The organism is Calidifontibacter terrae, assembly GCF_054778835.1.
The window spans coordinates 1-230686 of sequence record NZ_BAAGZF010000007.1 but is presented as its reverse complement, the minus strand read 5'-3'; the positions used below and the strand labels follow the sequence as shown (position 1 = coordinate 230686).

204 protein-coding genes, 4 tRNA genes and 3 pseudogenes (1 of these 211 cut by a window edge) are annotated in these 230686 nt (G+C 67.0%); 78 read left to right on the top strand and 133 right to left on the bottom strand.

What is annotated here, in order from left to right; genetic code table 11:
* Both ACYU98_RS12590 and ACYU98_RS12585 read right to left on the bottom strand, forming a co-directional pair.
* Positions 1–717: the 5' portion of a TSUP family transporter gene (locus ACYU98_RS12590; RefSeq protein ID WP_460468565.1), read on the bottom strand. Its footprint begins 9 nt before the window's first position; only the first 717 of its 726 coding nucleotides appear in the window; its start codon is at positions 715–717; its stop codon lies off the left edge, out of view.
* A gap of 3 nt (positions 718–720) precedes the next feature.
* Positions 721–1206 (bottom strand): hypothetical protein, encoded by a 486-nt coding sequence (locus tag ACYU98_RS12585; protein WP_460468564.1) that lies wholly within the window; start codon positions 1204–1206, stop codon positions 721–723.
* Positions 1207–1270: 64 nt separating this feature from the next.
* Between ACYU98_RS12585 and ACYU98_RS12580 the strand changes: the two genes are divergently transcribed.
* The gene (locus ACYU98_RS12580; protein WP_460468563.1) at positions 1271–1654 is read left to right on the top strand and encodes a DUF1304 domain-containing protein; all 384 of its coding nucleotides are present in this window, start codon (positions 1271–1273) and stop codon (positions 1652–1654) included.
* Here the strand turns inward: ACYU98_RS12580 and ACYU98_RS12575 are convergent.
* From ACYU98_RS12575 to ACYU98_RS12560, 4 genes are all read right to left on the bottom strand, one after another.
* Positions 1651–2544: an SRPBCC domain-containing protein gene (locus ACYU98_RS12575; RefSeq protein WP_460468562.1), complete on the bottom strand. Its 894-nt coding sequence runs from the start codon at positions 2542–2544 to the stop codon at positions 1651–1653. The genes ACYU98_RS12580 and ACYU98_RS12575 overlap by 4 nt on opposite strands.
* Before the next feature lie 206 nt (positions 2545–2750).
* Positions 2751–2823, bottom strand: a tRNA-Arg gene (locus ACYU98_RS12570).
* Positions 2824–2967: 144 nt separating this feature from the next.
* Positions 2968–5073 (bottom strand): acyltransferase family protein, encoded by a 2106-nt coding sequence (locus ACYU98_RS12565; RefSeq protein WP_460468561.1) that lies wholly within the window; start codon positions 5071–5073, stop codon positions 2968–2970.
* A gap of 52 nt (positions 5074–5125) precedes the next feature.
* Positions 5126–5965 (bottom strand): GNAT family N-acetyltransferase, encoded by an 840-nt coding sequence (locus ACYU98_RS12560; RefSeq protein WP_460468560.1) that lies wholly within the window; start codon positions 5963–5965, stop codon positions 5126–5128.
* A 91-nt stretch (positions 5966–6056) separates the two neighbouring features.
* Here ACYU98_RS12560 and ACYU98_RS12555 point away from each other — a divergent pair, with 91 nt between their 5' ends.
* The 4 genes from ACYU98_RS12555 to ACYU98_RS12540 all read left to right on the top strand — a co-directional run bounded on the left by ACYU98_RS12555 (position 6057) and on the right by ACYU98_RS12540 (position 9979).
* Positions 6057–7454 carry a class II fumarate hydratase gene (locus ACYU98_RS12555; protein WP_460468559.1) on the top strand — a complete coding sequence of 466 codons (1398 nt, stop codon included), beginning with the start codon at positions 6057–6059 and terminating at the stop codon, positions 7452–7454.
* 3 nt (positions 7455–7457) lie between these two features.
* Positions 7458–8606 carry a magnesium/cobalt transporter CorA gene (gene corA, locus ACYU98_RS12550; RefSeq protein WP_460468558.1) on the top strand — a complete coding sequence of 383 codons (1149 nt, stop codon included), beginning with the start codon at positions 7458–7460 and terminating at the stop codon, positions 8604–8606.
* A 129-nt stretch (positions 8607–8735) separates the two neighbouring features.
* Positions 8736–9224 carry an RNA polymerase sigma factor gene (locus ACYU98_RS12545; RefSeq protein ID WP_460468557.1) on the top strand — a complete coding sequence of 163 codons (489 nt, stop codon included), beginning with the start codon at positions 8736–8738 and terminating at the stop codon, positions 9222–9224.
* Positions 9221–9979, top strand: coding sequence for a hypothetical protein (locus ACYU98_RS12540; RefSeq protein ID WP_460468556.1), 759 nt, complete (start codon positions 9221–9223; stop codon positions 9977–9979). The genes ACYU98_RS12545 and ACYU98_RS12540 overlap by 4 nt, the downstream gene beginning before the upstream one ends.
* Positions 9980–9985: 6 nt before the next feature.
* Here ACYU98_RS12540 and ACYU98_RS12535 read toward each other — a convergent pair whose 3' ends face one another.
* The 3 genes from ACYU98_RS12535 to ACYU98_RS12525 form a co-directional block, all read right to left on the bottom strand.
* Positions 9986–11167: a benzoate/H(+) symporter BenE family transporter gene (locus tag ACYU98_RS12535; RefSeq protein ID WP_460468555.1), complete on the bottom strand. Its 1182-nt coding sequence runs from the start codon at positions 11165–11167 to the stop codon at positions 9986–9988.
* Positions 11168–11395: 228 nt separating this feature from the next.
* A complete protein-coding gene (glpK, locus tag ACYU98_RS12530) occupies positions 11396–12901 on the bottom strand; it encodes a glycerol kinase GlpK (protein ID WP_460468554.1) in 1506 nt (501 codons plus the stop codon).
* A gap of 75 nt (positions 12902–12976) precedes the next feature.
* Positions 12977–13717: an MIP/aquaporin family protein gene (locus ACYU98_RS12525; RefSeq protein ID WP_460468553.1), complete on the bottom strand. Its 741-nt coding sequence runs from the start codon at positions 13715–13717 to the stop codon at positions 12977–12979.
* 215 nt (positions 13718–13932) lie between these two features.
* Between ACYU98_RS12525 and ACYU98_RS12520 the strand changes: the two genes are divergently transcribed.
* The 4 genes from ACYU98_RS12520 (at position 13933) to ACYU98_RS12505 (ending at position 18509) form a co-directional block, all read left to right on the top strand.
* On the top strand, positions 13933–15660 hold the full coding sequence (locus ACYU98_RS12520) for a glycerol-3-phosphate dehydrogenase/oxidase (RefSeq protein WP_460468552.1): 1728 nt from the start codon (positions 13933–13935) through the stop codon (positions 15658–15660).
* 112 nt (positions 15661–15772) lie between these two features.
* Positions 15773–16501: a response regulator transcription factor gene (locus ACYU98_RS12515; RefSeq protein WP_460468551.1), complete on the top strand. Its 729-nt coding sequence runs from the start codon at positions 15773–15775 to the stop codon at positions 16499–16501.
* Positions 16498–18045 carry a sensor histidine kinase gene (locus ACYU98_RS12510; RefSeq protein WP_460468550.1) on the top strand — a complete coding sequence of 516 codons (1548 nt, stop codon included), beginning with the start codon at positions 16498–16500 and terminating at the stop codon, positions 18043–18045. The genes ACYU98_RS12515 and ACYU98_RS12510 overlap by 4 nt, the downstream gene beginning before the upstream one ends.
* Positions 18042–18509 carry a GtrA family protein gene (locus ACYU98_RS12505; RefSeq protein ID WP_460468549.1) on the top strand — a complete coding sequence of 156 codons (468 nt, stop codon included), beginning with the start codon at positions 18042–18044 and terminating at the stop codon, positions 18507–18509. The genes ACYU98_RS12510 and ACYU98_RS12505 overlap by 4 nt, the downstream gene beginning before the upstream one ends.
* A gap of 74 nt (positions 18510–18583) precedes the next feature.
* On the opposite strand, the gene ACYU98_RS12500 is transcribed toward ACYU98_RS12505, so the two are convergent.
* Positions 18584–18673 (bottom strand) — tRNA-Ser (locus ACYU98_RS12500).
* Positions 18674–18900: 227 nt separating this feature from the next.
* On the opposite strand from ACYU98_RS12500, the gene ACYU98_RS12495 reads away from it, so the two are divergent.
* Positions 18901–20457, top strand: a complete 1557-nt coding sequence (locus ACYU98_RS12495) for an LCP family protein (protein WP_460468548.1) — start codon at positions 18901–18903, stop codon at positions 20455–20457.
* A 38-nt stretch (positions 20458–20495) separates the two neighbouring features.
* Positions 20496–22412 (top strand): penicillin-binding transpeptidase domain-containing protein, encoded by a 1917-nt coding sequence (locus ACYU98_RS12490; protein WP_460468547.1) that lies wholly within the window; start codon positions 20496–20498, stop codon positions 22410–22412.
* 125 nt (positions 22413–22537) lie between these two features.
* On the opposite strand, the gene ACYU98_RS12485 is transcribed toward ACYU98_RS12490, so the two are convergent.
* The 3 genes from ACYU98_RS12485 to ACYU98_RS12475 all read right to left on the bottom strand — a co-directional run bounded on the left by ACYU98_RS12485 (position 22538) and on the right by ACYU98_RS12475 (position 23831).
* Positions 22538–22741, bottom strand: coding sequence for a cold-shock protein (locus ACYU98_RS12485; RefSeq protein WP_460468546.1), 204 nt, complete (start codon positions 22739–22741; stop codon positions 22538–22540).
* Positions 22742–23041: 300 nt separating this feature from the next.
* Positions 23042–23365, bottom strand: a complete 324-nt coding sequence (locus ACYU98_RS12480; RefSeq protein ID WP_460468545.1) for a DUF2853 family protein — start codon at positions 23363–23365, stop codon at positions 23042–23044.
* 106 nt (positions 23366–23471) lie between these two features.
* Complete coding sequence (locus tag ACYU98_RS12475; RefSeq protein WP_460468544.1) at positions 23472–23831, bottom strand: hypothetical protein; 360 nt, start codon at positions 23829–23831, stop codon at positions 23472–23474.
* A 218-nt stretch (positions 23832–24049) separates the two neighbouring features.
* Here ACYU98_RS12475 and ACYU98_RS12470 point away from each other — a divergent pair, with 218 nt between their 5' ends.
* Entirely contained in the window at positions 24050–25483 is a 1434-nt protein-coding gene (locus ACYU98_RS12470; RefSeq protein ID WP_460468543.1) for a PRC-barrel domain-containing protein, read from the top strand.
* A gap of 54 nt (positions 25484–25537) precedes the next feature.
* On the opposite strand, the gene ACYU98_RS12465 is transcribed toward ACYU98_RS12470, so the two are convergent.
* Both ACYU98_RS12465 and ACYU98_RS12460 read right to left on the bottom strand, forming a co-directional pair.
* Complete coding sequence (locus ACYU98_RS12465) at positions 25538–26416, bottom strand: crotonase/enoyl-CoA hydratase family protein (protein WP_460468542.1); 879 nt, start codon at positions 26414–26416, stop codon at positions 25538–25540.
* A gap of 27 nt (positions 26417–26443) precedes the next feature.
* Positions 26444–26533 (bottom strand) — tRNA-Ser (locus ACYU98_RS12460).
* Between the two features lie 104 nt (positions 26534–26637).
* On the opposite strand from ACYU98_RS12460, the gene ACYU98_RS12455 reads away from it, so the two are divergent.
* A complete protein-coding gene (locus ACYU98_RS12455) occupies positions 26638–27036 on the top strand; it encodes a hypothetical protein (protein WP_460468541.1) in 399 nt (132 codons plus the stop codon).
* 185 nt (positions 27037–27221) lie between these two features.
* Positions 27222–27497 carry an HU family DNA-binding protein gene (locus tag ACYU98_RS12450; RefSeq protein WP_460468540.1) on the top strand — a complete coding sequence of 92 codons (276 nt, stop codon included), beginning with the start codon at positions 27222–27224 and terminating at the stop codon, positions 27495–27497.
* 97 nt (positions 27498–27594) lie between these two features.
* On the opposite strand, the gene epsC is transcribed toward ACYU98_RS12450, so the two are convergent.
* Both epsC and cysK read right to left on the bottom strand, forming a co-directional pair.
* Positions 27595–28212: a serine O-acetyltransferase EpsC gene (gene epsC / locus ACYU98_RS12445; protein WP_460468539.1), complete on the bottom strand. Its 618-nt coding sequence runs from the start codon at positions 28210–28212 to the stop codon at positions 27595–27597.
* Positions 28213–28274: 62 nt separating this feature from the next.
* A complete protein-coding gene (gene cysK / locus ACYU98_RS12440) occupies positions 28275–29204 on the bottom strand; it encodes a cysteine synthase A (protein WP_460468538.1) in 930 nt (309 codons plus the stop codon).
* Between the two features lie 171 nt (positions 29205–29375).
* On the opposite strand from cysK, the gene ACYU98_RS12435 reads away from it, so the two are divergent.
* The 3 genes from ACYU98_RS12435 to ACYU98_RS12425 all read left to right on the top strand — a co-directional run bounded on the left by ACYU98_RS12435 (position 29376) and on the right by ACYU98_RS12425 (position 33486).
* Positions 29376–31586: a (Fe-S)-binding protein gene (locus ACYU98_RS12435; RefSeq protein ID WP_460468537.1), complete on the top strand. Its 2211-nt coding sequence runs from the start codon at positions 29376–29378 to the stop codon at positions 31584–31586.
* 164 nt (positions 31587–31750) lie between these two features.
* On the top strand, positions 31751–32050 hold the full coding sequence (locus ACYU98_RS12430; RefSeq protein ID WP_460468536.1) for a hypothetical protein: 300 nt from the start codon (positions 31751–31753) through the stop codon (positions 32048–32050).
* On the top strand, positions 32047–33486 hold the full coding sequence (locus tag ACYU98_RS12425) for a PGAP1-like alpha/beta domain-containing protein (RefSeq protein ID WP_460468535.1): 1440 nt from the start codon (positions 32047–32049) through the stop codon (positions 33484–33486). Before ACYU98_RS12430 ends, ACYU98_RS12425 begins: the two co-directional genes overlap by 4 nt.
* 715 nt (positions 33487–34201) lie before the next feature.
* Here ACYU98_RS12425 and ACYU98_RS12420 read toward each other — a convergent pair.
* Both ACYU98_RS12420 and ACYU98_RS12415 read right to left on the bottom strand, forming a co-directional pair.
* Positions 34202–36085 (bottom strand): ABC transporter ATP-binding protein, encoded by a 1884-nt coding sequence (locus ACYU98_RS12420; protein ID WP_460468534.1) that lies wholly within the window; start codon positions 36083–36085, stop codon positions 34202–34204.
* Between the two features lie 106 nt (positions 36086–36191).
* The gene (locus ACYU98_RS12415) at positions 36192–37922 is read right to left on the bottom strand and encodes an ABC transporter ATP-binding protein (protein WP_460468533.1); all 1731 of its coding nucleotides are present in this window, start codon (positions 37920–37922) and stop codon (positions 36192–36194) included.
* A gap of 87 nt (positions 37923–38009) precedes the next feature.
* Between ACYU98_RS12415 and ACYU98_RS12410 the strand changes: the two genes are divergently transcribed.
* Positions 38010–39767, top strand: a complete 1758-nt coding sequence (locus tag ACYU98_RS12410) for a hypothetical protein (RefSeq protein WP_460468532.1) — start codon at positions 38010–38012, stop codon at positions 39765–39767.
* Positions 39768–39838: 71 nt separating this feature from the next.
* On the opposite strand, the gene ACYU98_RS12405 is transcribed toward ACYU98_RS12410, so the two are convergent.
* Genes ACYU98_RS12405 through ACYU98_RS12375 form a run of 7 tightly spaced genes read right to left on the bottom strand, consistent with a single transcriptional unit; the run spans position 39839 to position 47947 of the window.
* Positions 39839–40777, bottom strand: coding sequence for an ABC transporter substrate-binding protein (locus ACYU98_RS12405; RefSeq protein ID WP_460468531.1), 939 nt, complete (start codon positions 40775–40777; stop codon positions 39839–39841).
* On the bottom strand, positions 40774–41517 hold the full coding sequence (locus ACYU98_RS12400; RefSeq protein ID WP_460468530.1) for an ABC transporter permease: 744 nt from the start codon (positions 41515–41517) through the stop codon (positions 40774–40776). Before ACYU98_RS12400 ends, ACYU98_RS12405 begins: the two co-directional genes overlap by 4 nt.
* Positions 41514–42155, bottom strand: coding sequence for an ABC transporter permease (locus ACYU98_RS12395; RefSeq protein ID WP_460468529.1), 642 nt, complete (start codon positions 42153–42155; stop codon positions 41514–41516). The genes ACYU98_RS12400 and ACYU98_RS12395 overlap by 4 nt, the downstream gene beginning before the upstream one ends.
* 10 nt (positions 42156–42165) lie before the next feature.
* On the bottom strand, positions 42166–43293 hold the full coding sequence (locus ACYU98_RS12390) for an ABC transporter ATP-binding protein (protein ID WP_460468528.1): 1128 nt from the start codon (positions 43291–43293) through the stop codon (positions 42166–42168).
* Between the two features lie 48 nt (positions 43294–43341).
* Positions 43342–44274, bottom strand: coding sequence for an SDR family NAD(P)-dependent oxidoreductase (locus tag ACYU98_RS12385; RefSeq protein WP_460468527.1), 933 nt, complete (start codon positions 44272–44274; stop codon positions 43342–43344).
* Positions 44274–47522, bottom strand: coding sequence for a DUF1365 family protein (locus ACYU98_RS12380; protein ID WP_460468526.1), 3249 nt, complete (start codon positions 47520–47522; stop codon positions 44274–44276). The genes ACYU98_RS12385 and ACYU98_RS12380 overlap by 1 nt, the downstream gene beginning before the upstream one ends.
* Positions 47519–47947, bottom strand: a complete 429-nt coding sequence (locus ACYU98_RS12375; RefSeq protein WP_460468525.1) for an SRPBCC family protein — start codon at positions 47945–47947, stop codon at positions 47519–47521. The genes ACYU98_RS12380 and ACYU98_RS12375 overlap by 4 nt, the downstream gene beginning before the upstream one ends.
* Positions 47948–48040: 93 nt before the next feature.
* Between ACYU98_RS12375 and ACYU98_RS12370 the strand changes: the two genes are divergently transcribed.
* A complete protein-coding gene (locus ACYU98_RS12370) occupies positions 48041–48892 on the top strand; it encodes a MerR family transcriptional regulator (protein ID WP_460468524.1) in 852 nt (283 codons plus the stop codon).
* A gap of 6 nt (positions 48893–48898) precedes the next feature.
* Here ACYU98_RS12370 and ACYU98_RS12365 read toward each other — a convergent pair whose 3' ends face one another.
* Positions 48899–49489: a serine aminopeptidase domain-containing protein gene (locus ACYU98_RS12365; protein WP_460468523.1), complete on the bottom strand. Its 591-nt coding sequence runs from the start codon at positions 49487–49489 to the stop codon at positions 48899–48901.
* 102 nt (positions 49490–49591) lie between these two features.
* Complete coding sequence (gene dcd, locus ACYU98_RS12360; RefSeq protein ID WP_460468522.1) at positions 49592–50167, bottom strand: dCTP deaminase; 576 nt, start codon at positions 50165–50167, stop codon at positions 49592–49594.
* 83 nt (positions 50168–50250) lie between these two features.
* On the opposite strand from dcd, the gene ACYU98_RS12355 reads away from it, so the two are divergent.
* From ACYU98_RS12355 to ACYU98_RS12340, 4 genes are all read left to right on the top strand, one after another.
* A tRNA-Gly gene (locus ACYU98_RS12355) sits at positions 50251–50324 on the top strand.
* A gap of 20 nt (positions 50325–50344) precedes the next feature.
* Positions 50345–52414, top strand: a complete 2070-nt coding sequence (gene pta / locus ACYU98_RS12350) for a phosphate acetyltransferase (RefSeq protein ID WP_460468521.1) — start codon at positions 50345–50347, stop codon at positions 52412–52414.
* Entirely contained in the window at positions 52411–53592 is a 1182-nt protein-coding gene (locus ACYU98_RS12345) for an acetate/propionate family kinase (RefSeq protein ID WP_460468520.1), read from the top strand. Before pta ends, ACYU98_RS12345 begins: the two co-directional genes overlap by 4 nt.
* A 225-nt stretch (positions 53593–53817) precedes the next feature.
* Positions 53818–54555 carry a class I SAM-dependent DNA methyltransferase gene (locus ACYU98_RS12340; RefSeq protein ID WP_460468519.1) on the top strand — a complete coding sequence of 246 codons (738 nt, stop codon included), beginning with the start codon at positions 53818–53820 and terminating at the stop codon, positions 54553–54555.
* A gap of 110 nt (positions 54556–54665) precedes the next feature.
* Here the strand turns inward: ACYU98_RS12340 and aroQ are convergent, their stop codons facing one another.
* From aroQ to cutA, 12 genes are all read right to left on the bottom strand, one after another.
* Positions 54666–55106, bottom strand: coding sequence for a type II 3-dehydroquinate dehydratase (gene aroQ / locus ACYU98_RS12335; RefSeq protein ID WP_460468518.1), 441 nt, complete (start codon positions 55104–55106; stop codon positions 54666–54668).
* 27 nt (positions 55107–55133) lie between these two features.
* On the bottom strand, positions 55134–56435 hold the full coding sequence (locus ACYU98_RS12330; protein ID WP_460468517.1) for an MFS transporter: 1302 nt from the start codon (positions 56433–56435) through the stop codon (positions 55134–55136).
* Between the two features lie 57 nt (positions 56436–56492).
* Positions 56493–57899 (bottom strand): AMP-binding protein, encoded by a 1407-nt coding sequence (locus ACYU98_RS12325; RefSeq protein ID WP_460468516.1) that lies wholly within the window; start codon positions 57897–57899, stop codon positions 56493–56495.
* Positions 57892–58491, bottom strand: a complete 600-nt coding sequence (locus tag ACYU98_RS12320) for a hypothetical protein (protein WP_460468515.1) — start codon at positions 58489–58491, stop codon at positions 57892–57894. Before ACYU98_RS12320 ends, ACYU98_RS12325 begins: the two co-directional genes overlap by 8 nt.
* Positions 58488–60185: a hypothetical protein gene (locus ACYU98_RS12315; protein ID WP_460468514.1), complete on the bottom strand. Its 1698-nt coding sequence runs from the start codon at positions 60183–60185 to the stop codon at positions 58488–58490. The genes ACYU98_RS12320 and ACYU98_RS12315 overlap by 4 nt, the downstream gene beginning before the upstream one ends.
* Positions 60186–61127: a hypothetical protein gene (locus ACYU98_RS12310; RefSeq protein ID WP_460468513.1), complete on the bottom strand. Its 942-nt coding sequence runs from the start codon at positions 61125–61127 to the stop codon at positions 60186–60188. It abuts the gene before it with no gap.
* Positions 61115–62692 carry a MoxR family ATPase gene (locus ACYU98_RS12305; RefSeq protein WP_460468512.1) on the bottom strand — a complete coding sequence of 526 codons (1578 nt, stop codon included), beginning with the start codon at positions 62690–62692 and terminating at the stop codon, positions 61115–61117. Before ACYU98_RS12305 ends, ACYU98_RS12310 begins: the two co-directional genes overlap by 13 nt.
* 21 nt (positions 62693–62713) lie before the next feature.
* A complete protein-coding gene (locus ACYU98_RS12300; RefSeq protein ID WP_460468511.1) occupies positions 62714–63739 on the bottom strand; it encodes an AAA family ATPase in 1026 nt (341 codons plus the stop codon).
* Positions 63736–64335: a nicotinamide riboside transporter PnuC gene (gene pnuC, locus ACYU98_RS12295; RefSeq protein WP_460468510.1), complete on the bottom strand. Its 600-nt coding sequence runs from the start codon at positions 64333–64335 to the stop codon at positions 63736–63738. The genes ACYU98_RS12300 and pnuC overlap by 4 nt, the downstream gene beginning before the upstream one ends.
* 110 nt (positions 64336–64445) lie before the next feature.
* On the bottom strand, positions 64446–64967 hold the full coding sequence (locus ACYU98_RS12290) for a YbhB/YbcL family Raf kinase inhibitor-like protein (RefSeq protein ID WP_460468509.1): 522 nt from the start codon (positions 64965–64967) through the stop codon (positions 64446–64448).
* Between the two features lie 13 nt (positions 64968–64980).
* Positions 64981–65424, bottom strand: coding sequence for a Fur family transcriptional regulator (locus tag ACYU98_RS12285; protein WP_460468508.1), 444 nt, complete (start codon positions 65422–65424; stop codon positions 64981–64983).
* 8 nt (positions 65425–65432) lie between these two features.
* Positions 65433–65753 carry a divalent-cation tolerance protein CutA gene (gene cutA, locus ACYU98_RS12280; protein WP_460468507.1) on the bottom strand — a complete coding sequence of 107 codons (321 nt, stop codon included), beginning with the start codon at positions 65751–65753 and terminating at the stop codon, positions 65433–65435.
* 103 nt (positions 65754–65856) lie between these two features.
* On the opposite strand from cutA, the gene ACYU98_RS12275 reads away from it, so the two are divergent.
* Positions 65857–67719, top strand: coding sequence for an acyl-CoA dehydrogenase (locus ACYU98_RS12275; protein WP_460468506.1), 1863 nt, complete (start codon positions 65857–65859; stop codon positions 67717–67719).
* Between the two features lie 145 nt (positions 67720–67864).
* Here ACYU98_RS12275 and ACYU98_RS12270 read toward each other — a convergent pair whose 3' ends face one another.
* The 4 genes from ACYU98_RS12270 to ACYU98_RS12255 are packed head-to-tail and all read right to left on the bottom strand — an operon-like array spanning position 67865 to position 73213.
* Complete coding sequence (locus tag ACYU98_RS12270; protein WP_460468505.1) at positions 67865–69679, bottom strand: NHL domain-containing thioredoxin family protein; 1815 nt, start codon at positions 69677–69679, stop codon at positions 67865–67867.
* 50 nt (positions 69680–69729) lie between these two features.
* Positions 69730–70518 (bottom strand): carbon-nitrogen family hydrolase, encoded by a 789-nt coding sequence (locus ACYU98_RS12265; protein ID WP_460468504.1) that lies wholly within the window; start codon positions 70516–70518, stop codon positions 69730–69732.
* Positions 70515–72506, bottom strand: coding sequence for a cytochrome c oxidase assembly protein (locus ACYU98_RS12260; RefSeq protein ID WP_460468503.1), 1992 nt, complete (start codon positions 72504–72506; stop codon positions 70515–70517). The genes ACYU98_RS12265 and ACYU98_RS12260 overlap by 4 nt, the downstream gene beginning before the upstream one ends.
* Positions 72503–73213, bottom strand: coding sequence for a class I SAM-dependent methyltransferase (locus tag ACYU98_RS12255; protein WP_460468502.1), 711 nt, complete (start codon positions 73211–73213; stop codon positions 72503–72505). The genes ACYU98_RS12260 and ACYU98_RS12255 overlap by 4 nt, the downstream gene beginning before the upstream one ends.
* Positions 73214–73288: 75 nt before the next feature.
* Between ACYU98_RS12255 and ACYU98_RS12250 the strand changes: the two genes are divergently transcribed.
* The 3 genes from ACYU98_RS12250 (at position 73289) to ACYU98_RS12240 (ending at position 76518) form a co-directional block, all read left to right on the top strand.
* Positions 73289–74140 carry a maleylpyruvate isomerase family mycothiol-dependent enzyme gene (locus ACYU98_RS12250; protein ID WP_460468501.1) on the top strand — a complete coding sequence of 284 codons (852 nt, stop codon included), beginning with the start codon at positions 73289–73291 and terminating at the stop codon, positions 74138–74140.
* An 87-nt stretch (positions 74141–74227) separates the two neighbouring features.
* Positions 74228–74701, top strand: a complete 474-nt coding sequence (locus ACYU98_RS12245; protein ID WP_460468500.1) for a MarR family winged helix-turn-helix transcriptional regulator — start codon at positions 74228–74230, stop codon at positions 74699–74701.
* The gene (locus tag ACYU98_RS12240; protein ID WP_460468499.1) at positions 74698–76518 is read left to right on the top strand and encodes an MDR family MFS transporter; all 1821 of its coding nucleotides are present in this window, start codon (positions 74698–74700) and stop codon (positions 76516–76518) included. Before ACYU98_RS12245 ends, ACYU98_RS12240 begins: the two co-directional genes overlap by 4 nt.
* A gap of 77 nt (positions 76519–76595) precedes the next feature.
* On the opposite strand, the gene ACYU98_RS12235 is transcribed toward ACYU98_RS12240, so the two are convergent.
* Genes ACYU98_RS12235 through ACYU98_RS12225 form a run of 3 tightly spaced genes read right to left on the bottom strand, consistent with a single transcriptional unit; the run spans position 76596 to position 81634 of the window.
* On the bottom strand, positions 76596–79346 hold the full coding sequence (locus ACYU98_RS12235; protein ID WP_460468498.1) for a bifunctional YncE family protein/alkaline phosphatase family protein: 2751 nt from the start codon (positions 79344–79346) through the stop codon (positions 76596–76598).
* Between the two features lie 3 nt (positions 79347–79349).
* A complete protein-coding gene (locus tag ACYU98_RS12230; protein ID WP_460468497.1) occupies positions 79350–80708 on the bottom strand; it encodes an ABC transporter permease in 1359 nt (452 codons plus the stop codon).
* Positions 80705–81634: an ABC transporter ATP-binding protein gene (locus ACYU98_RS12225; RefSeq protein ID WP_460468496.1), complete on the bottom strand. Its 930-nt coding sequence runs from the start codon at positions 81632–81634 to the stop codon at positions 80705–80707. Before ACYU98_RS12225 ends, ACYU98_RS12230 begins: the two co-directional genes overlap by 4 nt.
* A gap of 234 nt (positions 81635–81868) precedes the next feature.
* Here ACYU98_RS12225 and ACYU98_RS12220 point away from each other — a divergent pair, with 234 nt between their 5' ends.
* Positions 81869–82633, top strand: a complete 765-nt coding sequence (locus ACYU98_RS12220) for an ABC transporter permease (protein WP_460468495.1) — start codon at positions 81869–81871, stop codon at positions 82631–82633.
* 132 nt (positions 82634–82765) lie between these two features.
* Here the strand turns inward: ACYU98_RS12220 and ACYU98_RS12215 are convergent, their stop codons facing one another.
* The 5 genes from ACYU98_RS12215 to hisC form a co-directional block, all read right to left on the bottom strand.
* Positions 82766–83548, bottom strand: a complete 783-nt coding sequence (locus ACYU98_RS12215; protein ID WP_460468494.1) for a MerR family transcriptional regulator — start codon at positions 83546–83548, stop codon at positions 82766–82768.
* A gap of 76 nt (positions 83549–83624) precedes the next feature.
* The gene (locus ACYU98_RS12210; protein WP_460468493.1) at positions 83625–85049 is read right to left on the bottom strand and encodes a dihydrolipoamide acetyltransferase family protein; all 1425 of its coding nucleotides are present in this window, start codon (positions 85047–85049) and stop codon (positions 83625–83627) included.
* Positions 85050–85059: 10 nt separating this feature from the next.
* On the bottom strand, positions 85060–86049 hold the full coding sequence (locus tag ACYU98_RS12205; protein ID WP_460468492.1) for an alpha-ketoacid dehydrogenase subunit beta: 990 nt from the start codon (positions 86047–86049) through the stop codon (positions 85060–85062).
* A gap of 1 nt (position 86050) precedes the next feature.
* Complete coding sequence (gene pdhA / locus ACYU98_RS12200; protein ID WP_460468887.1) at positions 86051–87217, bottom strand: pyruvate dehydrogenase (acetyl-transferring) E1 component subunit alpha; 1167 nt, start codon at positions 87215–87217, stop codon at positions 86051–86053.
* 197 nt (positions 87218–87414) lie between these two features.
* Positions 87415–88488: a histidinol-phosphate transaminase gene (hisC, locus tag ACYU98_RS12195; protein WP_460468491.1), complete on the bottom strand. Its 1074-nt coding sequence runs from the start codon at positions 88486–88488 to the stop codon at positions 87415–87417.
* A gap of 53 nt (positions 88489–88541) precedes the next feature.
* Here hisC and ACYU98_RS12190 point away from each other — a divergent pair, with 53 nt between their 5' ends.
* On the top strand, positions 88542–88940 hold the full coding sequence (locus ACYU98_RS12190; RefSeq protein ID WP_460468490.1) for a phage holin family protein: 399 nt from the start codon (positions 88542–88544) through the stop codon (positions 88938–88940).
* 67 nt (positions 88941–89007) lie between these two features.
* Here the strand turns inward: ACYU98_RS12190 and ACYU98_RS12185 are convergent, their stop codons facing one another.
* From ACYU98_RS12185 to paaN, 5 genes are all read right to left on the bottom strand, one after another.
* The gene (locus tag ACYU98_RS12185; RefSeq protein WP_460468489.1) at positions 89008–89772 is read right to left on the bottom strand and encodes an NUDIX domain-containing protein; all 765 of its coding nucleotides are present in this window, start codon (positions 89770–89772) and stop codon (positions 89008–89010) included.
* A gap of 14 nt (positions 89773–89786) precedes the next feature.
* Positions 89787–90248: a hypothetical protein gene (locus tag ACYU98_RS12180; protein WP_460468488.1), complete on the bottom strand. Its 462-nt coding sequence runs from the start codon at positions 90246–90248 to the stop codon at positions 89787–89789.
* 504 nt (positions 90249–90752) lie between these two features.
* Complete coding sequence (locus tag ACYU98_RS12175) at positions 90753–91610, bottom strand: L,D-transpeptidase (RefSeq protein ID WP_460468487.1); 858 nt, start codon at positions 91608–91610, stop codon at positions 90753–90755.
* Between the two features lie 81 nt (positions 91611–91691).
* Complete coding sequence (locus ACYU98_RS12170) at positions 91692–93593, bottom strand: S53 family peptidase (RefSeq protein ID WP_460468486.1); 1902 nt, start codon at positions 93591–93593, stop codon at positions 91692–91694.
* Between the two features lie 255 nt (positions 93594–93848).
* Entirely contained in the window at positions 93849–95537 is a 1689-nt protein-coding gene (gene paaN, locus ACYU98_RS12165; RefSeq protein WP_460468485.1) for a phenylacetic acid degradation protein PaaN, read from the bottom strand.
* Positions 95538–95598: 61 nt separating this feature from the next.
* On the opposite strand from paaN, the gene paaI reads away from it, so the two are divergent.
* Both paaI and paaK read left to right on the top strand, forming a co-directional pair.
* Positions 95599–96111 carry a hydroxyphenylacetyl-CoA thioesterase PaaI gene (paaI, locus tag ACYU98_RS12160; RefSeq protein ID WP_460468484.1) on the top strand — a complete coding sequence of 171 codons (513 nt, stop codon included), beginning with the start codon at positions 95599–95601 and terminating at the stop codon, positions 96109–96111.
* Complete coding sequence (paaK, locus tag ACYU98_RS12155; RefSeq protein WP_460468483.1) at positions 96108–97418, top strand: phenylacetate--CoA ligase PaaK; 1311 nt, start codon at positions 96108–96110, stop codon at positions 97416–97418. Before paaI ends, paaK begins: the two co-directional genes overlap by 4 nt.
* Positions 97419–97464: 46 nt before the next feature.
* Here the strand turns inward: paaK and ACYU98_RS12150 are convergent, their stop codons facing one another.
* The gene (locus tag ACYU98_RS12150) at positions 97465–98037 is read right to left on the bottom strand and encodes a DivIVA domain-containing protein (protein WP_460468482.1); all 573 of its coding nucleotides are present in this window, start codon (positions 98035–98037) and stop codon (positions 97465–97467) included.
* Positions 98038–98172: 135 nt separating this feature from the next.
* Between ACYU98_RS12150 and ACYU98_RS12145 the strand changes: the two genes are divergently transcribed.
* On the top strand, positions 98173–99978 hold the full coding sequence (locus ACYU98_RS12145; protein ID WP_460468481.1) for an alpha/beta fold hydrolase: 1806 nt from the start codon (positions 98173–98175) through the stop codon (positions 99976–99978).
* Positions 99979–99993: 15 nt separating this feature from the next.
* Here ACYU98_RS12145 and argS read toward each other — a convergent pair whose 3' ends face one another.
* On the bottom strand, positions 99994–101727 hold the full coding sequence (gene argS, locus ACYU98_RS12140; RefSeq protein ID WP_460468480.1) for an arginine--tRNA ligase: 1734 nt from the start codon (positions 101725–101727) through the stop codon (positions 99994–99996).
* 127 nt (positions 101728–101854) lie between these two features.
* Between argS and ACYU98_RS12135 the strand changes: the two genes are divergently transcribed.
* Both ACYU98_RS12135 and ACYU98_RS12130 read left to right on the top strand, forming a co-directional pair.
* A complete protein-coding gene (locus tag ACYU98_RS12135) occupies positions 101855–105691 on the top strand; it encodes a Pls/PosA family non-ribosomal peptide synthetase (RefSeq protein ID WP_460468479.1) in 3837 nt (1278 codons plus the stop codon).
* A gap of 25 nt (positions 105692–105716) precedes the next feature.
* Complete coding sequence (locus ACYU98_RS12130) at positions 105717–107015, top strand: M1 family metallopeptidase (RefSeq protein WP_460468478.1); 1299 nt, start codon at positions 105717–105719, stop codon at positions 107013–107015.
* Positions 107016–107116: 101 nt separating this feature from the next.
* Here ACYU98_RS12130 and ACYU98_RS12125 read toward each other — a convergent pair whose 3' ends face one another.
* The 10 genes from ACYU98_RS12125 to ACYU98_RS12080 form a co-directional block, all read right to left on the bottom strand.
* Positions 107117–107845 (bottom strand): transglycosylase family protein, encoded by a 729-nt coding sequence (locus tag ACYU98_RS12125; protein ID WP_460468477.1) that lies wholly within the window; start codon positions 107843–107845, stop codon positions 107117–107119.
* 389 nt (positions 107846–108234) lie between these two features.
* Positions 108235–110535 carry an MMPL family transporter gene (locus ACYU98_RS12120; RefSeq protein ID WP_460468476.1) on the bottom strand — a complete coding sequence of 767 codons (2301 nt, stop codon included), beginning with the start codon at positions 110533–110535 and terminating at the stop codon, positions 108235–108237.
* A gap of 31 nt (positions 110536–110566) precedes the next feature.
* Positions 110567–111193, bottom strand: coding sequence for a TetR family transcriptional regulator (locus tag ACYU98_RS12115; protein WP_460468475.1), 627 nt, complete (start codon positions 111191–111193; stop codon positions 110567–110569).
* Between the two features lie 162 nt (positions 111194–111355).
* Positions 111356–111538 carry a hypothetical protein gene (locus tag ACYU98_RS12110; RefSeq protein WP_460468474.1) on the bottom strand — a complete coding sequence of 61 codons (183 nt, stop codon included), beginning with the start codon at positions 111536–111538 and terminating at the stop codon, positions 111356–111358.
* A gap of 45 nt (positions 111539–111583) precedes the next feature.
* Positions 111584–111991, bottom strand: coding sequence for a hypothetical protein (locus ACYU98_RS12105; RefSeq protein WP_460468473.1), 408 nt, complete (start codon positions 111989–111991; stop codon positions 111584–111586).
* 422 nt (positions 111992–112413) lie between these two features.
* Positions 112414–113226 (bottom strand): ABC transporter permease, encoded by an 813-nt coding sequence (locus ACYU98_RS12100; protein ID WP_460468472.1) that lies wholly within the window; start codon positions 113224–113226, stop codon positions 112414–112416.
* Entirely contained in the window at positions 113223–114035 is an 813-nt protein-coding gene (locus ACYU98_RS12095; protein WP_460468471.1) for an ABC transporter permease, read from the bottom strand. Before ACYU98_RS12095 ends, ACYU98_RS12100 begins: the two co-directional genes overlap by 4 nt.
* A gap of 1 nt (position 114036) precedes the next feature.
* Entirely contained in the window at positions 114037–114951 is a 915-nt protein-coding gene (locus tag ACYU98_RS12090; RefSeq protein ID WP_460468886.1) for an ABC transporter ATP-binding protein, read from the bottom strand.
* 60 nt (positions 114952–115011) lie between these two features.
* Positions 115012–115674, bottom strand: a complete 663-nt coding sequence (locus ACYU98_RS12085; RefSeq protein ID WP_460468470.1) for a 4a-hydroxytetrahydrobiopterin dehydratase — start codon at positions 115672–115674, stop codon at positions 115012–115014.
* A 121-nt stretch (positions 115675–115795) separates the two neighbouring features.
* Positions 115796–116203, bottom strand: coding sequence for a fasciclin domain-containing protein (locus ACYU98_RS12080; RefSeq protein WP_460468469.1), 408 nt, complete (start codon positions 116201–116203; stop codon positions 115796–115798).
* Here ACYU98_RS12080 and ACYU98_RS12075 point away from each other — a divergent pair.
* Positions 116202–116495, top strand: coding sequence for a hypothetical protein (locus ACYU98_RS12075; protein ID WP_460468468.1), 294 nt, complete (start codon positions 116202–116204; stop codon positions 116493–116495). The two genes, ACYU98_RS12080 and ACYU98_RS12075, sit on opposite strands and share 2 nt — an antisense overlap.
* Before the next feature lie 86 nt (positions 116496–116581).
* Here ACYU98_RS12075 and ACYU98_RS12070 read toward each other — a convergent pair whose 3' ends face one another.
* From ACYU98_RS12070 to sigK, 3 genes are read right to left on the bottom strand one after another with little or no spacing between them, the layout of a single operon-like run.
* Positions 116582–118105, bottom strand: coding sequence for a molybdopterin-dependent oxidoreductase (locus ACYU98_RS12070; protein ID WP_460468467.1), 1524 nt, complete (start codon positions 118103–118105; stop codon positions 116582–116584).
* Complete coding sequence (locus ACYU98_RS12065) at positions 118105–118869, bottom strand: anti-sigma factor (protein WP_460468466.1); 765 nt, start codon at positions 118867–118869, stop codon at positions 118105–118107. Before ACYU98_RS12065 ends, ACYU98_RS12070 begins: the two co-directional genes overlap by 1 nt.
* A complete protein-coding gene (sigK, locus tag ACYU98_RS12060; RefSeq protein WP_460468465.1) occupies positions 118866–119459 on the bottom strand; it encodes an ECF RNA polymerase sigma factor SigK in 594 nt (197 codons plus the stop codon). The genes ACYU98_RS12065 and sigK overlap by 4 nt, the downstream gene beginning before the upstream one ends.
* Positions 119460–119576: 117 nt before the next feature.
* Between sigK and bioB the strand changes: the two genes are divergently transcribed.
* From bioB to ACYU98_RS12025, 7 genes are all read left to right on the top strand, one after another.
* A complete protein-coding gene (bioB, locus tag ACYU98_RS12055) occupies positions 119577–120590 on the top strand; it encodes a biotin synthase BioB (RefSeq protein WP_460468464.1) in 1014 nt (337 codons plus the stop codon).
* Positions 120587–120796 carry a biotin synthase auxiliary protein BsaP gene (gene bsaP / locus ACYU98_RS12050; protein WP_460468463.1) on the top strand — a complete coding sequence of 70 codons (210 nt, stop codon included), beginning with the start codon at positions 120587–120589 and terminating at the stop codon, positions 120794–120796. Before bioB ends, bsaP begins: the two co-directional genes overlap by 4 nt.
* Positions 120797–120861: 65 nt before the next feature.
* Entirely contained in the window at positions 120862–121551 is a 690-nt protein-coding gene (locus tag ACYU98_RS12045; RefSeq protein ID WP_460468462.1) for a DUF4282 domain-containing protein, read from the top strand.
* Positions 121552–121691: 140 nt separating this feature from the next.
* Entirely contained in the window at positions 121692–122978 is a 1287-nt protein-coding gene (locus ACYU98_RS12040; RefSeq protein WP_460468461.1) for an adenosylmethionine--8-amino-7-oxononanoate transaminase, read from the top strand.
* The gene (locus ACYU98_RS12035; RefSeq protein ID WP_460468460.1) at positions 122975–124078 is read left to right on the top strand and encodes an 8-amino-7-oxononanoate synthase; all 1104 of its coding nucleotides are present in this window, start codon (positions 122975–122977) and stop codon (positions 124076–124078) included. Before ACYU98_RS12040 ends, ACYU98_RS12035 begins: the two co-directional genes overlap by 4 nt.
* A complete protein-coding gene (gene bioD / locus ACYU98_RS12030) occupies positions 124075–124761 on the top strand; it encodes a dethiobiotin synthase (RefSeq protein ID WP_460468459.1) in 687 nt (228 codons plus the stop codon). Before ACYU98_RS12035 ends, bioD begins: the two co-directional genes overlap by 4 nt.
* A gap of 41 nt (positions 124762–124802) precedes the next feature.
* Positions 124803–125582 (top strand): GNAT family N-acetyltransferase, encoded by a 780-nt coding sequence (locus ACYU98_RS12025; protein WP_460468458.1) that lies wholly within the window; start codon positions 124803–124805, stop codon positions 125580–125582.
* On the opposite strand, the gene ACYU98_RS12020 is transcribed toward ACYU98_RS12025, so the two are convergent.
* Positions 125579–125995, bottom strand: coding sequence for a hypothetical protein (locus tag ACYU98_RS12020; protein WP_460468457.1), 417 nt, complete (start codon positions 125993–125995; stop codon positions 125579–125581). The two genes, ACYU98_RS12025 and ACYU98_RS12020, sit on opposite strands and share 4 nt — an antisense overlap.
* 77 nt (positions 125996–126072) lie before the next feature.
* Here ACYU98_RS12020 and ACYU98_RS12015 point away from each other — a divergent pair, with 77 nt between their 5' ends.
* The 3 genes from ACYU98_RS12015 to ACYU98_RS12005 are packed head-to-tail and all read left to right on the top strand — an operon-like array spanning position 126073 to position 128577.
* Positions 126073–126828 (top strand): VOC family protein, encoded by a 756-nt coding sequence (locus ACYU98_RS12015; RefSeq protein ID WP_460468456.1) that lies wholly within the window; start codon positions 126073–126075, stop codon positions 126826–126828.
* Positions 126829–126852: 24 nt separating this feature from the next.
* Entirely contained in the window at positions 126853–128262 is a 1410-nt protein-coding gene (gene purB / locus ACYU98_RS12010) for an adenylosuccinate lyase (protein WP_460468455.1), read from the top strand.
* Positions 128263–128295: 33 nt separating this feature from the next.
* The gene (locus tag ACYU98_RS12005) at positions 128296–128577 is read left to right on the top strand and encodes a metal-sensitive transcriptional regulator (protein WP_460468454.1); all 282 of its coding nucleotides are present in this window, start codon (positions 128296–128298) and stop codon (positions 128575–128577) included.
* Positions 128578–128624: 47 nt separating this feature from the next.
* On the opposite strand, the gene ACYU98_RS12000 is transcribed toward ACYU98_RS12005, so the two are convergent.
* Genes ACYU98_RS12000 through ACYU98_RS11985 form a run of 4 tightly spaced genes read right to left on the bottom strand, consistent with a single transcriptional unit; the run spans position 128625 to position 131793 of the window.
* The gene (locus tag ACYU98_RS12000; protein WP_460468453.1) at positions 128625–129278 is read right to left on the bottom strand and encodes a VOC family protein; all 654 of its coding nucleotides are present in this window, start codon (positions 129276–129278) and stop codon (positions 128625–128627) included.
* Between the two features lie 50 nt (positions 129279–129328).
* Positions 129329–130132, bottom strand: coding sequence for a TrmH family RNA methyltransferase (locus tag ACYU98_RS11995; protein ID WP_460468452.1), 804 nt, complete (start codon positions 130130–130132; stop codon positions 129329–129331).
* 16 nt (positions 130133–130148) lie between these two features.
* Complete coding sequence (locus ACYU98_RS11990; protein WP_460468451.1) at positions 130149–130937, bottom strand: HAD family hydrolase; 789 nt, start codon at positions 130935–130937, stop codon at positions 130149–130151.
* A gap of 28 nt (positions 130938–130965) precedes the next feature.
* Positions 130966–131793, bottom strand: coding sequence for a hypothetical protein (locus tag ACYU98_RS11985; protein WP_460468450.1), 828 nt, complete (start codon positions 131791–131793; stop codon positions 130966–130968).
* A gap of 101 nt (positions 131794–131894) precedes the next feature.
* Between ACYU98_RS11985 and ACYU98_RS11980 the strand changes: the two genes are divergently transcribed.
* Positions 131895–132536, top strand: a complete 642-nt coding sequence (locus tag ACYU98_RS11980) for an alpha/beta hydrolase (RefSeq protein WP_460468449.1) — start codon at positions 131895–131897, stop codon at positions 132534–132536.
* 2 nt (positions 132537–132538) lie between these two features.
* Here ACYU98_RS11980 and ACYU98_RS11975 read toward each other — a convergent pair whose 3' ends face one another.
* The gene (locus ACYU98_RS11975; RefSeq protein WP_460468448.1) at positions 132539–133990 is read right to left on the bottom strand and encodes an MFS transporter; all 1452 of its coding nucleotides are present in this window, start codon (positions 133988–133990) and stop codon (positions 132539–132541) included.
* Between the two features lie 95 nt (positions 133991–134085).
* On the opposite strand from ACYU98_RS11975, the gene ACYU98_RS11970 reads away from it, so the two are divergent.
* Positions 134086–134805, top strand: coding sequence for a TetR/AcrR family transcriptional regulator (locus tag ACYU98_RS11970; RefSeq protein ID WP_460468447.1), 720 nt, complete (start codon positions 134086–134088; stop codon positions 134803–134805).
* On the opposite strand, the gene ACYU98_RS11965 is transcribed toward ACYU98_RS11970, so the two are convergent.
* Positions 134702–135313 (bottom strand): aldehyde dehydrogenase family protein, encoded by a 612-nt coding sequence (locus ACYU98_RS11965; protein WP_460468446.1) that lies wholly within the window; start codon positions 135311–135313, stop codon positions 134702–134704. The genes ACYU98_RS11970 and ACYU98_RS11965 overlap by 104 nt on opposite strands.
* On the opposite strand from ACYU98_RS11965, the gene ACYU98_RS11960 reads away from it, so the two are divergent.
* Positions 135306–135950 carry an N-methyl-L-tryptophan oxidase family protein gene (locus tag ACYU98_RS11960; RefSeq protein WP_460468445.1) on the top strand — a complete coding sequence of 215 codons (645 nt, stop codon included), beginning with the start codon at positions 135306–135308 and terminating at the stop codon, positions 135948–135950. The two genes, ACYU98_RS11965 and ACYU98_RS11960, sit on opposite strands and share 8 nt — an antisense overlap.
* On the opposite strand, the gene speB is transcribed toward ACYU98_RS11960, so the two are convergent.
* Together speB and ACYU98_RS11950 are read right to left on the bottom strand one after the other, a co-directional pair.
* Positions 135892–136848: an agmatinase gene (gene speB, locus ACYU98_RS11955; protein WP_460468444.1), complete on the bottom strand. Its 957-nt coding sequence runs from the start codon at positions 136846–136848 to the stop codon at positions 135892–135894. The two genes, ACYU98_RS11960 and speB, sit on opposite strands and share 59 nt — an antisense overlap.
* The gene (locus tag ACYU98_RS11950; RefSeq protein WP_460468443.1) at positions 136845–138197 is read right to left on the bottom strand and encodes an MFS transporter; all 1353 of its coding nucleotides are present in this window, start codon (positions 138195–138197) and stop codon (positions 136845–136847) included. The genes speB and ACYU98_RS11950 overlap by 4 nt, the downstream gene beginning before the upstream one ends.
* Before the next feature lie 151 nt (positions 138198–138348).
* On the opposite strand from ACYU98_RS11950, the gene ACYU98_RS11945 reads away from it, so the two are divergent.
* Positions 138349–139833: a PucR family transcriptional regulator gene (locus ACYU98_RS11945; RefSeq protein WP_460468442.1), complete on the top strand. Its 1485-nt coding sequence runs from the start codon at positions 138349–138351 to the stop codon at positions 139831–139833.
* Positions 139834–139879: 46 nt separating this feature from the next.
* Positions 139880–140641, top strand: coding sequence for a DUF429 domain-containing protein (locus ACYU98_RS11940; protein WP_460468441.1), 762 nt, complete (start codon positions 139880–139882; stop codon positions 140639–140641).
* A 48-nt stretch (positions 140642–140689) separates the two neighbouring features.
* Here the strand turns inward: ACYU98_RS11940 and ACYU98_RS11935 are convergent, their stop codons facing one another.
* Complete coding sequence (locus ACYU98_RS11935; protein WP_460468440.1) at positions 140690–141178, bottom strand: hypothetical protein; 489 nt, start codon at positions 141176–141178, stop codon at positions 140690–140692.
* Between the two features lie 77 nt (positions 141179–141255).
* On the opposite strand from ACYU98_RS11935, the gene ACYU98_RS11930 reads away from it, so the two are divergent.
* Positions 141256–141783 carry a hypothetical protein gene (locus ACYU98_RS11930; protein WP_460468439.1) on the top strand — a complete coding sequence of 176 codons (528 nt, stop codon included), beginning with the start codon at positions 141256–141258 and terminating at the stop codon, positions 141781–141783.
* 24 nt (positions 141784–141807) lie between these two features.
* Here ACYU98_RS11930 and ACYU98_RS11925 read toward each other — a convergent pair whose 3' ends face one another.
* The 7 genes and pseudogenes from ACYU98_RS11925 to ACYU98_RS11895 all read right to left on the bottom strand — a co-directional run bounded on the left by ACYU98_RS11925 (position 141808) and on the right by ACYU98_RS11895 (position 158230).
* Positions 141808–142581 (bottom strand): TerD family protein, encoded by a 774-nt coding sequence (locus tag ACYU98_RS11925; RefSeq protein WP_460468885.1) that lies wholly within the window; start codon positions 142579–142581, stop codon positions 141808–141810.
* Between the two features lie 147 nt (positions 142582–142728).
* Positions 142729–143580, bottom strand: a pseudogene (locus ACYU98_RS11920) (exonuclease domain-containing protein); the annotation flags it as partial.
* A gap of 36 nt (positions 143581–143616) precedes the next feature.
* Positions 143617–150042 (bottom strand): DUF4011 domain-containing protein, encoded by a 6426-nt coding sequence (locus ACYU98_RS11915; RefSeq protein ID WP_460468438.1) that lies wholly within the window; start codon positions 150040–150042, stop codon positions 143617–143619.
* Positions 150043–150273: 231 nt separating this feature from the next.
* Positions 150274–153483, bottom strand: coding sequence for a type I restriction endonuclease subunit R (locus ACYU98_RS11910; RefSeq protein ID WP_460468437.1), 3210 nt, complete (start codon positions 153481–153483; stop codon positions 150274–150276).
* Between the two features lies 1 nt (position 153484).
* Entirely contained in the window at positions 153485–154426 is a 942-nt protein-coding gene (locus ACYU98_RS11905) for a restriction endonuclease subunit S (protein ID WP_460468884.1), read from the bottom strand.
* 182 nt (positions 154427–154608) lie between these two features.
* Entirely contained in the window at positions 154609–156219 is a 1611-nt protein-coding gene (locus ACYU98_RS11900; protein WP_460468436.1) for a class I SAM-dependent DNA methyltransferase, read from the bottom strand.
* A 1-nt stretch (position 156220) separates the two neighbouring features.
* The gene (locus tag ACYU98_RS11895; protein WP_460468435.1) at positions 156221–158230 is read right to left on the bottom strand and encodes a hypothetical protein; all 2010 of its coding nucleotides are present in this window, start codon (positions 158228–158230) and stop codon (positions 156221–156223) included.
* A gap of 145 nt (positions 158231–158375) precedes the next feature.
* Between ACYU98_RS11895 and ACYU98_RS11890 the strand changes: the two genes are divergently transcribed.
* The 3 genes from ACYU98_RS11890 to ACYU98_RS11880 all read left to right on the top strand — a co-directional run bounded on the left by ACYU98_RS11890 (position 158376) and on the right by ACYU98_RS11880 (position 162136).
* Positions 158376–158918 (top strand): hypothetical protein, encoded by a 543-nt coding sequence (locus tag ACYU98_RS11890; RefSeq protein ID WP_460468434.1) that lies wholly within the window; start codon positions 158376–158378, stop codon positions 158916–158918.
* Between the two features lie 411 nt (positions 158919–159329).
* The gene (locus ACYU98_RS11885; RefSeq protein ID WP_460468433.1) at positions 159330–160238 is read left to right on the top strand and encodes a hypothetical protein; all 909 of its coding nucleotides are present in this window, start codon (positions 159330–159332) and stop codon (positions 160236–160238) included.
* 50 nt (positions 160239–160288) lie between these two features.
* A complete protein-coding gene (locus ACYU98_RS11880; RefSeq protein WP_460468432.1) occupies positions 160289–162136 on the top strand; it encodes a GmrSD restriction endonuclease domain-containing protein in 1848 nt (615 codons plus the stop codon).
* 177 nt (positions 162137–162313) lie between these two features.
* Here ACYU98_RS11880 and ACYU98_RS11875 read toward each other — a convergent pair whose 3' ends face one another.
* Positions 162314–165214: a DUF3427 domain-containing protein gene (locus tag ACYU98_RS11875; protein WP_460468431.1), complete on the bottom strand. Its 2901-nt coding sequence runs from the start codon at positions 165212–165214 to the stop codon at positions 162314–162316.
* A gap of 350 nt (positions 165215–165564) precedes the next feature.
* A complete protein-coding gene (locus ACYU98_RS11870) occupies positions 165565–166629 on the bottom strand; it encodes a class I SAM-dependent methyltransferase (RefSeq protein ID WP_460468430.1) in 1065 nt (354 codons plus the stop codon).
* Positions 166630–167042: 413 nt separating this feature from the next.
* On the opposite strand from ACYU98_RS11870, the gene ACYU98_RS11865 reads away from it, so the two are divergent.
* Positions 167043–167459 carry a hypothetical protein gene (locus tag ACYU98_RS11865; RefSeq protein ID WP_460468429.1) on the top strand — a complete coding sequence of 139 codons (417 nt, stop codon included), beginning with the start codon at positions 167043–167045 and terminating at the stop codon, positions 167457–167459.
* A gap of 7 nt (positions 167460–167466) precedes the next feature.
* Here ACYU98_RS11865 and ACYU98_RS11860 read toward each other — a convergent pair whose 3' ends face one another.
* Positions 167467–167913 (bottom strand): VOC family protein, encoded by a 447-nt coding sequence (locus ACYU98_RS11860; protein WP_460468428.1) that lies wholly within the window; start codon positions 167911–167913, stop codon positions 167467–167469.
* A gap of 153 nt (positions 167914–168066) precedes the next feature.
* A complete protein-coding gene (locus tag ACYU98_RS11855; RefSeq protein ID WP_460468427.1) occupies positions 168067–169653 on the bottom strand; it encodes an amidohydrolase in 1587 nt (528 codons plus the stop codon).
* A 24-nt stretch (positions 169654–169677) separates the two neighbouring features.
* On the opposite strand from ACYU98_RS11855, the gene ACYU98_RS11850 reads away from it, so the two are divergent.
* Complete coding sequence (locus ACYU98_RS11850) at positions 169678–170448, top strand: aminoglycoside phosphotransferase (RefSeq protein WP_460468426.1); 771 nt, start codon at positions 169678–169680, stop codon at positions 170446–170448.
* Here ACYU98_RS11850 and ACYU98_RS11845 read toward each other — a convergent pair.
* Positions 170445–170906, bottom strand: coding sequence for a nuclear transport factor 2 family protein (locus tag ACYU98_RS11845; protein WP_460468425.1), 462 nt, complete (start codon positions 170904–170906; stop codon positions 170445–170447). The two genes, ACYU98_RS11850 and ACYU98_RS11845, sit on opposite strands and share 4 nt — an antisense overlap.
* A gap of 94 nt (positions 170907–171000) precedes the next feature.
* On the opposite strand from ACYU98_RS11845, the gene ACYU98_RS11840 reads away from it, so the two are divergent.
* Both ACYU98_RS11840 and ACYU98_RS11835 read left to right on the top strand, forming a co-directional pair.
* Positions 171001–171342, top strand: coding sequence for a cupin domain-containing protein (locus ACYU98_RS11840; protein WP_460468424.1), 342 nt, complete (start codon positions 171001–171003; stop codon positions 171340–171342).
* Complete coding sequence (locus ACYU98_RS11835; RefSeq protein WP_460468423.1) at positions 171339–171767, top strand: hypothetical protein; 429 nt, start codon at positions 171339–171341, stop codon at positions 171765–171767. Before ACYU98_RS11840 ends, ACYU98_RS11835 begins: the two co-directional genes overlap by 4 nt.
* 87 nt (positions 171768–171854) lie before the next feature.
* On the opposite strand, the gene ACYU98_RS11830 is transcribed toward ACYU98_RS11835, so the two are convergent.
* The 4 genes from ACYU98_RS11830 to ACYU98_RS11815 are packed head-to-tail and all read right to left on the bottom strand — an operon-like array spanning position 171855 to position 175260.
* Complete coding sequence (locus ACYU98_RS11830) at positions 171855–172556, bottom strand: type 1 glutamine amidotransferase (protein ID WP_460468422.1); 702 nt, start codon at positions 172554–172556, stop codon at positions 171855–171857.
* The gene (locus ACYU98_RS11825; RefSeq protein ID WP_460468421.1) at positions 172553–173296 is read right to left on the bottom strand and encodes an amino acid ABC transporter ATP-binding protein; all 744 of its coding nucleotides are present in this window, start codon (positions 173294–173296) and stop codon (positions 172553–172555) included. The genes ACYU98_RS11830 and ACYU98_RS11825 overlap by 4 nt, the downstream gene beginning before the upstream one ends.
* 9 nt (positions 173297–173305) lie before the next feature.
* On the bottom strand, positions 173306–174391 hold the full coding sequence (locus ACYU98_RS11820; RefSeq protein ID WP_460468420.1) for an amino acid ABC transporter permease: 1086 nt from the start codon (positions 174389–174391) through the stop codon (positions 173306–173308).
* On the bottom strand, positions 174388–175260 hold the full coding sequence (locus ACYU98_RS11815) for an ABC transporter substrate-binding protein (protein ID WP_460468419.1): 873 nt from the start codon (positions 175258–175260) through the stop codon (positions 174388–174390). The genes ACYU98_RS11820 and ACYU98_RS11815 overlap by 4 nt, the downstream gene beginning before the upstream one ends.
* 115 nt (positions 175261–175375) lie before the next feature.
* Here ACYU98_RS11815 and ACYU98_RS11810 point away from each other — a divergent pair, with 115 nt between their 5' ends.
* Positions 175376–176359, top strand: a complete 984-nt coding sequence (locus ACYU98_RS11810; protein ID WP_460468418.1) for a LacI family DNA-binding transcriptional regulator — start codon at positions 175376–175378, stop codon at positions 176357–176359.
* A gap of 91 nt (positions 176360–176450) precedes the next feature.
* Here the strand turns inward: ACYU98_RS11810 and ACYU98_RS11805 are convergent, their stop codons facing one another.
* Complete coding sequence (locus tag ACYU98_RS11805) at positions 176451–176717, bottom strand: GntR family transcriptional regulator (RefSeq protein WP_460468417.1); 267 nt, start codon at positions 176715–176717, stop codon at positions 176451–176453.
* Between the two features lie 246 nt (positions 176718–176963).
* Between ACYU98_RS11805 and ACYU98_RS11800 the strand changes: the two genes are divergently transcribed.
* The gene (locus ACYU98_RS11800; protein WP_460468416.1) at positions 176964–177359 is read left to right on the top strand and encodes a hypothetical protein; all 396 of its coding nucleotides are present in this window, start codon (positions 176964–176966) and stop codon (positions 177357–177359) included.
* Between the two features lie 38 nt (positions 177360–177397).
* Complete coding sequence (locus ACYU98_RS11795) at positions 177398–178087, top strand: Type 1 glutamine amidotransferase-like domain-containing protein (protein WP_460468415.1); 690 nt, start codon at positions 177398–177400, stop codon at positions 178085–178087.
* Positions 178088–178108: 21 nt separating this feature from the next.
* Here ACYU98_RS11795 and ACYU98_RS11790 read toward each other — a convergent pair whose 3' ends face one another.
* Positions 178109–178795 (bottom strand): NUDIX hydrolase, encoded by a 687-nt coding sequence (locus tag ACYU98_RS11790; RefSeq protein WP_460468414.1) that lies wholly within the window; start codon positions 178793–178795, stop codon positions 178109–178111.
* Positions 178796–178833: 38 nt separating this feature from the next.
* Between ACYU98_RS11790 and ACYU98_RS11785 the strand changes: the two genes are divergently transcribed.
* Complete coding sequence (locus tag ACYU98_RS11785; RefSeq protein ID WP_460468413.1) at positions 178834–179307, top strand: sunset domain-containing protein; 474 nt, start codon at positions 178834–178836, stop codon at positions 179305–179307.
* A 51-nt stretch (positions 179308–179358) separates the two neighbouring features.
* Here ACYU98_RS11785 and serS read toward each other — a convergent pair whose 3' ends face one another.
* Positions 179359–180675 carry a serine--tRNA ligase gene (gene serS, locus ACYU98_RS11780; RefSeq protein ID WP_460468412.1) on the bottom strand — a complete coding sequence of 439 codons (1317 nt, stop codon included), beginning with the start codon at positions 180673–180675 and terminating at the stop codon, positions 179359–179361.
* Between the two features lie 82 nt (positions 180676–180757).
* Here serS and ACYU98_RS11775 point away from each other — a divergent pair, with 82 nt between their 5' ends.
* From ACYU98_RS11775 to ACYU98_RS11765, 3 genes are read left to right on the top strand one after another with little or no spacing between them, the layout of a single operon-like run.
* Positions 180758–181660 (top strand): diacylglycerol/lipid kinase family protein, encoded by a 903-nt coding sequence (locus ACYU98_RS11775; RefSeq protein ID WP_460468411.1) that lies wholly within the window; start codon positions 180758–180760, stop codon positions 181658–181660.
* 3 nt (positions 181661–181663) lie between these two features.
* Positions 181664–182119 (top strand): SRPBCC family protein, encoded by a 456-nt coding sequence (locus ACYU98_RS11770; RefSeq protein ID WP_460468410.1) that lies wholly within the window; start codon positions 181664–181666, stop codon positions 182117–182119.
* 37 nt (positions 182120–182156) lie between these two features.
* Positions 182157–182900, top strand: a complete 744-nt coding sequence (locus ACYU98_RS11765) for a class F sortase (protein ID WP_460468409.1) — start codon at positions 182157–182159, stop codon at positions 182898–182900.
* A gap of 1 nt (position 182901) precedes the next feature.
* Here the strand turns inward: ACYU98_RS11765 and pheA are convergent, their stop codons facing one another.
* A complete protein-coding gene (gene pheA, locus ACYU98_RS11760) occupies positions 182902–183843 on the bottom strand; it encodes a prephenate dehydratase (protein WP_460468883.1) in 942 nt (313 codons plus the stop codon).
* 46 nt (positions 183844–183889) lie between these two features.
* On the bottom strand, positions 183890–184369 hold the full coding sequence (locus tag ACYU98_RS11755; protein WP_460468408.1) for a DUF4446 family protein: 480 nt from the start codon (positions 184367–184369) through the stop codon (positions 183890–183892).
* 36 nt (positions 184370–184405) lie between these two features.
* Between ACYU98_RS11755 and ACYU98_RS11750 the strand changes: the two genes are divergently transcribed.
* Together ACYU98_RS11750 and ACYU98_RS11745 are read left to right on the top strand one after the other, a co-directional pair.
* Positions 184406–185035 (top strand): TMEM165/GDT1 family protein, encoded by a 630-nt coding sequence (locus ACYU98_RS11750; protein ID WP_460468407.1) that lies wholly within the window; start codon positions 184406–184408, stop codon positions 185033–185035.
* 113 nt (positions 185036–185148) lie between these two features.
* Positions 185149–187263 (top strand): hypothetical protein, encoded by a 2115-nt coding sequence (locus ACYU98_RS11745; protein WP_460468406.1) that lies wholly within the window; start codon positions 185149–185151, stop codon positions 187261–187263.
* Here ACYU98_RS11745 and ACYU98_RS11740 read toward each other — a convergent pair.
* Positions 187175–188404: a glycosyltransferase 87 family protein gene (locus tag ACYU98_RS11740; protein WP_460468405.1), complete on the bottom strand. Its 1230-nt coding sequence runs from the start codon at positions 188402–188404 to the stop codon at positions 187175–187177. The two genes, ACYU98_RS11745 and ACYU98_RS11740, sit on opposite strands and share 89 nt — an antisense overlap.
* Before the next feature lie 72 nt (positions 188405–188476).
* Between ACYU98_RS11740 and ACYU98_RS11735 the strand changes: the two genes are divergently transcribed.
* A complete protein-coding gene (locus ACYU98_RS11735; RefSeq protein ID WP_460468404.1) occupies positions 188477–190504 on the top strand; it encodes a hypothetical protein in 2028 nt (675 codons plus the stop codon).
* Positions 190505–190512: 8 nt separating this feature from the next.
* Here ACYU98_RS11735 and ACYU98_RS11730 read toward each other — a convergent pair whose 3' ends face one another.
* The 5 genes from ACYU98_RS11730 to ACYU98_RS11710 form a co-directional block, all read right to left on the bottom strand.
* On the bottom strand, positions 190513–191958 hold the full coding sequence (locus ACYU98_RS11730; RefSeq protein ID WP_460468403.1) for a glycosyltransferase 87 family protein: 1446 nt from the start codon (positions 191956–191958) through the stop codon (positions 190513–190515).
* On the bottom strand, positions 191955–192650 hold the full coding sequence (locus ACYU98_RS11725) for a glycosyltransferase family 2 protein (RefSeq protein WP_460468402.1): 696 nt from the start codon (positions 192648–192650) through the stop codon (positions 191955–191957). The genes ACYU98_RS11730 and ACYU98_RS11725 overlap by 4 nt, the downstream gene beginning before the upstream one ends.
* Positions 192650–193522 (bottom strand): DUF5926 family protein, encoded by an 873-nt coding sequence (locus tag ACYU98_RS11720; protein WP_460468401.1) that lies wholly within the window; start codon positions 193520–193522, stop codon positions 192650–192652. The genes ACYU98_RS11725 and ACYU98_RS11720 overlap by 1 nt, the downstream gene beginning before the upstream one ends.
* 160 nt (positions 193523–193682) lie before the next feature.
* Positions 193683–194108 (bottom strand): ATP-binding protein, encoded by a 426-nt coding sequence (locus ACYU98_RS11715; RefSeq protein ID WP_460468400.1) that lies wholly within the window; start codon positions 194106–194108, stop codon positions 193683–193685.
* 19 nt (positions 194109–194127) lie between these two features.
* Positions 194128–194880 carry a glycerophosphodiester phosphodiesterase gene (locus tag ACYU98_RS11710; RefSeq protein WP_460468399.1) on the bottom strand — a complete coding sequence of 251 codons (753 nt, stop codon included), beginning with the start codon at positions 194878–194880 and terminating at the stop codon, positions 194128–194130.
* 104 nt (positions 194881–194984) lie between these two features.
* On the opposite strand from ACYU98_RS11710, the gene ACYU98_RS11705 reads away from it, so the two are divergent.
* The gene (locus tag ACYU98_RS11705) at positions 194985–195974 is read left to right on the top strand and encodes a 3-hydroxyisobutyryl-CoA hydrolase (RefSeq protein ID WP_460468398.1); all 990 of its coding nucleotides are present in this window, start codon (positions 194985–194987) and stop codon (positions 195972–195974) included.
* Positions 195975–196059: 85 nt separating this feature from the next.
* On the opposite strand, the gene ACYU98_RS11700 is transcribed toward ACYU98_RS11705, so the two are convergent.
* Entirely contained in the window at positions 196060–197526 is a 1467-nt protein-coding gene (locus ACYU98_RS11700) for a UDP-N-acetylmuramoyl-L-alanyl-D-glutamate--2,6-diaminopimelate ligase (protein WP_460468397.1), read from the bottom strand.
* 61 nt (positions 197527–197587) lie between these two features.
* Between ACYU98_RS11700 and ACYU98_RS11695 the strand changes: the two genes are divergently transcribed.
* Positions 197588–198502, top strand: coding sequence for a M56 family metallopeptidase (locus ACYU98_RS11695; protein ID WP_460468396.1), 915 nt, complete (start codon positions 197588–197590; stop codon positions 198500–198502).
* Positions 198503–198505: 3 nt separating this feature from the next.
* Here the strand turns inward: ACYU98_RS11695 and ACYU98_RS11690 are convergent, their stop codons facing one another.
* The 6 genes from ACYU98_RS11690 to ACYU98_RS11665 are packed head-to-tail and all read right to left on the bottom strand — an operon-like array spanning position 198506 to position 205773.
* Complete coding sequence (locus ACYU98_RS11690; protein ID WP_460468395.1) at positions 198506–199522, bottom strand: lactonase family protein; 1017 nt, start codon at positions 199520–199522, stop codon at positions 198506–198508.
* Between the two features lie 32 nt (positions 199523–199554).
* The gene (locus ACYU98_RS11685) at positions 199555–199938 is read right to left on the bottom strand and encodes a BlaI/MecI/CopY family transcriptional regulator (RefSeq protein WP_460468394.1); all 384 of its coding nucleotides are present in this window, start codon (positions 199936–199938) and stop codon (positions 199555–199557) included.
* Positions 199938–201623, bottom strand: coding sequence for a thiol reductant ABC exporter subunit CydC (cydC, locus tag ACYU98_RS11680; RefSeq protein ID WP_460468393.1), 1686 nt, complete (start codon positions 201621–201623; stop codon positions 199938–199940). Before cydC ends, ACYU98_RS11685 begins: the two co-directional genes overlap by 1 nt.
* Complete coding sequence (gene cydD / locus ACYU98_RS11675) at positions 201620–203164, bottom strand: thiol reductant ABC exporter subunit CydD (protein ID WP_460468392.1); 1545 nt, start codon at positions 203162–203164, stop codon at positions 201620–201622. Before cydD ends, cydC begins: the two co-directional genes overlap by 4 nt.
* The gene (cydB, locus tag ACYU98_RS11670) at positions 203164–204231 is read right to left on the bottom strand and encodes a cytochrome d ubiquinol oxidase subunit II (protein WP_460468391.1); all 1068 of its coding nucleotides are present in this window, start codon (positions 204229–204231) and stop codon (positions 203164–203166) included. Before cydB ends, cydD begins: the two co-directional genes overlap by 1 nt.
* Positions 204232–204240: 9 nt before the next feature.
* Positions 204241–205773: a cytochrome ubiquinol oxidase subunit I gene (locus ACYU98_RS11665; RefSeq protein WP_460468390.1), complete on the bottom strand. Its 1533-nt coding sequence runs from the start codon at positions 205771–205773 to the stop codon at positions 204241–204243.
* An 82-nt stretch (positions 205774–205855) separates the two neighbouring features.
* Between ACYU98_RS11665 and ACYU98_RS11660 the strand changes: the two genes are divergently transcribed.
* Complete coding sequence (locus ACYU98_RS11660) at positions 205856–206398, top strand: LOG family protein (RefSeq protein ID WP_460468389.1); 543 nt, start codon at positions 205856–205858, stop codon at positions 206396–206398.
* Between the two features lie 88 nt (positions 206399–206486).
* On the opposite strand, the gene ACYU98_RS11655 is transcribed toward ACYU98_RS11660, so the two are convergent.
* The 9 genes from ACYU98_RS11655 to ACYU98_RS11615 all read right to left on the bottom strand — a co-directional run bounded on the left by ACYU98_RS11655 (position 206487) and on the right by ACYU98_RS11615 (position 216654).
* Positions 206487–207563 carry an ABC transporter ATP-binding protein gene (locus tag ACYU98_RS11655; RefSeq protein WP_460468388.1) on the bottom strand — a complete coding sequence of 359 codons (1077 nt, stop codon included), beginning with the start codon at positions 207561–207563 and terminating at the stop codon, positions 206487–206489.
* 7 nt (positions 207564–207570) lie between these two features.
* Positions 207571–208899 carry an ABC transporter substrate-binding protein gene (locus ACYU98_RS11650; protein ID WP_460468387.1) on the bottom strand — a complete coding sequence of 443 codons (1329 nt, stop codon included), beginning with the start codon at positions 208897–208899 and terminating at the stop codon, positions 207571–207573.
* Positions 208900–208928: 29 nt separating this feature from the next.
* Positions 208929–209789, bottom strand: a complete 861-nt coding sequence (locus tag ACYU98_RS11645) for a carbohydrate ABC transporter permease (RefSeq protein ID WP_460468386.1) — start codon at positions 209787–209789, stop codon at positions 208929–208931.
* Positions 209786–210736: a carbohydrate ABC transporter permease gene (locus ACYU98_RS11640; protein WP_460468385.1), complete on the bottom strand. Its 951-nt coding sequence runs from the start codon at positions 210734–210736 to the stop codon at positions 209786–209788. The genes ACYU98_RS11645 and ACYU98_RS11640 overlap by 4 nt, the downstream gene beginning before the upstream one ends.
* A gap of 97 nt (positions 210737–210833) precedes the next feature.
* On the bottom strand, positions 210834–212501 hold the full coding sequence (gene ptsP, locus ACYU98_RS11635; RefSeq protein WP_460468384.1) for a phosphoenolpyruvate--protein phosphotransferase: 1668 nt from the start codon (positions 212499–212501) through the stop codon (positions 210834–210836).
* Between the two features lie 4 nt (positions 212502–212505).
* Complete coding sequence (locus ACYU98_RS11630; protein WP_460468383.1) at positions 212506–212775, bottom strand: HPr family phosphocarrier protein; 270 nt, start codon at positions 212773–212775, stop codon at positions 212506–212508.
* Between the two features lie 34 nt (positions 212776–212809).
* A complete protein-coding gene (locus tag ACYU98_RS11625) occupies positions 212810–214903 on the bottom strand; it encodes a PTS fructose transporter subunit IIABC (RefSeq protein ID WP_460468382.1) in 2094 nt (697 codons plus the stop codon).
* Positions 214904–214909: 6 nt separating this feature from the next.
* Positions 214910–215896, bottom strand: a complete 987-nt coding sequence (gene pfkB / locus ACYU98_RS11620) for a 1-phosphofructokinase (RefSeq protein WP_460468381.1) — start codon at positions 215894–215896, stop codon at positions 214910–214912.
* Positions 215893–216654: a DeoR/GlpR family DNA-binding transcription regulator gene (locus ACYU98_RS11615; RefSeq protein WP_460468380.1), complete on the bottom strand. Its 762-nt coding sequence runs from the start codon at positions 216652–216654 to the stop codon at positions 215893–215895. Before ACYU98_RS11615 ends, pfkB begins: the two co-directional genes overlap by 4 nt.
* Before the next feature lie 144 nt (positions 216655–216798).
* Here ACYU98_RS11615 and ACYU98_RS11610 point away from each other — a divergent pair, with 144 nt between their 5' ends.
* From ACYU98_RS11610 to ACYU98_RS11600, 3 genes are all read left to right on the top strand, one after another.
* A complete protein-coding gene (locus tag ACYU98_RS11610; RefSeq protein ID WP_460468379.1) occupies positions 216799–217548 on the top strand; it encodes an SDR family oxidoreductase in 750 nt (249 codons plus the stop codon).
* 231 nt (positions 217549–217779) lie between these two features.
* Positions 217780–218775 (top strand): TerC family protein, encoded by a 996-nt coding sequence (locus tag ACYU98_RS11605; RefSeq protein WP_460468378.1) that lies wholly within the window; start codon positions 217780–217782, stop codon positions 218773–218775.
* The gene (locus ACYU98_RS11600; protein WP_460468377.1) at positions 218768–219853 is read left to right on the top strand and encodes a calcium:cation antiporter; all 1086 of its coding nucleotides are present in this window, start codon (positions 218768–218770) and stop codon (positions 219851–219853) included. The genes ACYU98_RS11605 and ACYU98_RS11600 overlap by 8 nt, the downstream gene beginning before the upstream one ends.
* A 21-nt stretch (positions 219854–219874) precedes the next feature.
* Here the strand turns inward: ACYU98_RS11600 and ACYU98_RS11595 are convergent, their stop codons facing one another.
* On the bottom strand, positions 219875–220312 hold the full coding sequence (locus ACYU98_RS11595) for a hypothetical protein (RefSeq protein ID WP_460468376.1): 438 nt from the start codon (positions 220310–220312) through the stop codon (positions 219875–219877).
* A gap of 107 nt (positions 220313–220419) precedes the next feature.
* On the opposite strand from ACYU98_RS11595, the gene ACYU98_RS11590 reads away from it, so the two are divergent.
* Positions 220420–220905, top strand: a complete 486-nt coding sequence (locus tag ACYU98_RS11590) for a tRNA (cytidine(34)-2'-O)-methyltransferase (RefSeq protein WP_460468375.1) — start codon at positions 220420–220422, stop codon at positions 220903–220905.
* Between the two features lie 78 nt (positions 220906–220983).
* The gene (gene mgrA, locus ACYU98_RS11585) at positions 220984–222027 is read left to right on the top strand and encodes an L-glyceraldehyde 3-phosphate reductase (RefSeq protein WP_460468374.1); all 1044 of its coding nucleotides are present in this window, start codon (positions 220984–220986) and stop codon (positions 222025–222027) included.
* Between the two features lie 9 nt (positions 222028–222036).
* Here the strand turns inward: mgrA and ACYU98_RS11580 are convergent, their stop codons facing one another.
* Positions 222037–222984: a helix-turn-helix transcriptional regulator gene (locus ACYU98_RS11580; RefSeq protein ID WP_460468373.1), complete on the bottom strand. Its 948-nt coding sequence runs from the start codon at positions 222982–222984 to the stop codon at positions 222037–222039.
* A gap of 52 nt (positions 222985–223036) precedes the next feature.
* Between ACYU98_RS11580 and ACYU98_RS11575 the strand changes: the two genes are divergently transcribed.
* Together ACYU98_RS11575 and ACYU98_RS11570 are read left to right on the top strand one after the other, a co-directional pair.
* Complete coding sequence (locus ACYU98_RS11575; protein WP_460468372.1) at positions 223037–223849, top strand: DinB family protein; 813 nt, start codon at positions 223037–223039, stop codon at positions 223847–223849.
* The gene (locus tag ACYU98_RS11570) at positions 223846–224931 is read left to right on the top strand and encodes a DNA glycosylase AlkZ-like family protein (protein WP_460468371.1); all 1086 of its coding nucleotides are present in this window, start codon (positions 223846–223848) and stop codon (positions 224929–224931) included. Before ACYU98_RS11575 ends, ACYU98_RS11570 begins: the two co-directional genes overlap by 4 nt.
* Before the next feature lie 60 nt (positions 224932–224991).
* Here the strand turns inward: ACYU98_RS11570 and ACYU98_RS11565 are convergent.
* The 6 genes and pseudogenes from ACYU98_RS11565 to ACYU98_RS11540 all read right to left on the bottom strand — a co-directional run.
* A pseudogene (locus tag ACYU98_RS11565) lies at positions 224992–225147 on the bottom strand (DUF5808 domain-containing protein); the annotation flags it as partial.
* Positions 225148–225177: 30 nt separating this feature from the next.
* Entirely contained in the window at positions 225178–225555 is a 378-nt protein-coding gene (locus ACYU98_RS11560; RefSeq protein WP_460468370.1) for a GntR family transcriptional regulator, read from the bottom strand.
* A 78-nt stretch (positions 225556–225633) separates the two neighbouring features.
* A complete protein-coding gene (locus ACYU98_RS11555) occupies positions 225634–228024 on the bottom strand; it encodes a glycoside hydrolase family 65 protein (protein WP_460468369.1) in 2391 nt (796 codons plus the stop codon).
* Positions 228021–228773, bottom strand: coding sequence for a beta-phosphoglucomutase family hydrolase (locus tag ACYU98_RS11550; protein WP_460468368.1), 753 nt, complete (start codon positions 228771–228773; stop codon positions 228021–228023). The genes ACYU98_RS11555 and ACYU98_RS11550 overlap by 4 nt, the downstream gene beginning before the upstream one ends.
* 62 nt (positions 228774–228835) lie before the next feature.
* Entirely contained in the window at positions 228836–229624 is a 789-nt protein-coding gene (locus ACYU98_RS11545) for a class I SAM-dependent methyltransferase (protein WP_460468367.1), read from the bottom strand.
* 956 nt (positions 229625–230580) lie between these two features.
* Positions 230581–230686: pseudogene (locus tag ACYU98_RS11540) on the bottom strand (transposase); the annotation flags it as partial.

Below are 230686 nucleotides of genomic sequence, written 5' to 3'. Positions count from 1 at the left end.
CGCAACCCGCGCCACCACGGCCACCGCTGCGATCGTTGCGACCACAAGCATCGCCCGGCGAAAGAGCACCGGTTCGATGCGATGGCGCAACGGTTGAGCGATTGCCGAACCGGCCGCCACGAACGGCAGCCAGCAAAGGCCGGCGAGCAAAGCCCCGCGGTCCACCTGCCCTGCGGTCGCGAGGGCCGCGAACGACAGTGCCGCGCCGATGAGGAAGAACGGGGCAAGGGTGGCCCGCACCTGCCGGGGCGGCTGTTCCTGGAAGACGAGCCCCAGGAACGGCCCACCGATCGACGCCGAGGTCGCAGACACCCCGGTGATCAGGCCGGCTCCGAACGACAACGACTTGCTGGCAGGCACCCGCAGGCGGGTCGCCGAACCGATGACGGCCACCATCACGATCGCCGCGACGGCCAGTGAGATCGCAGTGGACGAGGCGACCGAGACGAGATAAACCCCTAACGGTGTGGTCAGCAATCGCCCGGCCATTGCCCAGCCGAACAATGGCCACTGAATCTGCCGCCAACCCCGCGCGACCTCCAGAGCCGGCAGCGGCAACACGGTCAACAACAATGCGGCCGGCATCAGCTGTGGTTCCAACATCACCACGAACGGCGCGGCGACGACCGCCAGGCCGAAGCCGACGATTCGTTGCACGAACGCCCCGAGGCCGACGACCAGTCCGAGGCCGATGAAGGCTTCCCAACCCATCCCCATCGGTCAGCAGACCATGATGCTTTCGTCCTGCTTCCAGTCGGCGGGGGCGTCGGTAGCGGCGCAGACGTCCTTGCCGAACTGCTGCGCTTCCGCCGGCGTGGTGACGTGCAGGTTAGGCGTGCTCGAGAACTTGATCGCACCGTCGCCGGGGCCCTGCGGGAAGCCGACGACCCAGTGGCTCCAGCAGGTGATGTCGGTGAACCCGGTCACGCCGGCGACCGGGTCGGGGGACGCATCCCAGGCGGTGAGCAGAACCGCCGAGGCCGGGCAGGTGGCGCTGGTCGAGGCAGCCGTCGAGGCAGGCGTCGAAGCGGAGGTGGGCGCCGACGAAGGTGCAGAAGACGTCGTCGCGGCCGCGGTCGGCGCGACCGACGTAGGCGTTGTGGCAGAAGCAGCCGTCGTCTTGCTGGCCGATTCACAGCCACTGAGAACGAGCGCAAGCGCCCCGCATCCCATCGCCGCGCGGCCAAGTGTCGTCGAGATGCTCATCGCTCCATTGTCGCAGCGAGCGCTGGCGGGTGGCGCCAAGGCCCGCGCAGCGCCAGGATGAGCCATGCTCATCACCGGACTCGTCCTGGCCGCCCTCGCGGCCCTGTTGCACGTTTACATCTGGGTTCTCGAGTCGCTGCGCTGGACCACGCCCGGCGCCCGGGCCGTTTTCGGGACGACACCGGAACAGGCCGAGCAGACGAAGGAACTCGCGTACAACCAGGGCTTCTACAACCTGTTCCTGGCGATCGAGGTCGCTGCCGGCATCGTTGCCTACGCCCTCGGCCACCACGACATTGCCGAGACCCTCGCGCTGGTCGGTGTCGGGTCGATGCTCGCCGCGGCGAGCGTGCTGTTCCTGAGCAGTCCCGACAAGCGCTCCGCGGCCGTACGGCAGGGCGGTGCCCCGCTGCTCGCCGTCATCGCGCTGTTAGTCGCAATCCTCTAGCCGAACAGGTGATCCAGCGCGTCGAGGGTCTGCAGCCACCCGATGCGGTAGTTGTCGGCGCCGGCCGGGGTGATCCAGGCGCCGGTGTGGCGCAGGGCCAAGGCGGTGCCATCAGCCACCGGTTCGAGCGTCAGGTCGCATGCCTCGTCGACACTCGCGCCGTCCTGGTCGACCCATTGCCAGCTGAACGCCAGGTGGCGTGGCGCCTCGATCGCTAGGTAGTCACCCCGCAGAGCGAACTCGCCGTGTGGTGGGGCAATTCGATAGCTTCCGCCGATCCGCAGGTCGAGGTCGAACTCAACGCCGGCCCAGTGGTTCCACCACCAGCCGCGCAGCCCGTCCACGGTCGTCCACGCGCGCCAGACCTGCTCGATCGGCGCCGCGATGGTGCGGTGTATTTCAAGGGGGAACTGTGCAAGCGCCGCCCAGGGCTGCGCTGAATCCGTACGAACGACGCTGTCGCCCAGCGACCGTGCAAGTTCGCCGAGCATCCCTTCCCAGCCGGCGCCGTAGTCGGCGACCGATGACCCCTGGACCCCGGAATGCAGCAGCAGCAGACGGGTTCCGGTGGCGACCGGCTGGATAACAGCATCGATCCGACCGGTCGGCTCATCGCCGTAGGTCCACGAACACGCGAGGTGCTGGGCCGGGGCGCAGACCAGGATTTCGCCGCTGGCCACGTCGCCGGGTTCGTCACTCAGCGCTGCGACGAATGAATCAGCAACCCCGCTCGGGATGGTCCTCAGGGTTCCGAACCAGCGTGCCAACCGCTCGGGGTGGGTCAGCGCCGCCCACAGGTCGGCGGGATCAGTCAGGTAGTCGCGCTGCACACTCAGTGATCGCTGGTCGGAGGTTCCGATGAGTGCCCGTCGGAACTGGTCGCTGGTCATGGCTTCCCCTTTGGTGCGGTAGATCGCCGGCCGCATGACCTCGGTGTCGAGAGCGTCCGACCGGTCTGTCCAGACGCTGGAGTCGCGCCCTCACCAGTTAATGATCTCGGTGAATGCCTCCGGGCGGGCGGCATAGAGCCAGGCAAAGCAGAAGCCCCGACCGCGTTTCCGTCAGTCAGGGCTTCATCCTCTGTCTCAACACAGAGTGCACCCGAAGAGATTCGAACTCCCAACCTTCTGATCCGTAGTCAGATGCTCTATCCGTTGAGCTACGGGTGCGTGTCGCCGTCTCCGGCAACGACGTCACACTCTACAGGCTCCCTCACCGATCCGCGAATCGACCAGCGGTACCCCTCCGGTCGCCGCCCAGACGCTCGCAATCCCCGGTCGAAAGTGACGGACGACCGGCGGTGAGCGGGCGCCTCAGCCCACTCCGGCCGCTCCGAACGCTCGCTCCATCCGGGCCTCGAAGACCGGGTAGAGCGAGGTCACAAAGGCCTGTGTGAGGTGCTTGTCGTCGCGGAAGACCAACACGTTGCCGACCACTACCGGGCAGGTCTTGTCGGTCGGGCAGACCCAGTCGTTGACCGTGACGAACTGCGATCCGACCTGCTGGGCGGCCTGTTGCAGGCTCGCGCTGCCGGAGCCGCCGTTCTTCTCGTACGCACAGGCTTGGTTGGCATTGCCGCGGTGGCCAGAGACGCAGACCGAGGTGTCGTTTCCGGTCGTATCGGGAACGTCGGCGATCGCGATGACCGGGATTCCGGACTGCTTCAACCGGGTCCATGCGTCGACGTAGCCCTTGGTCATCAGGCCGGTGTCGGCGCTGCCGTTCGCGGCGATCGCGTGGGCGGCGTAACCGGACGTCACGACCGCGACCGGCCTCTGCTGGGTGAGCTTCTGCAGCATCGTGGAGACCCAGGTCGTGCACTGGCGATAGTTGTGCCCGGCCGAGGCCGTGCGATAGATCGGCTCGGTCGTCAACGGGCAGCTGGCCTTCGTGTAAATCTCCAGCTTCAGGTGGTGATCGGCGGCGTACTTCGACACCGCGTCGGCCCACATGTCGGCCTTGGAGTCACCGACCAGCGCGAGCGTACGGCTGCCGTTCGGATCGCCACCGACGCACTTCTTCGGGATCGTCACCTCGATCTGAATGAGGCAGGAGTGCTTGGGAACGTCCTGCGCCGCGCGCAGCGGGTCGGGGGTGATCGACTTGATCGCCAGGTCGATCTTCGCCGGGTCGGGCGGCAGCAGCAGCGGGTTCGGCGGCGCCTTCTGCCCGGGCTTCGCGGGCGTCGTCACGCCGGTCTTGCCGATCGCGTCGCCCACCCCGCGTACATCGGCCGAAGCCGCCTGCTTCACCTCGCCGTTCCCGGCCGCGGCCAGTGCACCACCGGCGCTGACACCGAGCAGGGTGCAGACCGCACCCACCCCGATCGCGAGCCACGGAGCGCGCTTGAGCGCGCCGGCAAACCGTACGGGGTTCTCCAGCAACCGCTGGGTCAGGAACGCCGGGACCACCGAGCCCAGCGCGATGGCCAACGCCAGCGGCCAGGCCAGTTCACCCCAGTGCAGGTCGGCGATGGTGATCAGCGGGAAGTGCCACAGGTAAATGCCGTAGGACAGGCCACCGATCCAGACCATCGGCGCCGAGGCCAGCACGCGATGGACGATCCCCTCGCGCAGCGTGAAGCCGGCGACGATGACGAGAACCGTCGCCAGGACCGGCAGCAGGGTGCTGACTCCGGGCCAGCCGTCGGCCTTCGACAGCGGAACGGTCAACAGCAGACCGAGGGCGCCGGCGATCGCGGCAACCGCCGCGGCCTGACGCGACAGTCGGATCCAGAGGTGGGCGGCCACCGCAACCAGGGCGCCGGCGGCCAGTTCCCACAAACGGGTCGTGGTGACGAAGTAAGACTTGGCCGGCTCGCTGTTGGTGTAGACCAACGCCCAGATGAAGGACGGCAGCAAGATCAGGGCGAGCCCGACCGCCATCACCGCGCGAATCTTCAACTGCGCGCGCCGCGCGATGAACAGCAGCAAGCCGAGCAGCAGCGGCCAGACGACGTAATACTGCTCTTCGACGGCCAACGACCAGAAGTGCTGAACCGGGCTGGTGTTCGTGTGGGCGAAGTAGTCGACGGACTGGTCGGCGAACCGCCAGTTCACGACGTAAAGCGCCGAGGCGATGATGTCCTTGGAGACGGTGTTCCACAGCGCCGCCGGAACGGCGAGCCAGGAAAGCAGGATCGTCGCGACGAGCACCAAGCTCGAGGCGGGCAGCAGCCGCTTGGCGCGCCGCGCCCAGAAGTCGACGTAGGAGATCCGGCCGTCGCGCTCGGCCTCGCGCACCAGCAGGCCGGTGATGAGGAAGCCGGAGATCACGAAGAAGACATCGACACCGGCGAAACCACCCGAGAATCCGGGCACCCGCCCGTGGGCGAGCAACACCATCAACACCGCGATCGCGCGCAGCCCTTCGATATCGGGCCGGTAGGCCTGTTCTTTCGGCGTCACGGACTGCTGCACGGTTCTCCCCTTGGTCGCTGATCCGCGGTCCATCATGGACCACCGATCGCCCTCAGGCGTGCATGCCGGGCGCCGTCGCGACCCGCCACATCTGCTCGTTGACCGCGTAGCCCTCCCGCTCGTACAACCGTCGGGCGTTGGGATTGTGGCCGAAAACATTGAGCCAGAGCATCGTTCGCCCCGAATCTCGTACGGTCGAAGCGCCCGCGCGCAGCATCGCCGTGCCGTGGCCGCGGCCCTGATGGGCCGGGTCGACCTCGATTGCATAGATGAACGAGTAGCCCTCCTCGTCAGCGATCCACAGGGTGCCGACCGCGTCACCACCGCCCGCGTACGCCGCCCACAGGTGGTGATTCGGCGTCGCCAGGCCGTCGGGCAGCAGGTGGTCATGTTGCTGCCGGGACTCCTGCCGAGCTTCGTCCATCGAGGCGAAACCGCCAGCGCCGAACAACTCCTCGGCGTAATGCTCGATCTCGCCGGTCGCGTAGTGGTCGTACTGCTGCTGGGTCATCGGCCACAGTTCGATGTCCCCGGTTGCCTCGACAGCAGAAACGTCGAGGCTCATCTTGGTGGCCACCAACTGCGGCTCGAGGGCCGCGACCAGCGCGGCAGTGGTCTCATCGCCCCGGTAGCTGCTGAACACCAGCGTCGCCCAGCCCCGAGCCCGCGCGGCAGCACGAAGAGAGACCGGATCGACCGCGCCGCTGGACATGACCCGCGCCGCCCCCTCTCCAGCGGCGTGCTCCACCAGCCAGGCCCACCCGCCAGATAGTTCGACCAGCTGATCCGGCTCGATGCTGGCGACCACCCGGTTCACCAGCGCCGCAACGTCACCCGGCGCATTTCCGGTGAGCAGTTCGGTCAGTCGGTCGCGAACCACGGCTGTCTCCATGGCGTCACTCTGGCAGGACTTGGAAGACCCCACGGGATGTGGTTGTTATAACGACCGAAACGCATTACTACCGATGTCGAAAGGGCCCGCGATGAGCGACCAGGGAACACGGACCGAGCACGACTCGATGGGTGACGTCGAAGTGCCGATCGATGCGAAGTGGGCAGCGCAGACCCAGCGCGCGGTGCAGAATTTCCCGATCTCCCACCGGCCGATCGACCCCGACCTCATCCACGCGCTCGCCGCGATGAAGGGCGCCTCCGCCCGAGCGCGCGCCGCGCGGGGGCTGCTCGAGGCCGACGTCGCCGACGCGATCGCGGCCGCCGCCGCCCAGGTCGCGGGTGGTCAGTGGGACGACCAGTTCCCGATCGACGTCTTCCAGACCGGGTCGGGCACCTCCAGCAATATGAATGCCAACGAGGTCATCGCGTCCCTGGCGGGCGAGACCCTGGGCCGGGCCGTGCACCCCAACGATGGCGTCAACGACCCGTTCTCCTCCAACGACCAGTTCCCGTCGGCAATCCACATCGCCGCGGCCTCCGCAGTCAAGGACGACCTGTTGCCCGCCCTCGAGGTCCTGTCGACGTCGTTGCGCAGCAAGTCCGTTGAGTTCGCCGACGTGGTGAAGTCCGGTCGGACCCACCTGATGGATGCCACCCCCGTCACGCTCGGCCAGGAGTTTGGCGGCTACGCCAGCCAGGTCGAGTTCGTGGCCAGCCGGCTGGCTGGGCTGCTGCCCGCGGTCGGCGCTCTCCCGCTCGGTGGTTCGGCGGTCGGGACCGGGATCAACGTTCCTGCCGGCCTCGCCGCTGAGGTGATCGCGACGCTGGCCAAGGACCTCGACCTCCCGCTGAGTGAGGCGACCGACCACTTCGCCGCCCAGTCCAGCCGGGACAGCCTCGCCGAACTGTCCGGCAGCCTTCGTACGACCGCGGTTGCCTTCACCAAAATCGCCAACGACATCCGCTGGATGGGGTCGGGGCCGACCGCCGGGCTCGCCGAAATCCGTTTGCCCGACCTCCAACCCGGCAGTTCGATCATGCCCGGCAAGGTGAATCCGGTTCTGGCAGAAGCCATGCTGCAAGTCAGCGCGCAGGTCATCGGCAATGACGCCGCTGTCACCGCGGGCGCCGCCGCCGGCACCTTCGAACTGAACGTGATGCTCCCAGTGATCGCCCGCAACGTGCTCGAGTCGATCCGGCTGCTGGCCAATGTGGCGCGCGTGTTCGCGCAGCGCTGTGTCGATGGGATCGAGGCAGATGTGGAGCGCGCCCGCCGCTACGCGGAGTCCTCACCCTCGATCGTGACCGCCCTGAATCACGAGTTGGGCTATGACGAAGCCTCCGCGATCGCCAAACAGGCCCTGAAGCAGGGGCGCACCATTCGAGAGGTCGTGATCGATCGCGGCCACGTGGCGAACGGCACCCTCACCGAACAACAGTTGGACGAAGCTCTGGACGTGTTGTCGATGGCGCGGCCTAGGATCTGAGCCATGCCCGTCTGGCGCGGCCGAACGCTCGGCGTCCCCCGCATGGCCCCCCGCACCGCACCGTCTTATGACGCGCCGGTGGCATCGTTCGAGCCCGTACGCGAGGCGGAGGAACACTCTGCCGAGGCAACCGTGGTCGAGCAGGCGATCTATTGCGACGGTCGCAAGTTGGAGAACCCGCAGACCATCTCCGAGACGATCCACCGACTCTCCGACCAGGAGAAGAGCAGCGAGCGGCCACTCGCCTGGATCGGGATGGCGCGACCCAACCCGCACCAAGTGCAGCAGATGGCGCGAATCTTCGACCTGCACCCGCTGGCTGTCGAAGACGCGATCGTGGCCCACCAGCGCCCCAAGCTGGAGCGCTACGACGACACGCTGTTCATCGTGCTGCGCGCGGCGACCTACGACGACGCGACGGAGACCGTCTCTTTCGGCGAGATCCACCTGTTCGTAGGACCCCACTTCGTCATCACCCTGCGCCACTCCTCGCAGCCGCAACTGGCCGTCGTACGCCGCCGGTTGGAGGACGACCCGGAACTGCTGCGACTGGGTCCGTACGCCGTGCTTTACGGGGTGCTCGACCACATCGTTGACGGCTACGCCCCGGTGGTGAACGGGCTGGAGAACGACATCGACGAGATCGAGAACCAGGTCTTCGAATCCGACCCAACCGTGTCGCGCCGCATCTACGAGTTGTCGCAGGAAGTGATGGAGTTCCAGCGCGCGGTGAAGCCACTGCAGGGCATCCTCGCGGTGCTGCAACAGGACCACACGCAACTCGACGCCGAACTGATCCGCGCCCTGCGCGACGTCTCCGACCACGCGACGTCGGTCAGCGAACGCGTCGAAGGTTTCCGCCAGTCACTGGCCGACATCCTGAGCCTGAACGCAACGCTTGTTGCCCAGACCCAGAACGAGGAGATGAAGCGGCTCGCGCAGGTCGCCAACTCCCAGGCCGATGAGGTCAAGAAGGCGTCGTCCTGGGCGGCCATCCTGTTCGCCCCCACCATCGTTGCCGGCATCTACGGCATGAACTTCGACCGGATGCCGGAGCTGCACTGGTGGTTCGGCTATCCGGTTGCGCTGCTGTCGATGCTGGCGGTGTCAACCATCATGTGGATCGTCTTCCGTCGCAAACGCTGGCTCTAGGCAACCTTCCGGCGGGCTGGGCGTCCTTGACTTCATGAGCCCGCTGCGCGCCCCGGACAGCCCGTAATGTCGGTGCTGTCCGTCCCGGTCGCCCCGGGAACACGCCACCGGAGGGTTCGGGAGACCACGATGAGCGTCGACCTCGCCGACCTCTATCGCGCACACCGCGGGTCGCTGATCCGGATGGCGCGGCTGCTGGTCGACACCCCGGAAGCGGCCGAAGACGCCGTTCATGACGCTTTCCTGGGCACCGCCCGCAACCTCGGATCGCTGCGCGACCCGGATGCTGCGCTCGGCTACATCCGGCGCGCGGTGGTCAATCAGTGCCGCTCCCAACTTCGCCGACGCCGTACGGTCCGGGCACACCTGCGGGTTGCCGAGCCCGAGATCGCCCCACCGGCCGACGATGCTGTGCTGCTCGCCGAGGAACACAGCGGGGTGCTGGCCGCCCTCGACACCCTGCCGCCGCGCCAGCGTGAAGTGCTGGTGTTGCGCTACTGGTCGGACCTGTCCGAGGCGCAGATCGCCGACGCGCTCGGGATCAGTCGCGGAACCGTGAAGTCACAAGCCAGCCGGGCGATCGCCGCCCTGGCAGCCCAGCTGCAGGAGGGACGATGAGCGACCTCGAGAAGCGCCTGCGTGATGCGCTCGCGGCCAAGGCCGACGCCATCGACACCACCCCCAGCTCGCCCGAGAAGGAAGCCGAGTTCCTCTCGCAACTGCATCGCCCAGAGCAACGCAAGCGCGGGGCGTGGTGGCTCGGAGGTGGCGTGGCCGCAGCTGCGTGTGGCGTGGTCGCGCTTGCCCTCGTCCACGCGCCGAGCCACCCGAACAACGCGTCGACCGCTGGAGGCACCGCGCTGGCATCCGCCGCTGGCGGCCCGAACACCGCGCGATCGACGCCGACCGGCGCGACCCCGGGGTCCGGCGGGGATCAAATGACCGGGATGGCGCAACCAGGCAGGTCGAATTCCACCGAGGCCTTCACTGTTCCCGGTGCAACCGTTTTTGGTCCGTCCCAGGTGTCCGTGACCGTCGATGGTCAGCCGTTGGTCTTTCGTCCGGTGCTGTCGCTGCTGCGCGGACGACTGACCGTGGCGGGCGAACTGCACGGACCGGCCTACGCTCCCTCCCCCGCCATGACCTTCCCCTACGCCTGGTCGGTGATGACACCCGGCGGCGGCTTCGTCGAAGACGCAGCCGCCGGCTGCGCGAAGGTGACGAAGCAGGAAATCAACGACACCCGTACGTTCGGCGGTTGGACGCTGCGCGGCAGCGGCACCGTGACGATCTCCACCTCGGTCTGCACCGCGGTCGGCAAACCGCGAGAGCTGCGTTGGTCGGGGAAAGTCGTCCCGCGACCGTACGGGTGAGCCCGTTTACACGACCGGCTTCACCGGTCGCTGTCGCAGGACCGCGGTCACGACCAGGCCGGTGACCAACGCCCAGAATGCCGCTCCGATGCCGGCGATGGTCGCGCCGGAGGCGGCGACCACGAACGTGACCGCTGCCGGGACTCTGGCCGACTCATCGCTCATCGCCCCGGCACAGGCTGCGGCGAACGCACCCACGAGCGCGACGCCAGCAACCGCCTGCACCACGCCATCCGGCGCGGCCACCACCGCCGCGGTCAGACCCGCGCTCAGCGCACCTAACACCAGGTAGGTGCAGCCGGTCGAGACTCCAGCAATCCAGCGACGTTCGGTGTCGGGGCCGGCATCAGGCCCAGCAGCGAGCGCCGCACTGATCGCCGCGAGGTTGATCGCGTGGCCGCCGAACGGTGCGCCGAGCACCGAACCGGTCCCGGTCAGCCCGAGCGCCGGGCGCCACGGAACGGAGTAACCGAAGGTCGACATGACGGCGACGCCGGGGATGTTCTGCGAGGCCATCGTGACGATGTAGAGCGGCAGGGCAACTCCGGTCAGTGCTTGGAACGTGAGGGTCGGTGTCGTCCACTCCAGATGCGGAACGATCGCCGACGCACCCGGCAGGGCGTCGTCGCGAACGAGGGCGATCACAATCACCGCCAGAGCCATCACGAAGGCGCCTGGGACGGCCCAGCGCGGGCGTAGCTTCAGCAGCACGATCCACGCCAGGAGAACCGGGGCGACCGCGGCCGGATGCTGCGAGAGGGACGTCACCGGGGCAACACACAGCGGCAGGAGCACCCCAGCCAGCATGGCCTGAGCGATCGAGGCGGGAATGCGGCGTACGAGGGCAGCCAGTCCCGGCCAGAGTCCGGTGACGACCAGCAGCAGACCGCAGACGACGAACGCCCCGACGGCAGCCGGCCACCCGCCCGCAACGGCTCCGGTGGTGATCAGCAACGCCGCTCCGGGCGTCGACCAGGCCACCGTGATCGGCATCCGGAAGCGCCGGGCCAGCAACACGGTCGCGGCGCCCATAGTGACCGTCACCGCCAACAGTCCTGAGGCAGCTTGGCCTGGATCGGCACCCATCGCCCGCAACCCGGCGAGGACCACCGCGAAGGAGGAGGTGAAACCAACCAGGGCGCAGACGATTCCAGCGCCGATCGGCACTCCCGTTCCCACACCGTCCATGCCGCGAAGGTAGTGCAGCCCCCGTCATTGCTCGACGCCGGATTGGCGAGGGTCGAAGTGCTAAGTCAGGTTTGCCTTGCCCAGCCGGAGGACGCGACATGACCACGCTGCGCGAGTCACGTCATGTTCTCTTCGTTTTGGACCCTCGGGTAACCCTGACACCACCGCAAACGCAGTTCGGCCGGCCCGAAGAAACTCGAGCCGACCGAACCAATCCCTACCGAATGATCAGTCGTTCGCCCAGTCCAGGGTGCGCTGCACGGCCTTGTTCCAGCGGGCGTAGAGCCGGGTGCGCTCTGCCTCTTCCATCTTCGGCTCCCAGCGCTTGTCCTCGGCCCACTGCTTGCGCAGTTCGTCCTCGTCCTTCCAGAAGCCAACGGCCAGACCGGCGGCGTATGCGGCACCGAGGGCGGTGGTCTCGTTGATCACCGGGCGGATGACCGGGACGTTGAGGATGTCGGCCTGGAACTGCATGAGGGTCTCGTTGACGACCATGCCGCCGTCGACCTTCAGCTCGGTCAGGTCGACACCGGAGTCGGCGTTCATCGCGTCCATCACCTCACGGCTCTGGAAGGCGACCGCTTCCAGCGCGGCGCGCGCGATGTGACCCTTGTTCGCAAAGCGGGTCAGGCCCACGATCGCGCCACGGGCGTCGGACCGCCAGTGCGGAGCAAACAGACCGGAGAACGCCGGCACGACGTAGACGTCACCGTTGTCTTCGACACCCTTGGCGAGGTCCTCGACCTCGGGCGCCGAACCGATCAGGTTGAGGTTGTCGCGCAACCACTGCACCAGCGAGCCGGTGACAGCCACCGACCCCTCGAGCGCGTAGATCGGTTTCTGGTCGCCGATCTTGTAACAGACGGTGGTCAGCAAACCGTTCTTGCTCATCACCTTCTCTTCGCCAGTGTTCAGCAGCATGAAGTTGCCGGTGCCGTAGGTGTTCTTGGCGGTGCCGGGCTCGAAACAGACCTGACCGAAGGTCGCAGCCTGCTGGTCGCCGAGGATGCCGGCCACCGGAACGCCGGCGAGCACGCCACGTTCGCGGACCTTGCCGTAGACCTCCGAGGAGCTCTTGATCTCCGGGAGCATCGACATCGGGATACCCATATCGGCGGCGATCGAGGAGTCCCAGGAGAGGGTGTCGAGGTCCATCAGCATGGTGCGCGAGGCGTTGGTGACGTCGGTGACGTGAACGCCGCCGTCGGAACCACCGGTCATGTTCCACAACACCCAGGTGTCCATGTTGCCGAAGAGCAGGTCGCCGGCCTCGGCCTTGGCGCGAGCTCCATCGACGTTGTCCAGGATCCACTTCACCTTGGGGCCGGAGAAGTAGGTTGCCAGCGGCAGTCCGACCTTCGCCTTGTACTTCTCGGCGCCCTCGGAGCCGCCGAGTTCTTCGACGATCTTGTCGGTGCGGGTGTCCTGCCAGACGATGGCGTTGTAGACGGCCTCACCGGTGTTCTTGTCCCAGACGACGGCGGTCTCGCGCTGGTTGGTGATGCCGACCGCGGCGATGTCCGAGATCGGGATGTCGAGTGTCGCCATGGCATCGGCGCAGACCTTGCGCGTGTTTGCCCAGATCTCGGCGGGGTTGTGTTCAACCCACCCGGCCTTGGGGAAGATCTGCGCGTGTTCCATCTGTGCGACCGAGGCGACCTTGCCGTCGTGGTCGAAAATCATGCAGCGGGTGCTCGTGGTGCCCTGGTCGATTGACGCGATGTATTTGGTCACTGCGGCGGCTCCTTAGCCAGAAGAACGAAGGTTTGAAAAGTTCGGGCGGCCCGTTGCGGGGCCGCCCGAGTGGTGTCACTTCACGTAGAGAATGGCCACGATTCCGGCCAGGATGCCGCCGACCGCGGGGCCGACGACCGGCACCCAGGCGTAGGCCCAGTTGTTGGAGTCCTTGTGCGGGATCGGCAACACGGCGTGCGCGATGCGCGGGCCGAGGTCACGCGCCGGGTTGATGGCGTAGCCGGTAGGTCCACCGAGGGAGGCGCCGATACCCACAACCAGGAGTGCGACCGCCAACGGGCCAAGGCCCGAGGGGCTCTTGCCGAAGCAGATGATGATGAAGACCAGGACGAAGGTGGCGATGATCTCGGTGACCAGGTTCCAGGCGGTCGATGCGATCTGCGGACCGGTCGAGAAGACACCGAGCGAACCAGCGTCGCCGCGCTCGTCAAATTGCTTCTTGTAGGCCATCCAACACAGCACTGCACCGATGAAGGCGCCGATGAACTCACCGGCGAAATAGGTCAGCGTGGAACCGAAGGTGACGTCGACGCCCTTGGCATAGGTGATGCCAGAGTCGTGGAAGTGCTCGGTGAGCAGACCAAGGGTGACTGCGGGGTTGAGGTGAGCCCCGGACTTGTAGGCGGCGTAAACACCGGAGAAGACCGCGAGGCCCCACCCGAAGTTGACCATCAGGAAGCCGCCGTCGGTCCCGTTGTTCTTCGGGAGCGCCACGTTGGCGACCACGCCGCAACCGAGCAGCAGCAGAATGGCTGTGCCGATCACCTCACTGATAAATACTGAACCAAGGCTCACGTTCGACCTCATCCTTCCGGGTTCGTGGCGAGGCCGCGCGTCACGCACGCACCTCGTTGTAGCGGTGCATATGTTCTACCAATAAAACATGATCCACCAACAGGAATACCTGAAAGTAGTGTCAAGTTCGGGCCCCGAGGCCCTTCTGGCCGCGCCACCGACACCCCTAGGCTGAGGGCGGGTCAGTTCACGACCCGCTCACGCCGGAGGACACCATGGTCATGCAACCGTTCAACGCCAAGCTCGGACCGCAAGAACACGCTCAGGCCTGGGAGGAACTCGGCGAACGCGAGTTCGACGTCCTGGTGATCGGCGGCGGTGTCACCGGTTCCGGCGCGGCGCTCGATGCCGCGACGCGCGGGCTTCGTACGGGATTGGTTGAGGCGCGCGACTTCGCCAGCGGCACCTCCTCCCGCAGCAGCAAGTTGTTCCACGGCGGCCTGCGCTACCTCGAGCAACTCAACTTCAGCTTGGTCGCCGAGGCACTGCACGAACGTGAACTGATGCTGACCCGGATCGCGCCGCACCTCGTTCACCCGGTCTCCTTCCTCTACCCGCTGTCCCACCGCGGCTGGGAACGGCCCTATGTTGCCGCCGGCCTGGCGATGTACGACCAGATGGGCGGTGCCCGCTCGGTGCCGCGACAGAAGCACCTCACCCGCGGCGGGGCGATGAAGATGTTCCCCGGCCTCAAGCACGACGCGCTGGTCGGCGCCGTTCGCTACTACGACGCGCAAGCCGACGACGCTCGGCACACCATGACCGTCGCCCGTACGGCGGCCCACTACGGCGCCGTGGTGCGCAACAGCACCGAGGTCGTGGAGATCCTCAAGGAAGCCGATCGGGTCGTTGGTGTGGTCGTCCGCGACGTCGAGACCGACCGCCGCCAGACAGTGCGCGCGAAGGTCGTCGTCAACGCCACAGGCGTATGGACCGATGACGTCCAGAAGATGAGCGGCGGCCGAGGCCGGTTCCGGGTGCGAGCCAGCAAGGGTGTGCACATCTTGGTGCCGCGCGACCGGATTGCCGGCGAGGTCGGCCTGATCCTTCGGACCGAGAAGTCCGTGCTGTTCGTCATTCCGTGGGGCCAGCAGTGGATCATCGGAACCACCGACACCGACTGGTCGTACGACGTCGCCCACCCGGCAGCCACCCGCACCGACATCGAATACATCCTCGATCATGTCAACTCGGTCCTGGCGTCGCCGATCACCAAGGACGACATCCTGGGCGTTTACGCCGGTCTGCGTCCGTTGTTGGCGGGCGAGAGCGAGTCGACCAGCCAGTTGTCCCGCGAACACGCCGTCGCCCGGCCCGAGCCCGGGCTGATCTCGATCGCCGGCGGCAAATACACGACCTACCGGGTCATGGCCCAGGACGCGATCAACGCTGCGGCCAAAGACCTTGGCACCATCCGCGACTCGGTCACCGACCACGTGCCCCTCATCGGCGCCGACGGCTATCAGGCCCTGGTCAATTTAAAGAGTGAACTCAGCGCAGAGACGGGTTTGCCGCAGTGGCGGATCGAGCACCTGCTGGGCCGTTACGGCTCGAAGCTGCACGAGGTGCTGGCCCTTGCCGACGACGACCCGTCGCTGCTCGAACCGGTGAAATCCGCCGAGGCGTATCTGCGCGCGGAACTCCTCTACGCCGCAACACACGAAGGGGCGCTGCATCTAGCCGACGTGTTGACCCGCCGCACCCGGATGTCCATCGAAACCAAACACCGCGGCAGTGACGCGGCCCAGGAAGCCGCCGATCTGATCGCCCCCGTTCTCGGGTGGGATGAGGAGCGCAAGAGCCTGGAGGTGCGCGCCTACATGGAACGCGTCGAGGCCGAGCGGGCCAGCCAAGAGCTGGACACCGACGAGGAATCGGACTCCCGCCGCAACGCAGCCCCGGAGACCCGGCCGGGTCTGCGGTCGGTGCTCGCCACCCGCTGACGCGAGCTGACCCAACCGCGGGAGAGTCTGAACCCGTTCCACCGACCACCGAATCGTCATAGGCTTCACACAGCTTTCCCTTGGCTTGGCGCTACCTGTGAGGTTCAGACTCATGCCCATGACGAACTCCCCCGCGCTCACCCGCATCGACGGCTCGCCCGTCCGCGTGCTCGTTGTCGACGACGAGGCAAACCTCACCGAGCTGCTCAGCATGGCGCTGCGCTACGAGGGGTGGGAGATCAAGTCGGCCGCCACCGGCACCGGTGCCGTCCGCACCGCCAAGGAGTTCCAACCTGACGCGGTGGTGCTCGACATGATGCTGCCCGACTTCGACGGGATGGAGGTGTTGCGCCGGATGCGCGACACCGACCCGAGCCTTCCGGTGCTCTTCCTCACCGCGCGCGACGCGGTCGAGGACCGTGTCGCGGGCTTGACCGCCGGCGGCGACGACTACGTCACCAAGCCGTTCAGCCTCGAAGAGGTCGTCGCCCGCGTACGAGCCCTGATCCGGCGCTCGACCCAGTTCGTCGAGGAGAGTTCCTCGATGCTGCGCGTTGGCGACCTGAGTCTCGACGAGGACAGCCACGAGGTGATGCGCGGTGACGACGAGATCACCCTTACCGCCACCGAGTTCGAGCTGCTGCGGTTCCTGATGCGCAACCCCAAGCGGGTCCTGTCCAAGGCGCAAATCCTCGACCGCGTCTGGCACTACGACTTTGGCGGCCAGGCGAACGTCGTGGAGCTCTACATTTCCTACCTGCGCAAGAAGATCGACGCCGGCCGCGACCCGATGATCCACACCATGCGCGGGGCGGGCTACGTTCTGAAGCCGGCCAAGTGACCGCGCTGCACCCCAGCCGCTGGACACTTCGCACCAAACTCGTCGCGTCGGTTCTGGCGCTGTTCTTCTTGGTCACCGCCGCCGTCGGAGCCCTGTCGGTGTGGCAGCTGGACAAGACGCTGATGAGCCAGGTCGATCAACAGTTGACCACCTCGCGCGACGCGATGACCAACGGCGGTGACGCCGGCAACGGCCCCGTCGGGGGAAGCGTCGCCGGCAATTCCAGCCTGCAACTGCAGGTCTACGCCGGCAGCTCCACTCCAACCACGCTGGCCGATCCGCGCACCGGTGACTCCGACAAGCAGGCGTGGATCATGTCACCGCGGGGTCGCGCCGCCCTCACTTCCGCCCAGATCGACCAACTGCTCAACGCTGGCCTCGGCCGCGACCCGGTGACCCTGGACCTCAAGGGCGCCGGCAGCTACCGGTTGATCGCCGTTCAGCACACCACCGAGTTCATGGTCAGCGGATCCCACAGCAGGGTGCTGGTCAGCGTCGTCGACATCGTCGGCCTGCCGACCCGCCCGGTCCGCGACAACGTCGACAAGATGGCTCTGGCGGTGGCCCTGCTCAGCGGCGCCGGCATCCTCGTGGTCGGCATGGCATCGGCCCTGCTGATCCAGCGCAACCTCGAGCCGCTGCGTCGCGTGGCCGGGACAGCGCGTCGGGTCAGTCAGCTGCAGTTGTCCCGCGGTGAGGTCGACATCGCCGAACGAGTCGGGTCCCAGGACACCGACCCCCACACCGAAGTGGGACAGGTCGGCCACGCTCTCAACGACCTGCTCGACCACATGGGCGCGGCGTTGACGGCTCGCCAAGCCAGCGAGACCCGCGTACGCCGATTCGTCGCCGACGCCTCCCACGAGTTGCGTACTCCGTTGGCCTCGATCCGCGGCTACGCCGAGCTGTCGCGCCGTGAGCAGGAGCCGGTTCCAACCGGTGTCACCCACGCGCTGGGCCGCATCGAGTCCGAGGCGGACCGGATGACCGCACTCGTCGAGGACCTGCTGCTGCTGGCGCGACTGGACTCCGGCCGGCCGCTGGACCGCACCCCGGTCGACCTATCGATGCTGCTGATCGAGACGGTCAGCGATGCCCACGCCGCCGGACCGGAACACACCTGGAACCTCGACCTGCCCGACGGCGCGGTCGAGGTCATCGGCGATGGTCCTCGGCTGCGTCAGGTGATCATCAACCTGCTCGCCAACGCCCGGCGCCACACCCCGGCCGGGACCATCGTGACCGCGGGCGTACGCGCCGACGACACCCACGCCGTCGTCACGGTCCGCGACAACGGGCCCGGCATCCCCGCCGACCTGACCCCGCACATCTTCGAGCGCTTCACCCGGGGCGACTCGGCGCGAACCCGTACGGGGGGCTCCACGGGCCTCGGCCTGTCGATCGTGCAGGCGGTGGTGGCGTCGCACGGCGGCACCGTCAGCGTCGACTCGGTGCCCGGCAACACGGTGTTCACGGTGACTCTTCCGGTCGCCGGACCCGTCGGCGAAGCGACGGACCACTCCGACGAAAGCCTCATCGCATGACCCCCGACCGCGACTCACCCGAGGTCGCCCTGGCCGAGTCCGTCAGCCTCGACCCGACGGTCGCCGACAGCCCACCACGGCGCGTGCTCGGCCGCCAACTGGGCCGCTTCGCCGTCATCGGGGTGGGCAGCACTCTGCTCAACCTGGTGCTCTTCGCTGGCTTCCGGCAGGTGTTCGACAACCAGGTCGCGAATATCGCCGCGCTACTGATCTGCACCATCTTGAACACCGCCGCTAATCGGCGCTTCACCTTCGAGGCGGACCGCACCAACGCCCTCGCGGTGCAGGTGCGCAGCATGGTGTTGCTGCTGATCACCTGGGGCGCTTCGGCCGCGGCACTGTGGGCCTTGCATCGTGTCTCACCCGGCGCCGGAACGCTCGCCGCGACCCTGACCGTGGCCGCCGGTAACGCGCTCGCGACGGCGTTGCGATTCGTGCTGCTGCGACGCTGGTTCGCCACATGACCGGGCATCACCAAGCGTGGACGAGCGGCTACGACGAAGGGCCGCCGATCGCTCGACGGCCCCTCGTGTTCCTGCGGAGGCGGAGGGATTTGAACCCTCGTGCGGCTTTAAGACCGCTCCCGCTTAGCAGGCGGGCGCCATAGACCTGACTAGGCGACGCCTCCTCCGCTGACCCTCATCGTCTCGCCCGACTTTGCCGTGGAAGGCGTCGTAAGGCACGATGAATCGGAAAGCCCCGCAAGGCTACCCCGAGGCAGTCATCGGCTGCAAAATGGGTGGGAACGTTGAACCAACCGTGTGTTGCAGTGTGTCGTCCGGGGGATGGACCCACGCTCGTGGCTCGCAATGAACGCACAGTCACACGGACTGTCGCCACACAGCTGAGGTATGGATGTCGCAGCACGACCAGCCAGATCCGGAAGCATCGCCCGGACCAACGCGCAATGGCGCGTCGATCAGCCGCCATGATGCACGCCTGCTGCGCGCTCGTCAGCTTCGCCGCGCGCTGACCTCGACCGGGTTGAGCACCCTCTGGCCCGGGCTGGGCCTCATTCGAACCCGACGCCGCGCCTGGGGAATTGTCCTCGCCGTCGCCGCGCTTCTGGTCGCACTGCTGATGACCTACCTGCTGCTGAACGGCGGCATCGTCCGTGGCGCAGCCAGCTTCACTACCCACAAGGGCATCCGGTTCCTGATCGGCTTGTTCGTGCTCGGCGGTATCGCGTGGGTGTCCGGCATCGTGGTGACCGCCCGGGAGTCGATGGGCCGCCGTTGGCCGAACAACTTCAAGTGGATCTTGCGCGCCTTCACCGCCGTGATGGTGGTGCTGGTGGCGGTGCCTGCCGCGCAGGCCACCCGCTATGTATTCATCACCCAGCGGACCCTCGACAAGATCTACTCGCAGCGTTATGACAAACGCGGCGGCAGCGCGACCACACCGGTTGCCGGCGCGAACCCGTGGAAGAGCGTCGACCGCGTGAACATCCTGCTGCTCGGTGCTGACAGCGGCGCCGGTCGCTGGGAACTGCGCACCGACTCGGTGATGGTTGTCAGCATTGATCCGCAGACCGGTGACAGCAACCTGGTCTCGATCCCCCGCAACCTGGAGCATGTGCCGTTCCCCGAGAACAACCCGCTGCATGCCGTTTACCCGAAGGGCTTCAGCTGCGCCAACAACCAGTGCTTGATGGACGCCATCTGGGTAGAGGCCGAGGTCAACAAACGCAGCCTCTTCCCCAAGGATGAAGCTCATCCTGGGCTCGACACCACCCGCGAGGTAGTCAGCGAGATCACTGGCCTGTCGATGGACTACACCGTCGTCGTCGACCTGGCCGGGTTCAACCAAATGGTCGACGCCATGGGCGGGGTCTACATGAACGTTCCTGGGCCGCCCCCTGGTATCCCGATCGGCGGGAAGATCGAAAACGGTCGGATCAAGCCGGGCAGTATCACCGGCTACATCAAGCCGGGCTACCAGAAGCTGAACGGCTACCAGGCTCTGTGGTACTCCCGCAGCCGGGTCGCCGGGTCGGACAACGACCGGATGCGCCGGCAACGATGCATGGTCAGTGCGCTGATCTCCCAGAGCGACCCGATCAGCTTTGTCACGAAGTTCACCCAGATCATGTCGGTGGCTGAGAACAACATCACGATGGACATCCCGCAGGACGACCTGCCGGCCTTCGCCAATCTGGCCAACCGGATGAAGAAGGGCAACCTGCGCACCGTCAACGTGTCCGACAACGTGAACCACTACAACCCCGACTACGCCAAGATCCGGTCGATCGTCAAGGCTGCCCTCGCCAAGCCACACGACGAGGCCGCGCCCAAGCCCGGAAGCACCGCCTCCAGCACCGCCTCGAGCAGCACCACCGGAACCGCCGGTAGCTCGAGCCCGTCGAGCACTTCGACCTTCAACCCGATCACCAATACTGCTGACTCCTGCTGACCACCCGGGCGGCAGTCCCGCGCCGACGAAAGGCCACGATGAGCGCACGCACCGTTCTCGCCACGACTACCGCCGGATTGCTGGTCGCTGCCGGCGCCGGCGGCTACATGTTCTGGGACCAGAACCACCAGGAACAGGTGGCCAACGACGCGGCAGACAACGCTGCGCTCTCCTTCGCGCAGGCTTGGGCCGCGCGGCATCTGGACCGGGCAACGTACGTCGGCACCACCGGCAGCGCCGCGCAGGCGAACTTCGACACCGCGACGGCAGCGCTCGGCAAGGGCACGATCCGTACGAGCGTTGAATCGGTCAAGCGCAGCGGCGACACCGCCGCTGCTTCGATCAAGGTGTCGTGGGCGATCGGTGGCGGACAGACGTTCACCTGGTCAGACCCGGTGAACCTCGCCAAGGCTGGGAACACCTGGGGGGTCAAGATCGGCGATGCATCGCTGTGGCATCCCAAGCTGCAGGCGAACGACCGGTTCGTCCTCAAGGCCGACACCGGCCTGCGCGGTCAGGTGCTCGGCAAGGGCAACGCCGGCATCATGACCAACCAAACGGTCTACGACATCTCCCTCGACCCGACGAAGGCAACACCGGCCACCGCGGCCACTGTCGCGGCGGTCACCGGTTCGAGTGAACTGGTTACCAAACTCGCGAAGGCCAAGGCCAAGGGTTCGAAGGCGACCATCTTCGTGGTCACCTATCGCCAGGCCGACTACGAATCCCGGGCCGCCGCCTTCCGCGCCGACGGCGTCGTAGTGGCCCAACGCAAGCAACCGCTGGCCGCCAGCAAGACGTTCGCGCAGCCGATTCTGGGATCGGTCGGACCGGTCACGGCCGAGATGGTCACCAAGAACCCCCAGCTCTACCGCGCGGGGATGTTTGCCGGAGCCTCCGGGTTGCAACGCCAGTACGACACGCTCATGCAGCCCAAGGGCGGCCTGCTGATCACCGCGGCTTCCGCGCCCGGCACCTCCTTGTTCGGGGCGCCGGCCACCAACGGCAGCAACCTGGTGACGACCCTGGATCCGGTGGTGCAGACGGCCGCCGAAAGCGCCCTGGCCAAGCTGGGCTCCGACAAGTCGGCGGCGATCGTGGCGATCGATGTTCCCTCCGGCAACATCATCGCCGCGGCCAACGGGCCGACCTTCGGGCTGGAGCGCGCTCTCACCGGCCGCTACTCCCCCGGGTCCACGTTCAAGATCTCGACGGCTTACCAGTTGATGCGCAAGGGACTCGACCCGAACTCCGTGGTCACCTGCCCGCAGGAGTTGAACGTCGACGGTTCCATCATCCGCAACTTCGAGGGTGAGAGCCTCGGGTCGCCGACCTTCGTCGACGATTTCGCCCACTCCTGCAACACCGCATTCACCGCGTCGGTGATGAAGTACTTCGGCACCTCCGACTCCAAGACCGGTGCGGCAGCCTTCGGGATCGGTGGCAGTTGGGGCGACCAGGTGGGTTATTCGGGTGCCTATACCGGCAGCGTTCCGGTGGCGAGCGGCAAGACCGACCAGGCGGCCATGTCCTTTGGTCAGGGCCGAATTCAGGTGTCTCCGTTGGCTGTTGCCGCGATGGCCGGGTCGGTGGCGCGGGGCAGTTTCCTGCCGCCGACACTGGTCACCTCACCCGCTCCGGCGGGTTCACGGGCGCCCATGGCCCTCGATGCCCCGACCATTGCTTCGCTCAAGACGATGATGCGCAAGACGGTCACCGACGGCACAGCGACGCTGTTGTCGAACACACCGGGTGGGGACGTCTACGCCAAGACCGGAACGGCCGAGTTCAGTGAGGGCGGCAAGTCCGGCGCCCACGCCTGGCTGGCCGGATGGCAGGGCAACGTGGCGTTCGCTGTGCTGGTGGCCGATGTGCCGGCCGGGCAGGGCGGCGGAACCGTGGCGGCTCCGGTGGCCCGGGACTTCCTCACGACGTTGGCGAACACACCGCACTGACGGCGCGGCCGAACGCTGGGGGCGTACGCCCGGTGGCACCGGCGCGTCCGGGATTGCCGCAGGCGCCCAGACATGACGAAAGGCCCCGTCCGACACGGACGGGGCCTTTCTACCTGAGTTGAAACTCAGACCGGAGCGACGTTCGTCGCCTGCGGGCCCTTGTCACCCTGGGTGATCTCGAACTCGACGCGCTGCGCCTCTTCCAGGCTGCGGTAGCCCTGGGACTGGATGGCCGAGTAGTGAACGAAGACGTCCGGGCCGCCGCCGTCCTGGGCGATGAAGCCGAAGCCCTTTTCAGCGTTGAACCACTTGACGGTTCCCTGTGCCATGCGGGGTAACTCTCAATCTATGTTGCGGTTTCGGGCCAGCCGTTTTGACGGGCCCGGTGTTGCTGAAACCACCCCACATGACCTTCTGGTGCACGAGGAACTGCGACTGCAACAGTGATGACGCTAGCACTCCTTGGCCGAAAACTCCGCATAAGGAAATTCTTGAATCGTCAAGATTCGGTCAACTGCGGGTCTGGCGGGGTGGTTTGTGAACTGCCGGTATCCCGTGCGTCGCATGCAAGTGAACGCACGGGAACGGCATAGCAACGGCGTCGAAACGAGATCGAAGCAGCGTTGCTGTCAGCTCTTCTTGAACAGACCGAGCTTTCCGAAGTGGTCCGCGAGCAGGTAATAAACCGTCACGCGGTGCTTGCGGTTCACCCCCTTGAGGGTGGCTCCGACCTTGTCCATAGCGGCATCCTGCTCGGCCGGGTCGGTGACACCCAGCTTCTTGGTGAGGAAGCCCGCCTTGACTCGGTCGGTCTCCTTCTTGTCGGAGAAGGAGACCAGCGATGCGTCGACGCTGCGCAAGGCGATTCCGCAATGCCGCACGATGCCGGCAATCGCTTCATCGTCCGCGCCGGGGACGTATTTCTTGACGTCTGCTGCCCAGTCAGTGGCCATACCGGTGCCTTTCGATGGGGGTGCATCAAGCGCACCCAGTGATCGCAGCGAACCGGCTCCGGCTGGGATTCTCCTGTGAGCCAGCTCACTGCGGGGATTGCTGGTGTCAGACGGCCGCCGGCCGGTCGGGGTCGGCGGGGTCTGCGTGCTGGGTCTCGGTCGGCTCCAGGGATGACCGGCCAGGGTGGTTCAGCAGTTCGAGACCCTCGTCGGAAACGACTCGTAGGGACGCGTCGCCACGTCCAGCGAATTGCTCCGCGATGCGACGCAGTTCAACCGGCGGCATGCGTACGTTCGCAGTTGCCAGGCGCTGCGCCAGCGCGGTCTCGATCTCTGACGCCTTTCGGTGGTCGCCCCCGGCGACTGCGTCGAGCGCGGCGATATAGCCCTGCAGCTGCTGCGGAGTCAGCGACTCGACGAAGTCGTGGGACAAAGTGATCGTGCGTCCGATGGGTGCTTGATCCATGACGGTCCTTCCTTGAACGGTCGGTCCTTCCATGGTGCCGCTCAAGGCGGTTGCCGTCACCCCATCGCCGGGGTGATTTTCAGGTTTTCCCACACCAATGGCCGGGCCGGTTGTGCCACGATCGGAATTAGCACATCACGGGCGTTGATCGCCTGCCGGGCGACCGACGATCACCACTACATCCACACCCGTCCACTCCGGAACGAGGATTGATTTCAGTGACTGACAACGAAGGCACCCAGCCCAGCCCCAGCGTCCCGCAGGAAGAGCTAGACCGACTCGCCCGCGCCACCCTGGTCGGCAGCGACGGCGACAAAATCGGCAATGTCGAGCAGGTTTACGTCGACGACAGCACCGGCAAGCCGTCGTGGGTCTCGGTGAAAACCGGCCTGTTCGGCACCCACGCCACGCTCGTTCCGGTCGATGCGGCCACCGGAAGTGGCGACGAGTTGAAGGTGCCCTACACGAAGGACATCGTGAAGGGCGCGCCGAAGATCGACGCCGACGAACACGTCTCCCGCAGCGAAGAGACCGAGTTGCACGACTACTATCGCAGCCACGGCTGGCGCGGCGATGAGGCCGGCGACGAGAAGGATGCTGCCGTCACTGGAACCGGAACTGGAACTGGCACCGGCAGCGACAGTGACAGGGGTGCCGACAACGGCACCGCCGCGGCCGACCAGAGGACCGATGCCACCGCCGGCTCGGATGGCTTCAACGCTTCGGACGAGACCCGCCGCGGTCGCCACGCAGCCGGGGACACCAGCGGGCTCGCCGCCGGTGGGGCGGCAGCAGGGGTGGGCGCCGCAGGCGTCGCCGGTGCGGCGTGGGCCTCGCGTGGCAACGACGGTGGCTCGGCCGACGCCGCCAATGACGGCGCGACAAATGAGCGTCCGGCGAGCCCCAGCGAACCCACGACGACCTATGGCTCGGAGCCCTCGAACCAGGCGGCCGGTTTCGGTGACGACCGCCCCGTCGATCCGACCACCGCGGACGCCCCGACCGCGCCCGCTGTCGGCACCATCCCCGATCCGTCCGGCCGCGCCGATGTGCCGACAACTCCCTCGGCCGACCCGACGCTCGGCGCGTTCGACAGCCCGGCGCCCGGAACTGCAGGACCGGACGCGAGCACAAATGCTGGCGCCGACGTGTTCGGCGACAGCGCTCTGCCACAGTCGGATTCAGCCGATGCGGGCTTGATGAGCACCGGCGGCGAGATCGACCAGCAGCCCAGCGGATCGGACTGGGAGGGAGACGAGGCGAACTCCTATGCCTTTAGCGCCCGACCCACCGCTGGCGGTGGCGCTGACGCTCAAAGCGATGGGTCCGCAGTTGACGATTGGGCGGCCGAAGGCGGATCCACTGACGGCGTCGACCGCGGATCGGCCGATGGATCAGCTGACGGATCGACTGGGGGCGCAACCGGAGGTCGCCGGATCAGCGGCTACGACGAGGTCGTTGACGGTGGCTACAGCGTCGGCTCTGCCGCACCGATCCACGACAACGCCCAGCCGCTCGGCCACGGTGTCCGCGCTTGGCAGGACACGATGTCCTTCCGCGACGGCGACGAGACCGACGGTGAGCGGGAGCCCGACGTGTGGTTCCTCGACTCGAACGCCGCTCAGAACGCCGGGTTCCACCCGGCCGACTGACACCGTACGAAGAAACGCCGGTGCCCTCTGCGGGCGCCGGCGTTTCGCTCTTGTTCAGGGGCGTTCGATCCATTCGCGATAGAAGTCCGGCAACTGTGAGGTGCGTCCCCGGTAGTCGGGCGCGCGCTTCTCCAGGAAGGACGCCACACCTTCTTTGCCGTCGCCCACGCTCGTATAGAACATCGCGAGGGAGTCGACGCGGTGGGCGTCGGCTGGGTGCTCGTAGGCACTGTTGCGGCGCATCATCTGGCGGGCCAGCGCCACCGCGACAGGGGAACGACCCTGGGTCCAGCGGTCGGCAAGCGCACGGGCTTGGGTCAGCAGGTCGGCAGGTTCGTACGGTCCGAGGGCGAGGTCGTTGGAAACGGCGGCATCGGCGTCGAGTATGTCGGCGCTCAGCACCAAGTCGAGCGCGCGAGCCAAGCCGACAATGCGCGGCAAGAACCAGCTCGACGCGGCCTCAGGAACGATTCCGATCCGGCCGAATACCAACCCGATTCGTGCTTTTGTCGATACGAGTCGGGCGTCCATCGCCAACGTCATCGTCGCGCCAATCCCAACCGCGGGCCCGTTGATGGCGGCGATCACCGGCTTGGTGCAGTCGTGGATCGCGAGCGTCACCCGACCGCCGGTGTCGCGCACCCGCGCCATCTCCGGGTTGTCGAGATCTGCCAGGTCCGCGAGCGTCGGTGTCTTGGTTTCGTCGAGACCGAAAACGTTGTCGGCGGCGGTGAGGTCCATCCCCGCACAGAACGCGCGGCCGGCCCCGGTGACGATCACTGCTCGTACGGCGTCGTCGTCGTTGACCGCCCGGAACGACTGCTCGAGTTCGCTTGCCATCTCGACGGTGAACGCGTTGAGCTCTTCGGGCCGATCAAGGGTGATGGTGAGGACGCCATCTTCGAGGGTGTGGGTGAGCGTGGAGTAATTCACGGGCGTCCTCCTCGAGCGGCGGTGGAGCGGAGGGCGTGGGATTCGAACCCACGAAGCCGGGGCTACCGACTTAGCGGTTTTCAAGACCGCCGCACTAGGCCACTATGCGAGCCCTCCTGGCCCGGGCATGCCCGGAGCGCCACTTATCTTAGGCATTGTCGGGCTCTGCCTTGCGGCAGCCCGGCAGGTAGTGTCGGGCGGCAGAGACGAGAGGAGTGCCCATGGGCAAGTTATCTTTCCTGGTCGGGTTCGCGGCCGGATATGTCGCCGGCGCGAAGGCTGGCGAGACGCGTTACGAGCAGATCAAGCTGCAGGCGAACAAGGCCTGGCAGCACCCAGCGGTGCAGTCGAAGGTCGACCAAGCAACCACCCAGCTCAAGGAGCGCGGCCCCGAGGTCGCAGCCGCGGCCGGGCAGGCAGCCCTGAAGGGCGCCGGCAGCGCCGCCAAGGGGGCAGTGAACGCCGGCTATCAGGCAGCCGTCCACGGCAAGCAAGGCCCGGTCGTCCCGGGCGAGGTGGCGGCCCCCGATGCCGACACCGACAGCGGCTCCACCCGCCTGGTGACGGACTCCCCCGCAGACCACCCGCGGTCGACCGACGCCGGATTCGACGCCAACTGATCCGCGCGCCGGGTTGACCCAAGCGCACCATCCTTTACGGTGGATTCGAAGCCACGCCCTCCATTTCCGCGCAGTTCCGCGGTTTCTATGGTGGACTTGGCCACTGCTGAAGGCACAACCGAACAGCACATCGATCGTTGACGGACACATCGTCCGCCACTTGATTCGCAGAGACAGGATTTCCAATGAACAAGACCGACCTCGCCAGCACGATCGCTCAGCGCACCGGTGTCAGCGTCAAGGACGCTAACTCCGTCATTTCCGGCCTGAACGACGTCATCCTCGAGGCCGTCGGCCGCGGTGAGAAGATCCAGCTCCCCGGCCTGCTGACCATTGAGGTTGTCGACCGCGCTGCTCGCACCGGCCGCAACCCGCAGACCGGCGAAGAGATCCAGATCGCCGCGTCGAAGGCTGCCAAGGTGACCGCGGGCTCGAAGTTGAAGGCTGCTGCGAAGGGCTGAACGCCTGAAGCATGACGAGGGCGCCCCGGGTTTCCCGGGGCGCCCTCGTCATGGGTCATCCGATTGAAGCGGTGGAAGCAGGCCGTGAGGCCGCCACTCAGATGTAGATCGCGGGGTCCTGCCACGGATCGTGGGCGACATTCGGGCGTACGACCGCCGGAACGCCGACCGCGGTCGAGTCGGCCGGAACGTCCTTGACCACGACGGCATTCGCGCCGACCGCAGAACCGGCGCCGACGACCACCGGGCCGAGGATGCGAGCGCCTGCACCGACGGTGACTCCGTCACCGAGGGTGGGGTGGCGCTTGACCTTGGCGAGGGTGCGGCCCCCGAGGTTGACGCCGTTGTAGAGCATGACGTCGTTGCCGATCTCCGACGTCTCACCGATCACGACACCCATGCCGTGGTCGATGAAGAAGCGCTTGCCGATCTGCGCACCGGGGTGGATCTCGACCCCGGTGACCGCGCGGGAGGCCTGCGACAGCAACCGGGCCGGCAGCTTCCAGCGGCCGCCGCGGTTCCACATCGCGTGGGAGACACGGTGGGTCCACACGGCATGCAGGCCGGGCGATGCGAGCGCCATTTCCAGCCGGGAGTCCACCGCGGGGTCACGCTCGATCGCCGCGTCAATGTCCTCGCGAAGACCGTCGATCACTCCACGCAGACGGCCGCGTGTGGACCTACGCGAGCGACCACCATCGGTGAGTGCCACCACTGCCTACCTCCTTTGTCGTACGGACTACGCCGGGACCCGCGGCGCGGGTCCCGGCGACGGGGTCAGTCCAAGATGCCTTCGAAGAGGATCGTCGACAGGTAGCGCTCACCGAAGCTGGGGATGATGACCACGATGGTCTTGCCCTTGTTCTCGGGGCGGGCGGCGACCTGCGCGGCGGCCGACAGCGCGGCGCCGGAGGAGATACCCACCAGCAGACCCTCGTCGGTGGCAGCCTTGCGGGCCCACTGCACGGCGGTCGGGGCGTCGACGTCAATGACCTCGTCGTAAACGTCGCGGTCGAGGATCTCGGGCACGAAGTTCGCACCGAGGCCCTGGATCTTGTGGGGGCCGGGCGCGCCGCCGTTGAGGATCGCGGACTCGGCCGGCTCGACGGCGATGATCTGCACGTCGGGCTTGCGCTCCTTGAGGACCTGGCCGACACCGGTGATGGTGCCGCCGGTGCCGATGCCGGCAATGAGGATGTCGACCTTGCCGTCGGTGTCGCGCCAGATCTCCTCGGCGGTGGTCTCGCGGTGGACCTTCGGGTTCGCCTCATTGGCGAACTGGCGGGCGAGCACCCCGCCGCGCTCGGCGGCGATCTCGTTCGCCTTGTCGACAGCGCCCTTCATGCCGCCGGCACCAGGGGTCAACACCAACTCAGCGCCGAAAGCCTTCAGCAGGGCCTTGCGCTCCGACGACATGGTCTCCGGCATTGCCAGCACCACCTTGTAGCCCTTCGCGGCGCCGACCATCGCCAGCGCGATGCCGGTGTTGCCGGAGGTCGCCTCGACGATGGTGCCGCCCGGCCTCAACTCGCCGGAGTCCTCGGCTGCCTTGATGATCGCGGCACCGATGCGGTCCTTCACGGACGCGCCGGGGTTGCCATATTCGAGCTTGGCGGCGACGGTCACCTCGGGCTCGTCGATGATGCGATTAATTCGGACCAGCGGAGTGTTGCCGATGGCCTCGGTCACGTCGTTAAGAATGGGCACGCGGTTCGCCTTTCGTCTGTTCGGAGCCAGCGGGCTCCCCGATGCATAACGCTGCAATGGTTATACATGTTCCAAGATCAGGTTATAGACCATTCTGTAGAGGGGCCACCCGGACCGGATGGCGAACGCTGCACCCCTACCCGCCAGTAACAATCCGATAGGATTCGCGCCATGACTGCGCTGAAAATCGTCGCCGGCGTTCTGACGCTCGGCATCACGCTCGTCGCGGTGCTGCTCGCTGCCCGCGCCGTCACCCAGTTCATCGCCACCTTCAAGATGGGTCGGGCCGAGAACCGCCGTGATGCAAAGGGCGCGCGCACCACGACGCTCGTGCGAGAGTTCCTGGGCCACACCCGGATGGCTCGGCTGCCGATCGTGGCCGCCGCCCACTGGGTGACGATGATCAGCTTCATCGTGCTGTCGCTGGCGGTGCTGCAGTCCTACTTCCAGGTCTGGAACCCCGAGTTCGTGTTGCCGATCATCGGCCACTTCTTCCTCTGGGAGTGGGTCAACGAGATCCTCGGCTGGACCGGGTTGATCGGCATCTGCTGGCTGATCTGGAACCGCCGTAAGAACCACCCCGGTCGCTCGGCCGGCGTCGAGGGCCGCCGTTCGCGGTTCTTCGGCTCAATGTTCTGGCAGGCCTACTTCGTTGAGCTCGTCATCCTGATCGAGATCATCTGCGTGCTGACCCTGCGCGGCCTGGAATACGCGCTGGAGAAGAGCCACGGCGGCGACCACGCCAACGCCTTCCACTTCCCGCTCACCGGCTTCATGGGGCAGTGGTGGTCGAACATGTCGACCAGCTCGATCGAACAGTTCGTCATCGTCATCTCGACGATCAAGATCCTCACCGCGATGGTCTGGATGATCACCATCTCGCGCAACATGACGATGGGAGTGGCCTGGCACCGCTTCCTGGCGTTCTTCAACATCTTCTACAAGCGTCACGCCGACGGGCGCACCTCCCTCGGCGCGTTGCAGCCGCTGATGGTCGGCGACAAGCCGCTGACCCCGGAGCTGATGGAAGACCTCGAGGGCGACGAGATCCTCGGCGTCGGCAAGGTCGAGGACTTCACCTGGAAGGGCCTGCTTGACTTCTCGACCTGCACCGAGTGCGGTCGCTGCCAGAGCCAGTGCCCGGCTTGGAACACCGACAAACCGCTCTCGCCCAAGCTGCTGATGATGACGCTGCGCGAGAACGCCCACGCCAAGGCGCCCTACCTGTCTGCGGCCGAGGACCTGAGCGATGTCGCGCTCATCGGCGACACCGGCTACGACGTCGAGCACCCGCTGACCGCGTACAACCCGCATGGTCCTGATGCAGTCATCGATCAGGACGTGCTGTGGAGTTGCACGACCTGTGGCGCCTGCGTTGAGCAGTGCCCGGTCGACATCGAACACGTCGACCACATCGTCGACATGCGGCGCTATCAGACGCTGATCGAATCGGCCTTCCCCAGCGAGTTGGGCGGCTTGTTCAAGAAGCTCGAGAGCAAGGGCAACCCGTGGGGTATGGCGCCGCGCGCCCGTCTCGACTGGGCCAAGGACCTGCCCTTCGAGGTCAAGGTTTACGGCCAGGACGTCGAGAACCTCTCCGGTGTCGACTACCTGTTCTGGGTCGGCTGCGCCGGCGCTTACGAAGACCGGGCGAAGAAGACCACGCGAGCCGTCGCCGAACTGCTGAACCTCGCCGGCGTGGAGTTCGCGGTGCTCGGTGATGGTGAGACGTGCACCGGCGACTCGGCCCGCCGAGCCGGCAACGAGATGCTGTTCCAAGCCCTCGCGCAGCAGAACGTCGAGACCCTCAACGAGGCCGGCGCGACCAAGATCATCGTCACCTGCGCGCACTGCTTCAACACCCTCAAGAACGAGTACCCGCAGCTGGGCGGCGACTACGAGGTGCTGCACCACACGCAGCTGCTCAACCGCCTCGTACGGGAGAAGCGCCTCACCCCAGTGAGCCGGCCCGACCAGGCTTCGTCCACAGGCGCTGCTTCGACCGGTGCATCGGTGACCTACCACGACCCCTGCTACCTGGGCCGCCACAACAACGTCTACGCCCCGCCACGCGAGCTGATCGGCTCGCTGCCCGGTGTGGAGATGCGCGAGATGGAGCGCAGCGGGGAGACCTCGTTCTGCTGCGGCGCCGGTGGCGCTCGCATGTGGATGGAGGAGAAGCTCGGTTCGCGGATCAACATCAACCGTACGCAGGAGGCCGTCGCCACTGGCGCCGAGCGGATCGCGGTTGGTTGCCCGTTCTGCCGAGTGATGCTCACCGACGGTCTGACCGCGGAGCAGTCCGAGGGGCGGGCCGCGGAGAACGTCGAGGTTGTCGATGTCGCCAACATGCTCCTCGCGGCGGTCAAGGCCGACGCCTGAGTCGAGACATGAAGCAAGCGCCCCGCCTAGGGCGGGGCGCTTGCTGTGTGTCAGCCGTGTCGCTGACGGGGCAACCTTTCACAGGTGGTGCCGCGGGATGTCCTCTTCCACAGGCTGCCTTCTGCCGGCGTACGGGGTGAGCCGGCGGTGCTTAGCGTCACGGTATGAGTGATGCGGCGGAGATCGGGGCGGTGGCCAGGCGGGTCGCCGCGGTGGCGGTGTCGCTGCGATCGATCGCCGGCCGAGCCGAGTTGGGCGCGGGCGTGCAGTGGCGCAGCGTCGGGGCGGAGGCCTACCGAATCCGACTGCGCGAGCAGGCAGCTCGGCTGCGTTCCCTCGCGGCGCGGGTCGACACCGTCGAGTCCGACCTCTATCGCTACGCCCGATCGGTCGACCACCGCCAGAGCGCGACCGGTCAAGGGCTCCAGCAGGTGGCCGATGAGATCGTGAAGTCGGTGTGGTGAGCGGGCCGGAGCGCAGCGGCGGTGCGTATTCCACCGATGCGCGGCTGAGCGATCTGCGAGCGACCGCTGGGGCGCTGGATCGGTTGGGGCTTGACGTGCGCGGTTGCTGCACGACCTTCGTACGAGCGATGCGCGACCTCCCGACGACCGCGGCCCCCTTCGCCCCGCTTCAGGCGGCCGAACTCGGGCTGACGGAACTGCGGCTCGGTTATGGGGTTGACGGGTTAATGAGCGGGGCCATGGGGATGGAGGGGCTCGCAGCGAAGTTGCGCTGGACGGCGACGACCTATGCCAGCACCGACCAACTGCAGGCAACCTCGCTGCGGGCGCTGCAGACGGTGACGGCGCCGGCGCGTGCGTTCTTCGTGTTGGGCGCGATGTTGCAACTCGGCACCTTCGCCGCGGTGCCTCTCCCCCGCGAGGCCGATGTGGTGCGCGACTACTTCCTGCCGTCTCGGCTGCGTGACCAGGGCGGTCGGGCCTATGCCATCGTGCTGGCTTCGACTCTCTCCTTATGGCCCGGGACCGTTGACGATCTCCTGCTGACGGTTGGCGCCGGGATGGCTGCCTGCGGTGGGCCTTCCGATTTGGAGCATCAGGCCGCGCTGGTCGTCCTGGCCGCCCGCAACGCCCGGCTGTTGCGCGACGATCGGCCACTCACCGTGACACCGGCGCCGGCCCATCGACCACCTGCGACAGCCCCGCTGCAGGTCGCCGACGTGATCGACGACATCGGGGGGTTGGAGTCGCCGGGCGCCAGCCCAGACGGCCAACAGTCTCGGGTTCGCGTACGCCGCGTGACAACGCCCGATGGTCGCAGCGGATGGATCGTCGAGATCCCCGGCACTCAGTCGTGGAGCCCGCTGTCCGGTCACAACCCGGCAGACCTGACCGCGAACCTGGCCGGCACCGCTGCCTTGCCCTCCAGCCTCTATCCGGCGATCGCGACCGCACTGCGGCAATCGATGCAGCGCGCGGGGGTTCGCCCCGGCAGCGAACCGGTGCTCCTGGCCGGTCACAGCCAGGGCGGGATCGTCGCGACCCGGATGGCGCAAGATCCCGCGTTCCGCCACGAGTTCAGGGTCACCCACGTCGTCACCGCCGGCTCGCCGGTCTCGGGGATGACGGTGCCCGGATCGGTGGTGACCCTCGACCTGGCGCACCGCAGCGATCTGGTTCCCCGCTTGGACCGGCGGGATGCGCCCGATTCGGTTAATCGCTACGGGATCACCGGCGATCCGGCCGCCCCGCGCTCCGCCGACAAGACCGACCCGATCGCGGTTCACGGCGCCGACCGCTACGCCGACTCGGCTCGAGAGTGGGCCTCGGCCGCTTCCACCGACCCCAACGTGCGCTGGTTCTACGACTCGGGGCCGTTCTTCGCCGGTGGGCGGGAGATGTCCTACGACTACTACCTGCAACGGCCGACGTCATGAACCAGCAGAGCGGACTCTGTCCGCTGAATACGGGACTACCGGTGGCCGCGCCCCAAATCTATGGTCACTGGCATGGGGAAAACTTCAGGACTCTCGCTGGTCGCTTCGGTCGGTGTCGCGGCCCTGCTGACCGGTTGCGGCGGTAGTTCGGGAAGCGCGAGCACCACGGTCACGGTGACCCAACCAGCTTCGTCGTCCGTATCGACGCCTGGGACGCCGCCTGCGACCGCCACCGTGACCGTTGCTCCGCCCGCGCCGACCAGCTCTGCCGTTGCAACCGCGCCCGGAATCACTCCAGCTGCGCCGCCAGTTGCTCGATCAACCGTCGCCTTCCCGGCTGACGCGCAAGCGACCTGCATGACCGCCGACTACGGCTCGAGGATCCCGATCACTGACCCGGGGCTTCGCACGCAGCAGGGCCATCGCACGACATGCGGTTTCGCCGAACGGGTGGCATCGGTGTTGCGGGCGGGGTATCACACCCATCCCGGCAACACGACTTATCAGCTTGGCATCTACAGCAGCACGCTCGATCGGAACCTGCCCATCACGTGTTCAGTTACCTAGGGGCTAGCAACCTGCGTAGCTGATGGCTACACCGAAAACGTCTACGTCACCACCCAAGACTTGTCGCTGGGCTGATCGCCGCCACTGCGACAGTTCTTCACGAGCCCACTTGTTGCACCAGGTCATCCGGCACCCAAGTGCCGCCCTATCAGGTCTGCGCACCCTCGAACTGTGCTTCGTAGAGATCCCGGTAGACCCCGTCGCGCGTGACGAGATCCTCGTGTTGTCCCTGCTCGACGATCCGGCCCTGGTCCATCACCAAAATGACGTCGGCGTCGCGAATGGTCGAGAGCCGGTGGGCGATCACGAAGCTCGTACGGTTGGAGCGCAAGGCGGTCATCGCCTGCTGTACGAGGACCTCCGTACGGGTGTCGACCGACGACGTCGCCTCGTCCAGGATCAGCAGCGCCGGATCCGCGACGAACGCCCGAGCGATCGTCATCAACTGTCTCTCCCCGGCCGACACATTGGTGCCGTCCTCGTCGATGATCGTGTCGTAGCCCTCGGGCATCGAGTGGACGAACCGGTCGACGAAGGTCGTCTCGGCTGCCTGCCGGATCGCCGCATCGTCGGCCGCCTCATTGCCGTAGCCGATGTTGTCGCGAATCGAGCCGTGGAACAGCCAGGTGTCCTGCAGCACCATCCCGATCCGGGTGCGCAACTCACGCCGGGGCACATCGCGTACGTCGGTGCCGTCCAACGTGATCCGTCCGGAATCGACGTCGTAGAACCGCATGATCAGGTTGACCAACGTGGTCTTGCCCGCACCGGTCGGACCGACGATCGCGACCGTCTGTCCGGGCTCAACGACAAGGTTCAGCTCGCGGATGAGCGGCTCCTCGCCATACCCGAAGGAGACGTCCTCGAAGGTGACGCGACCGCGGGTCGGGGGCAACGCGCCCGCCGCCTCGGCCGGCTCCTCCACCGCGTCGAGCACCGCGAAGACGCGCTCCGCGCTGGCCACGCCGGACTGCAACAGGTTCACCATCGACGCGAGCTGGGTGATCGGCTGGGTGAACTGTCGGGAGTACTGAATGAACGCGGTCACTTGGCCCAGCGACATCGATCCGGAGGCGACCTGCAGGCCGCCGAGCACGCAGACGATGACGTACTGCAGGTTGCCGACGAACATCATGATCGGCATCACCAGACCGCTGATGAACTGCGCGCGCCAGCTGACCCTGGTCAGTTCATCGTTGGTTTCGGCGAACCGCTGCTGGGTCTGCGGACCGCGTCCGAAGACCTTCACCAGCTCGTGCGCGCTGTAGGTCTCTTCGATCTGGGCGTTCAGCGCGCCGGTGTGGGTCCACTGCTGCACGAACAAGCCCTGCGACTTCTTCATCACCCGACCGGTCACAACCATCACGATCGGCACCGCGACGACTGCCACGACGGTCAGCCACCACGAGATCGAGAGCATCATCACCACGACACCAATGACGGTCAGCCCGTTGACCAGCAACTGCGAAATCGTCTGTTGCATCGACTGACCGACGTTGTCGACGTCGTTGGTGACCCGCGACAGCAGCTCACCGCGCGGCTGACCGTCGAGGTAGCTCAACGGCAGCCGGTTGATCTTTGCCTCGACTCGGTCGCGCAACTTCTGAACCGTGCGCTGCACGATCCGCGCGAGCAGGAAGCCTTGGACGAGTTGGGCCAGGGACGCAACGGCGTAAAGCCCCAGCACGATCAGCAGGATCCGACCGACTGCCCCGAAATCGACACCGTGACCAGGGATCAGGTGGTCCATCTTCGCGAGCATGTTGGCGACGGTGCTCTCGCCACGGGAACGAGCCGCCTCAACGACCTGGTCCTTGGTGGCGCCGGCTGGCAGCTTCCGACCCACGGCCCCGGCGTAGACGTAGTCGACCGCCCGGCCGAGCACTCGCGGTGCGATAACTGACAGCACCACCGAGACGATGGTCAGGGCCAACACCAGAACCAGCTCGCTGCGGAACGGCCGCAGCAGCCCGAGCAACCGCTTGCCCGACGCGCGGAAGTCCATCGTCTTTTCGGCGGGACCGATGCCCATGCCCGGACCGCCCGTCCGACGCATGGGTCCGCGTGGCTGGCCGCTCATACCGTGGCTCCCGCGAAGTGTCGAAGGGACGAAGGAGTGGACAACGTCGTGGGGCCGTTCACGATGCGCGCTCCATCCGCTGCGAGGCGACGATTTCGGCGTACTCCGGACAGGTTTTCAGGAGGTCGTCGTGTCGGCCGAGCCCGACCACTCGCCCGTCCTCCAGCACCACGATCTGATCGGCCGACTGCACCGTCGAGATCCGCTGCGCCACCACGAAGACCGTCGATTCACGCACCTTCGGCTCCAACGCCGTACGCAATGCGCGTTCGGTGCGCAGGTCGAGAGCCGAGAAGCTGTCATCGAAGAGGTAGACGCGCGCATCGCTGACCAGCGCACGCGCAATCGCCAGGCGCTGTCGCTGACCACCACTGAAGTTGCTGCCGCCCTGCTGGACCGGCGCCTCGAGGCCACCTTCCAGATCGCGTACGAACCCCTCGGCCTGCGCGATGCGCAGCGCCTCCCAGAGCTGCTCGTCGGTCGCCTCCGGATCGCCATAACGCAGGTTGCTCGCGACCGTCCCGGTGAACAGATAGCTCTTCTGCGGAACGATCCCGATGTGTCCCCACAGCAGGTCCGGCTCAAGCTCACGAACGTCGACACCGTCGATCAACACAGCACCCGCGGTCGCGTCGAACAGCCGCGCCACCAGCGAAACCAGCGTCGTCTTGCCCGATCCGGTGGCCCCGACAATCGCGACGGTCTGCCCCGGCTCGGCCCGCAACGTCACGCCGGACAACACCGGCTGAGCGGCGCCCGGGTAGGTGACTCCCGCGTCCTGGAACTCGACCACGCCGCGTGGCTGGGCCGGGGTCACCGGTTTCGCCGGGGGCACCACGGAAAGCTCCTCGTCGAGCACTTCGCCGATGCGCTCCGCGGCGACCGCCGCGCGCGGAATCATCATGAACATGAAGGTCGCCATCATCACCGACATCAGGATCTGCATGAGGTAGGTCATGTATGCGGTCAGTGACCCGATCGCCAGACCGCCGTTGTCGACCTCGTGGCCGCCGAACCACCACACCGCTGTGGTCGAGAGGTTCATCACCAGGAAGACGGAGGGGAACAGGGCCATCATCAGTCGACCGGTCCGCACCAGCGAGTCCCCGAGCTCGCCACTGGCCGCCTCGAAACGCTGCTGCTCGTAGGGTTCGCGGCCGAAGGCGCGAATCACCCGTACGCCGGAAAGATGTTCGCGCAGAATGCGGTTCACCGTGTCGAGTCGGCGCTGAACCTGCCGGAATCCCGGAACCAGGTTGCGCACCAGAAGCCCCACCACGATGCCGAGCAGGATCACCGCCACCACGATCAACCAGGACAGCGACACCGACTCCCGCAGCGCCATGATGATCCCGCCGACCATCATCAGCGGTGCCATCACCATCAAGGTGGCGCCCATGAGGACCACCATCTGCACCTGTTGCACGTCGTTGGTCGAGCGGGTGATGAGGGTGGGTGCGCCAAAATGGTTCACCTCCCGCGCCGAGAACGCGCCAACCCGGCCGAACAGCCTCGCGCGTGTGTCCCGGCCGAAGAACATCGACAGGCGCGCACCCACGTAGGCCGAGGCGATCGAACCAATCACCTGGACGAAGGACACCCCGAGCATCCAGCCGCCGGTGCGCCAGATGTAGCCCGTGTCGCCCTGGCTGACACCTTGGTCAATGATGTGGGCGTTGAGAGTCGGCAGGTAGAGCGACGCGATCACGCTGACCAGTTGCCACAGGACCAGCGCCGCGACCAACCCGGGATAACGCGTGAGGTGGGCTCGGACTTGGCGAAGAAGCACGTTTCCTATCGTCGCACTCCACGGCGATCGACCCAACCGAGTTCTCCGCCCGCGATACCTTCTGCTCGTTGTCTAACGCTGGGAGGCATGAACGTGCGCAGCAAGCGCCACTGGGCTGCGCACGATGTGCGCCGCATCGCCGTCACGGCTGCTGTCGTTCTACCGCTGCTCTGGTTCGCCGGCTCGGCAATCGCCGCCGGTTGGTTCCCGCAAGGCGACGAAGCACTGATCGCGTTGCGCAGCCACGACGTGTTCTCCGCGCACCCGCCGCTGCTGGGCATGCGCACCACCAGCGACGCGTCCAATCCCGGAGTCTGGGCGCACCACCCCGGGCCGGCCCAGTTCTACCTGCTGTCGGTGCCGTACGCCCTGACCGGATTCGCGCCGATCGGCCTCATCGTCGGCGGCGCCGTGATCGCAGCAGCCTTCGTCGTGATTGCCCTAGGCGCTGGCTATCGTGCCGGCGGGTGGCCGGGCCTGTGGTGTGCGGCCGCGGTCGCGGTCGCTCTGGAATCGGTCTTCGGGCGAGTTCTGGTGTTGCCGTTCAACACGTGGCCGCCAGTCCTCGGACTACTGGCCACGCTGATGACTGGGTGGCAACTGCTGCGCGACGATGTCGACGCACTCCCTTGGTACGCCGCCTGCGCGTCATTCACCGCGCAGACCCACCTCGGGTTCCTTTCCGTTGTCGGGGTCCTGACCGGCTTCCTCGCCGTCGTCGGCATCGTGCGCTGGCGCCGAGTCCACGACGTGTGGTGGCCGATGTCGGGCGCCCGACCCGCGTACGCCGATCGCCCCCGTTGGCGGCGCCCGGGCACCATCGCCACTGCGATCACCGTGGCGTTGTGGCTGCCGCCGCTGCTCGACCTGTTCCTGACTCGCCCGAACAACCTGAGCGAGCTGATCGCGCTGCTCGGCTCCCCGACCAGCGCGCCCACCGTCGGGTTCGGTCACGCCTTTGGTTACCTGCTGCGGATGTTCCTGCCGACGACCATCCTCCCATCAACCGCCGGAACGTTGGCGGCACTGCTGGATCCGGAATCGGCCATGAAACCGCCGCAGGCTGGACTCCTCCCTTCGCTGATCGGAGCCCTCACGATCGCGGGGGTCGTCGTCACGGCGTGGGGTGCTCGCGGGATCGTCCGACGGCCGCGGCGGCGCAGCATGCGCCGGCCTTCTCTGGCCCTCATCGCTCTGGTCTGCTGCCTGCCGGTCTGGTGGACCGCGTCACGCGAGGTGGGAGAACACCGCCTCGCCTATATCGCCCTGCTGGTCGCGGCACCCCTGGTTGCTACCGCCGCCGTCATCTGGAGCCTGGCTCACGAAGCTGCGCGGAAATGGCCGCAACTCGCCGACAGGGCAGCCCACCCGGGCGTAGCCGGCGGGCTCGCGGTGATCGCCGCGTTGCTGCTGGTCATCACGTTGCCCGGCCCGAGCAGCCTGCAGACTGTCGGTGGCAGCGCACAAGACTGGAAGCAGTCCCATACCGTCGCCGACCCGGTCGTGGCATCGGTCGATCGACTGGCCCCGGGCCGCGCGGTCATCATCCAGAGTGAGGGTCCGTTGTCGCAGTTCAGCGTCGGTCCCGCGGTGGCAACGGCCCTGCGCTCGGCAGGTCATCCGGTGTTCTTTGACACAAGCTGGCCGCGGCAGCAGGAGGACGACTTCCGTCGGGTCCGCCATGCCCCCACCGACGCAATACGGGTCGTATTGCGCGAGCGGGTGAGCGGCGGCCCATGGTTCAACAACGCGACGATCCCGGCCGGGATTTCCTGGAGTCACTCGTTCACCGTCGAGTTCGCCGGGGTCACTGGTGAGGAACAGGTCGCAATCGCGGTTCCCTGAGCAGCGAGCCTCCGACCCGCGAGATCAACCGACCGACACCAAGGCCTCAAGCCCCGAGCCTCGGCCCGAAATCAGGCAAGCCCGTGGGCCTTCAGGAAGGTGTTTGCAACCGCCTTCGCGTCCTTCTTGTCGATCACAACCTCCTTGACCATCTGAGCGAGGTCATCGGTGGTCAACTTGGCCGACAGCTTGTTCAGGGTGACCTGCACCTTCGGGGTGGCCGCGGAGCGCGCGATCAACGGCACCACCTGGTCAGAGCCGAAGACGTGCTTGTTGTCCTGCAAGACGACGAAGTTGTTTGACTTGATGGCCGGGTCGGTCGAGAAGATGTTGGCCGCCTGGGCCTGGTTGTTCTTCAACGCCGAGGCAATCGCGGTGGTCGCACCCAGCGCCCGGAAACTCTTCGGCACCAGGTTGTAGGTGGTCTTCAGCCCGGGCAGACCCTGCTCACGCCCCTGGAACTCAGAGGGCGCCGCGATGGTGACGTCCTTGCTGTGTTTCGCCAGGTCGGAAATCGTCTTCAGATTCCACTTCCGGGCAGTGTCCTGGGTGACGACCAGCGAGTTGGAGTCCTGCGCCTGCGACGGCTGCAACGCCAACTGCGAGCAGGGAACTGTGGTGACCAACGCGGCATAAACCTCGTCGGGCACCTTTTCGGTGGCTGTCTTGTCGAGGAAGCTAAGCAACGACCCGGTGTATTCAGGGACGATCTGCACCGAACCGTCGTCGAGCGCTTTCAGGTAAGCCTCGCGCGCACCGATCGGGTCGGTGGTGGAGACCTTGATCCCCTGCGCGCGCAAGGCGCCGGCGTAGAGCTCGGCGATCAGGCCAGACTCCGGGAAGTTCGCCGAACCGATGGTGATCGACCCGCTCTTGGGCTTCGCGGTGGAGCACTTCCCACCACCGGAGCCACCACTGTTGAGTGGGTCGCCGTTGAGGCCGCAGCCGGCGACGCTTCCGGAGAGGGTGATGGCGAGCGCGGCGACGAGCAGCGAGCGTCGGGTGGTCATGGGGTGCTCCCGGTGAGTTCGGGGGTGTGGGTTCGGGCACGGCGCAGGCGACGCCGGTTCCGCCGGCCGGTCAGGCCCGGTGAGACGGTGGACCGCTGGACAGCGGCGAAGATCAGGTCGATCAGCAGCGCCAGCACGGCGACGAGCAGCGAGCCGCCGACCATCACTTCGTATTGGCTCTGGGCGAGGCCGTCGATGAGGTAGCGACCGAAGCCGCCCAGCCCGACCGATGCGGCGATGGTGGCGGTCGCGATGACCTGCAGGGTGGCGCTGCGCAGACCGGAGAAGATCAGCGGCAGCGCGCAGGGCAGTTCAACCTGGTTGAACACCTCACGACCGGTCATTCCAATGCCGTACGCGGCGTCGCGGGTGGCCGGTTCGACCTCACTGACGCCCGCATGGGCACCGGCGAGAATCGGCGGAATCGCGAGAATCACGAGGACGAAGATCGACGGGGCGGTGAACGCCAGATCGCCACTCAGCCGGGGCGCCGCCCAGAGCGCGGCCACGAACAGCAGGCCCAGCGACGGAATCGCGCGAGCCGCATTTGCCACCGCGATCAGCCACGCGGCCTTGCCGGTGTGAGCGATCCAGGTTCCGAGCGGGATCGCGATCAGCGCCGCGATGACGACGGTGATCGCGCTATAGATCAGATGTTGTTCGAGGCGGTGCAGAATCCCGGCATCGCCGGTCCAGTGCGCTCCGGTCGTCAACCAGTTCCAGACGTTGGTCAAAATCATGCCGTCAACGCCTTTCGCCAGGGAGTCAGCAATCGAGCCGCCAGCTGGATCACCAGGTCGAACAGAATGGCGAGAATCAAACAGGCGACGATGCCCACGACGATCTCAGTGACGTAGTCACGCTGGAAGCCGTCGGTCAGGTAGTAGCCCAGTTGAGACACCCCGATCAGCGAGGCGACACTCACGATGCTCACATTGCTGACCGCGGCGACCCGCAGCCCACCAGCGATGACCGGGATTCCCAGCGGCAGCTGCACCTTGAGCAAGCGCGGAAGCGCCGGCATACCCATCGCCGTGGCGGCTTGGGTGACCGAGGTCGGCACCGCATCGAGCGCGTCGGTGACCGTTCGAACCAGGAGCGCCACGGTGTAGACCGTCATCGCGGCGATCACATTCAACGGCGACAAGATGCGGGTGCCGAGAATGATCGGCATCACGATGAACAGAGCCAGCGACGGGATGGTGTAAAGCAACCCCGACCCCGCCACCATCGCCGGGCGCCAGCGAGTTCGGCTATGGGCCAGCCACCCCAACGGGATCGCGATCAGCAAACCGAGCACCAGCGGGATCCCGGCCAACAAGGTGTGTTGCCACGCCCGTTGCAGAATCTCGGACCAGTGGTCCACGACGTAGTTCATGCCCGGCCCATCAGTGTTCGGCTACCGGCGCGACATCGTCGGGATCGACCTCGACGCGTTCCTGGTCTTCGATGGCGGTCAGGACCTCATGAGCTCGAACGGTTCCGAGCAGTCGGCCATCGTCGTCGACGATCACCCCGCGGCGCGCGGGCGAGGAGAGCGCCGCATCCAAGCTGGCGCGCAACGGCCCACCCCGGCGGGCGACGGTTCCGCCCCGATGCAACATGTTCGGCACGATCGGAGCGTCGATCCGCTCCGGTTCGACCCAACCCAACGGCTTCTGCTGCTCGTCGACGACGAGCACCCAGCGGTCCTTGGTAGCCACGCGGGCCTCGCTCGCTGTGGCGCCGAGCCGCACGACCGGCTCGTGCGCGAGCGCGAACTTCGGCGACTGCTGGAAGGCCAGCGAGCGATAGCCGCGGTCGCGGCCGACGAATCCGGCGACGAAGTCGTCAATCGGGTGGGCCAGCAGATACTCCGGGGTGGCGACCTGGGCCAACTTTCCGCCGACCCGCAGCACAGCCACCTGATCGCCAAGCTTCATCGCTTCGTCGATGTCGTGGGTGACGAAAACGATCGTCTTGCCCAGGTTGCCCTGCAGCCGCAGGAACTCGTCTTGCAACTGATCGCGGACCAGGGGGTCGACGGCGCTGAACGGCTCATCCATCAGCATGACCGGCGGGTCAGCCGCGAGCGCGCGGGCAACACCGACGCGCTGCTGCTGACCACCGGACAGCTGCGAGGGGTAGCGGTCGGCGTAGTCAGCTTGCAGCCCGACCAACTCGAGAACCTCGCGACTGCGCTCGGCGGTCTTCTTTTTATCCCAGCCCAGGAGGCCGGGGACGGTTCCGATGTTCTCCAGCACCGTTCGGTGGGGGAACAGCCCGCCGTGTTGAATCACGTAGCCGATGCCACGACGCAGCGTTGCGGCCGGCACCTTGGAGACATCGTCGCCGTCAATGGTGATGCGACCACCGGTGGGATCGATCATCCGGTTAACCATCCGCAACGATGTGGTCTTGCCACATCCGGACGGGCCGACCAGGCAGGTGATCTTGCCGGTAGGGACTTCTAGGTCGAGGTGATCGACGGCGATCGTGTCGCCGTACGCCTTCACCACCTGCTCGAAGCGGATCATGATTCGACCGTAGACGGTGCCACCGACAACCTCCTAGATACGTAAGGATCAATGTGCGACGGCATCGCACACCCACTCCCACATGGCCTGCACTTGTTGCGGTGTCGAACGGGTCCGCGCCAGGCGATGCGGGGCGCGAGTTCGGCGATCGTGCCACAGGGTCGCGCCGGGTGGGCGGGGCTCGGTGGCGATCAACCAGTCGATCGTGTCGGCGCCCTGCGCCGCGTCCCGCAGCACCCGCCGCGTCAGCCGGCGGAACCCCGGCAGCGACGTCGCCAAGCCTGGGGTGTCGACCCATCCGGGGTGCATCGCGTAGACCGCTGCCGCCGGCCACCGCTGTTGAAACTTGGGCAGGAGGTCGACCTGCGTCCGCTTACTGCGGGCATAGGCCGTCGAGCCGGAGAAGGTGGCCCGCTCGGAGTCCGGATCTTCGGCCGGAAGCGCCTGGGTGAACATTCCGCCGGAGCTGACGAACACGACGCGGGCATCCGCGCTGAGGGCCGGCGCCATCTCGTCGGTCAGGCGAACAGGTCCGAGCACGTGGACGGCCATGCTCAGCTCGTGTCCGTCAGGTGAGGACGTCGGGCGGTCCGGCAGCACCCCCGCGTTGTGCACGATTGCGTGCACCGGCCCGTACGCCGCCAGCGCCTGACCGCAGGACCTTGCCTGCGCCGGGTCGGCCATGTCGGCTCGCCACAGTCTGGTGGCCGACCGGCCACACTCGGCGTCGATACGGTCGGCGATGGGCCACCCCTTCGCCAGGTTGCGGACGACCAGGTCGACGTCTGCGCCCAACGAAGCCGACTGCCGGGCGACTTGTTCCCCGATGCCCGACGATGCACCGGTGACCACGACCCGCCGACCGGTCAGCGCGCCACCGGGCGGGTCGGCCGGCCAGTCGGGCGACCGACGGCGCAGCGCGAGCCCCGGCGCGGTGTAGCCGGCGAGAGTGGCGTCCAACAGCCGGTCCAGGATCACCATCAAGCCGCCTTTCGGAAGACCAGTTGCTGCACGTCCAGATAGCCCGAGGCGAAACCGGCGCGGCTGTAGGCGAGGTAGAAACGCCACATTCGCCGGAACGTCTCGTCGAACCCGAGCCCGGCAACCTGATCCCCGGCGGCGACGAATCGCTCCTCCCACAACCGCAGCGTCTGCGCGTAATGGGCACCCATGGCGAAGTCCTCCGCCAAGGTCAGGTCGGTGTCCGCGACCGAGCGCTCGATGGCTTCCACTGAGGGGATCTGGCCACCGGGGAAGATGTATTTCTGCACCCAGGTGTACGTCGACCGGGTCGCTTCCACGCGCGCGTCCGGCATGGTGATCGCTTGGATCGCCAACCGGCCGCCGGGAGCCAGCACCCGATCGATGACCCCGAAATAGCGCGGCAGGTTCTCCAGCCCGACCGCCTCGATCATCTCCACCGACACGACGGCGTCATAGGTCCCGTCGACCTCCCGGTAATCCCGCAGATCGACCTGCGCGCGATCGGCGACCCCTGCCTCCGCCAGCCGCTGATTCGCCAAGTCCTGCTGTTCCCGGGAGAGCGTGATCGAGTGAACCTGCGCGCCGCGTCGGGCGGCGAGGACGGCCAATCCGCCCCAACCGGAACCGATTTCGAGCAGCCGGGTGCCTTCCCCCACTCCGAGTCGGTCAAGCAGTCGCTCCGACTTAGCGACCTGCGCGGGTTCAAGGTCGGCCCAGCGGCGGCCATCAGACGGCTCGTTGAACAGCGCGCTGGAGTAGCTCATCGTCGGGTCGAGGAACTGGGCGAACAAGTCGTTGGACAGGTCGTAGTGGCGGGAGATGTTGGAGCGGCTGCCGGTCATGGTGTTGCGCTCGCGGCGCGGCTGCCGGGCGACGTACGCCGAGCGCAACCGTTGCAACGGTTGCGGCACCAAGGAGGCAATCCCACCGGCCAGTCGGGTCAACACCTCGGCCGGGTCGGCGGCGTCCCAGTCGCCGGCCATCCAGGCCTCACCGAAGCCAATCAGTCCATGTCGCCCGACCCGCGCGTAGAAGTCGTCGGGTCGGATCAGCCGCATCGTCGCGGTGCCAGGAGTGCGGGCGGCACCGTCGGACCCGTCGGATCCGTCAAGGTCGACGCCGTACCGCTCGCAGGCGCGCCGCAACAGCGAGCGCGCAACCGCAGCCGAGACCGCCGTACGAGGGCCGCTGGGTGGGCGCCGTAGGTCCGGCCAGCGTTCCAAGTCGACGGGTTCGGTTTGTTCAACAGCTGCGGATCCACCGACCGCGAGCGGCCGGGGCTGCACAGCAAGACCCCTGCGCCACAAGGCGATTCCCTGCTGGCGGATTCGCAGCGCGGTGACCAACGGTTCCACTGGCCGGCGCCAGGCATGGCGGGCGACCTCCCGAGACGTCGCCTCCACCGCCTTGCCAACCACCGACGCCACGAACGGCGCTTCGCCCTCGCGTTCGAGGGTCACCGACACCCGCAACTCGTCCCCCGGCGGCGGGACCTGCACCCGGTAACGCCCTGACACATCGTTGAACGGGGACACGTAAAGCTCCTTGTCGATCCGGTCGACGCCGGCACTGTCGGGGTTCACCAGATAGGCGTGGCGATCGCCGTAGGTGTTGTGCACTTCGACGACAACCGCGGCCAGCGTGTCCCGAACGTCGTAACACCAATGCACGCTGATCGGGTTGAAGCAGAACCCCGCGACCCGCGGCATGCTCAGCATTTCGATTCGCCCGCCGTGCAGGTCGATGTCGTGGTCGGCCAGGAATGCGTCGATGTTCTCGCGCAGCGACCGATCGGGGTCGCCGATGTGATCCCGCGCTTCAAAACGGGCCATTGGGCCGTGGTCAGGGAGGTGGTCGAGATCGACCAACCACGTCGAAGACGTGTGGCTGAACCTGTGCTCCACCGGCTTCTGGCGGGCGTGGGTGACGGTGGTGCGGTAAATCCGGGGCAGGACGCCCCTGATCGTGGCAGGTGGCGCGGTCGCGTCGGCGGTCCTCCAAGAAGCGCCGAGCCGTTCGGCAGCGCGGACCCCCGAAAGAGCGCCGTCCTCGTGAAATCCCCAGCCCTGCCATGCGCCCGCGAAGGCGATCCGCGAGCTGCCGATGCGCTCAACCTCCTGTTGCGCGGCCACCGACTCCCGAGTGAACAGCGGGTGCTCGTAGTCCATCTGCTCGAGCACCTTCGAGGGGTCGATCAGGTCCTCGCCCCCGAGGGTCAGCAGCAGCGGGGTGTCGCCCGCCGCGGTCAGCCGCTGCAATCGGCGCAAGTCATAGGTCACGACCACGCCGCGCCGTTCGTCGTCCGGCACCAGGTAGTTCCACGATGCGCGAGCGCGGTCGTGGCGTGGCAGCAACGAGTCGTCTGTGTGCAAGGTGGCTGTGTTGCCGGAGTAGGTGATCGCACCCAGAACGGCGCGCTGCTGCGGCGTCGGTCGATCCAGCAAGGCGAGCGCCTGCGGCGCGTGCACCGCGACGACCACCGCGTCGTACGACGTCTCTTGACCGTCCGCGACGACGAGCACGCCGCCGTCGACCTCGCGTACGGACTCGACGGGGCAGCTGAGGCGAACCTGCGACAACCTCGCCGCGACCGCATCGACGTAGGTCCGGGAGCCACCCGTCACGGTCCGCCAGGCGGGCGAACCGAGAACCCCGAGCATCCCGTGGTGATCCAGGAAGGTGAACAGGTGGCGCGCGGGATAACGGCCGGCGTCGGCCGGGTCGCAGGACCACACCGCCGACACCAGAGGGGTGATGAAGAGTCGCCGGAAATCGGGCCCGAAGTGGTGCTGGTCCAGGAAGTCCGCCAGGTCGAGATCCGCACTGCCGCTGAGCAATTCGCGCGCAAGCCGATGGAAGCGGGTCACCTCGACGAGCATCCGTAGGTAGCGCGGCCGGCCGACGATCCGAGCGCTCGGAAGCAGACCGCTGAGGCCGCGCCCACCGGCGTACTCAATGCCATCGGAATCGCTGCGTACGGACATGCTCATGTCGGTCTGCTGGGTGCGGATGCCCAGCTCGGTGAACAAGCGGATCAGCGTGGGATAGGTGCGGTCATTGTGGACGATGAAGCCGGTGTCCACCGCCACCACCCGCCCACCGATCGTCACGTCGTGGGTATCAGCGTGGCCGCCGAGGCGATCGGCAGCTTCGTACAACGTGACGTCGCCCTGACGGGACAGAACATGCGCGGCGACCAGGCCAGAGACGCCGCTGCCAACCACGGCGTAACGCGGCCGAGTCACAGCTGGTCCAAAGCGGTGCGCAGGGTCTGCTCGGTGCGGTCCGCCAGCCGGTTCAATGCCGGTCGGAGCGCAAAACCGAGCAGACGCGCTGGGCCGGTGAAGGTGAAGTCGGCAAGGTAATCGACCAGTGTCGAATCCCCGTCCGCGCTCACCGTGATCGTGTCGTGGCTGGTAGTGCCGCCAGTTCGCCCGACGATCTCGAAGACCGGTGGCTCGGCGCGCTGCACGGTGTAATCCAGGGTGACGGTCCGCCCGAGGAACCGGCTGACGTTGCGGTAGACGGTGCCGGGACCACCGTCGCCGCTGGTCAGATCGCAGCTCACGGTGCCCGCGTCCCACTGGCTCGCGTTCGTGAAGTCGGCGAGGTAGGCATAAACCGCGGCGGTGGCGGCGGTCGTGCGGACGGTGCGGCGTACGGATGGCATCGGGTCTCCTTGATCGGGTCTCCACTTTCACCATCGTTCTAACCTTGGACAAAATGTTTGTCCAAGGTTTGTCGTCGCCCTAGCCTGCTGTGTGTGGGCGACGAAGAACTGATGCGGATCGGCCGGCTTGCCGCGCTCAGCGGCGTGTCCACCGACCTGCTGCGGGTGTGGGAGCGCAGATTCGGTCTCTTCTCTCCTGTTCGTAGCCCCGGGGGTTATCGGATGTACGCCGACCACGACGTGGTCGTCGCGCGCCGGGTCGCGCAGTTGCGCCAGGAGGGTCTGCCGATGCTCGAGGCCATCGCGCATGCCACCGGCGGGCTGCCCACGCGATCACCGGACCGGCAAGCCCTGGTCAAGGAGTTGATGGTGGCGGCCATCGATCTGGATACCGCCCGGTTCACCGCTGCGCTGGCCGCAGCGGTGCGACGCGTCGGGGTCGCCGACGCCATCCACGACGTCTATCTACCGTTCCTGCACGAACTGGGATCGGACTGGGAGTGCGGGCGGATCACGGTTGCTCAGGAACATTTCGCCAGCCACCTGCTGCGGCGCCACGTCGGCGGATTCGCCCAGGACACCATCGATCCGGCCGACCCCGTAGCCGTGTTGGCTTGCCCACCCGGCGAACTACACGACATCCCGTTGCTCTGCCTAGGCGTCCTGCTGTCCCGGAGCGGGTGGACAGTGCGCTACCTCGGCGCGAACACTCCGATCGACGCGCTCGCGGCGAGCTGTCGGCAAGTCGAGCCGGATCTGGTGGTGCTGTCGACCACCCGGCGTACGGCGTTGGGTGGTCGGAGTGAGCTGGCGCGCATCACCGATCGCTGGCCGACCGCCATCGGCGGTCGCGGAACCGGACCGGCGGTTGCAGCGGCGATGGGTGCCCAGTTGCTGCCGCCTTCGTTGCGCGACACCGTCGATCAGCTGCAGCGCAACCGCTGAGAACGGTCAGCCCAGCAACCTGCGTTGCAGGAATGCGGCAACATCCCGCTGCCACTGCCCCGAGCGTACGAGCAGCGAATGCCAGCCGGGCACCGATTCGAAGTGGGCTTCACCGCCGGCGTCGACGATCCGGTTGACCAGGTCACGCGAGGCATCGGGGCTGGTCACCGTGTCCTGCCGGCCGTGGACCAGCAGGGTCGGGGTGTCCAGGAAGCGCTGTTCGATATAGCCGTCGGAGAGCCACGGCGCGAGACCGACGAGAGCCTGCACGTCGGGCCGGTCAACCAGCTCGAAGGCCACACGGCCACCCATCGAGTGGCCGACAAGTGCGATCGGCAGGCCCGGATAGAGCTGTTTCACCCGCATCAGCGCCCATTCGGCGTCCGCCACCGGCGACTTGATCGGGTCGTTCCAACCGCTCACCGAATTCAGCACCCGTACGAAGGCGATGTCCGGGGCGAGCGCCCGCAACCGGCCGGTCCACAGCCGTACGGCGGCAGCCGCCACGTCGACATTGCTCGTCGCTTCCAGACCTTCGACCTGGCCGCCGTGCAGCATCAGCGCCACGGCGCGCGGTGCTGGAAGTTCGGGGAGCACCAATCGAGGGCGAGCGTCGCCGCTTCCGGGACCGACCTCGACCGATTCCGGTGCGCGACAACGCATTCCCGCGACGAATGAGAGCGGGCGCCCCCAGTCCACTCAGACGTCCGTCCGGACGAAATTCTGATGCGATCGGCTCGCGGTTGGGCCGCGCTGCCCTTGATAGTGCGAGCCGTACGACGCACTGCCGTAGGGATTCTCGCTCGGGCTCGACAGCTGGAAGAAGCACAGCTGACCGATCTTCATGCCCGGCCACAGCTTGATCGGCAAGGTGGCGACGTTCGACAGTTCGAGGGTGACGTGGCCATTGAAGCCCGGGTCGACGAAGCCGGCCGTCGCATGGGTCAGCAGACCGAGCCTGCCAAGACTCGACTTGCCCTCCACCCGCGCCGCGACGTCATCGGGCAGCGTGACGGTCTCGTAGGTGGACCCCAGGACGAACTCCCCAGGATGCAACACGAACGCGTCGCCCGCGCCGACCTCGACCAACCGGGTCAGCTCGTCCTGCTCCTCGGCCGGATCGATGTACGGGTATTTGTGGTTGTCGAACAGCCGGAAGAACTTGTCCATCCGGATGTCGATGCTGGACGGTTGGACCATCGCCGGGTCGTAGGGGTCGAGTCGAACCCGCCCGGCGTCGATCTGGGCCTTGATGTCGCGGTCGGAGAGCAGCACGGGCCAACGGTAGCCGCACCGGTTCCAGAGATGCTCAGCGAACCCGTTAGAATCCCGGGAGCGCGTGGCAGGTCAGCGCGTCTGCGGGCGTAGTTCAGTGGTAGAACATCAGCTTCCCAAGCTGAATATGCGAGTTCGATTCTCGTCGCCCGCTCCAGCTTCCCGTAGTTTGTGCCCATGACACGCGGTGTGCTTGTTGCCTCGGCCGAGGGCCAGACCGGAAAATCCACCGTTGCCCTCGGGTTGCTGCAGGCCCTGGTCGCCCAAACCGGCTCGGTGGGGGTCTTCCGACCCGTCACCGCCACGCGCGATCGGCGGGATCCGATCGTCGAGCTCATGCTCGCTCAGGCCGGCGCCGATCAGGACTACGAGTCGGCGATCGGGGTGGCCTACGACGACACCCACGACGGCGAAGAAGACGCGCTCTCTCGGATCGTTGACCGCTATCACGCCCTGGCCGCGGCCCACGACGTCGTGCTGGTTCTCGGTTCGGACTTCACCGACATCACGACCGGCCGCGAGGCCGCGTTCAACGCCGAGGTCGCGGCCAACCTCGGCGTTCCGGTGTTGCTCGTCGTGCCTGGCACCTCCCGCACGACCGAGCAGGTGCGCACAGCGGTCGGCATGGCCCTGACCGAACTGCAGACTCACCACGCCCAGCCGGCAGCCCTGGTCGTGAACCGGGCTGACCCCACCCTGCTGGCCGACATCGCGAAGGCGATTCGGGAGACGTACGACCTGCCGCTGCTCGGGGTGCTGCCCGAGGTTCCACTGCTGCGTTCCCCGACCGTTCACGATCTGGTCGCGGCGTGCAACGGCGTTGTACTGCATGGTGATCCGAGCTGGCTTGGCCGGGAGGTGCACGGCTTCGTGGTGGCTGCCATGGCGATGCCGAACGTGCTCACCCGGTTGGTCGACGGCGCCACCGTCATCGCTCCCGGCGACCGCTACGACATCCTTCCCGGGCTGGTGCTTGCTCACCAGTCCGGCACCTTCCCGGCGCTGAGTTCGATTGTGTTGACCGGCGGCTACGAACCCCCGGAATCGATCAGCCGGCTGATCGACGGCGCCGGGCTCGACCTGCCGATCATCGTCACCGAGCGCGACACCTTCGACACGACCTATCGACTCGCGCAGGTGCGCGGCGGGCTGGGGCCGAATGCGCGTACGAAGGTGCAGACATCGCTGCGGACGTTCGCCGACCACATCGACCACGACGGCCTGCTGAAGGTCATCGACCTGCGCGAGTCACCGGTCGTCACCCCGATGATGTTCGGTCACCGCCTGCTCGAACGAGCCCGCGCGAACCGGCGTCACATCGTCCTCCCGGAGGGCAACGACCCGCGAATCCTGCAGGCCGCCGATGCGGTGCTGCGCCGCGGGGTGGCCGACCTGACGATCCTTGGCGACGCGAAGGAAATCCAGGCGGTCGCTTCCTCGGTCGGCGCCGACGTCTCCGCGGCAACCCTGCTGTCGCCGGAGGACCCCGACCACGTCGAGAAGTTCTCGAAGGTCTACGCCGAGCTGCGCAAACACAAGGGCATGACGGTCGAGAAGGCGCGCGATGTGGTGGTCGATGTTTCCTACTTCGGCACCCTGATGGTCCACCTCGGATTGGCCGACGGGATGGTTTCCGGCGCGGCCCACACGACTGCCCACACGATCAAGCCGTCCTTCGAAATCATCAAGACCCAGCCGGGCGTGAAGGTCGTCTCGTCGGTCTTCTTGATGTGCCTGGCCGACGAGGTCTTGGTTTATGGCGACTGCGCGGTCAACCCCGACCCGACGGCCGAAGAACTCGCCGACATCGCTATGTCGTCGGCATTGACCGCCCAACGCTTCGGGATCACGCCGCGGGTGGCGATGCTGTCGTATTCCACCGGCACCTCCGGCGCGGGCGCCGATGTCGACAAGGTGCGAGCGGCAACCGAACTCGTACGCGTCCAGCAGCCCGATCTGCTGGTCGAGGGTCCGATTCAGTACGACGCAGCGGTCGAGCCGTCCGTCGCGAAGTCGAAGATGCCGGACTCCCCCGTCGCCGGGCAGGCGACGGTCCTGATCTTCCCCGACCTCAACACCGGTAACAACACCTACAAAGCGGTGCAGCGCTCGGCTGGCGCCGTGGCGATCGGCCCGGTCCTGCAAGGGCTCAACAAGCCGGTCAACGACCTCTCGCGCGGCGCATTGGTCGAGGACATCATCAACACCATCGTCATCACCGCCGTTCAGGCACAGGGGAACTCATGACTGTTCTGGTCGTCAATGCCGGCTCGTCGTCGCTCAAATACCAGCTCGTTGACCCCGCCTCCGGCGACGCGCTCTGCCGCGGCCTGGTGGAGCGGATCGGCCTCGACGGGGCGAGTATCAGCCACACCGCCGGCGCTCAGGAAATCCACCTCACGCAGCCGGTCCCCGACCATGCTGCGGCCGTACGGCTGATGCAGCAGGCCTGCGCCGATTCCGGACTCGATCTAGCACAGATCGACCTGCAGGCCGTCGGCCACCGCGTCGTCCACGGCGGTCGGGCGCTGACTCAGCCAACCCGGGTTGATGACCGCCTGCTGGCCGAGGTCGAGCGGGTGAGCGTCTTGGCACCGCTGCACAATCCACCTGCGCTGCAAGGACTTCGGGCTGCCCTCGCGGCTTTTCCGGACACCCCGCAGGTCGCGGTCTTCGACACCGCGTTCTTTGCCGACCTGCCCCCAGAAGCCGCGACGTACGCGATCGATGCGCAGGTTGCCACCGATCACGCCATCCGGCGCTACGGCTTCCATGGCACCTCCCACGAGTTCGTTTCCGGCGCCGCCACCGACTTCCTGGGCAAGACCGATGCCCGACTGATCGTGCTGCACCTCGGCAACGGCGCGTCCGTTTCAGCCGTCCATGCGGGTCGCCCGATCGCCACGTCGATGGGTATGACCCCGCTCGAGGGACTGGTGATGGGAACCCGCAGCGGCGACCTCGACCCGGGGATCGTGCTCCATCTGCACCGGGTGGCCGGGCTTTCTGTCGATGAGATCGACACTCTGCTGAACAAGAAGTCTGGGCTGCTTGGACTGGCCGGCACGAGCGACATGCGCGACCTCATCGCCAAGGTCGAGGAGGGCGACGCCGATGCCTCGCTCGCGTTCGACGTCTACATTCACCGACTGGTCGGCTACATCGGGTCTTATGCCGCTCACCTTGGCACCGTCGACGCGATCGTCTTCACAGCCGGGGTGGGCGAAAACTCCGCACCCGTCCGCGAGGCTGTCGCGCGGTGCCTGCGTGGCTTGCTCGGCACCGACCTCGATGACGACGCCAACGCCCTGCGCGGGACGTCGGCGCGCCGGATCAGCGCGTCGACCGCCCGTACGCAGGTGTTGGTCGTTCCGACGAATGAAGAGTGGGCGATCGCCCGTCATGCGGTCGCGATCCTGGGCTGATCCCCCTTGTGACCTGTCAGGTCGTGTTGTCCGCGGCGTTCGGGGTGATCCCTGGCGGCTCGACCGCCGTACGGGGCTCGAGGAGCGCCCGTCCACGGCCCGCACCCCGCCCTCGCCGGCTGACCCACCCCTACACCCGTAGTAAAGGATTTCGGTCGCTATAGCGACCACTTTCGCGCGAAACTCGGTGGCCCGCAGGCGAGCTCACCGGGCAGGCTGGACGCCATGACGAGCAGTGACTATTGGGACGCGGCCGCAGCCGAGCGCTACGACGAGTCGTCCGCCGAGATGTTCACCCCGCAGGTGCTTGACCCGGTGATCGATCGGCTCACTGAACTGGCGGCCGGTGGGCCGGTGTTGGAACTGGCATCGGGTACCGGCCGCGTGACCATCCCGTTGGCAGACAACGGGATCAAGATCGACGGCATCGAACTGTCGCAGCCGATGACCGATGCCCTCCACGCCAAACGACCGCAGCTCCCGGTGGTGGTGGGCGACATGGCAAGCGCCACCGCGCCCGGGGTCGGAACCTATTCGCTGGTGTTCTTGGTGTTCAACACCATCGCCAACCTGCGCACCCAGGAGGAGCAGGTCGCGTGTTTCCGCAATGCGGCGCGCCACTTGCGCCCCGGCGGACGGTTCCTGATCGAGCTGTGGATTCCCGGGATTCGGCGCTTCCCGCCCGGCCAGGCTGCCGTGCCCTTCCACGTCAGCGACGATCACACCGGTTTGGACACCTACGACCCGGCGACGCAGCGGGGCACCTCCCACCACTACAGCCGTACGTCCGATGGCAGCTTCCGTTATGGCACCAGCAACTTCCGCTACCTCTGGCCGAGCGAATGCGACCTGATGGCCCAGCTCGCCGGCCTCGAGTTCGAATCGCGCCATGCCGACTGGCACGGCTTCCCCTTCACCGGCGACAGCGAGAATCACGTCTCGGTCTGGCGCAAGCCGATGTAACGCACGGTTGTCCGCCATTCCGCTGTGGTCACCGCAGCGAAGTGACGGACAAACCGGCGACTCCCAGCCAGCGGGGCCGGCGGGATCACCGCGTAGAACTTGGCTCGCCGCTACACCTTCAGCCGGGCCGCGACCGCCTCGACGGCCAGCTCGTAACCCTGGGCGCCGAGGCCGACGATCACACCGGTGGCCAGCGCGGAGACGTACGAGTGGTGTCGGAACGCCTCTCGCGCATGGATGTTCGACAGGTGCACCTCGACGATCGGGCAGCTGAGCACCTCGAGCGCGTCGCGGATCGCCACCGAGGTGTGCGAGTAGGCGCCCGGGTTGATGATGACCGCTGCGACCGATCCGCGCGCCTGCTGGATCCAGTCAACGAGTTCACCCTCGTGGTTGCTCTGCCGGAAGTCGACATCGAGCCCGTGGCCGGTGGCGCGCGCGCGAACGGCTCGCTCGATATCGGCCAGCGTGGTGCTGCCGTATTGCTCCGGATCGCGCACCCCGAGCAGGTTGAGGTTGGGCCCGTTCAACACCAGCAGGACGTCGCTCATAACCAGCAGCCTAGGCAAAGGGGGCAGTCAGACGGACTCGGCAGGCACGGGCGATGCCGGCACCGGGGGGACTTCCGCAGCGCCGACCCCGTTCACCTTGGGATCGATGAGGCGTTCCAGCGCAAGGGCCAGCGCCGCCATCCCCGCACACCCGACAACGAGCATCGCGATGAAAGGCAGATTCAGCTGGTGGCGCAGCAGGAAGCCGGCCGCGATCGGTCCGGCCACGGCACCGCCTTGGAACGCCCCCGATGAGAGGGCGTTGTAGCGACCGCGCAGGTGATCGGGCGCAAGGTCGTTGGTGATCGCCGGGATGGTCGGCTGCAGCAGCGTCTCGCCGAAGCCGAAGATCGCGTGATAGCCCATGACGGCCGCGGCCGCATACGCGCCCGCCGGCCAGATCCCCACCGATCCGAGCAGCAGCCAGGCACCCGCCCAGATGACGGACATCACGACCAGGACCCGCGTACGGCGGTGTCCGGTGATCCGCTTCAACACCAGCATCTGAGCACCGACGATGACCGCCGTATTCGCGGCGAATGCCCACCCGATGGTCCGGGTCGACACCTCCCCGACCTCCCGCGCGAAGGCGGTGAAGCCCGCCTCCATCTGGCCGTAGCCGACGAAGGTGCCCAAGAAAGTCAGCAGCAACAGCCAGCGAACGGCGGGCTTGCGCGCGATCGCGAGGTAGGACGCCCCCGATCCGGTGTCATCGGCCGGCGGCTCGACCTGCGTACGAACGTGGCGCAGCGGGCCGAGCAGCAAGCCGATCGGGACCAACATGGAACACGCGTCGATCACATAGATCGTGGTGAACGTCGACGGGCGATGCACGTCGACGAAGGCCCCCGAGATCACCCCACCCAGCCCGATTCCCAGGTTGACCAGGGCGAAACTGATGCCGAAGTACGTCTGCCGTGCTGGCCCGTCGACGATCGAAGCGATGAGTGAGTTGAAGGCCGGCCAACAGATGCCGGAGACCCCGATCAGTGACATCGCCACGAACAGCAGCGGAACCGATCCGACGAAGGCCAGCATCATGACGCCGGCCAGGTTGCAGGCGGCGCCGAACACCGACACCGCGCGGGCGCCGTACTTGTCCGTCGCCGAACCACCCGGACCCGTCACCAACACCCCGACCACGGCGATCCACGCCATCAACGTTCCGGCCAGGTCAAGGCTGATGCCGCGAATTTCGTGCAGGTAGATGATCGTGAACGGGAGCGTCAGGCCGCGACCCAGAAGTTGGATGGCCGTCGTCGAGAGCAACCACTTGCCCTCACGCGGGAGGGCGCGCCAGAAAGCGCCGAGGCTTGTATGTCCGTTCACCCCCAGATCTTCCCGGCCAGGGGCACTTGGGCGCCAATCAGTTTCGGGCGAACCCGTTCAGCGACGCAGCGCCGACTCGAACCGCTGCGGCTTCCCCGGGCCGAGCGCCCCCGCGCTGGGGACGGCGTGCACCTCGACCGGACGATCGAGCAGGGTTTCGAGCGCGTCCTTCAACCCGGCGTGATCGCCACCGACGCATCGTGCGATCACCGAACCGTCGACTTCCTGGCGAACGGTCCAGGCTCGAACGCCGTGCTGTTGCAGTCGCTGAGTGAGCTCGACCGACTGCTGCGACGTCCCATCACCTCGTACGAACGTCACGGCGGCGCGGCCCTCAAGACCGAGCAACCGCCGCCGCGATCCACAACCGACCAGCGCCGCGCGATCACCGGTGCGATAACGCAGTAGCGGGAGGTAGGGGTTCTCCAGGCTGGTCACCACGACCTCGCCGCGGACACCATCGGGCAGCGATTGCCCCTGCTCGTCGACGACCTCGACGTGCAGACGTCGCGGCACCAGCAGATGACCCTCGGTTGGCCGCCCAGTCGCCGCGGCCGCCGCTCCGACCTCGACTGCGACCGGTCCCGTTTCCCGCAGTCCGTAGAGATTGAGAACCGTTGCACCGTAAGACTGTTCGAGATGCTCGCGAGCTGCAACGCTCAGGTCGACGGCGCCGGAGACCATCGCCAGCGGCCGCGTCGAGAGCTCGAGATCGGCGTAGTCGAGCAGGGTGAGCGCCGACCCGGAGACCACCTGCGCGACCGCCTCCTCGAGAAAACGTTCCCGGTCGCCTGGAGCGGACCACGCACCGGCATGCAGGTTGACCCGCCCCATCAACTGCTCATCACGCCAGGTCATCGCGGACGCATAGGTGAAGGCCTGCTCCTGGTTGACCACGCTCAGCAACCCGACCCGTTGCTCATCGCGCGGCCACGCAACACCCGCCCATCCCAGGAGATGCTCCAACAGCGGCAGGTCTTTGCTGATGTCGAGCGGGTGCCACGGGATGACCAGCGCGGAGCCTGTGCTGCCCGAACTGGTGCCCTGGACCACGCGCGACAGGTCCGCGTCCGTGGGCACAAAATCGGCCACCGAACGGGCCAGGTCGGCTCGGGTGATCGTCGGGAGGTCGCTCCAGGCGCGGGCGCCGAGCCGGCGATAGAAGGGCACCAGAGACAGCAGCCGATCGAGCTGCCCGACGACGTACGGCGGCGGTGCCCCAGCCGCGACCGTCGTCTCCTCGAGTTCTGCCGCCCACCGCGCCAGCTCGACGTGGTCGTCGGCGGTGAGCAGATCGCCACACTCATGGGTCCAACGCGGCGCCTGCGGGTGGGCGCGCAGCGCCACGACCCGCTGCAGGCCACGCTCGGACATCGAGGGCCACCGTTCGGCGTCGGTTCGTACGGCCGATCCGAGCGGCTCGTAGCCGGGAAGAGCGCGCGCCGCGCCGACAAAATCAGACATGGGTGTATTGCGCCGCCGCTTCCTTGGCCCGTTGATCGGCAAGCCGCCGGGCCAACTCCTGCGCGCGAACCTGCTCCCGCGCCGCCGCCTGCAGCGCAACCTTGCGGGCCGCACTACCCACGGCCAGCCAGCGGTCCTCGGCGACCTCCGGGGTCTCCCCCAGCGGTCGCATCCCGAGCACCCGCAGGAGCGCTCGGGCCACCTCTTCGTGCCTTTCCTGGTCCTGGCCGAACCAGGACTGCAGAGGCACCGCATCGACCAGAGTCGTGAATGCCCCCAACGCCGCGGTGATACTCGCCCGGTCATGGGTATCCCGCAGGGCCGCAGCCAAGTCGGGCAGTGTCAACAGCCATGCACCGACCTGGGCAGCCAACCGGGTGGGCAGTGGCCAATCGTCAAAAGTCGTCACCAGCAAACCGGTATCGGGCAGGCCGGGCGCCCCGATCAGGTCCAAAGCGTCACTGACGACGGCGACGGTGGCAACATCCGGCGCCATGAAGTCCGGCGGCGTGTTGAGCAAACGACTGATCAATGGCTGCAGACCAGAACCCTCGCGCGAGGCCGCCAGAGGTCCCGTGAACGCATCGGTCATCGTTGCCTGCTTCCCCAGTGTCGCTGTGTGAATGCTCGCGCGAACTCGATCATGTCACCGGACCCAACGCCGAGAACCGTGTAGTCACCGGCTATCGCGCGGGCCTCATCCAGGAGACTGTCCGGGACCATGAGCACCAGGGTGCCTCCTCCGCCAGCGAGGGTGAGCGCCGCCTGCGCGACTCCCTGCAGATAGTCCGGTTGACCCTTGCCGAACATCGAGGACACCCCGTCGTCGGAGATCACGGCGATGTGGCAGCGCCGTCGGCCGGTCGTCGTCCCGTTGCTGCGCTGGTCGTAAGCCTGCGCCATCTGCGCAAGCGGGAACGAGGTGCCTCCCCCGTGATAGCGCAGCAGTTCCCCGACGGCCAGCTCACGGTCCCGGGTGAACTCGACCGTGGAAGAGACCTGTCCCGGCCCCGCCCAACTCGTCACCCGGACGCGGGCACCCACCCGAAGTGCCGACAGCACCAGAACGGTTCCGGCGAGCACAGCCGGCGACATCAGCCACCGCGGATGCGGCATGGATTGGGAGGAATCGATGTAGAGATCGAGGTCCACCGGTCGCTGGTCTGCCTCGACCCCCGCGTCACGGATGATCACGCGGCGCCGGGTGGTCATACCCGGGACCACGGTCGGTGAACCCAAGGCCGTTGCCGTCCAGTCGATTTCGGACAGCTCCTCGCCGATGCCCCATTCCTCCAGCCCCTGCATCTCCGGCTCGGTCTTCGGCGTCTGCTCGTCACGGGGGAAGGGAACGAGGTGGCGGCTGGCCCGACGGAGATACCAGTCGTACGCCGCGTCACGCTCAACATGCATCGCGGCGTAGAGCGCCGAGAGATCGGATGGCCCGAACCTCTGCCCACCCGCCGCGGGAACGTCGTCGTCACCGTCGTCCTTTGCAAGCGGGGGCGCCTCGGGATTGACTCGCGGGTCGAGCGCCGGATGTAGCGGTACCCCGCCAGCATCGGCGTCGTCGATCTCCGGCGCTGTTCCGCCGCTGTTTTCGATCGCGCAGACCGCGATCCGTTCCTCTCCCTCGGGCAGCCAGCGGCGCATCAGCGCGGCAAAACCGCCGGCCCCCTCGATCGGGTCGCGCGCAAACACTCGCGCGTGTCGGGCCAGGACCTGCGCATCCAGGTCTTTCTGCGCGGTGACCTGGGCGGTTGTGAGCGACTGTGCTGGAAGCTGCCAGAGGATTTCGAAGGTCCGCAGGAACACCTCGAAGTAGTCCACGCCGGGGCGACCCGACTCGACCACCGCAGCCGCCGCGGCGCGGTAGGGGCCGGCCATGTCGAGGTGGTGTTGCCGCGTCAGGCGGTCGTTGATCAGCAGATCGGACCAGAGATTGGCCATCTCGGCCGCTCGATCATCCCGATCAACCAGACCGCGCCGGCAGCGCTGCACCATGCGGGCCAGGCCGGTCAGATCTGTCGGCGCGAGCACGTGGTGACCGATCTCGTGCGCGAGCACCGGCAATGGCTGATCGGCGATACCCAGCTCGATCGCCTTGCGGAGGTTGACCGTCGCCCGAACCTCATCGATGGAGAACCACGCCAGCTCGGGAACGGTGGTCGACGGTTCGTCGAGGAGCAGGACCGGTTCGCTCAGCCGCAGCATTCCACCCCAGCAGGCCAATGCCGCCGGCCACGCTTGCTGCCAGCGAGCGCGAAGGTCGTTGTCCGACAGGTTCACTCAGCCAACCGAAAACAACCGGAGGGAATATGAGGAACGGCTGCTAGCAAGGATCGCTCCGGCGGCGATCACCGAACCGGTGACGTCCTCGCTGGCTTCACCCACTTCACCCACTTCAGCCGTGGGCGGCGCGCTCGAATTGTCCGGGATGATCGCGGCGCCGAACGCGTCCGTCAGCACCATCCACCACTGCGCACCGGACCGGACCGACCACCGATGTCCGTCGCCTCCGACGACCACCGGCAGCTGGCGCCAGGGGCCACCGAAGCCGGTGAAACCGCCAACCGAGCGCGGCCAAGGCGCCCCGCTGGGCCACTCCAGCGGGTGAACAGCGTTCACCCGCAAAGCTTCTCGCGCCTGTGGGGTGCCGAGCACGGCGTCGAGAACGGCGGCCGGTTTCTGCTCTGCGAGACGCAGCGCCTCGTCCCGCAGCCGGACCTGCCCGGCGCGCCAGGCGGCCAGCAGGCCGAGTTCACGAACGCCCTCATCCGTCAAGCTCCCGGCCGCATCTGTCGCGGCCGCGAGGCGGGCTCCCCACAGATCGAGGTTCGCCATCCCGGCCAGACGGCCGGCGGCAGTGGTGAGATCGGCCAGCAACTGCGGTGTCGTACGGCTCAAATCGCCACCAAGGGTCGGCAGCAAGGTGGTGAGAACCCAGCGGCGCGGCGACCCCTGGCGCAACTGTCCGTCGGCCAGGAGTCGTCCGACCAACGAGGCCATCGCGACCGCCCAGCGATCCGCGTCGAGGTGATGGCGCCCGATGTACGCATCGAAGGCCGGTCCGACCTCGCGCAACGCCGCACCCAACGCGGCGTCGTCGGCGCCGCTGGCCCGCGCACCCGCCAGGGCCGCCTCGATCGTGACCGCGTTGCGGCGCACCGCGGCTGCCCATTCCGGCGCAGAGCGACTCGCCAGCGGCTGTTGCTCGCTCAGCCCGACCATCGCAGCCAGGCCAGGTAGTTGCTGTAGCGCTGGTGCAGGTATTTGAGCGTCAGCGCGTCGTCGTAGAGGTGGCCGTAGAGCTTGTGTTGGCTCGACATCTGCTCCAGCAATTGTTCGATGCGGTGAGTGCGCGCCCGCACCTCCGCCTCGGCAGTGCCGTCGAGGCCCCGTTCGAAGGCCGCCAGCTCGGCACCAACCGGGTCGTCCTGGGCCAGGCCCAGCGCATCGAACTGACGGCAGGTCGTGTCGAGCATCGAACGCAGCCAGGAGACCCGGTCCAGCCGCAGTTCCTCGGCGCTATCGGCGTCGAACACCGGCGACTCCGCGTCCATCGGCAACTTCTGGAACAGCACGTAGGGCAGCACCGCCCGCAGGTGATCGAGCCGGACCTCGCTGTCCCCACGGAAGTAAGCCATGGCCTTGCTGTAGGAAATCAGCGATTGCAGCGACCGAACCGACAACCCCGCCGTCGTCTGAGTTCCTATGTCGCTCAGGGCATCCCGTCCGGTGTCCCACTGCTGAACGAGGTGCGGGTCGACGCCGGCGAGTCGAGCGGTGTCCTTGGTGCGGTATTCGAACTGCCGGCCACCTCGCTCCAGGAACTCCAGTTGCCCGGCGAAGAACTCCAGTCGCCGCAGCACGTCTCGTGGGATCGGGACGTCGAGGACGGCGTTGTGCAGCCGGTCATGCTCCGCCTCGCTGAACACGATCGACTGCGGGACGGCTTCCTCGGGGCGGATGCCGCGCTCGGCGCGAGTCACCAGCGTTGACAGAAACCGGTTGTTGAACGGCAGCGCCGGAACAACGACGTCGATCCGGTCGCGCAGCGCATCGATGACTTGGTAGGTGCCGCCGCCCGCGTCATCATTCGCAGTGAGATACCACGCGCTGCGGCCGGTCTCGTAGACCTGGTCGAAGCTCTCGACATAGCCGTCGGCGAGCACCGTGAGCAGCGCCGATTGGGTTCGAGTGGGGATGCGGTTGTATTCGTCGACGATCTTCACCCGCATCCCGAGCCAAGCGCGCCAGGCGACCTCGACGTCGGAAAGGGAGTCGGCCTGCACCAGGTCGCGCGGCAGCGGGGTGCCGAACATGTCACTGACGGTCAGCTGCGGGTGGCCGTGCTGCATCGCCCGGCGCATCTCGCGCGGCGAATATCCGGCCAGCACCCCCATCAGCAGGGCACTGGCGGTCTTCCCACGCCCGGGGCCACCGACCATGAGGCAGCGGCCGCGCACCATGAAGGTCAGCAGCGGCATCAGGACGTAACTGGAATAGGACTGCCCACTGGGCAACACCAGTTCGGCTCGGGCGTCACCGAAGGAGAATCGGCGACTCGGGCCATCTTCGAACTCGACGTCGTAATGCGGGCTGATGATCGCGTGGTTGGTGATCCAAAAGTAGGCCTGGCGCAACTTCTCATCCAACGCCGGACCGGTCGCGGGATCCTCGGCGACCGTGCCGTAGAGGTCGTTCAGGTCGAGGCCCGGTTCCTGCCGAGGCGCCGTTCCGGGGCGGGTCGGCGCATTCGACACATGGCCCACGGACTCCGGTTCACGTCGCACCTCGGCGATTCTGCCACGCACTCAGCCCAGCGGGTCCGCCAACTCCCAGCCGGTCGCCAGCAACGCATCGATGGCCTCGGTGGCGGCCGCCAGTCGGTCGGCGTGAGTCCCACGCAGCTCGCGCCACGGCGCGTCTTGAGCGGCCAACACCTCCCGGAATCGACCGTGCATCCACGACCGGAGATGCTCGCCGTCGCGCAGCCCGTCTTGGACGAACGGGATCTCGTCGCCGGTCAGCAGGTAGAGCGCTGGGGGACGACGCTGCGCCACGTAGTTCTGGACCGTGTCCGACCGACCTCCGACGTAGCGCTCGTGCCAGATGGTGGTGGCGAGCGGGTCGGTGTCGCAGATCAGCAGCGGACGGGGCGCCAGGGCCGCCGCGCAGTCTTCCCGGGCTCCCTGCTCACGCGCAACCAGATCGAATTCGGCTGTGTGCCAGGTGGCTTCGGGCCCACCCGGTCGGATTTCGCTCCACTCTCGGCCGAACTCGGCCACCCACTTCGTACGGTATTGCTCGGCCAGCGCCCGAGCCAGCGTCGTGGTGCCGGTGGACTCCGCACCAACGACGACGACCCGTCGGACGAACCACGCGCGGGCGGGGGCCGCGAGCGCCCACCAGTGCGCGGCGACATTCGCGCGTACGGCGGTTCCTGAGACCGGGGTCGCCACTCGTCCCGGGTCGCACTGCACCCAGCTTGCCGACAGCCGGCAGGCCAACTCCGCGCCATAGTCATCGCTGGTGAAGACCGCGTCGACCGGCCCGTCCAGCAAGTTCTCGATCGGGACCATGTGTTCGTCCCACGCCGCTGGCGACTCGAAATCAACCTCGGCCTCGTCGTATCCGCCGACCACGGTCACCGTGGGATGTTCGGCTCGGATCCAGTCGACCCGCTCCGCCAACGGGATCGACTCGACCTGCGAGGCGAGCACCTGAACGGTCACCCGATCGCAGGCGGCCGCCGCCTGCCGGATCAGCGCTTGATGCCCGGCGTGCAGCGGGTAGAACTTGCCGAGCACCAGGCCGTGCGCGAACCGTCGATCGGTCATGCGTTCAGCTCGACGGCTGCGCGATCGGCAGCAGGACGGCGCGGCGCGGCCAGCCGGCGCCACTGCAGCAGCCCCGTCACGCAGAGGCCGAGGAACCCGACGTACAAAACCGCGGTCAGCGTCAGGCCCTTGTGAAGGTAGAGCGGAACGTAGATCAGGTCGGCGAGGATCCACAGCAGCCAGTTTCCAATCCACTTGCGGTTCAGCATCAGTTGAGCGACCAGGCTCAACGACGTGGTGAGCGCGTCCCAGACCGGAACGGTGGAGTCGGTGTTGCGGGTCAGCAGCAGCCAGAGAATCACGGTGCCGACACCTGTCAAGGCGATCAAAGCCGGCCACGCCCAGCGCGGGGTCGCATGCACCACGAGCGGTCCTCGGTCGGGACCGCCGCGCAGCCACCAGAACCAGCCGAGCGCGCCGAGCAGGAGATAGATGACCTGCAGCGCCGAATCGGCATAAAGCCCCGAACCCAGGAAAAGGACGAGGAACAGGAGGTTATTGGCGATGCCGACGGGGAAGTTCCAGATATTGCGGCGGACGACCAGCCACACGCAGAGGGCACCTGAGACGAAGCCGGCCACTTCGGTCCAGTCCACGACTACTGCCCCCACGCCGGTTCGATATGCACGGCCTCATCTTGCCGATCGGCGATACCTGGCTCAGGTTCGGGGTCAGTCGGGCCGGCGTGATTGACGCGCGAGGTGCGTCAGTGCTCGTACGTCCCGTGGATGACCGCGCGGCCGATCGCCTTGAATGCCAGGTTGAACGAGCAGACGGCCGGGGAGGCGTCGGCGTCGATGCCGAGGCTCTCCTGCCCTACCGCGTGGACGGCGAAGAAGTAGCGGTGCGGGAACACGTCGCCTTCCGGCGGCGCGGCGCCCATGAAGCCGGCTTCGCCACCGTCGTTGCGCAGCGCGAAAGCGTTGCCTGGCAGGACCGAGATTCCCGCCGCCAGCGAGGTCACGTCCGCCGGGATGTCGGCAACAACCCAGTGCCAGAAGCCCGACGGCGTCGGGGCGTCGGGATCGAAGCAGGTGACGACGTACGACTTCGTGCCTTCGGGCGCTCCCCTCCAGGACAGCTGCGGCGAGGTGTTCCCCTCTGCCGCGACCTGCGCTTCGCCCAACGGCTGACCGTCGGTCACGTCGGTGCTGGTGAGCTCGAACGACGGGAGCGCCGGCAGGTTGTCGTAGGGGTTCGGGGGCTGGGTGCGGTCCAGAGAATTCATGGTTCCCACTGTGTCACTCGAATTGAGATGCAGGGGTTTCTCGGCAGTCAGCGCAGAGGCCGAGCAACGCCGCGTGATCCGCGTCCAGGGTGAACCCCAACTCGGTGTCGATCCGCTGCGCGAGGGGCGCCAACCACTCCAGCGGCATGTCGGCGAACCGGCCGCAGCGCGCGCACTGCAGGTGCGCGTGACGCATCTGTCGCAGGTGATAGATCGTGGCCGCGTCGGGAACGTGGGTGTGGGAGACGACGCCCTGCTCGACGAGTGAGCGAAGCGTCCGATAAATCGTCGCCCGGTGTACGCCGGGTTGCAGCTGCGCCACCCGCTCCGCCACCTCGTCGGCATCGAGGTGGGCGTGGCCGGCGAGCACTTCGAGCACCGCCCGCCGAGCGACGGTGATGCGTTCGCCACAGGCGCGTAGCCGGCCGATGGCCTCCTCGACCGCAGGGTCAGTCATTGAGGACCTCAGTCATCAAGCACCGACACCAACCAGGCGGCGTACGCCGCGTCGACCTGCACGATCGCCATCGCCACGACCTGCGGTACCTCGTCGGGGTGCATGTCGCGAACCCGGGCAGCAACCGCGTCGAAGCGATCGGCGGTGGTCTTCACCGTGATCACCGACTCCTGCGACTGCTCGAGTCCGCCCTCCCAGGCGTACGTCGATTGGACCTCCGGAATCACCTGAACGCAGGCGGCAAGCCGCTCACCGACCAGCGCCTCGGCGATGTCACGGGCCAGACCCGTGGTCGGCACACTGACGCGGATCTCCACCAGTTCGACCATGCCCCCCATTGTGCCCACGACCGCCACCCGAACCCTGGTGTTGCGCTTCCTACTTACGAGTAGCAGACTTGCTACCGACTGGTAACCACCGAAGGAGCACGTGTTGAGCCACTACAAGAGCAATTTGCGGGACCTCGAGTTCAACCTCTTCGAGGTGCTGGGCCGCGGCGACGTCCTGGGCAACGGCCCGTACGCCGAGGTCGATGTGGAGACCGCGCGCGAAATGCTGAAGGAGGTCTCGCGCCTGGCCGAGACCGACCTCGCTGCCTCGTTCGCCGACGCCGACCGCAACCCGCCGGTCTATGACCCGCAGACCGAGACCGTCACCATGCCGGAATCGTTCGCCAAGAGCTACAAGGCCTACCAGGACTCCGGCTTCTGGAGCGTGGACGTCAACGAGGAGCTGGGTGGAACTGTCGCTCCGCCCAGCCTGAAGTGGGCCATGAACGAGATGGTGCTGGGTGCGAACCCGGCAATCGCGATGTTCGCCGCGTCCTATGCCTTCGGCCGCCTGCTGCACATGCTCGGCAACGACGAGCAGAAGAAGCTGGCCACCCACGTTGTCGAGAAGGGCTGGCACTGCACCATGGTGCTGACCGAGCCCGACGCCGGATCCGATGTTGGTGCAGGCCGCGCCAAGGCCGTACAGCAGGCCGACGGCACCTGGCACATCACCGGCGTCAAGCGGTTCATCACCTCTGGTGAGTCGGACATGACCGACAACGTCATCCACTTTGTGCTCGCCCGCCCCGAAGGTGCCGTCAGCGGCACCAAGGGCCTGTCGCTGTTCATCGTTCCGAAGTTCCACGTCGACGTGGAGACCGGCGAGTTGGGCGAGCGCAATGGCGTTCACGTCACCAACGTCGAGAAGAAGATGGGCCTGAAGGTGTCCACCACCTGCGAGCTCACCTTCGGCGACAAGGAGCCGGCGATCGGCACCCTGCTCGGCGACGAGCACGACGGCATCGCCCAGATGTTCCGCGTCATCGAGCACGCCCGGATGCTGGTCGGCACCAAGGCGATTGCCACCCTCTCGACCGGTTACCTCAACGCTTTGGACTACGCCAAGCAGCGCGTCCAGGGCGCCGACATGACCACCCCGGCGAAGGACGCCCCGCGCGTCACCATCACCCACCACCCCGACGTTCGCCGTTCGCTGATGTTGCAGAAGGCCTACTCCGAGGGTCTGCGCGCGCTGGTGCTGTTCACCGCCAGCCAGCAGGACACCGTCGACCAGGAGATGTTGTCGACCGGCACCGAGGAGTTCGCCGACGGCAGCGCCGCCGCGATGGCCGTTCGCCTGAACGACCTGCTGCTGCCGATCGTCAAGGGCGTCGGTTCCGAGCGCGCGTGGGTGCTGCTGGGCACTGAGTCCCTGCAGACGTACGGTGGTTCGGGTTTCCTGCAGGAATACCCGATTGAGCAGTACATCCGCGACGCCAAGATCGACACCTTGTACGAAGGCACGACCGCGATCCAGGCGCAGGACTTCCTGTTCCGCAAGATCCTCAAGGACCAGTTCGTCGCGCTGGGCTCGCTGGCCGAGCAGATGATGCAGACCGCCAAGGGTGGCGCGGGCGACGACAAACTGCGCTCGGAGCGCGAATACCTCGGCAAGGCGATCGAGGACGTGCAGGGCATGGTCGAGAACCTGGCGATGACCGCCCTGGGCTCGATGGACCCCAAGAACGACCCGAAGTCGATCTACAAGGTCGGCCTGAACGCGTCGCGCTTCCTCATGGCCGCCGGTGACACCGTCATCGGCTGGCTGCTGCTGCGTCAGGCCGAGGTCGCGCAGGCGCGTCTCGATGCTGGCGACGCGGGCAAGGACGAGGCGTTCTACACCGGCAAGGTCGCGGCGGCGAAGTTCTTCGCGGCGAACGTTCTGCCCCGTATCTCCGCTGAGCGGGCGATTCTCGAGGCAACTGACCTGTCGCTGATGGAACTGTCGGAAGACGCTTTCTGATAGGGACCCAACGCACCGGGCATTTCGTGAGACAAATCTGCCGGATTGGGCGTTTCACGGAACGCCGACCCGGTGACCCGCGTTAGATTCAATGAAACTCCGCTGATCGAGCCGTCGGATAGCCCGGCCCGATCAGCGGAGTTTTTTATGCCTGAACACCGCGCAAGGCCAGCCGGAGTTCGGTCGGCCCGTCGCCCACCACCACCGGGATGCCCCAGTCCTGTTGGTAGAGGTGGCAGGCCGCGTGTTCGGGCACCTCACCGTCCGGTCCCGATGCGTCACACGCCGCGGCCCGCACGCTGATGTGCAACACCCCGTCGGGAACAGTTGGGTCGAGATCGAGGGTGCGCGATAGGCCCGGCCGGCTCCCCTCGCCCGAGCGCAGCAGCGACTGCGGAGTCGCGGAGATCATCAGCATGGTCGGGTCGCCGTAGCGATCGTCCAGCTTCTGCCCGGTCGGCGCGCTGAAGTCGACGACCAGGTCCACCCGGCCCGCGGCGAGCGCTGTCGGCTCCCTGCGTACGCTCCCGGTGCGGCCGGGAGCCGCTGCCGACGCCGGCAGTCGAAGCCGGTCGACCCGGTGGGCCGCGGACTCGACGACTACCACAGTTCCGTCGTCGGCGGCCAGGACGTCACTGGGTTCGGCCAGGCCGGTCAGCACCGTCGACAGGGTCGCGGTGACGGGGTCGAAACGGCGAATCGCGCCGTTGTAGGTGTCCGCCACCAGCACCGAACCGTCGGGCGCCTCGGCCACCCCGAGCGGGTGCTGCATCCGGGCCGTGCCGCGGTCGCCGTCGACGAAACCGAACTCGAAGAGCCCTTCGCCGACGTACGTCTGCAGTTCAAAACCGGTGTCCGTCAAGGTGATTGAGCGTAGGGCGGACGTCTCAGCGTCGGCGATCCAGACCTTGTCGCCGGACCGCGAGGTGGCCAGGCCGGAGGGTTGGGCGAGCCACGCGTCGTGGGCGAGGCCGTCGCGAAGGCCCTCGGCGCTGGTGCCGGCCAGGATCGCGACCGAGTTGTCGGCCGGGTCGGCGCCCAGGTGTAGAGCCCACAACTGATGAGTGCCGGCCATCGCGATGATCGCCCGGTCAATCCACCACGCGATGTCCCACGGCGACGAGAGCGGCTGCTTCGACGCGGCGCCGCTCCCCTCCCGCTCACGCAACTGTTCGCCCGTTCCGGCCTCGACCCGAATTCGACCGTCGGACAAGCGAACCGACACGATCCGGTGGTTGACGGTGTCGGCCACCAGCAGGTCGTAGCCGAGTCGCTCGACCGCCTCGGGCGGCAGGACACAGATCCCCTGCGGTTCGTTGAGCTCCGCGGGTCCGCCGATGCGGGTCCGCTCCGTGACCAGGTCGTCCTCGAGAACGACGATCTGGTGGTGGGCGGTGTCGCTGACCACGAAACCGCCCTCCGGCAGCGCACGCACCTTGCCTGGGAAACGCAGCGCGGTCGTGTCGCCGGTCGGCGGAACGTAGGGCGAATTCCCGTGACGCAGCGTGCCTTTGGATTCATGCAGGGTCAACTGGTCGCGTACGAGATCGGCCAGGCCGGGTCCATGACCCTCGCCCGACATCTGGCCCACGATGTAACCCTCGGGGTCGATCACGACCAGCGTCGGCCACGCCCGAGCGGTGTAGGCGTCCCAGGTCTGCAGCTCGGGGTCGTCGAGCACCGGGTGGTGCACGGCGTAGCGCTCGACGGCCGCCTCGACCGCCTCCGGCCGCCCCTCGTGTTCGAACTTAGGCGAGTGGACGCCGATGATCACCAGGTCGTCGCCGAACTCGTCCTCCAGCGGGCGCAGCTCGTCCAGGACGTGGAGGCAGTTGATGCAACAGAAGGTCCAGAAATCGAGGACCACCACCTTGCCGCGCAACTCGGTGAGGGTGAGGTCACGTCCGCCGGTGTTCAACCAGCGTCGACCGAGCAGTTCCGGGGCACGCAGACGGGTCACTCGCCGAGATTACGCCGCCGGCTCGGCGCCCCCACCAGTGAGGGAGCGGCTCAGAGCCGGCGGTCAGTCAACACCGGGAACGCTGCACGCGCAGCGCGTACGGCGCCGGGGTCGATCTCGACCGACAGCACTTCCTGCCCGTCCCCGGCCACGGCGATCACCTCGCCGGTGGGGTCGATGACCGCCGAGCGGCCACCCATCGTCGTTCCGGCGTGGGTGCCGGCCGTATTGCAGGCGACCACCCAGGTCTGGTTCTCGATCGCCCTGGCCTGCAACAAGATTCGCCAGGCGTCGACCCGAGCCATCGGCCACGCGGCCGGGATCAGCATGAGTTCGGAGCCGCTATCGACATAAGCGCGATAGAGCTCTGGGAAGCGCAGGTCGTAACAGGTCGTCAGCCCCACCGGGACACCCTCGACCTCGGCCGTGACCAGGTCAGCTCCGGCCTCCATCAGCTTCGGCTCACCACCGGCGAAACCGAACCGGTGAATCTTGCGGTAGCTCGCGATCAGGGAGCCCGACGGGTCGAACAGCAGCGAGGTGTTCCAGAGGTTCTTGCCCTCGGGTCCGGGCTCCGCCGAGCGTTCGACGATCGAGCCCGCATGGACGTACGCCCCGATAGTGGAAGCGGCCTCAGCCAGACGGGTCGCGACGAGGCCGTCGAGCGACTGCGCCTTTTCCGACCAGGCGCGGTAATCGAACCCGCCGGCCGACCAGAGCTCCGGCAGGACGACGAGGTCGTGGCCGCGCTGCTGTTCGACCAGCCCGACCACTCGGTCGGTGCGCTCGCCGAGCGACTCCGAGTCGTCGTACGACAGTTGGATGACCGCGATCCTCATGGCTCACTCCGCTCATTGCGGGACAGGCCCGCGAGGTAGTCGTTGTAGGCGTTCAGGTCGGCGTCGCCGTCGCGCTGCGCCTTGCGCTCCTGGCGATCGGCCTCGGACTTGTCGCGCCGCACCCATTCGAAGGCAATCAGCAGCGTGATGATCAGCGTCGGGAACTCACCCAGACCCCAGGCGATGGTTCCGGCGCGCTGCTGGTCGACCAACAGACTCGGAACATAAGACAGCCCGATCTGATGGAAGAAGTCGCCCGCGAGCAACTGAGTTCCGGTCATCAGCGCGACGCCGAAGAACGAGTGGAACGCGATGCTGATCAGCAACACCAACAGCCGCAGCGGCGGGGTCCACTTGCGCGGGCCGGGGTCGATACCGACGAATGCCCAGGCGAACAGATAGCCCGACACCATGAAGTGGATGACCATCGTGAGGTGGCCGGTGTGGGTGCGCAGCGCGAACTCGAACCACGGCGTGAAGTAGAAGAGCACCAACGTTCCGAACACGATCGCGCTGATCACGGCCGGGTTGGCGAGCACGTTCAACACCCGCGAGTGCACCGAGGCGAGCAGCAATTCGCGCGGGCCGAGCGTCTTGTCGGGCCGTTTGGGCAGCGCCCGCAGGGCGAGGGTGACCCCGGCGCCGCGGACCAGGAAGATCGGCACCACCATCGCGAACATCATGTGTTCGGTCATGTGCGCCGAGAACATCACCCGGCCGTAGACACCGGCTCCGCCGTCCAGCACCAGCGCGAAGATGATCCAGCCGGCGACCCACGAGATCGTACGAGTGATCGGCCACCGGTCGCCGCGCGCCGCGAGTCGGCGCACCCACACCAGATAAACACCCACCGCAACCAGCGCGAGGGCGGTGAACAACCACTCGATGCGCCACTGCGCCAGCACCTGGTGCAGGCTGATCGGCGGTGGCGAGGGATAGCCGGTGACAGAGACGACTGGGTCAGTCGATTGCTGGGTGGCGACCGGCGGCTCGGAGCGGGCCAACGCGGTGGCCAGGCCGACCGCGATCCCCATGATCGACAGTTCGACGACGGCAAGACGAGCGGCCAGGCTGCGCGCCGGGGCGTCCGAGGAGTCCCGGTTCAACACGCGTACGACCGCAGTTCGTTGGCGGTAGCCGAGCACCCCTAGAGCACTCAAAGCGACAGCCTTGGCGATCAGGATCGCGCCGTAGCGGGTGGCGAGATCACCCCAGCCGCCCAGTCGCAACGTCGCCGCGAGGATCCCCGACAGCGCGACCGCGGCATAACACCAGGTGGCGATCCGGGAGAAGCGGGCGAGCACTGCCCCGGCGGAGGTTCCGAGGTGGTTCCACAACAGCACGATCGCGGCGAGGCCGCCGACCCAGAGCGATACCGAGACGAGGTGGACGGCCATCGAGTCGACGCCGGTCTCGTGGTCCGCGCTCCCGGCGGCGTGGCCGATCAGCGCGATCGGCCACAACGCCAGCACTGAACCAAGGAACGCCCACGCCTGACCGACCCGGCCGGGGCGCAGCAAGCAGAACACGCCGATCAGCAGTGCGGCGATCGCGGAGATCGCGGGGGCGCGCAGGATTTCCAGTTCCCAGGTGAGGTTCCAGACGCCGGTCCAGAATCCGGGCGAACCCACTGCGACGCCGGCGGTGTCGGCATAGGCCAACACGACCCCGAAGATCCCGACCACGGCCCAGACCAGGCCGGCCCGGGCGGCGATCGTGGCCGTCGTGACCAGTCGACGGGTCTTGGTGGTCTCCGGGACCAGCAAGCCACCGACCATCAGCGCCCCGACGGTCAGCGCTGCGCTGAGGTCGCGGACCACGGTCAGCAGCGGGATCGCCCAGCGCACGAACGGACCGGGATCGATCAGTGCGGTCGGCGCGACGGCTCCCGAGAACCGAGCCGTGAGCGCGCTGACGATCACCCCGATCGTGACGACGAGAACGGGAATGAGACGGCGCGATCTCGGCGCTGCGGACTGCTGATTCATCGCGCGATGAAGACGGTGGCTTCGCCCGCGTAGCCGCGCGGACCCTCGAACTCGGGCAGTCCTGCGGCGAGGTCCTCGCGGTAGGTCGCGAGGTAGGCCACGGCCGATGCGTGGTCGTCGAATTGAGCGCGCGACGCGAAGTCCTCGCGGGTCACGTCGGCGAAGTGGCGCTGCAGGGCCGCCGCACCGTTCTGCGAACTGAAGCCGGTGACCAGGCGGTCGCCGCCGGCCGCGGTCAACAGGTCGGCCAGGTGGTCGTCGCCGTTCGTGGCAGCCACGAACACGCCACCGGGGCGCACCACCCGACGGATCTCGGCGACCGCCGCTTCGACGTCGGGCACGTGGTAGAGCATCCACCCCGCGTACGCCGCGTCAAAGGTGTCGTCGTCGAACGGCAGGTCGTCGGCCCGCGAGACCTGCGCAACGACGCCCTTGTCGGCTGTCGCGAGCACCATCGCCTCGGAGGCGTCGGTCGCGATCACCCGGGCGGCCGGCAAGGCGTCTTGCACCTCGCGGGCGAACTCGCCAGTGCCGCAACCGATCTCAACAAAGGAGGTGGGCTTGGCGCGGACGACGGCAGCGAGCGCCGCGCGTCGCGGGTTGCGACCGTCGGCGGTGTCACGCCAGACCGCGGTGCGCGTGCGCAGCCGATCGGTCGTGCCGTATTGCTGCGTCAGCGACGCCGGATCGTTGGAGAGCACACCCACCCGGCCAGCGTACGCGGGCACTTCGCACCCGCTCGACGTCTCGTCGGCAGGGGCCAGGCCCCGTACGGTGGGACCATGGCCACCCATCCCGCAGCCCCAACCGAGTTGTCCCGACTGATCGAGGCCTACAGCAACACGACGCAAGCCGTGCTCGAGCTGGGGCTGACCTGCCACGACGCGGATTTCGACACCCCGACGCAGTGCCCGGGGTGGACGGTGAAGGACCAGATCTCACACGTGGTCGGACTAGAATCGACCCTCGGCGGCGCTCCCGCCCCCGACATCGAGGTGCCCCAGCACCCGTGGATCAAGAACGAGTTCGGCGCGTTCATGGAAACCCACGTAGAAGCGCGGCGGTCGACGCCGGGCGCCGAGGTCGTCCGCGAACTGCAGGAGCTGCTTCCCGCGCGATTGGCCCACTTCCACGAACTGTTGGTGGACCCCGACCAACTCGTGCCCGGCCCGGCCGGTGAGCGGCCCGCGCGCGACTCCGTCTTCATCCGGGTCATCGACATCTGGTGTCACGAGCAGGACATCCGCGAGGCCCTGGACCGCCCCGGCAACCTCGATTCGCCCGGCGCCGCGGCTTTCACCCAGCAGGTTCTTGATGCTGTCGCGCCGCGCGCAGTGAAGGTGGCGAAGCTGCCGGTCGGCACCACGGTGATCATCGAGGCGACCGGCCCCGTCCAAGCGCGCGGCGGCGTGCGGATCGTGTCCAAGGACGGGAAACCGTACGGCGAAGCGCTGTTCAGCGGCGAGCCCCACGACGCCGGGGTGGAGGGCGATGTGACGACCATCCGGCTGACGACGGAGGCGCTGACCCGGCGCGGAGCCGGCCGAGTTTCGACCGCTGACCTGCGCTATCACGTGGAAGGCGACGCCGACGTGGCCGTGGCCCTGTTGGATGCGTTGGCTATCACCCCCTGACGTAGCGCAGATCACGCTCCGTCGATTTGCTTGCACCGCTCAACTATTCATATAGTTGCTTGTCGCAAACAACCGATTGGAGCCTCCATGACCATCAGTCGCGAGGTCGCGGGTGAAGTCGCCACCGACCTCGTCCACGTGGTGAAGCGGATCTCGGCCGTCAAACACGTCGCTCCGCGGTTCAGCCCGACCCTCGATCACGCCGTCTATCCGGCGTTGATCACTCTCAAGGAAGGCCCGCAGCGGGTTTCGACCATCGCCCACTGCATCCACTCCGACGTCTCCACCGTCAGCAGGCAGATCAGCCAGTTGAGCGCGGACGGCATGGTCGAGAAGATCGCCGATCCCGACGACGGTCGCGCCCAAATGGTGCAGTTGACCGCTGAGGGCAAGGAAGCCCTGGAGGCCGTGCGCGAGGCCCGCACCGACTGGTTCCTGAACCTGCTGTCCGGTTGGAACACCGCCGAAGCGGCGGAGTTCTCCCGCCACCTCAAGCGATTCGGTGAATCGCTCAACCACGAACTCGAACGAAACACATCTTCTCGAAAGGAAGAGCAATGACCACAACCGCTCCCGCGGTCAAGGTCGACGGTGAATACACCCACAGCCAGATCTTGCGGATCCTCACCGGGCTGCTGTTGGGTATGTTCCTCGCCGCCCTCGATCAGACGATCGTCTCCACGGCGATCCGCACCATCGGTGACGACCTGCACGGCCTTTCCATGCAGGCCTGGGTCACCACCGCCTACCTGATCACGTCAACCATCGCGACGCCGATCTACGGCAAGCTCGGCGACCTTTACGGCCGCAAGAAGCTGTTCCTGTTCGCGATCGTCGTGTTCGTCCTCGGGTCGTTCGCTTGTGCGTTCTCGACCTCGATGACCATGCTGGCCGTCTTCCGCGCCGTTCAGGGTGTCGGCGCCGGTGGTCTGTTCACCCTCGCCTTGGCGATCATCGGTGACATCGTCGCTCCGCGTGAGCGCGCCAAGTACACCGGTTACTTCATGGCCGTCTTCGCCACCTCGTCTGTGCTCGGCCCGGTCGTCGGCGGTCTGTTCGCCGAGACCAACCAGATCTTCACCATCTCCGGCTGGCGGTGGGTGTTCCTGGTCAACGTTCCGATCGGCATCCTCGCCCTGTTCGTGGTGAGCCGGACCCTCCACCTGCACCACGTGCGCCGCGAAGCTCGCATCGACTGGTGGGGCGCAGCCTCCCTCGTCGTCGCGCTGGTTCCACTGCTGACCGTCGCCGAACAGGGCCGCAGCTGGGGCTGGGGTTCCGGCCGCTCGATCGCTGCGTACGTCATTGGTATCGCCGGAGTCCTGGCGTTCATCGTCATCGAACGCCGGATGGGCAACGACGCGCTGATCCCGCCGCGAATCTTCCGCATTCGCGCTGTCAACGTCACGATCGTCGCCTCGATCATCGTCGGTTTGGCGATGTTCGGCGGAATGATGGTGCTGCCGCTCTACATGCAGATCGTCCACGGCGCTTCGCCGATGAAGTCCGGTCTGATGATGCTCCCGATGGTGCTCGGCATGATGAGCGCCGCCATGACCTCGGGCCAGATCACCGCGCGCACCGGCAAGATCCGTCGCTTCCCGATGATCGGCACCGCGATCGCCACCATCGCCCTGTTGCTGCTGTCGACCATCTCGGCCGACACCAACCTCGCTCTGGTGATGCTCTACATGCTGATCCTGGGTGTGGGTATCGGAAACTGCATGCAGCCGCTGACGCTGATCGTGCAGAACGCCGTTCCGCCGCAGGAGATCGGAGTGGCCACCTCGGCCGCGACCTTCTTCCGTCAACTGGGTGGAACCCTCGGTGTCGCGATTTTCCTGTCGATCCTGTTCAGCACGGTCGGCGACAAGATCTCCGGTGCGTTCAAGACGGCTGCCCCCGGCATCCAGGCCGCGGTCAAGGCTGACCCGACGCTGCTACAGAACCCGCTGAACAAGCAGGTCATCCAGGGTGACCCGAGTGTCTTCGCGAAGGTGATGGACGACTCCTCGATCATCAACAAGATGGCCGGCGTCCTCGGTCACCCGTTCAAGGTTGGCTTCGCTGACGCGATCGCGCCGATCTTCCTGTGGGCCGCGATCATCATGGGTGTTGGCTTCCTGGTCAGCCTGTTGATGCCGAAGGTGGAACTGCGGGCAAAGGCTGCTGGTGCGGCCGCTGGTGCGGCCGCACGCGACGCGGCAGCTGCCGCCGAACCCGTCGCTGCTGAGCCGGCTCTTGCCGGAGCGGCCGTGAGCGGCGGCGCCACCGCGGTGCTCGGCCACGAGCCGAAGCACGCCGGATCCGATGCCGGATCCGACGCCGCGGGCAGCCCGGAATCGCACACCGAGCCGAAGCACGCGACGCAGGACTGACGCGCTCGACCATCCGAACCACGACGGCGCCCCTCCCGATCGGGAGGGGCGCCGTCTGCTGTCTGGTCAGCCGTCGATCACTCGTTGTCCGGGTTCGGAACGAAGGCGCCGGGAACCTGGGTCGGGGCGTAGAGCTTCGGGTCTCCCGGGTAAGGGATCGTCCAGTTGTGCGCCTGGTACCAGGTGTAGCGGTTCATCTGTGCCGGGTTGGCCGAGTCAGGCACTGGGTTGGCGCCGGTGAACTTCTGCTGCTGACGCCACTGTTCCCACTGCGCGGCATTGCTCTGCGCAGCGGCAGGGATGGCCGGCTTCGCTGCCGCGCCGACCACGGTGTCCGACCCACACGCAGGCGCCGTGGCGACACCTTCGGTGAGCGGCACCTCGTTCTTGCGAGCGGTGAAGGGTGTGAAGTCGGGCTTTCGGGTGAACGCATCGAACATCGGAGTCGCAGCCGCGAGCTTCTGGTTCAGCGGTGCGGCACCCATGATCTGCTGAATGGTGCGGATCATGTTCAGCTGCGAGTAGAAGGTGCTCACGGTCTTGCCGTGGGCGGCGTACGGGCTGATGACCTGGATCGGCGCGCGGTGGCCGTCGACGTGGTCGGCACCATCCTGGCTGTCGTCCTCGACCACGAAGATCGCGGAGTCTTTCCAGAACTTGCTGTGCGAGATCGTGTCGACGATCTTGCCGACCGCCACGTCACCGTCGGCGACCTGCGCGCGCGGGTCCGGTGTGCCCCCGGTGTGGTCACTCGAGAGCCACATCATGTTGAGGTTGGCCGGACCGTTCTTCTCGAAGTCGTTCTTCCAAATGCCGTATCGATAGAGATCCGGGATCTGCGTGTCGAACTTCGGCGCGGTCGGCACCGTGATTTTGTTCAGCGATGGGATCGGCGAGGAGTTGTCGGTCTTCAGATCCGGTGTCGTCAGCTGGGCGGGATCTCCGCCCTCGTCGACGCTCTTGGCCGCGCAGTAGTACTTCTGCCAGGTCGCCCCGGCCGGCTTCTGCTCGAACTGCAGGAACTCGCCGAAGTTCTTGGCGGAGTTGCCGGCCGACATCGCCGAAGTCCACAGGAAGCCCGAGCGCTGGTGGCCCAGCACGTCGTCCTCGGTGTCGTAGCTGCGGATGTACTGCCCCGCGCTGGACTCGGTGTATTCCGGGTTGTCGCCCTGCATCAACCAGTTGTGGCCCTCAGCGGAGTTGGTGCCGATGTCGTAGGTGTTGTCGTAGAGCCCGAACTGATTCGCCAGGGCGTGCTGGTTCGGGGTCACGGTCTTGCCGAACTGCGCGAGCGACGCGTCGCCGTTGCCGTTCTTCATGTCGCCGTAAACCTGGTCGTACGTGCGGTTCTCCTTGACCAGGACGAAGACGTGCTTGATGGTCGACGGGTCACCGACACGGGCCGGAACCGGCACCGCCGCCTGCTTGTTCCCGCGAGCGACCGGCGCGTCGTTCTTACCCCAGCCGTTCTGCTGGAAGACCGTGCGGGTGTAGTTCTTCAGCTCCTTGGTCGCCGGCATCGCGAACCGGGTCAGCGACGCGGTCGTGGAGTGGGTGCCGTGGCCGGTGGCCGGGGTGGTCCCCTGGCCCTTGTTGTAGGTGAGCGCCGGGCCGCGAGCGTCAATACCGCGGGTGTTGGTCACGACGACCTTGCCGCCGGTCACCGCGACCGAGGCGGGGTAGTAGTCGGTCGGCAGCAGACCGAGGTCGCTGACCGGCTCCTGCGGAGTGCCGCCGAGCTGGTAGACCGCGACCGCGTTCGCGCGGCTGAGCGTCACCAGCAGCCGGTTGTCGTCGGTCACCGCGATCGAGGTGGGCTGGTAGCCCACCTTGGAGGCGGCGTACGGCTGGGTCGCGATGGTCTGCACCACTGCGTTCTTCGTGGTGTCGACCACCGAGACGGTGTCGCTGTTCGTGTTGGCCACGAACAGCGTCTTGCCCTTCACGTAGAGCGCGGTCGGGTGCAGCCCGACATCGATCGACGACGGGGCGGCATCGCTCGCGGTGTCGATGACACTGACGGTGCCGTTGGTCGAGGTACCCAGGTATCCGTCGGCCGGAACGTCCGTGCCGTACGAGTTGATCGTGGTGTCGCCGGCCTTGGCCGGGCGACCGCCCTCGTTGCTGACGTAAAGGTGATCGCCGACCAGCGCGACCTGACGAGGCGCGATGCCAACTGCCCAGCTGCGCTGCACCGAGCCGTTCGTCGCATCAAGGGCGACGACCTTGTTCTGGCCGTTGAGCGGCACATACGCGGTGTTGCCGTCGGCGGAGAAAGCAACCTTGCCCGGAAGCGCCGACTTCGCGCCGTCCTTGGCGAGGGGCACGGTGGTGGGGGTGCCCAGCGAGCCGTCAGCGTTCACCGGGAAGCGGGCGACCGAGTTCGCCAGCGACAGCCACAGCGAGGTGCCGTCGGGCGAGAAGGTCGGCGCCTCCTGGCCGACCGTCAGGTCGCTGAACTTCTGGTTCACGCCAGCGGCGGTGCCAGCGCTCCAGACGAGCTTGTACGACGTCAGGTCGAAGATCTGAAGCGCGACCTTCTTGTCGGCGCTGCTGGCCGCGACGAACCGACCGTTCGGGCTGACCGAGGAGCCCATGATCTTGCCGTTGTCTGTTTTGAGCCGATCGCCGATCGGCTTGATCAGCTGGTTGTCGGACACCTGCAGTCCGCCGGCGTAGTCGCTGCCGACCTGGTTGGTTCCGAAGACGTCGCTCGAGGCGTACGCGATGCCGCTGCCGGCCACGGTCAGGGCGACCGTGGTGGCGAGGGTGCGTCGCAGGCGGCGACGATGGGTGCCGGTGATCCGGCGCTGTCGCTGGACGTTCATGGATCAGCCTTTCGGGGAAGGGGCAGTCACGTCGGCGAGACCGTCGATCTGCCAGAGGGGATTTGGTGCCTCACCGGTGGAGGTGGGGACGGGGAAATAGCCATTGACTTCCTTCGGACCATCTCCGTCCGCGATGTAGCGACCTTCGGCCGCTACATCGAGCTGATAGATCGCCGAGCCCACGACCGTGGCGCCCGGGATGTGCCAGGTGACGACGCAGCGCCAGTCGTTGCCCGGCCCCTGGTTGTCGCTCGACCCGGCCTTGTCGCAGGTCGCGCCCGAGCGCAACTGCTGCTCGGTGACCGCGGGGTGGCCCAGCTGCCGGCTCTGCATCCGGTAGAGATGCGCGAAAGAGGTCGCCATCGAGCGCTCCAGGGCGACCTTCGAGATCCCGCTGCCGCTGGCATCGGCGACGCTTGGGGTCGCCAACACCGCACCTGCCACGAGCAGACCGGCAAGGGGCAACGCGGCGAAACGCAGGGTTCGTACGACGGATCCGTCGTAGTGCAGGTCGGTGAAGTCGCGCCGCCGGAAGGCGGCGTAGGCCAGCAGAGTCGGCACGACGATCCACGCCGCGCTGACCAGGAATCCGAGCAGCAGCGGACGGGTCTGGGTGGGGTCGGTGAACAGTCCACGCCAGGCGACGAACGACTGGCTCGGCAACGCCATCCGCACGGCGACCGGCAGCGGCAACATTTGCACCAGTTGCAGGACGAACACGAACACGGCGGGCAGCAGCAAGCCCATCGGCGAGCGTCCGAACAGCACCGATCCCAGCAGGCCGACGGCGGCGAACGCCAGCGCCGCGAATCCGACGTACGACCAGGCGAGCAACACCAGTCGCGCCGCGTGACCGGAGTCGATGGTCGCGCCGTCGAGACCGACCAGCGGGTGGTTGCCCACGGCGAGCAGGCCGCCCACCACGCTGGAGACGCAGAGCGCGACGGTCATCGCGGCCAGCACGGTCACGGTGGCGGCGGCTTTCCCGACGAAGATCCGGCGCGGGGAGCGCACGGCGGTGACGAGGTGGCGCCAGGTGCCCAGCCGGTCCTCGGCGGCGAAAACATCGCCGGCTACCACCGACATCAGCAAGGGCAGCACCCAGTTGCAGCAGAAGGTCAGCAGCATCAGTGAACCTGCCCACCCGGTCGCATGCATCCAGCGACCGAAGACCGTGTCGGTCGGCAGGGCACTTTGGTTGCTGACGACCGCGACGAAGAGTGCCGGGCCGAGCAGGCAGGCCCCGAGGAGCATCCGCACCCGCCATTGGCTCAGTTGCTTGTCCATCTCGAAGCGGTAGGTGGGCAACCCGCGGGCGGCCCGGGCCGGAGCCTGCGTGGGAGTCATCTCGGCGACGGTCATCCGCCGACCTCCTGGTCGATCTCGGTGAGTTTGAGGAAGGCGGTCTCCAGCGGCGAGACGAGGGGGGTCAATTCGCGGACGGCGACGCCCGCAGCGACCAAGGCCGGGATCAGCCGATCGAGATCGGGAGCGGCGGCCCGCACCACCACCGGGTCGGTCGGGGCCGCCGCACCACCCGCCATCACGGTCACGCCGCTGACCCCGTTCGCCGCCCTCCGCGCGGCGGCCGCGTCCGAGGTGACCAGGCGGTGGTCCAACGCACCGTTCTCCGCGGCGAGCTTTGCGATCGAGCCGGAGAAGACCATCCGGCCAGCGCTCAGCACGCTCACCTGCTGGCAGAGCGCCTCGAGATCATCCATCCGGTGGCTGGAGATCATCACCGCTGCGCCGTTCGCCGCCAATTCCCGGATCACCCGGTGCACCTGCTGCTTGCCGGCCGGGTCGAGGCCGTTGGACGGCTCATCGAGCACCAACAGCCGGGGACGGACGACGAGGGCGGCGGCGAGACCGAGCCGCTGGCGCATCCCGAGGGAGAAGCCGCGCAGCCGGTCGTCGGCGACCGAGCGCAGCCCGACCTGCTCAAGCGCGGCATCGATGTCCGCGCGGGCGCCGCGCAGGCGGGCGATCGCGGCGAGGTTCTCGCGCGCAGTCAGCGAGGGGTAAAGGCCGGGAGCGTCGACGAACCCCGCGACACCGTCCGGGACGCCCAGCACCGTACGCACCGGGCTTCCGAGCACCTCCAGAGTGCCGCGATCGGCGACCGAGAGACCGAGCATCAGCCCGAGCAGAGTGGTCTTGCCGGCACCGTTCGGACCGACGAGTCCATGGACCTCGCCCGGTTCGACATCGAGGTCGACGCCGTCGAGCGCGACGATCTCTCCGTAATACTTGGCGACCCCGCGAGCGCGGGCGGCAAACTGGTTCACGGAGGAAGGCTATGAATCAGCTGTCCGCTAGCGAGGGGACTCAGGTTGAACGTCGGGCGAACGTCGTCCATACGAAAGACGTTGGAACGCCTCATTATTCAGCTACCTGGCAGAGCGTCTGCCGGCTCCGAGGCCGACCATCTCACCGCGGCTCGTCACCGACGAGGTCACCTTCGCCGACGTCTTCGCCGCCGCCGCTATCAACCCCAATGGCGCGCGCCCTAGGGTGAGCCCGTGGTCGTGACATGGGGCTGGTCGGTGGTGATCGGCTGCGTGTTGCTGCTGGCGGTCCCCGTCTTCCTGCAGTCGCGCGCCCACACCGGCCTGAGCCGGCCCATCGCGATCGCCGGGGTGCGCGCGGTGGTGCAACTCACCCTCGTCGCGTTGATCATCGCGGCGGCGGTCGCTCGGCTGTGGGCGAGCCTGCTGGTGATCGCGGCGATGTTCGTGATGGCCGTCCTGACCAGCTCGAAACGGATCGGCGTCGAACGGGCCGTCGCGCCGTACGCCGCCGTCTCGATGGCCGCTGGAGTCATTCCGGTCATCGCGCTCACCACGTTGTCGGGCACGATCCCGTTCCGCGGCATCGCCCTGGTGCCGATCGCCGGCACCGTCATGAACAACATCATGAGCGGCCACACACTCTTCGGCCGTACGGCGTTTCGCGCCCTCAGCGAGCATCACGAGACCTTCGAGGGATACCTCGCGCTCGGCCTTCCGCCCCATACTGCCGCCGCGGAACTGCTCCACCCGCGCATCCAGGAGGCGCTCATCCCGAGCATCGACTCGGTGAAAACCAGCGGGATCGTGACTCTACCGGGCGCCTTCCTCGGCGTAATGCTGGGCGGCGGCTCCCCCACCCAGGCGGCGATGGCGCAGGTGATCGTGCTGCTCGGCATCCTCTGCGCTCAGACCTGCACGGTGCTGACCCAGTACGCCCTCGTGACTCGCGGCCTGCTCGTCCCGCTGAACCTGCGCAGCTTGTTCGGCCGACCCTGAGGCCTAGCCCGGCCACCCGGCCACCCGGGAGGAGGGCTTCTTAAGCAGAGGCGGTTTGCAATCCTCCTCTGGTCGAAGAACCCTCCTCTGGGCGGCGGGTGGCTGCCGCCGCGTACGGCGGGTGCGTCGCAGTCAGCTCCGAACCGGCTGCTGCAACTCGGTCACCCAACCCGCTTCCGGGCCTTCGGTATTCAGGTAGACCTCTCGACACGGTCCGAACGGCCGCAATTGCTGCGCAGCAACGTACGAACCGAGCTCGGCCCAGGCCACCCCGATGCCCTCCATCGCGCCGACGTAGGTCATCGTGACCGCCCGTTCGACCGGGTCAAGATGCCCCTGCTCCGCCCCGTCGATGCGGGTTGCGAAACCGGCGCCGAACCGCAGCTGGGATCCCTCTCCGCTGTACCAGGCGTAGGCCGGATGCATCGGGTGATCACCAGCTCGTAGCTGCGCGCTGACCAACTCTTGGAACATCGGTCCGATGACCGGACCGATCTCGGACTGATCGGCGACGACCGCGGTGCGCTGGCTGAGGCTCAGCTCCGGCAGCGACTTCTCGGTGAACTCCATGGTGGTGCTCCCATCCATCAATCGGAGACGGCGCTCGACTTCGTCCAGGCGGCGGCGATCGGCATCGATCTGGTCGCGCAACGCCGCCCGACGTTCGTCGAGTAGGTCGTGGAACCTGCGGCTGTCGATCTGCCCGGCCAACATCGGCTTGATCTGTTCGAGGGTGAACCCGAGATCCTTCAAGCCAAGCAGGGCATGCACGCGCGGCAACTGCTCGGGCTCGTAGAACCGGTAGCCCGAGTGCTTGTCGACGCGCGCCGCGGGCACCAGACCGAGCTGGTCGTAATGACGCAGCATCCGGACCGACACCCCAGCGAGCCGAGCGAAATCTCCGATAATCAACATGACGCCACCCACTCGACCGTCTGACACCGTGTCAGAGTCAACACTTTGCTCCCGCTCGATCGACCAGAGGTGGCGCTCAGCCCCAGACGAGCGCCCGGGCCGGGTCCTCGAGCAGCGCGGCCACGTCGGCCAAGAAACGCGAACCCAGGTCACCATCGACCAAGCGGTGGTCGAACGACAGCGACAACTGAGTCACCTGGCGCGGCACGATCGTGTCGTTGCCGGATGCGTCGGTCACCACCCAGGGCATCTTTCGTACGGCGCCGAAGCAGAGGATCGCCGCCTCACCCGGGTTGATGATCGGGGTGCCGTTGTCGACCCCGAAAACACCCACGTTGGTGATGGTGATCGAGCCGCCCGCCATGTCGGCCGGCGGGGTGCGGCCCTCTCGCGCGGTTTCGACCAGGGCGCCCATCGCGTCGGCCAGGCCCCGCAGATTCAGCGCGTCGGCGTCCTTGATGTTCGGCACGATCAGCCCGCGCGGGGTCGACGCGGCGATGCCCAGGTTCACGTAGTGCTTGACCACGATCTCCTGTGCGGCTTCGTCCCAGCTCGCATTGATCTCCGGGTTGCGTTTCACCGCGACCAACAGGGCCTTGGCGAGCACCAGCAGCGGGGTGACCCGCACCCCCTTGAACTCCCGATCCGACTTCAGCCGGTCGACCAGCTCCATGGTTCGGGTCATGTCGACGGTGATGAACTCGGTGACATGCGGCGCGCTGAACGCGGAGCCGACCATCGCCTGTGCGGTCATCTTGCGCACACCCTTGATCGGCGTACGGGTTTCGCGGGCGCCCGCGGCCAGCGGCGCGGCCGCAGCGCCCGAGGAAACCGCAGTCGAGCCAGCCGATGGTGGTGTGGCGGTCGATCCGGACAGGTGGGCCTCCACCTCGGCGCGGGTGATCACGCCGTCGGCGCGCGCCGGAGTGATCACGGCCAGGTCAATCCCGTTGTCCTTGGCGAACTTTCGCACCGGCGGCTTGGCCAGCGGACGCGCGGTCGAGGCGGCCGGAGCCGTTGCTGCGGCAGGCACAACGGGAGCGACGGGCGCGGCGGGGGCAGCCGGAGCTACGACGGCAGCCGGCGCCGATGCGGCAGCCGGAGCCGACGCCGTACGCCGAGCCTTTCGTTGCGTCGATCCCGCAACCGCGCCGTAGCCGACCAGGTTCGCGACTCGTTCCTCCCCCGCTTCGGCCGGAGCCGACGGGGCGGGCAACGAGGTGTCGACCGCTGGGGCCGACGGGGCATCGTCGTCGGCACCCGCCACTTCGATCGCCACGATCGCGGCGCCGACGTCGACTGTCGCGCCCTCGGCGACCAGCAGTTCGACGACAGTGCCGGCCCACGGAATCGGCAACTCCACCAACGACTTTGCGGTTTCGATCTCGACGACGACGTCGTTGACCTTCACCTCGTCACCCGGCTTGATCCGCCAGGTCACGATGTCTGCTTCGACCAGACCCTCACCGGGGTCGGGCAGGTTGAACTTCTTGACTCCCATGACTCTCCCCTCAGAACGCGAGCGCGGTGTCGACGGAATCGAGGATCCGGTCGAGGTCGGGCAGGAAATGCTCCTCGAACCGGCTCGGCGGATAGGGCAGGTTGTAGCCGCCGACTCGAAGGACCGGGGCCTCGAGGTGGTAGAAGCACTCCTGCTGAATCAGCGCGGCCAGCTCGGCACCCATCGCCAAGAAGGTCGACGCCTCGTGGACCACCACGGCCCTGCGGGTCTTCTTCACCGACGCGAACATCGTGTCGCGGTCGAGCGGCGACAGGCTGCGCAGATCGATGACCTCCAGCGAACGGCCCTCTGCCGCAGCGGCTTCCGCCGCCTGCAGGCAGGTCTTGACCATCGGGCCGTACGCGAGCAGGGTCAGGTCGTTGCCCTCGCGCACCACGCGAGCCTGGTGGAGTCCGAGCGGCGCACCCTTGCTCTCGTCGATGTCGACCTCGGCGCGTTCGTGATAGCGGCGCTTGGGCTCATAGAACATCACCGGGTCGTCGCTGGCGATCGCCTGCTGGATCATCCAGTAGGCGTCGGCTGGGTCGGCACAACTGACGACCCGTAGCCCCGCGGTGTGGGCGAAGTAGGCCTCGTTGGACTCCGAGTGGTGTTCGACGGCACCGATGCCGCCACCGAACGGAACCCGGATCACGATCGGCAGCTTGAGGTGGCCGAGCGAGCGGTAGTGCATCTTGGAGACCTGGCTGATGATCTGGTCGAACGCGGGGTAGATGAACCCGTCGAATTGGATCTCCACCACCGGCCGGTAGCCGCGCATCGCGAGGCCGACAGCGGTGCCGACAATGCCGGACTCAGCCAGCGGAGTGTCAATCACGCGGTCCTCGCCGAAGTCCTTTTGCAGGCCCTCGGTGATGCGGAAAACGCCGCCGAGCTTGCCGACGTCTTCGCCCATGAGGACGACCTTCGGGTCGTTCTCCATCGCCTTGCGAAGGCCGGAGTTGATGCCCTTGGCAAGTGTCATTTTCTGCGTTGCCATGTCAGTTCTCCCCGCCCGCGACGAACGAGGCTTGGTAGGCGGCGAACGCCTCCCGCTCGGCGGCGACCACCGGGTGATCCTCGGCGTAGACGTTGTCGAACATGGTCAGCGGCTCCGGATCGGGCATCTGCTGACATTCTCGACGGATCCGAGCGGCCAACTCGTCGGCCTCCTGCTCAACCTGCGCAAAGAACGCTTCGTCGGCGTGATCCTTGGTCTGCATGAACCCGCGCATCCGCTTGATCGGGTCCTTCTCGCGCCAAATGTCGACCTCGGACGCGACGCGGTATTTGGTCGGGTCGTCGGAGGTGGTGTGGGCGCCCATCCGGTAGGTGAAGGCCTCGATCAGCGTCGGGCCCTGACCTGCGCGGGCGGCATCCATCGCGGCCTTGGATACGGCATAAACGGCCAGAACGTCATTGCCGTCGACGCGTACGCCGGGGAAGCCGAATCCGCGGGCGCGACGGTAAGGCGGAATCCGGAACTGCTTGTAGTTCGGTTCGGAGATCGCCCACTGGTTGTTCTGCACGAAGAAGACGACCGGCGCGTTCGCGACAGAGGCGAAGACCATCGCCTCGTTGTAGTCACCCTGAGCCGTTCCACCGTCGCCGGTGAACGCCATGACCGCGCTGTCCTTATCGGTGCCGGTTCCAACGACTCCGTCGCGCTGCATGCCCATGGCGTAGCCGGTCGCGTGGAGCATCTGGTTGCCGATGACGATCGTGTAGAGGTGGAAGTTGTGTTCGTTGGAGTTCCACCCGCCATGGTTGACCCCACGGAACATGCCGAGCAGGTTGACCGGGTCAACGCCGCGACACCACGCGACACCGTGTTCGCGGTAGCCGGGGAAGGCGTAGTCCTGCGGGCGCAGCGCGCGGCCGGCCCCGACCTGTGCGGCTTCCTGACCGAGCAACGAGGGCCACAAACCGAGCTCGCCCTGACGCTGCAATGCGTGCCCTTCGGCGTCCATTCGGCGCACCAGCACCAGGTCGCGATACATCGACTGCGCATCCTCAGAGGTCATGTCCTCAACGATTTGCGCGTAGGGCTCATTCGCTTCGCAGGTCGCCAGCCGGTTGCCGTCACCATCGACGAACTGGACCATGTCAGGCCCACCGTCGGTGATGTCGTGTTCCATCGTGGGCAATACAGATGTCTCGTGATGCATCGTGTGCCTCAAGTCGGACGGCATGCCTTGCTGACGCGCATCGGTGGGATCAGACACGTGGTCTCCTCAAATCTGGGCTGGCCGACGTGCGGGGGTAACCGCGGATGTCGGCGGACGGCCGGTCGCGTATGACTCAGGTCACATCACACGCGAGACGTACGTTACTCGCTGACCCACCGGCGTACGAAACAGCCCGATCACCGCTCCACGAACGCGCGGCACACCTCGATCAGTCGGTCGTTCGCCTCGGGTTCGGCGATGGTGCAACGCACCCCGTCCCCCGCGAACGGGCGTACGACCAGTCCTTCCTGATCGGCCAACGCCGCAAACGGCAACGCATCATCACCCAGCGGCAGCCAGACGAAGTTCGCCTGGCTCGGCGGCACCTTCCAGCCTTGTTCCGCCAGCGCGTCCAAGACCCGGGTGCGCTCGACGACCAGCGCGTCGACGCGCGCCTGCAGTTCGTCGTAGGCCTCTAGGCTGGCGATCGCAGCCTGCTCGGCGATATCGCTCACCCCGAACGGAACCGCGGCCTTGCGCAGGGCGGTCGCGACCGGCGCGTGGGCGATGCAGTAGCCGATGCGCAGACCCGCGAGACCGTACGCCTTGGAGAAGGTGCGCAGCACCGCGACGTTGTCATGGTCACGGAAGATGGCGACCGCATCGATCGCCGCATCCGGGCTGACGAACTCCAGGTAGGCCTCGTCGATGACCACCAGCACGTCCTGCGGAACTTTCGCGAGGAACCCACGGATCTCCTGCTCGGACAGCGACGGGCCTGTGGGGTTGTTGGGGGTACAGACGATCACCAGCCGCGTACGGTCGGTGATCGCGGCCGCCATCGCCTCCAGGTCGTGCCGCGCATCGGCAGCAAGCGGCACCTGCACTGATGTCGCGCCGGAAAGCGTCGCCATGATCGGGTAGGCCTCGAACGATCGCCACGGATAAACGACCTCGTCGCCGGGGCCGCAGGTGATCTGTAGTAGCGACCCGAGAACGCCGGAACTGCCTGTGCCCGTTGCGATTTCGTCCGTTCCCACACCCCAGCGATCGGCCAGTGCAGCGGTGAGTGACGCGACGCCCATATCGGGGTAGCGGTTCATCCGCAGCGCGGCCTCCCGAACCACCTCGACGACGCTGTCCAGCGGCGGATAGGGGTTCTCGTTGCTGGAGATCTTGTAGGTCACGAGGTCCTCGCGCGGCGGCGCCGGCTTCCCGGCGACGTAGGCGGGAACGGCGTCGACGGTGGCGCGCAGGCGTACGGGGCTCATGGCCACACAGTACGACGCCACCCCCGCGGTGCTCGGAGTGGTCACAATGGGGCATGCGCAACTTCCTGATCCGACTTGTCGTCAACGCCATCGCGCTGTGGGTCACCGCCGCGCTGCTGACCGGAGTCCATCTGGCCGACGGGTCGGCCGACAACACCACCAAGGTCAAGACCGTGCTGCTGGTCGCGCTGGTGTTCGGCGTGATCAACGCGATCCTCAAACCGATCGCGAAGCTGCTGTCGTTCCCGCTGCTGATCCTGACCCTCGGGCTGTTCCTGATCGTGGTCAATGCGGCGATGCTGCAGCTGACCTCGTGGGCCTCCGAGAAGCTGAACCTGGCCTTCCACGTCGACCACTTCTTCTGGGACGCGGTGCTCGGGTCGATCGTGATCTCGGTGATCGGCATGATCGTGAACATGGTGCTGCCGGACAAGTATGAGATCGATCGCTGATCGACGTTGAGGTCACTCCCCCGGTTTCAGGTCGCTCGAAAGTTCGAGTGTTCTCGAACCGGAGGAGTTATCTCGACGCGAGGGGCGGGTAGCCGTCCTCGAGGTAGACCGTGCCCTGCGTGGCGAGGGCCTGCTGGACCACCCGGTCGGTGTAGTCGGCCACCCGGCCGGTCAGGTCGATTGGCGCGACCCAGTGGATCGCGCGAATTTCGCGCGGTTGCAGGTCTTGCGGCGAACGGTCGATCACGGCGTCGAAGACGAACAGGGTCGCGTCGTCCCAACCGCGCCACGGCGGCAGCCAACTGACCGCCCGCAGACCGGTCAGCGTCGCAACGACGCCGAGCTCTTCGGCCAACTCCCGGCGTACGGCCTCCGCCGGCGATTCACCCGGGTCGACCACGCCGCCAGGCAGGTCCCAAAACCTCTTGTAGACCAACTCGCACACCAGGATTCGACCCTCGTCGTCGCGGACGATGGCCTGGGCGATCGCCCGCTTGGTCGGCAGGCCCGCGTTCAGAACAGCGGTGAACGTCGATGGATCGGCGGGCGGCGGGTCTTGGGCCGTACGGGCGAACTGCACCTGGTCGCCACCGTCGGCAGCGCCACTTCGTACGACGCCCTCCTTGCGCATGCCAGAACGAGCAGCCAGCCGCACGAGGCGCCGGTCGTTCGCGTCGACGCGCAGCTCCGCTCGCGGAGAGCCAGCATCGAGGATCGCCTGTGTCAGCTCCTGCAGCGTTCGCAGCGCGTCGGCCTCGGGCACCTGCGGGGAGGGGTCGAACTCCAACCGGCCGTCGGTCTTGACGGGGGCTGGGCTCGGCTGTTCCACCATGGGTCCACCCTGCCTCATCGAGCCCGGACAACACGAGTGGCCGGGCAGATGCCCGGCCACTCGTGATTGCTTTCGAAGGTCAGCCGGTGACCGGCAGCTTCGTGGTGGTCGGCGACGGGGTGCCCGGCTCCGTGGTGGTCGGAGTCGACGTCTGCGTCGGGGTCTCCGTCGGCGTCGAGGTGCCAGTCGGCGTCGAGGTGCCAGTCGGCGTCGAGGTGCCAGTCGGCGTCGAGGTGCCAGTCGGCGTCGAGGTGCCAGTCGGCGTCGAGGTGCCAGTCGGCGTCGAGGTGCCAGTCGGCGTCGAGGTGCCAGTCGGCGTCGAGGTGCCAGTCGGCGTCGGGGTCGACGTCGTGGACGTCGGGGTCGAGGTCGTGGATGTCGGGGTCGAGGTCGTGGATGTCGGGGTCGAGGTCGTGGACGTCGGAGTCGAGGTCGTGGACGTCGGGGTCGAGGTGGTCGACGTCGCCGCGGTGCAACCGCTCACCCCGGTCAGCGCGATGTAGTCACCGAAACCGGTGGCCGTGATGTCGTAATAGGCACCAACGGTGACTCCACCGACCTTCTTCGAACCGAAGTAAACGGTGCCGGCCATGGTGCTCTTGCCGGTGAAGGCGGCCGCCGAGACCGAACTGCCGGCCGGGTGCGGACCAGCGGCGTTGCCACCCGTGACGGTGGTGACAACTTTGCCGTTGACGCAGGCGGCCCTGACACCAATTCCGCTGACGCCAACCGCAGGCATCGCGAAGTTCGTGACCGAACCCGGCGCCGCGGTGGCGGTGAAGAGACCGTCGTCATCCGCGACGGGCCCGGTGGTCCAACCGTGCGAGCTGCTCTGAGTCGACCAGGCGGCACCGGAGGTGCTGGCGGCGGCCTCGCTGCCGGCGCTGGCGACGATCATGCCCGTCGCAGCGACGACACCGGCCACGACCGATGTGCTGAAGAGCGCCGTGTTGCGCTTCATGGTGAGTCCTTCCAAGGATTTACGAAGTAATCGTGATGGGAGTTGCTGCGGGGAGTTTTGCGAAGGCGGTGAGCGCATCCCCCGGTACGCGTACGCATCCATGACTGACCGCTCCCGAGCGACCGGCGGCACTGGGCCACCCGTGCACGGCAACAGTCCCGGGCCCGCCACCAAAGGTGTCGAGCGTGTCCGAGTGAGCCCCCATGGCATAGATCACCGGGGAGAAATTTTGGTCTGGGTCGACGAATCCACCCAGCAAGAAGGTCTGACCGACCGGGGTCGGGGTATTGGCCATGCCCTTGCCGACAGTCCAGCTGCCAACCATGGCGCCACCCTTGGTGATGGTCATCGTTCCCTTCCCGAGACTGATCCGAACCGCCCAGGACGTCGTAGCGATCTGGAGTCGGTCGCGGGCGATCCAGCCGGTCGACCCGTTCGGTTTGGACGGCAACCGCACGCGCAACCAGCCGCGGTCGGAATCGATGACCGGCAACCACGTCGGACCGAACTGACTGCTCGGAATGACGGCGATGGGGTCTTCGCCGGGCGAGCCGAACGCGGCGAGATCGTGGTCGATGCGAACGACCTTTCCCCCGCTGAAGGCATCGCGATCCACCGGGGCGCTGCGGACGGTGCCGAAAGTGTCGGCCTTGGGCAGCTTGTCCCAGACGGCTGGCGGAACTGTCGGAACTGGGATGTCCGGGATTGAGCTGCTCGGGATGTTCCGCGCGGCGGAACTTCCGGTCGCAGCCGCACCGTCGGCGTGACCGCCACGCCCGAGAGCGAACGCAACAACGACCGCGACGACCAAGGCAAAGCCAACGAGCACACCGACAACGGTCGTGCTGATGCGGCGCGAAGTCGAGGAAGATGCCATGCGGTCAGTGTTTCGTCACCGGTTCGTGCAGGCGTCGGCGCGGACCCTCGCGGGCCGCGCCGACACCCGTACGACATCGGTTCAGCCGCCGAATCCGGTCAGGAAGCCCTGGCCCATCGGCTCGCCGAGGCCGGTCACGTTGTCCCAGCCGGCCTTGGAGACCAGCACACCTTCGGGGTTGGAGTCGAAGCCGAGCAGGTAGGTGTTGCCGGCGTCGTCGGAACCAACCGCCGCGCCCGTCTTGTTCGCGTAGTTCACGTCCTTGACGGCACCCGGGTTCGCCTTCTGCAGCTTGTAGAAGAACGGTGCGGCGTTTCCGATCGTGCGCTTGGTCAGCGCCTTGGAAGAGCCCACCATCGCGGCCACCAACGGCGAGGAGAGGCTGGTGCCACCGGCGCCGGTGAGGCCACCGCTGACGTAGAGCTCCATGCCGGTGTAGACATCGGCCAAGGCGGCGATGTCGGGCAGCGCACGACCCGTTCCGGCAATTCCGGCCTGCCAGGACGGCTTGGTGAAGACCTTGCTCGAGCCACCGCCAGCACCCCAGAGGGCGAAGTCCGACTGCGGGTTCGTCAGCGAGGTGATGTTGGTGATGCCCGCGGTGGTGGTCTTCTTCGGCTGCTTGAACCAGCTGTTCTCCCAACCGGCGGTGAAGGCCCGGCCGTTGGTGCTGGTCAGGCCGACCGAGGTGCCACCGACGGCGGTCAGCTTCGCCGACGAGGCCGGGTAGTTCACCGCAGCCTTGCCGTTGTTCAGGATCTTGTTGGTGCCGTGGTCACCGGTCGAAGCGAACAGCGACATCCCGGTCAGGCCGGCTTGAGTGAACGAGCGCTCGTAGAGCCCGCGGGTCGCGGCGTCCCAGCCCTGCTCATCGGGGATGCCGAATGACATCGACAGCGTGGTGACCTTGTGTTCGGACACCGCGCGGGACAGCATCGACGCGATGTCGGTGGCTGAACAGGAGGCCGCACCGTAGTAGCGGATGCTCGCGCTCGGAGCGATCGCGTGGCTGGCCTGAATGTCCATGTTCTGCTCGAGCGGGCTGAAGTCGCAGCTCGTTCCGGGGCGCTTCGCGTCGACCAGCTTGGAGTACTTAGTGGACGCCATCGGCGCCGACTTTGTCGCCGTGGCGAGGTTGTTCACGTTGGACAGAGCCGCGGTGTCGTCGCCCCAGAGCAAAATACCCAGGCTCGGAGTCGCAGTCTTCGCGCCGGCCATTCCATAGGCGCCGACGATCTGCTGCGGGGTGTAGGGGCACGGCGTGTTGGACTCGGTGGGCCACTTCTTGCCGGTCGAGGCGACCGCCAGGTCGCTGCCCCACGGGTCCGCGCAGTAGTTGCTGAGGTAAGTCGTGGCGTTCGGCTGCACGTTGTTGAAATTCGTCGTACGGGTGGCAGCGCCCGAGCTGGCGTTCTTCGACGTTGCGCGCGCCGGGGAGGTCAGCTGGCGGGTCGGCGGGTTGCTCTGGGCGACCAGCGTGGTGTCGAGACCGCTGATACCGGTCACGCCGAGGGCGGCCGGGATCTTCGGGGCCTTGGCCGGGCGAACACCCTTGCCCGCCTTCTGCATCTGAACGCCCATCGACTTGTTGGCATTCTTGACGGTGCCCTTCACGGTGACCGTGCCGGCAGCGGAGTCGCTGCTCACGACGGTGAAGCCCTGCGAACGGGCCCACGCGGCAACCTTGTTCAGCTGCGCCTTCGAGACACCGAACATCTGCTGGTACTGCGCCGGGGTGATGACCTGGCCGGCAGCGAGCATCCGGTCGGCCAGCGCCTGGTTGCGCAACGGCAGGCTCAGCACCAAGCCGAGGCCGGTGTTGTCGGCAGCCGGGCTGATGGTCGGCAGCTTGGTTCGAGCCACTGAGTTGGTCAACGTGACCTGCTGCGAGTCGGCCGGCGCCGCGGTGGCCGAGCCGGCGGCAACCACGCCGAGCGCAGTGGTGATGGTGACGGCGGCGACCGTCAACTGTGAGCGTTTCATCTGAACTCCAATTCCGATGCGGGCGTGGGGCACTGGTGTACGGCTCACACCGACGCGCGGCGCGGGCGGGTATGAACGGGGTGGACTGTGGCACGCTGCCCGGCGATGAGACGGCGCGGATTGGTCCCCGACAACCGCATACGTCCCACTCCCCGACTTGCCAACGCTTCCAAGACGCCGCCCCTCAAGCGGGCAGCCAGCCAAGAACATAGCCCGTTCACAGGAAGCGAAGAGCAAAGGGAAGGTAAATTTTCGCTAACTGTGCCGGCGGGCCGTCACGACCCGGAAGCGCCCCGCGACGAAGGCGGCGTCGGCATAGGCAGCATTGGCGGCCGGATTTGCGCCGGTGCCGTGATAGTCGGAGAAGGCAGCAGTCTGATTAACGAAGACCTGCCCGATCAGGTTCTCCGACAACGCAACTCCCGCTTCCATCGCCGCCTCCCGGGCAGCTTCGAGGACAGCCTCATCGGTTGAGTAGACCGAAGCAGTCATTGCGCCGTGGCGACGCACGGTGTCGCGGAAGGTCGCCAGTGAGGTTTCGGTGTCGTCGGTACCGATCAAGAACGACACCGGTCCGAACTGCTCAGTGGTGTAGGCGGAACTCGCTGCCTGATCGACGGCGATCAGCCCCGGAGTGCGTACGACGGCCTCCGGGAAAGTCGGATGAGTTACCTGCCGCGAATCAACCACGACGGCGCCCTTCGCATCGGCGGCGATCGCGGCCAGCGAACCGGCGCGAGTTCGTACGCCGTCGTTCACCGTGGCCCCGAGAATTTCGACCGCCTTGGCGTCGTCGCCGGTCAACCGCGCAACGGCACCGCCGAGCGCTTGGCCGAACTCGTCGTACGAGAGGTGGCCTTCGTCGGTTTCGATCCCGGCGCGCGGGAGGTAGAGGTTCTGCGGAGTGGTGCACATCTGGCCGCTGAACAGGCTCAGCGAGAAAGCAAGGTTGCCGAGCATCGCCTTCAGGTTGTCCGTGGAGTCGATGACGACCGTGTTGACCCCGGCCTTCTCGGAGTAGACGAGTTGGCCGCGGGCGGCAGCCTCGCGCTCCAGCCACCCACCGAAGGCAGGGCCGCCGGTGTAGTCGATGATCGCGATTTCCGCGCGCTCGGCGAGCGTCTTGGCCAGACCCTCCCCGTCGACTTCGGCAGCGAGCTGCACCAGGTGGGGATCGAAGCCGTTGTCCTGCAAGACCTTCTGCAGAACGTCGACGGTGATCGCCAGCGGCAGCACCGCCTGCGGGTGGGGCTTGATCACGACCGGATTGGCCGTGGCCAACGAGGCGAAAATGCCCGGGTAGGCGTTCCAGGTCGGGAAGGTGTTGCAACCGATCACCAACGCGATGCCGCGCGGCACGATCCGGTAGTCCTTGGTCATTCGCAGCGGCTCGCCCTTGCCCGGCTTCTCCCAGACGACGGTGGCCGGGATGCGCTCCTGTTCAGCGAGCGCCGCGACGACTGACTCCAAGCCACGGTCTTGGGCCTGCGGACCGCCGGCTTGGAACGCCATGACGAACGGCTGGCCGGAGGTGTGTTGCACCGCGTTCGCCAGTTCGAAGGAACGCTTGTTGAGGGCGTCCAGCGCCTCGACCAGCACCGCCGCCCGCACCCGCGGACCGGCGTCGCGCCAGGCGCGCATGGAGGACGTCGCAGCCGCGAGCGCCGCGTCGAGGTCGAGGTGGGCGTAGGTCGCGCCGGTGGTGATGCCGTAGGGGGACTTCTCCGCACCGACGCTGCTTCCGTCGGACTCGCCGACCAACTCGTACGCCGCGTTGAAGTGGGCCTCGAAGGCCGACTTCCCTTCCGCCGCAGCGGTGTCGCCGTAAACCCGGGGTGAGGGGGACTCGGGATAACGCGAGAAATAGCTGCGCTCGGCAAGGGCAGTCAAGGCCTCGTCGAGGATCGGGTTCTGGGCGGCCAGCAGGCTCTCGTGATCGGTCACGATCTTCACGGTAGCAAGCAACGTGTTACACGTCACATGCAGATATGCAATTATCTGTCACATGAGCGTTGATGGGCTGGACCACGTCCGGGACATGTGGGCCAGCGATGGCGCCTCGGCCGGTCTTGGCATCGAACTGCAAGACGTCGGCCTGCGCGACGGCCTCGGCTTCGCCCGCACCACGATGACCGTGTCGGCAGCCCAGGTCAATGGCCACGGCATCTGCCACGGCGGCTTCCTTTTCACCCTCGCGGACTCAACCTTCGCCCTTGCCTGCAACGCCTCCGGGAGCCTCACCGTCGCCTCCGGCGCGACAATCGACTTCATCACCTCCGCGCGGCTCGGTGACCACCTCGAGGCAGTCGCCGTCGAAACCGCCCGATTCGGGCGCAGCGGCCTGACCGACGCGACCATCACCCGCGACGATGGGGAGTTGATCGCTCACTTCCGTGGTCGATCCCGCTCGATCGCGCGGACGGCCGGTGGCGCGGCAGGTCCCGCCAACCCGCCCGGCCCGCCTGCGCCCACCCACTCTCTCGACCCTCATTCCCGCCTCGACAAGGAGACCTCGTGACCACCCTCCCCTCGATTCGCGACGGCGCCGGACTGCTGGACGAAGGCGAACGGTGGTCGGTCGACCAGCTGCGCACCCGGCAGCTAGAGCGCCTGCAAGACACCGTACGACGCAGCTATGACAACGTCCCCTTCTATCGGAAGGCGCTGGACGACAAGGGAGTTCACCCGAGCGACATCAAGACGCTCGAGGACACCCGGCTGCTGCCCTTCACCACGAAGGCCGACCTGCGCGACAACTACCCATTCGGGCTGTTCGCCGTTCCGCGCGAGCAGGTCTCCCGGATTCATGCCTCCAGTGGCACGACCGGAAAACCGACCGTGGTCGGTTACACCGCGGCGGACATCTCGACGTGGGCCGACCTGGTGGCCCGTTCCCTGCGCGCCGGCGGGGTGCGACCGGGCGACGTCGTGCAGGTGTCCTACGGATACGGCCTGTTCACCGGTGGCCTCGGCGCCCACTACGGCGCCGAGCGGTTGGGCTGCACCGTCGTACCGATGTCGGGCGGTCAGACCGACAAGCAGATTCAGCTGCTCCAAGACTTCGGAGCGCGGGCGATCATGGTGACTCCTTCCTATTTCTTGGCGGTGCTCGATGCGCTGGAGGAACGCGGTATCGATCCGCGCGAGCTGCCGCTCGAGCTGGGCATCTTCGGCGCTGAGCCGTGGACCAACGCGATGCGCACGGAGATCGAGGCGAAGGCCGGGATGCACGCCACCGATATCTACGGACTGTCCGAGGTGATGGGGCCGGGTGTCGCGCAGGAGTGTGTGGAGACCAAGGACGGGCTGCACATCTGGGAGGACCACTTCTACCCGGAGATCGTGAACCCGCTGACCGACGAGCCGGTGCCGGACGGGCACGTCGGCGAGTTGGTCTTCACCTCACTGACGAAGCAGGCGATGCCGGTGCTGCGCTACCGCACCCGCGATCTGACCAAGCTGCTGCCGGGCACCGCGCGACCGACGATGCGCCGGATGGAGAAGATCACCGGGCGCAGCGACGACCTGATGATCGTGCGTGGGGTGAACCTCTTCCCGACTCAGATCGAGGAGCTGGTCCTGGAGATCCCCGGCTTGTCGCCGCATTTCCAGTGCGTGCTGACCCGTCCCGCGCGGATGGACGAGCTGACGATCAAGGTCGAGAGCGAGACTCGCGTCTCGGATCAGCGAGCCGTGGAACTGGGCCGCGAGCTCGGCCGGCAGGTGAAGTCGCGGATCGGCACCACTGCCCGGGTCGAGGTTCTCCCCCCGGGCGGGATCGAGCGGTCGGTGGGCAAGGCGCGCCGGATCGTCGACCAGCGCTGAGGTTCTCCGGCTCACACCCCGCCTCAACCATCGGGCCTTACGTCAGTCACCCACGAATCGGACGGAGTCGCTTCAGTTCGTCCAGGAAACGGTCGACGGAGAGAGCTTCGTAGCCCGAACGTCCGGCGCGCGGGGGGTAGAACCGTACGGAGTCGACGTCGGGCAGTTCTTCGCCCTTGCCCATCGCGAGCAACACGTCGTCGAGGAACGAGTCGACCTCGCCTTCCGCATAGCCGCGCTTGCCGCGCGCGGGGCGAAAATTGGACTCGCGGACCCAGTCCATCTGCTGCGGCGTCCACTCACGGACCGGCTTGGTCACGGCGGCGACCGGCGATCGTACGGTCTCGGCTTGCATCGTCTGCGCAGCCCGCAACTCCTGCTGCCAGCCGGCGATGTGACCAAAGAGTGCGTCGACCGCCTCGACCGAATAACCCTCGCGCAACCCCGTGCGGCGCAGCCCGGAAGCCGCTGTCGGCACCTCGCGACCGGCATTCATCAGCGCGACGACGTGGTCGATCCATCGATCAACGTCGTCGGGGTGATAACCACCGCGGCGCACCGGTAATTGCGCCTGGCGAACGGTCGCGATGTGGTCGGGCGTCCAAGCAACGGGGGTCACGCCGTCCATGTTCGCACCGGCCGCCGCTCGATCGGGGTTGGGGCGCGGGCGCGTCGGTCAGTCCCCAGGGAACCTTTGGCGCGTTCGCAGCCGTCTACGCTCGGCTCGGCCGAATCGATCTGGGGAGAACCGAAGATGTCTCGACGTACGACCATGCGCGCCGCAAGCGCGGCGACCGCCTTCACGATCGCGGCCGCGCTCGCCGCCTGCGAGGGTGGCAGCAAAGTCGCCGCCACCAGTCCGGCCAGTTCCTCGTCGAATTCAGCAACCGGCTCGGCATCGACCGCCCAGGGAGCGACGAGCGCGTCGGCGAAGACCGACCAGCTCTCCCCCACCGGTGCTGATCTGGCGAAGTACACCAGCCAGAAACCGCAGTGGGCCAAGGCAAACTGCACCGCCGACGTCCGCGACCTGACCTCGTTCAGCCTGCGCGATCTCGCGCCGGTCAATAACCGTACGGTCTGCGCGAAGGTGACGGTTCCAAAGGATTACTCCGACCCGAGCAAGGGCGACCTGCAGGTGATGGTCACCCGCACCCCCGCCAGCAAGAGCAAGGGCGCTCCGGTGCTGATGGTGAACCCGGGCGGCCCCGGGGCGCCGGCCGGCTCGTTCTCGGTGATCACCTCCGCCCTCGCCCCACTGGGCGCCGACCACGACGTGGTCGGCGTCGACCCACGCGGCGTCGGCGGCGGCACCCGCGTGACGTGTGAGTTCTACGGCTCGAAATCCAAGGACGCGCGCACGATCAGCCCCTCCGACATCTCCCTCGAGCAGGCGGCAGCGAAGAAAACGGTCGACGACTGCGTGGCCAAGAACGGCAACCTGCTGCCCTACATCACCAGCGACAACACGGCCCGCGACCACGCTTTGGTGTTGGGGTTGCTGGGCAAGAAACAGATGGATTATTACGGCGTCAGCGCCGGAACTTGGCTGGGCGCGCGATTTGCCACCCTGTTCCCGGGAATGGTCGGCCGGTTCGTGCTCGACAGCAACACGGAGTTCACCGGGACCTTCGCCGAGAGCTTCGGCACCCAGCCCATGTCATTCCAGCGCCGCTTCGACCAGCAACTGCTGCCGTGGCTGGCCCGCCAGGACGCGGCGTACGGGCTGGGCTCGACGCCGGAGCAGGTCAAGGCGTCGTACGAAGCGATCCGCAAGGCGGCCGGCGACGGCAACATCAAACCGTTCTACCCGGACGCGATCGACAACGTGGTGGCCCACACGCTCTACAGCGACCGCGGCTTCCAAAGCGCCGGCGCGCTGCTCAGCCTGCTGAACCGGGCTCGCAACGGCGACCAGCAGGCGCTCGCGACCGCGAAGAGCGCGGCCGCCAGCAGCGGTGACAGCAGCGACGATTCACTGAACGAGGCCACCGTCTTCACCGCGATCCGCTGCAACGACACCGCCTGGAACAAGGACCCGAACTCCTACGTCGCGACCGCGCAGCAGGACGGCCCGAAGTATCCGTTGGTCGGTTATGACTCGGTCGCGAACGAATGCGCCTACTGGCCCTACCAGCCCTCGACCACCACGATCGACCTCTCCAAGGGGCCGAAGATCCTGATGGTGCAGACGGAGGACGACCCCGCGACCGCGTACGAAGGTGCGCTCGAGGCGCACAAGGCGGCGCCGAACACCGTTCTGCTGTCGGTCGACAACCAGGGCAACCACGGCGCCGTTCTCGGCGGCGGCAACTTGTGTGTGGAGAAGGTGGCCTACGAGTTCCTGCAGCAGGGCAAGGAGCTGCCCCAGGACTCGGTCTGCCCCGGCATCCCGCTGCCGCGCGAGAGTGCGGTCCACCCGGTGGGCATCACACCGGCAGGTGGCGCGCTGACGATGCCGAAGGACCCGACGCCGCAGTGGAAGAAGCTGCTGCTCGCGGTGCTGGGTTCAATCCTGGACGAGCTGCTGACGCCGAAGAGCGGCGCACCGCGGGGCTGAGCGGACGGCGGCTGCCTACATCTGCTCGGGCGTCTCGATTCCCAGCAGATCGAGACCCTGACGCAGCACCCGCAGGGTGAGCGCGCAGAGCGCGAGACGCGAGTCTCGAATGGCAGCCTCCTCGGCCTTCAACACCGGGCAGGCCTCGTAAAACGCGGTGTACGCCGTCGCCAACTCGAACAGGTAGCCCGTCAACCGGTGCGGCTCGAGAGTCTCGCCGACCTGCACCACGACGCTGCCGAAGTCGAGCAGTTTGAGCGCGAGCGCCCGTTCGACGTCCTCGCCGAGCGAGATCGGACCGCTCGGGTCAACGGCGTCAGCGCGGCTCAGGATGGAGCGGATACGGGCGGCGGCATACTGCAGGTAGGGGCCGGTGCTGCCTTGGAAAGCGACCATCCGGTCCAGATCGAAGGTGTAGCCGGAGTCGTGACCAACCGACAGATCGGCGTATTTGATCGCGGCGATCCCGACCTGGTGGGCGATGGTCGCCCGCGTCTGCGCGTCGAGCTCGGGGCGCGACTCGTCGACGACCTGGCCAGCGCGCTCGAGGGCGGCGTCGACCAACGACTGCAACGACACCAGGTCGCCGGAGCGGGTCTTGAGGATCTTGCCGTCGGTGCCGACGACATTGCCGATTTGGACGTGGATCGGCTGAGTGTCCTTGATCCATCCGGCGCGCTCGGCGGCGGCCCAGACCATCCGGAAGTGCAGGTTCTGCGGGGCGCCGACGACGTACAGCGCCCGGTCGGCCTTGAGGTCGAGGCTGCGGTGGCGGATGGTCGCGAGGTCGGTCGTGGCATAGCCGTAGCCACCGTCGGACTTGCGGATGATCAGCGGCACCGGCTGGTCCTCGCGGCCGGTGAACCGCTCGTCGAAGATGCAGAGCGCGCCGTCGCTGATCCGCGCGATCCCCTGCTTTTCGAGCGTCGCGCAGACCTCGGCCAGCTCGTCGTTGTAGGACGACTCACCGCGAATGTCGTTGTCGGTCATGGTGATTCCGAGCTCGGTGTAGACGCGGTTCAGATAACCCTTGGTGAGGTCGAGGATGCGGGTCCACAGCTGCAGCGTCTGCTCGTCGCCGCCCTGCAGCGTCGCGACCCGAGCGCGGGCGCGGGTAGCGAACGCCTCGTCGGTGTCGAATTTCGCGCGCGCGTGACGATAGAAGGTGTTCGGGTCGGTGGTCAGCTTCTGCGCTTCGGCGGAGTCGATGCCCTCGTCCAGCAGATGCTCGATGAGCATGCCGAAGGCGGTGCCCCAGTCGCCCAGGTGGTTCTGCCGGATGACGTCGTGGCCGAGGAACTCCAGGGTGCGGGTCAGGGAGTCGCCGACGACCGTCGTACGAAGGTGGGCGACGTGCATCTCCTTGGCCGCATTCGGCGAGGAATAGTCGACGACCACGGTCTCGTGGGGCGGGGCCTGCACTCCGAGGTGGGCGTCGGCCAGCATCTCGTCGGCGGCCTTCGCGATCCAGTCGGCGCGCAGCGTCACATTGAGGAAGCCGGGGCCGGCGACCTCGACGGATTCGACCAGCTCGGGCGCGTCCAGGTTGTCCGCGATGGCCTGAGCGACCTCGCGCGGATTCTTCTTCGCCTTCTTGGCCAGGGCCATCGCCGCGTTGACCTGAAGGTCGGCGGTGGTCTGCTTTTTGTTGGCGACCCGGATCACCGGGTCGGCGGCGGCATACTCGCGCCCGAGGGCAGCCGCCATCGCATGCTGGACGTGGCTGGTCAGGGCTGCGATCGGATCCATGGGTAAAAGTCTAGGGAAGCGCGCAAATCGGTTCCCCGCGCACCGGCGGGCAGACGCGCTGCGCGTTGTTCACCTTCGTCCAGGACAATGTCCTTCGCATCCCGGCTGACTCGAAAGCGAGACCTCGGTGACCCTCCTGCGTGGACCGTTCGCCCCCGAACCGCGCACCCTTGTCGACATTTTTAACGAAACCGTCGCCGAGTGTCCTGACGCCCCGGCGATCGACAACGGCCGCGAGGTGTTGACCTACGCGGAGTTGCAGGAGAAGGCGGCGGAGGTCGCCGAGGCACTGGCGTCGTACGGGATCGGTCGCGGCGACCGCGTCGGCGTCCGGATCACGTCGGGAACCACCGACCTTTACGTGGCGATCATCGGCATCCTGCTGGCCGGCTCGGCCTACGTGCCGGTCGACAAGGACGACCCGGACGAGCGGGCGACCACGGTGTTCGGCGAGGCGAGCGTGGCCGCCGTGCTCGGCGATGACCTGGCGCTGACGCCGTACGCGACGGCGGAGGATGCGCGGCCGGCGACGGAGGTCGAGGAACCCGACATCACCGATGACGCCTGGGTGATCTTCACCTCGGGATCGACCGGCAAACCCAAGGGCGTGGCGGTCTCCCATCGAAATGCCGCCGCGTTCGTCGACGCTGAGTCGCGAATGTTCCTGCAGGCGAACGCGATCGGGCCCGACGACCGGGTGATGGCCGGGCTGTCGGTCGCGTTCGACGCCTCGTGTGAGGAGATGTGGCTGGCCTGGCGCTACGGCGCGTGCCTGGTGCCCGCTCCGCGCAGCCTGGTGAAGTCCGGCATGGACCTCGGCCCGTGGCTGATCGCGAACAACATCACGATCGTCTCGACGGTCCCGACGCTGCTGGCGCTGTGGCCGTCGCAGGCGCTGGAGAAGGTGCGGCTGCTGATCCTCGGCGGCGAGGCTTGCCCGCCCGAACTCGGCACTCGCTACGCCACCGAGACTCGTGAGATCTGGAACACGTACGGCCCCACCGAGGCGACCGTCGTGGCGTGCGGTGCGCAGCTGACCGGCGACGGCCCCGTACGCATCGGTCTGCCATTGGACGGCTGGGACCTGGAGGTCGTCGATGAGCAGGGCAACCCGGTCGCCGATGGCGAGACCGGTGAGCTGATCATCGGCGGGGTCGGCCTGGCCCGTTATCTGGACCCGGCGAAGGACGCGGAGAAGTACGCCCCCATGCCGACGTTGGGCTGGGCCCGCGCCTACCGCTCCGGCGATCACGTTGTGAAGGACCCCGAGGGCCTGCTGTTCGCCGGCCGCATCGATGACCAGATCAAGCTGGGTGGGCGTCGCATCGAACTCGGTGAGATCGACGCCGCGCTGACCGCCCTCCCCCACGTCGGCGGTGGCGCGGCTGCGATCCGGTCAACCGGCACTGGCAACAAGATCCTGGTCGGCTATCTGACCTTGGAGCCCGGCTTCGACCTCATCGCGGCGATGGACCGGCTGCGCGCGGAACTGCCCGCGACGATGGTGCCGCGATTGGCCGAGGTCGACACGTTGCCCACCCGCACCAGCGGAAAGATCGACCGCGACGCGTTGCCCTGGCCGGTGCCGACGCTGCGCGCCGCGGGCGACGAGGTCGCCGAGCTCAGCCCCACTGAACAGCTGATCGCAGCGCAGTGGCTCGACGTGATGGGTGCGGTGGTCGCTTCACCCAAGGACGACTTCTTCTCCGCCGGCGGCGGCAGCCTGACCGCGGCGCAGATGGTCTCGCGGCTGCGCGAGACTCACTCGGAGACCACGGTCGCCGACCTTTACGACTATCCGACCGTCGGCGCCCTGGCCGCCCACCTGGATGGGATGTCGACTCCGGCCAACATCCGCGAACGTACGGTCCCGCCGACCCCGGGAAAGACGCGCGTTGCGCAACACGTGGCGTTGCTCGCGACCCGTTCGCTGGCCGGGATGCGATGGTTGGCCTGGCTGTTGCTCGGCACCAAGCTCGCCGCGAGCCTCACCGACCGCCCGCTGCCGACCGCTCCCTGGTGGGTCATCGCGGTCATGGCGGTCGTCTTCCTCACCCCGCCTGGGCGGGTGCTGCTCGGCGCCGGGCTGATCCGGTTCGTGATGTCCGGGATCACGCCCGGCAACTACCCGCGCGGCGGCAAGATCCACCTGCGGTTGTGGCTGGCCGAACGGATCAGCGACGAGTCGGGGGCCACCAAACTGTCCGGGGCTCCGTGGATGACGTGGTATGCCCGGCTGCTCGGTTCGAAGATCGGCAAGGACGCCGATCTGCATTCCATCCCGCCGGTCACCGGCATGTTGGTGCTCGGTCGCGAGGCTGAGATCGAACCCGAGGTCGACCTGTCGGGCCACTGGCTCGACGGCGACCGTCTCCACATCGGCACCTTGCGGGTTCGTCGCGGGGCCCGGGTCGGCACCCGTTCCACCCTGGTTCCCGGCGCCGACGTCGGCAGCCACAGCGAGATCGCGCCCGGTTCGGGCGTCTACGGCCTGGTTCCGGACGAGGAGCGCTGGAGCGGTTCGCCGGCCGTCCGAATCGGCCGTGCAGCGAAGCGCGCCGAGTTGCGGCCACCCCACAAGCGCTGGTTCGCGTTTGCCTACGGGTTGCTTGCTGTGCTCATCTCCGGCCTGCCGGTCGCTGCGACCGCCGCCGGTCTTTATGTCGGGCTGATGGTGCTCGGCGACCGCAACGCCTGGGCGATGGCGGTGCCCGCAGTCGTCGCTGGCGGCCTGGTCGGCATCGCGCTGCTCGCTGCGGAGATCTGGCTGCTGGTGCGACTGCTGAGCCACACGCTCGAGGCCGGCGATCACCCGGTCCACAGCAGCCCGGCGCTACGCGCGTGGGCCATTTTGCGGGTGATGGACGAGGCGCGTGGGTGGCTCTTCCCGATCTACTCCAGCGCGCTGACGCCCCGCTGGTTGCGCTCGCTCGGCGCGACTATCGGCAAGGACGTCGAAGCATCGACGGTGCTGATGATCCCGTCGCTGGTCAGCGTCGGCGAGGCCTCCTTCCTGGCCGACGACACGCTCGTCGGGCCGTACGAACTGCGCGACGGTCGGATGACCATCGGCCGTACGAAGATCGGCAAGCGCGCCTTCCTCGGCAACTCCGGCATGACCGCGCCGGGGCGCAAGGTGCCCAAGCGCGGGCTGGTCGCAGTGTTGTCCGCCGCCCCTCCGCGGGCCTCGAAGCCGAAGTCGGGCACCTCCTGGCTGGGCAGTCCGCCGGTGAAGCTGCGCCGCGAGTCGAGCAAGAGCGACGACTCCCGGACGTACGCCCCCGCTCGCAAGCTGCGCATCGCGCGCAACGTGGTGGAGCTGTGTCGGATCATTCCGTGGCTGATGGCCTTCGGCTTGGCCACCGCGGTCGCCGTCGCCCTGCTCGAGGCGCAGCGGCGCTGGGGCTGGGGTTGGCTGTTCCTGCTGGTGGGGCCGGCGCTGATGGTGGGCGGCCTGATAGCTGGGGTGTTGGCGACCGCTTCGAAGTGGCTGTTGATCGGGAAGATCCGCGCCGGCGACCACCCGTTGTGGAGCTCGTTCGTCTGGCGCAACGAGCTCGCCGACGCGTTCGTGGAGATGCTCGCGGCCCCCTGGCTGGCCCGTCCGGCGCCCGGCACCCCGATCCTGAACATCTGGCTTCGCTCGATGGGCGCGAAGATCGGTCGCGGCGTGTGGTGCGAGACCTACTGGCTGCCCGAAGCCGACCTGATCGAGCTGCGCGACGGCGCGACGGTCAACAAGGGTTGCGTTGTTCAGACCCACCTGTTCCACGACCGCGTGCTGTCGATGGACACCGTGACGCTGCGCGAGGGCGGAACCCTCGGCCCACACGGGGTGGTGCTTCCCGCCGCCACCATCGGGCGCATGGCTACCGTGGGTCCGGTCTCACTGGTCATGCGCGGCGAATCCGTGCCGGACAAGACCCGCTGGGTGGGCAACCCCATCGGCCCGTGGAACGACTGAACGACTACCCGAGCAGAAGGAACGCGTGAGCCCTCACACCAAACCCGTCGACCCCTATTTGCCCGGTCACGGTGACGCGACCTACGAGGTTGTCCACTACGACCTGGATCTCGACTACGCGCTGGAGAACAATACCCTCTCCGGCCGCGCCGCGATCACCTTCCGGGCGCTGAAGAAGCTCGACGAGATCGCCCTCGACCTGCACGCGCTCAAGGTCGTCAAGCTCTCCGGGGTCAAGGTCGGAAAGTACATCCACAAGGACTCGCGCCTGCGGATCAAGTTGGCCAAGTCGTACGACAAGGGCGACACGGCGACGATTGTCGTCACCTACCGCGGGGTTCCGCAGACGGTGAAGGACAAGGTCGGTGACGCCGGGTGGGAGGAGTTGACCGACGGCGTGATCGTCGCGGCGCAGCCCGGCGGCGCCCCGAGCTGGTTCCCCTGCAACGACCGCGCATCGAACAAGGCGACCTACACGATCAAGGTCGCGGCCCATCAGGACTACCTCGTGGTCTGCAACGGAATCCGTACGGGGATGACGCGCCGCGCCGGCAAGGTGCAGTGGACCTACGAGCAGCACGAACCGATGGCGCCCTATCTCGCAACCGTGCAGATCGGTCGTTACATTGAGGTGCCGCAGGCCGCGAATGTGCCGATGAGCGCCGCTGTGCCGCCCGCTCGACGGGCCGCCTTCGAGCGGTCGTTCGCCGACCAGCCGGCAATGCTGGAGTTCTTCAGCCGTACGTTCGGTCCCTATCCGTTCCCGGTCTACCGGGTGGTCGTCACCGACGAGCCACTGGAGATCCCCCTTGAGGCGCAGTCGCTGTCGATCTTCGGGTCGAACTTCCTCAGCCGCGACTGGGATGCGCAGCGCCTCATCGCCCATGAGCTGTCCCACCAGTGGTTCGGCAACACGGTCACGATGACGACGCTGGCCGACATCTGGCTACACGAAGGATTTGCGTGTTACGCCGAGTGGCTCTGGTCGCAGGAGTCCGGTGGCCCGTCGACCGACCAGCGGGCCCGAGATCACTACGCGTCTTTGGCCAAGAAGCCGCAAGACATGATTCTTGGTGACCCGACCGAAGACCCGTTCGACGACCGCGTCTACAAACGCGGCGCACTGACCTTGCACGCCCTGCGTCGCCGGTTGGGCGAAGCGATGTTCTTCGCGCTGCTGCCGGCGTGGGTGACTGCCTACGCGGGCAAGAACGTCACGACGGCCGACTTCGTCGCGTTCACGCAGGAGCTGACGGGGGTGGAGGTGGCGGACCTGATGGAGGACTGGGTCTACACCGCGCAACTGCCGGACTTCCCGCGCTGAACCTGCGCTGAACCTGCGCTGAACCGCGACCGTACGAAAGGAGCGGCCCGTCCCAGCTTTCGCTGGGACGGGCCGCTTCGTTAGTGCAGTGACTCAGATGTTCACTTCACCGGGATGTTCAGCACCTGGCCGACGAAGATCAGGTTCGGGTTGCTGATCTTGGTCGAGTTGGCGTGGAACAAGGTGTTCCAGTTCGACAGGCCGAACTTCTCAGCGAGCTTGCTGAGGGTGTCGCCCGACTTGACGCGGTAGGTCGAAGCCACGGCAACCTTCGACGACTTGGCGCCGAAGTCCTTCTGGGTGGCCTGCGCACGCTTGGTGTGCGTGTGGGCCTTCTTGGCGGCCTTCGGAGCGACGTAGGTCTTCTTCTCAGCCTTCGGCGCGACGTAGGTCTTCTTCTCAGCCTTCGGCGCGACGTAGGTCTTCTTCGGGACCGTGGTGCGCGTGGTGCTGCGCGAGGGGCGGTCCTGAGTCGGAGCCGGAGCGGTGGTGCCACCGGAAGCGCCACCGTTCGCACGGGTCAGACCCGCACGGACGGAGCAGACCGGCCAGGCGCCGGGGCCCTGGCTGGCGAGAACTCGCTGAGCAACGCGGATCTGCTCGGCGCGGCTGGCCTGGTTGGGCATGCCCTGTCCGCCGTAGCCGTGCCAGGTCTGCAGGGTGAACTGCAGGCCGCCGTAGAAGCCGTTGCCGGTGTTGATGGACCAGTTGCCGCCGGACTCACAAGCAGCAACGCGGTCCCAGACCGAGGTGTCAGCGTGAGCGGGCTGTGCCGCACCGACCGCCGCCGACATCGCGGCAACGGCGCCAGTGGCGGCCAAAGTGGTCATACGAACCTTGCGGTTGTTGAGCAAAGGAATTCCCTTCGTAGTGCCGCCTCGCGGAACCCCGGGCGCAAAGCTCCCGATCGGAGAGCTTTCCGCGGTCTATGTTCCGCGCCTCGGCTGACCCCAGAAGTTCCGGGCACATGTGGCATCCAATTCCGAGGAATTAAGGCGATTGGAGGCGTCAGCTTCTTCGATCCACTTCTGATGTGGGGACCGAAGCACGACCGTTTAGTCACATGTCCCAGCGCAGCACACCCCCGAATCGTTACCAAAACGCGCTGGATTGTGATCGATGTCACACCCGCGAGCGGTAGCACACAGCCCCTCAACAGCGATCCGGCGGTCCCGCGCACAGCTGCTGCGCGGCACCGCCGGATCGGCGTTGTTGCTGGTCAGGCGACCGTGGGGTCGACTTCGTGCTCCAGCTCGGGGTGCATGCCGGCGAGCTTCTCGCCCTCAACATCCACCGACGGCAGAATCCGGTCGAGCCAGCGAGGCAGCTTCCAGGCCCAGTCACCCATGAGGTACATCAGCGCCGGAATCAGCGTCATCCGCACCACGAAGGCGTCGAAGAACACCGCGATCGCGAGCGCGAACCCGATCGACTGAATAAGTGAGTTGTCCTGCAGCATGAACGCTGCGAAGACGCTGATCATGATCGCGGCCGCTGCGGTGACGACGCGGCCACCGTGGCGGAAGCCGTCGACGACTGCTTCGCGCGCGGTCATGCCATGGACGTACGCCTCCCGCATTCGGGTGACCAGGAACACCTGGTAGTCCATCGCCAGACCGAACACCAAGCCGATCAGGATGATCGGCATGAAGCTCACCAGCGGTGCGCCCTCGACGAGGCCGAAGGTGCCCTTCTGGAAGATCTCCACGGTGGCTCCGAGCGTGGCCAGCACCGACAGCAGGAACCCGAGGGTTGCGGTCAGCGGCACCAGCAGTGATCGGAACACCAACAGCAACAGCAGGAACGCCAGCCCGATGACGACCGCCAGGTAGATCGGCAGCGCGCCGGTCAACTGATCGGACACGTCCGACTGGATCGCGGTCACGCCGGTGATGCCGACCGTGGTCTTGCTGTCGCTCTGGATGGAGTCCTGGCCGTCGCGAAGCGACTTCAACAACGCGTCCGTACGGGTGTCGTCGGCGCCGCTCTTCGGCGTGATGATCACCTGGGCTCCCGTGGAGTCCTTGTTCACCGCGATGATCTGCGCGTTGGCCACGTCATCCTGGCCGGCAGCCCACGTCACCACCTTGTCGAAAGCGGCCGTACGGTCCTTGGTGTCCTTGATCCCCGATGCGTCAACGACCGCCAGCAGCGGGGCCGAGCGGCCCGCGCCGAAGCCCTGGTCAGCCAAGTCTGCTGCCTTGCGCTGGGTGGTGGTCTTGGCGGCCGTGGAGTCGGTCGGCAGTGCGAGGTGCAGGTCCTTCATCGGAATCGCGAGGCTACCGAGCAGCAGGACCACCAAGGCCACGACGATGGCCGGGGCCTTGCCGAGGCGACGCGCCCAGCGCACACCGTTGTTGAGAACGTGACCGTCCTCGTCAAGGTGGTTGGCGCGCTTGCGCACCTGACCGCCGAACGCCTTGCTCTTCAGCATCCCGAGTACCGCGGGCAGCAAGGTCAGCGCGACCAGCACCGCGAAGAACACGGTGGCCGCAGCCGCTAGACCCATCGCGGTCAGGAACGGAATCCCGACGACCGACAGGGCAACCAGCGCGATGATGACCGTCAGACCGGCGAAGACGACGGCCGATCCGGCCTTGCCGACCGCGAGGCCGACCGCGTGAACCCGGTCATCAGTGTGGGCAAGCTCGGTGCGATAACGCGACAGGATGAACAGCGTGTAGTCGATGCCAACCGCCAGGCCGATCATCGAGGCGAGGATCGGCGTCGTGGTGCCGATCGTCGCGAAATGCGTGTAGATCTGCAGCGCGATGGTGCCGCTCGCCACGCCGATCAGCGCAGTGAGGATCGGCATTCCGGCGCCCACCAGGGACCCGAAGGTGATGATCAGGACCATCAGCGCGATCGCGATACCGATCAGCTCGGACGAGCCACCGGTGTCGGGCATCTGCTGCATTCCGCTGCCGTTGGCCTCGGCGATCAGCCCCTGGGAACGGGCTTTCTCCATGGCGCCGATGACGGCGTCCTGGGTGGCGGGCTTGACGTCCGCGACGACCTTGACGTCGAAGTTCCACCCCATGGTGCCGATCCGAGAATCGGGCGAGAGCGGCAGCAGCGCCTTGGCGTTCGCCTCGGCGATGGCCTTCGACTTCCCCTGCTTCACACCGCCGTCGACGGCCATCTTGTATTGCTTGGCCGAGGCATCGACCGGGTTGACCAGCTTGGTCTTCGGCATCTGCGGGACCTTGCCGAGGTCGGCAATCAGGGTGTTGACCGCGTCGGAGTACTTCTTCTCCTTCAGCGTGTGACCCTGCGGAGCCGCGACGACCACGTTGACGGTGGCCAGGTTTTCGGCGTCCTGGACCCCGGGGAAGAGCTTCTTCTCCATGTCCTGCGCCTGCAGCGACGGGATGCCCGGGATCGAGAAGGTGTCGACCATCGGCTTGTGGATGGCGCCGGCGGTGACGCCACCGCCGACCAGGACGATCAGCCAGCCGATGAGGAACAGCGGCCATTTTTGGTACGCCGTCCGCCCGAGGCGGTAGAGCGCGGTTGCCATGGTTCTCCTAGGTTGGTGGTGCTCAGCGGGGTCAGGATGCCGGCGTGACGAGGTCACGCAGGGCCGCGAGATTGCGGTCGAAGATGTCGCCGAAGATCTGTTCGGTGTCGTCGGCGATGAAAAGTCGTACGGTCGCGTCGAAGAGCGCGAGGACCAGCGCCATCGTCATCACGGCGCGGGGGTCATTGGGTGCACACCCTTCCCGGCGGGAGATGAGCAGGTGGATGTCGTCGCTGACCTGCCGGAAATTGACAGCGGAGGCGGCCAGCACCTTCGGGTTGCGCTCCATGGCCTGCTGCATGGACGCCCAGTCGTGGCGGTCCATCGCTTTGTCCTCGACCACATCGCGCGCCAACTGCAGGGCGTCGGGCAGCAGGTCACCCGAGGGCCCCCCGGCGACGAATCGCTGCAGGCAGTCATGGACGGTGGCTGGCGGAAGCCCGAGGACGGCTTCCATTTTGCCTTCGAAGTAGTTGAACAAAGTGCGCCGCGAAACGTCAGCGGCAAGCGCGAGGTCGTCAAGGGTGAACTCATCGAAACCGCGCTCGGCAGCAAGCCAGCGCGCCTCGTGAGTGATCCGCCGGGCAGTCTCCTGCCGCTTGTCGGTCCAGCCGGCCACACGAGCCGCCTCGGCCTCGATACGGAGTTCTTCGGTCACCTGTTCATATTTGCCCTTTGGGTGGGCGAAGTGCAAATTTGAAGAGTGTGTTGCTGGTCACAGGTGGACCGTGCACCGGCACCGCACCAATCAGCGAGGGGTGCCTTTGGGCTGGCCCCCTTAACCAACGAGGGAGGCTGAAGATGCGGGACGGTTGGGAGATCAGATCTGGGCGAAGGTGGGACCGTTGGGCTGCAGGTCAGACACACCCGGCGTGGGCGTTGCGGCCCCCGACGCCTGGGTGGAGGTCGCAATGGTCGGCGCGGACGCACCGGGCGCCTGGGTGGTCGTGGCGGCCGGCTGGGTGGTTGTCACCGGCTGTGGGCCCGCAGTGGGATCAGTCATGTCATTACTCTCAACAGGATGCAGGTGGGTGGGACAGGCCGAAGCTCAGAGGGAACTAGGGCCTCGGACGAACTCAACGGTCTTCCCGTTCGTCGTGACGGAGCGACGCGCATAGGCAGTCACCGAGCTGCAGGATCCACCTGGGATGGTGGCCGACCAGTAGGGCTGACCATTGGCCACCCACGCTTTATACGTGGAGTTGTAAGTCCACGTACCGCTATAGGTCGTCTTATACGCATAGAAACCGCTTGCCGGACTCGAAATATCATCGACAGTTGAGCGGACGAGGTTTGACCAACCCGCACCGGAGCCGTTGGTAAACGAAAAACTACTTTTGTTCAGATAGAAAATGATCGCGGCACCAGTAATTGTCGCAGCCGGATCAGCAACAAACACCCAGATACCACGGTCAGTGCTGCCACCACCGGTGAAACTACCCTTACCGTCGATCATCAAGTTGAGTGTTCTGGTGCAATCGCGCTGCAGCGTCACCCAACCGTTCAACCCATCCGGTGGAATTGACGCCGCCATGACCGGGGCAGTTGCACCAACCAAAAGGACAGGCGCCGACCAAGCGGCCCCCTTCGCGAGGGTGCGTCGACGCAATGCCGTCGAATGTACGGTTTGCTGAGTCATTTACTGTGATTTCCCCATGGAAGCTTGTCGTGCACGCGTCGTAGTGCCGAGTGTTTCGCGCCGAATCATAGGTTGTCGAAAACGCGCGGGTCAACGCGAAACCCAGCACTCACCTGCTGCGTGTGAGCAAATTCACCCATGGGGGTGAATTCAGGTTTCGCTACCGCATCGTGATCTTTATTTCCATCGTGATTCGATGTGTTGGACCTTCAGCGGACGGCGCTCTAGGTGGCGGTGGGTCAGGTGAGCAGCAGCGCCGTCAACCGGCGGCGTACGAGGACCGTTCCGACTGCGCCCATCGCCAGCAGGTAGACCACCGAGACGGCGGAGCCCCAGCCGACTGCTCCGGTGGACAGTTCGCGACAGAGCACCACCCCGCGGTAGAGCGGGGTTGCCTCGACGACCCATTGCAACCAGGTGGGATAACGGGTGATCGGGAAGAAGGTCGCCGAAAACAGGAACAGCGGCATCAGCGCGAGGGTGATGAACTCGAAGTCCTGCCAGGAGCGGATCCAGGTGGTCAGCGACATCGCCACCGAGGCGAAGGCATAGCCGATCAGCAGGGTGGCCGGCACAGCGAGCAGCGCCCACCAGGAGTGCACCATTCCGAGCACGGTCATCACCAGCAGGAACATCGTCGAGTAGATCCCGCCGCGGATCAGCGCCCAGCCGATCTCGCCGCGCGCGACATCGCCCACGCTGCGCGGGGTGGCCAAGATCTGGTCGTAGAGCTTGGCGTATTTGAGCCGGAAGAACACGTTGAAAGTGGCGTCGAAGATGGCGCCGTTCATCGCCGAGGCGGCGAGCATTCCGGGCGCGACGAAGTCGGCATAACCGACGTGGTGGCCGCCGACCTCGAATCCCGGAACGAGCTTGCCGACGCCGATCCCGATCGACAGCAGGTAGAACACCGGCTCGAGGAAGCCGGTGATGAACACCAGCCAGTCACGCCGGTAGACGCGATAGTTGCGCTCGATGAGGGTGCCCGCGCCCTGCAGCGCGCTCAGCCTGCGGCCCTCAGCCCGGACGAGCGGGGAGACGATCGAACTCACGGCACCAGCTCCCGTCGCATCCCGCGCAGCGTCAGCAGATAACCGACCACCGCGAGCGCCACCAGATAGGCGAGGTTGTAGGTCGCCATCGGCCAGTCCCAGTGACCGGTCGAAGCCATCCGGCAGAGGTTGACGCCCTGCCACAGCGGCGACAGCCGAGCCGCGGCCTCCAACACCGGCGGCAGGGTGGCGATCGGGAAGAACGATCCGCTGAACAAGGTCAGCGGGATCATCAGCAACCGGAACACGACCGAGAAGCCGGACTCGCTCTTGGCGCGTACGGCGTAGGCGTAGACCGGCAGTGCGGCCGCCAGTCCCACCAGGATCTGGACCGCGATCAGTACAGGCGCGCTCCACCATCGCTGGAAGACGTCGAAGAAGGCGATCACCGCGGTGAACACGACGGCGGTGGTCAGGATTCGGAACAGGATGAACAAGACGTGGGCCTGCAGGATGTCGCTGACCCGCAGCGGGGTGGCCAGCTGGGCGTCGTAGGTCTTGACCCACTTGCGCATCCCCATCACGGGATAGGTGGTCTCCCCGAAGCCGACCTGCATGCTCTGAGCGCAGATCATGCCGGGGACCACGAAGGCGAGGTAGCTGCTCGCCCCTTCCAGGGTGGCCGGGTCGGCCGTGACGAAACCGCCGAGCAGGACGCCCATCGCGACGACGTAGAACCACGGCGTAATGAACGAGGTGAACACCGAGCCGCGCCAGGTGCGGCGATAAATGGTCAACCAGTAGTCGAGCAGGTGCAGCGGACTCGGCCGGGCGATCGCGACGCCGCGCACATCGGAGTTGGCGGTCATCTCAGTCGACCAACGTTCGGCCGGTCAGGCGCAGGAAGACGTCTTCCAGGGTTGCCCGGCGCACCAGCGACGCGATCGGCCGCAGCCCAGCATCGGCGACGGCATGCAGCGCCGCCTCGCCGTCGTCGGTGTAGAGCAGCAGCCGGTCAGGCAGCACCTCCACCCGGTCGGCGAAGGGCGCAACCCGGTCGGCGAGCTGCTCGTGTTCGCCGATGCCGAACCGCAGCTCGGCGACCTCGCGAGTGGAATAGGTGGCGATCAGCTCGCGCGGCGAACCCTCGGCCGCGATCCGTCCCTTGTCCATCACCACCAGCCGGTCGCAGAGTTGCTCGGCCTCGTCCATGTAGTGGGTAGTCAGGACCAGCGTGACGCCCTGTTGTTTAAGCCGGAATAGCTTGTCCCACAACAGATGTCGCGCCTGCGGGTCGAGCCCAGTGGTTGGCTCGTCGAGCAGCAGGATCTCCGGGTCGTTGATCAGCGAGCGCGCGATGGTCAGCCGCCGCTTCATCCCGCCGGACATCGCCTCGACGCGGCCGTCGGCCTTGTCGGTGAGTTGGGCGAACTCCAACAACTCGTCGGCTTTGGCCCGAACCTGCTTGCGCGAGATGCCGAAGTAACGGCCGTAGACGATGAGGTTGTCGCGCACGCTCAGCTCGTTGTCGAGCGTGTCTTCCTGCGGACAGACGCCGATCCGGGCGCGGATGCTCGGCCCGTCGGCGACGGGGTCCATCCCGAGAATCTCCAGCTCACCGGAGGTGCGCGGGGAGACGGTGGCGATCATCCGCATCGTCGAGGACTTCCCTGCCCCGTTGGGTCCGAGGAATCCGAACGCCTCGCCCGGGCGCACGCTGACGTCGATGCCTCGTACGGCCTCGAAGTCGCCAAAGCTCTTGCGCAGTCCGGCGGCCCGGATCATCGGAGTGTCCACGGGCCAGGACGCTACCGGTGAGCACCGACAGACAGCGACCGATTTGGGTCAGCGGCCGGCGACCGAGCAGACGCAGGAGCGGTTGCCGTCAGCGTCGGCGAGGACCCAGTAGGAGGGGGCCGCGACATCGCTGACCAGCGTTCCGCCCGCGTCGATCACGGCCTGAACCCTGCGCTCCGCCTCGTCGTGGGCTACCCACACGTCGAAATGCCAGCGCTGCTCGAAGTCCTGAGCGGGCAGCTTTGGGCCTTCGTCGTTCCCGCCCTGCCACCACACGGTTGGCATCTGCCCGCTGGGGTCGACCGGTTCGCCGTCGTCGACCTGACCGCCGAACAGCGCGGCGTAGAACGGGGCCAACGTCTCCCCCGCCGCGGTGTCGAGACCAAGCTCGAGCTGGGTGAGACCACCGGTGTCAGCGGTCGCGCCGACCGCGGCCGCGTGACCGCTGATCTCCTTCGCCAGCGCGACGTCACGCGCGGTGAGGCCACCCACGTCATGGCTGACCAGGGTGACGATCACCTCCGGGTAGCTCAGGCTGATGTCTGGGTGGTGGTTCGCTGCTTCGGCCGACGCGCCGATCCGGTTGACCAGGTCGAGCCCGGTGGAGAAATCGCCGGTGCGGAAGCGGGCTTTGAGGCGGCCGAGGATCTGGCGCCAGTCGTCGAGGCCGGCGTCGCGGATGTCTTCAACGGAGAGTTTCTGATCGCTCATGCTGCGACCGTACGAGGGATTGGGGACGGTCCGCGTCCGCATCGGGCACCGCTGCGCACAAAGGTGCGAGAAGTGACCCGCTGAGCCGAGTCACTTCTCGCACCTTTGGGTGACTGGTGGGTCACTTCATCGGCGTCAGGACCGTGTCGAGGATGTAGACGGTCGCATTGGAGGTCTGCACGTTTCCGCAGAGAACCTTCGCGCCGGCAACGTCGAAGTTCGGGCTGGTGCCCTTGATCGAGATCGTGTCGCCAGCGAGGGTCTTGTGGCTCCCGGCCAGCTGGCTCGGGGTCAGGCGGCCCTTGACGACGTGGTGGGTGAGCAACGCGGTGAGGGCGGTCTTGTCGTTGAGCGTCTTGTCGAGGTCGGCTGCCGGGATCTTGGCGAAGGCCGAGTTAGCGGGAGCGAAGACGGTGATGTCCTTGCTGGTGTTCAGGGTGTCGACCAGTCCGGCCTTCTTCACCGCGGTGACCAGCGTCGAGAGCAGCGGGTTGTTGCTCGCCGCGGTGGCGACCGGGTCGCCGGCCATGCCCGAGAACGAACCCTTGCCGCTGGTCGGAACCGCGGCGCAGCCGCTGCCGAACTGGGCCATCGCGTTCGAGCCCATCGAAGAGGAGCCCATCGAAGACGACATCGGGCTCGACATCGACGATGACATTGAGGACGACATCGGCGACGACATCGGCGACGACATCGGCGACGACATCGGCGTTGACGACGACGACCCGGACGAGCCGCTACCGCCACACGCACTGAGGCCGACAGCGACGGTCGCGGCGACCGCGAAGGTGGGGATGATGCGCTTCATGAGTTTCTCCTGAGGTCTGTGGCGGAACAACAGGAGTTCGGAGCGGCGAGCCGAGCGGATTGGTCCTTCCTAAGGAAAATCCTTGCCGCTCAACAACTCTCAGCGAACAATCACGGCAATCTCATGAATCCCCGAGGCACCGTTCGGGAACGGATCAGCTCGCGTCGCAGTCTGCACGGCGTTGCCGGGGCCATAGATACAGCGCGCCCGCAGCCGGTGCTGGCCAGGCGTCGCTTGCCAGGGGAACCACCACTGTCGCCAGTAGTCGATGCCGACGTCGGCGCCCATCCGCGCCTGCTGCCACGGTCCGTCGTCGATCTGCACCTGCACCGCGCGGATGCCCTGGAACTGCGCCCAGGCCGTGCCGGCAATCGCGACCGTCCCGGCTTTCATCGTGGCCAGCGGGGCGGGGGTGTCGATGCGCGTTTCGGGCTTCACCGGCCCCTGTTCGGACCAGCCACGGACGGTCCAATACGCCTTCTTGTGCGCATAGGTCGTCACGGTCAGCCGGGTGACCCACTTGGTCGCGCCGACGTATCCGTACAGACCTGGGGTGACCAGCCGCGCGGGATAACCGTGTTCACGCGGCAAGAGTTCACCGTTCATGCCGACAGCCAGCAGCGCCCCGCGGTCGACATCAGTCAGCGCGACCAGCGGAGTCGAGGAGGTATAGCCATCACTGGAGGTCGACAGCACCTGGTCGTTGCCCGCCTTCGGCGTGGCGCGAGCAAGAAGTTCTCGCACCGGGATCCCGGTCCATCGCGCACCACCGGCGTAGCCGCCACCGACCTCGTTGCTCACGCAGCAAAGGGTGACGTCGGATTCGATCAGCGGCATCGCCATGATCTCGGCGTAGGTGAACTTCTGCGGATTCTCGACCTCTCCGTCGATCACCAGCGACCAGTCCGAGGCGGTGATGCGGGGCACGACCAGCGCCGTGTCGACGCGATAGAAGCTCCCGTTCGGGGTGCGCAGCGGCGTGACTCCGGGGACCGGGATGTCAGCGGGCAGCGCTGCCAACGGCTTTCGTACGCGGGGCAGAGTCCCCACGATGCGCGCGGCGCCCGCGACGGACTGGCCAACGACCATCCCGAGTGCGCCGACCGCGGCGGCGGCACCGGAGATCAGCAGGCCTCGCCGGGAGAGGTCTCCATCGCCGCCCTCGCCGGTGCGATGCAAAAGGACGAACGCGGCGAGCCCGACGATTGCGGTGACCAGCGTCGGCAGGATCGACACAGCCGTGGCGGTCGGGCGCGACATGGCGGCGGCGCCGGCCGCAACGACCAGCAGCGCCAGGAAGCCGAAGCCGACCGCGAAGCTGCGACGGGCGATGAGCCCGGCAACCGCGGCGAGCAGCAGCGTGACGACCGCGATTCCGGTGAGCAGGAACGGCTTGTCGTTGGTGCCGAAGGTGCTGACCGCCCACTCCTTCACCGGGGTCGGCGTCGCATCGATCACCACCGAACCGACGGCGTACGGCGGTGAAGCGTCGGGCTGAACCAGCCCCGCGACGAGGTGGCCGGCGCCGGCGCCGAGCACCGTTGCGGCCACGCCCGCGAAGGCGCTGGCAAGACGGGCCGTCGCGAGGTGGCGGCGGGGTTCCTCGACAGGTTCGGTGGTCATCAGAACGCCGTCACAGCCAGCGGCGCGGTGGTCGGCTTCGACGAGCCACCGGCCGGTTCGAGAGTGATCCCGACACCGACGGCGCGAGCCGCATCCCCGTGCAGAACCATCGCGACGACTCCGTCCTGCGGCGCCGGCAGAAGACCGGCGGAAACCATCGATCCATCGGGCTGCTGCAACCACATCTGGTAGGAGCGTCCGGCGGGCGCGGCCCCGATCAGGCTGGACCGGAACACCGCCTTCCCCATGGCGCTGGACCGGGTGACCGTGGCCGCATGGCCAGGCATCGCGAGCGTGTAGGTGTGGGCGTCGGCGGCCTGGCTGACCTGCGTCAACGCGTTCACCGGTGTGTCGACGTGATGGACGCCGAGGGCGACCCCCCCGACCCCGATGATGGCGGCCGCGGCAGCGGACGCGAACCAGGCGCGGCGGCGGCGCAGCGGGATCACCGGAGCAACGGGGGCGGCCTCCACCGCCGACGCACCGGTCGAGAGGTCGTCGGTCGTCGGGAACGCGTCGGCGGGCGGCGCGATCGGCGGCAACGGCCGCACCTGAGAAATCGCCTCCAGCACCGATCCGCGCAAGGCCCGTGGCGCGGGGGTCTCGCAGTCGGCTGCTAGGTGAGCGGCGGTCTCTTGCAGGCTGCGCAGCTCGAAGCGGTGCTCGGGGTGGTGCTCGAGATACGTCTCGACCTCGGCCCTCTCGTCGTCGGTTACGGCACCGAGCGCGTACGCGGCAAGCAGTTGGTAGGTCTCGTGAGTCATCGTTCGACTCCCATCGTGTCGCGCAAGCGGATCAAACCGTCTCGGATGCGGGTTTTGGCAGTGCCCAGGGGCAGGTCGAGAAGTTGGGCCACCTCGACGTGTGTGTATCCGCCGAAGTAGGCCAGTTCAACGGCCTGCCGTTGGGTGTCGGTCAGGTGACCGAGGGCCCTTCGTACGCGTTCGGCGTCGAGGCTGCGATGCGCCTCTTCGACGGTCGTGTCGTAGGCGGGAACGTGGGTGCGGCTCTCGAAAGTCTCATCACGCCGGGTCGACGCGGCGACGCTGCGCACCCGGTCGACCGCTCGACGGTGCGTAATCGTCATCAGCCACGAGATCGCGGCGCCGCGGCTCGCATCGAACCGAGCGCTGGTGCGCCAGGTCTCCAGGTAAGCCTCCTGGGTGACCTCTTCGGCGTACGTCGGATTGCGCACCACGCGCAGCGCGAGGCCGTACATTCGCGCGCTGGTGAGGTCATAGAGTCGCGCGAACGCGGCCTCGTCGCCCCGCGCACAGCGGTGCAACAACCCCTCAAGGGTCGGCGAAGTGTCTCCGGGACGCTCCGGCACCGAGGCGAACGACATGTCACCCATCCTCGACCCTCCTGGCTTCAGACGCAGCATTCATGGTCGGTATTCGGAGGCGTCGGGCCTACGGATGGGTATGGACCCTGCCGCGCCGCGAACGCGCGCTGGAGCACAATCGAGCCCATGACTGCGATCACCACTGACCGTCCGATTCTTGACCGCGCGCGCGAGCGGGTCCTTGAGCAGGGCGAGCCGCTCGGCTACGACGAGTTGGTCGAGGTGCTCCGCACCCCGGACGACCTGCTGCCTGACCTGTTGGCGCTCGCCCACGAGGTGCGGCTGAAGTACAACGGCGAGGAGGTCGAGGTCGAGGGGATCGTGTCGCTGAAGACCGGCGGCTGCCCCGAGGACTGCCACTTCTGCAGCCAGTCCGGCCAGTTCACCTCGCCGGTGCGCTCGGTCTGGCTGAACATTCCGGAGTTGGTGAAGGCGGCGCAGCAGACGGCAGCGACCGGCGCGACCGAGTTCTGCATCGTGGCGGCCGTACGCGGACCCGACGAGCGCTTGATGACGCAGATGCGCGCAGGGGTCAAGGCGATCAAGGACGCCGTCGAGATCGAGGTGGCGGCTTCGCTGGGGATGTTGAGTCAAGAGCAGGTCGATCAGCTGGTCGACATGGGTGTGCACCGTTACAACCACAACCTTGAGGCCGCCCGGTCCTACTTCCCCGATGTGGTCACGACGCACTCCTACGACGAGCGTTGGGCGACCTGCACGATGGTCAAGGAGTCGGGCATGCAGCTCTGCTGCGGCGGCCTGGTCGGGATGGGTGAAACGATCGAACAGCGCGCCGAACTCGCCTCCCAGCTGGGCGAACTCGAACCCCACGAGGTTCCACTGAACTTCCTCAACCCGCGTCCGGGAACCCCGTTCGGCGACCTGGAACCGATGAACTCCCAGGACGCGCTGCGCACCATCGCCGCGTTCCGGCTCGCGCTGCCGCGCACGATGCTGCGCTACGCCGGCGGCCGTGAGTTGACTCTCGGCGACCTCGGCACCCGCGACGGTCTGCTGGGGGGCATCAACGCGGTGATCGTGGGCAACTACCTGACGACGCTGGGCCGTGACCCGAAGGACGACCTGCAGCTGCTCGATGAGTTGCAGATGCCGATCAAGGCCCTCAACGCCTCGCTGTGACATCGGTTGTGACCCTCTATTGCGCGCGCTGCGGCGAGCCCGCTGACACCGGCGACCACGCCACCTGTCAGCGCTGGCTCGCCGCCGAGGAACCACCGCGGTTCTGCACCTCCTGTCGGCGACGGATGAAGGTGCAGGTCACCCCAACCCGTTGGACCGCGCAGTGTGTCGAACACGGCGAGATCTCCTCCGACGGGCCACGCTGACGCCCGTCGCAACAAAGGGCCAAGTAGGTTTGGCCCCAGGAATGACCGACCCAGGAGGAAGCCCCATGTCTCAGCCCACCAACGGTGGTTACGAAGGCCCGGACAACAGTCTCGGCCGTGAGTTCGGCAACCAGCAGTCGCAGGGCGGCTCGCTCGGCTCGGAATACAACTCGTCCTGGGACCAGGGTGAGAGCTCGGAGCAGCAGACTCAACAGTTCAGCCAGAGCGGCCAGCAGGGTTCCTACGAACAGCCGAGCGCTTCGCCGTACGGCCAGCCGCAGGGCCAGCCGCAGGGCCAGCAGGGCACCCCGTCTTATGACCAGGGCCAGCAGGGCCCTTCGTCCTATGACCAGGGCGGCGATTCGCCGTACGGTCAGCCGCAGGGACAGCAGGGTGGTTACGGCCAGCAGCCGGGCTACCAGTCGCAGGCTCCGGCGAAGACCAGCCAGCCGAGCGTTTTCTCGGACACCAAGTTCGAACACAGCCTGACCCCGAAGATCGCCTCGTTGACGTTCTTGTTGGTGTCGGTCGCGGCCGTGCTGTGGGGCCTGACGGACATCATCCACGCGTTTGTGGGCGACGGCTGGTCTGGCCAGGGAGCCGGCGACGTGACCGTCAAGATGAAGGTCTTCCCGGCCATCCTCAACTTGCTGGCCGACGTCGCGATCGTGGGCGCGATCATCTTCGGCGCTCGTCTGCTGATCGAGCTCGCGGTGAACGTTGCGAAGAACACCGCGGCCAAGAGCAGCGACTGACTACACCCGTAGTAAAGGTTTCTGGTCGTTATAGCGACCACTTCCGAAGGGCCGGGCAGCTTCTGCCCGGCCCTTTGCGCGCTACTTGCCGGTTGCAACCCGCGCGATCGACGACCTCCGGCCTGCGATTGGATGAGCCGGTGCAGCTGACCGATCTTCTCGCGTTCGACCGTGATCACGTCTGGCATCCGTACGCGTCCGCGGTCGCGCCGTCTCCGGTCCACCTGGTGGAATCGGCGTCCGGCGTACGACTGCGGCTGCGGACTCCGGACGGCACTCGCGAAGTGATCGACGGGATGGCGTCATGGTGGTGCGCGATCCACGGATATGCGGTTCCCGAGCTCGACGCGGCCGCGCGCTCACAGCTGGACCGGATGTCCCACGTGATGTTCGGCGGGCTCACCCACGAACCGGCAATCACTCTGGCCGACAAGCTGATTCGACTCGCCCCCGGCAACAACCTGAGCCATGTCTTCTTCGCCGACAGCGGGTCGGTCGCGGTCGAGGTCGCCCTGAAGATGACGTGGCAGGCCCACGCCGCCGCCGGTCGCCCGCGCTCGAAGATCTTCACGATCCGGGGTGGCTACCACGGCGACACCCTCTCGCCGATGAGCGTTTGTGACCCGGTGAGCGGGATGCACACGCTCTTCTCCGGGGTGCTCCCCCAGCAGGTCTTTGCTCCGCAACCGCCGGGTGGCCTCGAGGCACCGCTGGAGGATTGGGAAACCAAAACCCGGGCGCTCTATGCCGAGCACGCCGACGACATTGCCGCGGTCATCGTCGAACCGATCCTGCAGGGTGCGGGCGGCATGTGGATTTACCCGCCAGACGCCGTACGGGTGTTGGCCGAGCTCGCCCGATCGAACGGCGCATTGCTCGTCTTCGATGAGATTGCAACAGGATTCGGCCGCACGGGCACTCTCTGGGCGGCGGATCGCTGCGAGGTCGAGCCAGACATTCTGTGTGTCGGCAAAGCCCTGACCGGCGGCTATCTGACGATGGCGGCGGTTCTTTGCAGCGATGCCGTTGCGGCCGCCGTCTCCGCGGAGCCGGCTGGTGCGCTGATGCATGGCCCCACCTTCATGGCCAACCCGCTGGCCTGTTCCATCGCGAACGCATCCCTCGACCTACTGACCAACGAGCGACTCGATCGAGTCAATTCGATTGGTGTTGAACTCGATTCGGCTCTCGATCCGGCGCGCGACATCGACGGCGTCCGAGAAGTCCGCACCATCGGCGCGGTCGGCATCATCCAGCTCGACTCACCGCGAGACCTGGCTCCGGCATCTACTGCCGCGCTTGACCACGGCGTCTGGCTGCGCCCCTTCCGGGATCTGATTTATGCCATGCCGCCTTACGTCTGCACCACCGACGAGGTCGCTCAGATCGGAGCGGCCATGGTTGCAGCGGCGAAGGCAGTCGCATGAACTCCTTCGAAACGCACCTGAAAAAGGCTGCTGCACAGCGCGATTCGAACAGTCTGACACGAATCTTGTCGGCCGATCACCCGCAGGGTCTCATCGACCTGGCCGGCAACGACTACCTCGGGCTACGCGGGGATCCGCGAGTCGTCGAGGGCGCCGCAGCGGCAGCCAGCGCCTATGGAGCCGGCGCCGGAGCTTCCCGGTTGGTCACCGGAACCTGGCCGGTGCATGAAGACCTTGAGCGCGAACTCGCTTCGTACGTGGGATCGCCTGCAGCACTTGTGTTTTCGACGGGTTACCACGTGAATCTGTCGGTGTTGACGGCGCTCGGTGACGAGGACGCTCTGATCGTCTCCGACGCCCACAACCACGCCTCGCTGATCGACGGCGCCCGCCTCGCGCGCGCCGCCGTGCAGGTCGTGCCGCATCTCGACCTCGCCGCGACCGAAGCCACCTTGCGCGATCGAACGCAGACTCGCGCACTCATCGTCACCGAGTCGGTCTTCTCCGTTCTCGGCGACAGCCCCGACCTTGAGGCCCTCCACAGCCTCGCGCAGACGTACGACGCCATGCTTGTCGTCGACGAGGCTCACGGCATCGGGGTGGTCGGCTCAGGCGCCGGGCTCGCCGGTTCGCTGGCAGCATCCGACCGTGTCGTCATCACGACCAGCCTCTCGAAATCCCTTGCAACACAAGGCGGTGCGGCGATGTGCACCGAACTGGTTCGCGAGCACCTGATCAACACGGCCCGCCCGTTCATCTTCGACACCGGCTTGGCGCCGGCCTGTGCGGGCGCCGCGCTGACCGCCTTGCGGATCCTGATTGAGGAGCCGGAACGGGCCGCCCGGGTCCGTTCCGCGTCGGCCCGACTTGCCGCCGCGCTCGGCGTCGAAGCGCCTGCGGGTGCGGTGTTGTCTGCGCCGATGCCCGGCCCGACGGAGGCCCTGGCCGCGGTCGCTGCCGCGGCCGAACGCGGCCTGCGCATCGGTTGCTTCCGCCCACCGTCCACTCCCGACGGCATCTCCCGGCTGCGACTGACCGCCCACGCGACCCTGACTGACAACGAAATCAACTACGCCACAACAGTTTTGAGTGACCTATGACCCCCGTTCTGATCATCACCGGCACCGACACCGAGATCGGCAAGACCGTGACGACCGCCGCCGTCGCGGCTGCTCTCGCCAGCCAGGGTCAACGGGTGGCCATGGTCAAGATCGCGCAGACCGGACTGAGCGGTGATGAAGAGGGCGACGCGCAGACGGTTGCCCGTCTCGCCGGAGTCGTGGTGCGCGAATTCGTCCGCCTCCCAGAGCCGCTCGCGCCCGACGTCGCCGCGCGGCGAGCCGGAGTGACGATTCCTTCAGTCGCCGATCACGCGGCGGCACTGGCCGAACTATGCCGCTCCGGCGACTTCGACGTAGTCCTGGCCGAGGGCTCGGGCGGCCTCCTGGTCAACCTCGATGCCGACGGCGGAAACATCGGTGACCTCGGAAAGCTTCTGAGCAACAACGGTATTCGTGCTGGTTACGTCGTTGTTTGTCGCTCCGGTCTCGGAACCCTCAACCACACACAACTCACCCTGGAGGCGCTCGAACACCGCGGCGGCGATCTGATCGGGGTGGTGATTGGGTCTAGCCCGCGCGATCCTGACCTCGCGACGCGTACGAACCTGGAAGAGTTGCGCCGCATCGCCGGTGGGCCACTGCTGGGTTCGATTCCGGCTGACGCCGGGATCCTGGCTCCCGCAGAATTCCGGGCTGCGGCCCCGAGCTGGGTCACGCTGTAAATGGCGGGCGCCCGCCCGCTGCCGCGCCGTACGGTGAACGCGTGACTGATCCGCTGCTGACTGCCTACGACGACCAACTCCGCCACCGCGCCGAGGTGAGCGGGGCCCTCGAGGTCATCGAGCACGGCCCGCTGCTGTGGGCGCGCTTCGAGGACGGCGGTTTCGTGACCTACCGCAACCTGGCCGATCAGGACGTCGACCGACTCATCGCTGACACGGTCGCTCACTTCCGCGACGAAACCGATGTTGCCGAATTCGAGTGGAAGACAAGGGGACACGACGGCCCACCGAACCTGGATGAGCTGCTGCGCGCTCATGGTTTCGTTGCCGACGAGATCGAAACTGTGATGGCCGGGGAGATCGACGGCCTAGTCACGGACGTCGAGCTTCCCGACGACATCCACGTTCGGCAGGCAGGGGTCGGCGGCGACCTGGCCGACGACGTACGCCGCGCTTCGACCATGCAGAACGAGGTCTTCGGTGGCGGCGGTCACGGCTGGGAGTCGGCTCTTCGCCGGCTGCAAGGCAGCAACGGACTTTCGACGTTCTGGCTCGCTGAAGTCGACGGCGACGTGGTCAGCGCGGGCCGCCTCGAGATCGTTCCGGACTCCGAGTTCGCCGGCCTCTGGGGCGGAGCGACGCGCGCCCCGTGGCGTGGCAAGGGAATCTACCGCGCGATGACTGCCGCCCGCGCCCGCTATGCCCGCGGCCGCGGGGTGCGCTACCTGCAGTCGGACTGCACCGAGATGTCCCGCCCGATCCTGGAGCGCAGCGGTCTGCGCAAGATCACCACCACGACGCCGTACGTCTGGACCCGCTAAGCGTCGTACGTTCCCTCACCGCCATGCGCGACATGAACCACCCAGCGCATGACGACGAGGTCGTCGAGGTGGCCGTGTTCAAGCCAGTCGGGAATTGCGTCGCGGCCGAGAACGAGGTAGTGCAGACCGGCAGTGACCAGCTTGACCCGCGCCACCTGGGCCACCTCGAGCCGGTCGAGGCTCTCGCCCCGCTCCAGATCCTCGATGTGGGCCTCCAACATCGCGGCTGCAATATCGATGTTCACCGACCGCGGCTCTTCGCGCAGTTCCGGACAGGCGGAGAACTTCTCCTCGACCTCGGCGAGCAACGCGCGCAATGCGCGGGGATCTCCGGCGATGACGTCAGCGACCGCGCGACAGCGCCGGAAGACTTCCGATTCGAGTAGGCGCGTCGTTGCGGGATCAGCGGGCACGTCTCCACCCTAGGGACGCAGCCTGCTCTGTCGCCGGGTTTTGCGCGGTAGACCTCGAACCCCTTTAGGGTCATGACATGACCATCCACACCGGCCCGTGGCCCACCGGAACGCCCTGCTGGATCGACTGCGCCTACGAGGAGAAGCACCGCGGCATCCACCATGCCAAGGACTTCTACAGCCACCTGTTCGGTTGGCGGATCACCGGCGACGACGACAGCTACCTGCTCTGTCTCAAGGACGAGCAGCCGATCGCCGGGATCGTTCCGACGCAGACCGAGTCGCCCACTTTCTGGAACGTACATCTGGCCACCGACAACCTCGACGACATGCTGCAGCGCGCCATCGCGGCCGGAGCCACCGTCACCGACCCGGCCGCCGCTGTCGGCAGCAGTGGACGCGGCGCCCAGATCGTGGACCCCACCGGTGCGACCGTCTCGCTCTGGGAAGCCGGCGACCACGCGGGCTATGGCCTCACCGAGGAATCCGACACCCCCGCCTGGCATTCGCTGCTGACCCACGACGTGGCCGCTGCGCAGCAGTTCTATGGCGAGGTCTTCGGGCTCACCTTCACCGACGAAGACGAATTCGGTGCCACCGCCTGCCTGGCCGATGGAACCCAGGTCTTCAACATCCACCGCGCCGACCAACTGCCGGACGACGTGCAGGCCACCTGGCTGGTCCATTTCGAGGTCGCCGACCGCGGGGCTTCCGCCCAAATGGCCCAGGAACTGGACGGATTCCTGCTGATGACCTTCGACTCTCCGACCGGTCCGGCGGCGATCGTGCAGGCCAAGCACGGAGAGATCTTCGGACTGCTGCAACGCGACTGAACCGGGCGCTGGAACAATGGGCGCATGCGCTCACTCGCCGACACCCAGCCCGCCATCGCCCTCGGCGCCCTCGACGGCCGCTACCGCGGTGCGGTCGCGCCCCTGGTCGACCATCTGAGCGAGGCCGCGCTCAACCGGCAGCGGGTCCACGTCGAGATCGAGTGGTTGATTCACCTGACCACTCACCACGCGATCCCGAACGTGCGCGAGTTGTCGGCCGATGAGCAGGCGAAGCTGCGTGAGATCGTCGAGAACTTCGACGCCGACGACATCGCCGAGTTGGCCGAGATCGAGCGCGAGACGGTCCACGACGTCAAGGCTGTCGAGTACTACCTGAAGCGCCGGATGGCCAGCATCGTGGGCGCCGACGCCGACCAGCTGAGCGAGTTGATCCACTTCGCCTGCACCAGTGAGGACATCAACAACCTGTCCTACGCGCTGATGGTTCAGGGCGCCACCCGCCAGGTCTGGCTCCCCCGCGCGACCGCGCTGACCGAGTCGATCACCGAGTTGGCCAAGGAGCACCGCGCGGTTCCGCTGCTGGCCCACACCCACGGCCAGCCGGCCACGCCGACGACCCTCGGCAAGGAGCTCGCTGTTCTCGCCCACCGCTTGGGCCGCCAGGTGCGCCGCGTCGAGGGCGCCGACTACCTCGGCAAGATCAACGGCGCCACGGGAACCTACGGCGCCCACACCGCAGCCGTGCCCGAGACCGACTGGATTGAGATCAGCCGTACGTTCGTGGAATCCCTTGGGCTGGAATGGAATCCGCTGACCACCCAGATCGAGAGCCACGATTGGCAGGCTGAGCTCTACGCCGACATCGCGCGCTTCAACCGGATCCTGCACAACCTGTGCACCGACGTTTGGACCTACATCTCGATGGGCTACTTCGCGCAGGTGCGCGGCCAGGGCACCGTCGGCTCGTCGACCATGCCCCACAAGGTCAACCCGATCCGCTTCGAGAACGCCGAGGCGAACCTCGAGGTCAGCAACGCGCTGCTCGACGTGCTGGCCTCGACGCTGGTGCAGTCCCGCTTGCAGCGCGACCTGACCGATTCGTCGATGCAGCGCAACATCGGCACCGCGTACGGCCATTCGCTCCTCGCGATCGACAACGCCGGCCGCGGTCTCGCGGGCCTTGACGCGGTTCCGGAAACGATGGCCAAGGACCTCGACGCGAACTGGGAAGTCCTCGGGGAGCCGATCCAGTCGGCGATGCGAGCGCTCGGCGCGCAGGGTGTTCCTGGGATGGAGCAGCCGTACGAACGGCTCAAGGAACTCACCCGCGGCCGGCGCATCACCGCCGACGACCTGCGTGAGTTCATTGCCGGTTTGGGCCTGCCCACCGAGGTCGAGGAACGATTGAGTGCCATGACCCCGGCGTCGTACGTCGGTCTCGCCCCGGACCTTGTCGATCACCTGCAGCGCTGATCCGCGCATACCCGTCAGGGGTATCATCGGGATATGGCGGGATACACCGGATCCAAGGACGACTACCTCAAGCGACTGCGACGCATCGAAGGTCAGGTGCGCGGCGTGCAGCGGATGGTCGATGAGGACACCTACTGCATTGACGTGTTGACCCAGGTCTCCGCGATCACCAAAGCGCTCCAGGCGGTCAGCCTCGGGCTGCTCGAAGACCACGTCGGCCACTGCGTCGTCGATGCTGCCCGGGAGTCCGACGAGGCTGCCCAGGAGAAGGTGCGCGAGGCGGCCGACGCGATCGCCCGCTTGGTGCGCAGCTAAACGCAACAGGGCCCGCCGAAGCGGACCCTGTTGGAAGAGAAGAGAACTCAGATCTCGATGTCACCCTTCGGGGTGGCGAAGGTGACCGAGACCAGACCCGGGGTGCCGTTCGGTGCCATGAAGTCGAAGTCGATGCCCGGCTCCCACTCGTCGCGGTCGACGCCTGGCATGCCGGACAGGCCAAGCCACTCGCGAACACGGTCGGGTGAGCCGGCGATCTTGAACGACTTGAGGTCGGCGTCGGTGCTGCCGATCTGCGAGGGGTGCAGGGCGCCGTCGCTCCACTGGATGAAGAACGGCACCTGCGGGTCTGAGATCAGGCCCTTGACGCCGAGCTGCTTCCAGGTGACCTCGGTTCCGTCGGGGCGGTGCCGGTTGCCGGGCGCCGCAGGGCGACCGACGAGCTTCTCCGCGGCCGAGATGTCGTCGAGCTCGACGACCCAGCCCAGCCAGCCACCACCCTGCTCGGAGCGGGCGCGAACGGCCTGCCCGAAGGGCGCCTTGTCAGACGCCGGGTGGTCGAGCACCTCGACAACTTCAATGAACCGGTGATCCCTCAGGGGAATGATGGCGTTGCGCGTTCCGAACCGCGGGTGAACTCCGCTGTCCGCCGGCTCGACGCCGAGAATTTCCCCCAGCCGCTTGGCAGTGGACACCAGTCCCTCACCGTCCGCGGCATACACGACATGGTCAACTCGCATGCCTCGAATCGTCCCACCTGCGGGTGTCGGCCCTCACATCGGGGTCGGCCTCAGGCGCGCTGGCGGACCGCTTCGTAGAGCACGATCGCGGCAGACGTCGCGACGTTGAGGGAATTCGCACGACCAACCATCGGGATGCGTACGCGGCTGTCGGCGCGGCCGAGCAACTCATCGGTGAGTCCGTATTTTTCGGTGCCGACCGCGATCGCGACACCGCCGGTGAGGTCGGCGTCGGTGTGCAACGTGTCGGTGTCGGGAGTGGTGGCAACAACACGAATGTCGTTGCGGCGCAGCCAGTCCAGGACTTCTCCCGTGGTCGCCGAGGCGACCGGGACAGCGAAGACAGTGCCCTTCGACCCGCGTACGACATTCGGGTTTCCCCAGTCGGTGACCGGGTCCGCGGCGATCACCGCATCGACCCCAGCGGCGTCGGCTGTGCGCAGCATCGCGCCGAGGTTGCCCGGCTTCTCCACGCCTTCGCAGAGCAGGATCAGCGGGCTCGCCGGGAGGTCGAGGTCATCGAGGTCGTGCTTGACCGCCGGCGCGACGGCAAGGAAGCCGTCGGCGCCCTCGCGGTAGGCGACCTTTTCGAATGCGGCCCTGGCCAGCCGAATGGTCTCGATCCCGCGCGCTGCCTCCTCGCGCACGAGGGCGCCCTGGGTGTCCGGATCGAGCATCAGCTCGGGGCAGTGGAACAGGGTGCGCAGGCGCACGCCGGACTCCAGCGCGAGCACCAGCTCGTCGTAGCCCTCGAGCAGGGTGAGGCCTTGCTCCTCGCGGGTGCGACGGCGCCGCAGCGCGATGAGCTGCTTCAGGCGCGGGTTGGCCGCGGAGGTGATGACGAGCTCGGTCATGCCAGTTCGCCCCGGCTCACAGCAAACCCTCCAGCACCAGAGCCAGACCGTCCTCCTCGATGGTGCCGGTGACCTCATCGGCGACGGCCTGGACGTCGTCGGGCGCCTGGCCCATCGCGACACCGCGGCCCGCCCAAGCGAGCATCTCGAGGTCGTTGCGGTGGTCGCCCACCGCGACGGTGTCGGCGATCTCGATGGCGAGGTGGTCTCGTACGGCTTCCAGGGCCGAGGCCTTGCTGACACCGTCGGGGTTGATGTCGAGCCAGGCGGTGTAGCCGACGCCGTAGTTGACGCCGTGCAGGCCGAGGCCTTCGGCGAGGTCGGTGAACTCGGCGGAGGTGCCTGTCGGCGAGCGGAAGGTCAGCCGGGTGGTCGGCTGCGCGAGCTCCTCCCACGGCACGACGTGAACCTCGCCAACGAGCTCGCCCTCGGGAAAGTGGTCGCTGACGAGGTAGCCCTCGCCGATGACCTCGACCGCGACTACCCCGTCGGGCCACGCGCCCTTGAGCCGTTCGAGAACCGGCCGCGGGTCGAAGGTGATCGAGTCCAGCAGCCGGTAGCCGTGGGTCTCCTCGGGCGCGATCTGCGCGGTCACGGCACCGTTGGAACAGATCAGGAAGCCGTGTTCCAGACCGAGCAGCTCGACGACCGGGATCGTGCCGGTCACCGAGCGGCCGGTGGCGATCACCACCTCGTGACCGGCATCGATCGCGGCATGGACGGCGGCGCGCACGCGAGGGGCGAGGGTGCCGTCGTAGTGGATCGTCGTGCCGTCGATATCGAGGGCGACCAGCAGTTTCGTCACGGTCGCCAGCCTAGGCGTAGGGCGTTCCTCAGTCCTTCAGCGCACTCCACACGCTGGCCACCACGATCCCGATGCCGCCGAGCGTGACCAGCCACAGACCCCAGCCGGTTCCGGCCGATGCCGTCATGCCCGAGCCGGCTTGTGCCGAGAGGTCGCTGGCCTTGCTGTGGATGTCGGACCAGTCGTAAATCCCGATGGCGGCGATGATCAGGCCGAGGACGGTCGCGGCGAAAACGGCGGGCTTCGGCAGCTTCTTCAAGCCGCGCAACACCGCGAGGACAAGGACCAGGATCGCGGCAACCAGAACGAACCAGCCGTCCTTGGTGTTGCCCGAGGTCGAGCCGCCTGAGGTGTCCGGGAAGTTCGAGGACTCGTGGCCGAAGCCGTTAATGGTCGCGTGGTAGTTGCCGAAACTGCCGGCGTCGAGGCTGACCTTGGCCCAGGCGCCGAAGCAGCCGAGGATGGTCAGCAGCGCGAGCCCGTCGATGACCCATGCCATGGTCCGCCCGAGCCCCGACTTCACCGGCTGGGCGTAAGGCGCCTGCTCGAAACCCTGCTGGTTGAACTGCGGCTGCTGCCCGTAGGGCTGCTGTTGCGCGTAGGGCTGCTGTTGCGCGTAGGGCTGCTGGGAACCCTGCTGCGGCTGCTGACCGTACGCCGGCTCGTAGGTCGGTTGCGGCTGCTGACCGTAGCCCTGTTGGGGTTGGTTGCCGTAGGCCTGCTGGCCGTAGGGCTGTTGCTGATTCGGATGCTGTTGTCGGGGCAGCCGCTGGCCCTGGGCCTGCTGCTCCTCACCGACATTCGGCATCGCGCGGGTGGGCTCGTCCCAACCCCCGCGGTCCTGTCCATCGCTCATCGTCGTCCCTCTCCTCCCATGGGTAAACCTCCAGGATGAGGGTAGTCGTTAGTGCGGACAACCCGGCTAGAGCGCGACGCGGCATGCCATGATCGACGGCTGTGACCGACACCGCTGAGCTGATGCAGGCCGTACGCCGTAGCCGCGTGCGCGTCGATGCCTGCACCGAGGCGATCGCCCTCATCCTGCACGGCGGCCGTGCGAAGGTGGATCGTCCACTGCGCTGGCGGGACGCGTCGTACCTGCGGATGCTGCCGTTTGGCCCGGCGATCCGCCGCGAGTCGACGGGGCGGGTGGCGCCGGCGTTGGTGCACAACACACACGGCGGCTGGGTCGCGTCCTCGGGCAGCGGCTTGGTGCAGGCGCGTGAGGTCGTGCGGGCGCTCTCGCAGGAGCACGGCCTTCCGGTAGTGCTACTCGGACACTCCAGCGGTGGATGGGCGGCGCTGCGGATCGGCGACGAGGAGACGGTCCTCGGCAGCGTCGCGCTTGCTCCCTGGCTTGGTGACTCCGAACGTACGGATCCGTTGCGGGACAAGGTGGTCCGCGTCATCCATGGTGAGGACGACCGGATCTGCAGCCCGACGCGGTCAGCCGATCTCGTACGCCGGTTGCAGGCAGCGGGTGCGGACGCGGAGTTCCGCGGCGTGCCGGGGGGCCACGCGATGCTGGACAACCCGCGGCGCTGGCACGCGCTCGCGGCGCGGGCCGTGGTCGAGGTTGTGGACCGCGGCCGCGCCTGAGGTCAGGCCGGCTCCTCCACGTCGTGGGAGTCGGTGAGCGTCATCGCGCCCCAACCGGTGACGAGGCCGACCACGATCGCCAGCGCCGCGTACGTGATCCGCTCGCCGTGGAAGAACGACTGCACCAGCTCGTGGCTCCAGGTCCCGGCGGGCAGGGCGGCGGTGACCAGGGCCGCGATGAGGGTGCCGACCACAGCGGTACCCACACTGGTGCCGACCTCCTGGGCGGTGTCGTTCAGCGCGGTGCCGATCGAGGTGCGGTTCTCCGGCATCGCAGCGACGAGGGCGACCGCGCAGACGGTCACGACCGTACGCAGCCCGATCGTCATGACCACCATGGCGACCGCGATCGCGAGGTAGCCGTGGTCGACGCCCCAGGCCATCCCGGCCAGCGAGAGCGCCAGCAGTGCGGCTCCGACGCCGGTGGCGATGCGGTGGCCGAAGCGGCGGGCGAGGCCCTCGGAGATCGGGGTCGCGACGATCATCGTGATGATCAGCGGGAGGTTGGCGAGGCCGGCGCGGACCGGGCTCCAGCCGTACGCGTACTGGAAGTGCAGGATCAGCCCGAACATCACCGCGGCCATCGCGATGGAGGTGCCGATCTGGGCGATCGTGGCGCCGCGCACGGTGCCGTTGTCGAACAGCGTCAGGTCGAGCATCGGCTCGGCGGTGCTGCGTTCGTGGCGGATGAACGCGGCTCCGGCGAGCAGGGCGCCGGCGATGCAGAGCAGGGTGACCAGCGAGAGCCAGCCGTGTTCGACGCCGCTGGTGAGGGCGTAGCAGGCGAGGCCGATGGTGGCGATGCTGAGCGCCGCGCCGGGCAGATCGAGGCGGTCGCCGGTGAGGTCCTCGGGGCGGTCGGGTGAGACGCCGAGCCGTACGCCGACCCAGGCGATGAGCGCGATCGGGGCGTTGACGACCAGCAGCCACTCCCAGCGCACGTGGGCCAGGGCGGTGCCGCCGAGCAGCGGTCCGAGCACGAACCCGCTCATCCCGACCACGATCATCACCGTCATCGCGCGCATCCGTAGCGCTTCCGACTCGAACAGGCGGAAGACGAGCGAGTTGGTGATCGGCGCCATCATCGCGGCGGCGATGCCGAGCGCGGCCCGCAGCCCGATGAGTTCGCCGGCGGAGTTGACCGCGACGACGAGCAGGCTGACCAGGCCGAAGACGGCCAGGCCGACGAGCAGGACCCGGCGGCGACCGATGCGGTCGGCCGCCGAGCCCGCGGTCAGCAGCAGGCCGCCGAAGGTGAGCGAGTAGGCGCCGGTGACCCACTGCAGCGCGGTGGTGCCGCTGCCGAGGTCGCGGCCGATGGTCGGCAGGGCGATGGTCAACAGGGTGTTGTCGACCATCTCCACGAAGAAGGCGAGGCAGAGCGCGGCGAGCGGGATCCACGCGGCGCGCAGTGATCCGTACGTACGGGGCTTCTCAGCGGTGATGACGGTCATGACGACCCCCTTATCGAACGTTGTTCCATATTGACGTTCTCGAGAATAGAACACTGTTCGATAAGTGTGCAAACGGCTGTGGTGGAATGGGAGGCATGACTCCTCCCCGGGCCCGTACGCGTGCACCTCGCGAGCGCCGCCGCGCGTCACACTCGATGGACGCGGTGATCTCCGAGGCGGTCGCCCTGCTCGACGACGGCGGCGACAGCGCGCTCACCTTCCGGGCGCTGGGCGCGCGACTCGGCGGGGGTGCGGCGAGCATCTACTGGTATGTCGCCAACAAGGACGAGCTGCGCGACAAGGCCAGCGACCACGTGATCGCATCTGTGCTGGTCGACACGGAGCAGTTCACCAGCGACGACGCGGACCCGATCGACAACATCCGCGGGATGGCGATCACCGCGTTCGACGCGATCAGCGAGCGGCCGTGGCTGGCCGACTACTTCATGCGCAGCACTATCGCGCAGCCGAACAGCCTGCAGTTGTACGAGCGGGTCGGCGAGCAGGTGCTCCGGCTCGGCCTCACCCCGCTGCAGAGCTTCCACGCCGTGTCGGCGGTGCTCGGGTTCGTGGTCGGGATCGCCGCCGACGTGGGTCAGCAGCCGCCGCAGGAGGTGTTGGACGGCACCGTCAGCCGGCAGCAGTTCTTCGACCGGGTCGTGCGCGACTGGCGCGCGCTCGACCCGGCCGAATACCCGTTCATGCACCACATCATCGACGAGTTCGCCGAGCACGATGACCGGGACCAGTTCCGGGCCGGACTGGACCTGCTGCTGGAGGGGTTGCGGCTCCAGGCGGGTCGCCCCGGCCCCTGACCACCCGGGCGGGACGGCTACCGGAGCTCGGGCTCCACCGAGCGCGGCAGCGCGAGATAACGGATCTCGAGGAACTCGTCGATACCGCTGCGACGCCCTCGCGTCCCAGCCCCGACTCCTTGACGCCACCGAAGGGCGCGGCGGGGTTGGACACGAGCCCGGTGTTGCTGCCGAGCATGCCGACCTCGATCGACTCCTGCAGCCGGAACGCCCGATCGAGATCCCGGGTGAAGGCGTACCCGACCAGGCCCCAGTCGGTGTCGTTGGCGAGTTCGACCACCTCGGCCTCGTCGTCGAAGCCGATGAGCGGAGCGACCGGTCCGAAGATCTCCTGCGACATCAACTGCGAGGTCGGCGCGACGTCGACCAGCACGGTCGGCTGGTAGAAGAAGCCGTCCCCCTCGACGACCCCGCCGCCACACGCGATCCCTGCGCCCCTCCTCAAGACGAACACCGCGGTCCTCTCCGCGGTCGAGGCTGCCACCGCCCGCGGCGCGACGGTGCTCACCGACTCACCGGTCGTCTCCGTGACGGAGGACTCCGACGGCGTACGCATCACGACCGAGTCCGGCTCCTGGACCGCCGAGCGGGCGATCGTGACCGGCGGCGCCTGGGGCGCGAACCTGCTGCCCGCGGCGGTGCGCCCGTACGTCTGGCCGACCCGGATCCTGTTGACCTGGTTCGAAGCCCGTGACCCGTCGGCGTTCCGGCCCGAGGTGTTCCCGATCTTCATCCGGATCTCCCGCGGCACGTCGCTGTACGGAGCGCCCTCGCTCGACGGGGCGACCGTGAAGGCGAGTCTCGACGGACGGGCGGCCCGGACCGACGACCCGGCGACCATGCTGCGCGTTTCGACGGAGGCGGAGATGACCGAGGTGCGCGGCACGATCGCGAGCTACCTGCCGGGGCTGATCCCGTACACGGTGCGCGCCGACTGCCACCGGCTACGGAGCCATCGCGGCGTCGTTGGCGCTGAGCCCAGACACGGCTGCCGCGCCCTCGTTCACCGACCCGGCGCGGTTCATCGGGCGCTGACCCACCACGGGGCCGCCCACCCGGTGAGCCGTCCCGTGGTGGCCCACGACGTCAGTCGGCCATCAAACCGATCAGGTCGTAGATCACGGTCGCCGCAGCGACCGTGGTGATCTCCGCGTGGTCATACGCTGGAGCAACCTCGACGACATCCGCACCGACGATGTTGAGGTCGCCCAGACCGCGCAGCGTGGACAGCAACTCGCGACTCATCAGGCCCCCGGCCTCCGGGGTGCCCGTCCCCGGGGCGAACGCCGGATCGAGCACGTCGATGTCGATCGAGACATAGACGGGGGTGTCACCGATCCGGTCGAGCACCTGCTGGGTCGCTCCGGCGACACCGAGGTTCGCGAAATCGCTGCACCGAATCGTCTTGAACCCGAAGTCGGCATCCTCCTTGAGGTCGATCTTGTCGTAGATCGGTCCCCGGATCCCGACGTGCATCGAGTGGTCCTCCGCGAGCAGACCCTCCTCGAACGCGCGACGCAGCACGGTGCCGTGGGTTACCGGCGCGTTGAAGTAAGTGTCCCAGGTGTCGAGGTGGGCATCGAAGTGCAGCAGCGCCACCGGCCCATGCTGGCGCACGACCGAGCGCAGCATCGGCAGCGCGATCGTGTGGTCGCCGCCGACGGCGATCACCCGACGGTCACCGCTGCCGCCCTGGACCTCGTGGGCGTGTGCCTCGATCTGCGCGACCGCCTCGTCGATGCTGAACGGGGTGCACGCGACGTCACCGGCGTCGACGACCTGGACCCGCTCGAACGGCGCGAGGTCAAGCTCGACGTGGAACGCCGGCCGCAGGTGACGCGAGGACTTGCGCACCTCCATCGGGCCGAAGCGGGCGCCCGGGCGGAACGACGTGCCGCCGTCGAACGGCACGCCCAGGACGGCGATGTCGTAGTCGTCGACCGCGTCGATCTCGGGGATCCGGGCGAAGGTGGCCGCCCCGGCGTAGCGCGGCACCTTCGTACCGCTGACCGGTCCGACCGGCTCGTTCACACGCTTGCTCATCGAGACGTCTCCAATTCTGTCGTTGATTTCTCGGGGCTCTGGTGGGCGCAGTCGCGCAGGGAGCGTCCCGCGGTCTCGACGCCCCAGGCGATCGTCGCCAGCAACCCGACCAGGGAGACGGCAGCGCCGGCGAGCAACACCCAGTTGATCCCGCGATCCAGCGCGTACGGCATCAGGTAGACCGCGATCGCCGCGCCGATCCGGCTCGCGGCCGTTCCCACCCCGACCGCCGTGGCTCGCACCGCGGTCGGAAACAGTTCGTTCGGAAGCACGATCTCCAGGAAGTTGGAGGCACCGGACAACAGGGCGAACGCGCAGATCGCCGCGAACACCAGCAGCATCGGCAGTCCGGGAACGATCCCGGCGACGCCCCAGATCAGCGCGATCCCGGCGAACGTCCAGACCAGCAGCGCCTTGCGGCCCACCCGGTCGACCAGCAGCAGACCTGGGATCCCGCCGACCACGAACAGAGCGGCGAGGAAGACTTCGGCCCCGTTGCCGGTGATGCCGACGTCGGATAGCACGTCGAACGAGAACGAGTAGATCGACAACAGCGGGATGACCTGACACATCCAGAACAGGCAGACGAAGAGCGTGCGGGTGCGGTAGGGCGGCTTGAACACGGCAGCGAATCCGACGTGTTCGGTGGACTCGGGTTCGCCGAGGTCCTTGACGCCGTACTGCTCGCCGAAGACCTTCTTGATCGACTCGTCGGCTTCTCGCGTCCGCCCCCGACTCATCAGCCATCGAGGTGACTCCGGGGTGCCGAGTCGCATCACGAGGGTGCCGATCGCGAAGATCGCCGAGCTCGCCAACATCCAGCGCCAGGCGTCGTCGCCGGCCAGGTTGGTGCAGATGATCCCCACGATCGGTGCGACGGTGGCGCCGACCGCCCAGACCACGAAGGTCGCGCCGAGCATCCGGCCGCGGTATTTGGCCGGGAGGTATTCCGCCAGCAACGAGGTGGCGATCGGATAATCGGCGCCGATCGCGACACCGACCAGGAATCGTAGTAACACCAGGTGCCAGACCTCGGTGGCGAAGAACGTGGCGATCGAGAACACCGCGAGCGCAAGCAGATCCACGATGTACATCACGTGGCGGCCGACCTTGTCGGTGATCCAGCCGAAGAGACCCCCGCCGACGAAGATGCCGATGAGTACGGCGGCAGCGATCAGCCCTTTGTCCCCCGAGCTGACCGAGAAGGACTTCTGCATCGTCGGCCAGGTGAAACCGATGATCGCGATGGCAAAACCGTCGATGAACGGGCCACCGGACGAATAGAGCGTGAGTTTCTTGTGGAACGCCGTGAGCGGCGCGTCGTCGATCAGACCGGACTCGGTGGTCATGGCGACCGTCCCTTCGTTCGAGGGTCGGGAATGTTGTGGTCGATCGTGGGCCCGCTCGGCAGGTCGCCGGAAGGAGTCATTCGCTCCAATTCGCTCACTGCGTCTTGTGCGAACGCACAACACCCTGTCCTGTGCGCGTAGGGTGCGACCCGTGTCGGTGTCCGTCGGCGATCTGCTGCGCCTGCCCCATCTGAACCTGCGCCTGCACTCGGGCGGGCGCGGTCTGGACCGCGCCGTGAGCTGGACGCACACCTCGGACCTGCCGGATCCGTGGCACTGGGTCGCCGAGGGCCAACTGTTGATGACCAACGGAATGTCGTTCCCACGCAAGGCTGCTGAGCAGGTGGAGTGGGCGGAGAAACTCGATCTGGCCGGGGTGAGCGCGCTGGCGATAGGCGCGGAGATGTTCTGCCCTCCGCTGACCGCGCAGTTCACCCGACGCAGCGAGGTACTCGGCCTGCCGGTGCTGTGGATCAACTACCCGATGCCGTTCTTGGCGATTTCGCAGACCGTTGCCGAGGCGACGATGCTCGAGCAGTCGCAACGGCTCATGCGCACCGCTCGGATCTACGACACGATCCGCCGCTCGGCCGGCGCCACCTGGTCGGTGGCCGACGAGATCAGCGCCGTGCTGGGCTGCACGATCGAGGTCTGCGACCGGCGTACGGGGGCCGCCTACCACCCGGACGGGCCACCCGTTACGCCCGAGGTGCGCGAGGCCGTCGGTGGCGCCGGGTCGGGGGAACCGCGAGCGGGCGGACGCTCGGTGATCACCGCACACGGCACCGAGGTGTTGGTGCTCGATGTGCCGACCCACGACGAGGCGGTGCTGGCCGTGCGGCGGGGTGACGGCGGCCCACTGGACGGGGTGTTGCTGCAACATGCCGCGACGGTGGTGGCGCTGGGCCTGTCCCACACCCACCTGGTGCTGGAGAACAGTCGACGCGAAGGAGCGGAGTTGACCGCGCAGTTGGTCGACGGCCGCGCCGATCCGAGGCTGGCGACAGCGCAGTTGGACGCCGTCGGCATCGAGACCCGTACGGCGATCGTCGCGTGTGCGACCGGCCAGAAGGCCCGGCTGCTGCAACTGCACGTCTCGCTCTGGCAGCGGCGGGTCAGCCACGTTGTCGCGATCCGGGGCAACGTCGCCCACGTGGTGCTGCCCGACGCGGACGAGGCGGTGGCTGCATTGTCCGAGGCGATCGCGCCGCTCGGCCGGCTGGGGGTGAGTCGGCCGCTGCAGAGCGTGCCGCGCTCGGTGCAGGCCGCTCGCGAGGCCCGCTGGGCGCTCGGCATCGCCCACGACACCGATCAGCCGATGGTGCGGTACGGCTCGGCGTCGTCGGGATCGGTGCTGCGCCACGTCGATGACGCCGAGGCCCTGCTGCAACGGTGGGTGGCGCCGCTGCTGCAGTACGACGAGGACCACGACGCCGACCTGGTGGTCACTCTGGAGACCTTCCTGGACCACCAGCGCTCCTGGCGGCGTACCGCCGAGGCGCTCAACGTGCACCGGCAGACCGTGCTCTACCGGATCCGAAAGATCGAGGAACTGACCGGTGCGCAGGTCAACGAGACCGGCGACCTGGCGCAGCTGTGGCTGGGGGTCCAGGCACGGAAGTGGTTGCGGGAGTAGCGCTTTTCCGACCCTTGTTCTGCACAGCCTTTCTAGGTTCGAGACCATGAACTTTGCCACCACCCGCCGCGCCTCCACACGCACGATCGGAATCGATCTGTCCGCCGAACCTGCCCGTACGGCGGCCGTCACTCTCGAGTGGTCCGGCGACGCGTGCTCGATCGTCGAGGTGTCCGTCGGCGTCGAGAACGACCGCCTAGTCGAGATGGTCGGCGGCGAGCACCCCGTCGGGATCGACTGCCCCCTCGGCTGGCCCGACGCCTTCGTCGAGCTGGTCAGCCACCACCATGCGCAGTCGTCCGGCTCGATGTCGGCGGACCGTCTGCGCTCGCTTGCCGACGACCGGCGCCCGCTGTCGAACCGCGCGACGGATCTGTGGGTGCGCGAGCACGTCGGGGTGCGGCCGATGAGCGTCTCGGCGGATCGTCTCGGGGCCTGCGCGATGCGGCTGGCCCTGGTGTTCGGCATCGTGGAACGGACCGGCGCGGTCATCCCGCGGGACGGGTCGGCCGGCGTCTTCGAGGTCTACCCGGCCGCGACGCTGAAGCGTTGGGGCATCCCGCACACCGGCTACAAGCCGGTCGACCAGGCACCACGCCGGGAGCAGATCCTCGACGCGATCGGCGAGCGATTCCCCGGGCTGGATCTCGGACCGCACCGAGGGCAGTTCGTACGGTCGGACCACGCGCTCGACGCGCTGGTGTGCGCTCTCACCACGCGTGCGGCGATGTCGGATCGGACCACCGCGCCACCGCCGGAGCTGCGTGAGGTCGCGGGCCGGGAGGGATGGATCCACGTGCCGGTCTAGCGACCCCCTTCAGCCCTAGGTGGGAATCACCCCAAGTGGCCGGGACGGTCAGGGCGTGATCAGTTGATCCAACGACTTGAGCCGCAGTGGTTCGAGCCGCTCGAGTTGGTGATCGGCCCGCTGCACCAGTTCTTCCAGCTGGTCTCGGTCGAGCCGGTCATCCGTCTCGGCCACATGGAGCAGGCTCAGCCAACCGCGCTGCTTCCCGGCGACCGCCGCGGTGAGCGCCTCAAGTTCGACGACGTCCGACAAGGGACTGCGCCGGATCAGGGACCCGTTTGGCTTCAACCGGCCGAGGCGCTCACCGATCCCGGCGATGAGCGGTCCGAGCACACTCGGCGTGACGCCGAGCTGCTTCATCAGCTCGCCCAGGGCTCGGCGGTCGTCCGCGACTTCTTCCGCAAGCTCGGCGAGCGTGGCGCGGGTCTCGGCATCGCTGTGACCGCTCGCGGAGCGGCGGAAGAGATCAAGGCCACCCTGGGCGGCCGACCAGTGATGCTGGAGGTAGGAACCAAGCAGGTCGCTCTGAGGGGGCATGCTCTCGACGTTACTGAGCTGCGTCTGCCGCCCGTACCACCCACACAGGTGCGTTCGTCCGGCACTCTTGGCGCACCATGACCGCACGCAAGCAACCCGAACCCTGGCCGTTGTGGGGGCGGATCCTCTTCTGGGTCCTGTTCGGTGGCGTGGTGCTCGCCGGCTTGGTCACGACCGTCGTCACCGGCGACTTCGCGACAGCCGCCCTGCGCGTGACGATCTCGGCGGTCGTCGTGCCCGGGATCGTGCTGGGCGTGGTCGCGCTCGTCAATGCGCGCCGGATCGAACGTCGCCGCCACCAACTGACCGCAGCGCTGAACCGTACGGCCGCGGGGATCGACGCGGAACGACGACGGTTCCGTACGGCACGTCCGACCGGCGCATCCGATGAGTCGCTGCAGAAGGCAAGCCTGGTTGTCGTCCACGCCCAGCAGTGGTTACGGGCGGGCGACCTCGAACAGTGCGTGCGGGCCGTCACCGAGCTGTCTGGCGTCGCGACCGCGTGGCGGCCGGATGCTCCCTTGACCCAGCTGGTCGCATACTGCGCGGGCGAGACAACACGGCTGCAGCGGCGGATGAAGGTGGCCGAACAGACTGCGCGGTGACCTGACGCAGTGAACGAGCGAGAGCTACTCCGGAGTTTCCTCGATGTCGACGCCGTACCCGACCGCCAAGGCCGCCAGGCGCCGCTTGAACCCCTGCCCGACAGCGCGAAATCGCAGTGACCCGTTGCGCCAATACAGTTCTGCAAGTATCAAACTGGTTTCGTCAGCCGCTGCGTCAAGCGTTGCCCGTACGAGCGGCGCCCCCTCCCGCGACCGAACACTGAGCTCGATGGGTCCGAGTGCACCGAAGGTGCCGGATCCGTCGATCGACGCAGCGAGGACGATTCGGTGATCTGCTGGCAGCTGTGCGGCGGTCACCGCCATCGACGCCTGATCCGCGGTGGCGAGGTCCAGGTCGACGACACCGCTGGGATGGGTGGGTTGGTTGTAGAAACAGAAGTCCTCGTCTGATCCCACCGACGCACTGGCATCGACGACGAAGGCGACCACGTCGATGTCGCCGACACCCGACTGGTCGACCCAGGCTGCCGTCACCGTGACATCCGTCGTGACCAGATCAGTGACGCCACCCCTGGGTAGGGCGATTGTCTCCATCGCTTCGACAGCGGCAACGGCGGAAGTGCCCGATCTCGCTGCCACAGGTTCCAGTTGCGCCGGGTCCAGTTCGGTCAGTCCACGCTCGATCACCCGAGCCCACCGGAGGTCGGATTCGGCGCCGCGCAGGGCGACGTAGTCGGTGACGGTCAACGTCAGGTTCACCGCGCAAGATCCCCCGAGATCCTGCACTCGGGCTCGGACGTCGGCTGCATCGTCGTGGGAGCCGCCAAGGATGATCACCCGCCGCCTGGAGAACCTCCCGGACGCCGGGCGTGGGACTCGATCAGGTACGCAGGGGGCGGGTGGCGGTGCCGGCGTCACGAGAGCGACTGGTGGTTTCTCGGATCGGGGAACACCCGCAGCAACCGAATCGAGCAGCTCGAGGAATTCCTGCTCGACCATCAGACTGGTGCCGTGTTTCAGGGCAAGCGCTGCCTTCCGAGTGCCGTTTTCGCCGTTCGACACCAACACGCTCGTTCGCGAGCTGACCGAGTTCATCACGTCGAGCCCGCACCTGGTCGCGGCGTCGATGAGTATCGAACGGTCCCGTACCGTCCGACCGGTGAAGACAACGGTCATCCCCTGCCGCAGCGAGGTTCCCGGAGTATGACGACCCGCGTACCGCCACGGGCACGGTGTACGCGGAGCCCGCGCCGGATATCCGTCAACTGGCCGAGGCCGCGCGTACGGCAAGGGCATGCCCAATCTGTGCGCCAGCACGAGTGAGTGCCGGGTGAGCTCTACGAGGGCACGCACATCGTCCTGAGCGTCATGAGGTCGCAGTTGTCTGATGCCCCAATACCGACACAGGCTCGCGAGCTTGAAGTCAGCTACGGGTAGATCGAGGCGTTGTGAGAGCTGATAGGTGCACAAGCGCGTATCGGTCGGCAACCGCTGATCCAGGCGCGACGCCTCGTGGGCGAGGAAGTCCCAGTCGAACCGCGCGTTGTGAGCGACCACCACCCGACGGCTGAGCATGGCGTGAATGGTCGGCGCAACATCCGCGTAGTGCGGAGCGCCCCGCAATCGGTCCCGGGTTATGCCGTGAATGTGCACCGGCCCGGGGTCGCGACCGGGATCGATGAGGGACGACCACTGCTCTGTCACAACGCCGTTCGGCTCCATCAACGCAACTGCGACCTGCAGAACTCGGTCTTGATCAGCGCGCAGTCCCGTCGTCTCGACATCGACGAGTGCGTACGGACGGTCGTACTGGTGCGCGACGTCAACGGGCAGCATGGGGCCACCTCAGCTCCGGTGAACGTGCTGCACGGCTCACGATTCCGCGGGCAACCGCAGGTCGACGCCCTCTTGGGTGATCAAACCCTCCACCATCAGCCCGTCGATCACCTCGTCCAGGCGCGCCGTGATCCGACTTCCCTGACGGCGATAACCGAAGGTGTCGCAGACGAGCTGACGCACCCATGTGCGCTTCTGCGGACCACTTCGCAGCACGAACCGCACGGCGTTCCGAAGTTCTGGGGTGCTGATCTCCGTGATGTCGCGCCCGCTTTGTGCGGAGGACCGGACCAGCTCGTACGTCCCGGGGTCCTGGGCCACCCCCCAGACGAAGGTGGACTCACCTTCGCGTGTCTGCCGCTCCGGCGGGATCATCGCCATCAGCGCTTCCCAGCGCGGTCGATGCGCTTTCATCAGACCGAACCGGCGTGCAGTGATGCCGACCAGTCGCTGGGACTCGATCGGACCCTCCGTCGCGACTACATCCTCCAGTTCGTGCTGCACGATCGCTCTGATCGACGGGTCGTTCAAACGGTCCAGTGCTCCGTCCATAACGACGCGCTCGGACACAGCGGACCGGAACGGCCGTCGCTCAATGCTCTTGGCATGGAGGATTTTGCTCGACGAAGGGCTTGTTGCGGCCGGAGCAGAGATGGGTGAGCGGCGCTGCAAGACCGGCTCGACCCCATCCGCGCCCGGCCCATCCAGCGGAGCGGTCGCGCCACCGCCCATCAGGTCGGCGGACAACACGTCGGGTCCACCGTCCCGCAGGGTGGGGGCAGGAGCCGGATTCTCCGTCTGCTCCATCTCAGTGAATGCGCCAGGCGACTCGACCGCGGCGGTGGTCACCACTTGGGCAGCTATGCGATGTGCAGCAGTTCGGACCCGTTCCACTGCCTCATGCGCCGAGAGCATCCACTCGGGGAGCCAGATTCTTTCGATCGCGGGCCAGCCCATTGGTCCGGAAAGGACGGCGGCGGGCAACACGTCGCGATCGGTCGCAGTGGCCCTTCGCGCCCAGTCCTCGCCGTCAAGCAGCACGCCCACCCACTGTTCCGAGTCCGGGACACGCGCGGCGAGGTCGACCTTGAAGCCGCTGAGACCGACCAACTCGCGAACCTCGAGCCCCGCGACCCGCAACGCGCTCGCGATGCTCGATCGGTGCAGCTCGGCGAGCGAGCCCGCCACGCTGTGTTCGCTTTCGGGGCGCTCTCCTCGTGCGAACAGCAGGTAGTCGCGGAGGTCTCTCAGACCTCGTGACCGGGAACGCGACAGATCGATGTGCTCGGGGTCGAACGAAGCGAAGACCTTGATCGAACGGCGAGCGCGGGTGATCGCGACATTGAGCCGACGCTCGCCCCCGTCGGCCGTCAGCGGACCGAAATTCAGGTTCAGCCTGCCGGTGTCAGGGTTCGGGGCATATGCCAGCGAGAACAAGATCACGTCCCGCTCGTCCCCCTGTACGTTCTCCAGGTTCTTGACGAAGATTGCGTCATCGGAGCGGATCATCGCCTCACGGACCACCCCTGCCTTCGCCTCCAGCAGGTCGAGGATCACATCGCGCTGCTGAATGTTGAAGGTGACCACACCGATCGACGCCCTTGGATCTGCCAGCAGCCGGCGCTCCACCTCAGCGACCACAGCCTCCGCTTCAACGCGGTTGGTACGACTGGCACCGGCCCCGCCCTCGAAGGTGCCGTTGAGACGCTGGAACTCGACCCCGTAACCGACACGCTGGGCCGGTGGCATCGGGAAACTCGCAAGCTCGTCCTTGTAGTACGCGCGGTTCGAGAAGGCGATCAACGATTCGTCCTGGCTGCGGTAATGCCAGGTGAGTCCGAGGCTGCGGATGTTGGAATCCACGCACTCCTGAAGAATGGAGTCCTGATCGACGGGTGCCGCCAGGCCGTCGGCAAGGACGTCGCTCTCCTCCTCGGTCGAGGCGGTGGCGAACATCGACGTCGGTGGCATCTGTTGGGAGTCGCCGACAACAACAGCCGCTCTCGCCCGGCCGAGTGCGCCGATGGCGTCTGCCACGCGGATCTGGGACGCCTCGTCGAAGATCACCAGGTCGAAGGTGAGAGCCCCGACCGGCAGATATCGCGCCACCGATGTCGGGCTCATCAGGAAGCACGGCGTCACTCGCTGCAATGCCTCACCGTGCAAGCCGACAAGTTCGCGAATCGACCCACCGGACTTGCGTTGGTACTCACTGCGAAGGGCGGCGAGTTCGTTTGTTCGCGACTCGCGGTCGACCCCGTTGCGCTGCCGGACCAACGACGGGAGAGCCTTCACGGCTTCCCCGCGCATTGCGCTCGCGCTGGCGTCGAGTGCGTCGATGGAGCGGCGTCGCTCTTCCGCCGAGAACCGCGCCAACCCGGTTGCGTCGACTCGCTCCTCCTGGACCGCGAGGGCAAGACTCGAACGTACGGATGCGTGGAGGTCGTCGTCCCGATGCTCGCCCTGTTCCAGCTCGGCAGCGAGCTCGTCGAAGCCGGCTGCGCGGAGGTTGCGGAGAGCAGTCTCCATGTCCCGGGTTCGTCGGTATTCACCCATCAGACCCGAGGCCACGTTGTCGCACCAGGTCGGGACCGACTGCTCGATCGCCTGAACGACAGTGCGTCCGCGCAGCCACCGCCGCTGCGATGCAGCAGTGACACCGAAGGCTTGCCGCAGTTGCTTCCACGCTTCTGCAACCGCCTCGATGGCACCGGCGTCTGCGAAGGGGTCCACCTCCTCCCGGGCGACCTTCGCGACGTACGCGTCGAGAACATCGGTGGCGCCGAAAGCCTCGCGCGTCTGCCGCCAGCCGTCCAGGTCACCGGCCACCCGACGACCAACCGCAGCAGCGCTCAGGACGTCCGGGCTCACCCAGCCCGGGAGAGCGCGTCTGACGCGATCACGCAGCGCGAACGACTCCCGCTGCAGATACTCGATGTCCCCCAGAATCCGAGGTACGACCGTCTCGTCGACGGGAACGCCGGGAACAAGGGCCTGGACCTCTGCCAGGGCAGAAGCCACAAGACGCTTGCGCTTTAACATCCCCGCGGCCTGCGCCGTCCGCAGGTTGTCGCGTAGGTTGCGCACGTCTGCGAACTGAGCGGCAGGACTGACTCGCTCCAGCAGCGCACCGTGACGGACGGCGAACTGGTCGATCTCGGTGGCCAACCCTCGCAACTCGGCTGCCCACCCCTTGGCGTCTGTGCGCGCACGCTCCGTACGGACGGTCGGGTTCGCCCGCATCTGGCGCAGCATGGGGACGGCGGCCGACCATGTCTCGGGATCCGCCATGTCATCCAGCAGCGTGCGTGCGTCGGGCGACAGGGCCCGCAGAGCCGCTTGCAGCTCCTCGACGGACCGCTCGAGACGATGCGTGTTCCTGTTGTCGTCCGCCCATCCGCCGGCCAGACTCCAGGGACTGTCGACGAGCGAGGTGCTCAGCTCGCGGGCGGCACGCTGAACCTCTCGGACGACGGACAGGGCGCTGTCGAGCGGCTGCTCACCACGTACGTACTGGCGTGGTACGGCGATACGCACCGCGGCGCCTTCGTTCTGCAACACACGGTCGTGAGCTCGCCAGAGCGACACCTGCGCCGGGCCGGGCCCGTGCACCTGGTCGCGGTAATGCACCAGGTCGCTGACGTGACGCCTGATGTCTGCGCGTCGCATGTCGTACTGGTCCTGCGGGCCGACGGCGTGATTCCAAGCGGCTTCGATCTGCGCCCTGACCTTCCTGACGGTCAGATCCTTGCCGTGAAGATCGAGGGTTGACGCGCCGAGGCCGGCAGCGTCGAGCCGCCTCCGCACCACCTCAAGAGCGGCCTGCTTCTCCGCCACGAAGAGCACGCTCTTTCCGTTGGCCAGAGCGTTCGCGATCATGTTCGTGATGGTCTGGGATTTCCCCGTTCCCGGGGGTCCCTCCAAGACGAATGTCTTGCCCTCGCGAGCCCAGCGGATCGCCTTCAGCTGCGCACCGTCACTGGCGATCGGAAGATGTTCCTCCGCTTCGGTGAAGTCGTCGATCTCCGGGTCCGCCACCTTGTCCACGAAGGTGTCGCGGGGCGTGTGCACGAGATGACGAACGACGGGGTTCTCAGTGAGCTTCTCCCAGTTGTCCGAGACGTCACGCCACATCTCCAGCGTCGAGAACTGCAGCACGGCGAGGCGAACGTGGGTCTCAACCGTGAATGGAAGTCCTCGGACCGACATCTCGCGACGCACTGCCATCAGGACGCGACGCGTGTCGATACCGTGATCGTCCCGAGGTGGGTTGGCAAGTTCAGGGATCTCAATGCCGTGATCGCGCCGCAGCTTCTCGATGAGGCAGGCGTTCGGAAGAGCCACCTCGTCGCCGGAGCGCACGACGCGGTACCGCTTCTCCAGATGACCTTCGAGTCGCACGGGCATGAGGAACAACGGCGCGAGAGCCTCTTTCCCCCGCGCGTCCCGCCACTTCAACGCCCCGAGCGTGATGAAGAGATTGTTGCTGCCGGATTCTTCCTGGACGGTCTTTGCCTTGCGTCGCAGAGCGTCCAGCGAGCGGAGCAGTGCCGGGTCCGTCTTGGCGACGTGAGCGACGTTCTCCCGGAGAAGCATTTCCCGTACGAGTCCGCCGTCGATGCGGCGAATGTCGTCCTGCCCGTTGTGGGCCGCCGGGTCCAGTTCCAGTCCGGCAGCCAGCCGGATCGGCTTGCCGTCGGCGAGCCGGTCCTCGAAGTCGTCGAATGCCGACTCCGGAATGTGCAACTGCTCGCCCGAGCGTGCGCCCAATTTCAGCAACGGATTTCGGAAGGACAGATCGAGCAACGACTTCCGCCATGCCTCCACCCGCGGTGGTCGAGCATCGGCGGCGCTGACGGATTCGGACCGACCGGCTGAGTGGGCCTCGGTCGGAAGGGCCATCGCAGCCGGTCGCTGGACCTCGATGATGACGGCGTCTCCGTCGCGCCGAACCCTGGGCATCGGTTGGATACGTCGGTGGCACGCGGCCACGTCGATCAATGCCGTGATCTCGTCGAGGTCCTGGTCCCAGTACTGCTCGGTCGCTCGGCGCGCATCCGCGAACGAACTCGATGACCCCTCCACTGTGGTCGTCAGTTCGACCGGCACCAACAGGCCACTGCGTGCCAGGTTCTGCATGATCTCCGGGGACCGGAGAGCGAGCTCCTGAAGTTTGAGGTCTTGGGTGAGGAAGCCGGCGAACGCGTGGCCGTGGCAGATCACCACGACAGGATTGATGCCGGCGGCCTCGAGGGCAGCCGCGTAAAGAATGCTGAGGTCGAGGCAGTTCCCCCACCGCTGATTCAGAACGTCCTCCGGGCGCCTCACCTTCTGACCGGTTGTCTCGAAGGACGGCGGTGCCTCGACGTAGCGGATGCCCCGGGCGGCAATGGCCCTGTAGATGGCGTGCGCCGTCTCGACGACGCGGTCCTCGTCCTGCTGGTAGCCGACCAGCGACGGGTCTCCGGTCTCACGCTGCAGCAGGGAGGACGCTTCGCCGAGCAGGTCCGAGATCTCCGGCTGGTTGGGTGCGATGAACGCCGACAGCAGTTCCGGATGGGGTTCGGCGAGCCACTCGTCGCGGGCCAACAACCGCACTGGTCCCGTGGTGGTCGTCGACCGCCCGTTGCTGGTGACCGTCAACCGGATCTGGGCAGATCGAGCTTCCTCCAGTTCCGCGAAGGCCTGATGGTCCAGCTGCCAACGGAGGACGGTGAGGTCGGCGTGGTTCCTGCCCGGTTGGAGATCCCACGACGTGAGCGTTGCTCCGGCGTCGTCACTGAACCCGTCGATTTCCAGGGCGACCGCGTCGACCGTGACAGGGTCGTCGGTGTCGTTCTCGGCCGTCAGATCCAGGATGGGTGAGATGCCCTGGTTCGCGAGTACGTAGTTGATCGCGGCGTAGTGGTCGACGGTGACGGTGACGCCGCCAGACGTCAACCGCAGACGGTGGATACCAGCACTCGGGATGCTGTGCACGCCGTCGACCTCGGCAAGACCGGCCTCCTCGTTGCGTTCGACGTTCTCCTCGATGTCGTCGCGTTCGAACGGGTCACGCTCGACGGCATCGAGATCCGCGGCGTCCTCCGGGCTGATGGGCTCATCGAGTTGCTGGCGTAGCACGTTGAACTCCGACTCGGTTCCCGGCGAGAGCGCGGCGACGAGGAACTGCAAGTTCTCGACGCAGCGGCGGGCGGCGGCCCGATCGACAGCCGCGGGGTTGTGCGCTGCAAGGTTCAGCGTCTCGCGCGCTTCCCGCGCCCACCCGCTCTTGATGGGGTCGATCCGACCACCGAACGCCCGCCAATCCCTGACGAAAAGGAGGAGAACGAACCGGGGATCGTCGAGGGTGTAGTCGCGCGGCCGCTTCCCGTCCCGGACGTCCTGCTGCTGGTAGTGAACGGGCCAGTCGCCTTCCGCCGGGGGATGCTGCTCGACGAAATCGTGGACGGCGGACGCCATCGATCGAGCTGCTCGCCAGACGACCTCTACCGGTGCCAGTTCGTTCACTGACGCGCCCCCCCTTGTTCTTGCAACTCTGTAGTCAGGTTGCTATGTAAGCAGACGTCACGGACAGGGATGAGCGAGCCCGTCGGACGCACTCCCTCAGTTGCTGGAGTGTTCGGTCACTTGGGAGTGGAAGTACACGTAGGCGCCTCGTGCAACATCCGTGCGGACTGCCGTAGAGGGCCACTAAACAGTCGCGGCCCGTCGCTCCTCAGCGAATCCCGGCGCCAGCGCCTCCATCTGCTCAATGACGGTCCGGATCGCCTCGGGCTGCTTGTCCGGCGGGTAACCGTGCTTGATCAGCAAACGCTTGATGGAAGCCCGCAGCTTCGCCCGTACGTCGTCGCGCACCGTCCAGTCCATCCGGGTATCCCGGCGCATGATGGTCACCAACTCCCGCGCGATTACGGCGAGAACGTCGTCGCCCATCAGTTCCACAGCTGAGTCGTTCTCACTCACCGCGTCATAGAACGCGAGTTCCTTCCAATCCAGCGGCGGCGAGAACTGCTCAGCCCGGTCCTCGTGCGCCGCAACATCCTTGGACATCTTGATCAACTCTGCGATCACCTCAGCGGCGGTGAGCTGCTGGTTGGTGTAGCGGTTCATCAGGTCGGTGAGGCGCTCACTAAATGCTCGCTGCGCCACCAAGCTGTTACCCGCTGACCGCCGAACATCGCTGAGCAGCTGGGCGCGCAACTTGTCGATCAGAACGTGGGGGCTCTCCTCCTGCAGGTGGGCGAGCGCTTCCTTGCTGAGTTGGTGGATCGACTGCTGCTCCATCCCGGCGCGCTCAAAGATGTCGTAGACATCACCGGTCACAGTGGCGTCGTCGACGACTTGGGCGAGCAGCATCGCGACGTCTTCAGGCACCACTTCGCCACGGGCTTCGCGTTCCTCAGCATCGATCTTCGCCAGCCAGACCCGCACCTCGTTGTAGAAGCGGATGTCGACCAAGCGCTTCTCGGCGTCAGAGAGTTGGGCGCACAGCGCGTACGCCCGGGCCATCTGGTGCGCCAGCCCACGGAATCGCTCTGCCACCGGCCGTTCGCCAGGGTTTTCGGACTGATTGCCTTCGGTCGCCGGGTCGCGCAGGAAGTTGGCTACCGCGAGTGTGGCCTTGATCCACCCGGTCTTCGGGTCGGAACCGTGGACCACTCGCCAGTTCGTCGGGCCGGTGAGGGTGTCCAGCTCGGCCAGCCGGTCGATCAAGACGTCCAGCATCTCCTGCGCCGTGCGGCCGACAGCGTCACGCTGATAGTTGTCGCCGGCGTGGGTGAACTCGGCGAGGGCGTCGTTGAGGTTCTCCATCACCGGCGCGTACGCGACGAGCAGTCCGTCTGGCTTCTCCCGGAAGGTGCGATTGACCCGAGCCAGCGTCTGCATCAGCAACGCGCCCTTGATCGGCCGATCCAGGTAGAGGGTGTGCAGCGGAGGCGAGTCGTAGCCCGTAAGCATCATGTCCTTGACGATCACCAGCTCGAGGTCGTCGGCGGGATCCTTGAACCGCTGTTTAATGGTCTTCTGCTCCCCAGAGCGACGAATGTGCTTGCGGATCAGCGGATCCGGCTCGCTCGGCTCTCCGGAGTAGACGACCTTGATCCGCCCCTTGTCGAGGGCATCGTCGTGCCAGTCAGGGCGCAGGGACACGATCTCGTCGTAGACCTGCGCGCAGATCTTTCGGGTCGCGCAGACGATCATCGCCTTGCCCGGCCCACCGATGAAGGGTGCCATCGTCGCTCGCCGACTTTCCCAGTGGCGGACGAGGTCGGTCACCAACGTATGCACTCGCTCGGGCGCTCCGTAGATCGCATTGATCACCGCGACCGACTGCTCGACCTTGCGCCGTTCGACGTCGTCGAGACCGCGGGTCGCCTCGTCGACGACCTCGTCGATCGAGTCGTCGGTCAACCCGTCGGCTCGCTTGACCTCGATCAACCGCGGCTCGAAGACCACCGGCACCGTGGCACCGTCCTCGACGGCACGGTTGAGGTCGTACACGTCGATGTGGTCGCCGAAGACCGCGCGAGTATTGCGGTCCTTGGTGGCGACCGGCGTTCCGGTGAAGGCGATCAGCGTGGCATTGGGCAGTGCGTCCTTCAGGTGGCGCGCGTAACCATCGAGCTGGTCGTAGTGGCTGCGGTGGGCCTCGTCGGCCAAGACCACGATGTTGCGGCGCTCCGAAAGCAGCGGGTGGCGCTGCTTGGCGTCCCGCTCCTGCTTGGACAGGCCGAACTTCTGCAACGTCGTGAAGTAGATACCGCCGGTCGTTCGCTGCGCGAGTTCGGTGCGCAGCTGGTCACGGGTGTCGACCCGTTGCGGCTTCTCCGGCAACAACGTGCTCATGTCGAATGCGCTGAACAGCTGGTCGTCGAGCTCTGTCCGGTCGGTCAGCACGATCACCGTCGGGTTGTGCAGTTCCGGACGACGCATGATCGCCGCCGCGTAGAGCTCCATCTCCATCGACTTACCTGATCCCTGGGTATGCCAGACCACTCCAGCGCGACCGTCGCCGCGGACAGCGTCGATGGTGGTTCCCACGGCCTTGGTCACCGCGAAGTACTGGTGGGGTTTGGCGATCCGCTTCGCGACGCCCTCGTCGCCCTCGTCGAACGCGGTGAAGTTGCGCAGTAGCTGCAGGAATCGCTCGGGGTTGTAGACGCCGTCGAGCAGAACGTCGAGCCCAGTCAGCGCGTCGCCGTCCGCGTCCGGGTCACCGAGCGCCACCGGGCGGCCGTCGTCGTCGACGTTCCAGGCCGCGAAGTGGTGGTACGGCGTGAACGGCGTTCCGTAGCGAGCGTGGATCCCGTCGCTGGCCACCACGAAACAGACCGAGGCGAACGCCGTTGGGAACTCTGCGACATAGGTCAACAGCTGCTGATGGGCCGCCTGCACCGTGGCTTTCGCTGCACCGGCACGCTTCAGCTCAAGGATGCTGACCGGAAGGCCGTTGCAATAGAGCACCACGTCGAAGCGGCGTTCGTGTTCCCGGTCGCGCAGAGTGACCTGGTTGATCGCCTGCCAGGTGTTCTCGACCTCGTTGGTGCTGATCAGACGGATGGTGGGCGTCTGCTGCTGGCCTTCGTGATCGACGTACGTCGTGCCGGTCCAGCCGTCGACCAGGATCCGGTGGAGGCGGTGATTCTCCGCCAGCGCGTCGTTGGATCGGGCGGCGAGGATGTCTGCCGCAGTCTGCTCGAGGTACCGGGCCGGGACCTGCGGGTTCAGACGTCGCAACGCGTCAAGGAACGCGCCGGTCAGGACGAGGTCGTGCCACGACTGTCGCTGTCCGGAGCCCGGGGCCACGCTCGCTCCAGTGCCGGGCTCCCAGCCGATCTCGGCCAGGTGCTCCAGCACCAGTTCCTCCCACTGGGCCTCGCTGCCGTCACGCGCCGACACCTCAAAGCACCTCCCCCGCGCGTTCCTCCGCGCCTTTGACCGTCAGTCTGCCCGACATCAACAACGGCAGCAGCGCATCCCGGGTCGCGACAAGCGACTTGTTCTCGCCATGCAGCGCCTTACGCAGCGAGAACAACGGCCTGACCGCCTGGGTAAACGCCACTAGAGAATCGGGTCCTGGAACTGTGATCGGCTGAGCCATCGCCTCAGTTCTGTTCAGACCTGGTACCGCAGAATCGGAGTTCATGGAAGCAAAATCGATCGCCCGCAGAGCGAAATAACAGAACTCCGTCGGAACGTGACCTTCGATAGGTGCCACGAAGAACGTGGTGTCTATCGGGAAGTGCGGACTATCTGACCAGTGCACGACACCGACCGATCCCTTTCGGCCCACAATCACGCCTGGCGCATCGACCAGAGCAACGTTGTGAGTACCGACGACACCACCACTCCCGTAAACGGGCACCGTTCCTGTAGAACGCGTATTCGCCGGGAGAGACTTGCCGTAGTGAAATGCCATGACGTCGCCCACGCGGGCAGCCTTGCCCCCCACGACTGACCGTAGGAAGTGGCCTTCCGCGAGGCTCGCTGCTCTACTGAGGACCTGGCGGTTCGCGGAGATCTTGTCGTCGAGCGCCCCCAGCACCTCCGCAATCTTCTGCTGACTGTCATAGCTTGGGAGCACGAGGTTCACCGACCGTAGGGCCGACTGGCGGATACCCACGACCGTGGTGCCAGTCGCGTGACCGGCCAAGGAAGCCTGAGCTTCTGCCGACTGGAGAGCGTAGAACAGGTATCCGTTGTCCAGGATCCCAGTTCGACCACGTAGCCCGAAGAGTCGTTGCCCCAGCACCAGGGGGTCGTCACTCGGGACGCGGGCTACTCGACCCAACGGAGCCTCACTGGTAAGCAGGACGTCGCCACGCCTTGTAGGTACGCGCATCCACCTGCGATGGAGTTCACTGGTAACACACCGCGCATCATCCAGATGGAGGACCCCGTCAGAAACCAGAAGCGCGGACGCAACTGGGACCCCGGCGGCGACAAAGTCAGCCCCCAGCTTCTTAGGCGTCTTTCCACGGTGATCGATAAGAACTTCTAGTGCATCACCAAGCGCAATGCGCCTCATACCAATCGCCCCAATTGCGCCCGTACCACAGAATCTAACCGAGCGGACTCGTCCATCGCCGCGAGCAATTCCTCCGTCAACCGTGCGACCTTCTCCTCGACCGGCTCCCCGTCGTCCTTCACCTCGGCCGCCCCGACGTACCGGCCCGGTGTCAGTGCGTAACCACCTTCCTTGATCTCCGCGAGCGACGCGGATCGGCAGAAGCCCGGCACGTCGACGTACTCGCTCGCGGGCGAAGATGTGCCGCGCCACGCGTGGTAGGTCTCTGCGATGCGGGCAATGTCGGCATCGGATAGCGCACGCTCCGCACGGTCGACCATGTGACCGAGTTCGCGGGCGTCGATGAACAGCACCTGCCCGGCCCGGTCGACCGGGTTGCCGGTGCCGGCGGCTTTGTTGCGCGCGAAGAACCACACGCAGACCGGGATACCGGTGCTGCGGAACAGCTGGGTGGGCAGCGCCACGATGCAGTCGACGACGTCGTCCTCGACCATCGCCGCCCGGATCTGTCCCTCCCCACCGGTGTTGCTGGACAGTGAGCCATTCGCCATCACGACGCCTGCGCGACCGTCGCTGCTCAAGTGGCTCAGGATGTGTTGCACCCAGGCGTAGTTCGCGTTGTTCTTCGGCGGCACACCGTAGGTCCACCGGCTGTCCTGTTCGTTGCGGGCCCAGTCCTTGATGTTGAACGGCGGATTTGCCATCACGAAGTCGGCCTTGAGGGTGGGGTGGATGTCGCGCGCGAACGTGTCCTCCCACTTCGCTCCAAGGCCGCCGGTGTCGATGCCGTGGATCGCTAGGTTCATCTTTGCCATCCGCCAGGTGCGTTCGTTGTTCTCCTGGCCGTACACCGACAGGTCCGACGCCTCCTCACCGTGCGCGGTCAGGAAGCGCTCGGACTGGACGAACATCCCACCTGACCCGCAGCACGGGTCGTAGACGCGACCCCTGTGGGGCTCCAACACCTGCACCAGCACCTGGACCACACCGGCCGGCGTGTAGAACTCACCGCCACGCTTGCCCTCGGAGCGAGCGAACTCGGCGAGGAAATATTCGTAGACCTCGCCCAGCAGGTCGCGCGCCTTCGTCACCCCGTGACCGGAAAATCGGGCGGAATTCAAGACATCGAGCAGCTCGCCGAGCCGGCGCTGGTCGACGACCTCACTCTTGAACGTCTTCGGCAAGGTGCCGCGCAGACTGGGGTTGGAGCCCTCGATCATCTGCATCGCATCGTCGACCAGCTCACCGATCGACACCCGCCGACCCAGGCGTGGGTCGTCGTACCCCTTCGCGTGCGCAGCGAGGTGGTCCCAGCGGGCGGTCGGCGGGACGAAGAAGACCCCGCTGCCGCGGTATTCCTCGACGTCGTCGACGACCTGCGCGATCTGCTCGCCGCTCCACCCATCCTTGGTGAGGTCGTCAACGATCTGCGCACGGCGTTCAACGAACGCGTCGGAGACGTACTTTAAGAAGATCAGTCCGAGCACGACGTCCTTGTACTGCGAGGCGTCCATCGACCCGCGCAGCTTGTCGGCTGCCTTCCACAGCGTCGCCTTCAGTTCCTTCATCGTCGACGGCGCGGCGTCGACCTTCTTCTTCGGGGGCACGTCAGTCCTTCGTGTTGGGTGTGGTGATTTCGATGCGGGCGTAGCCGGATGCCACCGACTCCACCAACGTACGTTCCAATTGCTCGAGTTGAGCCAGTTCTGCTGCCAATTCGGTTCTGCGAGCGGCGATCCTGGCGGCGGTCGCCTCGAGCTCGGCGGGCTGGTCCGGCGGAAGCGGACGGATGCGCAACAGTCGTACATCCCGCGCGGGTGCCGACTGGCGGGCAAGGTCGAACGCGATCGCTTGCGGACTGAGCCCCACCGCCCGTCCCTCCTCAGTGATCCGCAGGACGCGCAGCGGCGTCTGCACGACCGCGTCGCCCGAATCGTCGACCATCGCGCCTGCAGTCGCGGAGAAGATGACATCTCCGGGCTCGGTCGTCCGGCTGCCGGCATAGCGCCATTCAAGCTCGACCCGGTCGATGGTTCGCGGCGTCGTGCCGAAGCGGACCTGATCGACACCGATGACTCGAACACCCCTTCCGTCGGTGGCCAGATGCTCGTCGCGCAGCCGCTGGCCGGGGAGCAAGCGCAGCCATCCCTCACCGATAGCGTGGTCGACGGTGCACGCCCGGATCGCCTTCTGGCGGGCGCCGCCGACGACCTGCCAGCCTTCGCCGACACGGCCAAGAGTCGCCCGAAGCTCCTCGGCCCGCAAGGCGATCGACCGATCGACGCCACGCGACGGATCAGCATCGGCATCGGCCACCGTTCGCCGGGTGAGATCGCCGTTGGCCGCAAGCAGTGCCGGCACCGACACCAGTCGTGCTGTGCGCAGCACGTGCTCGCGGCCCAACCGGTGAGCGCTGGTCGCCACCACCAAATCGGTGACTACGTCGTCCGCGCGCAGGTCGGCCAGCTTTTGGTCGCCGAGGTCGGCGGTCACCACGGCTAGGTTACGCGAGGGAATCCCGACCGGACTGGGGCCGAACAGGCCAAAGGACAGGCGTGCGCTGTGGTGGTGTCGCAGCACGCCGGCCGGAAGCTTGGCGACCATCCGCAGCTGCCCGGATCGCAGCCAGCTGTCCCGCAGCTTCACGTCACTGGCGTCGGCGAGCGGCTTGGCGAGCGCAGCCGCGTCCCCGATCAGCAGCGCCAGCTGGCTGCTGTCGAGGCGGAGAACCACATCGTCGATGGCGTCGAGCGCGGCTCGCACAGGGAGGTCGTGGACGTCGCCGACGATCACGGCCGCTCCGGAGACGGACAGCCCACCCGCAGCGGTCACGATCTCGGTCTCCACACCGGCAGCCTTCAGCCGGCGGATCGCGCTGCGCGACAGCGCATCACCGGAACTGATCAGGGTCAGCCCTACCAACGGGTCGCGCCGCGCCACGGCCAAGCCGACCGTGACCACCCCGGCATCGAGCAGCACCAGGCTCAGTTGCTCGTCGCTGATCGTCCGCCCGACAGCTATGACACCCTCGGCCCACAGCTCAAGGAGTTCAGCTGCGAATCCGGTGCCGGTGCGGCGCTCCGCATCGGCGGCGAGTGCTTCCAGAGCAGCCGATCCAGAGTACGCCGCATTGGCGAGTTCGTCACACAGTGCGAGCAGCCGTGGCTCGATCGGAACGTCGCTCAGCTCGGCACGCAGATACTCGTCGCCCGGGTCCAGTTCGAACGCCAGGTGCAGCAGTTCGGCAGCCGTCAGGTCGGCCAGACCTTCGCCGGTGATGGCCGACAGCGTGAGCAGCGCTTCCAGAATCGGCATCGCCACGCCATCCGTCGCGGACAGGTCGAGCCTCGCAAACGCAGGCAGGTCATCAACGACGGACGGATTGTTGCCGGGCAACCTGCCGGAGTGCCGTTCGTACGCCTGGAACCAGTTGGCCACATCGACGACGCTCCACACACGCTCGTCTCGGTCATCCTGCAGCGGAGGCGGAAACGGAGTAGGGCCGCTCGCGCAACGGGATCGCCACATGCTGACCACCGGACGCTGCACATGCGCCGCGCGGGCAACATCGCCGAGCGACAGACGGAGCGCCTCACGGGGCACCTGGCATGTGGTCATGTTCAGAGACTAAAGCAGCGATCCTGTCGATGGTCGGGCACTTTCGATAAGGACCCTTATCAGCCTCCCGCATCGCACCTAAGCATCGGTCGCGCAAGGGTCGTTCCATCGCACCCCAGTCGGGGGTGCCGACCTGGAGGCAATCATGACCAGCTTCAACCCGCAGCAGCCCTCGTATCTGACCCAACCGTCCCCGAAACCGGCCAAGAAGCGAAAGCCGTGGCTCACGTACGGCGGAACCGCCCTCGGCGCATTCGTCCTCGGCATCGCAGCCGGGGCCGGCTCCAGCAACGGGTCCCCGACCGCCGGCAGCACCGGCGCGGCGTCGACGGTCACGATGACCGCACCGGGGTCGACCGTAACCGAGACCGGTGAGGCTGCTGCGGCCGAGACAGTCACCGTCACCGAGACCGCGCCGGCGCCGAGCACGACGGAGTCCAGCGACCCGGCATCGGGCGGCACCATCCCGGGTGACGGGACCTTCCAGGTCGGAGTCGACGTGCAGCCCGGCCGCTACGTGTCCACCACCCCGGACAGCGGCAACTGCTACTGGGCGCGGATGAGCGGACCCGACGGCTTCGACGACATCATCGACAACAACAACAGTTCCGGTCAGTCGGTGGTGACGATCAAGGCCACCGACAAGTACTTCGAGTCCAGCGGCTGCAACACCTGGACGAAGCGGTGAGCTGACGATGCGGCCCAATAGACGCAAGGAGTACGCCCCTCATCGGCGCTGCCCGGTGACGAAGAAGGTCTGTTTCCCGGACCATTCGGCGACGATCCCTGCGCTCTGGAGGGCAGTCGTCTCCCGGCTCCGCGCGGAGGAAGAGGGGCGGCGCTGCGGTCGCCAAGAGTGTCGTAGCTACAAGTGCCTGCATTGCAAGCAGTGGCACCTGACGTCGAAGGCTTGACGAGGTGGCTTGAACTCCCGGCGTCGGGAGGAAGCGCGTTCGCGCTCACTGGGCGTCACAATCCTTCAATCCGTCCCCGCCAGCGTCATTTCGTTGTTGAGTGTGGCGGGCCCTCCAGATCTGGCATCGCGCAGAATGCAGTCCACAATCCGCCGGAGGCCGTATCGCCCAAACGAAGGACTCGCATGCGTCACATCCTCATGGCTCTCGTAGTCGTCGCCGGCCTCACAGCGGCAGCAGGAGTTACCGGAGCGGTCAGACAGGAACGCCTGTCCCCGCGTACAACCCGCGTCGGCGCGCTCGCGTGCGCTGTCGGTCTGGTCACCATGGTGCTGAGCGACTTCCCTTACTCCGGAAATCGGTTCTGGGCAGCCCACTCCGTACTGGCCGCTGTCGTGTCGTCGCTCCTGCTCGTGGGCGTTGTCTTCTTGGCGTACGAGACCCAGGAACGCAAACAGCAGGAGAAGCTTGCTCTGAGTCTGTCGGGAGCAGGGCTGGGCGGACTTGTCGACCATCTCGTGGACGTCGAGGTCGCCCTAGCTCTCGCAACGGCGGCTGACCCGCCCGAGCGCCTCGCGCCAGACCATTGGACGAGCTGGAGACACAGCGGGAAGCCTTTGAGGTGGATCCGAAGTCATCCGGACCTTGTTGAAACAGAGCGGGACCCGCGGTTGCAGCCCACGTCATCGACCGACGAGCCGCCCTCGTGGCAGGCGGATCTCGTTGACCAGTCGATCAGGCGCATTCTCGCCGGGATGCGCGACTGGTCGACGCTGATCGGGAGATCTGATGAGGGAGTTGCCGTGCTGATCATTCTCTCCGAGTTGCGCGTTGACCTGATGACGTTGGCCGCAGTCGGCGGGAGTGAACCAACGATCAACTCCCTTCGGTGGCGATGTCGAGTATTCGCGATGTGTTTCGAACGATGGAGCGGTGCGGTCGCTCCCCGGCCTGAGCTCATTACCGACACGCGCGGTCTCAGCGGTTCGGCGCCCCAGATGGTGACGGCCAACGGGGCTCTAGGTCGCAGACTGTCGGCGACGGTCTCCGCCCTTCGCACGCGGTCGTCCCGAGAACCCGCAAACCTGGGCTGACGTGCGAAGCTGCAAGTGCCAACCCGCCCTGCTCATGGATCGGAGACCACGTGGGATTTCAGACGCCGTTGTACGAACTGAGCGATTACCTGAAATGGACCACGAGCGGTCGCGTCCAGCTCCCTGATTTTCAGCGCGGATACAAATGGGAGGACGAACGGATCCGGCAACTGCTGGTCACCATCCTTCGCGGACACCCGCTGGGCGTGGTGATGCTCTTGAAAACCGGCAACGATCAGATTCGATTCAAGCCAAGGCCAGTCGAAGGGACCACCCCGGAACCAGGGCTGGAGGTCGACTCCTTACTTCTTGACGGACAGCAGCGCCTGACGTCCTTGACGCAGGCACTCACTGGTGACGGCGTCGTGGAGACGATGGACAGCAGAGGAAAGCGTCTCTCCCGCCGTTACTACATCGACATGGACCTCGCGCTGCAGGGCGAGGACCGCATGGACGAGGCCGTCTTGTCCCTCCCCGGTGACGGCGTCGAGCGAAGCAACTTCGGGAAGGACATCGTCAGGGATGTGTCGACGCCCGAACGAGAGCGCGAAGCGAACCTGTTTCCGTTCCGCCTGCTGCTCGGCGGCGCTGACGCTGTCACCTGGCTATTCGCGTTGGCGGACACGGACAGGGCGGGTCAGTTTCATGCTCAGGTGATCGGGCCGGCTACGAGCTACAACATTCCGGCGATCGAACTCGACAGAGCGACTAGCAAAGCCGCGGTGGCAACCGTTTTCGAGAAGGTGAATACCGGCGGCCTCGCACTCAACGTCTTCGAGCTGCTCACAGCGACCTTCGCCGGCGACAAGTCGTACTTCGACGAACACGGAACTGACTTCCGTCTGAACGACGACTGGAAAGAGACCCAGGCGCTGTTCGTCGATCACCCTGTGCTTACCGGCCTCGAGAGCACTGACTTCCTCCAAGCGGTCACCCTTCTGACCACCCTCAAGCGTAATCAGGCGAGCACCGGGCCACGCCCTCCGGCGGTGAGCGCGAAGCGAGAGGACGTTCTCAAGCTGGGCCTCAAGGACTACCTGGAGTGGGTCGACCCCGTCCGCAAAGCGTTCCTGTGGGTTTCCGATTTCCTCGCTGATCTCCACATCTTCGACACCAGGTTCCTTCCCTACCCGAAGCAATTGGTGCCTTTGGCGGCGATTCGTGTAGTCATGGGTTCGAGCGCCGATCTACGCGGCCCTCGTGCACAGCTTGTGCGGTGGTTCTGGTGTGGCATCCTCGGCGAGCTTTACGGCGGAGCCATCGAGACTCGCTTCGTCCGAGATCTTGAGCAGGTACCGAGTTGGGCCGTCAACGAGGACGGCGCCCAGACACCGAACACCGTGAATGACGCCACGTTTGTGGAATCTCGGCTGCACTCGTTGCGCACACGTCTAGCGGCTGCGTACAAAGGTGTGTACGCGCTTCTGTTGGGAAATCAGGCGCGAGACTGGATGGAGGACAAGGCACTCGACAAGGTTCAGTACGTCAACCTTGCCGTTGACATACATCACATATTTCCGCAGAAGTGGTGTCGAGACCATGACATCGACGACGAGCGACGCGAAAGCATCGTTAACAAGACGGCGATCTCTGCGGTGACGAACAGGACCATCGGCGGAGATGCTCCGTCCAGTTACCTCAAGGTGATCGAGCGCAAGGCACAGATCCCGCCAGACCAGCTCGACGGACTGCTCGATGCCCATCTGGTTGCGGCCGACCGGCTCCGAGCGGACGACTTCACGGGCTTTTTCAACGCCCGCCGCGAAGCGCTTTGTCTTCTAGTGGAGCAAGCCATGGGCAAGGCCGTACCTCGCGATGTTGAGCGCGGGGAGGCAGGGGAGGACTCTTCGCAGTTCGAGACGACCGAGATCGAGGAGCTTCCCGACGAGTCGGACTGACCCATGCGGCGCCCATGCGGCTTACTGTGGCGCCACTTGTCGTCAGAAGACGGCACGCCCGCGCCTCTGGACCCCGTCGCCCGGTTCGGGCAAGACTAGCCCGGTGATTTCACGGGCTCCGGTTGGCGCGGTGCGCCGTCGGCTTCCGCAATCTGACCCACTACATCGCGCTGACGTCTAAACAGTCCGCGCCCACTCGAACACGCCCTCTGGCATCGACTCGTCAAGCTGCCAGGTGACCGCCATCGGCCGTTCTCCCTGGTGATGGAGATACTTGGCTGTTCCCAGGAACACATATGGTGCACCGCTTCCAAACTCGGTGACTATATGTTCGCGGGCGAATAACAAGATCGTGTCGTCCGAGGCTGCATGACTGATGTAACGCTGCCCCGTCGACGAAGCCGCGCGGGTCGTTGATTGCGACTCCCAGTGGAACCTCGACGGGGAGATGGCGTAGTCGCGATACATCGTGGTCGGCGAGAAGCCCGAGTCAGTCTTGACAGTCGTGACAAGCAACGCATCGAGCCGGCGCTCGTCGACCCGGTAGACACCAGCGACCGCATTCTTCGGGAAGTTACGCCGTTCAAACGATGAGTAGCCAATGGCGGTGAGAAGTTCCTCCCGCGTGTAGCGCCCATGTAGCGCCAGTGTCGGCGCAGTCCGACTGAACTCGGTTTCAACTCTGCTCGTCCAGCGCACACGATCCAGGGCTAAGTCGAGCACCTCGATGAGTTCGCTCCGAATTGCCGGCTCAGCACTCAGCGCCTTGATCGCGTCTACGACAGATACAAAGCCCCCACCGTCTGGCCAAAGCGACATCGCTAGCAGTGGCGCAAAGTGCCGCGCATCAGCCGAACACGTCAACCAGTCGAATCCGTCGCTCAGCAGTTCGCTATAGGCAGCGTGCCGTCGGCGGTCATTCACGTGGACGAGGGCGCGAACACGCTTCGCCAACTGGCGCTCTCGGGGGCCAGGCGGCGGGATGTCAGCACCAGCATCTCGTCGCAGCGTCGTCCACGACTTGTTGTTGCGGAGGATGTCGCTCAGCTCGAGCCCTGAGTCGTCGAGGAATTCCCGCAGGCCGGCGATCGGTGACGTCCGTAATTCGGCAGTCATTGACTTCCACGAGGAACTGATCCCGGCACGAATGTTTTCGAGCACCGCTGAGCGCGCCACATCGTCGAGCACGATCTGCGAACCGCCAGGACTGTCGAAACCACGGTTCACAGACTCCCTGAGCTCAGCTCTGGTCATGCGCTTGGCGATGGCTCGCAGCTTGCGATCGAGCCGATATTCAGCACGCTGGTGCCCGACGAAGTCCAGGGCCGTGAGTACAGGCTTGTTGTTCGCGAGACGCAAACCTCGACCGAGTTGCTGAACGAACACTGTGGCGCTTTTGGTCGGCCGCAGGAAAATCACCGTGTTCACCGCAGGGATGTCGATGCCTTCGTTGAACATATCGACCGTGAAGATCGCCTTGACCTCGCCGCGAACTAGCCGCCGTACGGCCTCGCTTCGATCGAAACTCTCGGCGCCGGAGATGACGGCGACAGACGGCACCCCCGCGTCGCTGAACCGGCGGGCCATGAACCGTGCGTGCTCCTGCGATACGCAGAAACCAATCGCCTTCATCTGTGCCAAGTCCCCGACCTTGTCCCGCACAGCGCGCAGAACATGACGGGCGCGAGCCTCGTTTGATGCGTACAAGTTCTCCAATTCGGCCTGGTCGTAACTGCCGCGCGCCCACTTCACATGCCGCAGGTCGACGGTGTCGCCAACTGCGAAGTAGTGAAACGGGGTGAGGAGATCCGCTTCGAGCGCGTCCCAGAGGCGAAGTTCGGCCGCGATCCGACCACCGAAGAAGTCCGCCACATTGACCCCGTCGGCACGCTCCGGGGTAGCCGTCAGGCCGAGTAACTCCTGCGGCTCGAACAGCTCAACCAACCGTCGATACGACGGCGCTTCGGCGTGGTGGAACTCATCAACCACGACAACGTCGTACGCCGCTGGATCGGCATCTTCGAGGTTCAATCGCGCGAGTGACTGCACCGAAGCGAAGATGTGCGCGCCGAGAGTTGGTCGCTTGCCATCGACCCATAGTTCGCCAAATGCACCGTCGTTCAGGACTTCTCGAAAGGTTCGTCTCGCCTGTTCAAGGATCTCCCGCCGGTGAGCGACGAACAACAATGTGGGTCGCGTGTCGCCATGACACAAGCGCAGGTAGTCCAGCGCAGCGATCACGGTCTTGCCGGTGCCGGTGGCTGCGACGACGAGGTTGCGGTGCCGGTCGTGCACAACCCGCTCGGCCTCGAGCTGTTCGAGGATCAACTTCTGATGCGGTAGGGGCGATACAGCAAGGCCGGACAGGCTGATCGAGTCGTCGAGGGGTGCTCGATTGCCAGCTTTGGCGAGCGCCATGTCGAGCCGCTCGGCGTCGCGCTCGGGCAGATAAGTCTCGAATGCCGGGTCATTCCAGTACGACTCGAAGGTTGCATCGAACTTCCGCATCAATGTCGGCGTTGCCACCTCCGAGATCCGAACGTTCCATTCCACCCCTTCCAGGAGTGCACTGCTGGAGAGATTCGAGGAGCCGACGTAACCCGTGTGGAAGCCTGTATCGCGGCGGAAGAGCCACGCTTTTGCGTGCAGGCGAGTGCGCTGAATCTCGTAGTGCACCTTGACCTGCGCACCAAACTCATCGACCAGTCGATCGAGTGTCCGGCGGTCAGTGCAGCCGGTGTAGGTGGAGCAGATCACCCGGATCGGCACATTGTGCGCACGGAGCGTACGCAGCTCGCTCTCGAGGAGGCGGATGCCGGGCCACATCACAAACGCGCACAACAGATCAACGGCGTCGGCACTGACCAGTTCGGCGCGAAGCTCCGCGCCGAGCGAAGGCTCGCCGTGGGAATTAGTGAGGAGGGCAGCTTCAGACAGCGGGGTCGTCGGACGGGTGTTGTAGGACCGCATGGTTCCGAGCGTGACCTTGCGCTCGATCCCGACAAGCTGCTTGACCGGGCCGGCCGGGAGGTGGGCTTCTTCCTCGTCCGAAAGCCGGGCAAGGATTTCGTTGGCCAACTCAGGCGTGATCTGTCGAGCCAGAGCCGCCGCGACGTGACGACTCACCACGTGTCGAACGTCGGCGTCGGCGACATCTTTGAAATGAGCGACGAGATCCCCGCCAAGCGCGGCGAGAGCACGTTCCAGCCCGACATCTACTAACCGCTCGTACAGCCCGGGTTCCATGCAATCCCCTTGCGCCAGTATCGGACTCGTGCGACCGCCATCGTCGCACGGCCGATGGCCGGGACTAGCTCAATGCACGCAACTGGTGCATTGCCAGGTCAGTGGCCGCGCCAGCGACCAAACTCCTTGATGCCAACGTGCTTGGGTGCACTTCCGCCGCTGAGCCTTCTCCGACCACGGCCTCAGTAGTCAGCGTTCTTTCGAAGGACGTATACCGCGTACACGCCGTCACTCGGCAGATATATGTTCAGCTGTCCAGACAGGCCAGCTGCACCAAAGATCGTGAGCATCTCGTGAACCGACCGTGGCTGGATGTGCGGCCACTGGAGAACATTCATGGTGAACCCGAGCTGAGGATGAGTGTCCAGCATGTTGCCGACGAGGAGCAGACCTCCGGGCTTCACGCAGCTGAAGGCGTTTCGCAGAAAGGTGACGGCGCCGGCGAGCACTTTTCTACTCTTGATGATGCCGTTGTAGGTGTACGTCCAGTCGTCGGCTTTCAGATACTCCAAGAGGCCCACCGCGTCGACGGCATCGAATGCGCCCAGCCAGGGGGACGGTCGACTTCCCCCTGGGAAGCAACCGCGACGCCCGAATCCCTGGCGATCGAGAACGTTCGCGCGCACGGTCTGAGTCCGGTCAGCAAGACCGTGCCTCACCGCATAGGTGACCGCCAGCCGCAGCGCCTTCTTATCGAGGTCTGCCAACGTGACATTGGGAACTGGATGCCCGGACGCGGCAGTCTCGTCCATCGTGCTGAGCACTGGTTGGGCCGCCCCACAAGCAAGCGACAGCCACTGGGTGGGGGCCGTGCTCGTCGCTACTTCCTCGAGGAGCACCTTTCGCATCACGGCTGCGCGAGAACGTATTCCTTGGCCGTCGGCGCTGTTGCGCAGCCACTCCCTGGTGGCCTCATCAATCGGAACACCGCCGGGAAAGCAAAAAGAGTCCGGGTTGTATGCAGGGTCAAGGGCCGCCGCCGTTGGCACGAGAGAGAGCCAGTGCTCCACCGCCGGCGCCTGCGCGATCAGCCGAGCGGTTGCTGGATTTGCGAAATCGATACCACTGCGACGTTTCCGCAGGTGTCCAGACTCGCTCCCGTAGTACCCCTCGGCCATCGCCTCGAGGAATCGCAATTCCTCGAGGATCACGGCCTGCTTCTCATTGGCGGCAGGGTCGAGGTAGTCGAAAGCGTGCCGCCGAACGCTGAGGTTGGATCCCGCGGCAGTGCGGATCGAGTTGGTCATGCCGAACCACCTGCCGAGGTCGAGCTACCGGCCGACGAGAAGTTACGGCTCGCCAACCCACGCAAACGGTCAAACATCGGACTCTCCATTCCGTGTGCCGATCCGGCCATCCAGGGGGCGGGCCGAGGCGTCTGCGTAGGTTCCGGAAATCTCGTCGTTGAGTCGTCAACCAAGACCTCGAAGCACATAGCTGCCGTCGTCCATCTCCAGTGGATTGGTCAGCGCGTCACGGGCCCCCTGGAGCCCGGACAAGAAAAACGTACTGTTCACTGCGCCCTGGATCGAGGCTGTTCGTGCCCTTGACCGGTCCCCAGTTTCCGGGACTTCCGCCGCGTTGGAAGGAGGCGCCGTAGCGGCAGCCAGCGAGGCCTCGTCCGAACCGCACCATCCCCTCCCGCGAAAGGGGCGCCGCGATGAGCCAGCTGGCGTCGCGGCCGGTGAGCCATGGGTCGGGTTTGGTCACGACACAAGTTTCGTTGGTTGGCGTGGCGACGCCGACCTTGTCCCAGTTGTCCCTCCCATCCGGGACAGGACCGCGCCTCCCGCCCAGCCTGACCGGTTCATGGACGCCAAGCGATGGCAGTCAGACCAAGACCTTCCTCGACGGTGGCAACTGCAGCGCCATCTATTACGACCACGGGAAACCGCTCGACATCGGTGGCGGCATGACCTGCAGCCTGGGCAGCACCAAGGACAGCAATGACCGTTACGCCCTTGCGGTAAACCAACCTCCGAACTCCGAGACGCTCTATGTCTCGTTCAGCGGTGACAACGATGCCGCCGTCTTCGATGGCGCCGGCACCCAGCTATTCACCATGCATCGAAGCTGAGGACTCCTCAGTCCAGGCAGAACTCATTCCCCTCCGGATCCTCCATCCAGATGAATCCCGTCTCCATCCGCCCGTCCGGCTCAACCCGCCGTACGACATTCGCCCCGAGCGCCACCAACCGTTCGGCCTCCGAGCCCAGCGCCGCCATCCGTTCGTCGCCGGACAGGCCCGGCGCCGCTCGTACGTCGAGATGCACCCGGTTCTTCGCGGTCTTGCCCTCCGGCACCTTCTGGAAGAACAGCCTCGGGCCACTGCCGCCGTCGGGCGGGCTGGCCGCCGATCGATCATTGCGGTGCTCCGTCGGAACGCCCCATGCCTCGAGCGCCTCGTCCCAACTGGCGAAGCCGGGCGGCGGCGGGTCGAGGCGATAGCCCAGCACCGCCGACCAGAACTCGCTCTGTGCGCCGGGATCGGCGCAGTCGAAGGTGATCTGAACGGCGCGTACGTCGGCCATGGCGGCTCCTTCGTCGGGCTCTCGAGGCTACCCCGGTCGCTTGCCCGAAAATCCGCGCGCCTTAGCCACATTTGCTCGTCCTATAGGCCGCGCGGATGTCGATAAGGTGCGCGGATTCAGCACCGCGACCAAGCGCGTTTCCTCAGCCGAGCATCACCGCTCGAAAACCACCCGCCCAGCCGCAACCGTCCCCACGACGCTCGCCTCCGCGACGTAGTCCACCTCGAACACATTCGCGTCCAGGACAGCCAGGTCCGCTCGCCGCCCCACCGCGATCACGCCCGCCTCGTCGTCGTGGTTCACGTAGGCCGACCCGGCGGTGAAGGCCGACAACGCCACCTCCAACGGCAGTCGCTCGGCGGGCAGGAAAGGCGCGTTTGACCTGTTCTCCGGATCGACCCGACGAACCGCAACCTCGATCTGCTCCAACGGATTTGCCGTCGTCACCGGCCAGTCGCTGCCCATCGCCAGCCGCACGCCGAGGCGATCTAAGGTGGCGAACGGATACTGCTGCGCAGCGCGCTCGTCACCGATCACCGGAATCGTCAGCTCGTCCATCTGCGGCTCGCTCTGCGCCCAGTAGGTCTGGCAGTTCGCCACCACCCCGAGCCGCGCGAACCGCGCGAGGTCATCGGGATGCACGATCTGCAGGTGCGCGATCGTGTGGCGCAGGTCGGTCCCCGATCCCGCCTGTTCGACCGCGTCCAGCGCGGACCGGACCGCACCGTCGCCGATCGCGTGGAGGTGCACCTGAAACCCGCGCCCCGCCAACTCCCGTACGGCGGGCAGGAGGGTCTCGCGGTCGACGTACATCAAACCGTTGTGGTCGTGACCGCAATACGGCTGGAGCAGCGAACCAGTCTGATTCTCGATCACCCCGTCGACCATGATCTTCACCGTCGTTGGCCGGAATCTGTTGTGACTGAACCGATCCCGGCGCGCGACGAGATCCTCGATCTGTTCCACACCACGGTGCCGGTCCCACCACAGCGCGCCGACGACGCGAGCCGTGAGCTGCCCGCTGACCGCCAGTTCCTCGTACGCGCGCTGGGTGTCGGGCGTGACCCACGCGTCCTGCCAGCCGGTGATGCCGAGCGAATGCAGGTGGGTTTGCGCGGCGAGGATCGCGGCCTTCCAGTCGGCGGTCGAGGGTGCCGGAACCACGACGTCCTGGAAGGCGTACGCGGCCCCTTCGTGCAGCGATCCCTGCGGTTCCCTGCCGCCCGGCAGCCGCTCGATCCGCCCATCCGGCGGGTCGGGGGTCGACGCGTCGATCCCTGCGCGACGCAGCGCCTCGCTGTTGACCCACGCCCCGTGGACGTCTCGGTTCAGCAAGAACACCGGGCGATCCGGAACGATCGCGTCGAGGTCGGCTCGGCTCGGAGTCCCGCCCTCGAAGACCTCCATCGCCCACCCGCCACCGGTGATCCATTCAGCGTCGGGGTGGGCCTCGGCGTACGCCGCGATCCGCGCCAGGATCTCCTCCCGATTCATCACGTCGTTCAGGTCGACGGTCAGGAGGTTGCGGCCGGCGAAGGGCGGGTGAACGTGGGCGTCCTGGAAGCCCGAGAGCGCCATCCCGCCCCGCAATACCCGTGTCGCGGAACCGACCAGTGGCGCCACCTCATCGCCGAGCGCCACGATCCGATCACCTTGCACGCCAACGGCATTCGTCCAGGGAGCGGCGGCGTCGCCGGTCCAGGTGGGAGTGTCGAGGATCGCCAAATCAAGCGGAACCATGCGATCGACCGTAGCCTTCATCCGATGCTCCCCACCGCCCACGTCCTCGACCTCTTCGCCGTCCCGGGCGATCTCGAACCCCTGCCCGGCGGCCAGGGCGACAGCGTCCGGGCCGGCGATCTGGTGCTCTCCCCCGGTCGCGATCCGAAGGTGCAGGACGCGCTCAGTCCCGTGCTCGCCCGCCTCGCCGTTGACCTCGACACCCGCTCCGGACGTCACCCGCGCGACCTACGGGTCGCCATGCCGGTTCCCGCACGGGACGGGAACTGGACCGTGGAGGGTTGGGGCGCAACGCGATTCGAGCCGGGTGCGACCGTGCTCACCGACCTGGCGGCCGTACGCGCGGCCGGCCTGGTCTTCCACGCCGAACTGACCCGTACGGGCACGACCTGGGCCGTCGACCACGACAACCGCTGGGTCCGGGCCGAGCGGATCGCGTTCGGCGAGCACGACATCCCTGAGGACGCCCCAGCGCTCGCCTACGAGCTCGGCAGGGAGCGCGACGACACCGACCTCGGGCCCGACCGGTTCGTGCACGGCGACCTCGCCGGCAACCTGCTGCTCGACGGCGAAGGTGCACCGGTCGTCATCGACGTCGCGCCGTACTGGCGCCCCGAGCTGTGGGCCGAGGCGGTGTGGACGCTCGACTCGGTGATGTGGTTCGACGCCGACATGGCTGTGTTGGCCGAGTGGACACAGGGTGCGCCCCGCCAGGCCATGCTGCGCGCGGCGTTGTTCCGGATGCTCAGCGACCTGGAACCGGACATCGGGCGCTACGAGTACGCCCTCGGTTAACGCAGCGGGATGTCCGCCCCGCGCTCACTCTCCGGTCGCGGGCCGGTGATCCGCCGGTCCGACTCCGCGATCGCGACGTCGTTGATGCTCGCCTCGCGGCGCGCCATCAGGCCCTCGTCGGTGAACTCCCACAGCTCGTTACCGTAGCTGCGCCACCACTGCCCGGCGGCGTCATGCCACTCGTACTGGAAGCGCACCGCGATTCGGTTGCCGGTGAAGGCCCACAAGCTCTTGCGCAACGCATAGTCCTGCTCGCGCTCCCACTTAGAGGTGAGGAAGTCGACGATCTCGGCGCGACCGCTGACGAACTGGTCCCTGTTGCGCCACACCGAATCTGGCGTATAGGCGCCGGCCACTCGTTCGGGATCGCGGCTGTTCCAGGCGTCTTCGGCGGCCTGCACCTTCTGCGCTGCGGTCTCGGCGGTGAACGGGGGGAAGGGCGGTCGACCGTCAGTCACGGCGGATCCTCTCGTGGAACGGGTGGGCTCCATCGACGGTAGTCCGGGGCGGGGCTACCTTGAAAGGACCGCGCACAGTCCAGAGAGGTTTGCCATGACCACGAACGCCCCGATCGACCTCCGAACGGTGAGCCGCGAGCTCCTCGCCACGGCCGCCTCCTCCTCCAGCGGTCGACACACCCAGGTCCTCCACGCGGCGCCGGACAAGTCCCTCACCCAGGTCATGCTGGCGTTGTCGTCGGGCCGCGAACTGTCCGAACACGAGAACCCCGGCCAAGCCACGCTCCAGGTCGTCTCCGGCAAGGTGCGCCTCGTCGCCGACAAGCAGGAATGGACGCTCGACGCCGGAGGCTACGTCACGATCCCGTTCACCCGACACAGCCTGCACGCCCTCACCGACGCGGTCGTGATCCTGACCATCGTCCACACCCAATGAACCTGCCCGATGCCGCCACCGTCGCCCTGGTGTTCGGGTGGAGCGGGTTGGTCGGCGGCATCTCGTTCATCGAAGCACCGGTGAAGTTCCGCGCTCCAGGGGTCACTATCCCGATCGGTCTGAGCATCGGGCGGCTGGTCTTCCGGGTTCTGAATGCGGTCGAAGCCGTCATCGCGGTCACCCTGATCGTCACCCTCGCAACCGGGGACATGGGTTCTGCGGCAGTCGTTTTCGTCGCGATCGCGATCGCGGCGCTGGTGGTTCAGCTGGTCGCCGTACGACCCAAACTCACCCGTCGCTCCAACGCCGTTCTGGCGGGCGAAGACGCACCGCGCTCCAGCGCCCACCACGTGTTCATCGCGCTCGAGCTGTTGAAGTTCCTTGCGCTGATCGCGGGCGGGATCGCGGCGCTCGCGTCGGTCTGAGCCACGGTCAGCGGGTGAACGGCGGTGAAACGACCATCGCGCCCGGGTCCCGACTTGTCCGCAGGGGCGCGGAGAGGAACGGGGGGCTTAACCCAACACCAACTTTGCCCAGCGCCCGGCCACATCCGCCCACACGACGCGCAGTTGCGGGTCGGCACGCGCGATCTCCGCCACCACCGCATCGGGGTCGAGACCGGCCGCGCACACCTCGTCGGCAGTCGAGCGCGCCCACCGAGCAGCGACCGGGGAGAGCACCTCCACATGGAACTGCATCCCCCACGCCGCCGGGCCAACCCGGAACGCTTGGTGCGGGAACTGCGCCGTACGGGCCAACACGACCGCTTCCCGCGGCAGAGTGTCGATCTCTTCCCAGTGCCACTCGACAGTGGGCGTTCCGTCGGGCAGCCCGCGAAACAACAGATCGTCGGCGGCCGCATCGGTCCAGGTCAGCGGGTGTAGCCCGACCTCGGGCGCACTCGCCCTTCGACACGACCCGCCCGCAACGACCGCCAGCAGTTCGCCGCCCAAGCAGACACCGAGCATCGGCAGCTCGTCGGCCAGCGCCTTACCCATCAACGCTCGGGTAGCGGGCAGCCAGGGGGCTTTCTCATCCTCGTACGGGCCGGCCGTTCCGCCCAACACGATCAACCCCGCGTACGGCGAGAGTTCCGGCAGAGACTCACCCAGGTAGGGCCGCGCCACCTGCAGGTGCACACCCGCGGACTCCAGGCATTCGCCGAGGAACTCCGCACCGGTGCCGTTCTCGTGTTCAATTACCAACACCGTCACAGTCGACCTGCCTCCAAAATGCGTTTGAGGAACTCCTGAGTGCGCGGCTGGTGGGGGGAGCCGAATATTTGCGCTGGCGGCCCGCTCTCATGAATAACGCCCGCGTCGAGGAAGCAGACCTGATCGCTCACCTCGCGAGCGAAGGACATTTCATGCGTGGCCAGCACCATTGTCAATCCGCCCGCGGCCAACTCACGCACGATGTCGAGCACCCCAGCGACCAACTCGGGGTCGAGCGCCGAGGTGATTTCGTCGAGCAGCAACACCCGCGGGTCCATCGCCATCGCGCGGACGATCGCCACTCGCTGCTGCTGACCACCGGACAACTGGTCTGGGTAGGCAGCAGCTTTCTCTGCCAACCCAATTCGGCCCAAGAGCTCGTGGGCCCGATCGTTCGCCTCAGCCGCAGACAGCCCGCGCACCTTCCGCGGCGCCAGGGTGATGTTCTGCAACACCGTCATATGCGGGAAGAGGTTGAAGCTCTGGAAGACGATGCCGACATCGCGCCGCAGTCGGTCGACATCGATGCCTTCGCCCGAAACGACATCCCCGTCGAGCACGATCTGCCCGCGGTCGATGGTCTCCAGCCCGTTGATGCAGCGCAGCAGCGTCGACTTGCCGCTACCGGAAGCGCCGATCAGGCAGACCACCTGGTGTTGGTCCACGGCCAGATCGATCCCCTGCAGAACCGGAGTCAGACCGTATGCCTTATGGACGTCCTGAATCTTCAGAAACGACATCCGCGTCTCCTATCGCTGTCCGCGGCGGCCGCGCTCGATGAGGCGGTCGACGAAGAACGTTTGCGGGATGGTGATCAACACGAACAGGCCAGCAACGATCGTCACCGACGACAGGTTGAAGTAGTTGCTGGAGTAGGTCTTCGCCTGGGTGAACGCATCGACTGTGCCAATGACAGTGACCAGCGCGGTGTCTTTCTGCAGCCCAATGAAATCGTTGAGCAACGGCGGAATGACGCGGCGGACGGCTTGGGGAACGATCACGAAGCGCATCGTGGAGGTGTACGACAGACCCAGCGAACGGGCGGCCGCTGTTTGGCTCCAGTGGATGCTCTCGATGCCGGCCCGATAGACCTCGGCGACATAAGCTCCGTACGTCAAGACCAGCGCGAGGATCGCTGCCCACGTGGGCGATAGCGAGCTGAGTAGCGGGACCCCCGCCAGCGGCAAACCAAATCCGACCAGATAGATCACGATGATCGCTGGCACTGCGCGAAACGCGTCGATGTAAACCCTCGCCAGCATCGCGATCGGGCGGCCGGCGCGGCCCGGGGCCGAGCGGGCGATGGCCAGCACCAGCCCCCACCCGAGCACAAGCAGCTCGGCGATGACTGCGATGAACAGGTTGGTGCCGAACGCCTTCGTGGTGTCCAACCAGCTGCGTTGCAGCATGCGCGGTTGCAGGAAAGTGTCCTGGACGGCGTGATTGTTGGCCAACAGGAAGACCATCAGCGCGGTCAAACACAGGACCGCGACGGACCCGCCAAGGGCAACGGCGGCCGACGTACGAGACCGCGCACGAAACGCTCGTGCCTTCACGAAGTCGGCCATCTGAAGCGCCCCGTGGGCCTGCCTGAGTTCGTTGAAGGCGGCGATCGCTGGGCGGAGCAGGAGCAAGACCGCGAGCGCCGCGACGATTGCCACGCCGAGGAAGACCTTGGCCCAGGCACCGGACGTCGATGACGCCGAGATCAAGCTCCAGGCGGTCGCCCAGACGGCCGCGATGGTCAACGCGACCGCCGCGGCCCCCGCTGCCGCGACGGTCGCAGACAGCTCAATCTGGTGCCCCGGCGCCGGCTTCTCCAGCGCCGTCGTCACGAGACGTTCCAGCTGGGCACCTTGGCGGGGTCACCACCGAATGCTGGGCCGAGGTAGGTCTGGCTCAGCTTCTCCAGCGTTTTGTCCGACTTCAGCTGGGCGAGGATCTTGTTGAAGGTCGCGACATTGGTGGAGCCCTTGGGGAACATCGCGCCATAACTCTGGCCGCTGCGATATTGGCCAACGACGCTCACCACACCGTTGGATTTCTTCGCCTGTCCGAGCTGGATGGCGGTGTCCTGCAGGTAGGCGTCGACTCGGCCCGCTTGGACCCCCGCGAGTGCTTCTGTATCACCTGGGAAGACACTGACCCCGCCGGTCGGCTTCAGCGTGTCAGTGACCCACTGCTGGGCTGCGGTGCCCTGCTTGACACCGATCTTCTTGCCACGGAGGTTAGCGGCGGTGACGTCGCTGTTTTTCTTAACCAGAACCCCGATGGTCGATTCGTAGTAGGGGTCGGAGAAGGTGACGACCTTCTGTCGCTCGGGTGTGATGGAGATTTCGTTGAGCGACAGGTCATAGCCGGTCATTCGGCCGGAGACCAGCTGATCGAACGAGGTATTTATCAGTTTGATGTGGTGCAAGCCTGACCGGTAGGCGATGTCGGCGGCCATGCAGTATTCGTAGCCACTGTTGATCTTGGCCACGGTGTCGCCGTCGAACCAACCCGCGGCGGGCAGGTCAGCCTTGATGGTGAGGGTGTCGTCGGTGATTGTGTTGAGCTTGAATTCGCCAGCCTTGCCCGACACCGTGCAGCTGCCGAAGGAAGCGGCGGTGGACTTGCCACCGGAGTCGGAACCACAGCCCGCGACTGAAGCCGCCAGCGTGCCAGCCGCCAGCGCGGCCCCCAGGATTTTCGCCAGACCCATGTCGGCATTCCTCTCGGAAGGGACTTTCCCAAAACGGTTTAGTCCGGATGCGGGAAGCGTGCACTAGTCGGTTAGAGTTCGTCAAGCGTTTCCGCTCAAGACGGGAGAATTGGCGATGGCGAAGTCTCGGCGAGTGGGCATTCGCGATGTCGCTCGAGCCGCTGGCCTCTCGATCACCACCGTCTCGTGGGCATTGAATGACAAGGGAGATGTGGCCCCGGCGACTCGCGCGAAGGTGCAGCAGATCGCCGCCGAGCTCGGCTATCAGCCGAATGCAGCGGCGCAGTCGCTCGCCTCGGGGCGCAGCAGAATTCTGGGCGTCGCCGTGCGACACCGGGATTCGACCCAATGGCAGCAGACCTACCTGCCCTATTACCGGTCCGTCGTGGCGGGGGCCGCGATCGAGGCGGTCGAACACGATCACGCGGTTGCGGCCGTTCCCTTCGGCGCCGACGGGCGCAGCAAGTCAACGGTGTCTATCGACGGAATGATCGTGGTCGACCCGGTCCACAACGATCCCGTAATTTCGCAATGCGCACAGTTGAACATCCCCGTGGTGGCGAACGGCCGACCGATCGAGCTGCACGGCCGGCGGGTGCCCGTTGTCCAGAGCGACATCACTGCCGGCATGGGACTGGTGATGGCTGCCCTCGCCACTGCCGGCGCACAACGCCCCGCACTGCTCAGCGGAGCCGACCTCGACGCGTACACACTGGACACCGAGGATCTCTATCGCGGCTGGTGCGAGGGACATGGCGTGACCCCACTGATCCGCCGGGTAGCGGTGGGTGAGTCGGCCGAAGTGGCAGCGGCCGAGGTGATCGCGGCCGGGGCCGATGGACTCCACTGCCTGAACGAGACGTACGGGAGTGCCGCGCTCTCGGTCAAGGCTCGGCTCGCACCGTCTGCGCCGGACGACCTAGTCATCACGATGATGGGCGAACAGCCGCGCGCTGCCCGAAATGGCGCGGGCTACCTGGTGTTCGACACCATCGGCACCGGCGCCGCCTGCGTACGCAGCCTCGTCGAGCTGATCGAGGGCGGCGACGTCGCCGACGTGGTGCTGCCGTGTCAGTTCGTGTGGTCGAATCGGGAGTAGTCCGACGGAAGCGGCTACCACCTTGGGGTGCGACGCGACTCCCCTCCGCCCGCTGGCCACGGCCTGAGCGTCGGCAGTGAGGCTGGCTCGGTCAGTGCGTCGAAGCCAGGAAGCGTGGTCGCGAACTCTTCGCGCGCACGACCAAAGTCCGGCGCCGCGTGACGTCAACCAACCCGCGCATCGCGAGCAGTTGCTGCGCGGCGCGGACGACGCCCGGCAGCCGTACGCCGTAGTCCTGCTGGAGCTCGAAGATGTCCGGAAGGGGCTGACCGGGGGCGAACTCGCCCTGCTCGATCCGGCGGCCGAGGTCGGCGGCGATCGTCGCGTGATCCCAGGTGATCGTTGCCTGCATCGTCATAGCGGTAATGGCTCCCCCCAGCTGCGCGGTCGGGCCACCCCGGCACCGACCGATCGATATTTACCCGCGAGTAGCGGGTGCATTTCCGAGTATTACAGGCGCCCGGACACCGATCAAGTCAAGCGTTCAACTTCTTCCCAACGTTCACCCGAGCGGGCGTAAGACCGGCAATCCGAGCGCTGTTTGGTTTAACCAAAAATTTTGGCATGTCTTGAAAACGGTCCTCCGATGGTTCACCCTGTCGCCATGGCCATCGCGATCGAGAACCCGCACCCGGTGAACCACGCCGCGCGACCGGTGCGCCTGCTCCCGGTCGTCACCCATCACTCGCGCCTGCTGTTGGCGATGACCTTCCTGCTCTGGGCAGTTCCGCCGCTGAGCATCGCGGCTTACCCCGCGGCGATGCGGCCGATGCCGGTGCTGCTCCTGCCCTGCTTCATCCTCGCCGCGATCGCCCTCGCCGCGGCGGGCTCGGTGGCCTTCGGCGCGGGCGGCTACCGACACACAGCGTGGGGACTGCTCGCCGGCGTCGGCGGCGCCGTTCTCTGGATGGGCGCTCCGTCGCTCGGATGGATCGTCGGCGGGGCTCTCGTGATCGCCGTCGCGATCACCGGATATCTGCGCGCCGAACGTCGCGCCTGAGCCAATCGCGTTGCGCCGCGGTCACGTAGCCTCGCCGAATGAGCGCAACGATCGTGACCCTGGGCGGCGGCGGCTTCAGCATGGGCGAGGCCTCCGCGATTGATGACCACCTGCTGGAGCTGACCGGCGCGACGGACCCGAAGATCTGCTTCATTCCCACCGCCAGCGGTGATGGCGCCACGTACAGCGATCGGTTCGAGGCGGCCTTTCGCGGCCGCGGACAGGCGAGCGTTCTGTCGCTGTTCTGCATGGATCCCTGGGGCTATCGCGACCCGGAAGTCCTGCTCGATCAAGACCTCATCTACGTCGGCGGCGGGTCCACCGCGAACCTGCTGGCGGTCTGGCGACTGCACGGGCTGCCGGACATCCTGCGGCGAGCGGCCGCGGCCGGCACCGTTCTGGCCGGCATCAGCGCCGGGATGAACTGCTGGTTCGAGCAGAGTTCCACCGACTCCTTTGGGGCGCTGGCCCCTCTCAACGACGGCCTCGGCTTCCTGTCGGGCAGCGCTTGTCCGCACTACCTCGGCGAGGAGCACCGCCGGGCGGCCTATCTCGACTGGGTCGCGAAGGGCGAGTTGCGACCCGGCATCGCGATCGACGACTACGCGGCCGCAGTCTGGCGCGACGGCCAGTTCGTCGAGGCGATCGGTGAGCGGCCGGACCGCGTGGTCGCGCGAGTCGGGGTCGACGGCGAAGAGCGATTGCCGGTCCGCGAGCTGCATCGCTGACGGTCGGTGAAACCGGACGAGTTATCTCACTCCGTCGGGGAAGCGGATCAGCGGCGGCGAGAGGACCGTCGCCGTGCCCGCTCGGTAGATGGCCGCCGGTCGGCCGCGCCCACGCCGCATCTCGCCGGTGGCCACCACGAAGCCGTCGGTGCCCAGGACCTTCCGGTTGAAGTTCGCCGGGTCGAGGCTCTGGCCCCACACGCCCTCGTAGACCTTTCGCAGGTCGCTCATCGTGAACTCCGGTTCGAGGAAGGCCGTTGCCACGGTGGCGTATTCGAGCTTCGCGCGCGCGCGTTCGATGCCGTCCGCGAGGATCTGCGCGTGGTCGAAGGCGAGCTCGGGGACGTCCGCAATCGACGTCCACTGCGCGGCGTCGGCGTCGGTGCCGGCCACCGCGTCCGGCAGGTTCGCGGCGAGCGCGAGGTGGGCGACCGAGATCACCCGCTGCTCGTGGTGCGGGTCGCGATCGGGGCTGGAGTAGGTGGCCAACTGCTCGAGGCGTACGTCGGTCGGCGAGAGTCCGACCTCCTCGCGCAGCTCCCGATGGGCGGCCTGCTCGGCGGACTCCCCTTCGAGCAGGAATCCGCCCGGCAGCGCCCACTCCCCCTGAGCCGCGGCGGCTTTCCGGCGGACCAGCGCGACATGGAGCTCCCCGCCGCACAGGGTGAGGACAACGATGTCGGCGGCGATCCAGGAGGTGAGTCTCACGTCAAACATATTAGGTCAGTGCGACATAAACGGGTGCGGTGCCAGGGTTTCTCGAGCGCGCCGGCCCGGCTCAACCAGAACCGCACTGTCGCGCGCCTTGGCGCGGTCCCCGCAACCGCGATCGCCGCGTCCACGCTCACCACGACTCACGCCGTCGCGACGGCACCCCAGCGAACAACCTGATCGGCTCCACCCGTACGACCACGGCGGGCGCCTACACCGCGAAGTACACCCCGAGCGCCAGTGGCTACTGGACCGTACGGGTGGTCCAGACGAGCACCCTGAAGACTTCGCTCAGCGTGCGGAAGTACGTCAAGGTGACGAACCCGACGTCCTACCGTCCGCCGGACGGCTCGTGGAATTGCCCGAGCTGGGCGCCGATCAAGGGCAACCTTTCGAGTCACATCTACCACCTGCCGTGGCAGCGCTTCTACAGCAAGACGAAGCCGGAGATGTGCTTCGCCACGGAGGCCGCCGCCATCAAGGCGGGCTACCGCAAGTCGAAGGTCTGAGCGTCGGCGACGAAGCGCTGCGGGCGGCGGCGGGTCAACTCAAACCCCGACTCAACCAGCGATCGGACGCAGCACGTCGGTGCCCATCAACGCCTGCAGCGCGGCCGGAACGCGCACCGAGCCATCGGCTTGCTGGTGGTTTTCCAGCAGCGCGACGATCGGGCGGGTGTCGGTCAGCATCGTGCCGTTCAGGGTCGAGGCGACCTCGGGCTTGCCATCGGCCCCGCGGAAACGAACGCCGAGCCGGCGCGCCTGGTAGGTCGTGCAGTTCGAGGTCGAGGTCAACTCCCGGTAGGTGCCCTGCGTCGGCACCCACGCCTCGCAGTCGTACTTGCGTGCGGCCGGGCCGCCGAGGTCACCAGCGGCGACGTCGATGACGCGGTAGGGAAGTTCGAGGCCGTCCAGGATGCGCCGCTCGATCGTGACCAGGCGGTCGTGCTCGGCCTGGGCGTCTTCCGGCCGGCAGTAGACGAACATCTCCGTCTTGTTGAACTGGTGAACGCGGAAGATGCCGCGGGTGTCTTTGCCGTACGACCCCGCCTCGCGGCGGTAGCAGGTCGACGTCGCGGCGTAGCGCAGCGGGCCGTTGCTCAGATCGAGGATCTCGTCGGCGTGATAGCCGGCGAGCGCCACTTCGGAGGTGCCGGTCAGGAACAGGTCGTCGGCCTCGAGCAGGTAGACCTCGTCGGCGTGGGCGTCGATGAAACCGGCGCCGGCCATGGTGCGCCGCAGCACCAGATTCGGCACGGTCAGCTGGGTGAACCCCTCTTCGCGGGCGATCTGCTGGCAGTAGGCCATGAGGGCGTTCGACAGCTGCGCGCCGACACCCTTGAGGTAGTAGAAGCGGCTGCCGCTGACCTTCGCGCCGCGCTCCATGTCGATCGCGCCGAGCTTCTCGCCGAGCGCGAGGTGGTCGAGCGGTTCGAAGTCGAATTCCGGCTTGGTGCCGTATTCCTGCAGCGTGGTGAAGTTCTCCTCGCCACCAGCGGGCACCCCGTCGAGCACGATATTGCCGATCTTGCGCATCAACGCGTTGAACGTCTCCGCTTCGTTGCCGGCGTGGGCGTCGAGTTCGCGAACCCGCGCGGCGAGCGCCGCGGCGTCAGTTCGTACGCGGTCGGCCTCGGCCTCCAGCGGTCCGAGATCCTCACCGGCCTTCTTCGCCTTGTTCAGCCGGCCCATCGCGACGCCGACCTCCTTGGAGACCGACTTCTGCTGCGCGCGCAGCGTTTCGAACTCGCTCAGCGCACCGCGGCGGTTCTTGTCGGCCGCGAGGATCTGGTCGACGATGCCGTCGTCCTCACCACGGGCACGCTGGCTCGCCTTGACGGCGTCGGGATTCTCGCGCAGAAACTTGATGTCGATCACCCGAGCCAGGGTAGTCGGGCGAGGATCCGTGACGCGCGTCGGTTTCTCCCCCGCGGGAGAACCTGGCAGGCTGAGCCCCGCCATGAAGCGTTGCGCCGTCGTTGTCAATCCGACCAAGCGGGTCAACCGCGCCCCCATCGACTCGATGATTCGCGACCTCGGCTGGGCGCCACCGCTCTGGCTCGAGACCACCGCCGACGACCCCGGCCGCGGCCAGGCCCTGCAGGCGCTCGCCGAAGGGGTCGAGTTGATCATCGCCTTGGGCGGTGACGGAACGGTGCGCTGCGTCGCCGACGGGATGGTGGGCTCCGGAGTGCCGTTGGGCATCGTCCCTGCCGGAACCGGCAACCTCCTGGCCCGCAACCTGAACCTCCCGCATCGCCGCGCCACCGACGCGCTGCGCGTGGCCCTCACCGGGCGTACGCGTGAGATCGACACTCTCGCAATCGAACTCGACCGCGACGGGGACGGCGTGTTCGAGGACGCGCAGACCGGCGTCGTGATCGTCGGCATCGGGCTCGACGCGGAGATCATGGACTCCACCTCCGAGTCCCTCAAGCAACGGGCGAGCTGGTTGGCCTACCCGTTGGCCGGGGTGCAACACGCGAACGCCGAGCCCACGCCGATGACGGTTGCTTTCGATGGCGGCCCGACCACCCCCGCCCGCCCGCTGACCGCGGTGCTCGTCGGGAACTGCGGCCGACTGCAGGGCGGCGTGCGCCTGATGCCCGAGGCCGAGATCGACGACGGCATCCTCAACACGGTCGTCGTCGCGGCCCGGCGCACCCAGTGGGTGCGCGTGCTCGGCAAGGTTCTGACTCGCTCGACCACCGACTCCCCGGTCGTTCAGCACCGCACCAGCACCACCGTCACGGTGCGCTGCGACCGACCGACGAAGGTCGAGATCGACGGCGATGTGCGCCCGGCGGCGCGCGCTCTGCGCGTGACCGTTCGACCCCGCTCGTTGAAGGTACGGGTGCGCTGAGCGGTGGCCGCCGCGTTCCGCTTCCATTCCGAACACCGTCTCGACGCCCCCTGCGCGGCCGTTTTCGCGGTCCTGCACGACGTGGAGGCGTGGCCGTCGTGGTGGCCACAGATCCGCTCCGTCGATCCGTACGACGACATCAGCGGCCGCGTCGAGATCCGCAGTTTGTTGCCAGTCACGTTGCGCCTCAACTTGATTGCACAGGTGGACGATGAGTCGACCGGAACTCTGCAGGCGTCGTTGGACGGCGATCTCGCGGGCTGGACGCGGTTCGTCGTGCGTCCCGGCGGCGCGGGGACCGCGCTGACGTACGAGCAATACGCGACCGTCGAAGGTCCTTCGTACGCGCGGCGGTTGGCGGGTCCGCTGCGCCCGTTGCTCGTCGCGAACCACCGCCTGATGATGCGGTCCGGGGTGCAGCGGTTGGAGCGACGCGCGAGAGAGGCCGCGGCCACTTAGGCTGAGAGTGTTCCCCCGGCTTCGAAAGGTTGAACCGATGCGCAGAGTCACGCTCGGGGTCCTGGCCCTCCCTACGCTGCTGCTCGCCGGCTGCGGCGGTTCGTCGAACGACGCGACGACGTCCTCCTCGGCGGTCGCCACGACCGTTGCGTCGACCACGAGCGCCGCAACTACTCCTTCGTCGGCGTCGGCGTCGGCGACATCGTTTGCGTCCACGTCGTCATCTGCGCCATCGAACACGTCGTCGAAGTCCTCCGGCTCCGTCGCGTACAACCCCTCGGCGACGACCGTCGCGAAGCCGACCACCAACAGCACCCCCAGCTCGGTCCCGGGCACGCCCGGCAAGGGCTGCGTTCCGACCAAGGTGGCGGTTCCCGCCGTCGGGATCGTCGAGCCGATCCGCGCGATGGGCGTCAACGCGCAGGGCCAGATCTACCCACCCGCCCACACGACCATGTGGTACGACCGATCGCCCCAGCCCGGCGCCAATGGCGTCTCGGTGATCGCCGGACATGTCGAGTACGACGGCCCCGACGACTTCTACAACCTCGACCGGGTGCCGGTCGGATCGTCGGTCACCGTCAACTGCAGCAACGGCCGGGTTCTGAGGTGGACGGTCAGCCACAAGGAATCGGTGCTCAAGACGAAACTGCAGACCGACCAGCGCGTCTGGGGCGGCTCGGCCTCCCCCGTCGTCGCGCTGATCACCTGCGATCGCAACTCGAAGGTGGTCTCCGGCCACCACCTGAACAACTACGTGGTGTGGGTGCGGCCGGCCTGACTCAGCCGGTGATCGACGCCAGCCACTCCTGCGCATCCGCGAACGCGGCATCGGTGGCCGAGGGCAACACCGAGGCGGGCTGCCGGTCGGCGCGCGGATATGAACCGAAGAACCGCAGGCTCGCCGCCACGCGGTGCAGCGACATGAGCGCCTCAGCGACCCGCTCGTCGCGGGCGTGACCCTCGAAGTCGATCGAGAAGCAGTAGTCGCCCATCGCGTGGCCGGTCGGGCGGGACTCCAGCCGGGTCATGTTGATCCCGCGCGCAGCGAACTGTTCCAGCAACGCCAGCAAGCCACCGGCGTGGTCGTCGTGCTGGAACAGCATGATCGTGGTCTTGTCGGCTCCGGTCGGCTCGGGTAGCGAGCCACCGCCAGAGACGAGCACGAACCGGGTCACCGCACCAGCGTTGTCGCCGATGTTTTCAGCCAGCACCTCCAGGCCGAACGCCTTCGCAGCCATCGGCGCGCAAACCGCCGCCTGATAGGGAACGTCCCTACCCTCGCCGAGCGCTTCGGCGGCGGCCGCGGTCGAGAGCGTGGGAACGTACGCCGCCCCGGGCGCATTCGCGGCCATCCACCCGCGCACCTGCGGCCAAGCGTGCGAGTGCGAGCCCACGCCGGTCAGGTCGGTCAGCGCGACGCCCTTCGGCGCGGCCAACACGAACGTGATCGGCACCAGCACCTCGGCCCGGATGAACAGGGCGTCGCGCGCGTTCAACGCATCGAGCGTGGCCGAGACCCCGCCCTCGACGGAGTTCTCGATCGGCACCATCGCGAACTCGACCTCGCCGGCCAACACGGCGTCGAGGACTGCCGGGACCGTCGCGTAGGGCGTCGAGGACGTCAGATCGGTTGGCGCGCCGACCGATTCGAGGTAGGACGCCAGCGCCGCCTGGGTGAAGGTGCCGCGGGGGCCGAAGTAGCCGTACGTCATGGGCCCCATCATGGCCCGCGTCCGCCGGTCACCGCGGAGACCTCTGCATTTCGGACTAAGCGTCTTCTCGGTCAGCCCGGGCCGCGGCCAGCGCCTGGCGTTCCTCCGGGGTGAGCGTGATCTCGCTGCGCCCGTCGATCACGCCCTTGGCGTAGGTGCGCGACTCACCGCGGGCGTGGATCGAGCTGATCACCAGGCCGTCGCCGGAGTCGTCGACGATGGCCGCGGAGAACGAGAGCCGGCCACCCATGTCGCCGAACGCGTCGTAGCGCACCACCGAGACGTGGCGTAGCCCCTCAGCGACGTGGGCGTGGACCGCGTCGACTCGCCCGCCCAAGGCGGTGACCCGCTGGTCAAGCGCGGAGATCCGATCATGCTCATTGCGTACGACCGACGCGACGTCGTGACCGCGCTCGGCATCGCCCCACAAGACGTGGAAGTTGCGTTGCACCGCGCGCAATCGCAGCAGGGCCACGACGGCCACCGCGAGCGCCAGCAGGGCGACGATGCAGGCGAGCAGAGCGGTCGGATTCACGCTCGCAGGGTAGCCGCCTCTACCCTGGACCGCGCCATGGACTTCGCACTCGCCGCCACAGTTTTCACCACCATCTTCTTGCTCGAACTGCCCGACAAGACCTTCATCGCGACGCTGGTGCTGGCCACCCGCTACCGCCCGCTGCTGGTATGGGTCGGGGTGAGCGCGGCCTTCCTGGTGCAAACCGTCGTCGCCGTTGCCGCCGGTGGGCTGATCTCGCGCTTGCCGGAGAAGCCGGTGCAGGCCGTGGTGCTGGCGCTCTTCCTGGTTGCGGGCTTCCTGCTGATCCGGGGTGCCTCCCACGCCCAGGAGGAGGAACACGAGGCGGAGGAGGAGTTCACCGCCAAGTCGATGACCGAGGCCCACGGTCTCAAGGTGGTCTCCACCTGTTTCCTGGTGCTCTTCCTGGCCGAGTGGGGCGATCTTTCCCAGCTGGCAACGGCCGGTTTCGCCGCGCGTCAGGGTCACCCGATCTCGGTCGGTGTTGGCGCATTCCTGGCGCTCGCGCTGGTCTCCGGCCTGGCCGCCCTCCTGGGGCGCGCGCTGCTGACCAAGATTCCGCTGGCCACCATCCGCCGCGTCGCCGGCGGGATCTGCGTGGTGCTCGCCGCCGTCATGGCGCTGCAGCTGGTCGGCGTCGAGATGCCGGGCTGGCTGCCGGTCTGACGCGCACGTTCGGGGGCCGACTGCCCGGCCGACTGCCCGGCCAACTGCGGAAACGGTCGCGGAAATTTCGATCGTGACGACAACCACACAGCCCAGCAACTTAGGCTGACTCGGTGCTACGCCGCTGGGTCCTGATCACCGCCTTCACCGTCATGGCATGCCTGACGGCGGGGATTGTGTGGTCCGCGGCGCAGTCTCGGCCCCCGCTGGTTCCCGTCGGCCAGCAAGAGGGACCGACGATCGTCATCGGGGTCAGTGGCCTGACGCTCTACGACTCGCCTTGGTCGCGCACCTCCGCGCTCTGGTCGATCGCTCGGAAGTCGGCCATCGGCGCGATGTCGACCCGCGGACTGACCGAACACAGTTGCTCCGCGCAGTCCTGGCTGACGATCTCCGCCGGCGTCCGCACCAGCCTGTGGCCGGGCGTCGGCATGACCCCGGACGGCAAGACCCCCGGCGCCTGCCCGCAGCCGCCGTTGATGGAGACCTTCGACGACGGCTCGGCGCTCTTCCCCGACTGGCCGACCTGGCGGCGTACGACGTTGGCCCGGTCCGCGCCCGCCGACATCGGCAAGCTCTCTACCGAGCTCGCGCCCGCCGGGTCGGGCAAGTGCGTCCAAGCCTCCGGGCGGTACGCCGCGATCGGCGCCGCCGACCACAACGGGGTCGTCAGTCACTATCTGCCCGACCCGACGTCGATGGACTTCGCGGCCTGTGACGTCTCGCTGATCAGCCTCGACAGCCCGAACGACACGCTGCTGCGCAGCCTGATCGACCACGCGCCACCGGGCGCGACGATCATCGTTGCCGGCATTGCCGACGACCTCGGCCCCGAACAGTTGCACCCCGTCGTGATCTACGGCCAACACACCCCACACGGTCTGCTCACCTCCGAATCGACCCGTCAGCGCGGCATCATCCAGCTCGCCGACGTGTCGGCGATGCTCTTCTCGCGGCTCGGCAAGTCCGCCCCGAACCTGCCGGAGGCGCGGCTGCCACAGGTGCAGGCGTCGGGCAGCCCGACAGCGCCACTGCTTCGTACGGCGGAGATCATCCAGTCGCTCAAACACGAACACGCGGCGGTTACCTCGTTCGTCATCGCGTTCTACCTGCTGATCGTCGCCGGGCTGTCGGCCGGTTGGGTGCTGGTGTTGCTGGCGCGCCGGCTCAACAACATCCGGCTGCGCGTCGCGGGCCACCGGCTGGTCTCCGTCGTCGCGGCCACCGCGGTGGCAATGCCGGTGTCGACGATGCTGGTCAACCTGCTGCCGTGGGTCCGGTTCGGCCGACCGCGGCTGGCCCTGGCGATCGGTATCTGCGCGATCGCGCTCAGCCTGGCGCTCATCTCGTTGGTCGGCCCCTGGCGCCGCTGGCTCGGGGGGTCGAGCGCCGCCCTGATGCTGATCACCGGCTCGATCATCGCCCTGGACGCCACCCACGGAACCGAGCTGCAGCTGCTGTCGATCTTCGGCCTCCAGCCGGTCTACGGCGGACGCTTCTACGGCATGGGCAACGTCGCGTACGCCTGGTTCGCAACTGCCGCGCTGATGTTCGCCGCCATCGTGGCGAACCCCCTCGTACGAAATGATCGCGGCCGGCACGGCCTCGGCGCCCTGACCGTCGTGATGGTCGGCATCGCCGCCGTCATCGTCGACGGCTACCCCAGCTGGGGGGCTGATGCGGGCGGACCGCTGGCGCTCGTGCCCGCCTTCGCCTACCTGGCGATCAACACCGCCGGCTGGCGGCTGACCTGGGTTCGGCTCACGCTCGTCGTGGGTGGCGCGGCCGCGACGGTGACCGGATTGGCTGCCATCGACTACCTGCGCGGGCCCGCGAACCGCACCCACCTCGGCGACTTCTTCGGTCAGGTCGTCAAGCACGGCAACTTCGATCGGGCGTCACGCATCTGGGAGGCGAACTGGACGATGCTGACCGGTTCGTGGCTGACCATGCTGGTGCCGCTGCTGATCGTCGCGATGATCTACCTGCAGGTGCGGCCGTCGTCGCGGTTGGCGGCGCCTCTGCAGCCGGTTCTGGACTACCTGCCGATCCTGCGCAACGGCCTCGCCGCGGTGACGGTCTGTCTGCTGATCGCGTTCTTCCTCAACGACTCCGGCACCGGCATCCCGCCGGCCGGACTCATGCTGCTGATTCCGCTGACGGTGATGCAGCGCGCTCGGATCGCAGATATCTCGCTACCGCGCAAAGAGCGATCACCGCAGCAATGAGCGGGGTGTCGCCGACCACCTGGATCCACGCAGTGAACGGCCACGGCGTCCCGTAGGTCGTCGGGGAACCGGCCGCCCAATAGGCCCACCACGGCCATTTCAACAGGTAGATGACGAAGACCGTCGCGACCACGGCCCAGCCCAGCGGCCGCCGGCCGGCGAAGGTCACCAGCACGGGCAGGATCAGCAGAACCCAGTCGTGGTGGTGAATCCACGACACGGGCGAGATCAGCAGCCCGGTGATCGCGACCGCCGCGATCGCGGCGGGCAGCCGATCCGTTTCGTACGCCCGTTTGGCCGTGGTCATTCCAAGCCAGAGAACCGCCGCGCTGAGCAACAGCCAGAGCAACGACCCGGCCGCGCCGTCGAGATGTAGGCGCAGCAACGCCCCACGGATCGACTGGTTCGCGACGGTGTCGTTGTGGCCGAGCCGCTCGGGGTCGAGCAGCGCCCCGAACCAGAACGCGGTCGAGTTGGTGGGGTCCAGGGCGTAGGCGAACAAGGTCGCGCCAGCGGCAGTCGCCGTGGCGGTCCGCAACGAGCGCCACTGCTTGGTGACCAGGAACCAGATCAGGAAGACGCCCGGAGTCAGTTTGATCGCGACCGCGAGACCGACGCCCACGCCGCTGGGCAGCCAGCGAAAACCCCTGACCCGCAAGAGGTCCACCAGGATGATCAGCATCAGGAACGCGTCGACCTGCCCGAACCGCAGCCCGTCACTGACCGGCAGCAGATGGAGACCGACCGCCGTCGCGGCGCCGTAAGCCAGCGGAGCCCACCATTGCGGACGACCCCACCAGCGGCGGCCGACCAGCCAGACAATCGCGCAGTCGGCGAGCGCCTGGGTGAACCACCAGATCCACCCGGTGACCTTGAACGGAACCAGCGCGAGCGGCACCGCGAGCATCGAGGCGAAGGGTGGATAGGTGAACGGCAGCAGTTGCGGCGGTTGAGTGAGCGCGTCGTAGACCGGCCGGCCGATGAGGTGGGAGACGCCCGCGGTGCGATAAACGTCGAGGTCGACCTGCCAGCGACCGGTATGGGCGGCGACCAGGTGTTGCCACATCAGCGGGAAAGCCGAGGCAAGGATCAGCAAGATCGCCCCAGCCCACGCGAGGCGGCGGCGCGGGTCGGTGGTCACCGGAGCATTGTTGCCCGTCAAACGCCCCCCGGCGAACACCCCCGCCGCGCGAAGGACCGTAGCCTGGCCCCCATGACCGACCTCCCCCGCCGCTTCGAGGCGACCGTGGTGGCCGCGGTCGTCGCCTTCGTCTCGTTCGTCGCCCTGCTGGGGTGGGTGAACAAACCGGTCCACCGGGTGGAGTTGAAGCAGGACGCGCAGACTGTGGTGATCGGCGCCCCCGGCCTCACCTGGAGCGACGTGACGCAGAGTTCGTACGCCGACCTGTGGCGGACGCTCGACTACGGCGCCCTCGGATCGCTCAACACCCGCGCCGCCAAGACGGGCACCTGCACCACGGATGCCTGGGTGAGTCTTTCTGCCGGACAAGGGATCTCGCTGCCGGGCAACGCCTGCGCGAAGCCGCCGACCCCGACCGTCTCCGGGGGTGCGGCCAGTTGGCCGCAGTGGTCTTCCTGGCGGTCCGCCGACCGCAGCGCGCTCGGTTCGCTCGGATCCGCCTACGAGAAGAGGGGCGCCTGCGTGCAGGCCGTTGGCCCCGCGGCAGCGCTTGCGGCAGCCAACTCCACTGGACACGTCGCCCACTATTCGGCCACGACCAAGGGCGCGCGGCTGACCTGTCCGCTGGCGCTCGTCGACGCCTCGAACGGATCAGCCCACACCACGATGGCGCAGCTCGACGCGGCCTTCTCGCTGGTCCCCTCGAATGCGACGGTGATCATCGCCGGCCTCGGTGACGGACCCCGTGGCGGCTCGCCCGATCTGCGCGCGCTCTACGTCATCGGTAACTCCACCAAGCACGGCACGATCTGGTCGGCGTCGGTGCGGCAGCAGGGGGTCGTGCAACTCAACGACCTGTCCGCGACCGCCTTTGCCCGACTGGGGAAGGTGCCCTCGGGCGTGCAGGGCTCGCCGCTGCAGGTCTCCCCGAACTCCACCCCGTCGGCCCGCCTGGTCGGCGACGCGCGCAACCTCGCAGCGGCGCTGCGGGGGACGTACGCCGCGGTGGGTTGGCTAGTCACCGGGTGGGGGTTGCTGGTCGTACTCGCCGGAGTTCTTCTGTGGCGCAAGCGAACTGCTGTTCCTCCGGCGTTGCCGCCGCTGCTGACCCTGCTCGCCGCGGTGCCGGCGGCGAGCTTCCTGGCGATGTGGATTCCATGGGAGCGACTGCCCGCGTCGGGGCTCTGGTTGGTGGTCAGCAGCCTGCTTTTCTCGGCCCTGATCACCGGCCTGGCCTACGCGGGCGCGTGGCGTCGTCACCCCATCGGGCCGGCCGTCGTGGTCGGCGCCACCACCTGGGTGATCCTCGCGGTCGACACCTTGCGCGGGTCGCCCCTGCAGTTCCGCGCGCCGCTGGGGCTGCAGCCGCTGAACGGCGGACGGTATTACGGCATGGGCAATGTCGGGTTCGCCCTGCTGGCGACCGGTGGCCTGCTCGCGGCCGGCCTGGGCGCCGGTGAGCTGATTCGACGCGGTGAGCGGCGGCTGGCCGCCTGGCTGATCGGGCTGGCAGCCCTGGCAACGATCGTGGTCGACGGGTGGCCGGGCTGGGGCGCCGACTTCGGTGGGCCACCGGCGGTGGTCATCGCTGGATTTGTGTTGGTGCTGCTGGCGATTGGCATTCGGATTCGGCCGCGACTCGCCCTGCTCGGCGTAGCGATTGCGGTCGGGGTGGCGGCGATCCTCGCGCTGATCGACTGGTCACGCCCGGCCGCCTCCCGAACCCACCTCGGCAAGTTCGTGCAGCAGGTGATCGACGGTGACGGCGGGGGGGTGATCGGCGAGAAGCTGATGGCGAACCTGCGGCTGACCTTCGGCACCCCGGTGAGCCCGCTGGTCGTCGTGGCGCTCATTGCGCTCATCTGGCTGGTGGCTCGTCCGTCGTCGCGCTTCGGGGCGCCGCTGGCCGCTTGGTTGGAGCGAGTGCCGTTCGCCCGGGAGACCCTGATCGGTCTGCTGGTGCTCTGGTCGATCGGTTACCTGATCAACGACTCCGGGTTCTCGATCGTGCTGAACGGGCTGATCGTCGCGGTTCCCGCCGCGCTGGTGGTCGCGGGATGTGGGTTGCGGGCGGAGCAGGACAAGACGATCCGGATCTGACGCTCGAGTTACCTCAACGAACGGGGGCTGCGCGCAACTCGCCAACCGGCGAGCAACATCGCCAGCAGCGCCGCCCAGTTCACATAGGGCGTCACGTTGCTGCGGAAGCCGAGGGTCCAGTCCTCGACGCCGGGATTGATCCCGAACGCACGGCCGGGGGCGTAGGCGAGCGTCATGAACAGCATCCGCCCGACCAGAATTTCGTCCCAGACGAAACCGACGAGGAGCGGCAGCAGCGCCCAGGTGACCGCGTCGTACCACGGCAGTGAATAGGGCGCGAGGAGCGCGTAAACCGTCATCAGCACCCCGGTCAGGACAATCGCCTCGCGCTGCGCCGGATCGGCGACCGTTTGGGCGAGGTCGAGCCGCCCGATCAACCGGTGAGCCCCCCACGCAAAAAGCAGCATCAGCAATGCGGCGAGCGCGAACACGATGGTCGTGACCGTCCATTCCTGCACCAGATGGCGCAGCCCGCGGATCACCGGCGACCACGGGGAGGCGTACGAAAAGGAGCCGCCCGCCGCTCCCAGCTGATGGAACACGTTCGGTCCGGCGAGGGCGTACGCGGGAATCACCAGCAGTGCGAAGCCGATCGCGAGCGCTCGAAGCCGGCGCGAAAAGTCGGCTGGCGGGTGTTGTCGCCAAGCCCACAGAACTGCGAGCAGGACGATGCCGTAGGTCACCTTGGTGCAGAACGCCGCCCCTACGAATATCCCTGTTGCCCATGGGTTCTCGCGCATGGCCCAAAGGGCCGCGATGACGAAGGCGGCGGCCAGCAGATCGACGTGGGCGCCGAGCAGGAGCACCCCGAAGACCAGCGGGTTGAGCGTCCACAGGACGTCGATGCGGGCGTGGGCTTCGGCGTCGTCGGTGAGGCGGCGCAGCAGCCAGCGGACCCCGAGCCACGCCGCGACCATGAAGATCTGCCAGATCCAGACGGTGTCACGCAGCGACGAGCCGCCGATCCATGACGCGACGGCCTGCAGCGCGGTCGCCAGCGGGCCATAGATGCTCGGCGTCTCCCGCCACGGCACTTGCACGGCGCTGGTCACTGGGTCTTGGCCGTGATGCCAGGCCAGGGGTGATTGCGTATAAGGGTCACCACCGCCGACCGCGATCCGGCCGTACGCGGCGTAATTGATGTGGTCGGCCGAGCCGAACGGTCCGGTGAGCAGGGCCGCCACCGCGAGTCCGCCGACGATCCACCAACGCGTGGAGTTGACCGGCCGGGTCCACAAACGCAACAGGACAGCGACGGCCGCGGCGACGTACGCGATGAAGAGGATGGTCGTGGCGACGATGGATGAGGGGTACCACGGGATCAGCGGGCCCGGCGCGAAGCGGCCTTCGCCGAGCGGCGGTTTGGCCGCGGAGGTGCGGCCGGCGCCGACGAGCAGCAGCAAACCGAAGGCGACCACCAGCAAGGGGGTCGCCAGGCGCTGGAGGATCTTCACGCGGCTCGGCGCTTCCGCAGCGCGCGGACGACATCGCGATATTGGGCCGCCCTGTGCAGCACAGCTCGCAGGTCAGTTCCGGTGACGCGGTGGTGCAGGTCGACCGGCACCTCCTGCACCCGCAGACCGGCGCGCAACACGTCGATTGTCATGCCCACCTCGACTCCCCAGCCCGCTGCGAACGGCAGCGCGGCTTGCAAAGCGGCGGGCGTCAGGCAGCGCTGACCCGACAACGGCTGCTTCGCCTCGAAGCCCGAACGGTCGGCAATTCCTTTGCGCGCCAACCGAACCACCCGACCGCTACCGCCTCCGCTGGTCTTCTGCGGGGGGAGGTTGGCGATCGTCAGATCGGCATCGCCGGCCAACACCGGGTCGATCAGCGCGCCGAGAGCGGCCGCAGATTCCTCGAGATCGGCATCGGCGAACACGACGGGACTGCGGTCGTAGCCCAGCTCGTGGGCATAACGCAGCCCGCTCATCAGGGCCTGCGCCTTGCCCTGGTTGCGCGGGTGCCTGGTCGCATGCGCCCCGGCGTCGCGCGCCAACTCGGCGGTGTTGTCGTCCGATCCGTCGTCGACGACGATCACCGTGAGAACCTGCGGCAGCGCGGTCAGCGCGTCGATGGTGGCGGTGATGCGTTCCGCCTCGTCCTTGGCGGGGACGATGGCGACGGCGCCGTGACGGACAACCATCAACGCAACGTGATCTGTCGGCCCACCACTCCGGCCCGGGCACGACGTTCGTCGGCCGTCAGCGGTTCGGTCACGGCGAGCGCGGTCTCGAAACGCTTGCGCAGCGCGGCCATCCCGTCCTCGTGGGAGTCGGCCGCGGCAGCCGCGGGCACCTCCCACACCGGGACCAGCAGCCCGTACGCGCGGAAAGCACCGAGGAAACGGCCCTCGCCGAGGCCGGATTCGCCAGCAGCGTGGAGCCGGGCGATCGCGTTGGTGCCGGCGTCTTCATCACCCTCGAGCACCCAGCGGATGAACGTGCGGTCGCCGATTTTCGTCCAGTAAGCACCATCGGCGCTGGTCAGGGCGTAGGTCGGCGAGATCGCTTCGTTCGCCCGCAGCATCGATTCCTGGCCCTCGGCGTCGAGTTCCTGACCTTCGACCCAGAAATCGAAACCCTCCTGCAGGGTGATCGCCAGCTCGGTGGAGGTGACGATGTCCTGCAAGCGCGGGCTCTCGGCGGAGGCCTGCGGGGGCGTCTCGAGCGGGACACCCGGCTCGAGCGCGATCGCCGCGCGAATCGTCTCGGCGATGTCGCGCGAAGCGTCGCCGGACCCGACGCCGGACTGCAGCGCGACCAGCACCTGGCCGTCGTCGCGCTTGAGCGCCGGCCACGCCATCGGCAACACGCTGGCGAGCGTCACGTCGTGGCTTTCACCATCGAACTGCACGGTCAGCGGCGCCGTTCCGGCGGAGATGAGCTCGCGCAGCGCGACCCACTGCCCCTCGTTCGGCAGACCCTCGAACGGACGGCCGACATAAGGCGCCGTAGCGACCTTCGGCGGCTTCCCGGCGGACATCCGTTCGGCCTTGCGGCGCGCAGCTTTACCCATGGGAGGTAAGCCTACTTTCTCCGGTCCTGCGCCGACCTGGCCCGGTCTCGCTGCGTTGGTCTCGCCCGTTGGTTGAGCCGGTCTCGCCCGTTGGTTGAGCCGGGCGAGGCGGTAGCCGCGTCCGTGTCGAAACCCGGAGCCAACCCGTACGAACGCGACCTCAGACCCGACGCCTCGACGGGCCGCCCATCGCGGCCCAAACGGTGGTGCGGCCGTCTTCATCAGACACGCCCCACTCGTGGGCCAGCGAGCGGACGATGCGCAGCCCGCGGCCACTGCTAGCCCAGGGGGTCGGCGGTTTGGGCTGCGGAACGCGATCGCCGCCACCGTCGGACACCTCGACCTCGATCCGCGGCGGGCGGACCTTCCAGTGCACCCGAATGGTGCCGTCGGGCAGCGGCCGGCCGTGCAGGATCGCGTTCGCGACCAACTCCGACACGACCGTTTCGGTCTCCTCGATCACCCGCGCCGGCACGGTCGACTCCGCGAGGTCCTCGCGCAGCGCGCGCCGGATCTCGGGCACGGAGTCGGGCAGGAAGGCAAGGCGCACGGTGCGCACCCAGGTGTCGTTCGTGGATTCGGGCATGCGCCGATCCTGCCATGCGTCAGGCGAGGTGGTCCCGTACGGCCACCGGACGGTTGGAGATGATCGCCTCGACCCCGAGCTCAAGGCACAGGTCGATGTCTTCGGGGGTGTCGACGGTCCATACGTGCACCTGGTGGCCGCGGTCGTGGTGCCGCTGCACGAACGCCTTGTCGCGGCGCAGCAGGCCGATGCCGGGCCCGGCGATCGTGACGCCCTGCTGCAGCGAAGCGCGGAAGCGCGGCAATTGCACGGCCTCGATCAGCTGCACCCGTTCCAGCTTCGGCGCCAGCTTGATGAACCGTCCGACGGCGAGGCTGGAGAACGACATGAGCCGGACCTGCAGCGGCGCATTCGTGGGGTCGAGCAGGTCATATTCGGCGAGCAGCTCCGCCAGCGACCGTTCGACCTGCGCGGCGGCCTTGGCGGGGTGCTTGGTCTCGACGACCAGTTGCAGTTTGCGCGGGGCGGCGAGCAACAACTCGATCAGTTCGCGCAGCGTGAGCACCTGCGCGTGGTGACCGTCGCCCTTCCACGAGCCCCAGTCGTACGACCGCATCTCGGCCAGGGTCAGCGCCGACACGACGCCCTTGCCGTTGCTGGTGCGTTCGAGGGAACGGTCGTGGATACAGACCAACTCGCCGTCGGCGCTGAGGCGTACGTCGCACTCGACGCCGTCGGCGCCATCAACGATGGCCTGCTCGTAGGCAGCGAGCGTGTGTTCGGGATAGCGCTCGCTCGAGCCGCGGTGGGCGATGACCAGTGGAGTCGTCACGGGGCCAGTCTTGCGCACCTCGCGCACGATCCGGCGGACCTTCCCGCCGCCCCGGCGGACTGCAGGGTTGGGAGGGGAACTGCAGCGTCTGGGAGAGTGGCCGCATGACTGACGAGGTGCTGTTCACGGTCGAGGGAGCGCTTGGCCGGATCGTGTTGAACCGCCCGCGTGCGCTGAATGCGTTGACGCTGGGGATGGTCGCCGCGGTCGATCACCAATTGCAGGCCTGGGCCGACAACGACGCCGTCGAGGTGGTGTCGATCGAGGGCGCCGGCGAGCGCGGGTTGTGCGCCGGAGGCGACGTGGTCGCCGTACGCCGGGCCGTCGCCGAAGGCACCGATGGGCAGAAATTCTTCGAGGCTGAGTACGCCATGAACGCCCGACTCGCCCACTTCGCCAAGCCGATCGTCGCGTTCCAAGACGGGTTCGTATTGGGCGGCGGGGTCGGCATTTCGGCGCACTGCGGGGTTCGGCTGGCGACCGAACGTACGAAGGTCGCGATGCCCGAGACGATCATCGGCTTCTTCCCCGATGTGGGCGCGCTGCATCTTCTGGCCGCAGCTCCGGGTGAACTCGGCACCCACCTGGCGCTCACCGGCGCGACGATCAGCGGCGCCGACGCGGTCTATGCCGGGCTGTCCGACACGTTGGTCGACTCGTCGGACTGGAGTGCGATCCTCGACGCGATGCGCTCTGGCGAGGTGTCCTACACCTCGGTCGAGGCGTCGAGCGAGCTTGCAGCAGAACGGAACTGGATCGACGAGTGCTATGCTGGCGACGACCCGGTCAGGATCGTCGAGCGGTTGAGCGGCCACCCGTCGGCGCAGGCGCAGGCGGCGGCGAAGGCGATCAGCCAACGTTCGCCGTACGCGGTCTGCGTCACACTGCTAGCCCTGCGCCGGGCCGCGACCCTCGGGTCGGTCGATGCGGTGTTGGCCCAAGACCTCGCCCTGGCGCAGATCGTTTCGTCGCAGCCCGACTTCGCTGAGGGAGTACGCGCGCAGTTGGTCGACAAGGACCGCGCTCCGCGCTGGGCGCATGGGTCGCTGGCCGAGGCGCTGCCGCAGGCGCGCCGGGATGTCGGCTCGCTCTGAGCTGACAACTGTTCGGGCGTCCTGCACCCTGGTTTCGACACGGACTCGGCTAACGCCTCGCCCGGCTCAACCAACGGGATCCGGCTCAGCCCGCGGAGCTAGAAGCCAGCAGCTGCGCCACCACTGTCGCGTCGTGGAACTCGATGTCACCTGTCGGGAGGTGCTGCACCCGCTCGTGGCCCTTGCCGGCCACCACCACCACATCGCCCGGGCGCGCCTGGTCGAGTGCCTGCCGAATCGCCTCACGACGGTCGAGCACGATCTGAGTGTTGGCCGGGTCAGCGCCGCTCATCACTTCATCAGCGATGGCCTGCGGATCCTCGGAGTAGGCATCATCGGTGGTGATGATGTTGATGTCGCCGAACTGCGATGCGATCCGCCCCATCGGCGCCCGCTTGCCCGGATCCCGTTCTCCCGCAGCGCCATACGCCACGATCAGCCGCGCATCCGACCCGCGCGCATTTGTCACCTCACGGGCCACCTCAAGCAACACCCGCAGGGCGTCATCGGTGTGGGCGTAGTCAACGACCACCTCGAAACCACGTTCACGCGCGGCCGGCACCCGCTCGAATCGGCCCGGCACCTGCGGGATGTGCGCGACCGCATCAACCAGGGTCTCGACCGGTAGGCCCATCTCCAACACCACCGCAGCGGCGCCGGCCACGTTGTGAATGTTGTAGTCACCCAGCAGCGGGGTGTGCAACGAAATTGCCTGCCCGCCAGGGGTGTTCAGAACGAACGCGCTTCCGTCGCCCTCAATCCGCGCATCCTCGATCCGGTAGTCAGCATCGTCCGCGGCGCCGTAGGTCAACGTCCCGGTGATCTCCTGCGCGATCCGACGACCGTAGGAATCATCGGCGTTGGTCAGCCTCGGACCCTCGGTCATCTCGAAGAGCCGACGCTTGGTCAGGTAGTAGTCCTCCATGTCCGGGTGGAAGTCCAGGTGGTCCCGGGTGAGGTTGGTGAACAGCGCTGCGGCATAATGGGTTCCGAGAACACGATGCAGCGCGAGGCCGTGAGAACTGGTCTCCAGCACCACGTGGTGAACCCCGCCGTCGAGCATCCGCCGCAGGTTGCCCTGCACCTGCGGGGCCTCCCCCGTCGTACGGATCGCAGGCTCGCGATGAGTGCCCACCACGATCTCCGCGGTGGTCAGCAGGCCGGTCGCCTCCTGGCCATACGCGGTCGACAAAATCCCATGCAGGACATAGGAACTCGTGGTTTTTCCGTTGGTGCCGGTCACGCCATAGACGGTCAGGTCGTGGGACGGGTTGCCGGCGAAGGCGCAGGCGAGGCGAGCCAGCGCGATGCGCGCGTCAGGGACGACGACCGTGGGAATGCCGTCGATCGGCTGCTGCGCGACCACCAGTCGAGCCCCGCGGGTCATCGCGTCGGGCGCGAATCGTGCGCCGTCGGAGGTGAACCCCTTGATCGCGACGAAAACCCCGCCCGGCTCGACCTGGTTGGAGGCGTGGGTGACGCCGGTGAACTCGCCGTCGACGGGCACCTCGGTGGAGAGGACGCGGGCGAGGTCAGCGGAGGTCAGGTTCACCCGGTGAGATTAGCAACGAGCGCGCCCACGACCCGGAACCCACGCAAAGGTGCGTCGAGGGGTGCCGGTTCACCACAATGGCGGGGTGTACGTCGCCGCGCTCCTGCTGCTGACCGTGGCACTGGCGTGGCCGGTGCCACGCCTGCTGCCGCGGCTCACCGCGTTGCGCAGCGTGCCCGGTCCGGCGTTGCTGCTGTGGCAGTCGACCGCGCTCGCCGCCGTCGGCGGGGGCTTGCTCGCGGCGCCGCTGGCTGTGCTGCTCTACGCGCGCGACCACAACGGCCCCGACCCCAACCCGGTCGATCACCTCGGCCTGCTGCTGGCCGGTCTGGCGGTCTCCGGGTTCGTCCTCGCCCGACTCGCCCTGCGCGGCCACCGGATCGGAACGGCGTTGCGCCGCGGTCGCCGCCAACACACCGAACTGGTCGATCTCATCGGCTTGGAAGACGAACCCGACGAGCGACTCGCGGCGCTCGACACACCCGTACGGATCCTGCCGCACCCGACGCCCACCGCGTATTGCGTGCCCGGCAGCAACCACCGGGTGGTGCTGACCCGCGGCGCTCTGCGGGCGCTCGACGACCACCAGCTCGCGGCCGTCCTCGCCCACGAACGCGCTCACCTGCGGCAACGCCACGACCTGGTCTTGGAGTTCTTCACCGTGTTGCACACCGCGGTTCCGACCGCGATTCGCAGCAGCGCCGGCCTGCACGAGGTGAAGTTGCTGATCGAACTCCTCGCCGACCGCTCCGCGGCGCAGGTGGCCGGACGGCGCCCGTTGGGAACGGCGCTGCTCGCGCTCGCCCAGACCGATGTGCCGGAGGCGCTGGGGGCCGGCGGTGATGCGGTCGTACGAATTGAGCAACTCGCCGACGATCGCCGGCGCCCGCTGTTGGTTGCCGCCACCACGCTGGCCGCGGTGATTGTTGCCGCGATCGCGCCGACCCTCGCGGTCGCGACGTTGATCGGAGCGTGAACCTCAGTCGGCGATGATCCGGACCCAGTTCGCACCCGCGCCGATGCCGACCGTTCCGTGTGAGGTCAAGGCACCGCCCGAGCCAACGCTGAACAGTTCGGCATCGGTCGAGAGTTCCCCGACCGCGACGACGAACGCTCCGTCGCCGCTCACCGCGAAACCGCGCGGTTGTTTCTGGGTTTCCACGAATCCGGTCACCGAACCGAGTCCTCCGTCGGCATCGCGCGCGACGGTGGTCAGGGTCGATGCCGAGCGCTCGGAGGCGATCAGCCAGGGCCCGGCCGGGTGGACGTCGGCGCCCCAGATGAGGTGTTCGGCGCGCGGATCGGCCCCGAATCGACTGTGCTGCAGGCCGGCTGACGGATCGACGATGCTCACCGACTCGTGCGGGGTGAGGGCGCCGTCGGAACCGACCGTGAACCGAATGACCTCACCGGAGAACTCGGTGATGAGGTAGCCGTTGCTCCCCTGGAACACCAGGTGGCGCGGTCCACTGCCCTTGGCGACCGCCACCGTCGGCGGATCGAGCGGCGTGAGAGTGCCGTCGGCAGCGAGGTCGTACTGTGCGATCAGGTCGTCGCCGAGGGAGACGAAGTAGGCGCGGCCATCACGGACGACCACACAATGCAGGTTCGCGAATTCGACGCGCGAACGCTGCGCGGCGGGGCGACCGCCAACGATGGGCCACGACGCACCGCAACCCCCGCCGTACGACGCCCCGAGCAGTGCGCTCGCGTCCGGCGTCAGCGACAGGTAGGTCAGCGAGCCCTCGACGTCGCGCCGCGCGACCTCGGTCAGCGCGCCGCTGGCGCGGTCGAGGCGCAGCGTGACGATGCCCGGCGGGTCGCCCTTGTAGCCGGCGTGAACCAAGTCCCGCTCGACGTCGACAGCGAAGGTGCTGCATCCCGATCCGACCGGTGAGGTGGCCAGCAGCTCGAGACGCGGACGGCCGTCACGGCGCAGGAGAAGCGTGGAGATGGTGCCGTCGCCAGCATTGGCCACGAGGACGAGTTCAGCCATGCGGCCAGCGTAGGCGAGCGGCGCTACTCGCGTCAGAGCTTGTTCAGCGCAGCCTTCAGCCGCGCAACATCCTCAGCCGGCAGGTCCTGCACGAAATGCAGCATCGCGTCCGCCGCGTTCTCTCCACCCCAGTCGGCGAAAGTCTCGCGCAGCGCCTGGGCGGTCATCTCCTCGCGGCTCGCCGCGGCCGCATAACGCCACGCGCGGCCGTCGCGTTCCCGAGTGAGCAGCCCCTTCTTTTCAAGCCGATCCGCGACGGTCATCACGGTCGTGTAAGCCCGTTTGCGACCGTCGACCTTTTCCAATTGCTCGGCAAGTTCGCGCACGACGATTGGCCGGTCGAAGCTCCACACCACATCAAGAATCAGGCGTTCGAGATCACCGAGCGTGGTAGCCGGGGGATTGTCGCGAGTCATCAGTTCCGTCCAGAAGTGGTCTCCGCCAAGAGGCGGTCGGTCAAGTCTAGAACCCGGTCGGCGCCGCGCGCCCCAACCGCCTGATGCGCGACCAACACCACGCTGCGGCCCCGGGTGGCGGCATGCAGGTCGTCCAGCACAGCCCGCGCGGTAGGGGTGTCGAGGTGAGCGACCGGTTCGTCGAGCAACAGCACCGGACGGCGGGACAGCAGCGCCCGCGCGACCCCGAAGCGCGCCCGCTCCCCACCGGAAACCCCGCGATGGCCCGCCCCGAGCGTGGTGTCCAGGCCATTCGGCAGCCCGGCCAACCAGCCGCCGAGCCCGGCGTCGACCAGCGCCTCGGCCACGTCGCGATCGCTCGCATCGGGTCGCGCCAGCAACAGATTGGCGCGCACCGACCCGACGAAGAGGTGCGGATCGTCGTCAACGACGGCGATCAGATCTCGTACGGCGGCAGCCGACAGACCTCGTACGTCGCGCCCGTCCAGCGCGTAGGACCCGCCGGCTGGGTCGAGTTGGCGGGCGAGGACCGCGAGCAGGGTCGACTTGCCGACACCGTTGCGGCCGATGACCGTGAGGTGTTCGCCGGGCTGAATCGTCAGGTCGAGCGGCGCCAAGTGGATCGCATCGTCGGACCATCCGGCGCTTGCCTCTCGCAGCGTGATCAGCGGCACCGACGAAGCGGGCTGATCGGTGGCGTTGTCGATGACGGCGGCCGGCTGATCGAGCAGTGCGTGCAGCCGTTGCCGAGCGGCCCGGCCACGCGCCAGCGCGCCAACTGCGTCGGGGATCGACCCGAGAACGTCGCCCAACGCCAGCGGCAGGAACACCAGCAGCGCCGCGACCGGGGTGCCGATTTTCCCATCTCTCGCAGGACCGGCCAGCAGCAGAGCCAACGCGACGGTGGCGAATCCCGTTGCTATCAAGGACAGTCCGACACCTAACGCACGGCCGCGAGCCTGGGCGCTGGTCGCCCGGCCGAGGTCACGCTGGGCATCATCGAGCCGGCGCAGCAGGTCTGGACCAGCACCAATCGCCTGCACCCCCATCGTGTCGGCGGCGAGTGGATGCGCGGCCCGTTGCAGAGCTGCCCGCTTGGCCAGGCAGCGCTGCTGACCGCGCCGTTCGAGGGCAAAGTCGAGCGCTCCGATCCCGATCGAGACCACCACGAACGCGGCCACGACGAGGCCCGCGGCCGGGTTGAGCCGGAAGGCGACGGCCAACGCGGCGATGGTGGCGACTCCGGTCGCGATGAGCGGGACGGCGGTGCGGACCTGGAGGTCGACCTCGTCGTCGAGGTCGCGAACCACACCGGTCAACAGATCCGCGCGCCGCCGCCGACCGAGTCGGGCGGGGGTGAGCGGGATCAGGCCGCGGTAGGCGGTCGTACGTCGATCGCGCAGCGTGGCGAGCGCGGCGTCGTGGGAGACGATCCGCTCGGCATAACGGAAGACCGGGCGACCGATGCCGAACGCGCGCACCCCGACGACGGCGGTCAACAACGTCAGGATCACCGGTTGCTTGCTGGCCTGCACGATCAACCAGCCCGACGTCGCGGTCAGGAAGACACCGCTGCCCACCGCGAGCCCGCCGATGACGCCCGCCGAGAATATGCGCGCCTTACCAACATGTGCGCGGCCTATAGGACGAGCAGATGTCGACAAGGTGCGCAGATTTTCGCTCATCGCCCGATCACCAACTCCCGGTCGGCCGCCGCGGCGAGGGCGTCGTCATGGGTCACGACGACAACGGGTTTGCGCGCCGCCAGATGTCGTACGACGGACCGCACCTGCGCGGCCGCCAGCGGGTCGAGGTGGGCGGTCGGCTCGTCCAGCAACACCACGTCGGCGTCGCTGCGCAGCGCGCGGGTCAGCACCAACCGCGCCCGCTGACCGGCAGACAGGCCGAACCCGTCGTCGCCCAGCATCGTGTCGAGTCCGTCGGGCAGTTCACCGATCACGTCGCCGAAACCGGTGACGGCCAGCGCCGCGTTGAGGTCTGCGTCGGCGCCCAACTCCACGTTGTCCCGCACGCTCAGCGGCGCGAGGAATGGCGTCTGGGTGACGAAGTGAGTGGTGATCGGTGGGCGCTCGCCCGCGGTCGGCGTACGCAGTCCGGCCAGGATCTCCAGCAACGTCGTCTTGCCGCTCCCGGACGGTCCAGTGACCGCGGTGAGTCCGGGGTGAACTTCGAGCGGAATCCCTTGCAGGACGGGGGTTTCGGTGTGCGGGTAGGTGTAGTCGACGGACGTTTCCAAACGCGTCCCTTCACCGGTCGAGGCGCCAGCCGAAACCGGCTCCAAACCAGGCAACAACTCCTCGATCGCCTCGACCCCATCGGCGGCCGCGTGAAACTCCTGCCCCACTCGCCGGATCGGCCAGTAGGCCTCCGGCGCGAGCAGGATCGCGGTGAGCGCGACCTGCAGGTCGAGCTGGCCCCAGGCCAGTCGCATGCCGGACCACACGGCGACGATCGCCACCGAGATCGTGGCCAACAACTCCAGCGCCGCCGAGGAGAGAAACGCAATGCGCAGCGTACGAACGGTCGCCACGCGGTGCTTCTCCCCCACCTCGGCGACCTGGTCGGCTTGGTGGTCGGCACGTCCGTACGACACGAGTGTCGGCAACCCGCGCATCACGTCGAGGAAATGACCGGCGAGCCGGGTCTGGGTCTTCCATCGTCGTTGGGTGGCTTCCTGGGTGGCGCGGCCGATCAGCGCAGCGAAGACCGGCAGCAGCGGCAGGGTCAGGATCACGATCACCGCGCTGGTCCAGTCGACGACCAGCAACGACGCCAGGGCCAGGGGTGGCACGACGGCTGCCGACACCAGCGCCGGCAGGTAGCGCGCGACGTAGGGCTCCACCGAGTCCGCCCCCTGTGTCGCCACGGTCACCACACGTTCGGACGCGGGTCGGCGCTCGACCGGAGCAGCGAGCATCCAACTGAGGTAAGACCGGCGCAGGACCCCGCTGACCCGCGTCGCCGCCCAAGCGGCGCCCTGTTCAGTCGCCGCTGCAAGGAGTCCGCGCAGCGAAAACACGGCGGCAACGGTGATACCCGCAGCAGTGATCGACTGCCCCCGGACGGCCGCCACCACCAACCAGGCAATCGCGAAGGCGCTGGCGATCGCCGCGGCTCCGGACAGCGCCCCCAGGACACCCAGCAGCACAATCGGCGTTCGGGTGGCTGGCACCTCCCGCAGCAGACGCGGATCGAAGGGACGCATCAGGCCTCCACCGACTCCTGACCGGAGGAATCCTGAGCCAGCGGATCGTGGGCCGGCGGGATGTGGTCGACCGAGATCCGCTTGCGGAACACCCAGTAGTTCCAGGCGCTGTAGAGCACCGCGATCGGGGTGAACACCAGCGCCGCGCCGGTCATGATCTGCAGCGTCAGGTGGGAGCTGGCTGCCCCCGAGACGGTCAGGTCGAAACGGGCGGCGACGCTGCTCGGCATCACGTTCGGGAAGAGGGCGAGGAAGTAGGTCGCCACCGCGGCCACCCAGGTCAGCGAGCTGCCCACGAAGGCCATGCCCTCCCTGCCCTGCAGGTTGAACGCGATCGAGGCAACCAGTGCCAAAGCGGCGATCACGGTGGTCCCCCAGGACCAGCCGCTGCCGGTCGTGAACCCGATCCAGAGCAGCAATGCAACGGCCAGAACGGCGCTCACCAGCCCGAACCGGGTTGCGTACGAACGTGCTTCGCCGCGGATGTCGCCGGCGGTTTTCAGCGCGACGAAGTGCATACCGTGGGTCAGAGACAGCGCAACGAACGTCAATCCACCGAGCAGGCTCATCGGGTTGAACAGGGTCAGCAGGTTGCCGGTGAAGACGTAGTCATGCTGGGCGTTCTCGACGATCGGCACCCCACGCACGATGTTGGTCAGGGCGATACCCAGCAACAGCGGCGGCAACACCGACCCGATGATGATCGAGGCATCCCAGCCGCGTCGCCAGGCAGCGCTATCGCGCTTGTGGCGATATTCGAAACCCATGTTGCGCACGATCAGCGCCACCAACAGGATCAACAGCGCGAGATAGAAGCCACTGAACATCGTGCCGTACCAAGCCGGGAAAGCAGCGAACATTGCGCCCCCGGCGGTGATCAACCACACCTCGTTGCCGTCCCAGAACGGCCCGATCGAGGTCAGGAGCACTCGCCGGCGAGTGTCGCCGTCGGCTCCCCGTCCGAGGATCGGCAGCGACATACCCACGCCGAAGTCGAAACCTTCGAGCACGAAGTAGCCCGTCCACAGGACGGCGATCAGGATGAACCAGAACATTTCCAGAGTCATGACAGGTCCTCAGTAGGCGAAGGTGAGTTGGTCGTCGTCGTCGAGCAGCTTGGGTTCCTCGAACGGCTCGGCACCCTTCTTGACGTAGTCGAGGAAGAGCTTCACTTCGATCACCGCCAACACCGCGTAGAGCAGCGTGAAGACGGTCAACGAGGTCGCGACCTGCGCCACCGTTGAGCTCGCGGACAGTCCGGTCTTGGTGGTCATCACGCCGTAGACGAGCCACGGCTGGCGCCCGATTTCGGTGAAGATCCAGCCGAAGCTGTTGCCGAGAATCGGCAGGAACGGAACGGCCACCGCGGCCCACATCAGCGGCCGGGAAACCGACGACCGGCCCTTGCGCAGCGCGAACACCACCCAGGCGGCGATCACCGAAGCGGTCATCCCGAGGCCGATCATCAGCCGGAAGGACCAGTAGGTGCCGGGGACATAGGGCGTCACGGTGTCGGTCGCGGCATAGGCGAGACGGCTGTCGATGTATTTCTGCTGCATCGCAGTGTCGCCGGGGTATTGCTGACGCGCCGACGTGGTGATCTCGCCGACGATCGAGGCCGGAACGATGCCCTTCACGGTGGCCACCGTCGCGTTGGCGGGGATGGCGCCCTTGAGTTGGTTGATGCCGTCGACATGACCCGAGAAGTCACCGGTCGCCAGGAAGGAGAGCAGACAGGGCACCGGGACCACCGTGTGTCCGTGGGAGCCGGACAGGTTGCCGACCGACAACACCGAGAAGTCGGCGCACTGGTTGCCCGCCGGCGTTTCATAGAGCGCCTCGGCGGCCGACATCTTCATCGGCTGCACCTCGGTCATGATCTTCCCTTGGGTGTCACCGGTGATCGCCACCGCAACGCCGGCCAGCAACGTGACGACCGCACCCACCCGGGCAGCCTTGCGATACATGTCGGCATCGACCCGCGACCGCCACATCTTCCACAGCGCGACACCCATCACCATCGCGCCACCGGTCAGGTAGGCGGCCGCGATGACGTGAGGGAAGGTGACCATCTGCACCTTGTTGGTCAGCACGGCCACGAAGTCGGTGAGTTCCGCTCGGTTCTTCACCGGGTCGTACTTGTAGCCCACCGGGTGTTGCATGAACGAGTTGGCGGCGAGAATGAAATAGGCCGACAGGACTGTGCCGATGTGAACGAGCCAGATGCACATCACGTGGAGCTTCTCCGGGATCCGGTTCCACCCGAAGATCCACAGTCCGAGGAAGGTCGACTCCAGGAAGAACGCCAGCAGCGCCTCGAAGGCCAGCGGTGCGCCGAAGATGTCACCCACGAACCGGCTGTAGGCGCTCCAGTTCATCCCGAACTGGAACTCCTGCACGATTCCAGTGACCAGCCCTAGCGCGAAGTTGATCGTGAAAAGTTTGCCGAAGAACTTCGCCAGTCGCAGCCACTGCGGATCGCGGGTGCGCAACCACGCGGTGTGGAAACCGGCGACGACCGCCGACATCCCGATAGTTATCGGCACGAACAGGAAGTGGTAGACGGTCGTGATGGCGAACTGCCACCGCGCCAGGTCGAGCGCATCCACGCCGAGACTCCTTCGATGGTGAGTAGTACTACCAATGATAGTACTACTCGCGGTCGGATTCGCCGACTGACAGAATCCCCCGGTGACCCTTCGCCGCATCGCCGTCTTCTGCGCCTCCCGCCCCGGCGCCGATCCCGCCCACCTGCAGACCGCGTACGACACCGGGAACCTGTTGGCACGCAACGACATCGGCCTGGTGTACGGCGGTGGCGGCAGTGGCCTGATGGGCGCTGCCGCGCAGGGCGCGCTGGACGCCGGCGGCGAGGTGATCGGCGTCATTCCACAGTCAATGGTCGACCGTGAATGGGGCCGTCACGACATCACTCGGTTGGAAATCGTCGACACCATGCACGAGCGCAAGGCGCGAATGGCGTCGTACGCCGATGCTTTCCTCGCGCTGCCGGGCGGGATCGGAACGCTCGAGGAGATCTTCGAGGTCTGGACGTGGCGCACCCTCGACTACCACCACAAACCGGTCGGGTTCCTCAACACCGGTGGCTTCTGGAACCCGCTGCTCGACACGATCCGCGCGATGGTCGCGGCCGGTTTTGCGTCGCGAGAGGTGCTCGATGAGGTGGTCGTCGCTGACAATATCGAGCAAGCGATCCTCGACCTGTCCAGATAGACCCGACCGCCGAGATAACTACTTACGCCCGAGATAACTCCCTGCGGGGAGTTATCTCGGGCGTAAGTAGTTATCTCGGCGGGGGGGGTCAGCCAGCCACCAACCGCTCGCCCGACTCTGCGTCGAAAAGGGTCAGTTCCTGCGCCACCGGGGCCACCCGCAAGACATCGTCGACCTGCGGGCGCAGCCGCTTGTCCAGCCGTACGGTGACGCGCTGCCCACCCGGAGCGGTGCCGTAGACGAAGACCTCGGCGCCGAGCGCTTCGACCAACTCGACCTTCAGCGGAACGCCGGTTGCATCGCTGCCGGACACGACGGTCCAACCTTCGGGTCGTACGCCGACCGTCACCTTGTCGGCCGAGCCGAGCAGCGCGCGCTGCGCCGGCACCCGTACGCCGAACACATCCAGCTGTCCTTCATGCACCGCGGCGTCGACCAGGTTGATCGACGGCGACCCGATGAACGCGGCAACGAAGGTGTTCACCGGCGCCTCGTAGAGCCGGTCCGGGGTGTCAACCTGTTGCAGCACACCGTCTTTCAACACGGCAACGCGGTGACCCATCGTCATTGCCTCGACCTGGTCGTGGGTGACGTAGACCGTGGTCACGCCCAGCCGCCGCTGCAGCGCGGCTATCTGGGCGCGGGTCGAGACCCGTAGCTTGGCGTCGAGGTTCGACAGCGGCTCGTCCATGCAGAAGACCTTCGGGCTGCGAACGATCGCGCGACCCATCGCCACCCGCTGCCGTTGCCCACCGGACATCTGACCCGGGCGACGATCGAGCAGCGGCTCCAGCTCGAGAATCTTCGCCGCTTCCAGAACCCGCTGGCGGGTCTCGGACTTGCTGACTCCGCTGTTGCGCAGCGCGAAGCCCATGTTGTCGGCGGCACTCATGTTCGGATAGAGCGCGTAGCTCTGGAACACCATGGCGACGTCACGGTCGCGCGGTCGTACGCCCTGCTGGTCATGGCCGTCGATGAAGACCTTGCCGTCGTCGACCGGTTCGAGACCGGCCAACATCCGCAGGGTGGTCGACTTGCCGCAGCCGGACGGCCCGACCAACACCAGGAACTCGCCGTCCTCGATGTGCAGGCTCACGCCGTCAACCGAGGGCTTGTCGTTTCCTTTGTGCAGCCGGGTCGCCCGATCGAAGGTGACAGTTGCCATGGACGAGTCAGGACTTCAGCTGGGGCTTGACCTGGGACTCGTACACCTTGGTGAGGTCCGTGTTCAACGCGCCGAAAATTGCGGTGACGTCGCCGCCGGCGACGATCTTGTCCAGTGCCTGACCGATCTTGGCGCCACCACCGGGAACGAACACGCGCGCATAGTCCTGCGGGCGGGTCTTGGGCAACTGGTCGAGCGCGACCTTGTATTCGGGGTGCGCCTTCAAGTAGGTCACCTCGGTGGCCTCGGTGACAGCCGACTTGCGAACCGGCATGTATCCGGTGCCCTGGCTGAAGGTTGCCGTGTTCTTGGCGTTGGTGAGGAACTCGACGAACTTGATCGCGTTCTTCTTGCGCTCGTCGGAGATGCCCTCCGGGATCCCGAGGCCGGCACCACCGGTCGGGCAGGTCTTGAGGCCATTCGGGGCGGGCACGAAACCGACACCCACCTTGAACTTGGCGTCCTTCAGGATGCCGGACAGACCACCGGTCGACTCGATGAGAACGCCGCCCAGACCCGCGGTGAAGTCGCTCTGGGAATCAGCCGAGGTGCGCAGGTAGCCGCTCTTCTTCCAGCTCTTGAGCATTTCGCCGGCCTTGACCGTGTTGGGGTCGGTGAAGGTGGGGGTCCACTCCTTGGAATACTGCCCGCCCATCGACCAGACGATCGACTGGAAGGTCCAGTCCAGGTAGTCCGCTCCGTCGTCCAGGACGATCGCGCTCTTGCCCGAACCCATCGCCGCCTGCAACTTCGGCGCCCATTGGGTGAACTCGTCCCAGGTGGCCGGCGCACGGTCGGGCAGACCGGCCTTCGCGAAGGCGTCCTTGTTGTAATAGAAGAGCACCGTCGAGCGGGCGTAGGGCAGCGCGAAGTGCTTGTCCTGGTAGGCGTAGTCGGCGTAGAGGCCGTCGACGTAGTCGTCGGTCGACAGGTTGTTCGCCTTCATCAGCGCGCCCATGTCGGTGAGGCGCTTGTTCAGAGCGAAGTTGAACCAGGTCACGTCGGAGACCACGATCGCGTCGGGCAGGTTGCCACCCGCGAGCGCCGCGTTGAACTTCTGCGCCGCCTCTTCGTAGTTCTTGCCGGCATCGGTCAGCTTGACTTTCAGGCCCGGGTTCGCCTTCTCGAAGTCGGCGATGATCGCGCGCTCGATGTCACCGGACTTGGCCGGGTGGTTGCTCCAGAAGTCAATGGTGTTGGTCGAGCCCTTGGCGCCGCTCGCACCCGAGGACGACGAGCTCGAGCTGCTGCCGGTGCCCGCGCAGGCGGCGAGGCCGGTGGCGGCGGCAGCGGATCCGACGAGTCCGAGGAACCCGCGGCGATCAATTCCAGACATGACTTCTCCTTGTTTCGCGTAAGTGCGTTTCAGCCCTTGACCGCACCCGCGGTAAGGCCCTTGATCATGTGGCGTTGAAGAACGAGGAACAGCAGCAGAACAGGCAGCATCGCCAGCACCGTGGCGGCCATGACTGGCCCCCAGTTGGTGATGCCGTCGTTGTTCTGCAGCAGCGTGAGGCCGACCGGCAGAGTGCCGCTTCGGGCGTCGTCGGACATCAGGAACGGCCAGAGATATTCGTTCCACTCATTGACGACGGTGATGATCGAGAAGGCAATCAGGGTGGGCCATGACATCGGCAGCACCACCCGCCAGAGCAGCTTCATAGGGCCCGCGCCATCGAGGCGAGCGGCCTCGATGATCTCGCCCGGCACCGACAGGAACTGGTTGCGCATCAAGAAGGTGCCGAAGGCCACCCCGGCGAGCGGGATGATGATGCCCTGATAGGTGTTGCGCCATCCGAGTTGGCTGACCAGCGCGTAGTTGGAGATCACGGTGATCTGGTTGGGCACCATCAGTGCCGCAATCACGATCAGGAACACCGCCGTACGCCCCGGAAAGCGCAGCAGTGACAGCGCGTAGGCGCTCAGCACACCCAGCACGATCTTGGCCGCCGACAGGATCAAGGTGATCAGCACCGAGTTCTTGAGGTAGGTCCAGAACGGGATGGTCTGGGTCGCTTCGCGGTAGCCGTCGGAGGTGGGGTGTGGCGGCCACCACGTCGCCGGCTGGGTGTAGATGTCGCCGCGATCCTTGAACGAGGTGATCACGATCCAGAACAGGGGCACTGCCACAACAAGAACGGTGATCCCCATCGCGAGGTAGCCGAGAGTCTGCGACATTCGTCCGCCGTGGTTGGCGGCCTCTGCCTGGTGGGCTTTGTCGCTCATGATTTGGCCCCCCGGTCCATCACTCGCACCTGAACGATCGTGACGAGCAACAAGATCACGAACATGATGGTGGCGATCGTCGCGCCGTAGCCGGCGCGCTGGTTGACGAACGTCTCCTGGTAGACCTGATAGACCAGCGTGGTGGTCGAATATCCCTGCGGGCCACCGCGGGTCATCACGTTGATGATGTCGAACACCTGCACTGAGTTGAGCAACACAGTGATCGACAGGAAGAAGGTCGTCGGCCGCAGCTGGGGTAGCAAAACCTTGGTGAACCGGCTCCACGCCGAGGCCCCGTCGATCTCCGCCGCTTCGTCGAGATCTGCGCGCCGTCCCTGCAGCGCAGCGAGGTAGATGACGAAGGTGTAGCCGAGGTTCTTCCAGATGTAGGTCACGGTCACCATGAACAGCGCCCAGTGCGGTTCCTGGTAGAAGTCCGGGGTGGTGAGACCGACGCGGTGCATCAGGTCGCGCACCAACCCGAAGTTCGGATCGAAGACGAACTGGAAGGCGATTCCGATCGCGGCGCCGGAGATCACGAATGGCGCGAACAGCACCGAGCGCACCACGTTGCGGCCGCGCAATTTGCGGTCGAGCAGCATTGCCAGCGCGAGCCCGAGCGCCATCGACAGACCCACCGTTGCGATGGTGAAGATCAGCGTGTTCAGCAGGACCTGATGGGAGTTCGGGTCATGCAGCCATTCGGTGTAGTTGGCGAAACCGATGTATTTCGCGGTCGGCGCCGACAGGTTCCAACTGGTGAACGACAGCCGAATGTTGTCGATCAACGGGCGGTAGGTGAAGACCCCCAGCAGCGCGAGGTTCGGCAGCAACAGCGCGGCGGCCAGCAGCCACTCCCCACTGGAGCGTCCACGGCGGCGCGGCGGAGGTCCAACCGGGTCCGGCACGACGAAGCCCGCGGGAGGCGGTTCGGTCGCGGCGGTCACGATTCGGGACTGTACGCCGTTACGGGGGACAGATGGGTGAACAGCGGCCCACGGGTCCGTGACGCGGGTCCGAACGGTTATTCCGATCCGCGCGCGCTCAGAGTAAGTCGGTCAACTCCGTCGCCGCCGCCTCGCGGACGACCCGCTGGGCTGCCCCGGCGGTCGGCGCCGTACGTGCCAGGTCGGCCAGCCGTACGCACTCCAGCCGGGTGTGCCGGGAAAGGGCGAAGCGCACCATCGGCACCTTGGAGGGTGCCATCGACAGACTCGAGACGCCCAGCCCGACCAGCACCAGCGCGAGCAGCGGATCCCCGCCGGACTCCCCGCAGACACCGACCGGTTTGTCGCGCAGTTGACCACCGGCGCACGCCGCGGCCACCACGTCGAGCACCGCCGGCTGCCACGGGTCGAGCAGGTCGGCCAGGTCACCGGCCATCCGGTCAGCCGCCATCGTGTACTGGGCCAGGTCGTTGGTGCCGAGGCTGGCGAAGTCGACCTCGGCCAGCAGGTCGCCAGCGCGCAGCGCCGCGGCTGGCACCTCGATCATCACGCCCACCTTCGGCAGGCCGTGGGCTCGTACGCGTTCGGCGAACCAGGCCGCCTCGTCGACGGTGGCGACCATCGGAGCCATCACCCGTACGTCGGCGCCGGTCGCCCTCCCAGCGGCGGCGAGCGCGGCGAGTTGGCTGTCCAGCAGTTCCGGACGGGCCTGCGAGAGCCGCAGTCCGCGCCGACCGAGCGCCGGGTTCTCCTCGGGACCGAGGTCGGCGAAGGCGAGCGGTTTGTCGGCGCCGGCGTCGAGCGTCCGGACGACGACCCGGCGGCCCTCGAACGGCTGGAGGACCTTCGCGTAGATCTCGGTTTGCTGCTCGACCGTGGGCGCGGTCGCGGCGGACAGGAACACGAACTCGGTGCGGAACAGACCCACCCCCTCGAGGTCCTGCGCGCCTGCGGTGACCGCGTCGTCGACGCCGCCGATGTTGGCCAGCAACGCCACCGGCTCACCGTCGGCCGTACGCCCCGGGCCGGCGGAGCCGGTCAGCGCGGCAGTACGACGGACGCCGCGCTGCTGCATCCGCGTCACCACCTCCGGTGTCGGACGGATCACCACCTCGCCGGTGTCGCCGTCGACCGCCACCGGAGTCCCTGGCTCGATGTCGAGCACGCCCTCGCAGTGGACGACCGCGGGGATACCCATCTGGGCGGCCAGAATCGCGGTATGACTGGTGCGGCCACCGGCACGGGTCACGATGCCGACGACCAGCGATCGGTCGAGCATCGCGGTCTCCGCCGGAGCGAGGTCCTCGGCGACGATCACCGAGGGCTCGGCCAGCGGCGGCACACCGGGGGTCGGCACCCCGAGGACGGCCGCGACGGTGCGGGATCCGACGTCGCGCAGATCGGTGACCCGCTCGGCGAACAGGCCGCCGAGCGCCTCGAACTGCGCGGCGTAATCCTCGATCGCGAGGTCGACGGCGGTCGCCGGTCCGCGGCCGGCGGTCAGGTGTTCACCGACCGCCTTGTAAAGACCCTTGTCCTTGGCGATCAGCGCCGTGGCCTTGAGAATCTGCCGGCCGGTTTCGTCGGCCGCCTCGGCGCGCTGCAGCAGGTCGGCCGCGACCTCGGCGAACTTCTCCTTGATCCGGTCCAGTTCCACCCCCGGGTCGGCCGCCGCCGGCTCATCCGCCGGCGGGCGAACTGGCGGCGCGACCTTCACGACCGGGCCGTACGCGGTCCCGCCGCTGACCCCGATGCCCTGTGTCATCGACTTACTCCTGGTCCAGATCCCGCGACAGCAGCGCGACCAGCTGGTCGAGCGCGTCGTCGGCGCCGTCACCCTCGGCGCTCAGCACGACCTCTTCGCCGTGCTTGGCGCCGAGTGCCATGACCCCAAGGATCGAGGTGGCGTCGACCGGGTCCTCGCCCGGCCGGGCGATCTCCACGTCGAGGCCGGTCTCGCTCGCGGCCTCGACGAACAGGGAGGCGGGACGGGCGTGCAGGCCGACGGACGAGGCGATGACAACGGTGCGCTGTGCCATGAGGTGCTCCTAGGGGTATTGGTGAGAAGGGGATTCAGACGGTGACGGGCTCGGCCGCGGCCTCGGTGACCGGGGTGCCGGCCTTGCGAGCGGCGGCTTGCTTGAGCACCACCACGATGGCAGCCATCACCACGATTCCGATGGCGAGCGCGAGGACGAACATCGCGAAGTTGCCGATCAGCGGGAGAACCCAGATGCCGCCGTGCGGGGCGCGCAGCGTGGCGCCGAACGCCATGGACAGTGAGCCGGTGACCGCCGAGCCGACGGTTGAGGCGGCGATGACCCGCAGCGGGTCAGCCGCGGCGAACGGGATCGCACCCTCGGAGATGAATGAGGCCCCGAGCAGCCAGGCCGCCTTGCCGTTCTCCCGCTCGACCGGCGTGAAGACCTTCGGCCGTACGGTCGTGGCCAGGGCCAGGCCCAGCGGTGCCACCATGCCGGCGGCCATGACCGCCGCCATGATCTTCAGCTGCGGCGCGTTCTGCGCGGTGCCCGCGGCGCTGAGGCCGGCCGTGGCGAAGCCATAGGCGACCTTGTTGATCGGACCGCCGAGGTCGAAGCCCATCATCGCGCCAAGGATCAGGCCGAGCAGCACGGCGCTGGCACCGGTCATCCCGCCGAGGCCGGAGTTCAGGGTGTCCATCAGCCACTTGATCGGACGGCCGAGCACGGTGATGAACAGACCGACGGTGATCAGGGTCGACAGCAGCGGGATGACGACTACCGGCATGACGCCGCGTACGTTCTTGTGCACCTTCCAGCTGGCGATCCAGTGGGCGACGAAACCGCCGACCAGACCGGTGACGAGGCCGCCGAGGAAGCCCGCGCCCATCTGCGCGGAGACGTAGCCACCCACGATGCCCGGCGCCAGACCGGGACGGTCGGCGATCGCGAAGGCGATGTAGCCGGACAGGATCGGCACCAAGAAGGTGAACGCCGCGCCGCCGATGACGAACAGCAGCGCCGCCCACGAGGTCAGGCTGACCGGGTTGAAGTGCTGCATGATGTTGTATTTGCCGTCGGCGGTCAGGCCGTACTTCACGATCTCGAGCGGGCCCTCCTTGCCGATCGCGATGTTCGACAGCATGAAGCCGAGCGCGATGAGGATGCCACCGGCCGCGACGAACGGGATCATGTAAGAAACACCGGTCATCAGAGCCTTGCGCAACCGGGTTCCGATGCCCTCCGCCTCGGTCTCGGTGGCGTCGACCGGGCTCGCGGCAGCCGCCACCGACCGGTTCGGGTCGGCCGCCCATTGGTCGGCCAGTTTGATGGCCTGGGCCACCAGCGCCGGACCGTCGCCGATCGCGCGCTTCACGCCCACGTCGACGGTTGGCTTGCCGGCGAAGCGCGCACGATCGCGCACCTCGACGTCGTGGGCGAAGATCACCGCATCGGCCTCGGCGATCTGCCGGGCGCTCAACGGGGTCACCCCCGCGCTGCCTTGGGTCTCGACGGTCATCGTGTGGCCGGCCTCGCGCGCCGCGTTCTCCAGCGCCTCGGCGGCCATGTAGGTGTGGGCGATGCCGGTGGGGCAGGACGTGACGCCGACCAGCTTGTACGACCGGCCCTGGTCTGGGGTCTCGGCGGCCTCCGCCGGACCCGCGACAGCCGTCGTGGCGGCCGTCGCGGCGGCCGTCGCGGCGGCGGGAGCAGCGGCAGGCGCCTGCTTCGCCGGCGCGTCCACCGAGACCCGACTCTCGACCAAATCGACAACCTGCTGCTCGTCGGTGGCGGACTCCAGCTGGGCTCGGAACTCCTTGTCCATCAGTGCCTTCGCCAACTTCGGCAGCATCTGCATGTGGGCGTCGCCGCCGGCTTCGGGCGCAGCGAGCAGGAAGATGATGTGGGCGGGGCCGTCCTTGGCGCCCCAGTCGATGCCCTCCCGGGTCCGGCCGAAGACCAGCGACGGCTCGGTGATCGCGGCACTGCGGGCATGCGGGATGCCCAGGCCGCCCGGCAGGCCGGTCGCCATCTTGAACTCGCGGTCGCGAACGTCGGCCAGGAACTGGTCGAGGTCGGTGCACCGGCCGGTGTCGACCAGGGTGCGGGCCAGCGTCTCGGTCGCCTCATGGCGATCGGCGCCGGTCAGGTCGAGGACGACCTGCTGGGTGGTGATGAGTGACATTTGTCGTCACGTCCTCTCTGGCGAGCGGGAACCGCTGGCGGAAATTCGGGTGGTCGGATCGGGCCGTTCGGCGGCGCGTACGGAAACTGCCGCGACGGCTTCGGGGGTCGGCACGTCGCTGCCGGGAAGCGCGACGGCTGCCGCGCCCCAGGCCACTCCGGCCGCGAGTGAGTCCGCGAGGCTGCGCCCCGCGGCGAGGCCGTCGAGCAGCCCCGCGAGCAGGCAGTCGCCCGCCCCCACGGTGCTGACCGGACGGGCGACGGTGGCGCCGGCCCACAGCCACGCCCCGTCGAGCTGGGTGCGGTCGACCGCGATCGCGCCGTCGGCCCCGAGACTGACGACGACGGTCTCAATCCCGGCCCGTACGAGGTCGCGGGCCGCCGCGACCACGTCGCCCATGGCGGGCAACGGGCGACCGACGAGCTCGGCGAGTTCTTCGTGGTTGGGCTTGATCAGCGACGGCTGGACCGCCACGGCGTCGGCGAAGGACGCGCCGGAGGAGTCGATGGCCACGCGCGCTCCGGCGGCCCGCACCCGGCGTACGAGCTCGGCGTAGAAGGTGGTCGGAACCCCGGGCGGCAGCGAACCGCAGCCGACGACCCACTGCGCTCCGGCGGCCGCCGCGACGGTGGTTGCCAGCAGATCCTCCACGTCCTGCGGGCTCAACGCAGGTCCGCTCTCGTTCAGCTTCGTGGTGGTGCCGTCGGGGGTGACCGCGGCGATGTTCATCCGGGCCGAACCCTCGATGGCGACGTCGCGGTGGCTCACGCCTGCCCGGTCGAGCAGGTCGGTCAGCAGGCGTCCCTCCGGGCCGCCGACCGGCAGCACCGCCAGGGTGCTCGATCCGTTGGCCACCAGCGCACGGGAGATGTTGACGCCCTTGCCGCCCGGGTCGACCCGGCTGGCGGTGGCGCGCTGCACTTCACCGAGCTCGATCCGTTCGAAGCTGATCGTGCGGTCGACGCTGGGGTTCGGGGTGAGAGTGACGATCATGCCCGCGTCACCTCGACCCCGGCCGCCTCGAGATCGGCGACGGCGCTGTCGTCAACGCCGTCGTCGGTGACGACACCGTCGATTTCGTCGTAGGTCGCAAAGCTCTGGAAGTGGTCGGTGCCGAACTTGGAACTGTCGCTGACCACCACCACGCGGCGCGCCGCCTCGACCATCGCCCGCTTCACGGTGGCCTCGGCCTGGTCCGGCGTGGTCAGTCCGCGGCGTGGCGAGATGCCGTTGGTGCCGACGAACGCCAGGTCGACGGTCAGGCCGCGCAACGCAGCGGCCGCCCAGTCACCCACCGTGGCACCGGTGCGGGCGCGAACCCGACCGCCGACCACGAACAGGTCGAGCTCGTCGCGGCCGGACAGCAGCGCGCCCACCTGCACCGAGTTGGTGACGACGGTCAGCGCGCGGCCGGGCACGATCAGCTCGGCGATGGCGACCGTGGTGGAGCCCGAGTCGAGCAGCAAGGTCGTGCCGTCCTCGATGAGGTCCAGCGCGCGGGCGGCGATGCGCTTCTTCTGCGCGGACAGTCGCCCGACTCGGGTGGCGAGGGTGGTCTCCGGCTCGAGCCGGTCCGCCGCGATCGCGCCGCCATGGACCCGGCGTACGAAGCCCTTGCGTTCCAACTCGCTCAGATCCCGCCGGACGGTCTCGGTGGTCACCGCCAGGCGCTCGGCGGCGGCGGTTACCTCGACCCTGCCGGCGGTGCGGACGTGGTCGAGGATGCGCTGCTGGCGCTCTGCTGCGTACATCTGCGAGACCTCCTCGTGTGGTGTGGCTCACAAGAAAACCACTCACTCGGGGCGAAGTCAACAGATTCCAACATTTGTTTCAGTGGTTTAGCCGCGCACCGACAGCCCCGAACTCACCGCAACGGGTCACGTACGCTCGGTCGCATGCTCACCGTGATCACCGGCGCCAGCTCAGGCCTCGGCGCAGAAATGGCTCGCCAGTTCGCCGCGAAGGGCAGCGACCTTGCCCTCGGGGCGCGCCGCGCCGACCGGCTCGAAGAACTGAAAACCGAACTGGCCCAAGCCCATCCGGGCGTACGGGTGGAGCTGTATCCGCTCGACGTCACCGACGATGGCTCGGTCTTCGCCTTCTTCCACGAGGTCAGCGAAGACTTCGACCAGGTCGATCGGGTGATCATCAATGCCGGCCTCGGCAAGGGTGCGCCGATCGGCACCGGGAAGTACCACGCCAACAAGCAGACCGCGCTGACGAACTTCGTCGGCGCGCTGGCCCAAGCCGAGGCCGCGATGGAGATCTTCCGCGAACAGAAGACCGGACACCTCATTTTCATCTCTTCGATGAGCGCGATGCGCGGGATGCCGAAGGCGGTGACGACGTACGCCGCAACCAAGGCCGGCGTTGCCCACCTCGCCGAGGGCATCCGCAACGAGATGATCAGCGCGAAGGACCTCGACATCAGCGTCAGCACCATCTATCCGGGCTACATCCGCTCCGAGATGAACGCCGGCGTCAAGAACCCGCCCTTTGTCGTCGACACCGAGGTCGGGGTCAAAGCGATGGTCGAGGCGATCGAGAAGAAGCAGCAGAATGCGCGCGTTCCGTCGTGGCCCTGGGTGCCGCTGGGCACCGCGATGCGCAACCTGCCGCTCGGTGTGGTCAAGCGCCTGACCTAAGCCGGCGCCGCCCGCCACGGCTGCACGAACGGGTTCCCCGGGCGATCGTCTCGGCTGATGGCGCGCGACAAACCCTTCCATCACGTCTGTACGCCCCTGTGGCCACTTTCTGACCGCAAGGAACAGCGCGGTCGACGGAACGATTGCGGGCCCAACGCCGTTGAAAAACACTCAGGCCCCCGTCGTTCCCGCGCGTCGCACCCCGTGACGCCCTCAACCCCGAGGACCCCCTTGCAGACCACCCCTCTTGTCTGGATCGCGACGATCGCAGGCATCCTTGCTCTTCTCGCTTTCGACTTCTTCTTCCACGTTCGCAAGGCCCACGAACCGACCCTCAAGGAGTCGGCCCTTTGGTCGGCGTTGTACGTCGGCATCGCCCTGCTCTTCGGCGTCGGCGTCTGGATCGTCGCCGGCCCCGGTCACGGCGCCGACTATTTCGCGGGCTACATCACCGAGAAGGCGCTCAGCGTCGACAACCTGTTCGTCTTCCTGGTGATCATGAGCGCCTTCGCGGTGCCTCGCGCGTACCAACAAAAGGTGCTGCTGGTCGGCATCGCCTTCGCCCTGGTCGCCCGCGGCATTTTCGTCGCCCTAGGCGCGGCGATGATCAACACCTTCAGCTGGACGTTCTACATCTTCGGGTTGGTGTTGCTGCTGACCGCCGGCCACATGTTCAAACCCGAGGGCGAAGACACGCACTCCGCCGACAACATGATCACCAAGGTCGCCCGCAGGCTGTTCCGCGCCGGCGACGAATTCGACGGCGACAAGCTGTTCACCCGGGTCAACGGCAAGCGCGTGATGACCCCGATGCTGCTGGTGATGATCGTCATCGGCGGCAGCGACATCCTGTTCGCGCTCGATGCAATCCCGGCTATCTATGGCCTGACCGAGCAGCCGTACATCGTCTTCACCGCCACTGCGTTCTCGCTGCTCGGCCTGCGTCAGCTCTACTTCCTGATCGACGAACTGCTGGACCGACTCGTCTTTCTCTCCTACGGCCTCGCGATCATCCTGGGCTTCATCGGCGTAAAACTGCTGTTGCACGCCCTGCACAAGAACTCGCTGCCGTTCATCAACGACGGCGAACAGGTGCACCTCATCGAGCTCAGCACCCCCGTCTCGCTCGGTGTCATCGTCGGCGTGTTGATCGTGACCGTGGTTGCCTCGCTGGCCGCTTCCCGACGAACAAGCCAGACCGACCGGAAGGACAACCTCGATGCGTAAATCGTTGACGTGGACCACGATTGCGCCGATCGCTGCCTTGCTCGGCCTCGGCGCGACCTGGGGCCGAGACCTGCCGACGATCCTGGTGATCGTCGTGGCCGGCCTGCTCGGCGCCGCCGTTCTCGCCGCCGTCCACCACGCCGAGGTCATCGCCCACAAGGTCGGTGAGCCATTCGGTTCGCTGCTGCTCGCGGTCGCGGTCACGGTCATCGAGGTCGGCTTGATCGTCACCCTCATGCTCGGCGGCGGCGACAAGACCACCACGCTCGCCCGCGACACCGTCTTCGCCGCGGTGATGATCACCTGCAACGGGATCGTCGGATTGTCGCTGCTGATCGCGGCGATCAAAAGCCGGTTCGGGATGTTCAATCCGGAGGGCACCGGCGGCGCGTTGGCCACGGTGATCGTCCTGGCCGGCACCTGCCTGGTATTGCCGACGTTCACCTCCAGCGCCTCCGGGCCCGAGTTCTCCGGACCACAACTCGCGTTCGCCGCGGTCGCTTCGCTGGCGCTCTATCTGTTGTTCGTTTCGACCCAGACGGTGCGCCATCGCGACTTCTTCCTGCCGGTCGGCGAAGACGGAAAGCCGCTGGACGAGGACGTCCATGCGCAGCCACCGACAACCCGCGAGACCCAAGTCAGCCTGGCGCTGCTGTTGTTCTCGCTGGTTGCCGTCGTCGGTTTGGCGAAGGTCATCTCCCCCGCCCTGGAACACGGCGTCGCGGCGCTCGGCATGCCGCAGGGCGTCGTCGGTGTGGTGATCGCGCTGGTCGTCCTTGCGCCGGAAAGTCTCGCGGCGGCGAACGCCGCACGGCGGGGGCGTACGCAGGTGGCGCTCAACCTCGCGTACGGGTCGGCGATGGCCTCCATCGGACTGACCATCCCCGCGCTTGCGGTCGCCTCGATCTGGTTGGACGGTCCGCTGCATCTGGGCCTGGGCGCGACACATCTGGTGTTGCTGTCGCTGACCGTGGTGGTCGGAATTCTGACGATCGTGCCCGGGCGGGCGACGCGGTTGCAGGCGGGTGTGCACCTCGTCCTGCTGGGGGCCTATCTGTTCCTGACCGTCAATCCCTGACGGCTCATCGGATCGAGCCGATCAGGCCGACATCGCCAGCTGCTGACCCAGCTGGGAGTAGCGGTCCAGAATCGGGGTCCAGAAGTTGTCGACCATTTCGCCGAAGTTCTCGATTTCGGAGTCGATCGCGTAGGTCAGCACCATGACGGTGCGCTGACATCCGTCGGGCCGCAGACGGACCGAGAGCGTGTCGGTGGAGTTGTGCTGCAGGCGGGGACTGGTGGCAGTCCACGTGCAGTCGAAGCCGTACGGGTCAATGTTCAGGCAGGTGCCCTCGATGGTGAGTTCGCGCTTCTCGCTGCTGACTCGGAACGGCAGGCCACGACCGGCGATGGTGATGTATTCGGTGTCATCGGTAGTCCAGAACCACTCGCGCAGGACCTCAACGTCGCACCACGCCAGCAGCGCGTCGCGCATCGAGAGGTCGACGGTGCGTCGATAGAGGAAATCCTGGATCATGAGAAAACGGTAATGGACGCCAGGTGCTCGAATGACCTCTGAGGGCCCTGAGGCTTGACACTTGACCAAGATTTTACGCTTCGGCGCCCTGCTGCCACAGTGAGCGGGTGCTGCACGTCGTCTTCTTCGAACCCCAGATCCCTCCGAACACCGGCAACGCGATCCGGTTGGCGGCGTGCACGCCGTCGCATCTCCACCTCGTCGAACCGCTCGGGTTCAACCTCGAGGACACCCAATTACGCCGGGCCGGCCTCGACTATCACGACCTCGCGGTGGTGACCGTTCACCCCCATCTCGACTCCCTGTGGGAAGCGCTTCCGGACAACAGGGTGTTCGCGTTCACCAGCCGTGGCGAGCGAGTCTTCTCCCAAGTTTCGTACGAACCGGGGGACGTCCTGCTCTTCGGGCGCGAGGCCGACGGTCTGCCGCCGGAGGTGCTGGAACACCCCCGCGTGACCGATCGCGTACGCCTGCCGATGATGCCGGGCCGTCGCTCGATGAACCTCGCGAACACCGCCTCGATCGCGGTCTACGAGGCATGGCGGCAGTGGGATTACGCGGTTCCCGACGGCAGCGATTCGACCCTCTCGTAACGCGGTCACCCCGACGGGCCTTGGCGTAGTTGGGCGGGTGAGTGCCCATCGTCCCGACTGCGGTGGATGATGGGAGGCATGACGCTGCACGCCGACGATTACCAGGCCCTCCGCACTCGTTACGACGACATGACCTACCGCCGCTGCGGTCGCAGCGGGCTCGACCTACCCGCGATCTCGCTCGGCCTCTGGCACAACTTCGGCGATGACTTCCCGATCGGCAATCAGCGCGCGATCCTGCGCCGGGCGTTCGACCTCGGCGTCACTCACTTCGATCTGGCGAACAACTACGGACCGCCGTACGGCAGCGCGGAGCGTAATTTCGGCACGATCTTCGCCCAGGACTTCAAGCGCTATCGCGACGAACTGATCATTTCCAGTAAGGCCGGCTACGACATGTGGCCAGGGCCTTATGGGCAGGGCGGCGGCTCGCGTAAATACCTGATCAGCTCGCTCGACCAGTCGCTCGCGCGGATGGGGCTGGACTACGTCGACATCTTCTACAGCCACCGTTTCGACGACTCGACGCCGCTGGAAGAGACGATGGGCGCGCTTGATTCGATCGTCCGATCCGGCAAGGCGCTCTATGTCGGGATCTCCTCCTACAGCGGCGACCGCACCCGCGAGGCGGTGCAGATCCTGCGCTCGATGGGCACCCCGCTGCTGATCCACCAGCCGTCCTATTCGATGTTGAACCGCTGGGTCGAGGAGGACCTGCTCGACGTTCTCGAGGAGACCGGCGTCGGCGCGATCGCCTTCTCCCCGCTCGCTCAGGGGCTGCTGACGAACAAGTACCTCGGTGGCGTCCCGGCGGATTCGCGTGCGGCGCAAGGGAAGTCGCTGGGTGAGTCGCAGTTGAACGAGCGCAACCTCAAGCACGTTCGAGCCCTCAACGAGATCGCCACCGGTCGCGGTCAGACGCTGGCTCAGATGGCGCTCGCATGGGTGCTGCGCGACCCGCGGATCACCTCCGCCCTGGTCGGCGCGTCCAGCGTGAAGCAGCTGGAGGACTCCCTCGGTGCCATCCGGAACCTGGACTTCAGCGACACCGAGCTCGCCACCATCGACGGTCACGCGGTCGAGGGCGGCATCAACCTGTGGAAGACCTCGAGCGACAGCTGAGCGCAGCAGTTAGGAATCTGCGGCGTCGATGAAGCGCCGGCCGAGGTCACGCAACGCGGTGCGCACTTCCTCGCCCCGGACGACCCGAAACGGCGCGGGCAGCATCGCCAGCATCTCGACGTAGGTCCATGGGTTGCTGGTGGTGCCGGCCAGCCGCGTCGTCTCGCCCTCAGCGGTGAGCCGGCCGAGGTTGCGCGGCAGCCAACCCAGCTTCCCCAGCGGCGCGTCGATCTCGACCTCAACCTCGAACTCCCAACCGGCAGCGAGGTGTTCCTCCAGCGCCGTCACCGGGTCGAGGTCCGCGGGCGGGACCACGTTGCCCTCGAGTCCGGTCACGGCGGTCACCCGGTCGACCCGGTAGGCGCGGGTGGCCTCGGAGGTGCGCGAATGACACAGCAGATACCACCGGCCGTGGCGCACCACCACACTCCACGGCTCCACCTCGAAGACGCGGTCGGCGCCCTTCTCGGTGCGGTAATCCAGCCGTACGGGTCTTCGGTCGGCGCAAGCGCCGACGAGTTCGGCGGTGATCCCCGGGTCGGGGCGGGCGGCGCTGGTGTCGGGGGCGGCGGCTGCCGTCGTACGAATGACTTTCGCTTGGGCCGCAACCGATTCCGGCAGCGTACGCAGGAGTTTGCCGAGCGCTGACGACACCGGATCGTCGGGGGCGTCGACCTGGTGGTGGCCATCGAGCGCGGCCATGACCAGCCCGATCGCTTCGTCGGAAGTGAACATCAGCGGCGGCGGACGCACCCCCCGGCCGGGCCGATATCCGCCGGCGGGGCCGCTGACCGACTGCACCGGGATGCCCGCCTCGCGCAGGATCGCGATGTAGCGGCGGGCCGCTCGCGATGTGACGCCGAGCCGCTGCGCGATCTGATCGCCGGTGATCCCCGGCCGGTTCTGCAGCAGCTCAAGGGTGAGCAGCGCCCGGGCGGTGGGGCTCACCTCGCTCATGTCGTGCCTCTCCGGAAGGAAAACGTCCGCAACGCCCCCTAGCCTGCCAAACATGGACTTCTTCCAGCAGCAGATCCCCGGTTCGACCTTCCGGCAGATCGATGTCTCGGAGTCGCGCTTTGCGGAGATCCGCGCGAACAAGGCGCAGGTCACCGACGCGGATCTGCGCGATCTGCAGCTCAATGACGTGGCCCTCGACGGCCTGCGGATCCGCGGCGCCTATGCCGAGGAGCGCGGCATCGACATCGACGGAGCGTTCTCGACACTGACCGTCAACGGCATCGATGTGATGCCCCTGGTCGAGCAGGAATTGGGGCGCCAGTTCCCGCCGTACGCCCTCCTGAAGCCGGCGGATCCGGCTGGGTTCCGCGCAGCGTGGGATGCGGTCGAAGCCTTTTGGGAGACCACCATGCAACGGGTTGCCGGGCTCGACGAGGAGTTGTTGCACCAGTCCGTCGACGGCGAGTGGTCGTTCATTCAGACCCTGCGCCACCTCGTCATGGCGACCGAATGTTGGGTGTTGCGCAGCATGCTGCGGCAGTGGGCGCCGTGGCATCCGCTGAGCCTTCCGTGGTCGACCATGCCGCCGACCGAGGGCGTTCCGAACGACCCTGATGCGCGGCCATCGCTCGCCGAAGTGATAGCGGCGCGCAAAGACCGGATGGCGGTCGTCCGCCGGGTGGTCGACGACCTGACCTCGGAACGGATCGACGCTCCCGGCCCGACACTTGAGGGTCCTGGATGGCCGCCGGAGGGCGAATCCTTCACCGCCCAGATCTGCCTGCACACCGTGTTCAACGAGGAGTTCTGGCACCACCGCTACGCGCTGCGCGATCTGGCCGTCCTCACCGGCGAGACCTGGTGATCGAACTCTCCGCGCGCGACGCCCGCCGTCTGGCCGTACGCGCACAGCTGCTGACCGCACCGCGGCCGACCGATCCGCTCGGGGTGATCCGCCACCTCACCCATCTCCAGGCAGACATGACCGCCTATGTCGCGCCGAGCGCAGACCTGGTGTTGGGCAGTCGAGTTCGCGACTATCGCCCCGGCGACCTCGACCGGCTCGTGGACGACGGCTCGGTCATCGAGCTGCGCGGGATGCTGCGGCCGGCCGAGGACCTCGCGTTGTATCTGGACGAGATGCGGATGTGGCCCGGGCCGGAGCCATGGCGCGACTGGCAGACCGAGAACTTGGTGTGGTTGGAGGCGAACGATCAGGGCCGGCGTGAGGTGTTGTCGGCGCTGCGATCGGACGGTCCGCTGACTACCGCGGAACTGCCGAACGCCTGTGATGTGCCGTGGACCTCCAGCGGCTGGACCGACGACAAAACCCTGCAGGCGTTGTTGAACATGATGGTGCAACGGGGTGAGGTCGCGGTGGTGGGTCGGGAAGGCCGAAACCCGTTGTGGGATCTGGCTTCTCGCGTCTATCCCGACGTCGAACCGGTGCCCTTCCCCGAAGCGATTCGGATCCGCACCGAGCGATCACTGGCGGCGTTGGGGATCATGCGGCAGCGGGCGTACACAATCCGTGAGCTGGTTTTTGACATCGGTCCAGTGGGCGCTGCGGCGCGGATCGAGGGCGTACGCGGCAAGTGGTGGGTCGACCCGGAGCTGCTCGAGGTTCCCTTCCGCGGGCGCACTGCGCTGCTGTCCCCCCTCGACCGGCTGATCTTCGACCGCAAACGGATGGCCGAGATCTTCGGGTTCGACTACCAGTTGGAGATGTACAAGCCGGTGGCCAAACGCCGCTGGGGCTACTTCGCCCTCCCGGTCCTGCACGGCGACCGCCTGATCGGCAAAGTCGACGCCCAGTCCCTCCCGGAAACCGGCGAGCTGAAGGTCCATGCGATCCACGAGGACGAGCCGTTCGCACCGAGTGTGCGGGAATCCGTACGCCGGGAGTTGCGGGGGCTGGCCACCTCGCTCGGCCTTGAGTTGCGGTGAGGTGACTGAGTTTCGTACGACCCGCACCAGCAGGAGCACAGCGGCGATGCTCTTGCCGGCCGGGTAGCCGAAGTTGATGGTGATGCCGACGCCGAACCGCTTCAGAACGAAGAGGGCTGGGTTGTCTAGGTCGGAGGAGAACAGGGCACCGCCGCGGCCGGCAGCGCGATCCCGACCAGCGGAACGAGCAGAGCCAGCGCGGTCAGGGCAACCCAAACCGCGGCAGGCTCCGCTCGTTGGCGGCCACTAGGACTTCTTAGCGGCCGCGAACTTCCCTGTGGCGCGGTTGAGTTCGTCGACAAGGTCGTCTTGAGAGAGGCCGCGGGCAACACCCTCGGCGGCAATACCGGCGAGGCGCGCACGCCAAGCGGGCAGTGTCGACCGCGGGGGAACCGCGACGGTGCTGCCGGACCGGTCGTTGGTGACCAGGAAGCCGTCGGCGCGCAGCAGGTCGTAGGCCCGCACCACCGTTCCGGGGTTGATGCCGAAGGCGTCAGCCAGCGCGCGTACGGACACCAGCGGGTCACCGGGCGAAAGGTCACCGTCGGCGATCCCAGCAACCACCTGGTCGCGGATTTGTTGGTAGATGGGCAACGGCGAGTTCGGGTCGATCTCGATGTCCAAGGGGCTCTCCTGTGTCAGGTCGAGAGGTACATGTCAGTTGTACCCCATCCACAAGGACAGTCCCGGGAACGACGCCGCTCAGTTCTCGTTGAATCGGTTCAGACCCGGCTCCAACCCGACCGGCTGCGTCGGTGTCGGGGTCAGCGGTTCGATCGCCACAATCGGGTGGCTCACCGGTTGGTGAGTGGTCAGCAGGAACTCCTGGCCGGCGTGCGAGAGAGTGACATGCCCATCCGGGCCGTCATCGAGGGTGTACGTCGCCCGGTCGGCGGTGATTTCCACCCGCACCTTGCACTCCCGCCAGTGGATCGCGAACGCCAACCGGCTGACGTCGGCCGGCAAATGCGGGTCGAAGGTCAGGTGGCCGTGATGGTCGCGCATTCCACCGAACCCACACACCAGCGCCAGCCACGAACCGGCCAACGACGCCATGTGAACGCCGTCTTTGGTGTTGTGTTCCAGGTCGCGCAGGTCCATCAGCGCCGCCTCGTTGAGGTATTTCCATGCCAGGTCAAGGTGGCCGGTCTCGGCGGCCATCACTGACTGGGCACACGCCGACAGCGAGGAATCACGAACCGTCACGCGCTCGTAGTATTCGAACGCCTTGGCCTTCTCCAAGGGAGTGAACCGGTCGCCACACCAGTGCATCGCCATCACCAGGTCGGCCTGCTTGACCACCTGCTTGCGGTAAATGTCGAAGTAGGGGTAGTTCAACAGCAACGGATAACGCTTGTTGCGATCGGTCTCGGCGAAGTCCCACAGGGCATGCCCGGTGAAGCCACGATCCTGCTGGTGCACCCCTCGCTCGTCATCGAAGGGCAGCGAAATCTTTTCGTACGCCTCACGCCACACCCCGATTTCCTCGGCAGTGACCGCCAGGTCGGCCGCCTCGCGCGGCCACCGCTCGACCGTCTCGGCGGCGAAGAGCATGTTTCGCGCGGCCATCAGGTTCGTGTAGATGTTGTCGTCGACAATCGCGCTGTATTCATCGGGACCAGTCACCCCGTCGATGTGGAAATGGCCGTCGTCGCCGAAGTGACCGAGCGATTCCCACAGCCGCGCGGTGTGCACCAGCAGCGGCAGCGCCGTCTCCCGGTCGAAGTCTTGATCGCCGGTCCACCAGACGTGCCGGGCCGCCATCACCGCAATGTCGGCGTTGATGTGGAACGCGGCGGTGCCGGCCGGCCAATAGCCCGAGCACTCCTGCCCCCAGATGGTTCGCCAGGGGAACGCGGCCCCCTTCAGGTGCAACGTCTTGGCCCGATCGAGCGCATCCTCCAGAGTGCGCAGCCGCCACACCAGGGCGTGGGCCGAGGCCAACGGGCGGGTCGCAGCCAACACCGGCAGCACGTACGTTTCGGTGTCCCAGAACGAATGTCCGTCGTATCCCGGTCCGGTCAATCCCTTCGCCGGGATCGCGCGGCCCTCGGCGCGAGCGCCCGCCTGCAAGACGTGCCATAGCGCGAACCGAACGGCCTGCTGGATGGCTGGCGCGCCGTCGATCTCCACGTCGGCGCCGTCCCAGAACTCGTCGAGGAAGGCGCGCTGTTCAGCCAACAAGCCATCCCAGCCGGTGTGCATCGCCGAACTCAGCGCGGCGTCGACCTGGTCGCGCAAGGCGGCCGGCGAGCGCCGGTGAGACCAGCCGTACGTGACGAATTTGTCGACCCGCAGCGACTCCCCCGGGGCCAACTGAGCTCCGGCGGTCGTACGGGTCCAGTCGTCGCCGAGGAAGGTGTGTGAGTGAACGTCGTCAGCGACGCCATCGCCGTCGACATCTGTGTCGATGATGTGGTCACAGGCGGCGGCGAACCGCAACTTGCTCTGCTTGGTCTCAAACATCAACATCGACCGGTCACCGGTGTTGCTCTTCTCGATGAGTTCCAGCGGCTTGTCGAGCGCGGCAGCCACCCGCGGGTCGTCGGTTTTGATCGGGATGTCCTCGTTGGCCACCAACTCCGACTGCATCACCACGTTGACCGGCCGGTTGACCGCCTCCACCTCGAGGTGGATCGCCAACAGTGCGCGTTGGGTGAAGGAGACCATCCGGGTCGACCGCAAAATGACCCGTACGCCCGACGGCGCCTCCCACTCCATCTCGCGGCGCAGCAGCCCGGCGCGCAGGTCGAGGTTGCGTTCGTGGTGGATGACGCGCCCATAGCGAGTGTCGAGCGGTTGGTCATCGACCAGCAGCCGAATCAGCTTGCCATCAGCCACATTCACGACCGTTTGGCCGCTCTCGGGGAAGCCGTATCCACCCTCGGCGTAGGGCAGCGGCCGCTTCTCGTAGAACGAGTTCAGGTAGGTGCCCGGCAGGTAGCTCGGGTCGCCCTCATCGAGGTTGCCGCGCACCCCGATGTGGCCATTGGAGAGCGCAAAGATCGACTCCGACTGACCGAGCCCGTTCAGGTCAAGACCCACCTGACGAACACACCAGGGGTCAACGATCAGTTCGGCGTCGGCGTTCATGGGGTGTCCTCCAGCAGGTCGGCCAAGTCATCAATGACGACGTCGGCGCCGTGGTCTTTCAGGTCTTTTGCGTGGTCAGCATCGAGCCGGTTCACCCCGATCACCCGGCCGAATTTCCCGGCCCGGCCGGCCTGCACGCCCGAGGTTGCATCCTCAAAAACCGCACACTGTTCGGCGGTCGCTCCGGCCAATGCGGCGCCGGCGAGGAAGGAGTCAGGGGCTGGCTTTCCGGGCAGTTTCTGTTCGGCCAAGGTGTTGCCATCGACCCGCCCTTCAACGAACTCGGCCAGCCCGGTCACCCGCAACACCAACTCGGTGTTGGCGCTTGAACTGACCACGATCCGGCGGAGCCCAGCATCGCGAGCAGCCGCGAGGTAGCGCCGTGAGCCGGGATAGACGGTGACCCCATTGCGAGCAATCTCGGCCTGCACCAAGTCGTTTTTCCGGTTGCCCAGACCCCATACGGTCTCCTTCGCCGGCTGATCGTCCGGACTTCCGTCGGGCAGCGAGATCCCCCGCGACGCCAAGAAGTCACGTACGCCGTCTTGGCGCGGTTTGCCGTCGACGTGGGCGTTGTAGTCGGCATCGGTGAACTCGCTTTGCCCGGTTTGGGCCTTCAAGAAGTCGTCGAACATTTGCTTCCAACAGGTGCGGTGGACCGAGGCGGTGTCGGTCAGCACTCCGTCCAGGTCGAACAGGCAGGTCGTCGTGACCTCGGGCAAACCGAGCGCATTGGGCGCAACAGACATCGCGGATCTCCCTCGCTGACTTTGGGAATGGCGGCGAATCCAACGTAGCGAAGCACTAGGTCCTAAGCGGGAGTACGCCCCCGCGCGGCGTGGGCCAGACCGGTGAGGGTGAACGATCCGGCCGGTCGACCGAGCCGAACAAAGAGCGCGCCCTGCAGCCGGTCGAGATCGGCCGCAGACAGGGTCGCGACGTAGGCGCCGACTGGCCCCACACCGTGTTGGAAGGATTGCCACAGTTCGTCGTACGACGCGTAGTCGCGAGTCACTCGCAGCTCCGCTTGGGTCACGTCCAACAGGCCACTGCGAGTGAACAGATCGGCCAATTCGCCTGCGCCACCGAATCGTTCGACGCCGGTTTCGTCGGGTGCGTCCGGCAGAACCGTCAGGGCCGCGTCCCAGAAGGTGCGCAGCAGTTCCATCCCCTGAGCCAGGTCCCAGACGCAACCGGCGACGATTCCGCCGGGCCGAACCACTCGACTCATCTCGGCGACCGCGCGCGGCGGATCGCTGACGAAGTGGAAGACCAACTGGGCGGCTGCGATGTCGAAACTGTGGTCGGCGAAGGGCAAGTTTTCGGCGGGCCCCTGCTCGACGGTGATCCCCGGATGGCGGGTTCGATATTCCTGCACGAAACCGGGTGATGGATCAACGGCGCTGACCCGCGCACCCCGACTGATCGCCTCGCCGCTCAACGCACCCGGGCCACACCCAACGTCGAGCAGCGCTGCCGCAGAGTCGATTCCGATGAAGTCAGCGAACAGCGGCGCGAGCTTGATGGCGTACCGGCCCATGAATTGGTCGTACGCATCGCCAGATGCTTGGAAGGTGTTGCTGCCCTCAGCGGTCGCCACCTCATCCATCGTCCTCTGGGTCGGCGCGGTCGGCAAGGGGTGCAGGTGAGACACGTCACGCCGAATCCCGGTCGCGTTACCTCGGCGAAAACTCACCGGCGACTATGCGACTGCCAGATTGCCCCTGAGTTCTCACTGTCCTGGCGGGGGGCATAGTGATGAGTGAGCCGCTGACAGTGGTCCACATTGGCTTCACGGACCTTCGGAGCATGAACGTAGACGCTGGCCCTGCCAGTCGCCGGGCGGGTGAGCGGCTGGTGAGATGCCGCGCCTCGCTCGCATTCCATTAGGGCGCCGACCTCGAGGAACTCTTCGCCGTCTACGCGACTGATCAGGCTACGGTGCCGGCGGCGATCGAGACGGACAAGAACCTGCTCGTACCCGCGCGCGGTAGCCCGATACCGGGAAAGTCACGGGCAAGCCGGTGGCAAGTGCGATCCCGGTCACGCCCTGGTCCTGGCCCGACATCCTGCGCACGGACGCCCACCGACACCGCGTGATGCCACAGATCAGAGCGAACGCCTTGGCCATCAAGGCCGCACTGGCCCGCCAGCATGAGGAGGCGATCTGGGCCGAGCAGCCGAGGATCAGCCGGCTGCGCTCGAACCTGCTGGAGCTCCATCCCCAAGCGCTGCAAGCAATTAGTTTCCTTGGTTGCTCACAAAGAGCGAATTTGTGGAGCGCCACATTTCTGCGCCAGACTCACCCCAAAGATCGGCGTCGTCCAGCCGATATAAGGCGCCCGCAGCGTCGCTTATGTCCAAATCGAGATTTTTGCTCGCCATTTTGTCGCCGGACATCCGGACCGGTGAAGGCTCCATTAGCTCCTGCCCAAGTCACGGCTCGCGACCTTGTTGGCAGTCTCAATCTACCCCCCGCGAATCGCCATCCCGCCCCCGGGCGGCTGTACGCGAAAGCTTTACCTACGCCGAATGTGGCCGCCGTGATAAGCCCATAACCGGGAACTGCAGGAACGGCACGAACTCCTCCCAGGTTGAGCGCCACGCCTTGATCATCGCTGGGTAGATCGCCTCCCACTGCTCGGCGAAGTCGGCGAACGCG

Coding starts and splice junctions, on each gene's coding strand:
- ACYU98_RS12545 (WP_460468557.1), top strand. CDS start 8,736: ATGAGCGTCGACCTCGCCGACCTCTATCGCGCACACCGCGGGTCGCTG.
- mgrA (WP_460468374.1), top strand. CDS start 220,984: ATGACGCTGCACGCCGACGATTACCAGGCCCTCCGCACTCGTTACGAC.
- ACYU98_RS12505 (WP_460468549.1), top strand. CDS start 18,042: ATGACCCCCGACCGCGACTCACCCGAGGTCGCCCTGGCCGAGTCCGTC.
- ACYU98_RS12250 (WP_460468501.1), top strand. CDS start 73,289: ATGGCCACCCATCCCGCAGCCCCAACCGAGTTGTCCCGACTGATCGAG.
- ACYU98_RS12210 (WP_460468493.1), bottom strand. CDS start 85,049: ATGGGAGTCAAGAAGTTCAACCTGCCCGACCCCGGTGAGGGTCTGGTC.
- ACYU98_RS11625 (WP_460468382.1), bottom strand. CDS start 214,903: ATGTCACTCATCACCACCCAGCAGGTCGTCCTCGACCTGACCGGCGCC.
- ACYU98_RS12015 (WP_460468456.1), top strand. CDS start 126,073: ATGACCATCCACACCGGCCCGTGGCCCACCGGAACGCCCTGCTGGATC.
- ACYU98_RS11930 (WP_460468439.1), top strand. CDS start 141,256: ATGACCGCACGCAAGCAACCCGAACCCTGGCCGTTGTGGGGGCGGATC.
- ACYU98_RS12285 (WP_460468508.1), bottom strand. CDS start 65,424: ATGACTGACCCTGCGGTCGAGGAGGCCATCGGCCGGCTACGCGCCTGT.
- ACYU98_RS11970 (WP_460468447.1), top strand. CDS start 134,086: ATGACTCCTCCCCGGGCCCGTACGCGTGCACCTCGCGAGCGCCGCCGC.
- ACYU98_RS11550 (WP_460468368.1), bottom strand. CDS start 228,773: ATGTCTGTTGCGCCCAATGCGCTCGGTTTGCCCGAGGTCACGACGACC.
- ACYU98_RS11575 (WP_460468372.1), top strand. CDS start 223,037: ATGGACTTCTTCCAGCAGCAGATCCCCGGTTCGACCTTCCGGCAGATC.
- sigK (WP_460468465.1), bottom strand. CDS start 119,459: ATGGGTGACATGTCGTTCGCCTCGGTGCCGGAGCGTCCCGGAGACACT.
- ACYU98_RS11850 (WP_460468426.1), top strand. CDS start 169,678: ATGCTCCCCACCGCCCACGTCCTCGACCTCTTCGCCGTCCCGGGCGAT.
- ACYU98_RS11905 (WP_460468884.1), bottom strand. CDS start 154,426: ATGCGCGTACCTACAAGGCGTGGCGACGTCCTGCTTACCAGTGAGGCT.
- ACYU98_RS12310 (WP_460468513.1), bottom strand. CDS start 61,127: ATGGTCGGGCTGAGCGAGCAACAGCCGCTGGCGAGTCGCTCTGCGCCG.
- pta (WP_460468521.1), top strand. CDS start 50,345: ATGACACGCGGTGTGCTTGTTGCCTCGGCCGAGGGCCAGACCGGAAAA.
- cutA (WP_460468507.1), bottom strand. CDS start 65,753: ATGGTCGAACTGGTGGAGATCCGCGTCAGTGTGCCGACCACGGGTCTG.
- ACYU98_RS11705 (WP_460468398.1), top strand. CDS start 194,985: ATGACTGACGAGGTGCTGTTCACGGTCGAGGGAGCGCTTGGCCGGATC.
- cydB (WP_460468391.1), bottom strand. CDS start 204,231: ATGACTCTGGAAATGTTCTGGTTCATCCTGATCGCCGTCCTGTGGACG.
- ACYU98_RS12405 (WP_460468531.1), bottom strand. CDS start 40,777: ATGACCACCCGACGCTCGCTGCTCGTCGCCGCGCTCGCCATCACCCTC.
- ACYU98_RS12045 (WP_460468462.1), top strand. CDS start 120,862: ATGTCTCAGCCCACCAACGGTGGTTACGAAGGCCCGGACAACAGTCTC.
- ACYU98_RS12035 (WP_460468460.1), top strand. CDS start 122,975: ATGAACTCCTTCGAAACGCACCTGAAAAAGGCTGCTGCACAGCGCGAT.
- ACYU98_RS12320 (WP_460468515.1), bottom strand. CDS start 58,491: ATGACCGATGCGTTCACGGGACCTCTGGCGGCCTCGCGCGAGGGTTCT.
- ACYU98_RS12260 (WP_460468503.1), bottom strand. CDS start 72,506: ATGAATCAGCAGTCCGCAGCGCCGAGATCGCGCCGTCTCATTCCCGTT.
- ACYU98_RS11765 (WP_460468409.1), top strand. CDS start 182,157: ATGCGCAGAGTCACGCTCGGGGTCCTGGCCCTCCCTACGCTGCTGCTC.
- ACYU98_RS12095 (WP_460468471.1), bottom strand. CDS start 114,035: ATGACCGCCAACTCCGATGTGCGCGGCGTCGCGATCGCCCGGCCGAGT.
- ACYU98_RS12005 (WP_460468454.1), top strand. CDS start 128,296: ATGGCGGGATACACCGGATCCAAGGACGACTACCTCAAGCGACTGCGA.
- corA (WP_460468558.1), top strand. CDS start 7,458: ATGCCCGTCTGGCGCGGCCGAACGCTCGGCGTCCCCCGCATGGCCCCC.
- ACYU98_RS11950 (WP_460468443.1), bottom strand. CDS start 138,197: ATGACCACCGAGTCCGGTCTGATCGACGACGCGCCGCTCACGGCGTTC.
- ACYU98_RS11655 (WP_460468388.1), bottom strand. CDS start 207,563: ATGGCAACTGTCACCTTCGATCGGGCGACCCGGCTGCACAAAGGAAAC.
- ACYU98_RS12340 (WP_460468519.1), top strand. CDS start 53,818: ATGACGAGCAGTGACTATTGGGACGCGGCCGCAGCCGAGCGCTACGAC.
- ACYU98_RS12400 (WP_460468530.1), bottom strand. CDS start 41,517: ATGATTTTGACCAACGTCTGGAACTGGTTGACGACCGGAGCGCACTGG.
- bioB (WP_460468464.1), top strand. CDS start 119,577: ATGACTGCGATCACCACTGACCGTCCGATTCTTGACCGCGCGCGCGAG.
- ACYU98_RS12105 (WP_460468473.1), bottom strand. CDS start 111,991: ATGATCGACGGTAAGGGTAGTTTCACCGGTGGTGGCAGCACTGACCGT.
- ACYU98_RS11985 (WP_460468450.1), bottom strand. CDS start 131,793: ATGAGCGATGGACAGGACCGCGGGGGTTGGGACGAGCCCACCCGCGCG.
- ACYU98_RS12265 (WP_460468504.1), bottom strand. CDS start 70,518: ATGAGGATCGCGGTCATCCAACTGTCGTACGACGACTCGGAGTCGCTC.
- ACYU98_RS11595 (WP_460468376.1), bottom strand. CDS start 220,312: ATGATCCAGGATTTCCTCTATCGACGCACCGTCGACCTCTCGATGCGC.
- ACYU98_RS12375 (WP_460468525.1), bottom strand. CDS start 47,947: ATGCCATCCGTACGCCGCACCGTCCGCACGACCGCCGCCACCGCCGCG.
- ACYU98_RS12125 (WP_460468477.1), bottom strand. CDS start 107,845: ATGACCACTTTGGCCGCCACTGGCGCCGTTGCCGCGATGTCGGCGGCG.
- ACYU98_RS12455 (WP_460468541.1), top strand. CDS start 26,638: ATGGGCAAGTTATCTTTCCTGGTCGGGTTCGCGGCCGGATATGTCGCC.
- ACYU98_RS12170 (WP_460468486.1), bottom strand. CDS start 93,593: ATGAAACGCTCACAGTTGACGGTCGCCGCCGTCACCATCACCACTGCG.
- ACYU98_RS11805 (WP_460468417.1), bottom strand. CDS start 176,717: ATGACGATGCAGGCAACGATCACCTGGGATCACGCGACGATCGCCGCC.
- ACYU98_RS11835 (WP_460468423.1), top strand. CDS start 171,339: ATGAACCTGCCCGATGCCGCCACCGTCGCCCTGGTGTTCGGGTGGAGC.
- ACYU98_RS12495 (WP_460468548.1), top strand. CDS start 18,901: ATGTCGCAGCACGACCAGCCAGATCCGGAAGCATCGCCCGGACCAACG.
- pheA (WP_460468883.1), bottom strand. CDS start 183,843: ATGGGGCCCATGACGTACGGCTACTTCGGCCCCCGCGGCACCTTCACC.
- ACYU98_RS12325 (WP_460468516.1), bottom strand. CDS start 57,899: ATGTCTGATTTTGTCGGCGCGGCGCGCGCTCTTCCCGGCTACGAGCCG.
- ACYU98_RS12145 (WP_460468481.1), top strand. CDS start 98,173: ATGTCTCGACGTACGACCATGCGCGCCGCAAGCGCGGCGACCGCCTTC.
- ACYU98_RS12110 (WP_460468474.1), bottom strand. CDS start 111,538: ATGACTGATCCCACTGCGGGCCCACAGCCGGTGACAACCACCCAGCCG.
- ACYU98_RS11890 (WP_460468434.1), top strand. CDS start 158,376: ATGACCAGCTTCAACCCGCAGCAGCCCTCGTATCTGACCCAACCGTCC.
- ACYU98_RS12560 (WP_460468560.1), bottom strand. CDS start 5,965: ATGGAGACAGCCGTGGTTCGCGACCGACTGACCGAACTGCTCACCGGA.
- ACYU98_RS12490 (WP_460468547.1), top strand. CDS start 20,496: ATGAGCGCACGCACCGTTCTCGCCACGACTACCGCCGGATTGCTGGTC.
- ACYU98_RS12245 (WP_460468500.1), top strand. CDS start 74,228: ATGACCATCAGTCGCGAGGTCGCGGGTGAAGTCGCCACCGACCTCGTC.
- ACYU98_RS12000 (WP_460468453.1), bottom strand. CDS start 129,278: ATGCGAGTTGACCATGTCGTGTATGCCGCGGACGGTGAGGGACTGGTG.
- ACYU98_RS11600 (WP_460468377.1), top strand. CDS start 218,768: ATGCGTAAATCGTTGACGTGGACCACGATTGCGCCGATCGCTGCCTTG.
- ACYU98_RS11860 (WP_460468428.1), bottom strand. CDS start 167,913: ATGGCCGACGTACGCGCCGTTCAGATCACCTTCGACTGCGCCGATCCC.
- ACYU98_RS11735 (WP_460468404.1), top strand. CDS start 188,477: ATGACCGACCTCCCCCGCCGCTTCGAGGCGACCGTGGTGGCCGCGGTC.
- pfkB (WP_460468381.1), bottom strand. CDS start 215,896: ATGATCGTCACTCTCACCCCGAACCCCAGCGTCGACCGCACGATCAGC.
- ACYU98_RS12385 (WP_460468527.1), bottom strand. CDS start 44,274: ATGGTGATCCTGGACCGGCTGTTGGACGCCACTCTCGCCGGCTACACC.
- ACYU98_RS12395 (WP_460468529.1), bottom strand. CDS start 42,155: ATGAACTACGTCGTGGACCACTGGTCCGAGATTCTGCAACGGGCGTGG.
- ACYU98_RS12175 (WP_460468487.1), bottom strand. CDS start 91,610: ATGGCATCTTCCTCGACTTCGCGCCGCATCAGCACGACCGTTGTCGGT.
- ACYU98_RS12085 (WP_460468470.1), bottom strand. CDS start 115,674: ATGAGCGATCAGAAACTCTCCGTTGAAGACATCCGCGACGCCGGCCTC.
- cydC (WP_460468393.1), bottom strand. CDS start 201,623: ATGAGCGAAAATCTGCGCACCTTGTCGACATCTGCTCGTCCTATAGGC.
- ACYU98_RS11685 (WP_460468394.1), bottom strand. CDS start 199,938: ATGACTCGCGACAATCCCCCGGCTACCACGCTCGGTGATCTCGAACGC.
- ACYU98_RS11775 (WP_460468411.1), top strand. CDS start 180,758: ATGAAGCGTTGCGCCGTCGTTGTCAATCCGACCAAGCGGGTCAACCGC.
- purB (WP_460468455.1), top strand. CDS start 126,853: ATGCGCTCACTCGCCGACACCCAGCCCGCCATCGCCCTCGGCGCCCTC.
- ACYU98_RS11615 (WP_460468380.1), bottom strand. CDS start 216,654: ATGTACGCAGCAGAGCGCCAGCAGCGCATCCTCGACCACGTCCGCACC.
- ACYU98_RS11750 (WP_460468407.1), top strand. CDS start 184,406: ATGGACTTCGCACTCGCCGCCACAGTTTTCACCACCATCTTCTTGCTC.
- ACYU98_RS12075 (WP_460468468.1), top strand. CDS start 116,202: ATGCCCGAGAACGAACCCTTGCCGCTGGTCGGAACCGCGGCGCAGCCG.
- ACYU98_RS11815 (WP_460468419.1), bottom strand. CDS start 175,260: ATGGGTCTGGCGAAAATCCTGGGGGCCGCGCTGGCGGCTGGCACGCTG.
- ACYU98_RS12300 (WP_460468511.1), bottom strand. CDS start 63,739: ATGACCGATCGACGGTTCGCGCACGGCCTGGTGCTCGGCAAGTTCTAC.
- ACYU98_RS12205 (WP_460468492.1), bottom strand. CDS start 86,049: ATGGCAACGCAGAAAATGACACTTGCCAAGGGCATCAACTCCGGCCTT.
- ACYU98_RS11690 (WP_460468395.1), bottom strand. CDS start 199,522: ATGGCTGAACTCGTCCTCGTGGCCAATGCTGGCGACGGCACCATCTCC.
- ACYU98_RS12515 (WP_460468551.1), top strand. CDS start 15,773: ATGCCCATGACGAACTCCCCCGCGCTCACCCGCATCGACGGCTCGCCC.
- ACYU98_RS12555 (WP_460468559.1), top strand. CDS start 6,057: ATGAGCGACCAGGGAACACGGACCGAGCACGACTCGATGGGTGACGTC.
- ACYU98_RS12435 (WP_460468537.1), top strand. CDS start 29,376: ATGACTGCGCTGAAAATCGTCGCCGGCGTTCTGACGCTCGGCATCACG.
- ACYU98_RS11895 (WP_460468435.1), bottom strand. CDS start 158,230: ATGACCACATGCCAGGTGCCCCGTGAGGCGCTCCGTCTGTCGCTCGGC.
- ACYU98_RS12390 (WP_460468528.1), bottom strand. CDS start 43,293: ATGATCCGCTTCGAGCAGGTGGTGAAGGCGTACGGCGACACGATCGCC.
- ACYU98_RS11610 (WP_460468379.1), top strand. CDS start 216,799: ATGCTCACCGTGATCACCGGCGCCAGCTCAGGCCTCGGCGCAGAAATG.
- ACYU98_RS11870 (WP_460468430.1), bottom strand. CDS start 166,629: ATGACCAACTCGATCCGCACTGCCGCGGGATCCAACCTCAGCGTTCGG.
- ACYU98_RS11555 (WP_460468369.1), bottom strand. CDS start 228,024: ATGAACGCCGACGCCGAACTGATCGTTGACCCCTGGTGTGTTCGTCAG.
- aroQ (WP_460468518.1), bottom strand. CDS start 55,106: ATGAGCGACGTCCTGCTGGTGTTGAACGGGCCCAACCTCAACCTGCTC.
- ACYU98_RS12580 (WP_460468563.1), top strand. CDS start 1,271: ATGCTCATCACCGGACTCGTCCTGGCCGCCCTCGCGGCCCTGTTGCAC.
- ACYU98_RS12450 (WP_460468540.1), top strand. CDS start 27,222: ATGAACAAGACCGACCTCGCCAGCACGATCGCTCAGCGCACCGGTGTC.
- ACYU98_RS11865 (WP_460468429.1), top strand. CDS start 167,043: ATGAGCCAGCTGGCGTCGCGGCCGGTGAGCCATGGGTCGGGTTTGGTC.
- cydD (WP_460468392.1), bottom strand. CDS start 203,164: ATGCGTCCCTTCGATCCGCGTCTGCTGCGGGAGGTGCCAGCCACCCGA.
- ACYU98_RS12585 (WP_460468564.1), bottom strand. CDS start 1,206: ATGAGCATCTCGACGACACTTGGCCGCGCGGCGATGGGATGCGGGGCG.
- ACYU98_RS11630 (WP_460468383.1), bottom strand. CDS start 212,775: ATGGCACAGCGCACCGTTGTCATCGCCTCGTCCGTCGGCCTGCACGCC.
- ACYU98_RS12065 (WP_460468466.1), bottom strand. CDS start 118,869: ATGACTCACGAGACCTACCAACTGCTTGCCGCGTACGCGCTCGGTGCC.
- ACYU98_RS11995 (WP_460468452.1), bottom strand. CDS start 130,132: ATGACCGAGCTCGTCATCACCTCCGCGGCCAACCCGCGCCTGAAGCAG.
- ACYU98_RS11810 (WP_460468418.1), top strand. CDS start 175,376: ATGGCGAAGTCTCGGCGAGTGGGCATTCGCGATGTCGCTCGAGCCGCT.
- ACYU98_RS12185 (WP_460468489.1), bottom strand. CDS start 89,772: ATGGTGGAACAGCCGAGCCCAGCCCCCGTCAAGACCGACGGCCGGTTG.
- ACYU98_RS12430 (WP_460468536.1), top strand. CDS start 31,751: ATGAGTGATGCGGCGGAGATCGGGGCGGTGGCCAGGCGGGTCGCCGCG.
- ACYU98_RS11855 (WP_460468427.1), bottom strand. CDS start 169,653: ATGGTTCCGCTTGATTTGGCGATCCTCGACACTCCCACCTGGACCGGC.
- ACYU98_RS11885 (WP_460468433.1), top strand. CDS start 159,330: ATGCGTCACATCCTCATGGCTCTCGTAGTCGTCGCCGGCCTCACAGCG.
- ACYU98_RS12475 (WP_460468544.1), bottom strand. CDS start 23,831: ATGGATCAAGCACCCATCGGACGCACGATCACTTTGTCCCACGACTTC.
- ACYU98_RS11715 (WP_460468400.1), bottom strand. CDS start 194,108: ATGCCCGAATCCACGAACGACACCTGGGTGCGCACCGTGCGCCTTGCC.
- ACYU98_RS12240 (WP_460468499.1), top strand. CDS start 74,698: ATGACCACAACCGCTCCCGCGGTCAAGGTCGACGGTGAATACACCCAC.
- ACYU98_RS11975 (WP_460468448.1), bottom strand. CDS start 133,990: ATGACCGTCATCACCGCTGAGAAGCCCCGTACGTACGGATCACTGCGC.
- ACYU98_RS12290 (WP_460468509.1), bottom strand. CDS start 64,967: ATGAATTCTCTGGACCGCACCCAGCCCCCGAACCCCTACGACAACCTG.
- ACYU98_RS11940 (WP_460468441.1), top strand. CDS start 139,880: ATGAACTTTGCCACCACCCGCCGCGCCTCCACACGCACGATCGGAATC.
- ACYU98_RS11825 (WP_460468421.1), bottom strand. CDS start 173,296: ATGTCGTTTCTGAAGATTCAGGACGTCCATAAGGCATACGGTCTGACT.
- bioD (WP_460468459.1), top strand. CDS start 124,075: ATGACCCCCGTTCTGATCATCACCGGCACCGACACCGAGATCGGCAAG.
- ACYU98_RS11720 (WP_460468401.1), bottom strand. CDS start 193,522: ATGGGTAAAGCTGCGCGCCGCAAGGCCGAACGGATGTCCGCCGGGAAG.
- ACYU98_RS11795 (WP_460468415.1), top strand. CDS start 177,398: ATGAGCGCAACGATCGTGACCCTGGGCGGCGGCGGCTTCAGCATGGGC.
- ACYU98_RS11840 (WP_460468424.1), top strand. CDS start 171,001: ATGACCACGAACGCCCCGATCGACCTCCGAACGGTGAGCCGCGAGCTC.
- ACYU98_RS12215 (WP_460468494.1), bottom strand. CDS start 83,548: ATGTTGATTATCGGAGATTTCGCTCGGCTCGCTGGGGTGTCGGTCCGG.
- ACYU98_RS11645 (WP_460468386.1), bottom strand. CDS start 209,789: ATGAGCGACAAAGCCCACCAGGCAGAGGCCGCCAACCACGGCGGACGA.
- ACYU98_RS11935 (WP_460468440.1), bottom strand. CDS start 141,178: ATGCCCCCTCAGAGCGACCTGCTTGGTTCCTACCTCCAGCATCACTGG.
- ACYU98_RS12420 (WP_460468534.1), bottom strand. CDS start 36,085: ATGGGCATCGGTCCCGCCGAAAAGACGATGGACTTCCGCGCGTCGGGC.
- ACYU98_RS12520 (WP_460468552.1), top strand. CDS start 13,933: ATGGTCATGCAACCGTTCAACGCCAAGCTCGGACCGCAAGAACACGCT.
- pdhA (WP_460468887.1), bottom strand. CDS start 87,217: ATGCATCACGAGACATCTGTATTGCCCACGATGGAACACGACATCACC.
- ACYU98_RS12410 (WP_460468532.1), top strand. CDS start 38,010: ATGAACGTGCGCAGCAAGCGCCACTGGGCTGCGCACGATGTGCGCCGC.
- ACYU98_RS11580 (WP_460468373.1), bottom strand. CDS start 222,984: ATGAGCGAGGTGAGCCCCACCGCCCGGGCGCTGCTCACCCTTGAGCTG.
- ACYU98_RS12480 (WP_460468545.1), bottom strand. CDS start 23,365: ATGGCCACTGACTGGGCAGCAGACGTCAAGAAATACGTCCCCGGCGCG.
- ACYU98_RS12575 (WP_460468562.1), bottom strand. CDS start 2,544: ATGACCAGCGACCAGTTCCGACGGGCACTCATCGGAACCTCCGACCAG.
- speB (WP_460468444.1), bottom strand. CDS start 136,848: ATGAGCAAGCGTGTGAACGAGCCGGTCGGACCGGTCAGCGGTACGAAG.
- ACYU98_RS12345 (WP_460468520.1), top strand. CDS start 52,411: ATGACTGTTCTGGTCGTCAATGCCGGCTCGTCGTCGCTCAAATACCAG.
- paaI (WP_460468484.1), top strand. CDS start 95,599: ATGAGCGTTGATGGGCTGGACCACGTCCGGGACATGTGGGCCAGCGAT.
- ACYU98_RS12485 (WP_460468546.1), bottom strand. CDS start 22,741: ATGGCACAGGGAACCGTCAAGTGGTTCAACGCTGAAAAGGGCTTCGGC.
- hisC (WP_460468491.1), bottom strand. CDS start 88,488: ATGAGCCCCGTACGCCTGCGCGCCACCGTCGACGCCGTTCCCGCCTAC.
- ACYU98_RS12230 (WP_460468497.1), bottom strand. CDS start 80,708: ATGACCGTCGCCGAGATGACTCCCACGCAGGCTCCGGCCCGGGCCGCC.
- ACYU98_RS11800 (WP_460468416.1), top strand. CDS start 176,964: ATGGCCATCGCGATCGAGAACCCGCACCCGGTGAACCACGCCGCGCGA.
- ACYU98_RS11915 (WP_460468438.1), bottom strand. CDS start 150,042: ATGGCGTCCGCCGTCCACGATTTCGTCGAGCAGCATCCCCCGGCGGAA.
- ACYU98_RS12080 (WP_460468469.1), bottom strand. CDS start 116,203: ATGGCCGGCGACCCGGTCGCCACCGCGGCGAGCAACAACCCGCTGCTC.
- ACYU98_RS12190 (WP_460468490.1), top strand. CDS start 88,542: ATGCGCAACTTCCTGATCCGACTTGTCGTCAACGCCATCGCGCTGTGG.
- ACYU98_RS12540 (WP_460468556.1), top strand. CDS start 9,221: ATGAGCGACCTCGAGAAGCGCCTGCGTGATGCGCTCGCGGCCAAGGCC.
- ACYU98_RS12235 (WP_460468498.1), bottom strand. CDS start 79,346: ATGAACGTCCAGCGACAGCGCCGGATCACCGGCACCCATCGTCGCCGC.
- ACYU98_RS12120 (WP_460468476.1), bottom strand. CDS start 110,535: ATGGCAACCGCGCTCTACCGCCTCGGGCGGACGGCGTACCAAAAATGG.
- ACYU98_RS12535 (WP_460468555.1), bottom strand. CDS start 11,167: ATGGACGGTGTGGGAACGGGAGTGCCGATCGGCGCTGGAATCGTCTGC.
- ACYU98_RS11650 (WP_460468387.1), bottom strand. CDS start 208,899: ATGTCTGGAATTGATCGCCGCGGGTTCCTCGGACTCGTCGGATCCGCT.
- ptsP (WP_460468384.1), bottom strand. CDS start 212,501: ATGACACAGGGCATCGGGGTCAGCGGCGGGACCGCGTACGGCCCGGTC.
- ACYU98_RS11725 (WP_460468402.1), bottom strand. CDS start 192,650: ATGGTTGTCCGTCACGGCGCCGTCGCCATCGTCCCCGCCAAGGACGAG.
- ACYU98_RS12090 (WP_460468886.1), bottom strand. CDS start 114,951: ATGATCCGGGCCGCCGGACTGCGCAAGAGCTTTGGCGACTTCGAGGCC.
- ACYU98_RS12070 (WP_460468467.1), bottom strand. CDS start 118,105: ATGACCACCGAACCTGTCGAGGAACCCCGCCGCCACCTCGCGACGGCC.
- argS (WP_460468480.1), bottom strand. CDS start 101,727: ATGGATCCGATCGCAGCCCTGACCAGCCACGTCCAGCATGCGATGGCG.